Source organism: Streptomyces sp. NPDC058284, assembly GCF_042881135.1.
Classification (GTDB): domain Bacteria; phylum Actinomycetota; class Actinomycetes; order Streptomycetales; family Streptomycetaceae; genus Streptomyces.
In genome coordinates, this window is sequence record NZ_JBHVYE010000007.1 from 1 (window position 1) to 225,656 (window position 225,656).

The window sequence follows — 225,656 nt, forward strand, 5'->3', positions numbered from 1 at the left end:
TGCGGAGCATGCCCTGCGGGCTTGCGTCGCTTGCTGTAATCGATGGCCATCGCGTCCCCTGAGCTGGGGTGTTGCAACGACCACTAGAACTCAAGGATGGTGGGGGCCCATTCGCTTGCGTACGGCAGACTCAGACAGGTACCGACAGACTCAGACTCAGACGGTCCGGAACGCCAGGACGACGTTGTGGCCGCCGAAGCCGAACGAGTCGTTCAGCGCCGCGATCCTGCCCTCGGGCAGCGGGCGGGCCGTGTCACGGATGACATCGGCGTCCACCTCGGGGTCGAGGTTCTCGATGTTGATCGTCGGCGGGGCGATGCGGTGCTTCAGCGCGAGGACCGTGGCCACGGTCTCCACGCCGCCCGCGCCGCCGAGCAGGTGACCCGTCATCGACTTGGTGCTGGCGATCGCCATGTGGTCGACGTCGTCGCCGAACGCCTTGCGCAGCGCCTTGATCTCCGCGACGTCACCCTGCGGCGTCGAGGTCGCGTGCGCGTTCACATGCACGACCTCGGCGGGCTTCAGGTCCGTCGTGTCGATCAGGTTGTGCAGCGCCGCGGCGATGCCGTTGCCGGACGGCTCGGGCTGCGTGATGTGGTGGGCGTCGGCCGAGATGCCCTGGCCGACGGCCTCCGCGTAGATCTTCGCGCCGCGGGCCTTGGCGTGCTCCTCGGACTCGAGGACGATCACGCCGGCGCCCTCGCCGAGCACGAAGCCGTTGCGGTCGGCGTCGTAGGGACGCGAGGCGCCCTGCGGGTCGTCGTTGTTCTTCGACATCGCCATCATGTTGCCGAACGCGACGATCGGCAGCGGGTGGATCGCCGCCTCCGTGCCGCCCGCGACGACGACGTCGGCGCGGCCGGTGCGGATCATCTCCACGGCGTAACCGATGGCCTCCGCGCCCGAGGCGCAGGCCGACACCGGGGTGTGGACGCCCGCCTGGGCACCCAGCTCGATGCCGACGTTGGCCGCCGGGGAGTTGGGCATCAGCATCGGCACGGTGTGCGGGGAGACGCGGCGTACGCCCTTCTCCTTGAGCACGTCGTACTGGTCGAGCAGGGTGGTCACGCCGCCGATGCCGGAGGCGATGACCGCGCCGAGGCGGTGCGGGTCCACGGAGGAGTCCTCGCCCGCCTTGGCGGTGTAGCCGGCGTCCGCCCAGGCCTCCTTGGCCGCGATCAGCGCGAACTGCGCCGAACGGTCCAGCTTGCGGGCCTGCGGCCGGGGAATGATCTCGCCCGGCTCCACGGCGATCTGACCGGCGATGCGGACGGGCAGCTCGGCTGCCCAGTCCTGCTCCAGCGCGCTGACGCCGGAGCGGCCCGCGAGCAGGCCCTCCCACGTCGACGCGGCGTCGCCACCCAGCGGTGTGGTTGCGCCGATACCGGTGACGACCACGGTGCGATTGGTCGAGTTCACAGGAAATTTCTCCACGATGTTGAGGGGATCAGCGGCGCCACCGCCGGGTGGCGACAGAGCAGACAGAGCTGGGTCAGTTCTGGTGCTCGAGGATGTACTTGGTCGCGTCGCCGACCGTCTTGAGGTTCTTGACGTCGTCGTCCGGGATCTTGACGTCGAAGCGCTCTTCGGCGGCGACGACGACCTCGACCATGGACAGCGAGTCGACGTCCAGGTCGTCGGTGAAGGACTTGTCCAGCTGGACGTCCTCGACCGGGATGCCGGCGATCTCGTTCACGATCTCCGCGAGACCGGCGACGATCTCTTCCTGAGTGGCGGCCATGTTGGCGCTCCTTCTTATGTATCCAGAGGGTGTGGCGCCCGCCGCGGCAGCGGCAGGTTGGTTTTACAGCCGTACGGACCGGGTGATCCGGACGGTATGCCTAGGGGAGGGTAACGACCGTGGCGGCGTACACGAGACCCGCCCCGAAGCCGATGACGAGCGCGGTGTCGCCGCTCTTCGCCTCGCCGGTCGCCAGGAGCCGCTCCATTGCGAGCGGGATCGAGGCGGCCGAGGTGTTGCCGGTGGTGCGCACGTCACGGGCGACCGTGACATGTTCCGGCAGTTTCAGAGTCTTCACCATCGAGTCGATGATCCGCTCGTTGGCCTGGTGCGGAATGAAGACATCCAGGTCGTCCGCGGTGATTCCGGCCGCGTCCAGCGCCTGCTGGGCGACCTTCGCCATCTCGAACACGGCCCAGCGGAAGACCGCCTGGCCCTCCTGCGTGATCGCAGGGAACTTGGCGGGCGCACCGCCGTTGCGGTACACCTCCCAGGATTCGGTCTGCTTGATCGTCTCGGCCTTGTCGCCCTCCGAGCCCCAGACCGTCGGGCCGATCATCGGCTCCTTGGCGGGGCCCACGATCACGGCGCCCGCGCCGTCACCGAAGAGGAACGCCGTCGCACGGTCGTGCAGGTCGGTGAGGTCGCTCAGCCGCTCCACGCCGATCACCAGGACGTACTCCGCGGAGCCGTCGACGACCATGCCCTTGGCCAGCGTCAGGCCGTAGCCGAAGCCCGCGCAGCCCGCGGAGATGTCGAACGCGGCGGGCTTGCCCGCGCCGATCTTGTCCGCGATCTCGGTCGCGATGGCCGGGGTCTGCTTGAAGTGCGAGACGGTGGAGACGACCACGGCACCGATCTGCGCGGGCGTGATGCCGGCGTCGGCGATCGCCTTGCCCGCCGCCTCCACGGACATCGCGGCCACGGTCTCCTCGTCGGAGGCCCAGTGGCGGGTCGCGATGCCGGAGCGGGAGCGGATCCATTCGTCGGACGAGTCGATCGTCTCCAGGATCACCTCGTTCGGCACGACGCGCGTGGGACGGTAACCGCCGACACCCATGATCCGCGCGTACGGATGGCCCTGACTGGCCTTGATCTTCGACATGCGCTACGGCTCCTTGTCAGCTCTCGGCTAGGAATGCTCGGCGACGAGCGCACGGGCCGCGTCGAGATCATCGGGGGTCTTCACCGCGAGCGTCGTGACGCCCGGCAGGGCGCGCTTGGCGAGACCGGTGAGGGTGCCGCCGGGGCACACCTCGATCAGCGCCGTTACGCCCATCTCCTTGAAGGTCTCCATGCACAGGTCCCAGCGGACCGGGTTGGCGACCTGGCCGACCAGGCGGGAGATCACTTCGGTGCCGTCGGCGACCGTCCTGCCGTCGCGGTTGGAGACGTAGGCGAAGCGCGGGTCGGCGACGACGAGGTCCTTGGCGGCCTCCTCCAGCGCGGCCACCGCGGGCGCCATGTGCTCGGTGTGGAACGCGCCCGCGACCTTGAGGGCGATCACCTTGCGGACGCCCTCGGGCTTGTCCTCCGCGAGGGCGGCGAGCTGCTCCAGGGTGCCCGCGGCGACGATCTGGCCCGCGCCGTTCACGTTCGCCGGGGTCAGGCCGAGCTTCTCCAGGTGCGGGACGGTGACCTCGGGGTCGCCGCCGAGCAGCGCGGCCATGCCGGTCTCGGTGACCGCGGCGGCCTCAGCCATGGCGAGGCCGCGCCTGCGCACGAGACGCAGCGCGTCGTCGTCACCGAGCACACCTGCGTACGCGGCGGCGGTGATCTCACCGACGCTGTGTCCGGCGACGGCGCCCGGCGTGATGTCACCGAGTGCCGCGGCGGAGAGCAGTCCGGCGGCCACGAGCAGCGGCTGGGCCACCGCGGTGTCGCGGATGGCGTCCGCGTCGGCCTGGGTGCCGTAGTGGGCGAGGTCGAGCCCGATGGCGTCGGACCAGGCGGCGAGGCGGTCGGCGGCGCCGGGGAGGTCGAGCCAGGGGGTCAGGAAGCCGGGCGACTGAGCGCCTTGGCCGGGAGCGACGAGTACGAGCACTCTTACACTCTCTCTTGTGGACGGTGGGGGCCGCCCGTGGGGACAGGGACGAAGAACGGCTGGGGGAATTGTAGGGGGCCGACAAAACCCTACGACTGAGGATCCGCGTCGGCCAGACGCCCCAGGATGAGGGCGATGCGCAGCGTGAAAGCGGAGCGCACATCGGAAGGTGACCAGCCGGTGACGTCAGTCACACGTCGGAGCCGGTAGCGCACGGTATTGGGGTGGACGAAGAGCATCCGGGCCGCGCCTTCGAGGCTGCTCGCCTGCTCCAGATAGACGCTGAGCGTCTCCAGGAGCGCGGAGCCCGCCTCCTCCAGCGGTCTGTAGATCTCCTCCACCAACTGGACGCGGGCCGCCGGATCCCCCGCCATGGCGCGCTCCGGCAGCAGATCGTCCGCGAGGACGGGGCGCGGGGCGTCCTGCCAGGCGGCGCACGCCTTGAGGCCGGCGGCCGCGGCCTGTGCCGAGCGGGTCGCGGCGAGCAGGTCGGGGACGATCGGCCCGGCCACCACGGGCCCGGCCGCGTACGGCCCGATCAGCGACTTCGCCACGTGCAGCGGATTGTCGTTGCCGCCCGCGATGACGACCAGGCGGGTGCCGAGCACACCGGTGAGGACCTGGAGCTTCGCGTGCCGGGCGGCGCGGCGGATGGCCTCCACGGTGAGCTCGCTGTCGCCGTCGGGTGCGGTGCCGAGGACCACGCAGACGTGCTCGGGGGAGTTCCATCCGAGGGCGGCGGCGCGTGAGACGGCGCCCTCGTCGGCCTCCCCGGAAAGCACCGCGTTGACGACCAGCGACTCAAGGCGGGCGTCCCAGGCACCGCGTGCCTCGGCGGCCTGGGCGTACACCTGCGCGGTGGCGAAGGCGATCTCACGGGCGTAGACGAGGAGGGCCTCACGCAGCACCGACTCGTCGCCGGGCGCCGCGACCTCGTCGATCGCGGACTCCATCACCTCGATCGTCGTACGCACCATCTCCACCGTCTGGCGCAGGGTGATCGCCCTGGTCAGCTCGCGGGGGGCGGTGCCGAAGACGTCGGTGGAGATGGCCTGGGGCGCGTCCGGGCGCCGGAACCACTCGGTGAACGCGGCGATACCGGCCTGCGCGACCAGGCCGATCCAGGAGCGGTTCTCCGGCGGCATCGCCCGGTACCAGGACAGCGTCTCGTCCATCCGCGCGATGGCCTGCGCCGCCAGGCTCCCGGACGACTTCTCCAGGCGCTTCAGGGTCGCGGCGTGGGCGTGAGCGGTCCGGCGGGCGTCCCGACCGGGCTCCCGGTGGGGCTCCTGGGACTCCTGCGGGGTTTCGTTCGCTGAGGGTTCGGGCACGGGACAAGACTGCCTTATCGGGACGGGGACGTGCGGTGCCGGGGCCCGCACAGGCCCTACCGTGGGGTACGTGATTGATGTACGGCGCTCCGGCGACCGGTACCGCGGCGGGGAGAGCGCGGCCGGTATCGAGTCCTTCCACGCCCTGTCCTTCGGGCCGCACTACGACCCCGACAACCTCCGCTTCGGCGCGATCCTGGCCTGCAACGAAGAGCGTCTGGCGCCCGGCGCGGGCTTCGACGAACACCCGCACAGCCACACCGAGATCGTGACCTGGGTGATCGAGGGGGAGCTGACCCACCGCGACTCGACGGGCCACGAGTCGCTGGTCCGCCCCGGCGACGTACAGCACCTGTCCGCCGCGGGCGGCGTCCGCCACGTCGAACGCAACGACGGCCCGGCCCCTCTGGTCTTCGTCCAGATGTGGCTGGCCCCGCTCACCCCGGGCGGCGACCCCTCCTACGAGGTGGTCCGCGGCATCGCCGACTCGACCCCGTACGCGGTACCGGCCGCGGGCGCCCTGCTGCACGTACGACGCCCGACGGCGGGCGAGCGCCTGGCACTCCCGGACGCACCGTACATATACGTACACGTGGCAACCGGCGAGCTGACCCTGGCCGACGACCGTTTGGGCCCGGGCGACTCGGCACGGATCACCGAGGAAACGAGCCCGGAAGGCCTGGCATCAGCCGACACGACACTGCTGATCTGGGAGATGACGAGCGCCTCTTAGAGCCTGTCTTTGAACCCCCGCCTGCGCCCCGGCGCCCGGCACGCACGCTCGGCGCACGGAGCCCCAGGACAGGTGGCTCCGCCACATGACCTGGCACTCCGCACACCGATCGCACGCACCGAACACCGCTGCGCCCGCGCTTCGCGCGGACGACGGGGGTTCAAAGACAGGCTCTGAGGGCGCAGTCAGGGGCGCGGGGAACTGCGCGACCAGCCGAATGCGGCCCGCACCCGGCAAGCAACCGCCCCGCCACGGCGAGTGGCCGCCTCACCCACTCCCCTCGGAGAGCACCGCATCGGTGAACCCGGGCCACACCTCCACCGCCCACGGCCCGAAGGGCCGGTCCGTGAGCGCCACGCAGGCCATCCCCGCGTCCGGGTCGACCCACAGGAACGTGCCCGCCTGCCCGAAGTGCCCGAACGTCCGCGGCGAGGACGAACTTCCCGTCCAGTGCGGCGCCTTGGAGTCCCGGATCTCGAACCCGAGCCCCCAGTCGTTGGGGTTCTGATGCCCGTACCCCGGCAGCACACCCTTGAGGCCAGGGAACGTCACGGTCATCGCCGCGGCCACGGTCCGCGCGTTGAGCAGCCGCGGAGCCTGCACCTCCGCCGCGAACCGCACCAGGTCGTCGACGGTCGACACCCCGTCCTTGGCGGGCGAGAGGTCACCTTTGAGCGAGGTCGACGTCATCCCCAGCGGCACCAGGACCGCTTGCCGCAGGTACTCGTCGAAGGGAATGTCCGTCGCCTTCGCGATGTGGTCGCCCAGCACCTCGAACCCCGCGTTCGAGTACAGCCGCCGGGTGCCCGGCGCCGACGTCGTGCGGTGTTCGTCGAACGCGAGCCCGCTGGTGTGCGCGAGCAGGTGCCGGACCGTCGACCCCTCGGGCCCGGCGGGCTCGTCGAGCTCCACGGCCCCCTCCTCGTACGCGACGAGGGCCGCGTACGAGGCGAGGAGCTTGGTGACCGACGCGAGGGCGAAACGCCGGTCGGTCGGTCCGTGGGTCCCGGCCACCGTGCCGTCCGCGCGGACGACGGCGGCGGCAGCGGTGGGGACCGGCCAGTTCTCGATCAACGCCAGGCTCTGCATGGCTCCGAGCCTAAGCGTTCCTACAGGTTCAGCCGCATCGAGGGGTCGGGCTTGCGGACGAAGCCGAGCGACGCGTAGAGCGGCTCCGCCTCCCGTGACGCGTTGAGGTCCACGCCGGCGACCCCGCGCTCGCGGAACCAGTCGAGCAGCGCCTCCATGGCCGCCCGCGCGTGCCCCTTGCGCCGCTGGTCCGGGTCGGTGGCGACGCTGAAGACGCAGCCGACCCGGCCGTGCGGATTGCCCGCCCGCCCGATCCGGTACTCGACCGTCCCCGCCACCAGCGCCGCGAGTCCGCCGAGCCGCTCCGGACGGTCGACGACGAACGCGGCGAAGTCTCCGTCGCTCTCCGCGAGCCTGCGCCGCAGGGTCGGCAGCGACTCGGCATGCCAACCGGTGTCGGACGGGCCCCCGGAGCGCGCGGTGAAGACCGAGTCGATCATCACCTGCCGCAGCCGGATCAGTTCCTCGGCATCCTCCGGCGTGGCACGGCGTACAAGGCTCATGCCCGGGACCGTAGCGACCAAGAGATGAGACGTCTCCCGCTTTTCACCGAATCCGGTTGCCTGGAGTGCACTCCAAGGTCATAGCGTGAGGGGCATGACGGTGATGGAGACCAGGACCGTGCAGGCCCGCCCCGCCAGCTGCGCCGGGGCGCCCGGCGCACACCCGAGCCCGAACGGGCAGGACCACTACACGATCAGCGAAGTCGCCGCCCACACCGGCCTGAGCGCCTACACGCTGCGGTGGTACGAGCGGATCGGCCTGATGCCGCACATCGACCGCTCCCACACGGGCCAACGCCGCTACCGCAACCGCGACCTGGACTGGCTCGCCCTGGTCGGCAAGTTGCGTCTGACCGGGATGCCGGTGGCGGACATGGTCCGCTACGCGGAGCTGGTGCGCGCGGGCGAGCACACCTTCGGCGAGCGCCAGGAACTCCTGGAGCGGACCCGCCGCGACGTCCGCGACCGCATAGCCGAGCTGCAGGACACCCTCGCCGTCCTCGACTACAAGATCGACCTCTACACGGACGCCGCCCGTAAGGCGCCGGAGCGGACCTGAGGTCCGAGGTCCGAGGTCCGACGCCTGGCGCCTGACGACTGAGGCGTCTCAGAGCTCCGCGAGCAGCTCGGCCTTCTTCATCGTGAACTCGTCGTCCGTGAGCAGACCGGCCTGGTGCAGTTCCCCCAGGTGCCTGATGCGGTCCGCGATGTCCGCGGGATCGCGGCGCACGGACGGCGGCGCGGAGACGCTCGCGCCGACGCCGGCGGAGTTCAGGGCCGGGCCCGACGCCCGGACCGCGGCGAGCACCGACGCGGCGAACGGCAGCGACTCGTGGACCGGGCCGTAGCCGAGACCGAACACGACGGCCGCCGGATCCTGGTCGGCCTGCCCGGGCTGCGCGACGGGGCTGTCGCGGCGCAGCAGCCGGAGATGGCCCTCGAAGAGCTCCGGGGAGCGCCATTCGATGCCGCTCAGGTCGGTGACGAGGAAGCTCTGGTCCCCGGCCTTCCACTTCGCCGACGACGCGCCCGTCCAGAACCAGCGGAAGGACACCGTCTTGCCGTCGAAGGACGCCTTGCCGTCGTACGCCTTGAACTGCAGGGGAGCCTCGGGAGGGGCCACCAGGTAGCGGTCCGCGGGCTCGCCGTCGTCCGGGGGGAGCTGTGCCCGGAGCTCGTCCGCGTAGTACTCGGCGAGCGTCTCGCGTTCGGCGGGCAGCACGAGGCGGTAGGGGTCGCTGCCGTCCTTGAGCTGGCCCCCCGCCGCCTCCATCAGCGGATCGGCACCCGGCTTCGGCACGGCGTGCAGTACCACCGTCCCGCGTTTGCCGGGGGAGAGCGTCACCGCCGCGATCGCCTCAAGGGGGATGCGCCGTTCACCGAGGGCCTGGAAGAGCTTCGGCGTGCGCATTCCCCGTTCGAAGCGGATGAGCACGGAGTCGGACTGGAACTCCCAGGCGGCATGAAATCCGGCCAGTACGTCACCCATGCGGCTCATCGTAGGCGGCACGAGCGCCTCCGTCCCTCCTGCGGCGGGCCGCTGTTTCATCGATTTCTACGCGCGTCAGACCGCTGCCGCGCCGGAAAAACCCTTCCGGCAGGCGTCGTCCGCGCTCGCGCAGCGCACCGAGTCGTATGAACCGGTGCCGATTGCCGCGAAATTGCGCAGGCTCTCGGTGCCCGGCTCGAAATAGCCGGTGTGCCCCCGCGCACCGGCCGCGGACAGCACCCGCGCCCCGAAGCCCGCGGCCACCGGGTCGGCGCCGTGGCCGAGCCCGCCGAATTCCATGTTCGGCACATCCTGGATCCAGTCGTCGCCGTCCCGGGTGGCCCAGATCCGGGCACCCGTACCCAGCTGCGACGCCGAGTCGGCGTGCATGCCGGGACTGCCCGCCACCGCGATGTCGGTGACCCGGGCGGGCAGCTTCCGCGCGGCCACACCGCACACCACGGAGCCGTAGCTGTGGCAGTACAGCGCGACCGGAGTGCGGCCGGGCAGGCCGCGCACCATGGAGTCGAGGCGCTTGGACCCGTCCTCGGCGCGCATGGCCGTGGCCGCGTCCACCCCGATGCCGACGGGCGCGGTGTAGTCGGCCCAGGCGATCACGGCGGTACGCGTGTGGGGGCTCACCGAGCGTTCCGCGCGGTAGAGCGACTTCGCCATGCCCACCGGCGCCGAGTTCTTGCGGAACGTCCGCTCGAACGTCAGTACGTTGGTGTCGACTCCGGGCACGATGACGGATACGCGGCGCGCCTTGTCGAGGTCTCCGAAGACCTCGGCCATCCGGCCGGAGCCCATCGGATCGAAGGCGATGACCTGGCGTTCCGGGCGCATCATGACCCCGAACCGCTTCATCCTGCGCTCGGCCTCCTGCTGCCCCAGCGGGGAGAGGCGGTTGTCGTGCATGCGCTGCCGCTCGATCTTGCGGGCCTGCCCCAGGGCGATGCGGTTCGCGCGATAGCGCAGGGTGGCGGGCGCGCCGTTCATGTTGCCGACCGCGAGGGGGTAGCGGGCGGCGAGGCGGTCGCGCTGCCGCGCGTCGAGCGAGGCGAAGAAGCGGGCGAGCCGGGCGGCGGACGCGTCGGTGTCGGGCAGCGCCCGCCCGCCGATGTGCCCGTGCTCCCAGGCGGCGCGTGCGGCCACGAGAGGCGAGGCGTCGCCCTTGTTGTGGCGCACGGCGGTCCAGCCCGTGGTCGCCAGCATGACGAACACGACGGCGAGGGCGAGCAGGGCGCGCCAGGCGTTGAGTTGAGGGGAGGAGTCGAAGGAAGTCACTACGGAACACCCTAGGAGAACCGTGATGCCTACCGTGCATCGCGTGAGGCAGATCACGTTTCTTGACGGGTAATTGGGGCAAAGCGGGCGCATATTGAGTCATTAGGTCACACTCCGTAGACGGCATTTGTGCATGCTGCGGCAGAAATGATCGTGACTCGGCGTGCGTGCGCCGCGGCTCAACGTGTGGACGCGTCCCGAGCGTTGGACGGTTCCGCCGCCTTGGGCCGGGACCGGGGCGCGTGCCAGTCCTCCGCGAGGGCGGGCCCCAGGTGGTCGAGGTACTTCTCGGTGAGCTCCCTGATCGATTGCAGGCTGGCGTCCTCTCCGGTGCCCCACAGGCGCCCGGTGACCCGCATGACGCCGCTCAGGGCGGCCACCGCCACCCGGGGGCGCGGATCGCTGTCCAGGTCGAGCCCCTCGCGCTCGGCGATGACGCGGGCGACCTCCTCCTCCATCTCGATGGAGCGCCGCAGGTGTACGGCGAGCAGGGAGGGCGTCGACTCGATCATCCGGTAGGTGCGCATGTGGAGTTCGACCGGGACGACCTCCTCGATGGACTGGCCCATCGCCTCCCAGGCGCCGAGGACGGCGCCGCGCAGGGCCGTCAGCGGGGCCTCGTGGGCCGGTCGGTCGCGCACCGCCCGGACGAACCGCGCCTCCACCATCTCCTGGACCGCGAAGGCGGCCTCCTGCTTGTTGGCGAAGTACCGGAAGAACGTGCGCTGGGAGACGTCGACGGCCTCGGCGATCTCGTCGACGGTCGTCTCCTCGTACCCCTGGGTCGTGAAGAGTTCGAGCGCCACGCGCAGCAGGGCGTTCCGGGTGCGCTGCTTCTTGCGCTCGCGCAGTCCCGGTCTCGGGGGTCCGGCGGACGCGTCCGGGGCCTCAAGGTGTGCCGCCGGGGTGTCCGTCACTCGCTGCGTGGTCTTCACGCCATGGCCCTCTTCCCTGCCGTTTTCCCAGTTCACCTTACCGGTGAGCCACTTGGCAGTGACCGACTAGTGAAATTGTTTGTCAACTGTCAGCCGCTGTCACTAACCTCGAACGCATGACTAGTCAGACCACCGTCGACAAGGCGGACGAGGCACCGGAGCCCGGGCCCGCTCCGGCCCCTGCCAAGGGACTCCGCGGCCACCCCTGGCTGACGCTCTTCGCCGTCGCGATCGGCGTGATGATGGTCGCCCTTGACGGCACCATCGTGGCGATAGCCAACCCGGCCATCCAGAAGGACCTCGGCGCCACCTTCGCCCAAGTGCAGTGGATCACCAACGGGTACTTCCTGGCGCTGGCCGTCGCGCTGATCACCGCGGGCAAGCTCGGTGACCGCTTCGGGCACCGGCAGACCTTCCTCATAGGCGTGGTCGGCTTCGCCGCCGCCTCGGGCGCCATCGGCCTCTCGGACACCATCCCCCTGGTGGTCGCCTTCCGCGTGCTCCAGGGCCTGTTCGGTGCCCTCCTCATGCCCGCCGCGCTCGGCCTGCTGCGCGCCACGTTCCCGGCCGAGAAGCTCAACATGGCCATCGGCATCTGGGGCATGGTGATCGGCGCCTCCACGGCAGGCGGTCCGATCCTCGGCGGCCTCCTCGTCCAGCACGTCAGCTGGCAGTCCGTCTTCTTCATCAACGTGCCGGTCGGTGTCATCGCCGTCGTGCTCGGCCTGGTCATCCTCAAGGACCACCGCGCCGAGAACGCGCCGAAGTCCTTCGACGTCCTCGGCATCGCACTGCTCTCGGCGGCCATGTTCTGTTTGGTCTGGGCCCTCATCAAGGCCCCGGAGTGGGGCTGGGGCTCCGGCATGACCTGGACGTTCATCGGCGCCTCCGTACTGAGCTTCGTGCTCTTCGCGGCGTGGGAGACGAAGGTAAAGGAACCACTCATTCCGCTGGCCCTGTTCCGCTCCGTGCCGCTCTCCGCGGGCGTGGTCCTGATGGTGCTCATGGCCATCGCCTTCATGGGTGGCCTCTTCTTCGTCACCTTCTACCTGCAGAACGTGCACGGGATGAGCCCCGTGGACAGCGGTCTGCACCTGCTGCCGCTCACCGGCATGATGATCGTCGGCTCGCCGCTGGCGGGCGCCATGATCACCAAGGTGGGGCCGCGCATTCCGCTGGCGGGCGGCATGCTGTGCACTGCCGTCGCCATGTACGGCATGTCCACGCTGGAGGCGGGCACGGGCAGCGGCCTCATGTCGCTCTGGTTCGCGCTCCTCGGCCTCGGTCTCGCGCCGGTGATGGTCGGCGCCACCGAGGTCATCGTGGGCAACGCGCCGATGGAGCTCTCCGGCGTCGCAGGCGGTCTCCAGCAGGCCGCGATGCAGATCGGCGGCAGCCTCGGCACGGCCGTGCTCGGCGCCGTCATGGCGTCGAAGGTCGACAGCGACCTGCCGGGCAACTGGACCGCGGCCAAGCTCCCGCCGCTCAGCGAGGCCCAGCTCGACAAGGCCGCGGAGGCCGTCCAGGTCGGCGTGGCGCCCGTCCCGCCGAAGGCCCCGGCGCCGGTCGCCGACCAGATCACCTCGGTCGCGCACGAGACCTTCATGTCGGGCATGGGCCTGGCCTGCCTGGTCGCCACCGGAGTCGCCGCGGTCGCCGTCTTCGTCGCGTTCCTGACGAAGCGGGGCGTCAACGCCGAGGCGGGCGCGGGCGTGGGCCACATCTGACACGTCCGGCACGCGGCACGTCCGGCACGCGGCACGTCCGGCACGCGGCACGTCCGGCACGCGACAGGAGTGAGCTGTCAGGGAAAGCCCCTCAGGGACAATCTGGGGGGCTTTCGCCTATCAGGGTGACGCACCTTCGCACCCCTTCCGACGGCCCGGCCCGCGGGTCCACAGTTCGGAGAGAAGATCCGCGGTGCGCAGCGAGGACCTGCGCAACCGCGCCACATCACACGGGGGTTGAAGAGATGCGTACGACCATGCCCACGACCGTCATGGCAGCCGCACTGGCCGCGGTCATCCTCACGCCCGCACACGCCGGGGCCGCCGCACCGCCCACGCTCGGCGGCTGCGGGCCGGGCGAGCTCTGCCTGTGGGAGCGGGCGGAGTTCCACGGCACCCGTCAGGTGTACGAGCTGGCGGGGATCGACATCGAGAGCTGCGTCGCGCTGCCGGAGGGGGGCAGCGCGCAGGCTCTCGCCAACCGCACGGGACGGCCGGTCACCGCGTACCAATCGGCGGAGTGCGCCGAGACCGGTGAGTTCAACACCTATCCGGGCAGCGGCACCTGGGCGCCCCGAACCCCGTATCAGGTAAGGGCGTTCAAGGTCTGGGAGAGGTGAACCGGGGTACTCGTGACGGCACACCACGCGCAAGAGCCCCGGCTCACGCGGCCGTACGTGGTCGCGGAGCCGGCCGGATCGCGCGGGGTCGGGAATTGATGCCGAAGGGCGACGGGCCACCGGCCCGCCGCCCTCCGGAATCGCTCCGAGCTACGCGTCGCCGCCGGCCGCGCCCGGGTCGGCAGCCGTGACGTCGAGGAGCTGGTAGCGGTCGATCGCCTGCTTCAGGACGGAGCGGTCGACCTTGCCCTCACGCGCCAGCTCGGTCAGCACGCCGACCACGATCGACTGCGCGTCGATGTGGAAGAAGCGACGGGCCGCGCCGCGCGTGTCGGCGAAACCGAAGCCGTCCGCGCCCAGCGACTGGTACGTGCCGGGCACCCAGCGGGAGATCTGGTCGGGGACGCTCCGCATCCAGTCGGAGACGGCCACGAACGGGCCCTCGGCGCCGGACAGCTTCCGCGTGACGTACGGGACGCGCTGCTCCTCCTCGGGGTGCAGGAGGTTGTGGCGCTCCACCTCGACCGCCTCGCGGCGCAGCTCGTTCCAGGAGGTCGCCGACCAGACGTCCGCCTTGACGTTCCACTCCGCGGCGAGGATCTGCTGCGCCTCGACCGCCCACGGCACCGCGACGCCGGAGGCGAGGATCTGGGCCGGGATGGCGCCCTGCGCACCGGGCTTGACGCGGTGGATGCCCTTGAGGATGCCCTCGACGTCGGCGTCGGCGGGCTCGGCCGGGTGCTGGATCGGCTCGTTGTAGACGGTGAGGTAGTAGAAGACGTCCTCACTGTCGGGGCCGTACATCCGGCGCAGCCCGTCCCTGACGATGTGTGCGATCTCGTACCCGTACGCCGGGTCGTAGGCGACGCAGGCCGGGTTCGTCGACGCGAGCAGCTGCGAGTGGCCGTCCGCGTGCTGCAGGCCCTCGCCGGTCAGCGTCGTGCGGCCGGCGGTCGCGCCGAGGACGAAGCCGCGGGCGAGCTGGTCGGCCATCTGCCAGAACTGGTCGCCGGTGCGCTGGAAACCGAACATCGAGTAGAAGACGTAGACCGGGATCAGCGGCTCGCCGTGGGTGGCGTAGGCCGAACCGGCGGCGATGAGGGACGCCGTGCAGCCCGCCTCGGAGATGCCGTCGTGCAGCATCTGGCCCGTCGGCGACTCCTTGTAGGCGAGGAGGAGCTCGCGGTCCACGGACTCGTACTGCTGGCCGAGCGGGTTGTAGATCTTCGCGCTCGGGAAGAACGCGTCCATGCCGAAGGTGCGGTACTCGTCGGGGGCGATCAGCACGAAGCGCTTGCCGATCTCCTTGTCCCGCATGAGGTCCTTCAGGATGCGGACGAACGCCATGGTGGTGGCGATCGACTGCTGCCCCGAACCCTTCTTCGCGGCCGCGTACGCCTTGTCCTCGGGCAGCGGCAGCGGCTTGGCGCGCACCACACGGGTCGGGACATAGCCGCCCAGGCTCCTGCGGCGGTCGTGCATGTACTGGATCTCTTCGGAGTCGCGGCCCGGGTGGTAGTACGGCGGGGCACCCTCCTCGAGCTGCTTGTCCGTGATCGGGATGTGCAGCCGGTCGCGGAAGCCCTTGAGGTCGTCGACCGTCAGCTTCTTCATCTGGTGCGTGGCGTTGCGGCCCTCGAAGTTCGGGCCGAGCGTCCAGCCCTTGACCGTCTGGGCGAGGATCACCGTCGGCTGGCCCTTGTGGGCCTTGGCCGCCGAGAACGCCGCGAAGATCTTCTTGTGGTCGTGACCGCCGCGGCCCAGGTGCAGGATCTGGTCGTCGGTCATGTTCTCGACCATGGCGCGCAGCCGCTGGTCCTCGCCGAAGAAGTGGTCGCGGATGTAGGCGCCGGTCTCGGTGGCGTACGTCTGGAACTGGCCGTCGGGCGTCGTGTTCAGCTTGTTGACCAGGATGCCGTCGCGGTCCTGGGCGAGCAGCGGGTCCCAGCTGCGGTCCCAGACCAGCTTGATGACGTTCCATCCGGCGCCGCGGAACTGCGACTCCAGCTCCTGGATGATCTTGCCGTTGCCGCGCACCGGGCCGTCCAGGCGCTGCAGGTTGCAGTTGACGACGAAGGTGAGGTTGTCCAGGCCCTCGCGGGCGGCGATGGAGAGCTGGCCGAGCGACTCGGGCTCGTCCATCTCGCCGTCGCCGAGGAACGCCCAGACGTGCGACTTGGAGGTGTCGGCGATGGACCGCGCCTCCATGTAGCGGTTCATCCGCGCCTGGAAGATCGCGCCGAGCGGGCCGAGGCCCATGGAGACCGTCGGGAACTCCCAGAAGTCCGGCATCAGGCGCGGGTGGGGGTAGGACGAGAGCCCGTTGGGTGCCTTGGACTTCTCCTGCCGGAACGCGTCGAGCTGCGGCTCGGAGAGCCGGTCGAGGAGGAAGGCGCGGGCGTAGATGCCGGGGGAGGCGTGCCCCTGGAAGAAGATCTGGTCGCCGCCGTCGCCCTCGTCCTTGCCGCGGAAGAAGTGGTTGAAGCCCACGTCGTAGAGCGAGGCGGAGGAGGCGAAGGTGGCGATGTGGCCGCCGACGCCGATCCCGGGGCGCTGGGCGCGGGAGACCATCACCGCGGCGTTCCAGCGGGTGGCGTTCAGGACCTTGCGTTCGATCTCCTCGTTGCCGGGGAAGAACGGCTCGTCCTTGGTGGCGATGGTGTTGACGTAGTCCGTACTGCGCATCTCGGGCACGGCGACGCGCTTCTCGCGCGCGCGTTCGATCAGTCGGAGCATCAGGTAACGGGCCCGCTCGCGTCCGCGTTCATCGACCGCGGCGTCAAGGGAGTCGAGCCACTCCTGGGTCTCTTCGGGATCGAAGTCCGGGACCTGACTCGGCAGGCCGCCAATGATGATCGGGTTGCGATCGGATCCGGAAGCCACGCTGTTCCTTCGCTGTCGGGGCTCTCGCCTGGGTTTGCCTGGCCGTGCACCGCTCCCCATCGTGTACCGCGTGCACACGTTCGTCATGTCTACCGAGAGGTAACCGAGACGTTCATCCGCCGTCCCTGGGGTAGGCTCGGCCCAAATCGCAACGATACGCCCATCCTGTCTAACCGCTTCGCAGAGCCGTTCGGCCTCGCACGGATGTGGCGACAGTTGCGGCGACACGGTCGGGAACGTCACCGTTTCGGCGGTCTCGGCGGCCGGGTACTTGCGCGATCGGTCCCGCCCGTGTGGACTACGGCCAACGCCCCGCGCACGCGCGTGGCTGACAGGCATTCCCAAAAACATGATCAGGAGGCAATCCGTGAGCGCGACCGCGGACCACGCGGAGACGAACCTTGCCGTAAGGCTTGGTTTCCAGCCCGACCAGGTGGTCCAGGAGATCGGCTACGACGACGACGTCGACCAGGAGCTCCGCGAGGCCATCGAGGAGGCCACTGGCACAGAGCTCGTCGACGAGGACTACGACGACGTGGCTGACGCCGTGGTGCTCTGGTTCCGTGATGACGACGGTGACCTGACTGATGCGTTGGTGGATGCCATCGCGTACATGGAGGAGGGCGGCCAGATCCTGCTGCTGACTCCGAAGACCGGTCGTGACGGTTACGTCGAGCCGAGCGAGATCGGCGAGGCGGCCACCACCGCGGGCCTGTCCCAGACCAAGAGCATCAACGCCGGCAAGGACTGGAGCGGCACCCGCCTGGTCACGCCCAAGGCGGCCGCCAAGAAGCGCTAGGCCTCCGCGGCCACAAGAGAAGCGCCGGGCCCGCACGGCCCCAGCGGCAAGAGCCGGAGAACCACCGTGAGGCCCCCGCCGACACATCCGTCGGCGGGGGCCTCACGCACGCGTACGGCGTAGATCGCCGGACGTAGGGTGGACATCACCCGAACAGCCCCGCCCGAAGGGGCCCCGTCGAAGGGATGTGTACTCATGGCGCTCGCTGGAATCGCGACCGGCACCAAGGCCCCGGAATTCGAGCTGAAGGACAACCACGGCCGGACCGTGCGGCTCTCCGACTTCCGCGGCGAGAAGAACGTGGTGCTGCTGTTCTATCCGTTCGCGTTCACCGGCGTGTGCACCGGCGAGCTCTGCGCGCTCCGCGACGAACTGCCGAAGTTCGTCAACGACGACACCCAGCTGCTCGCCGTCTCCAACGACTCCATCCACACGCTGCGCGTCTTCGCCGAGCAGGAGGGCCTGGAGTACCCGCTGGTCTCCGACTTCTGGCCGCACGGCGAGGTCAGCCGCGCGTACGGCGTCTTCGACGAGGAGAAGGGCTGCGCGGTGCGCGGCACCTTCATCATCGACAAGGAGGGCGTGGTGCGCTGGAGCGTCGTCAACGGCCTGCCGGACGCCCGCGACCTGAACGAGTACGTCGAGGCGCTCGAAACGCTCTGACGCGCGCCCGATTCACCTCGCGGGCGGGAACCGGTCACTAGGATCCACACGTTGATCCGATGGCAACGCAACGCTTGGGGCTCCCCGCCCCTGGACACCAATTGGGAGGACTCGTGGGAGTCAGCCTCAGCAAGGGCGGCAACGTATCGCTGAGCAAGGAGGCGCCGGGCCTGACCGCAGTCCTGGTCGGCCTCGGATGGGACGTCCGCACCACCACAGGTACGGACTTCGACCTCGACGCCAGCGCGATCCTGACGAACGCGGAGGGCAAGGTCAGCAATGACAGCAACTTCGTGTTCTTCAACAACCTGAAGAGCCCCGACGGCTCCGTCGAGCACACCGGTGACAACACCACCGGTGAGGGCGAGGGCGACGACGAGGCGATCAAGGTCGACCTGGCCGCGGTCCCCGCCGACGTGGAGAAGATCGTCTTCCCGGTCTCCATCTACGACGCCGAGAACCGCCAGCAGTCGTTCGGCCAGGTCCGCAACGCGTTCATCCGCGTCGTGAACCAGGCGGGCGGCGCCGAGATCGCCCGGTACGACCTCTCCGAGGACGCCTCGACGGAGACCGCCATGGTCTTCGGCGAGCTGTACCGCCACGGCGCCGAGTGGAAGTTCCGCGCGGTCGGCCAGGGCTACGCCTCGGGCCTGCGCGGCATCGCGCAGGACTTCGGCGTCAACGTCTGAGCCGAGCCGCACCCCGCGCTCCGTCGTCCGGCGCCGCACCCACACGAGTGCGGCGCCGGACGCGCTCAGCGCCCCATGCCCCCACCACGCCTCATGTCCCCGCCACCACGGGGACCCGCGCCTCCGCCACCGCGGAAGCGTCAGCTCTCGTCACCTCGGGGAGGATCATCACCATGGGCGTCACACTCGCCAAGGGAGGCAATGTCTCCCTCTCCAAGGCCGCACCCAATCTCACCCAGGTCCTCGTGGGCCTCGGCTGGGACGCGCGCTCCACCACCGGCGCCCCCTTCGACCTCGACGCCAGCGCACTGCTGTGCAACGCGGGCCGGGTCCTCGGCGACGAGTGGTTCATCTTCTACAACAACCTCAAGAGCCCCGACGGCTCCGTCGAGCACACCGGTGACAACCTCACGGGTGAGGGCGACGGCGACGACGAGTCGGTCCTGATCGACCTCTCCAAGGTGCCCGCCGGCTGCGACAAGATCGTCTTTCCCGTCTCGATCCACGAGGCGGACAACCGGGGCCAGACGTTCGGCCAGGTCAGCAACGCGTTCATCCGCGTCGTGAACCAGGCGGACGGCCAGGAACTCGCCCGCTACGACCTCAGCGAGGACGCCTCGTCGGAGACCGCGATGATCTTCGGCGAGGTCTACAGGTACGGGGGCGAGTGGAAGTTCCGTGCGGTCGGACAGGGGTATGCGTCAGGCCTGCGCGGTATCGCTCTAGACTTCGGGGTCAACGTTTCGTAAAGCCGGGGACCGGCGCGGGGGAGACCGCTAATCGGGAGCCCGTACATACACGATTGGGTAGCCAGTGCTTCTGAAAACCTTCGGCTGGTCGTTCGCGGTCACCGCGCTCGGCCTGGTGGCCGCGGTGCTCTACGGGGGGTGGACAGGCTTCGGCATCGTGGCGATCCTGTCCATCCTCGAGATCTCGGTGTCCTTCGACAACGCGGTGGTCAACGCCGGAATCCTGAAGAAGATGAATGCCTTCTGGCAGAAGATCTTCCTCACCGTCGGCGTGCTGATCGCCGTCTTCGGCATGCGGCTCGTCTTCCCCGTCGTGATCGTCGCCATCAGCGCCAAGATCGGTCCGATCGAGGCCGTCCGCCTCGCCTTCAACGAGAAGGACCACTACCAGCAGCTGGTGACCGACGCCCACCCGTCGATCGCCGCCTTCGGTGGCATGTTCCTGCTGATGATCTTCCTCGACTTCATCTTCGAGGACCGGGACATCAAGTGGCTGGGCTGGCTCGAGCGCCCGCTCGCCAAGCTCGGTAAGGTCGACATGCTGTCGGTCTGCATCGCGCTCATCGTGCTCCTGGTCTCCGCGATGACCTTCGCCACCCACGCCCACCAGCACGGCGGCAATCACGTGGACAAGGCGCAGACGGTCCTCATCGCCGGTATCGCCGGTCTGATCACCTACCTCGTGGTCGGCGGACTCTCCGGCTACTTCGAGAACAAGCTGGAGGAGAGCGAGGAGCGCGAGCACGAGGAGGAGGAAGAGGCCAAGCGGTCCGGGAAAAAGGTTCCCGCCGTCGTCATGGCCGGCAAGGCCGCGTTCTTCATGTTCCTCTACCTCGAGGTCCTTGACGCGTCGTTCTCCTTCGACGGCGTGATCGGCGCCTTCGCGATCACGAACGACATCGTCCTGATGGCGCTCGGCCTCGGCATCGGCGCCATGTACGTCCGGTCCCTCACCGTCTACCTGGTGCGCCAGGGCACCCTCGACGACTACGTCTACCTGGAGCACGGCGCGCACTACGCGATCGGCGCCCTCGCCGTGATCCTCCTGGTCACCATCCAGTACGAGATCCACGAGGTCATCACCGGCTCCGTCGGCGTCATCCTCATCGCCTGGTCCTTCGTCTCCTCGATCCTCCGCAACAAGCGCCTCGCGGCGGCCGAGGGGCAGGGTTCGGGTGAGAAGACCGAGGTCTCGTCCGGGGTCTGAGGCTGACTGATTCCCTCGCCGAGCTGTCCGATTCCGGTCCCCGGAGTGTGACGGCGGCCGGGGTGAGGAACGCTCTGTGCGGGGCGGCCGTCGAGGAGATGTCCTCATGGCCGCCCCGTCGGTATTCGCGGCCGGCACCACCGGCCGCCGTAGCCGGGACCACCGGTGTGCGTACGCGGTACAAGAGCAGCACTTGGGGGCGGAATGTCCTTCTGGGACGGTCTGTGGCGTGGGCGTTCGATGGACTTCGAATCGGGCAGCGCCGCCACCAACTCCATCGAACTGACCAAACGGCACCCGACGGTCTCGCTCTCCAAGCAGGGCGCGGCCACGGGCAATCTGCGCGTCAACCTCTCCTGGCAGATGCGCACGTCCGACATCATCGGCAAGCCGGCCCGCAGCGGCGGCCTGCTGCGGCACCCGCTGAAGCTGTTCCAGCCCGACGTGGTGCAGGCGCACACGCAGGGCGTGGTCAACGTCGACCTGGACATCGGCTGCCTGTACGAGCTGACGGACGGCACCAAGGGGGTCGTCCAGCCGCTCGGCAGCTTCTTCGGGAGCCTCAACGCCCCGCCGTTCGTGAAGCTCAGCGGCGACGACCGGTTCGGCTCGCCGTCCGGGGAGACGATCTACATCAACCTGGACCACCGCGAGTCCATCAGGCGGCTCCTGGTCTTCGCCTACATCTACGACCAGACACCGGCCTTCGACCGTACGCACGCGAAGGTCACGCTCTACCCCAGCAACGGGCCGCGGATCGAGATCGACCTGGACGAGCGCCAGCCGCAGGCCCGCTCCTGCGCGGTGTTCACCGTCGAGAACGTCAAGGACGAGCTGATCGTGCGCCGAGAGGTGAAGTTCGTCTACGGATTCCAGGCCGAGCTCGACCGGCTCTACGGCTGGGGCCTGCAGTGGGGCCGCGGCTACAAGTCCAAGGTGGGCTGAGCACCCCGCCCCGAACGCCCTGCCCCGCCTCAGCGCCCCGCTCTCAGCGGGGCAGGAACTGCGGTCCCTGCGGGGGCAGCCGGAAGTTCGGGTCCGGCATCGGGGTCACCGGCTGCGGATAGCCGTACGACGGCTGGGCGACAGGCGCCGGCTGCGCGATGGGCGTGGGCTGGGTGGGCGCCGCCGGAGGGTAGCCGTAGGCGGGCTGGGGGGCCGGGTACCGGGGCGGCGCGGGCGGGTAGCCGTACGCGGGCTGCGGGGCCGGCTGCGGGGCCGGCTGCGGGGCGTGCTGGGCCGCGGAGGGCCGGGCCGCGGGCTGCTGCGGCACCGGCTGCTGGGGCGGCAGCGGGAAGGAGGCCGACGGCGAGGGCTCCGGAGCGGCGGAATCCGAGTCGTCGACGGAGATGCCGAAGTCGGAGGCGAGCCCCTCGAGGCCGTTGGAGTAGCCCTCGCCGAGCGCGCGGAACTTCCACCCCTCGCCGCGGCGGTAGAGCTCGCCGCAGATCAGCGCGGTCTCCTCGCCGGTCTGCGGAGTGATGTCGAAGTAGGCGAGCGGCTCGCTCTCGGCGACGGCCGCGTCGTACAGCAGGATCCGCAGCGCGGGGACGTGTTCGAACGGGACGCCCTCCGCCGACGCGGCGAGCAGCACCCGGTCCACCGCCGGGTCCATGCCCGCCAGATCCGTCTGAATGGTGTCGGTGAGCCCCTCGGTGACCCGCTTCTTGCCGAGCCGCCAGACCTTGCCCGCGGGATGGCGCGGCTGGTTGTAGAAGACGAAGTCCTCGTCCGAGCGGACCCGGCCGTCGCCGCCGAGCAGCAGCGCCGACGCGTCGACGTCGGGGACGCCCTGTCCGGGGGTCCAGCGGAGCACGGCGCGGACGGCCGAGGCTTCGAGAGGGACGTTCGACCCCTTCAACATGGCGTGCGTCATGCGGTCATCCTGCCTTCCCCCGCACGGGTCGGACAACGCGGGGGGCTCAGCGTCCCGACCGTGTCATCAGGCTCCTGACCTGCGGGTGGTACGAGCGTGCGACGGTTGTGTGGTGAGCGTGTGCGACATGGCCGGGTTACCGGAAGTTCATGCCCGGAGGGAACCCCCGGCACCCCTCCCTACGTACTATTACCGGCCACATCCAAACGGTCCACGTCGACGACACAGGCGAGCGCAAGGAGACACATGCGTCATTTCGGGCACCTCGCCCCTGAGGTGCGGCAGCGCCTCTTCCACCGGGAGCCGTGTGCCTTCACCGCGGACTCCCCGCCGCAGCTGCTCGCCTCCGCCCTGGGTGCCACGCTCTACAGCCCGGCCACCCGCCCCCGCCTCGCGGACGACGTCCTGAAGCAGGCCGGGCGCGGCGTGACCTCCATGGTGCTCTGCCTGGAGGACTCCATCGACGACGCCGAGGTCGCCGACGCCGAGGAGAACCTGGTCAGGCACTTCGCCGACCTCGCCAGGCGGGACGTGGAGCCGCCCCTGCTCTTCATCCGGGTGCGCGCCGCCGAGCAGATACCCGACCTGGTCCGCAGGCTCGGCGCGAGCGTGCGGCTGCTCTCCGGATTCGTACTGCCCAAATTCACCGAGGAACGGGGCGTTCCGTTCCTTGAGGCGCTGGTGGCCGCCGAGGCGCAGCTGCCCGACGGCCCCTCAGGCCCGGGCCGCCCGCTCTTCGCCATGCCCGTCCTGGAGTCGCCCGAGCTGCTGCACCTGGAGAGCCGCGCCGACACCATCGCGGGCATCGCCCGCACCGTCGACAAGTACCGCGAGCGGGTCCTCGCGCTGCGCCTCGGCGTCACCGACTTCTGCTCGGCGTACGGGCTGCGCAGGCCACCGGACATGACCGCCTACGACGTGCAGATCGTCGCCTCCGTCATCGCCGACGTGGTGAACGTCCTCGGCAGGGCCGACGGCACCGGCTTCACCGTGACCGGACCCGTCTGGGAGTACTTCCGCGTCCAGGAGCGGATGTTCAAACCGCAGCTGCGCCGCAGCCCCTTCCTGCAGGTCCGGGCCGACGAGCTGCGCCAGGCCCTCATCGAGCACGACATGGACGGGCTGCTCCGCGAGATCGAGCTCGACCGCGCCAACGGCCTGCTCGGCAAGACCTGCATCCACCCCTCCCACGTCCTGCCCGTGCACGCTCTCTCCGTGGTCAGCCACGAGGAGTTCAGCGACGCCGAGGACATCCTGCGCCCGGAGCGCGGCGGCGGCGGGGTCCTGCGCTCCTCGTACACGAACAAGATGAACGAGGTGAAGCCGCACCGCGCCTGGGCCGAGCGGACCCTGCGGCGCGCCGAGGTCTTCGGCGTCGCCAAGGCGGACATCGGCTTCGTGGAGCTGCTCACCGCCGGGCTGCCCGGCTGATGGCACGGGCTCTGAACCTCAAGAAGGAACGCAAGGAGCATGACGTACGTGACTGAAGACGCGACACCGGAGATATCGGGGACGTCCGTATGGCCGGGGAGCTGGGTCGCCGAGCGGCTCGGTGTCGGGCTCGACGGCGACGAGGCGCTGCGCGGCATGCTCGGCCTCGCGCTGCGCCGCAACCCCAAGCGGGCGCACCTCCTGGTGTCGAACGTCCTCGGCAAGCACGTGCCGCAGCGCCCCTCGGTCGTGTACGCGGCCGGGCACGACCTCGGCGTCCGGGTGCGGGACCTGCTCGGCGACGACGAGGCCCGGCGCGCCGTCGTCCTCGGCTACGCGGAGACCGCGACGGGCCTCGGTCACGCGGTCGCCGACGGCGTCGCCCTCGCCCCCTACCTGCACTCCACCCGACGCCCCGTCCAGGGTGTCGAGCGCGCGGGCGGCTTCGAGGAGTCCCACTCGCACGCCACCTCGCACCTGCTGCTGCCCGAGGACCCGCGGCTGCTCGCGGGGGACGGCCCGCTGGTCCTCGTCGACGACGAGTTCTCCACCGGCAACACCGTCCTGAACACCGTCCGCGCCCTGCACGAGCGCTTCCCGCGCGAGCGGTACGTGATCGTGGCGCTGGTCGACATGCGCTCACCGGAGGACCGCGGGCGCCTCACCGACTTCGCCCGCGAGATCGGCGCCCGCGTCGACCTCGTCGCGACGGCCTCCGGGACGGTGCGGCTGCCCGACGGCGTCCTCGCGAAGGGACAGGCGCTGGTCGCCGAGCACGAGGCGCGCGCCGCCCGCGAGGCGGCGGGGACGGCCGCCGTCCCGAGTCCACGCGGCGAGCGCGGCGGCTCCGTCACGCACGTCACCCGCGTCGACCTCGGCTGGCCCGCCGGTGTGCCCGACGGCGGGCGGCACGGCTTCACGCCCGCGCACAGGGCCGCCCTGGAGGCGGCGCTGCCCGGCATGGCGGCCGAGATCGTGAAGGCGCTGCCGGACGGCGCGCGCCGGGTGCTCGTCCTCGGCTTCGAGGAGCTGATGTACGCGCCGCTCGCACTCGGCGTGGAGCTGGAGCGCGGGACCGGCGCCGAGGTGCGGTTCTCCACCACGACCCGCTCGCCCGTGCTCGCCGTCGACGACCCCGGCTACGCGATCCGCACCCGCCTCGCCTTCCCCGCCCACGACGAACCCGCCGACGGCCCAGGGACGCGGTACGCCTACAACGTCGCGGGCGGCGCATTCGACGCGGTCGTCGCCGTCGTGGACTCGGTCGCGGACACTCCGCGACTGCACGCCGCCGACGGCCTGTTGGCGCAGCTCTCCACGCACACCGGACACGTCCTGCTGGCCGTCATCCCCTCGTACGTCCCCGCGGACGTCCCTCCGTACGTCCCCGAAAGGCCCTCCATGCTCCCCGAGCCCCTCCGCGGCCCCGCCTTCTCCTCGTACGCGCCCGAAGACGTCGGCTGGCTGCTCCAGGACCTCTCGGACGTGACGCTCGAAGCGCCCACGGAGGAGCGGGAGGAGGCGATACAGAGCGGTGGCGCGCACTACGCCGAGTCGCTGCCCGTCGAGTACCAGCCGAGCGAGCGCTACCAGGAGCTGTTCCGCGCCGCGCTCGACACGTCGGCCGCCCGCATCGCGCAGGCCGTCGGCACCGTCACCGAGACCGTCCTCGCCGAGCGGTCACCGCGCCCGGTCCTCGTCTCCCTGGCCCGCGCGGGCACCCCTGTCGGCGTCCTGATGCGCCGCTGGGCCGCCCACCGGCACGGCCTCGACCTGCCGCACTACGCCGTGTCGATCGTGCGCGGCCGGGGCATCGACGCCAACGCGCTGCGCTGGCTCGCCGCCCACCACGACCCCGCCGACGTCGTCTTCGTCGACGGCTGGACAGGCAAGGGTGCCATCACCCGCGAACTGGCCGAAGCGGTAAGGGAGTTCGAGGCGGGCGGCGGCCCCGCGGGCTTCAGCCCGGAGATCGCCGTACTCGCCGACCCCGGCTCCTGCGTACGCACCTACGGCACCCGCGAGGACTTCCTCATCCCCTCCGCCTGCCTCAACTCCACGGTCTCCGGCCTCATTTCGCGCACCGTGCTCCGCGCCGACCTGGTCGGCCCCGACGACTTCCACGGCGCGAAGTTCTACCGCGAGCTCGCCGGCACCGACGTGTCCCGCGACTTCGTCGACGCGGTCGCGGCCCGCTTCGACGAGGTCGCCGACGCGGTGGACACGCAGGTCAAGGAGGTGCTCGCCGCCGACAGGGCGCCGACCTGGGAGGGCTGGGCCGCCGTCGAGCGGATCAGCGAGGAGTACGGCATCCACGACGTGAACCTCGTCAAGCCGGGTGTCGGCGAGACGACCCGCGTCCTGCTGCGCCGCGTCCCCTGGAAGATCCTGGCCCGCGCGGGCGCGGGAGCCGACCTCGACCACGTGCGCCTGCTCGCCGAGCAGCGGGGCGTGCCCGTCGAGGAGGTCGGCGAACTCCCGTACACCTGCGTGGGGTTGATCCACCCCAAGTACACGCGCGGTGCGACCGGCGCCGACGGCAAGGCGGTGGCTTCCCAGTGACCCGGCTCGTCGCCAGCGACCTCGACCGCACCCTCATCTACTCCGCCGCCGCCCTCGGCCTGGCCATGCCGGACGCCGAGGCGCCGCGCCTGCTCTGCGTCGAGGTGTACGAGGGCAAGCCCCTGTCGTACGTCACCGAGACCGCCGCCGGACTCCTCGGCGAACTGGCCCGCACCGCTCTGTTCGTACCCACCACGACCCGCACCCGTGAACAGTACGGACGCATCCATCTCCCGGGCCCCGCACCGCGGTTCGCGATCTGCGCCAACGGCGGGCACCTGCTCGTCGACGGCGTCTCCGATCCCGACTGGCAGCGGATGGTCGCGGACCGCCTCGCCGCCGAGTGCGCCACGCTCGACGAGGTCCGCGCCCACCTGGTGCGCAGCGCCGACCCGGCCTGGCTGCTCAAGGAGCGTGTCGCCGAGGACCTCTTCGCCTACCTCGTCGTCGAGCGCGCGCTGCTGCCCGACGCGTGGGTCAAGGAGCTCGGTTCCTGGGCCGAGGCGCGCGGCTGGACCGTCTCGCTGCAGGGCCGCAAGCTCTACGCCGTGCCGAAGCCGCTCACCAAGAGCGCGGCGGTACGGGAGGTCGCGCGGCGGGCCGGCGCCGAAGAGATCCTCGCCGCGGGCGACTCACTCCTCGACGCGGACCTGCTCCTCGCGGCCGACCGCTCCTGGCGACCGGGCCACGGCGAGCTGGCCGACACGGGGTTCGCGGCGCCGGGGCTCACGGTCCTTCCTCATCGCGGGGTCGCGGCCGGGGAGGAGATCGCCCGGGCGTTCCTGGGGGCGGCTAGCCTGGGCTCATGCCTCGATACGAATACCGTTGCCGCTCCTGTGGCGACACCTTCGAACTGACCCGCCCGATGGCGCAGTCCGCCGACCCCGCCGCCTGCCCTGCCGGCCACGAGGACACGGTCAAGCTCCTGTCCACGGTAGCCGTGGGGGGCTCGGCGCCTGCGCCTCGCGGGGGCGGCGGTGGGGGCGGTGGTTGCTGCGGTGGCGGTTGTTGCGGCTGAGGTGAGGGTCGACACCCCACCCACACCTCACCACTCCCCGGAACCCGGCGCCCCTCCTCCCCCCTAACGCACCACTGTCCCTGCCCCCGCCCCCAACAGGGCAAGTTCCGACCGCGTGGGCGCACCCTCCCAGTCACCGTGGGAGGCCACTGCGAACGCCCCCGTGGTGACGGCGCGGGCAAGGCGCTCCGGCACCTCCGCGCCGTCGAGCAGGGCCGACAGATACCCGGCGACGAACGCGTCACCCGCACCCACCGGGTCGACCGCCCGCACCTCACGCGCGGGGGAGTGCAGGGCCCCGTCGGCGGTGTGGACGGTGGCGCCGTCCGCGCCGAGCTTGACCACGACCTCACGGACGCCGCGCGCGAGGAGGGACTTCGCCGGGCTCTCCAAGGCCCCCGGGGCGCCCGCGGGGGCCGACTCCGGCAGACAGAGGGGCAGTTCGTCATCGGAGGCGATGAGGACGTCGACGTACGGGACCCACGCGCGTAGTTCGGCCGCCGCCTCCTCCCGACTCCACAGCCGTGCGCGGAAGTTGACGTCCAGGCAGACCCGGCTGCCGTGCTCGCGGGCGAGGCGCAGGGCGCGCCGGCAGGCCTCGGCCGCTGAAGGGCCGAGCGCCGGGGTGATGCCGGTCAGATGCAGGACGTGCGGCGGCGCCGCGGCGGCGAACGCGGCCTCGACCGCGTCCGGGCTCAGCCGCGAACCCGCCGAGCCCGCGCGGTAGTAGTGCACGCGGGTCACCTCGGGCAGGCGCGGCTCGAAGAGGATCAGGCCGGTCGGGGCGTGCGGGTCACGTGTGGCGTGGGAGACGTCGACGCCCTCCGCGCGGAGCGTACGCAGGACCAGCTCGCCCGCCTCGTCGTCGCCGACCGCACCCGCCCAGCGGACCGCGTGGCCGAGCCGGGCGAGACCGATGGCGACGTTGCTCTCGGCGCCCGCGACGGACAGGTCCATCGAGCCGCCCAGCTTCAGCGGACCGGTGCCGCGCAGGGCGACCATGGTCTCGCCGAGGGTCAGGACCCTGCCGTCCGCACTCATCCGCGTACCGCCCCCGTCGCCCCCGTCGTCCCCGCCGCCTCCGCGACCCGTACGAACTCCGCCGCCCTGGTACGCAGCGCACCCAGGTCGCCGCCGTCCGCCGCGTCGCCGATCAGCGGTGAGCCGACGCCCACGGCGATCGCGCCGAGTGCCAGATACGCCTCGGTGGCCGCGGCGTCCACGCCGCCGACCGGCACGAAGGGTGTCCCGGGAAAGGGCGCGCGCAACGCCTTGAGGTACGCGGGACCGCCCATCGCCGACGCGGGGAAGATCTTCAGCGCCGTCACCCCCGCCGCCTCGGCCGCGATGACCTCGGTCGGCGTGAGGACACCGCCGAGCACCGGAAGGCGCAGCCGCACGGCCTCGTCGACGCCCGCGCCGAGCCCCGGCGTGACGATGAGGTTGGCGCCCGCGTCGGCGGCCCGCCGCGCGTCGTCGGCGGTGCGGACGGTGCCCGCGCCGAGCCAGGCGTCCGCACCAAGCTCGGCCCGCGCCCGGCTGAGCACGGCCAGGGCGTCGGCGCCGCTGAGGGAGACCTCGACCAGCGGAACGCCGGACTCCACGAGCGTCATGACCGTACGGAAAGAGGCATCCGGATCGCTGCCGCGCACGATGGCGACGAGGCGCCGTGCCCGGAGAGCCGTGGGAAAGTCGCACATCGCCCCAGATTCGCACAGCTGATGCAGCCGCCCGGGTCCGGGGCTCGGGCGGAGGAAGGAGATCGAGGGAAGGAGATCGGGCGAGGGAAGGAGAGCGGGGCCGGTGGCGCCGCGGCCTCCCTCAGGCGCCCTGCCCCCGCTCCTCCCGTATCAGAGCGACCACGCGCGACACGGTCGTGCGGACCGCCTCGGTCTCGGTCAGGAAGTGCCAGTAGTCGGGGTGGCGGCCCTCCAGGGAGGCGACCGCGCGGTCCAGGCGGGCCACGGAGTCGTCCAGCGGGCGGGCGTGGCGCGGCTCGGGGGTCTGGCGGCCCGCCATCGCGAGGCGCTGCGCGTCGCGGATCGCGAAACGCGTGCGCTCGATCTCCTGCTGCGGATCCTTCGCCACCGTGTTCAGCCGCTGGAGCCGGTCGCCGGCCGCCGAGACCGCCTCGTCCGTCGAGTTCAGCAGCGCCCGGACCGTGGAGAGCCGCGAGGTGGCATCGGCCCAGCGCTGCTCGTCACGGGCCCGCTGCGCCTCCTTCAGCTTGGTCTCGGCCTGGCGTACGTTCTCCGCGGCCTGGTCGGGGACGTGCTGGAGGTCCTGCCAGCAGGCGGCGGAGAACCGGCGCCGCAGCTCGCTGAGGACCGGCTCGACCTGGCCGCTGCGGGTGGTGAGTGCCTGCGCGCGGGTGCGCAGCGACACCAGGCGCCGGTCGATCTCGGCGGCGCGATCGGGCAGCCGCTCGGCCTCGGCGCGCACGGCCTCGGCGTCGCGCAGCACCCGGTCGGCGCGCTGCAACGTCTCCGGTACGCCGTGCCGGCCCGCGCCCTGGTTCAGCTTGGTCAGCTCCGGGCCGAGGGCGGCCAGGCGGGCGGCGAGGTCGTCGGCCTTGAGCCCCGCCGCGCGCACGGAGTCCAGGGCGTTGCTCGCGGCGAGCAGGGTCTGGCGGGCCCGCTCCACCGCGGGGGCGAGCCGGGCCAGCTGCGTCTCCGCCTTGTCGAGCAGCGGCCCGAGCCCCTGCCGGAACCGCTCCAGCTCCTGCTTGACCCTGCCGAGTTCGTCCTTGGCCTGGGTCAGCTCGGTCCTCGCGCGGGCCGCGACCGAGGAGTCCAGGTCGTCCCGGTCCAGGTCGTGGGCGTCCACCGCGCTGATGTACTGGCGGCTCACCTCGTCGATGCGCCGCCCGAGCGCCTCGAAGTCGGAGACGGCGCGCTGCCCGGCCGGCGAGGAGTCGACGGCGACGATCGTCTCGATGGAGATGCGCAGATCGCGCTGGGCGGTGTCCAGTTCGTAGAAGGCGGCGGCAGCGGCGTCCTTCGCGGCCTGCGCCTCGGCGCGCAGGCTCTCGCCGCGGCCCCCGAACCACCGGCGCGTGCCGCCGCCCGCGAAGGCGGCGGGGACGGCGACGGCGAGCAGGGGCAGGGTGAGGGTGACGGTGGTGACGAGGGCGAGAAGCTCCCACAGCGGCCCGCCGCGACGCACGCTCCCGCGGACCCGACGGCCGGAGCCGCGCGCCGCCTGGGCCCGACCCGCCACCCCGTCCGTCACCGCCGCACCCGGCTCCACCTCTGCCCCCGTCGCCACAGCCGTGCTCCCGACCCCTGTCCCGCCCGGCGTGTACGGCTGCGCTCTGCCCGGTGTGTACGGCTGCGAAGGTGTCGCCGTCACTGTCCCTCTCCCGTACTGTCATCCGCCCTGCCCGGTGTCACATTCTCCCACCGGTTAAGAACGAATACACGGGCCGGTCGGTTCGCGCTCCGCGGCCCGGCACGACCCGGCCGACCTCCGGATACGGGATGAGGGTGACCCCGGACCGGGTTTGCGGGGCACGGCCTGCGGCAGGGTAGGCTGTCCACTCGTCCCGGGCGCGTAGCTCAGGGGTAGAGCGCCTCCCTTACAAGGAGGATGTCGGCGGTTCGAAACCGTCCGCGCCCACCGGGTAGCAAGTAGCAGGTGAGCCTGTTTTCAGACCCCCTAGCCATGATCGGCTAGGGGGTCTCTTTGTGGCCACTCTTTGTGGCCAGAGTCCACTAAGAGTCCACATCGCTTGTCGATCACCAGATGCCCATCACTCGTCCGGGGACTGGACGGGCTTGGTCTCATGCGTAGAGTCGCCTCGACGAGGGCTGGTGCGTCTCCCCACGCGCGCGAGACACGTGCTCGTCAAATCCTGGGGTGCCCCGGCGGGGAGGCCGGGCCCGCAGACTACGGCCCCCGTCGCAGGACTCGGCGGGGGCCGTACGAACAAACTAGACCGCCCCACCCCGTACTCGGGGTGGGGCGGCGTGCTTCTGACCGAGTCAGAGCCACGGATGGCCGGTAGCGGCGGACACGTGAACACCTCGAACCGAGCGCCCTTCTCGCGGCGACCCTCCATGGGGTCTCGCCGCGAGTCAGCCCACCCGGGGTCTAGGGGTAGCAGGCATATGCCAGACGCATGTACCAGACCCGACGGACTTCGACCTGGCAATGCGGCGCTACAGGTGTCATCCGAACGAGCCACCCGGGACATGAGCAGCACCGGGGACTGCGGGTCTTTGTCGTCGCTGATCGCGATCAGGCGCGTGCCGTCCGGGATGCGCGGGTGAGGGTGCCCGGAGGCGGTCCCGGCGTCCGCGAGGATCACGCAGTCCTTGACGATCGGGTCCAGGTCGGTGCGGTCGGCCTTGCGCCAGTCCTGGATCGGGCACTGGCATAGGCAGTCCAGGTGGGGCCCGACGACGAGTCGGGTGCCCTCCACGGCGACGTTGGTCGTCAACTGGCAGTCGTGGGACCCCTCAAGGCCTGTGAGGAGCGCGAGGAGGCACGGCGGGCATGGGACCGGTACGAGGGCGCCGGAAGGGCAGGCGGGCGTGTGAGCAATGGCCGTGTCGTCGAGCTCGGCGGTGGGGCTCCCGGCGAGCGGCTTACAGGGCTCGCCGTCGCGCACTGTGTGTCCGCGGACACTGCACCTGGGCGGGCTGGCCACCGGGCCCCTCATGCCCCGCTCCGCTGTGCCGAGTTGGCGTCGTCGCCCGAGGCGGCGCGGGCGACGGCCCTGGCGGCGCGGAGTGCGCGCCGGATCCTCCCGCCCTCCTCGCAGTCCGTCAGTGTCTGGCAGGGGGTGCATCCGTCGAGGTGTGCGAGGAGACGCTGATACGTCTCCTGCTCGCGGCGCTCCTCGGCTGTCGGTTCCGTCAGCACGGCTCTGCCCCCTCGTCGGCGCTGCGGCCGATGCGGCTGAGGGCTTCCACGGCGAGGGGCTCGCACAGATCCCCCTCGTAGTGGGGCGGCAATACCCAGTGCGCGCCGGGCGGCTTCGTGCGGGTCAGCTGCGGCACGCCGAGGTAGGTGTCAGTCCCCAGCCACGGCGCCACGTCCTGGTGCAGCCAAGTCCCTTTGCGGCGCGGCCTGGTCAGGGCGTAGTAGGTGCCGCCCATAGTCCGACCGTCATAGATCACGGGACCGTCGAGGTGCTGCGCGAGCCGCGCCGCAACCTCGTGGGGGTCGGTGCTGCGCACCGCTGCGTGCACGAGGCGCTCGGGGAGGCGGACGGTATCGAACTGGCTACCGAGCGGAAGCAGCGCGACGCCGGTTTCCGCCCACTCCCTCTGTGCCTGCTCGGGCGCCTGCTGAGAGCGCGCGAGCCACTCCGCGATCGCAAAGTCCGTCTGCTGGGTGCTCACTGTCTACCCCTGCCGTCATTGTCCGATCAGCTCTGTGACCAGGGTGATGACGTGCGAGGCCACTAACTGTCACTCTTCAGTGACAGCTGTCACAGGCCGAGCCAGGCAGACAGGTGCCCCAGGGCATCTGGGGTTCGGCGCTGCTGGTGCACGAGGCCTTCGATCGTCGCCCGTGCCCCAGGGTGGTATCGGGTCTGCTGCGGGGCCAGCTTGCGGGCCTCGGCGATCGAAGCGAGTGCCGCGTCAGGGCGGCCGATCTCCATCTCACAGCGCCCTCGGTCGATCAGAACGTGCGCACGGCGGGAGGTCGGCCATGAGTTGGGCACGCGCAGCTTCTTCGCCTTCTCCACAGCCTTCCCGTAGCGACCCATCTCAGTGAGCGCGGACAGCTCGTGCGCGGCCCAGTTCGTCGGTCCGAAGGACAGCCAGTGCACGTGCTCGACATCGCCAGCACGGTTGGCGATCTGCTTGGCCTCCCACAGGTGGGTCTTCACTGCAGCCTCGTCACGAGCGCGCGCCGCGATGACGGTGGCGCCGAGGTGCAATTGCCCGGCTACAGCCAGCGACTCGGGCGTCTCCCCGATCGAATTGAGCAGGCGGTGGCCAGCGTCCACGAGGCGAAGCCCGATGGTGTGCTCACCCTCGCGGTGGTAGACGAGCCCCCGCATGTACTGCCGCACCGCAGCGAGCACCGGGTCAGAGGCGCTCTCTGCGGCCCAGTCCATGCGGTCCAGAGCGATGGTGGAGAGGTCGTAGAAGCCGAGCTTGACCGTCACGTCGTGGGCAGTGCGGTAGGTGGAGCCGAGGGCGGCCCACAGTTCCGTGGACGGGTTGCGGTAGGCCGCGGTCGTCAGTTCGGCGATCAGTCCAGGCAACTGCTGCGCGGCCTTGTTGAGGTGCGTCGCCCGAACCAGTTCGCACAGAGTGTCCGCCGCAGCCACAAGTTGGGGGGGCTCGCGCGTCGCGATGTCGGGATCGGCGCCGAGGTCGTACAGGTCGAGTGATTCGCGGATGGGGCGGATCAGCTCGGCGAGGCGATCCTGCTGGAGTTCGGTCATGTACGGCTGCCCTGTCAGGGCGGTGACGTCGACGCGCAAGGCCCGAGCACACGCGGCAGTGAAGGCCGGACTCGCCGCCTTGTAGCCACCTTCGACTTGGTGGAGCAGGCTGTACGAGTAGCCGATCTCCAGCGCTAGGCCGCTCTGGGTGTATCCAGCCAACTTGCGGTACTTCGCGATCCGGGCCCCGGGGTGGTCGTCTCTGGGCATACTGGAACTCCGTTCCTGGCTCACCACTTGGAACGGTACTCGCGCTTGATGGCGCAGGTCCGGCTTCTGCCCCCGATCCACCTGGGTCGGGGGCAGTTGCGTGTGCTCGGCCGCGCGGGGTGGGATGAGGACATGACGACCTCACGGACCCTGTACCTGTTCGGTTCGGCAGCGCCGCCCATCTTCGATGTGGCCAAGGTGATCGAGACCGCGCAGGCCGACGGCTGGGACGTCTGCCTCGGCTTGACCCCGACTGCGGCCCGCTGGATCGGCGAGAGCCTCGACGGCCTGGCCGCGCTCACCGGGCACCCGGTCCGCAGCGAGTACAAGCTCCCCGGGGAGCCTGACGTCTGGCCGAAGGCCGATGTGATCCTCTTCGCGCCAGCCACGTTTAACAGCCTCAACTCTTGGGCTCTAGGGCTCACTCACAACTTCGTGGTCGGCGTCGTCGCAGAGGGCATCGGCAAGGGCATCCCCAGCGTGACGATGCCGTGTGTAAACGCGGCCTACGTCCGGCATCGCCGGTTCGAGAAGAGCGTGGCGGAACTTCGAGAGCAGGGCGTCACGGTCCTCTACGGCGAGGGTGGGTTCGCGCCCAATCCCCCCGGGTCAGGGAGCCCGAAGGCATACCCCTGGGACATCGCCCTCGCTGCCGCGGGGCAACTGGCCGACAGGGCATGACGAAGGGCCCCCTTCCCGCCCGAAGGCGGGAAGGGGGTCGTGTCAGTACTGGCGGCGCTGCGGATCGAGGGCGGCCTGCGGCGCGGGCTCGTCGCGGTCAGGCGGTGGGGCCCCGTCTCGGCGGCACACGAGCGCATCGGGATCGCCGGACGGCGCCTGGAGGCTGTACCCACGGGGTATGGGAATCGACTTCCCGGACTACCAATCGACCCACTACACACGACTACCCGCGTCCTGTTGGGTTGGGCGCGGGCAGTCGTACGGTGATGCTTCAGCCGTGGGTGCGTCGTGATTCCCTGACGGCGTGGACACCGCTGATCGAGGCTGTGAGCCACAGCAGGGCCGCGCTGAGAGCAATCGAGGTCTCGACATGTGCTGCGGCGGTTGCTGCTATGTAGACAGCGGCTCCCACGAGGACGCCGGTGGCGATCGAGGCCCCATCACGCCACGGCGGCACGACCGAATTCCGTCCCGCGATCAACCGGATGGCGATGGACAGGACGACGGCGATACAGGCGCTGTACAAAACCCACATGAACAAGAACCCCAGCTTCTACTTGCAGTATCCGCCAGAATACTCACCCGGCACTGGGCGCCTACCCGCCCGACCTGGCACCCCACAGCAGGACGCCAAGCCGGTAAACCCTCCCTTACGAGGAGGATGTCGGCGGTTCGAAACCGTCCGCGCCCACCGGGTCTTACCAGCAATGGAGCCCCGTACCGTGATCGGTACGGGGCTCTTTTGTGCTCACTGAGGTCGCGCAGACGGGAGACCTCACCGTCTCGCCTGCCGGTGCTTGTTGCGAGGCTGGGCGGTCGGGCGCGCTCGCCCCGGGAAGCACCGTTCGCAGGTGCCGGATATGGCGCCGACCTGGGCACATCTCACCAGCCAGGGCCGCCTTCTCAAGTGACATAAGGGGCGGAAAGGCGCACTATTGAGGTGACAGGAGACCGCCATGAGAAAGAACCTTCACCGAATCTCATCGGCGTTCGTCGCGACGATCGCCGTCGCAGGCCTCACCCTCGGCGCCGGATGCAGCAGCGACGAGAGCAGCACGCCCGCGCCCAAGAGCGAGAGCGCCACCGAAAAGGCACAGCAGGAGAAGGGGCACAAGCCGCAGGGCAGAAGTGAACGAGCGGACCTCGTGCGCTTCCAGCTCGACGACCGCTCGCAGAGCGGGTTCAACGACATCTGGGTCGTATGGACGATCAAGAACAACAGCAGCGACAAGTCCGACTACACATGGGACTGGGAGGCGGTCAATGCCGACGGAACCCGCGTGGAGAACGGTTCGCAGCTGGAGACCGACGTGCAACCGGGCCAGTCAGCGAAGGGTGAATACCCTACGACGCTCCACAGCACGTCGGGCATCAAGCTCAACATCACGAGCTTCGACCGCACCGCCAGTTACTGACCGGCGCGGTCCGATCCCGGCGGGGCGGGCTTGGGTGACCGTGCCGGTCTTCCGGTAGGGAAGGACCTGAAGGCCGGCACGGTGTCTCACGGTGCGGGGTGCCGTGAGGTCAGTCGTTGACGCAGGGGTTGCCGAACGTCGGGTTGAGCAGGCCGATGACGTCGATGCTGTTGCCGCAGACGTTGACCGGGATGTGGATCGGGACCTGGGCGGTGTTGCCGGAGATCACGCCGGGGGAGTTCTGCGCGGCGCCGCTGCTGCCGGCGTCGGCGGCGGCGATTCCGCCTGCGCCGAGCGCCGCGGTGCAGGCGGCGGTGGCGGCGAGGCCGATCTTGACCATGGGCTTCATTGAGACTCCTTGCGGAAATAGGTACTGGCCGGATGACCCGGCAAGATCGCTAACGCGGAAGTCGTCCACAAGGTCACGTGCATACGCTCGGTCAGGTGGTGCAAGGTGGTACCGGTCAAGATGCCGACGGGCCGCGCCGTGCCGTCGTACGACCGTGCCCGCCGTGGACTCACCTGAATGCTTGGCCCCGCTCGCGCCTCCCAAGTGGTGCTAGAAGACTCGGCAGTGCCGTTCGAACGGCACTAGCAGCACACGCTGCCCATCGAGGTGACGCTCGGAATTCTTCACTCTCCCGCGCCGCCTCCCGCCGGCACCCACGGAGGACAAACTTCATGCCGATCACCAAGCCTCTCCGGCGAGCCACGGCGCGCGCCACCGCTGTCGCCACACTCACAACGGGCCTGCTCGTCATAGGCGTTGCCGGTGCCCACGCCGACGAAGCTCCGGGGGCGCCTGCCGCCCCCGCCGCCGTGGCGCCCGTCGCGCCCGCCGTGCCCGCGACGTCTGCCGACCCCGCACCTCCGGCACCCCTCTCTCCCGCATCCCCCGCCCCCGCAGGCAACAACAACAACCTGCTCGGTGGTCTGCTCACTCAGGTGCAAGGCCTCCTCGGCGGCCTCCTGGGCGGCGGCTGACGGCGGGCAAGCGAACAAGTCCCGTACCGCCGACGCGGTACGGGACTTGTTCGTCCTCATGGGACGACCTGCATGGGGACGACCCGCATGGGGACGACCTGCCATATTGACCTGCATATTGTCTGGAGTCAGCGCCGCCCCTGGCGGCTTCCGGTATTCGGCCACCGGCGCGCCGGTCTCAGCGGCCGGATCCGGGGTGCGTCCTGCGGTAGCGGCGGTCCCAGCGTTCCTGGCGTTCCTTGCGGAGGCGGTAGTCGCGGTACGTCGCGGGGTATCCGCCTCCTCCGCCACCACCCGCGCCGCCTCCACCGCCGCCACTAGCACCGGCGCCACCGCTGCCCGCGGAGCTGCCCTTCTTGGTGGCCGAGCCGCCCTCGTAGGAGCGCGCCAGGTAGAAGGCGAGTGCGGCCGCGACCAGCCACAGCATGGGCTGGCTGAAGCCCAGGCCGACGAGGGCCAGGATCGCGACGACTATCAGGACGTTCATGGCTGCACCTCCGTGGCTCGAAGGGGGCTCTCGCGCGGTCGGTAGGGAGTCAACGCCCGCCGTCTGCGGCTGTCAATGGCTCGCGGGGAGCGAGTCGTCCGGCTCGTCGTGTACGTGCTTGAGGCGGGCCCTCGCGGCGACGGCGTCCGGGCCCGCGGCCTGCTCCCAGTAGTCGTGACAGGTCACGAAAACCGCCAACTCGCGCTCCCGTGCCCGCAATTTCTCGACCTCCGCCTGCTCCTCCTGGGTCCAGCCCGGCGAGGCGGGGCGTTCCACCTTGCGCCAGCCGCCGGTGTCGCTGAAGCCGTCGAGGGGCTCCACCGACCAGGGCAGGCGTTTGAGCAGCGCCAGGAGCACGGAGCGGACCTGGTGCAGTTCCTCCTGGCCGGCGAGGAGGTCGCTCGGGAAGTCATGGGCTGGAGTGGCAGGCACGGCGTAATGGTACTCCTGTTCGAATTACGTGTGCGAGCGAAACGGGCGGAGACGGACGCCGGGATGCCGGGATGCCGGGATGCGGGGATGCGGGGATGCGGGGATGCGGGGGTGCGGGGATGCGGGGGTTGGTGCGCACGGGCCGCCGTAGGGCCCGCGCCGGTGGCAAGCTGGAGGCATGTGCCGAAGCATCAAGACGCTCCGCCCGCCCGCCATCCCCGAGGACGCCACCGAGGACGAGATTCGGGCCGCCGCGCTGCAGTACGTGCGCAAGGTGTCGGGGTTCCGCGCCCCGGCCGCGCACAACCGCGAGGTCTTCGACCGTGCCGTCGACGCCGTGGCCGAGGCGACGGCAGAGCTGCTCGCCGGACTGGAAGTACGCGGAACGCGGGTGTCCTAGCGGACGGCTGGGCGGAGGGCCCTGGGGTCAGGCCTACGACCGCCCGGGTGGCGACTGATGGCGCGGCGTACCGCTGGTCGGTTGGTCGCCCGTCGTCTTCTTGCCGGGCGGCATGCTCCTGGGCAGTCCGCCAGGACCGGCTTCTCGTCGGGCCGGTCGTCGTCGGTTCAGCCCACTGTCAGCCGGGGCTTCACCCCGCCGCCGCATCGGCCGCCGCGGGCCTGCGGACCAGGAACGCCGCGCCCGCGCCCGCCGCGAACAGGGCGAGCAGGGAGACGCCCGTGGCCAGCCAGGTCGCGCCCAGCCACTGGGCGCCGAAGTAGCCGAGGGCAACGCTGTAGCCGGCCCAGGCCACGCCGGCCAGCGCGGACCACGGGAGGAACTCGCGCAGCTTGCGGTGGGCCGCGCCCGCGCCGAGGGAGACGATCGAGCGTCCGGCGGGTGCGAAGCGCGCGATGACGACGAGGACGCCGCCGCCGCGGGCGAGCGCCGTGCCGAGTCGTTCTTGCGCGGTGGTCAGGCGCCGGGAGCGGGCGATGGCACGGTCGAGGCGTTCGCCGCCGCGCCAGGCGAGGCGGAAGGCCGCCATGTCGCCGAGGACGGAGGCGGTGGCCGCGCAGAGCATGAGCACCATGATGTCGGGCACGGGATGCGGGACGGGCCCGGCACCGGTTCCCGCAGCCGCCGCGGCCGTCGCCGACATGATCACGATGACGCCGCTCGGCAGCACGGGCACGAAGACGTCGAACAGGACGGACAGGGCCACGACCGCGTAAATCCACGGACTGCCGGTCAACGCCCCCACACTCTCAAGCACCGCAACTCCCCGTTACTCCCCGATCGGCAGCGCGTTGCCGCTGTGGCGCGGAGGACGGCAGGGGCAGCCTGATGACAGCTGTACAGCGTACGCCGCGTGAGCGGCGGGAGATCCACTGGGGCCCTGGATGTTCGCTACGTCACGTTCACCCGGCTGCCTCCTTCGATGCGGCGTACGGCACCGAAGTCCCGTACGAACGAGTCAGTACCCAGGCCGAAGGCCGAAGACACGAGCCGAAGACACGAGGGGCGAGGGACGGAGCGGGCGATGGTGACAGGAGTGGTGGCCGGTGCCGTGGCGGCGGCGGTGCTGCTCGCCGCGGGCGGCGCGGGCAGTGCGAGTGGCGGGGGCGGTGTGACGCGCACGGGTGGCGACGGTACGGGCGGCGGCACGGGAGCCGTCCAGGTCCGGGCCGAGGCGCGGTTCGCACCGCCGTCGGCGTTCATCCCCTCGCCCGCGGTGACGTACGACATGGAGCTGGTCCCCGCGGCGTCCTGGATCGAGGTCGAGCAGCGCGGCATCGGACAGCGCAACGCCGGACAGCGCAACGCCGGACAGCACGGCGTCGGCCAGCGTGGCGTCGAGGGCCGGACGACCGTCACGCTGAAGGTCCGAGGGATGGAGCCGGGGCACACGTACGGCGTACACGTGCACCAGAAGCCGTGCGGCGCCGAACCGGAGGCGGCCGGCGGCCACTACCAGCACCGCGTCGACCCGGTGCAACCCTCGAAGGACCCCGCCTACGTCAACCCGGACAACGAGGTGTGGCTGGACTTCACCGCCGGAGCGGACGGCTCCGGGTCGGCGGGCGCGCGGCACGACTGGGGGTTCCGGCCGCACGAGGCCGCGTCCGTGGTCCTGCACGACGTGCCGGGCGGCGCGGGCGCCAGGGTCGCGTGCTTCACGGTGCCGTTCGCGACGCTGCCGGAAATCCAGCGGCCCGGCACCTGAAAGACGCCGCTGCCGGAACGGCCGACGGCGCCCCCTCCCTCGTACGCACGAAGAACGTGTACGTACTACGAAGAAGGGGGCGCCGCCTCACGCAGCTCGACCGCCGCTCAGGCCACGGCCGGCGTGTGCTTCGAGTCCGAGTTCGAGTCCTCGTCGTTCGCCGCGCCCGCACCGCGCGAGGCGAAGAAGCGGTCGAGGCCGAACGCGCCGGGCCCAGTGAAGACGAGGAGCAGCATGGCCCAGCAGAAGATCGCCGCGGCCTCACCGCCGTTCTCCATGGGCCAGAGGGCCTCCGGCTGGTGGACCTTGAAGTAGGCGTAGGCCATCGAGCCGGACGAGATGAACGCGGCGGCGCGGGTGCCGAGGCCCAGCAGGACCAGGGCGCCGCCGACGAGCTGGATGGCGGCGGCGTACCAGCCGGGCCAGGTGCCGACGTCGATCGTGCCGCCGCCGGCCGCTCCGCCGAGGACGCCGAAGAGCGACGCCGCTCCGTGGCAGGCGAAGAGCAGGCCGATCACTATGCGGAACAGGCCCAGGGCGTAGGGCTGGGCGCTGTTGAGACGTCCAGTCATGGTGGGGGACTCCTTCGGTTGGGGACGTTAACCGAGCGGAGGCCCAAGATTAGGTCAACCTAATTAGTGCTTGCAAGTTCAACATTCGGTCATCCGGAGATTCCGCTTCTGCTCGGCGCGGGCTCCGGCGGCGGGGCGTCGGCTCCGGCGGCGACGCGCAGCGCGGCCCGCGCCACCGCGTCCGCGTCCGACAGCGTGACCGAGTCGACGCCGGGCCTGGCACCGGCCGCAGTCACCCAGTGGACCCCTTCGGTGGGTACTCCGAAGGCGAACCTCCTGACCTGCGCACGGCCTTGACGATCAATCAGGTGATAGGGGCGCGGGGTCACATCCACGCCTCCGGTTTCGTAGCCGTCGACCACATGAGGGCGGCACCGGCCGTCCGCCAGGAGCCGTCCGAGCAGTGCGTCGGTGGTGCGGCGCACATCCGGCTCGGGCAGTCGCGCCTCGATCAGTGTGGTCGTCCGCACGGTCGAGTCCGGCACATCGGGGGAGTACGCGAGGAACGCCCCGTCGTCCGGCCGCACGGCGAGGCGCGGGCCGAGCACCTCAAGGACCCCCGCCTCGATCAGCGCCGCCATCTCCTCGACGCGGCGGCGCGGCGGGCCGATGGAGAGGAGGGCGTTGAGCGGCGTGTACCAGCGGTCGAGGTGATCACGGCGCGAGGCACCGGAAAGGCCGCCGTGGTCGACGATCTGACGGAGCTCGTTGCGCAGGTCGCGCAGCACGTCGAGGGCGGCCTTCAGCGGGCCCGCGACATTGCCGAGCGCGGCCTGCGCGGCGTCCTCACGCAGCCGGTCGAGGAGCCAGGCGCGGTGCTCGCGCGGGGAAGCGAACGGGCGGGCCGGGTGCGGCCGGGAGAGCCGGTCCCAGGACCATCGGTCGGCGTCCCCGATCCCGAACTCCGCCAGAACGGCGGCCTCTTGAGGGCTCCGACGAGTCGTGGCGAGAAACCGCTCACGGAAGTCGCCCGTGGCCTGGAAGTCGCCTGTGTCCCGGCGGTCGTCCGCGTCTGGGCGGTCGTCCATGTCCCGGTGGTCACCCATGTCCCGGTGGTCACCCGTGTCTCGGCGGTCACCGGCGCCCCCAGGGTCACCGGTGCTCCGGGCGTCCGGCGCGGCGCAGGCCCGTTCCGCGAGCAGCGCCGCGTAATAGACCGTCTCCACCTCCTTCGCGATCAGCGGCCATATCTCGGCGAGGAAGTCGGGGGCCTCGCCGTTGTCCGCGCGCTTGCGGAAGCGGGCCACGACGTCGCCGGTGAGTACGGCGGGCTCGTGACGCCCGTACGGGCCCTTCGCGTTGTCGCCGCGCGCCTGGTACGGGACGCCGCGCCGCGATCCCGCGTACAGGCGCGGCTCCCGGCCCGAGGGCTCATAGCGCAGGGTGCCGTCGGACGTGCGGACGTACCGGCCGCCGCGGCCGTCCGTCAGCAACGCCATGTGGTCGAAGAAGTTGAGGCCGAGACCGCGCAGCAGTACGCGTTCGCCGGGCTCGATGACGGACAGGTCCAGGTCGGCCGGGTTGGCGGGCGGGAAGTGGCGCAGGCCGTGCCGGGCCGCGTGGTCGGAGAGGCGCCGCTGCGCGGGGTCGACGGCCGTCGGCAGATGCCCCTGTGCGAGGACGACCGCGGAGAGCCCGGACAGTTCGAGGCCGTTGTCCAGTACGAGGGACTGCAACCCGTCGGCCGTCTCGTCGAGGCGCACCGCGCGGGCGGCGTGCACCCGGACGTGGACCGAGGCCGGTGCGTCGCGCACCGTTTCCGCGAAGACCCACTCCAGATAGCGGCCGTAGCAGGCGCGGGTCGGATAGTCGTCGGGCCCGAGCCCCGGTACGTGCCCCGCGGCGGCCCATTCGTACAGGCTCGGCCCCGGACGTATCGGCCCCGAACAGTCGACGCTCGCGTCCGTGAAGAGCGTCACCTGCGAGGCGACGGTGTTCATCAGGAGCGCGTCGGGCTGCGCCGTCCGCCAGACACGGCCCGCGCCCGGCGGGGCGGGATCGACGACATGAACCGTCAGGCGGCTCCCGGCCGGGAGGAGCTCGTCCGCCGACGCGCAGAGCCGTTCGAGCACGCTGGTGCCTCGGGGCCCCGCGCCGACCAGCGCGAGGGCGGACGAGCCCGGAGCGAACGAGCGCGGTGAGGGCGCGGGTGAGGGTGCGGTTGCGGTTGCGGGTGAGGGTGCGGACAAAAGCGTGGCTCCCGGGGCATAGAGGGCGCTGAGCTGGGGAAGTGCGCCTCATCATGCCGCCGGAGACCCCGCTGACGAACCCCGCCCGGAGGATGCGCTTCCGGGTGTGGGCTGTGTCACATGGGAGTGGGGTGGCTGGGGCTCACGAAAGTTCCCTCTCCTCGGCCGTCTCCAGACGTACGGCGCCCTCGCCACCCCGCACCGCCCGTGCCTGGTCGAGCCGCAGCCGGGCCGAGCGCCCGCGCAGCGTCAGGGTCATGAGCTGGTTGCCGAACCACGGCCCGCCCGTCCTGCACCAGTCGATGCCCGCCTGCGTCACCCGTGCGTGCCGGGCGATCCGTCGCCCGAGGGCGCGCCCCACCCGGCTCCAGCCGAAGCGGAAGCCGAGCTTGATCGACGCCGGGATGGAGTTGTGGACGGGCGAGCAGGTCAGCTGGAGGACGCGGGCCTCGGGGCCGCCGCCCGCGGGCCAGCTCGGCTCGGCGACATAGGCGTGGTGGACGTCGCCGGAGAGCACGCACACCGTCGCGGGGGCCCGCGGGCCCGAACCCGCCTCCGTTATCAGGTCGGTCAGCGCCTCGAAGGAGGCGGGGAAGGCCGCCCAGTGCTCCAGGTCCGCGCGCCTGCGCACGTTCTCGCCGAAACGGGCCCAGCGGGCGCCACGCTCACCGCGGCACAACGCGGCGTTCCATCCCTCGGCGTCATGGATGAGGTGGGGGAGGAGCCAGGGCAGGGAGGTGCCGATGAGGAGATGGTCGTACCCGCCCGGGTCCTGAAGTGCCTGCTCGCGCAGCCAGCGGGCCTCGTCGGCGTCGAGCATGGCGCGCTCGCCCTCGTCCAGGACGCGGGCCGCCCGGGTGTCGACCATCAGGAGGCGCACGCGCCCGAAGTCGCGCCGGTAGCTCCAGCGGACGGCGGTCGGGTCCGCGTCGGCCGTGGAGGCGAAGGCGCGCAGCGCGTCCGTGCCGTCCGGGGCCGCGCACACCGACGCGTAGATCTTGTGGTCCGCCAGCTTCTCGGGCGGCAGATTGCCGAGGTGCTGATGGACCCAGTACGACATCAGGCCGCTCAGGACCCGCTCGCGCCACCAAGGCGTCGCCCGCATCTCGGCGAGCCAGGCCGCGCTGGTGTTCCAGTCGTCTATGACGTCGTGGTCGTCGAAGATCATGCAGCTGGGCACGGTCGACAGGAGCCAGCGGACCTCGGGGTCGAGCCAGGATTCGTAGTACAGGTGGGTGTACTCCTCGTAGTCCGCGACCTGACGGCCCGGGGGCTCGGCGATGTCCCGGCGGGCGGCGAGCCGGCGCTGGGTCGCCTTCGAGGTCTGGTCCGCGTACACCTGGTCGCCCAGGAGCACCAGGACGTCCGGGCGCTCGGCGTCCGGCGTGGCCGCGATGCGGGCGGCGAGGGTGTCAAGGGCGTCCGGGCCCACGGGGTCGGCCTCGCCGGAGGGCGGCGCGGCCCAGCGGCAGGAGCCGAAGGTGACGCGCAGCCCGTCGTCGCCGGTCTCCGACGGTGTGGGGGTGGTGCTCGGCGTGCGGATGGTGCTCGGCGTGCCGATGGCGCTCGGTGTGCGGATGGTGCCCGACGTGCGGATGGTGCTCGGTGTGCGGATGGTGCCCGACGTGCGGATGGTGCTCGGCGTGCCGATGGCGCTCGGCGTGCGGATGGTGCTCGCGGGGAAGGGCGAGTCGGGCAGCGGCCAGACGGCGGCCCGCGCGCCCTCGCCGAGCCACACCTCGTACGCCGTCGTCGTGCCCGGGGTCAGCCCGGTGACCGGGACGAGCGCGTAGTGGTGGCCCGCGATCTGGAAGGTGCGCGCCGAACCGCGCGCGCCGTCCGCGCACCGCACCTCGGCGGTGCAGGGCCGGTCGGCCTCGATCCAGACGGTCGCCGCCGACCCGTCGACGTACCTCAGCAGTGGACCAAGGCGCAGCCGTGCCACAGATGATCACTCTCCTCCGTCGCCCCGTACGGTACGGAACGACGGAGGACGACGCCGTGGTTCCAGGATTTCCCGCCGGGCGTCCCGGCGCCCGCCGGAAAATCCTGGATCAGCAGCCGTTGAGGATCGAGGACAGGGCGCTCTTTTCCTCGGAGTTCACGTTGAGCTTGTAGTAGTGCTTCACATCCACCCACATCCGGGCGTAGTAGCAGTGGTACGAGGCGGTGGGCGGGAGCCACTTGGCGGGGTCCTTGTCGCCCTTGGCCTGGTTGACGTTGTCGGTGACGGCGATCAGCTGGGGCCGGGTCAGGTCGTTGGCGAAGCCCTGGCGCTGCGCGGTGGTCCAGCTGTTCGCGCCGGACTTCCAGGCCTCGGAGAGCGGTACGACGTGGTCGATGTCGAGGTCGGACGCGACGGTCCAGGTGGCGCCGTCGTACGCGGACTTCCAGGTGCCGGAGGTGGCGGCGCAGCTGGAGTCCTGCTGGACGTTGGTGCCGTCGCGCTTGAGGACGACCTCGCGGGTGTTGCAGGCGCCGGACTGGGTGATCCAGTGCGGGAACTTGTCACGGCTGTAGCCGTCGGAGGAGCCCTCGGCCTTGACAGTGAGGTCGGCGAGGTAGGTGCGGGCCGTGGCGGCGCTGACCGGCGCCGGGGGAGCGGCCTGGGCGGGGGTGCCGGTGAGGAGGGCGGTGGCGGAGGCCAGGGCGACGGCCGCGGCGGCGAAGGCGGGGCGGATGTGTCGACGCGCGTAGACAGCTGACATGCGAACTCCCTAGGAGTGGGGGGTGGTTGGCCGGTGGGGCGGCCATGGTTGCGTGGCGGGGTTGCCGGTGGATGTGCAACTGGTGACAGGGTCGCGTCAAACAGGTGCGGAGTTCAATAGTTCTGGCGCCGTGTCATGTACGGGGTGGGGTGAGGGAGTTGCGGCCAGGTGGCCCACGTCACGCGCCCAGGGGTGGCGGACGGGCCACAAGGCCCTGGTCACGGGCGGGCGTGCGTCGCGTACGATGGGCGGCGCAGAAGGGGAGTAGCTCTTCGCCGGACCGTCGACATACTGCTCAGCTCGTCTGAGCCGGCGCCCGGAGGCAGGCCCTGTGGGGCAGGCCAGCGAGACCTTCGGCAAAGCAGTGCCTGGCGTACGCACCCGCGTACGGCCGGATGTGACGCGCACACCCGTGTGCGTCCATGTGCGCTGCCGTGCCGAGGTGTCGTACGCGAAGCGGTGGAACACTCTCGGTGGGGCAGCCCCGACCGATTGAGGAACCTTGATCAGCTTCAGCGTGATGGCGCTCGTCTTCGGCGTCGTCTTCCTTGCCGAGTTGCCCGACAAGACGGCGCTGGCCGGGCTCGTCCTCGGCACGCGCTACCGCGCCTCGTACGTATTCGTCGGAGTGGCGGCCGCCTTCGCCGTCCATGTGGTGCTCGCCGTCGCGGCCGGCAGCGTCCTCACCCTGCTGCCCCATCAGCTGGTCCAGGCGGTGACCGGCGTCCTCTTCCTGGGCGGCGCCGCGATGCTGCTGTTCAAGGGCGGCGACGACGAGGAAGAGGTCAAGCAGCCCGCCGACCAGAGCTTCTGGAAGGTCTCAGGGGCGGGCTTCATGCTCATCCTGGTCGCCGAGTTCGGTGACCTGACGCAGATCATGACCGCCAACATGGCGGCCCGCTACGACGACCCGATCTCCGTCGGCCTCGGTGCGGTACTCGCACTGTGGGCGGTCGCGGGCCTCGGCATCGTCGGCGGAAAGGCGCTGATGAAGCGGGTGCCGCTGGCGCTCATCACGAAGATCGCGGCGATGCTGATGCTGGGGCTCGGGGTGTGGAGCCTGTATGAGGCGATTGCTTGATGCCGGTGAGGTCCGGCGCACCCGATCCGGGCCTCTCCGCGCCAGGACCGTCGCCCGTGACGCGGGTCCGTTTTGGGGCGCTTGGGTGGTCTGACCTGCGGCGTTGGCTTTTGCGGCCCGCGTTTTGTACCGTGCAGGAACAAAGTGGCTCCGCCCGTACTCCCTGACCGGCGGGCGGGGCCGCCTTGATCTTCCGCTGCCTCTGCGCTCTGGAGCCCCCGATGACGGCCACGACCGCCGACCCTGTCGCACCCGTTCTGACCGCCCGGGCCGTTCTCCTCGACATGGACGGCACCCTCGTCAACTCCGACGCCGTCGTCGAGCGCTGCTGGCGGCGCTGGGCCGAGCGGCACGGTCTTGACTTCGACGAGGTCATCAAGGTCGTCCACGGCCGCCAGGGCTACGCGTCCATGGCGCTGCTGCTGCCGGACAGGCCCATGGCCGAGAACCACGCGGAGAACCGCGAGATGCTGGCCGCGGAGACCTCCGACATGGAGGGTGTCGTGCCGGTGCCGGGCGCGCCCGCGTTCATGACGTCGCTGGCGGACCAGCGCCTGCCGCACGCGCTCGTGACCTCCGCCGACATACCCCTGTCCACCGGACGGATGGCCGCCGCCGGTCTTGCCCTGCCTGCCGTACGGGTGACCGCGGAGAGCGTGGGCGCCAGCAAGCCGGACCCCGAGGGGTTCCTCAAGGGTGCGGCGGCGCTCGGGTTCGAGCCTGCGGACTGCGTGGTCTTCGAGGACTCCGAGGCCGGCATACGCGCGGGCCGGGCGGCCGGTATGCGGGTCGTGGGCGTCGGCCCCCGGGCCGCCGCGTTCGACCCCACCGTGCACGTCGAGGACCTGACCGGCGTGCGGGTGGCCGACGCGGGCGACGGGGCGATCACCCTGACGTTCGGCTGATCGCCGCGGGTCTCCGCAACTCGCGTACGCGCCGGGCGTCGGGGCGCAGACGGGGGTTCAAAGACAGGCTCTCAGGGGTCCGTCGTCTCCGACTCCAGGCTGCGGCGCGTCTGAGGACCGTACTCGCCGCGGGTGTCGTCCGTGAGGCCGCGGGCCCACTGGTAGCGGGAGACGGCGTCGGTGACCTGGGACGTGTAGGAGCCGTCGAGCTCACCGACGTACAGATACAACTGCGCGAGCCGGGCCTGCAACTCCGCGACCTGACGCCCCCTGTCACCCTCCCGCAGGGTCACGTCGGTGGCCTCGGGTGGCGGCGACGGTGACGGCGACGTACCGACCGACCCCGTCGCACGCGCCGCTGATGGCGGCGGCGATGACGACCGCGGCGCCGAACGCCTGGACCTCTCCGGCGACGGTGGCGGTGGCGGCGGCGCGTGCCGTGACGTCCGCGGGGCGGAGAGCGTGCGCGAGGCGGCCTCGGACGACTTCGCCGAGGGCGGTGCGGGCTTCGTCGGATCCGCGTACGCCGACACCGGATCGCCCGGCAGGGTCCGGTCCCGGGTCGGCCTGTCCGTGGCCGAGGCGAGGAGACCGGCCGCGAAGACGGCGGCGGCGACCACGGCCGCCGCTCCGCCCGCCCCGGCGAGCAGCACCACGCGGTGCTTGCGGGTGGGCCGACGGGGAGTCCTGCCGGACGGCGCCTCGGATTCGGGCGGATCGCCTGGAGCGGTACCTGGGCCTGTGCTTGTGCCTGTACCGGTACCTGTACGAGTACCCGGAGCCGGACCGGTACCTGCACCCGGACCTGCACCCGTACCCGTACCGGTAAGGGACGGTGGGCGTGACACGGAGGCGGTGTCCCCCGGACCTTCGGCAGGGGCTGACGTGTCGGGGTCCGGCAGCGTCACGTAGGGACGTATCCGCAGCGGATCGAAATCCTCGGCGGCGGCCGTCTCGGCGGACCGGGTGCGGACGCGCGTACGTATGCGCGTCCGGTGCGCCGCGTCGCTCGCAGCGGCTGCCTCGCCCGCCCCGGTCGTGCCACTCGCCCCGGTCGTGCCGCTCGCGTCGTCCGCCCCGTCCCGTCGTCCGGCCACCGGCCGCCCCTCCCCTCCCCGAGAGCTACAGCGCGATTATGCAGACCCCTGGTTCAACAGGCCATAACTGGAGACACGGACCAGGATGGATAAGTGGGATGGATTGGACAGACCCCTTGGAGGTGTCCATGACGGAGGACGTGAGCGCCCGCCCCCTGGGAGCGAGCCCCGCCCCCGGCCCGGCCGGCAAGGGGCACGCGCCCCGCGGCGTACTGGTCTCCATCGGCGCGCTGCTCCTGGGCATGCTGCTCGCGGCCCTCGACCAGACCATCGTCTCCACGGCGCTGCCGACCATCGTCAGTGAACTCGGCGGCATGGACCATCTGTCCTGGGTCGTCACCGCGTACATGCTGGCGGCCACGGCCGCGACGCCGCTGTGGGGCAAGCTCGGAGACCAGTACGGCCGCAAGAAGCTGTTCCAGACGGCGATCGTGCTCTTCCTCGTCGGCTCGGCGCTGTGCGGCATGGCGCAGAACATGCCGCAGCTCATCGGGTTCCGCGCGTTGCAGGGACTCGGCGGCGGTGGCCTCATGGTGCTGTCCATGGCGATCGTCGGGGACATCGTGTCGCCGCGCGAACGCGGCAAGTACCAGGGTCTTTTCGGCGCAGTCTTCGGCGCGACGAGTGTCCTCGGGCCGCTGCTCGGCGGCCTCTTCACCGAACATCTCAGCTGGCGCTGGGTGTTCTACATCAATCTGCCCATCGGCGTGATCGCCCTGCTGGTCATCGCGACGACGCTGCACATTCCGGTGCGCGCGACCCGGCACACCATCGACTACCTCGGCACGTTCCTCATCGCGTCCGTCGCCACCTGCCTGGTCCTGGTCGCCTCCCTCGGCGGCACCACGTGGGCCTGGGGCTCCCCGCGGATCATCGGGCTCGCGGTGCTCGGTGTGGTGCTCGGCGCGGCCTTCGTGGTGGTGGAACGCAAGGCCGTGGAGCCGGTGCTTCCGCTGAAACTGTTCCGGATCCGCACCTTCACCCTCTCCGCGGTCATCAGCTTCATCGTGGGCTTCGCGATGTTCGGGGCGATGACCTACCTGCCGACGTTCCTGCAGGTCGTGCAGGGGGTCACGCCGACCATGTCGGGTGTGCACATGCTGCCCATGGTGGTCGGCATGCTGCTGTCCACCACGACGTCGGGGCAGATCGTCAGCCGCACCGGGCGCTGGAAGGTCTTCCCGGTGGCGGGCACGGCGATCACCGCGGTCGGCCTGCTCCTCCTGCACCGACTGGACGAGCACAGCGGTACCGGCGAGATGAGCGCATACTTCTTCGTCTTCGGTCTGGGCCTCGGCCTGGTCATGCAGGTGCTCGTCCTCATCGTGCAGAACGCGGTGAGTTACGAGGACCTGGGCGTCGCGACATCGGGCGCGACCTTCTTCCGTTCGATCGGCGCCTCCTTCGGCGTGGCGATCTTCGGCACGATCTTCACCAACCGGCTCGGCGACAAGCTCACCGACGCGCTCGCCGGGCGGCAACTGCCGCCGGGCGTGGGCGTGAACACGCTCAAGGCCGACCCGCGCGGCATCGCACGCCTGCCCGCCGACCTCCGCCCCAGCGCCCTGCACGCGTACGCGTCGTCGATCACGGACGTCTTCCTGTACGCGGTGCCGGTGGCCCTGGTTGCCTTCGTCCTGGCGTGGTTCCTGCGCGAGGACAAGCTGCGCGGCTCGGTCACAGCGCCGGATCCCACGCAGACGCTGGCCAGCAACCCCGTGGAACGCTCGTCGTACGACGAGTGCGCGCGGGCACTTTCGGTGCTGGGGACGCGTGAGGGGCGGCGCGCGATCTACGAGACGATCACCGAGCGGGCGGGCTACGACCTGCTGCCCGCCGCGAGCTGGCTACTCCTGCGCATCGCCCGGCACGGCTCCGTCGAACCCGGCGCACTCGCCGAACGCACCACGGTGCCGCTGACCGTCGTCACGGCGGCCGCCCGCCAGGTCGAGGAGCGGCGCCTCGCCGAGCGGCGCGGGCCGGAGATGGTCCTGACCGAGCGGGGCCACGAGGTCGCGGGCAGGCTCGCCAAGGCCCGGGAGGAGTCCCTGTCGGAGCTGCTGGGCGACTGGTGGGGCCCCGACCGCCCGACGGACCTGGTCCAGCTGGTCGGGGAACTCAGCGCCGAGCTGTGCGGGTCGGAGTCGGAACGGCCGCATGATGGCGCGACGGCGGTACGCGCGGCCTGACAACGGGACCGGAGCTGCCACCCGCGACCTGCCACCTGTGCCCCGTCACCTCTCACCTCCGAGGCCGCCACCTCTCATCTCCGAGGCCGCCACTCTCGCACCCTCATCACCCCTCCCGGAGCTCCTTGCCGTACCAGTGCTCGGCGTACTGCCGGTCGGCGTAGGGCTCGATCTCGGTCCACCCGTGCCGGGCGTACAGCGCGCGAGCCTCCACCAGATCGGTACGGGTGTCGAGCACGATGCGCCCGGCCCCGAGCCGACGGGCCGCGTCCTCGGCCGCCGCGAGGAGCCGGGGCGCCCCGCCCTTGCCACGCATGTCCTCACGCACGAAGACGCGTTTGAGCTCGGCGGTCACCGCGTCGAGCATCCGCACCCCCGCCGTCCCGACGGGCTCGCCCCCGAACCGCGCCACCAGCAACACCCCGCCGGGCGGCGCGAGTTCGCCCCCGCTCTCGGCTGCGATCTCACGCTCCAGCTCCTCGGGATCGGTGGCGCGCCCCTCATGCAACAGATACCAGCGATCACTGACCTCCGTGTAATACGCCCGCCAGAGCGCGAGGGCGACGGGCGAGTCGTGAGGCTCGGGGGTGACGGTCCAGGTAGCGGCGACGGTGGGGGCAGGGGCGGTGGAGTCGGTCATGGCGACATTCTGAGCCTGTCGGGACGGTGCCGGACAAGCGGATTAGCCGTCGCGACAGGCCTGGTGAGGGGCACCCCAGGGCGGTCGCGCCGGTCATGCCGGACGTACCGTCCGGTCGCCGCCGTGTACGGACTGCGTCAGCACTCCGTACACGGCATGGCGCTCGCCGGTACAGCACAGCCCTCCGGCCGGCGCCTGGCGGCGGACGTCGCGGTCGGCCGGCTTCACTCGCTCTTCGGCGCCGCCTGCTGCACGACCTCGAAGGACCACACCGTGGAGCCGCTCGCCGCCGGCTTCGGGCGGTCGGCTCCGGGCTCGCCGCCGCCCTGGTGGGCCGACTTCATCGGGCCCTCCATCCAGGCCTGGAAGGCGGCCTCGTCGCGCCAGCGGGTGTAGACGAGGTACTGGTCGGTGCCCTCGATGGGGCGGAGGAGTTCGAACCACTCGAAGCCGTCCGAGCCTTCCACCGCGCCCGCGCGGGACGCGAAGCGCTTCTCCAGGATCTCGCGCTGCTCGTCGGGGACGGTAAGGGCGTTGATTTTTACCACGCTAGGCACATGACACCTCTCACAAAGCGGAGCCCAAGCTGGGCCCCTAACCTGGACCGTGTGCGCGCAGTCTCCTACATCTGCCAGTCAAAGCGTCGTGAGGACGACTCTGCATCGTCGCCCGAGGCGCAGCGAACCAAGTGCGCAGCGTTGATCACCGCAAAGGGCTGGGACAGTGCTGGTCACTTCGCCGACGACGGCAAATCAGGGTGGGACCCGAAGGTGGTCCGGCCCGAGTTTGAAGAGATGATGGCAGCCGTCCGCGCAGGTCACGTAGACGCCGTAGTCGTTTTCTCCCTGTCTCGGCTGACCCGGCAAGGTGCCCTTGAGGCGATGCTGATCAACGAAGAGTTGGCTAAGCACGGCGTACTTCTCGTCAGCGTGGAGGAGCCGTACCTAGTGCCGCATCAGACAACGTCCGCCTCGTTCTGATGCACCGTCCGGTTGCTGAGCTAGTGGGTGCCGGACGGTCAGAATGATTACATGGCTGAACGCGTGCAGGTTCGTGAGATCGAGGACGATGAGGGCAGGCGGTTACTGCGGATCGTCCGCAGAGGTACCGGGTCGGTGGTGACCTGGCGACGCGCCCAGACGGTCCTGCTGTCCGCACAGGGCATGCCGGTGACGAGGATCGCGGAGGTGACGTTCACCAGCGCAGACCGGGTCCGCGACGTGGTCCACAACTTCAACGCCGACGGCTTCGACTCGCTCTACCCGAAATACCAGGGCGGCAGGCCCAGGACGTTCGCTCTGTCCGAACGCCGCGAGATCAAGAAGATCGCCAAGTCCAAGCCGGCTGAACACGGCCTGCCGTTCTCGGCCTGGAGTCTGGCCAAGCTGGCCGACTTCCTGGTCGCCGAGGGGGTGGTCGACGACATCAGCCACGAGGGCCTTCGGGTCCTGCTCCGCGAGGAAGGAGTCTCTTTTCAACGCATAAAGACCTGGAAGACCTCACGCGACCCCGACTACGCGGCCAAGAAGGCGAGGGTCGAGCACCTCTACGTGATCGCCGACGGTGAGGTCATACCCGAGGAAGGCGAACCCGAAGTCGTCTTCTGCGTGGACGAGTTTGGGCCACTCAACCTCCAACCCCACCCCGGCAGGCAGTGGGCAGAGCGCGGCGGTCAGCACAAGAACCCCGACCGCGAGCCGAGGCCCCGCCGCCGGGCCACCTACACCCGACCGCACGGGGTTCGCCACCTGTTCGCCGCCTACGACCTCGCCAAGGACCAGCTCTACGGGCACATCAAGAAAGCCAAGAACCGCTCCAAATTCCTGGAGTTCTGCCGCTACCTGCGCTCGCTGCACCCGGCCGAAGTGCACATCGCGATCGTCTGCGACAACTACTCGCCGCACCTGACGACGAAACGATGCCAGCGGGTCGGGACGTGGGCGGCGGCGAACAACGTGGAGATCGCCTACACCCGACCAACAGCTCCTGGCTCAACCGGATCGAGGCTCAGTTCACCGCCCTGCGCTACTTCGCTCTCGACGGCACCGACCACCCCAGCCACAAGGCCCAGGGCAGCATGATCCGCCGCTACATCATCTGGCGAAACAAGCACGCCGCCGACGAGCGCCTATGCCGGGTCGTATCCAGAACTAACATCGCTTGAGAGCGTGGGGCCACCTGCGTCAGCAGTCAGCCCATAGAGACGATCAGTACCGCACTGCCGCCTTTGCCCTGGCAGGCTCCCCGACCAGCGAATGTCTTGTCGAGATGACGGCCGTCACGGCCCTCAGGTCGTCCTGAGCAGCAGCGACAACTCGCACCCGCGCTTGGCTCGGGCCCAGCCCGCTGATTTCGAACGGAACCGCAGGAGGCACGCTTTGCGCGGCCCGCTCGGCTGTGAGTTCGCTGATCTGGAGCACCAGGGTGTGGCAGATCCCTTCCTCGCTTCTCTGATCATGCGCGGGACCGGCATAAGCGAACGCGCCGGTCAGCGTCTCAGTCACCGCACTCACCTGACTGAATTCACGGCCACCGATGGAGATGAGCGCGATGCCCGCGCCAAGGGTGTCCGTCATGGCGAAAGTCTTGCATCCGCCTCCGACCACACGGCACGGCATCTGCACCACCTGCCCAGCCTTCGAGGCAAACGTTTTCTGATGCGGCACTGGGACACCGGGGCCTACGACGTCCCCGTCGGCCGTTGCCTGCCGCGATGTCGCGGCACAGCCCCGAACCGGCGATTCAGGGTACGGCTCAATTTCGACTCGCAAACCTTAAAAACGTTAATAGCCAAGGCGGGCTTGCCATGTGTTCGATTGCATGCGGACTGGAGGATCTTGTAGCGTCGAGCCGGTCGAGATCCTCCAAAATGCAAGGAGAAATCAATGACCAGCCCGCCGCGTCCCACTCCGGAGACCACCCCCGAAAACTGGCAGGAAAATGGGAGGTACTCGTTCCGGCACGTGGATGACATTCTCGACACGGTCGACATCGAGAACCAGGGCCCAACGGTGCCCCTGGAATCGGCGGCTAACTGGATCAAGCCCGACGATATCCACCTGGGGTTGAATGACACCACCCCCACGGTGCGGAAAATCATCGACGAGACGCAAACCGACGGATGGATGGTGCTGCACAGGGATGAGGTGGTATTCGAGGAGTACCCTGATCTCCCGCAAGCCGGTAACCCGAGGATCGGTCGAATGTGGAGTAGCACCCCCCATCTGCTGATGTCGGTGACGAAGTCGATTACCGGGACCATCGCCGGAATCCTGGAGCACGGGGACGGAACTGCAGCCAATCCTCCCGGGGTGCTCAAGCCCGCCCTGAAGGTGACCGACTACGTGCCGGAGCTGGACAAGTCCGGCTACGCTCATGTCAGCGTGCGGGACGTGCTCGATATGCGCACCCCCATCAAATACTCCGAGGATTACACCGACGATAATTCCGAAGTGAAGAAGATGGAGGCCGCAGCCGGCTGGTTGCCGATGCCGGTGCCCACGCCGCCAGACCCTGAGTGGGAACGCAACACCAAGGACTTTCTCCGCAAGCTGGAGAAGGAGGAGGACTCGGACTACCCTGCCGACGGTAAGCCCTTCGCGTACCGTAGCTGCGACGCTGGCGTGGCTGGATGGATCTGCGAAAGGGCCTACCAGATGGCCAACGGCAAATACAAATCCTTCGCGGATCTGGTGTCTGACCTGCTCTGGTCGAAGCTGGGGGTCGAGAGAGACGCCTACATCAGCGTCGATGCGAACGGAACCGGGGCGTTCGACGGCGGTATGTGCGCCACTCTTCGTGACCTGGCCCGGTTCGGGGCGATGATCTGCCGGGACGGCGAGTCGCTGCCGAGCACGCCCAAGGGCAGCGGGCAGCGAGTGGTGAAGAAGGATTGGGTGGACGACATCTTCACCGCCAAAGACACCGAGGAAGCCTTCAAGAAGAAGGCCGGGGTTATGCGGATGGAGGGTGGCAAGTACCGCAGTCTGTTCTGGGCCCCCACGGAGGACCGTGACGTGGTGGTCTGTATCGGCGTCTATGGCCAGATGGTCTACATCAACCGGAAGACCAAGATGGTCGGGGTAAAGCTCTCCAGCCGCCCGAGGTCGGTGGCAACGGACGACGAGGGCGGTGCATGGGGGAACGGGTACCCCGCATTCGAGATGTTCCGCGCGATCGACAAGCATCTGCAAGACACACGTCCGTAGACAGCAGCACGCCGCGCGAACTGGCTTCTGTACCGGCGGGTCGCGGTATCCCGTCAGCGGATTGAGGCCAGAAGCCTTGTCGGGGTGGGCGGAGTGGACGTAGCAGACAGCGGTTCCGGGGCGGATGCCGAACAGGTGCCAGGTCACCACCGATCCGGTACCTCTGCGGACCATCCGCAGCAGCCGTCTGCCTTCGTCGTCATCAATCTCCCGGACCTGCACACGTTCAGCCACGTGAATCTTTGTGGCCCTCCGATGCCGCCCGTAGCAGCAAACCGAGCGGCGCGTCACGACAGGGCGAAGGTTGCCTGCCACGGCACTAGACACGTCCACCCCCATGGGTGTCGCAATCTTCGGCCTCATCGCCGCGCTGGCTCAGCAAGAGTCAGACCTGAAGTCGGCGTACATCACGGCGACGAAAGAGACACTCCGTGCCGCTGGCTCCCACGTGTCCGGCATGGCTCCGTACGGCTTCCAGTCAACACGGGAGCCGCGCGGGGAACTCGTAGTGGTGAAGCTGATTCCAGACCCGACTGAAGCCCCACACGTCCGCGACATGGTTTCTTGGGCGCTTGACGGAATGAGCGCATCGGCCATCGCACGCAAGCTCAACACTGAACACGTGCCGACCAAGGCAGCGGACATGACGGCCCGAGTGACTGCGCGTCGGGCCCGAGGCATCAGCGCGCCCCTTGAGCGAACTGCGTGGGTGTCCTCCACCGTGCTGCGCATCCTGCGTGACCCTCGTCTCGCTGGCTACGCCGCCGAGAACCAGGGCGTTAAGCGTGCCGTGGTCCGCGATGACACCGGAGCGCCCCTTGAGGCACATGAGGGCATCGTTCCCGCCGATGACTGGTGGAGGCTGCAAGACGTGCTCGACGGGCGTACGCCGCAGATTGTGAAGCAGGGAGGCCGCTCTGTTCCGTCGCTGCTTGGTTCCGCCGGGATGCTGTTCTGCGGGGTGTGCGGCTCGACCATGGTCACGGACAAGCGAAACGGAAAGCCGCTCTATCGCTGCAACCGTGCCATGTCCGGCGCCGTGGAGGGACACGGTGGTCTCGCGATCAACATGGACGTCACTGATGATGTTGTTGCACGTGATGTGTGGTCGCGTCTGACAGCGTTGGACCCCGAAGACCCGGACGATTTGGAGTGGCTTGCCGAGGCATCGCGCCGGTTCGCTGCGCAGGCTGATACGGGCGAACGTCAGGCTGAACTAGCAGCAGTACGAGCCGAGTTGGAGCACGTACGGGAAGCCCTCCGCATGCTGTACATCGACAGGCAGGCAGGGCTGTACGCGGGCGCAGTCGGCGACGCGATGTTCGCAGAGTCGGTGCAGCGGCTGACAGCCCATGAGGCACGTACAGCGGGCCGCGTAGAGGAACTGCGAACCGTTGAAACGGGCGCAATTACGATCCCGTCGGAATGGACCGATCCCGAGGGTGACCCACTGGGGCCGGAGTCGACATGGGGCGCATGGGACTTGGCAACGCGGCGTGAATTTCTGGCGCTATTCATCGACCGCGTGACCGTGGCCAAGGCGAACGGCAGGGGCCGGAACGCGAAAACAGCGGAACGAGTGACCGTGCAATGGGCCGAGAGGCCCGATCGTAGCGTCTAGCAGCTATACGGCACCGTGAGGGCCCGAGACGGCAGCGTACGAACGCGGGAACGCATAGGGCGGCTTGAGGCACTACAACAGGCGCTCATGGGCTTCCCGGATGCTCTTGCCGCGTAGCACCACCAGGCCCCATCAGGCAGCAATGCCCGGCGGGGCTTTCTGCTGCCCTTCGTTGCCTTGAGTGATTAGTGAGCTGGAATCCGTTTCGGCGCAACTCCCGCAGAAGTTTCCGTCGGGATATTATTCGTCGTAATCAAGGTCGCCATCGAATTTGTACGTGTGCGCTGACGTTAACCGATGGGCGGTCAGTCCAGGGCATCAATTGCCGCTGTGATGAGCGCGCGGGCGTCCGCTCCGTAGGCGGCAACCTCTTTCAGGTTCCCAAACGCCTTGAGGTACAGCGCTACGTCACTCGGCTGAGTTTCCTTGATGGCCGCCGACAGAGTTTCTACGTGCACGCGCTTGCCGTCGAATATGGTGAAGGTCTCAAGAGGCCATGATTCCCGGGACGCTGTGAATGGGATGATGCCGAGCGATACCGAAGGCAGCGCCATGACCGAGAGCAAGTGTCCAAGCTGTGCGGCCATTACGTCTGGGATTCCTACCCGGTAGCGCAAGACCGACTCTTCAATCAACACGGCGAATCGGTGGTCACCTTCGCGGACAACATGTGACCGGTTCATGCGGGCCGTTACCGCATCCGCCACGTCGTCTGGTGTTCCACGGAACTTCGCAATGGAAGTCAGCAGTGCCGTTGCGTACCCCGGAGTTTGAAAGAACCCTGGCACCACATTGGAGCAGTAGACATGGAATTGCCGTGTCTTCTCATAGAGTGGTACACCCGACTCCTGTAGATGCCTCAGACCAGTCCGCTGTAGCCGCTTCCACTGGACGTACATGGAATCAGCGTGCCGGTTGGCAGCGATAAGGTCATCCGCCTGCCCTGGGGCATTGCAGGCCGTGCACCAGGACCGAATGTCGGCATCACTAGGGGGTGTCTTCGCATGTTCGATGCGTGACGACTTTGACTCACTCCAACCGCAGCGCACAGCCAACTCACGCGCCGTGATTCCCGCATCTAGCCGCATTTCGCGCAGACGACCGGCTATGGCTTCCCTTGCCTCTTGGGCGCGGGACGAAGGAGACGACGACATGAGTTAGCTGTCCGTTGGTGCTAGACGGTGTATTCGCTGTGTGGGATAGCTCGCTGCCAGATTTCCTCAAACGCGGTGGCGCACAGTTTCAGCGTCATGGCATCGGCGCTGAGTTCATCAGTGACGTGGTTCCCGTTTCCTGCGAAGTGATGGGTGCGGAGTAGCTTTCCGTCGAACAGCCAGAAGTCATTGGCGGGCACCAGGAAGCCGTCTGCCTGACTGCGCGGCAACCAGCGCACCTCTTCGCCAGCAATCACATTGGCTTTCGTCGCGTAGTGCTCCCAACGGATGTAGTCACTGACTGGTTCCGAGATGATGCGGGCACGTCGGATGGCCACGCCACGGGAAACGGCATCCGCAATCGTCTGGTGGAACGGATGCCACCAGGATTCGCGGTCATCCCAGTCAACACGCTCCCCACGCTGCCAGGCTTCTAGCCGGGGGTTGCTGCCGTAGTCATCTCGCATCTCCAGATGAACGGCTGACTCCCGGGTATCGGCCAGTAGCTCACTGAACGGCGGAACGCTCGACTGCATCACACGCTTCCCTGATCATCGGCACCATGCGCGCCGGAATCCTGATGACTTCTTCGCTGTCTGGGATCGAGCCCTTAGCCGGTGTGTTGGCTTCACAGGCTGCCCGAAGATCAGGGCTTGCCTTCCAACCTTGGATGACAAGCTCTCCTGACTGTGCGTCAGCCCAAACGGTCGGGCAGTGCTCAAGGTCGGTGTCCGGGTCGATTCCGACGAAATGTAGCGCCATGCCAGCCTCCATCAGTGAGCTGTTTGCTTGGACTTGCACAGCCATTTTCCCGGCGCATTCGCTGCCGTCAAGACCACCTGATGAGAACTATCGTGCAAGTTGGTGCAAGTTCCTGGAGTCTCGCACCGCCTAAGTCATTGACTGGTTGCTTCAGACGGCAGGGATGCGACGCAGGGGGCAACCGACCATGGCGAGCCAGATCACAGCGGACACCGACGCGCGACAGGGTGAGATTGTCTCGGGCCGGTACCCGGAGATCCGCGCAACTCCCGCTCCAGGCTGTGACGTATGCGCAGCGCTAGCCGGTGAGTGGTTCTCGAACGGTGACCGGGATGTATTGATCGAGATCAACAACCATCCCCACGAAGAACCCAAGTTGTCGCGCGTCAAGGCATGGAAGAGCGAAGGGGCGAAGGTCGCATGAGCGCCCCCGCGAAGCGTGCAAGCGCCCGCCTGAGCGTCTTACCGGACCCGGAGTTGGTCAGCCTTACAGATGATCCGCTGGGGCCGTACGCGAAGTCTCCTGACGGCTGGTGGACGCAGTACGGCGGGGCGTTGGACGTGGCTTTCGGTGTGGTCTACCTCCCCGGCCCCAAGTTCCCGCCATGCCCGTTTCCGTGCGCCCTTTGTCAGGGGGCGAGTGACCAGTGATCGAGCCGCCACCCCTGCTGTTCTTTGGCGGAGACCTGAGAACACCACGCGCTGACCGGGTGGACCCGGAAACCTGCCCTGTGTGCGCGAGGCTGCGAGAAAGCCTGACTGCGGCGCTGACTACAGGGAGTCCGGCAATGGCGCGGCTGGTGATGGTCGCCATGCACAACCACATGGTTCACGGCCATCCGAACGACCCGCGCAACAAGACCCCGGCGCGCTGAGAGACGGCGAATCGAGACTCAGCGTGTCGGTCGGTCATCCTGCCGTACGGGGGCGTCGGAGCCGCGTGAGCCCCGGGGCCGGGGGTGGCCTCGGGGCTCACGTAGGTGTTGTCCTGAGAGGGGCGCACGTCCGTGCCCTTCTACAGGCGCAGCAGGCGTTCCGCCGTTTCGCGGTAGTCGCGCAGGGCCAGACGGAGTTGTTCCGTGTCGCCGGTGGGGCCCGAAGCAGTGGGGCCGGATGCAGTGGGGCCGGATGCAGTGGGGCCCGTCCCGGTGGCGGGGCCCGTCCCGGTGGCGGCGCCCGTCCCGGTGGTGGTGCCCGGCTCGGTGGGGCCGGTGCCCTCGGCGGCCCGGGGCTCGCCGGGGGCGGCCTCCGCCGGGAGCGCTTCCCAGCTCGTGCGCAGGGTGCGGCGGCGCTCGGTGAGGGTGCGGGTCAGGTCGGCGATCGCTTCCTCCAGGACGCTGTCGGCGTTCTCGACGGCCGCGCGGGGGCTGTCGACGAAGCTGTTGACGGCGTTCTGGAGGCGCAGCGTCAGCTTGTCGCGTGCGTCGGGCGGGTAGAGAGCGGACGCCTCAGCCATGCTGAACTCCCTTGTGAGTCATGCCGGTCGAACGCTTGTGGGTGCCGTGCCGGTCGGTGTGGGCGACCTCGGAGTCGGACCGCTGCTCGGCGACCAGGGCGTCGAAGAGCGCCCGGGCCTCGATCATGGCCGCGCGCATCTCCTCGGTGCCGACCGCGGCGTCGGCCTCGGTGCCGGAGAGGGTGCCGCCCAGCGTGCCGGTCCTGCCCTCCTCGGGGCCCGTCGTGCCGAGGGCCGCCCGGTGCACCTTGCGGTAACCGTGGACGTGGTGGGCGTGGTGCACGGAGAGCGCGTCGATCTGGTCCTCGTAGTGGCCCGCGTCCGGGAAGCCGCGGGCTCCGGCCAGCTCGGCGATGAGCCGGTCGGCCTCGGCCACCGCCTCGCGCGGGGAGTCGACGAAGCGCTCCTGGGCTACGGTCCAGCGGGCCGCGTACTGCTCACGCGCGGCGGGCTCCAGCGGGCGCGTACGCAACGTACCGTGCCGCTTCACACGCTCCGCGAGGTCGCGCTCGGCGGCCTTGGTGTCGCCGTCGTGCCGGGCGACCGCGCGGTCGTACTCGGGCCCGAAGCGGCGCTGGAGACCGCGCCTGCCGCCCGCGCCCCGCCTGCGGTTCAGCATGGCGACGGCGCCGACGGCGAGGACGGCGACGACGACCACGATCAGAGCGATGATCAGGACTGTGGACATGAGTGGGTGCCTTCTCGCTCGGGGATCGGCCTCGGGCGCGAGACCCGGTGGGCCTCGGCACCCGTACCCCGGAACGAGTTGCCCGGAAACGGCCCACCAAACGGTGGGTCCAGGACTCGAAGTCGACTCCGGGTGGCTCGCGCCCAGTCATGGGGCCATTGTTCCAAGAGGTCGTGCGCCCCGCCCAGGGTGCCACTTAGGATGCGGCAGCGCGCCGTACACCAACCGCGCCCGCGCGCAGGCGAGTTGAAGGAGCGTACCCACGTGCTTGAGCTGACAATGGCCGCGGTGTCGGGGACGGGTACGGGCGCCGACGCGGGTGCCACCGCGGGCATGCTCATGGCCGAGGCGCCGAGCGAGCCGGGCGCCGTGCTGCGCGTGGGGCGCGACCGGAACGTGTGCCGCCTGGTCACGCCCGACGACTGGCTTTTCATTTCCCGTACGCATCTTGAGTTCCACTGCGGCCCTGACGGGGTCTGGTCCGTCAGCTGGTTGCGCGGCTCCCACCCCGACCCGGCCTCCGAGGTGCGGCTGGTGTCCGGGGGAGCGGTGCGGCCCCTCGCGTACGGAGGCGTCGCACCGCTCGCCCCGGGCGGCTCCGGCGAGGTCGTCATCCAGGACCGGTCGGGGCCTCGGAGCGTGAACGTCGGGTATTACGTGGAGAGTTGAGCGGGCCGGGGGCGGCGCGGGCCTGGACCGGAGGGCCGGGGCGGGGTTCGCTCAGGGCAGTACGCGGGCCAGCGCGAAACCGTCGTACCCCTTGACTCCCACCGTCTGCACGGCCGTGCCGCTCAACTTGGGGTGCTCCGCGATCAGTTCCAGTGCGGCCCGGGTGCCGCGCACGCCCGGGTCGGTGCTTGAGGCGTCGGCCACGGTGCCGCTCCGTACGACGTTGTCGAGGACGATGAGGCTGCCGGGGCGGGTGAGTTTCAGCGACCACTCCAGGTAGTGCCGGTTGTTGGCCTTGTCGGCGTCGATGAACACGAGGTCGAAGGGCTCGGGGTTCGTCGCGTGCTCGGCGCCCAGCTCCGCGAGCGAGTCGAGTGCGGGGCCGACGCGTACCTCGGTGATCTTGTCGAGCCCGGCGCGGGCGAGGTTGGCGCGGGCCACGCCGGCGTGCTCCGGGCTGTATTCGAGGGTGATGAGGCGGCCGTCGGCGGGCAGGGCCCTGGCCAGCCAGATGGTGCTGTAGCCGCCGAGGGTGCCGATCTCCAGGATGCGGCGGGCGCCCTGGAGTTGGGCGAGGAGGTGGAGCAGCTTGCCCTGGTTGGGGGCGACGTTGATCCGTGGCAGGCCGGCCGCGTCGCTGTCGCGCAGGGTGGCGGTCAGGGCGTCGTCGGCCGGGGCGAGGAGGTCGGTGAAGTAGGCGTCGACGGAGTTCCACTGCTGCTGGTTCATGCGGCTCGTCGTTCCCTTCGGCTGTCTAGTTAGTTTCGCTAAGGAGCGTAGCCGGGGGAGCGGGAGTTGTCAGTGGGGGCTCGCGTGTTGAGTGCTCTTGTGTTGAGGGCTCGCGTGTTGGGGGAGAGAGGTCGGTGGGGCGGGCCCCGGCGATTGCGGCCGGGCTCGGCGCGGCCGGCGAGTCAGCGAACTCCCCGCAGCGCCCTCGCCTCCTCCTCCGTCTCCACCGCCGGAGGCGACCCCGGCAGGGGCCTGCGGGCCGATTCCGTCAGGTACCAGACGGCGATTCCGCCCACTACGGCCGCCGCCATCATGTAGTACGCGGGCATCATCTTGTTGCCCGTCGCGCCGATCAGCGCCGTCACGATCAGCGGGGTCGTGCCGCCGAAGACCGAGACGGAGATGTTGAAGCCGATGGAGAGGGAGCCGTAGCGGATCTTCGTCGGGAAGAGGGCGGGGAGGGTCGACGGCATCGAGGCCGTGAAGCAGACCAGGAGCAGGCCCAGCGCGCCGAGGCCCAGCGCGATCGCCCACAGCGAGCCCTCGCGGATCAGGAGCATGGCGGGGACGGAGAGCAGGAGGAAGCCCGCGCAGCCCGCGGCGATCACGGGGCGGCGGCCCACCCGGTCGGTGAGCGCGCCCATGAACGGCTGGACGCACATCATCAGCGCCATGACGGCCAGGATGACCAGGAGTCCGTGCGTCTCGTCGTACTTCAGCTCGCTGGTCAGGTAGCTCGGCATGTACGACAGCAGCATGTAGTCCGTGACGTTGAAGACCAGGACCAGGCCCATGCAGAGGAGGAGCGCCTTCCACTGACCCGTGACCATGTCGCGCAGGCGTACCTTCGCGCGACTCTGCTCGTCCTTGTGGGCCTTCTCCAGCTCGGCCGCGAACGCCGGGGTCTCCTCCAGCTTCATCCGCAGGTAGAGACCGATCAGGCCCATCGGGCCCGCGATCAGGAACGGGACGCGCCAGCCCCAGGAGAGCAGGTCGTCCGTGGAGAGGAGGGCCGTCATCAAGGTGACCAGGCCCGCGCCGCCGATGTACCCGGCGAGCGTGCCGAACTCCAGCCAGCTGCCGAGGAACCCGCGCTTCTTGTCGGGGGCGTACTCGGCGATGAAGGTGGAGGCGCCCGCGTACTCGCCGCCGGTGGAGAAGCCCTGCACCAGGCGGGCGAGGAGGAGCAGGACGGGAGCCCAGACGCCGATGGCCGCGTACGACGGGATCAGGCCGATCGCGAACGTGCCCGCCGCCATCATGATCATGGTGAGCGCGAGGACCTTCTGGCGGCCGATGCGGTCGCCGAGCGGGCCGAAGACCATGCCGCCGAGCGGCCGGATCAGGAAGGCCGCGGCGAAGGCGCCGAAGGTCGAGAGCAGCTGGGCCGTCGGGTTGCCCGAGGGGAAGAAGACCTTGCCGAGCGTCACGGCGATGTAGCTGTAGACGCCGAAGTCGAACCACTCCATCGCGTTGCCGAGGGCGGCCGCCTTCACCGCCCGCTTGACCATCGCGGGGTCGGTGACGGTGACGTCCGGGCCTGTCGAGGGCAGGCGTCCCGCCGAAGGGCCGGTCCGGTGTCCTCCCGAGGGCTCGGGCTTGCGTAGTGCGACGGGGGTGGCGCTCACCAAGGGTTCGCTCGCCTGCTCTCGGTCGACGACAAGGGCAAGGCCGCCCGCGGTAGCCGGGCGGCCCGAAAAGCGACCATAGGTGCAAGAGGCATCATTACGTACGGTGTCCGATTGGCCGCACAGCGCGCGAAAACCGCTTCTGTCCAGGTCAAACGGTGTTTCCGCAGGCAGTGCGGATAAGGCGCGTTTGTGATCTATGTCGCTGCTCCGGCGCGGAACCGCACGGCGGGGGCGCAGGCGGCATCCTGGGTTCAGGGACCGGTGGCCACCGGTTCAGGCCTCCGCGGTCGCGGGTTCACGGAATCGGCGGTCGCGGACAGGTGGGAAGGTGGTTGCGTGCGTCTCACATCAGGGCGCGGCACTCACGGGCCTGGCGGAAGTCCCGGCCGTAACTCCCGGGCCGGGACGCCGGCCCCTCACAGACGGGACCGCAGACATGACGGACGGGACGGGAGGGCCGACGAGGCGTGGCGAACGTTGAGCACAGGGGAGCGGGCAGTGCCTTGGGAACAGGGCGGACAGGTGGACCCGAGGAGCGGATCGGAGCGGTCCGCGTCGGTCTCTGGCTGATCGCCGCCGTCCTGGCCGCCCGGCAGGTGGCCGACGTGCTGCGCACCCCCAAGGGCGAACGGTTCACCGACCTGGAGACGTGGATCGGGCCCGCGGGCGTCCTGCACGTCAACGGCTCCTTCTACGACGCGGACAAGTTCACCGGACCACCCTTCGCGGGCCTCGTCCTGAAACCGCTCGCACGCGCGGGTGAACAGGCTCTCGGCTGGGCCTGGACCTTCGGCACGCTCGGTCTCGTCGTCGTGCTCGGCCTGGTCGCGGCCCGCGCCCTGCCGCAGCCCGTCTCCCGGCGCACCTCCCTGCTCGCCGCCCCCGTCGCCATCAGCCTGCTCATCCTGTCGCTCCCGGTGCGCAACACCCTGCACCTCGGCCAGACCAGCATCCTGCCGGTGCTGCTCGTTCTGCTCGGCCTCTTCACCGTCCGCGGCCAGCGCGCGAGCGGCCTCCTGGTCGGCGTCGGCGCGGCCCTGCAGCCGACCATGCTGCTCTTCGCCGCGCTGCTCTGGTTCACCGGCCGCAAGAAGGCCGCCGCGTCCACCGGCGCGGCCTTCGCCGCCTGCACCGCGCTGACCTGGGCCGCGATGCCGCACGATTCGTCGACGTACTGGATACACCACCTCGCGGGCGCCGGGCTCGGCGCCAATCCGGACGCCAACGCCAACCAGTCGCTGCACGGCATGCTGCTCCGCTTCGGTCTGCGGGGCCCCCTGGAGACCGGGCTCTTCGTGACCCTGAGCCTGGCGCTCGTTTACGTCGGCCTGCGCCGCGCCGTGCGCTACGCCAAGGACGGGCAGCTGCTCCTGGCCGTCGCGATCACCGGCTGCGTCGTGGTCGCGGTGTCGCCGACCACCTGGCAGCACCAGCTCCTGTGGGTGCTCTTCGCGGTGGTCGGCCGGGCCGGCAAGCGCCAGTCCGACCGCTACATGTGGCCGGTCGCCGTCGTCCTCGTATCGACGCTGCCTGCCACGATGATGCTGCCCAACATGCCGGTCACCGAGCCGATCCGGGACAACGTCGTGCTCCTGGCGGCGCTCGCGGCGGCCGCCGTCGTGCCGTTCCTCTCCCGGGCCCACCCGCAATATCAGAAGCCCATCCCCACCGACTACGCCGCGCCCGTCCCGGCCCGCTGGAGCCGGGTGCCGCTGGTCCCGTTCTGGCGGCGGGTCGTCACCCGGCCGAACCTCCTGCTCGAACTGCTGCTCATCCGCGTCTGCTACTCCGCGTACCAGCAGGTCAGGCTCGCGGCGACGGGCGGCACGATCTCCGGGGGGCGGGCCACCGCCGAGCGGCACGGCGAGCAGGTCCACTCGATCGAGCAGTTCCTGCACATCGACCTGGAGCGCTGGTTCAACCATCTGACGGCGCGGACCGGCTGGATGGAGGACTTCTTCAACTTCTACTACACGTCGTTCCACTTCGTGGTGCCGCTGACCGTCCTCGGCGTCCTGTACGTCCGCAGGCCCGCCGACTACCGCTGGGCGCGCTCCGCGCTCGGCTTCGCGACGGTCCTCGCCCTCATCGGCTTCTGGGCCTACCCGCTCGCCCCGCCGCGCCTGATGCCGGGCCTCGGCTTCATCGACACGGTGCACGGCGTGCAGGACTTCACGCAGCCGGACTACGGCACGCTGACGAAGCTCACCAACCAGTACGCGGCGATGCCCTCGCTGCACTTCGGCTGGTCCCTCTGGTGCGGCCTGGTCATCGCGGTCATCGCGCCCAGGTGGTGGATGAAGGCGCTCGGCCTGATCCACCCCTTCTTCACCGTCTCGGCGATCGTCGGCACCGGCAACCACTGGGTGCTCGACGCGGTGGGCGGCGCGACCGTCGTGGGCGTCGGCTTCGGCCTGACCTATCTGCTGTCCGGGCCGCGGGTGAAAGGGCCCCGGGTGGAAGGGCCCCGGGTGAAGGGGCCCCGGGTGAAGGGGCCCCGGGTGACCGGGCCCGTGGCGCGGCAGCAGCTGATCAGCGGCAGTCCGCGGGACGACGCGGCGAAGGACGGTAGCCCGAGCTGATCTCGTAGGTGCCGGGCGCCGGCACCGAGAGGCGGGTGAACTCGCCCTGCCGTCGCAGGCAGGCACCCTCCGCCCGGAGCCACGGCGAGTACACCAGGCGCAGGGTCACCGAGCCCCGCCTGGGTACGCGCACCACCACGTTCGACCCGGTGGAGCGCACCACGGCGGCGGGCTTGGAGACCAGCGGCACCGGGTTCCTCACCCGGAAGATCCGCCAGTGCGCGTCGTTCCACACCGGCTCCAGCCACTTCGGCGCGCTCGTCACGAGCGCCGCCTCGTCCTCGGCGTAGCCGTCCGGCTTGCCCGAAGGCAGCACCACGTACCCGACGGCCCACTTGTCGAGCCACTTGCGGTAGCTGGCCGCCGAGAACGACCCGTCGTAGAAGAGCCGGCCGCGTTCGATGTCCAGCTGGCGGTTCCAGCCGCGCGCCATGTTCACGTACGGGGCGAGGGCGGTGGCCTCGCGGTGGTTGCGGGTCGGCACGACCTCGACGCGGGTGCGGTTGGCCTCCAGGCGCTCGAGCTCCCGCACCACGCCGTGGGTGTCGACCGCCCACTTCGGCACCTTCGTGGAGACCGCGAGGTCGTCGATCGTCTTCTGCGTCACCCAGGCGCAGGACAGCACGAGCGCCACCGTCAGCGCGATCCTGCGCGCCCGGCGCAGCCCAGGCACGAGCAGGGCGGCGAGCAGCAGCGCGGGGCCGACCAGCTCGGCGAGCCGTTCGACGTTGGTGCCGATGGGGGACGCGATGAGGTACGTGAGGACGGTCCCGGCCGCGTAGACGCCGGCGCCCCACCGCACCACCCGCCACTCGCGCGGCCCCGCAAGGATGAGGGCCAGGCTGAAGATCACGGGCGGGAAGATCCGGTCGAAGGGCATCAGGTGCTCGCCGGTGAAGGGGAAGAGCACCGTGGTCGCCGCCACGACCAGGAACGGCGGCAGGACCAGCGCCGCCGACCGCGCCCAGTCGCGTACGAAGAAGTAGCCCGCGCCCGCGACGACGAGGAAGAGCCCCGCGACCGGGGAGCCCATGGTGGCGAGCGCCGAGCACACCACCGCGATGCCCACGCGCCGCTGCCGCACCAGGGCCAGGCAGGCCGCGAGGGCGAAGGCGAGACCGAGGGCGAACGTCGTGCGCCCGGAGGCCACGTTGCACCAGATCGCGAGCGAGGCGAGCACCGCGGGCCACAGGGGCCTTCGGACGCCGCTGCGGTCGATCAGCGCGGCGACCAGCCAGGCGCCCGCGACACCGGAGAGCACCGTCACGGTCCGCACCCCGAGCGCGGCCATCAGGTAGGGCGAGATCAGGCTGTAGTTGGCGGTGTGCATGCCGCCGTACCAGAAGAGGTTGTACGCGGCCGTGCCGTGCTCGGAGGCGAACCGCGCCCACGCCTCCTGCGCCGCGAGGTCGCCGCCGCCCGTCGCGAGGAACACCGCCCAGACGGCGTACAGCGGAAGGGTGGGGAGGGTGGCGAGGAGCGGCACGCGGTGGCGCCGGCAGAAGGTCCGGAGCGGAGTATTCCGGCCGGTGGACGCGGTGCCGGGCGGGCTGAGCGATACGTCGGCAGAGACCACGGCCACCGTTTCCGTTCGAGTCCTGGGGAGGCAAGGTTCACTTCTCAGGACGCTTACCGCAACGGAAACGTTGGTTCAGTAAACATGATTGACCTGATAGGTCGCTTTGCTGAGCGGTATTGACTCGCGGGCTCTCCGGGGGAGGCAGGGGCGGGGCGTGCGGGAAAGGGCCCGCCCCTGCCTCCGTGGAGCCGGGTCGGCCGGGTCAGCCGGTGCTGACCTGGAGCTCCTTGACGCCGTTGAGCCAGGCGGAGCGGAGCCTGCGCGGGTCGCCGGTCAGGTGCAGGCCGGGCATGGCGTCGGCGATCGCGTTGAAGATGAGGTTGATCTCCAGGACCGCGAGGGACTTGCCGAGGCAGAAGTGCGGGCCGCCGCCGCCGAAGCCGAGGTGGGGGTTGGGATCACGGGTGATGTCGAACTTCTCCGGTGACGCGAACACGTCGGGGTCGTGGTTGGCCGAGGAGTAGAAGAGGCCGACCCGGTCGCCCTTCTTGATCTCCGCGCCGCCGAGCCCGGTGTCCTGGGTGGCGGTGCGCTGGAAGGAGACCACCGGCGTCGCCCAGCGCACGATCTCCTCCGCCGTCGTCGCGGGGCGCTCGCGCTTGTAGAGCTCCCACTGGTCCGGATGGGTGAGGAAGGCGTGCATGCCGTGAGTGATGGCGTTACGGGTCGTCTCGTTGCCGGCCACCGCGAGCAGGATCACGAAGAAGCCGAACTCGTCGCCGGAGAGGTTGCCCTCGTCCTCGGCCGCCACCAGTTGGCTGACGATGTCCTTGGCCGGGCACTCCTTGCGGGCCGCGGCGAGGTTCATCGCGTACGCGACGATCTCCATCGCCGCCTCGGCGCCGATCTCCTCGGTGATGGCGTACTCCGGGTCGTCGTACCCCGCCATCTTGTTGGACCAGTCGAAGATCCTGGTGCGGTCCGCCTGGGGTACGCCGATCAGTTCGGCGATGGCCTGGAGCGGGAGCTCGACGGCGACGTTGGTCACGAAGTCGAAGGAGCCGTCGGGGCCCGCGTTCGCGAGGGCCGCCTCGACGATGGAGCCGGCGCGGGCGCGCAGCGCGTCCTCCAGCGAGCGGATGGCGCGCGGCGTGAAGCCGCGCTGCACGATCTGGCGGACCCGGGTGTGCTCGGGCGGGTCCATGTTGAGCATGATCAGTTTCTGGACCTCGATCTGGTCGCGGCTGATCGTCTCGTTGAAACGGATGACGGCGGTGTTGAGGTTGGAGGAGAAGAGCTCCGGGTGCGTGGAGACGTACTTGACGTCATCGTGCCGCGTGACGGCCCAGTAGCCCGCGTCGTCGAAGCCGGATATCCGGGGTGGCTGGGCGATCCAGCGCACCGGTTCCGTCTGCCGCAGCTGTGCGAACTCCGGCAGGGGCACGCGGTCTTGGAGCAGGTCCGGGTCGGTGAAGTCGAACCCGTCGGGCAGCGCTGGACAGGGCATCGGCAACTCCCGTGCGTGGGCATGGTTCTGACGGTCCATCAGGGCAGCTCGCTCGCAAGGTAGTAACGGGTTCTACAAGAGGCAAGGGTCAGGGCGGGTCCGGTTGGCCGCGGGTCCCGCGCAAGATGCGTGCAAGACCCTTGCGGCGCCAGGGTTCCGCTCAGCAGACTGCTGTACGGAACTAGAACGCGTACTAGTTCTACTCGCGAGCCGCCGGGACGGCTCGCGGGACGTGGAGGGAGAGGACGAGCCCATGGCCGCGGAACCCGTCATCGTCGAAGCAGTACGCACGCCCATCGGCAAGCGCGGTGGCGCGCTGGCCAATCTCCACCCCGCCTACCTGCTCGGTGAGACCTACCGCGAACTCCTCGGCCGCACCGGCATCCACGCCGACTGCGTCGAGCAGATCGTGGGCGGCACGGTGACGCACGCCGGTGAGCAGTCCATGAACCCGGCACGCACGGCCTGGCTGACGATGGGGCTGCCGTACGAGACCGCGGCGACCACCGTGGACTGCCAGTGCGGTTCCTCGCAGCAGGCGAGCCACATGGTGGCCAACATGGTGGCGGCCGGTGTCATCGACGTCGGGATCAGCTGCGGCGTCGAGGCGATGTCGCGGGTGCCGCTCGGCTCCGGGTCCAAGCACGGCCCCGGCAAGCCCTTCCCCGACGAGTGGAACGTCGATCTGCCCAACCAGTTCGAGGCCGCCGAGCGCATCGCCCGCAACCGCGGCCTCACCCGCGAGAACGTGGACTCGCTCGGCCTCATCTCGCAGGAGCGGGCGGCCGTCGCCTGGGCCGAGGAGCGCTTCAAACGCGAGACGTTCGCCGTGCAGGTGCCGACCACGGAGGAGGAGCAGGCCGCGGGGCACGGCATGTGGCGGCTCGTCGACCGCGACGAGGGGCTGCGCGACACGACCATGGAGGCGCTCGGCGGCCTCAAGCCGGTCATGCCGACCGCGGTGCACACCGCGGGCAACTCCTCGCAGATATCCGACGGCGCGGCGGCGCTGATGTGGGCCTCCAAACGGATGGCGCGGGCGCTGAAGCTGAAGCCGAGGGCGCGGATCGTCGCCCAGGCGCTGGTCGGCGCCGACCCGCACTTCCACCTGGACGGGCCCATCGACGCGACGCGGGCGGTGCTCGGCAAGGCGGGGATGTCCCTGAAGGACATCGACATCGTGGAGATCAACGAGGCGTTCGCGTCGGTGGTGCTGAGCTGGGCGCAGGTCTTCGGGCAGGACCTGGAGAAGGTGAACGTGAACGGGGGCGCGATCGCGCTCGGGCATCCCGTGGGGGCGACGGGGGCACGGCTGATCGCGACGGCGCTGCACGAACTGGAGCGCAGGGACAAGGAGTTCGCGTTGGTGACGATGTGTGCGGGGGGTGCGGTGGCTGGCGCCACGATTTTGCAGCGGCTGTAGTACGTGGCTCGGTCTGTCGCCGGCTGCGCCGAGCTCGTCCTCAAGCGCCGGACGGGCTGGTGGTTGCGCCGGGCTTGTCGTCTCCCGCCGGACGGGCTGGTGGTTGCGCCGGGCTTGTCGTCCCCCGCCGGACGGGCTGGTAGTTGCGCCGTGCTCGCCCCCCGGCCGGACGGGCTGGAAGCGGTCAGGTGTCCGTAGGTACACCTCTCGGCGGGGGGATTCTCGGATGTCGTGCGGGCGGTGGTCTCCGTAGCGTCTTGCTTATGAACAACTCGACTCGCTCGCAAGCCCGTTCCGTACGTCGGGGCGCCGCCGCCCTCGCCGCCCTGATGCTCGCTGGACTCGTCGCCGCGCCCGCCGTGCAGGCGAGTGGCGACGCGGCCGGTACGCGGCATACCGGCCGGGGTGATCTCCTCAAGGTCGAGCCGGTGGCCGACCTGAGCCGTGCTGACGTCGTCCGTTTCCTGGAAGGGGAGAAGGTCGACGCGGGGATGGTGCGGTACGGGGTGGCGGCGTACCGCCTCACCTATCGCACGGTCGACGTGCAGGGCCGGCCCACCACGGCCACCGGGCTCTTCGCGCTGCCCAAGAGCTCCGCGGGCCGGGCCCTCGGCCTCGTCTCCGATGCTCACGGGACCATGGTCCACCGCGACTACGCGCCTTCCGTGGCCGACGACCTGGGGCCCGCCAGCCCGTACGTGCAGGCCGCCGCGGGCAAGGCCGTCGCCGCGCCGGACTACCTCGGGCTCGGCAAGGGGCCGGGGCTCCACCCGTACATGGACACACGCTCGGCCGTGACCGCGTCCGAGGACATGCTGCGGGCCTCGCGCACCGCGGCGGGGCGGAAGGGCAGGGCGCTCTCCGGCGATCTGTACATCACCGGCTTCTCGCAGGGCGGGCAGGTGGCGATGGCGCTGGCCAAGGAGCTGAAGGGCAAGCACTCCGGATTCAGGACGCGTGCCGTCGCCCCGGTCAGCGGCCCCTACGACCTCTCCGGCGAGGAGATGCCCGCCCTCTACGACGGCCGGGTCAACGGCACGAGCGGCGTCTTCTACCTCTCGTACTTCCTGGTGGCCCAGAACCGTCTGCACCCGGTCTACAAGAACCCCGCCGAGGCGTTCCGCGCCCCCTACGCTCCCCTGGTCGAGAAGCTCTTCGACGGCCGCCACCATGAGGAGGACGTCATCGGGGTGCTGCCCGGCTCCGTGCGGGAACTGCTCACGTCCGCCTTCTACGAGCGCCTGAAGCACCCGACGGGCGGCCTGGAGGAGGTGCTGAAGGCGAACGACGGCTCCTGCGACTGGAAGCCGGACGCCCCCGTGCGGCTCTACGCCTCGCACGGCGACACCGACGTGCCCATCGGGAACGCCCGCAGCTGCGCCGCGGACCTCGCCGCGCACGGCGTGCGGGCACCCGTCATGGACCAGGGCGGCGTGCCGCACATGGAGTCGGTCGCGAAGGCGGCGCCGAAGATCGCGCGGTGGTTCGCACAGGTGCGGTGAGCAGTGAGTGGAGAGCGGTGCGCGTCGCCTGTGGGTGTGCGTACCGCGCGTGGACGTACTGCCGTGGACGTGGGAGAGGCGGCAACCCTGCCCAGGGTTGCCGCCTCTCCCACGTGCTGCGGTGCCGTCAGGGCGCCGCGGCTCAGTACCAGCCGTTGGCCTGCCAGTGGTTCCAGGCGCCGACCGGGCTGCCGTAGCGCTCGTTCATGTACTTCAGACCCCACTCGATCTGGGTCTCGGGGTTGGTCTTCCAGTCGGCGCCCGCCGAGGCCATCTTCGAGCCGGGCAGGGCCTGGACCAGGCCGTAGGCGCCGGACGAGGAGTTGGTCGCGCTCGGGTTCCAGCCGCTCTCGTGCGTGACGATCTTGTCGAACGCGGCGAACTGCGCGGGGTCCGCGATCTTCTTCTTGGCGATCGCCTTGGCGGACGCGGGAGCGGCGGCCGGGGCGGCGGCCTTCGTGGTGGTCGGGGTGGCTGCCTGAGCCGGGGCCGCGGCGAAGACCATGCCGGAAGCGGCGGCGGCGACGAGGCCGCCGGTGATGGCCTTCTTGGGGGAAGCGATGCGGCGGATGAGCGAGGCGGACACAGAGGACCTTCCGGTGGGGGACGGGAGGTCGCGGCGCACGTCGTGCCACACGGAGGTGTGGGGGGCATGCGGCGGCGCCGAGATCCCGTGGGGTCGTCGGCGCCGTGCGACTCATCCACAGAAACAGCTGCTCCCGGGCCGACGCAATGCCCGTATTTACTAGTGGAAGTCGCATCCGCGCCAAACGTCCGTCCTGTGACGTGCCTCTCATTGCGCAGGTCAGGCCGCCTTTTGATGAGAGCGCGTCAATGTGCGGAGCTACGCCCTCACTTCGTAGAGGACGAAAGACCTGTGGGCCGGCTCACGCCGACGGGACCCCCGAGGTGACGGAGCGCGACAGGCCGCTACGGCTTCGGGGCCTCGAATGTGACGGGCGCCTCGAAAGCTGCCCTGCGCGTCGCCCGGCGCAGCGCCTTCAGGACGGCGGAGCCGAGCGCCAGGCTCAGCAGCACCGTGACGACGGCCCGCGGCAGGTCCCAGCCGAGCGAGGTGGCCAGGCAGTACGCGACGAAGCGGCCGAGGTTGTCGGGGAGCGGGTCGCCCGGCACGAAGGAGACTCCGGTGGCCAGGCCGCCGAGGTAGGGCCAGCCCTGGAGGTTCATCACCGTGCCGTACAAGACGGAGGCCACCGCCCCGTACGCCGCGAGCAGCCACAGTTCGCGCCGCCCGCGCAGGGTGTCGGGCCCCGGCAGCAGCCCCGCGCCCATGCAGACCCAGCCCATCGACAGCATCTGGAACGGCATCCACGGCCCGACACCGCCCGTCAGGAGCGCCGACGCGAACATCGACACCGCCCCGAGCACGAACCCGAAACCCGGCCCGAGCACCCGTCCGCTCAGCACCATCAGGAAGAACATCGGCTCGATGCCCGCCGTCCCCGCGCCGAGCGGGCGTAGCGCGGCACCGGCCGCGGCGAGGACCCCCAGCATCGCGATCGCCTTCGCGTCGAGGCCGACATCCGCGATGGTCGCCACCACCACGGCGAGCAGCAGCGGGAGCAGCGCCGCGAACAGCCAGGGCGCGTCCTGCGCGTGGACGCTGAGCCCGGACCCGTCGCCCGCGAGCAGCGGCCACCCGAAGGCGACCACGCCGACGGCGCTGACCAGTGCGAGCGCGGCGATCGAACGGCGGCCGAGACGGATCGGCCGGGCCTGGACCTGCGCCCCGGGAGCCCGGCCCCGGACCTTCGGCGCGGCCCTCACGACGGTCCCTCCCCGGCCGCGTCGAGGGCGTGGCGCACCTGGGCCACCGTCAGCCACTCCTGCGGCGCCAGGATCTTCGTGACCTGGGGCGCGAAGGACGGCGACGACACGACGATCTGCTCGGTCGGGCCGTCCGCGACGACCTCGCCGTCCGCGAGGATCACCACACGGTGGGCGATCTCGGCGGCCAGTTCCACGTCGTGGGTGGCGAGGACGAGCGCGTGCCCCTCGGCGGCGAGCCCCCGCAGGACCGTGACCAGGCGGGACTTGGCCGCGTAGTCGAGGCCGCGGGTCGGCTCGTCGAGGAGGAGCAGGGGCGGCCGGGCGGTCAGGACGACGGCCAGGGCGAGCGCGAGCCGCTGGCCCTCGGAGAGGTCCCTCGGGTGGGTGTCGTCCGTGATGCCGGGCAGCAACTCGCCGACCAGGGAGCGGCAGGTCCCGGCCGCCGCGTCCGCGTCCCGGTCGGCGGCAGCGCACTCGGCGGCCACGGTGTCCGCGTACAGCAGGTCGCGCGGTTCCTGGGGAACCAGGCCGACGTGCCGGATCAGCTGTCGCGGGGGCGTGCGGTGGGGGACCACGCCGCCGACGCGGACCGTGCCGGAAGTGGGTTCGAGCAGGCCGACGAGGGTGGACAGGAGGGTGGACTTGCCGGCGCCGTTACGGCCCATCAGGGCGACGGTCTCGCCGGGCACGACGGTGAGGCCGACGCGGCGCAGCGCCTCGACACGGCCACGGCGCACGGCGAGCCGGTCGACGGACGCGGCGGCGGTGGCGGTCGCGGTGGCCTCTTCGGGCGGGCGTTTCTGCGTGTCTTCCTTCGTACGTCCCTGTGTGCGTCCCTGCGCACGTTCCTTCGTACGTTCCTTGCGCAGCCGGGGCCAACGGCCGGGCGTGCGCTCCGGGGCCGGCCGGCCCTCCTGCCTCTCTCCGGGCGGCGGCCCGGCCTCGGCGAGCCGTTCGCGCAGCGCGCCCGCCCGGCGCCGCGCGCCCCGCACGGTCAGCGGCAGCGGCGACCAGCCCGCGAGGCGGCCGAGCGCGACCACCGGGGGGAAGACGGGGGAGCGGGCCATCAGCGAGGCCGGGTCGCCGAGCACGGGCGGCTCGCCCGGCGCGGCGAGCAGCAGCACCTGGTCCGCGTACTGCACGACCCGCTCCAGGCGGTGCTCGGCCATCAGGACCGTGGTGCCCAGGTCGTGGACGAGCCGCTGCAGCACGGCGAGGACCTCTTCGGCGGCGGCCGGGTCGAGCGCGGAGGTCGGCTCGTCGAGGACGAGGACCCGGGGGTGCGGGGTGAGGACGGAGCCGATGGCGACGCGCTGCTGCTGGCCGCCGGAGAGGGTGGCGATGGGACGGTCGCGCAGGTCGGCGAGGCCGAGGAGGTCAAGGGTCTCCTCGACCCGCCTGCGCATCACGTCGGGGGCGAGCCCGAGGGACTCCATGCCGTACGCCAGTTCGTCCTCGACCGTGTCCGTCACGAAGTGCGAGAGGGGGTCCTGGCCGACCGTGCCGACGACGTCGGCGAGTTCGCGCGGCTTGTGCGTGCGGGTGTCGCGGCCCGCCACGCTCACCCGGCCGCGCAGGGTGCCGCCGGTGAAGTGCGGCACGAGCCCGCTCACCGTGCCGAGCAGTGTCGACTTGCCGACTCCGCTCGGCCCGACGAGCAGCACGAGCTCGCCCTCGGGCACGGTGAGGTCGACCCCGCGGACGGTGGGCGCGCTCGCCCCGTCGTAGGTCACCGAGACGTCCTCGAAGCGGATCATGAGGGCTCCTCGGGGGTGGGGGGTCGGGCGTCGGTGTGGCGGGCGGGCGGTGTTCGCCAGGCCGCGGGCGAGGGGTTCGCGGTCGGCGCGTGCTCCGGCGGGGCGTGCTCCCGCGGGCCGACGGGGCCCGCTCCCGCCGCCCCGGCCTCCGTCCCGGTCGGCGCCGACATCGACACCGGCACCGGCGCCACCACCGCCGGCACCAGTGCGACCAGTACCGCCGCCGCGGGCCACAGCGGCAGGGTCGGTGCGACGAGCGGGACGACTCCGGGGTGCAGGGCCGCCGGGTCGTGCGACGTGGCCCAGAGCATCACGGCCGCGACCGCCACCCCGGACCCGGCGACCAGCCAGGCGCGCGCGCCCCACGGATCGGGGCGGTAGCGGGTGCGCACCGAGCAGCGGCCACCGAGGCGCAGGCCCCTGAGCGCGGCGAGCAGTCCGGCAAACAGGACGGTCAGGCCGTAGGCGGTGCCCTCCGCGGTGAGCAGTCCGTACGTTCCCACGCAGACGCCCATCAGGCCGCCGAGCGTCAGCGCGGCCGTGACCCTGCGCACCCCGGCGGGGACCGGGACCGTGCGCCCGAAGCCCCGCGCGTCCATCGCCGCGGCCAGCGCGACCGACCGTTCGAGGGCGCCCTCCAGGACCGGAAGCCCGACCTGGAGCAGCCCGCGCATTCCGCGGTCGGGGCGCCCGCGGAGCCGTCGGGCGGCCCGGAGCCGCTGCACGTCGGTGACGAGGTTCGGCGCGAAGGTCATCGCCACGACGACGGCGACCCCCACCTCGTACAGCGCGCCCGGCAGTGACTTGAGCAGCCGCGCTGGGCTGGCCAGCGCGTTGGCGGCGCCGACACAGATCAGCAGACCGGCCAGGCGGATGCCGTCGTAGAGCGCGAAGGCCAGGCCCTCGGCCGTGACCCGGCCGCCGATGCGCACGCCCTTGGCCCAGTCGGGCAGCGGCACCTCCGGCAGCGTGACGACGGTGTGCGTGCCGGGGATCGGCGAGCCGAGCACGACCGCGAAGAGCAGCCGGATCGCGATGACGATGAGCCCCAGCTTCACGAACGCGCCGTACGACTTCGCCCACGGCGCCGACGTCCGGCGCGCCGCCACCACATAGCCCGCGACGCCGATCAGCAGCCCGATCAGGAGCGGATTGGTGGTGCGGGACGCGGCGGTGCCGAGGCCGATGGCCCACACCCACCAGGCGCCCGGGTGCAGGGCGTTGCTCCGGTGCGCCTCGGGGGCGAGGCGGCGCCGCAGGGGGCCGGGCGCGCCGCTGCCGTGGTCCGTCATCGTGCTGTCCGTCGTCCGGCCGCGTCAGCCGCGGCGACGGCGGGCCTGCCAGACCGCGGCAGCGCCGAGCAGCGCGACGGCGGCGACCCCGGTGATCAGGCCGAGGGAGGGACCGCCGTCGTCCCCGTCCCCGTCCGGGGCCGCGGTCGTTTCCTGCCGGTCGCTGCCGTCTGCGGCGACCTGCTCGCCGCAGCCCGACTTCGGGTAGCCGTCGATGGCGCAGAGCAGTGCCTTGCTGTCGTAGCGCAGCGGTTCGGCGACCGAGGCGAGGGCCTCCGCGCTGGTGGCGTCGTCGGCGACGCTGGCGCAGGCGGTACGCGGCTTCGGCGGGCGCTCACCGCCGGGCGCGTCGCCCGCCGTGCCGAAGTCGACGACCAGCGCGACCCGCTTGTGCCCGTCCTCGGCCGGGGTGTCCGCGCAGATGTCCTCGAAGTCCGCTGCGCCGCGCGGCTTCGCCGCGTCCTTGGAGTCCTCGGAGACCGCGAAGCGGAAGCCCTGTACGTCACCGTCGTCGGGGCGCGCGGTGCCCGGGCCCTGGCTCGCGTACGTCCACTGCCCGCCGTCCCGCTCCCAGAACGACCAGTAGCGGTAGCCGGCGGCCTGGGCGGGCGCGGCCACGAGGACGCCGACGACGGCGGCGAGGAGCACCCCGAGCAGCAGCCGCCCACGGCCTGCCGTCACGGCTGCTTCTTCTTGCGGTTGCCGCTGTACAGGAAGCCGATGCCGATGCCGGCGACCATGCCGACGCCGACGATCCACCAGACGCTGACGCCGCCGTCGTCGTCCTTCTTCTCGTCCTTGTCCGACGCCGAGGCGTGGTCGGAGGCGGACTGCGGGGGCGGGCCCTGGGCGTTCAGCTGCTTGACGAGGTCGGCGCCGCCGAAGTCGCGCGGGTCCAGGCCCGCGGCGTTCGCGGCGAAGATCAGCTTCGCGTAGGCGGCGGGGCCCGACTGCTTCGCCCACTTCGCGGAGTTCTCCGTGAGCCACACCGCGGACTTCTTGGCCTGCTCCTGCTGTCCGGCGGCGGCGAGGGCGACCACGGCGTCGGCGGTGCCGCCGACGTCCGGCATGTCGCCGACGCCCGGCATCGACGACATCAGGTGGTCCTCGTTCTTGCCGAGGGTGTCGAGGAGGTAGCCGGTGCCGTTGCTCGCGGCCTGCGCCGTCGTGTCCGGCTTCGCGCACTTGGGGGCGCCGGACGTGGCCTTCTTCGCGGGCGCCACGACGAGGCCACGGCCGAGGCTGCCGAGCACACCGGCCGCGGTGGCGCCGGCGTTCGGCGAGACCTTGCCGGACTTGGCGTCGGCGAGGCCGAAGGCGCCGCCGTCCTTGCCGCAGTCCATGGCGAGCTTCGGCAGCGCGTCGTAGGGGGACTTCCCGCCCTGGGACTTGGCGGACGCGGGGTTCTCACCGGCGGCGACGAGCGCGCCGACGACGATCCCCGTGGAGTTCGCGTCGGAGGGGAAGCCGGGGTTGTAGCCCCAGCCGCCGTCCTTGTTCTGCACCGACTTCAGCCACTGGACGCTCTTCTTCACCGCCTTGTCCTGGCCGCCGAGCGCGGTGAGGGCCTGCACGGCGGCGGCGGTGGAGTTGCTGTCGACCGTGGTCTTGGAGTTGCACGGCGTGCTCGCGTCCGCGCGGTACGCCGCGAAGCCGCCGCTCGCGCACTGCTGCCCGGTCAGCCAGTCGACGGCCTTCGCGGCCGGCTCGATGTCCTGGGTGTGCTGGGCGAGCAGGGCGTACGACTGGCGGAAGACGCCGTCGAACTTGGGGTCCTGCTTGCCGTAGAGGCCCGAGGGGAGCGCGGTCGAGGGCGACGGGGAGCTGCTCTCCGCGAAGGCGGCCGGTGCCGCGGCCGAGCCGAACACGGCGACGGCGGCCAGGACCGCCGCACTGCGACGAACGTTCATGATGGGGCGGATGCCTCTCCCTGCGGGGAGCGGGGCGGCGCGGTCCGTGCGGGCAGCACGGCTTCCGGCGGCTCCGGCTCCGTATACCTCGACGGTGCCGCTCACCGGAGGGTCCGGTGAAGCGAGCCGGTCACGTTCCGCGCCGGGCATTCCGGCTCACCGACGCTGCGGTCGGATTACGGCTGCGGGTCAGCGCCGGATTCGCACCGGACTTTCCCCTGCTCGGACGTGAGGACGACGCACTCACTCTACCGGCCGGTCCGCGGGCCCCTCGGGTCACACCGCCACGAACGCGAGCGGATCGCTCCCTGCCACCGCCTCCGCGCGCCCCAGCTTCACCAGGCGGCGTACGTGGGCCTCCGCTTCGGAGACCGCGATGTTGCGCGAGCCGTAGGGGATCTCGGCCCAGGGCCTGTTCCACTCCATGCGGGTGGCGATCTGCCAGGGGGTGAGGGGCTCGGCGAGCAGGGTGAGCAGGCTCGTCAGGCGCTCCTCGTGGTGCGCGAGGAGTTCACGTACGCGGCCGGGGGCGTCGGTGAAGGCGTGCTGGTGGGCGGGGAGGACCTCGGCGGGGGCGAGGCGGCCGACCCGCTCCAGGGAGTCGAGGTAGTCGCCGAGGGGGTCGGTCACCGTGTCGTCGTCGGGGTCCTCGTACAGGCCGATGTGCGGCGTGATGCCGGGCAGCAGATGGTCCCCGGAGAAGAGCCGGCCGTGGCCGCGCAGGCCCGTCGGGTGGTCCTCCTCCAGGTGCAGGCAGACGTGGCCCGGCGTGTGTCCCGGGGTCCAGATCGCGCGTACCCGGCGGCCCGGCAGGGCGAGCAGCTCGCCCGGGGTGATGCCGAGGTCGGGCAGGGCGGGGGCGAGGCCGGGCAGTGCGCGGGGGTGGCCCTCGTCGCGGGCCCGCACCAGGGGGGCGACGTGGCCGGCCGGGGCGCCCGCGGCGGTGAGCTTCGCGGCCATGTAGGCGTACCAGCGCTCGGGCGGGTTGGCACGGGTGCGGCGCACCACGGAGGCGTCCGCCTCGTGCATCGCGATCCACGCGCCCGACGCCTCGCGGACCGCTTCGGACAGGCCGTGGTGGTCGGGGTGGTGGTGGGTGATGACGACGCCGTGCACGTCCTGGACCGCGGTGCCGCAGGCGACGAGCCCGGCGGCGAGGGTCTCCCAGGACGCCGGGTCGTCCCAGCCGGTGTCGACGAGGACGGGGCCCGCGTCGGTGTCCAGGAGGTGGACGAGGGTGAAGCCGAGGGGGTTGTCGGGGATCGGGACCTTGATGCTCCAGACGCCGCCGCCGTGCTCGATCACCGGTGGGCCGCTCGCCCGCGTGCCGCCGCTCACCCGCGTCATGGGCGCCTCGTCTCTGTCGCTGATGCCCGCCACTATAACTAGAACTAGTTCCAATAGTCGCCCAAGTCCACCTCTTAGCCGCCGGGTTGGCGCTCCCGCGAGCCTCCCGGGGTCTTCCGGAGCCTCCTGGGCTTCTGGCGCTTCTGGCGCTTTCGGGCGTGGACTCCTCCAACTAGAACTGGTATCAGTTCTGAAACATCAGTTCTGAAACGGTGTCAGGAAACGCCCCGCAGGGACCCGCAGGAGGCAGTCAGCCATGACCGAGCTCGTGGAACACGGACAGCTGTTCATCGGCGGGGAGTTGGTGGACCCGCTCGGCAAGGGTGTCATCGACGTCGTCTCCCCGCACACCGAAGAGGTCTTCGCCCGCGTGCCGCACGCGGCCCCCGCCGACGTGGACCGCGCCGTCGCCGGTGCCCGCAAGGCCTTCGAGCACGGCCCGTGGCCGCGGATGACGCCGGACGAGCGCATCGAGGTCATATCGAGGATCAAGGACGGCTTCGCGATACGCCACGAGGAGATCGCCCGCGTCATCAGCTCCGAGAACGGCACGCCCTACACGTCAAGCGTGATGGTGCAGGCCCTCTCCGCGATGATGGCGTGGGACGCGGCGATCACCGTCGCCCGCGACTTCCCCTACGAGGAGGAGCGGGACGGCGTCCTCGGCAAGCTGCTCGTGCGGCGCGAACCGGTCGGCGTCGTCGCGGCCGTCGTGCCGTGGAACGTCCCGCAGTTCACCGCCGCCGCCAAACTCGCCCCCGCCCTGCTCGCCGGCTGCCCGGTCGTCCTCAAGACCTCGCCGGAAGCGCCCCTCGACTCCTACATCCTCGCGGAGATCGCCGCCGAGGCGGGGCTGCCTGAAGGCGTGCTCTCGATCATCTGCGCCGACCGCGAGGTGAGCGAGTACCTCGTCGGGCACCCGGACGTCGACAAGGTCTCCTTCACCGGGTCCGTCGCCGCGGGCAAGCGCGTCATGGAGGTCGCCGCCCGCAACCTGACCCGCGTGACACTGGAGCTCGGCGGCAAGTCGGCCGCCGTCGTCCTCCCCGACGCCGACGCGGCGACCGCGGTCGCGGGCATCGCGCCGTTCGCCTGGATGATCAACGGCCAGGCGTGCGTGGCCCAGACCCGCATCCTCGTGCCGCGCACCCGCTACGACGAGTTCGCCGAGGCCTTCGCCGCCGCAGCCTGTGCGCTCAAGGTCGGCGACCCCCTCGACCCCGCCACCGAACTCGGCCCGCTCGTCGCCCGGCGGCAGCAGCAGCGCTCCCTCGACTACATCCGCATCGGCCAGGAGGAGGGCGCGAAGATCCTCGCGGGCGGCGGCCGGCCGGCCGGTATGGACCGGGGCTGGTACGTCGAGCCGACGCTCTTCGGCGACGTCGACAACTCGATGCGGATCGCCCGAGAGGAGATCTTCGGCCCCGTCATCTGCCTGCTGCCGTACGGCGAGGAGAGCGAGGCGGTGAAGATCGCCAACGACTCCGACTACGGGCTCAGCGGCAGTGTCTGGACCGGCGACGTCGAGCGGGGCATCGGCATCGCGCGGCAGGTGCGCACCGGAACGTACTCCGTGAACACCTTCAGCCTCGACATGCTCGGCCCCTTCGGCGGCTACAAGAACTCCGGCCTCGGGCGCGAGTTCGGACCCGAGGGGTACGGCGAGTTCTTCGAGCACAAGATGATCCACCTCCCGGCCGGCTACGAGGGGGCGGGTGCCTGATGGGGGACCGCTGGCACGTCGAGGTCGACCGGTCGGTCTGCATCGGCTCGGGCATGTGCGTACTCACCGCCCCCGGCGGCTTCGAGCTGGACACCGCACGCCAGTCGCACCCCACCGCCGCCGAGACCGACGCCAACGAGAAGGTCCTTGAGGCCGCGGAGGGCTGCCCGGTGGAGGCGATCACGATCGCGCTGGCCGACGGCGGGGAGATCGTGTTCCCGCCGGAGGAGTAGCACCGCGGCGTCGACGGGGTCACGCCCGCGCCAAGTTCACCTCGGTGGCGGCGCGGGCGTCGCCATATGTCCGGACCGTAGCTAGTCTGGACCGTCGAACATGAGCGAACGTGACTTTACGCATGCGTTCCGCACGGCCGATCGATGACACTCGTGACTGTTCCGCCCCTCGGAGCCCTGGAAATCTCAGTGCCACACCGAGCGGAGAGGGGACGCCATGGACAAGCGGTACGAGGTCTACTGTCTGGCCGACAGGCACTTCTACGAGACCCCGGACCGACTGACGTCCACGGCCACCAAGGGCTCCACCGAGTTCCCCGCGGCCCGCCGCCCCGTCCCCGAGGGCTGGCGCTCGGGCCGCGCGGGCGACTGGCTCTCCTTCGTCCCGCTGGACGAGGGCGGAGACCCGCTCCCCGCCCCCCAGCAGGGCTGGAAGATCCACGTCTCCGCCACCCTGGAGAACGCGGACCACGTCATATCGGCCGTGTGGGACCACTGCGTGCCCCGCCGGATCCCCTTCAAGTTCGTGCCGGGCAAACACCTGCTGCACCTGCGCAACAGCAAGTACGCGGGCCGGGACCACAGCGGCAAGGCCGTCACCGTCTACCCGGCCGACGAAGCCCAACTGCACGACATCCTGAACCGGTTGGGCGACCGGCTCGACGGGACCGAAGGCCCGTACATCCTCACGGACCTGCGCTGGCGCGAGGGGCCGCTGTACGTCAGGTACGGAGCGTTCACCCGCCGCATGTGCGACAACGGCAGGGGCACGCTGGTGCCCGCCATCGAGGACGGCGAGGGGCGGCTGGTCCCCGACCCGCGCGACCCCGCCTTCAAGGTCCCCGCGTGGGTGACGCTGCCCGCCTTCCTCGAACCGGCGCTCAAGGCCCGCAACACCTCCACCGTCGCCGACCTGCCGTACCGCATCGAGAAGGCCCTGCACTTCTCCAACGGCGGCGGAGTCTACGCGGGCACCGACACCCGCGACGGCAGCAAGGTCGTCCTCAAGGAGGGCCGCCCGCACGCCGGCCTCGCCGCCGACGGCGCCGACGCCGTGGCCCGCCTCGAACGCGAGAAGGACGCCCTGGAGAAGCTCTCCGGACTCGGCGTCGCCCCCGAGGTGCGCGACTGGTTCCTCCTCGACGGCCACCGCTTCCTCGTCATGGACTTCCTCGAAGGGTCCACCCTCAACTCGTTCTTCGCCCACCGGCACCCGCTGTGCGTCAGCGAACCGGACCCCGCCGACATATCCGCGTACACGGCCTGGGCGCTGCGCATGTACCACGCCGTCGAGGAAGCCGTCACCGCCGTGCACGGACGCGGCGTCGTCTTCAACGACCTGCACCTCTTCAACATCATGGTCGCGCCCGACGAACAGTCCGTCTTCCTCCTCGACTTCGAGGCGGCGGGCACCGTGGGCGACGCGGGGCGCCAGATCGTCGCCCACCCCGGCTTCGTCGCACCACCGGACCGCACCGGCACCGACGTCGACCGCTACGCCCTCGCCTGCCTGCGGCTCGCACTCTTCCTGCCCATCACCTCGCTGCTCTCCATCGACCGCGGCAAGGCGGCCCACTTCGCCGAGGTGATAGCGGCCGAATTCCCCGACATACCGGAGGAGTTTCTCGCCGAGGCCGTCGCCGAGATCCAGCGCGACGGGCAGCACGCCACCGACGGCAACGAGCCGGCGCCGGTCCGCGCCGCGGGAGACCTCAAGGCCCCGGAGGGGGGCGCCCTGGAGGGGGGCCGGACCGGCGCCACCCGCCACGCGGCACGAGCCGCCGCACCACTGGTCGACCCGGCCGACTGGCCGTACAGCCGGGACTCGATGGTCAAGGCCGTCCTCGCCTCCGCGACGCCGGACCGCGACGACCGGCTCTTCCCCGGCGACATCGCGCAGTTCACCGAGGGCGGCGGGCTCAACGTCGCGCACGGTGCGGCCGGTGTGCTGCTCGCCCTCGCCGAGAGCGGCGCCGAACGCTACGAGGAGGGCGAGCGCTGGCTCCTGAAGCACACCGCGCCCACCCCGGCAGGCACCCCGCTCGGATACCACGACGGCCTCGCCGGCATCGCCCACGTGCTCGACCGCCTCGGCCACCGCACCCGCGCCCTCGACCTCATGGAACTCGTACTGCGGGAGAACTGGCAGCGGCTCCCCTCCGACCTGTACGGCGGCCTCGCCGGTCTCGGCCTCGCCCTCGACGCCCTCGCGCACAGCACCGGCGAGAGTGCCCTGGCCCGCCACGCGGAGCGGGCGGCGGAGGTCCTCGCCGAGCGCCTCACCGCGGAGTCCGCGGAGCAGGCCCCGAAGACCGGGCGGCGCCGGGCCGGACTGCTGCGCGGCGCGAGCGGACCCGCACTGCTCTTCCTGCGCCTGTACGAGCGCGGCGGCGACCGAGCCCTCCTCGACCTGGCGGCCCGCGCCCTGCGCACGGACCTCGCCCAGTGCGTGACCCAGCCGCGGGACGGCGGTCTCGCCGTCAACGAGGGCTGGCGCACCATGCCCTACCTCGGTGAGGGCAGCGTCGGCATCGGCATGGTCCTCGACGACTACCTCGCGCACCGCGCCGACCCCGACTTCGAGACGGCACGGCCCGCCATCCTCGCCTCCGCGCGCTCCCGCTTCTGCGTACAGCCGGGCCTCTTCCAGGGCCGGGCCGGACTGCTGCTGCACGTCAACCGCAGCACGACGCCGGGCATCACGCCCAAGGACGTCACCGCGCAGATCGAGGAACTCGGCTGGTTCGCCATGTCGTACGCGGGCCAGCTCGCCTTTCCCGGCGACCAGATGCTGCGCCTGTCCATGGACCTCCACACCGGTACGGCCGGCTGCCTTCTGGCACTCGCCGGCGCGCTCGGCGACGGCGGCGGGGCACAGCTGCCCTTCCTGCCGCCGCTGCGGCGCCCACAGACGCGGTTCCGCGACTCCGCGGGATCGTGACAACACCCAACAGGGATGGCAACACCCCCAAAAGAGAGGGAATTCTCATGGCGCTTCTCGACCTGCAGAGCATGGAGTCCGACGAGCTGACCGGTGGCGGCGGTGGCGGTGGCGGAAGCCAGGCCAGCCTGCTGCTCTGCTGGAGCACCGCAAGTGTTCTGCTCTGTCTCTGATGTCTGACCGCATCTGAGTGGTAAGGCACTGAGGGCCTGGCCGGCACCCGCGAGGGGGTCGTCCGGGCCCTCAGTGCCACCACCGCCGGGCAGGCGTGACTTTGCGGACCCGGCCCAGGGCCGCGAGGCCCGGGCCCCGACGAGGCGACGGAGACCCGCACCGCATGGCGACGACGACCCCCCGCCCACGACAACCGGACGCCGACACGCGCCTGTTGGCCTCGGCGACCCGCTACAGCACGGCCCGCTGCGCGATCCTCGCCCTGTGCGCCGTCGCGGGCTCGGCCGCGACCCTGGGCCTGCCGTTCGCGATCGGCCACGCCCTCGACGCGGTCCTGACCGGCCACCTGAGCGGCCGTGACGACCCCGACGCCACCCGCTGGGTCCTCCTGTGCGCGGCCCTGGTCGGCGCGAGCGCCCTCCTCGACGCCGTCGAAGGCGCCCTCACCGGCACCACCAACGCCCGCACCACCGCCTGGCTGCGCGGGCGCGTCGTACGCCACGTGCTCGCCGTCGGACCCCGCACCACCGCGCGCTTCGCCCCCGGCGACCTGGTGGCCCGCCTCATCGACAACGCGGCGCACGCGGGCGTCGCGCCCGCCACCCTTGCCGCCGTCCTCGCCGCCCTGGTCACCCCCGTCGGCGCGGTGATCGCCCTCGCCCTCGTCGACGGCCTGCTCGCCGTCGTCTTCGTCGTCGGAGCACCCGTCCTCTTCCTGCTGCTCCGGGCGTTCGTACGGGTCTCCTCCGACTGCGTGGCCCGCTACCAGCAGGTCCAGGGGGACATCGCGGGACGGCTCGGCGAGGCCATCGGCGGGGCGCGGACCATCGCGGCGGCGCACACCGAGGACAAGGAGGCGGCGCGCGTCCTGCGGCCACTGCCCGACCTCAGCCGCCACGGCCACCGGATGTGGCGGGTCCAGGGCCGCTCCCAGGCGCAGGCCGTCGCCGTCGCCCCGCTCCTGCAGATCGCGGTCGCCGCGGTGGCGGGCCACCTGGTGCTCCACCACCGCATCAGCGTCGGCGACCTCCTCGCCGCCTCCCGGTACGCGGTGCTCGCCACCGGCGTCGGCATGCTCGTCGGACAGCTCGGCGCCCTGGTCCGCGCGAGGGCCGCCGCCCGCCGCCTGAGCGAGGTCCTCGCCGAGCCCGGGACCGCCTACGGCCACGAGCGACTGCCCGCCGGGGGAGGCCTCCTCGAACTGCGCGGCGTCAGGGCGACACGCGGCGGGCGCGCCGTGCTCGACGGCGTCGACCTGACCGTGCCCGCGGGCGGCACGGTCGCCGTCGTGGGCCGCTCCGGCGCGGGCAAATCACTGCTCGCCTCCCTCGCGGGGCGCCTCGCCGACCCCGACGAGGGAGTCGTACGCCTCGACGGCGTCCCGCTGCACTCGCTCGGCCGCGAGGAGCTGCGCCGCGAGATCGGGTACGCCTTCGAGCGGCCCGCGCTGCTCGGCGAGACCCTGCGGGACACGATCGGCTTCGGCGCCCCGCGCCCGGCACCCGACCGCATCCGCGACGCCGCCCGCGCCGCCCGCGCCGACACCTTCGTCACCCGGCTCCCCGACGGCTACGACACCCGCTGCGCCGACGCGCCCCTCTCCGGCGGCGAGGCCCAACGCCTCGGCCTGGCACGGGCGTTCGCGCGCGGCGGGCGGCTCCTGATCCTCGACGACGCGATGTCGAGCCTGGACACGGTGACCGAGCACCACATCGCCGAGGCCCTGCTCCGCCACACCCCGCACCGCAGCCGCCTGATCATCGCCCACCGCGCGGCGACGGCGGCCCGCGCGGACGCGGTGGCCTGGCTGCACGAGGGCCGGATCCGGGCGGTGGGCACCCATGCGGAACTGTGGGAACGCCCGGAGTACCGGGAGGTGTTCGGCGCGTGAGGCAGACCTCCGGGCGAGGCCCGTACCGTCCCTCGGGGCGGGGCCCGTACCGTCGCGGTCTCCGGTTCCTGTGGCGCAGGTGGCCGGTGGTGCTGCGGCTCGCCGTCTGGTCCGTCCTCGAAACCGGCCAGACCTTCCTCACCGGGTACGCCCTCGCGCACGCCCTGGACGACGGCTTCCTCGACGGGCACGAGGCGGTCGGCCTCGGCTGGCTGGGCGCCGCCGCGCTCGGCGTGGTGATCGCCGCGTACGGCACCGGGCAGGTCTACCGGGCGGTCGCCGACCTGGTGGAGCCCCTGCGGGACACACTGGTGCGGCAGGTCGTCGGCCGTGGCCTGCGGGAGGCGGACGGCGCCGCCGTGTCCCGGCTCACCCAGCAGGTGGAGATCGCCAGGGACACCTTCGCGGGCCTGGTGATGGTCTCCCGCTCGTTCGTCTTCACGGCGGCAGGCGCGCTGGTCGGCCTCTTCTCGCTCGACCCGCTCCTCCTCGTGGTGGTGCTGCCGCCGCTCCTCGCCGGGATCGCCCTGTTCGTGGCGACGCTGCGCCCGCTGGCCCGGCGGCAGGAGGAGTTCCTGGTCGCGGACGAGCAGCTCGCGGGCCAACTGGGCGTCGTCTGCCCGGGGCTGCGGGACGTCGCGGCGGCCGGCGCCGAACAGGACATGGCCGAGGACCTGGACCGGGGCGTCGCCCGCGAGTACGCGACGGCCGGCGCGCTGGCCCGCTGGGGCATCCTGCGCACGGCGTCCCTCGCCGTCGGCGGCCAGCTCCCGCTCGTCCTGCTCCTCGCCGCGGCCCCCTGGCTCCTGGACCGCGGAGTGACGCCGGGCGCCCTGGTCGGCGCCCTCGCCTACGTCACCCAGGCGCTGCTTCCCGCCCTGCACAACCTGGTCAACGGCCTGGGCGCGAGCGGCTCCCGCCTGGCGATCGTGCTGCGCCGCCTGACGTGGGACGCGCCGGAAGCGACCGGGGGGCCGGGGGAGGAGACCGGGAGCGGCACCGGCCTCTCCCCTGCCGAATCCGCCTCCGCTCCTGCCCCCGCCTCCGCTCCTGCCCCCGTACCCGCACCTGCTCCCGCCCCCGCCCCCACGCCCACCCCCGCCCTCCACCTCTCCTCCCTCACCTTCGCCTACGGCCCGCACGCCGAACCCGTCCTGCGCGATCTGGGGCTCACCCTCGCCCCGGGCGAGCACCTCGCCGTCGTCGGACCCAGCGGTATCGGGAAGTCGACACTGGCCGGAATTGTCGCCGGGCTCCTCGTGCCGGACGCGGGAGACGTCCGTGTCGACGGGCGCCCGGTGCGCGGCGCGGGCGCCGTGGCGCGGAGTGTGCTCATCCCTCAAGAGGCGTACGTCTTCACCGGCACGCTCCGCGACAACCTGTGCTACCTGCGGGCGGACCAGGTCCCCGAGGCGGAGATGTTCACCGCCGTGGAAGCCGTCGGCCTGGCCCCGCTCGCCGAGCGGCTCGGGGGCCTCGACGCCGAACTCGTACCCGCTGAACTGTCGGCAGGTGAGCGGCAGTTGATAGCGCTGACCCGCGCCTACCTGTCGGCCGCCCCGCTGGCGGTCCTCGACGAGGCGACCTGTCATCTCGACCCGGTCGCGGAGTCGCGCGCCGAGCGGGCCTTCGCGGCCCGCCCGGGCGGCACTCTGGTGGTGATAGCCCACCGCATCAGCTCGGCCCGCCGTGCCGACCGCGTCCTGGTGATGGACGGAGCGCACGCCCTGTGCGGGCGGCACGACGAGCTGATGGAGCGTTCGCCTCTCTACCGGGACCTCAATGGCGCCGGCGACTGGAGGGGGCGGAGCGCCACCTCACACCCACCCCTCGCCCTGCGAGATCCGTATGGCGTCGATCCTGTTCCGCGCCCCGGTCTTGCGGGTGATCGCGGCCATGTAGTTGCGCACCGTTCCGTTGGACAGATGGAGGCTGCTGGCGATCTCGGCGACCGACGCGCCCCCGGCGGCGAGTGACAGAACGCTCAACTCCCTTCGGGTGAGCGGCATCTGAGCCGCCTTGAGAAAGCCGAAACCCAGTGATTCGTCGACGAACCGCTGGCCGGCCGCCACCTGTCTGATCCCGGCGAGCAGCCGTTCCGGCGGGCTCGCCTTGTTCACATAGCCCAGTGCGTCCGCCTCCGCCGCCCGCCGCAACTGGCCGGGGCGGTTGGCGGTGGCGAGCACCAGTACTCGGCACCCCCTCCCCAGTGCCGAGGGCCCGGTCAGTTCGCCGAGCGGGATGATCGCGCAGGCCGCCTCGTCGTCGAGGTCGACCACGCACAAGTCCGGCCTCACACTGCGTTGACGGCCGCGCGCTTGTGACCACGGCGCGTGGAACACCTCCAGATCCGGCTCACGGGCGAGTTGTTCCGCCAGAGCCATTCGCAGTAGACAGGCGTCGTGCACGAGAAGGACCCGGATCACGCTCTGCCCCTCCAGCTCCCCGCTCCGGTTGCTTCGTTCAAGCACGCAGGATCATTCATAGCGGTGAGTACCCCCTTCGTGACGCAGAGAACTGGCCAAGGGGGAGTTAGGGGGCGCATTTGCCATACGACTGTGCGCCCCCTGTGCGGCAGACGGCGGGACGATGCGATGCCGTCCGGGGGATCCGGCGTACTACGTCCTCGGCTCCGCCGCACGGCGTCCGGGCTCCGCCGTCAGGTCGATGAGCCGGCACACCGTCTCGATGTCGATTTTCACCTGGGCGATCGAGGCGCGGCCGGAGAGCCAGGTGATCAGCGCGGAGTGCCAGGTGTGCTCGATGACCCGGACGGCGGAGAGCTGCTGCGCGGTCGGTGTCCGCTCCAGGCCCATCGCGTCCAGGATGATCGCCGTCGTCAGCCGCGAGACCGTGTCGACCTCGGGGCTCACCGAGCGGTCCGCGAAGGTCAGGGCCCGCACCATCGCGTCCGCCAGATGCGGTTCGCGCTGCAGCGCGCGAAAGGCCCGCATCAGCGTCTCGGCGACCCGCTCCGCGGGTGACTCACCGGCCGGCGGGCGCTTCCTGATGGTCGTGTGCATGTGCTGCAGCTGGTCCTGCATGGTGGCGACCAGCAGATGGACCTTGGAGGGGAAGTAGCGGTAGAGGGTGCCGAGGGCGACGCCCGCCGCCTCGGCGACCTCGCGCATCTGCACCGCGTCGAAGCCGCCCCTGCTGGCCAGTTGGGCGCTCGCGTGCAGGATGCGGCGGCGGCGCGCCTCCTGGCGTTCGGTGAGGGGCGGCGCCGCCGGGTTCGCCGCCTTGGCTTCCGCTGTCATGTCGATGCCCCTTTGGAAAACGCCTCCCGAGATCGCACAGCATGGCAGGGAGCCCGTCGTGGCGCGAATCACCTGATCCGGGCCTTACACCTCGCCTACCTGCCGGTAGATTCAAGGCTCGTCCAGCGATCATTCGGCATTCATTCGGCGATCATTCGGCGATCAAGTCTGAAACTTGTTCTAGATTACCGTCCCGGCGTAACCTCGCGGAGAACCGCAGGAAGAAGGGGGCCGAGAGTGACCGCTGAGGCCATGGAGGCAGGCCCCCGCAAGGGCCCCGGCCGCGACGGCGAGCGCCCGCTGCGCATCGCCCTCCTCACGTACAAGGGGAACCCGTTCTGCGGGGGACAGGGCGTCTACGTACGCCATCTCTCGCGCGAACTGGCCAAGCTCGGCCACAGCGTCGAGGTCATCGGCGCGCAGCCCTACCCCGTCCTCGACGAGGGCGAGGAGCTGACGGGCCTCAAGCTCACCGAGCTGCCGAGCCTGGACCTCTACCGCTCGCCCGACCCCTTCCGCACCCCCAGGCGCGACGAGTACCGCGACTGGGTCGACGCCCTCGAAGTGGCGACGATGTGGACCGGCGGCTTCCCCGAGCCCGTCACCTTCAGCCTGCGCGCCCGGCGCCATCTGCGCGCCCGCCGCGGCGAGTTCGACGTCGTGCACGACAACCAGACCCTCGGCTACGGCCTCCTCGGCGACCTCGGCGCGCCCCTGGTCACCACGATCCACCACCCCATCACCGTCGACCGCCGACTGGAGCTGGACGCCGCGCCCGACTTCAGGCGCCGCATGTCCGTCCGCCGCTGGTACGCGTTCACCCGCATGCAGAAGCGGGTCGCCCGCCGCCTGCCGTCCGTCCTCACCGTCTCCGGCAGCTCGCGCCAGGAGATCGTCGACCACCTCGGCGTACGGGACGACCGCATCAGCGTCGTCCACATCGGCGCCGACACCGACCTCTTCTCGCCCGACCCGTCGGTCCCCGAGGTGCCGGGCCGGATCGTGACGACGTCCAGCGCCGATGTCCCGCTCAAGGGCCTGGTCTTCCTCATCGAGGCGCTCGCCAAGGCGCGCACCGAGAACCCCGCCGCCCACCTCGTCGTCGTCGGCAAACGCGCCGAGGACGGACCCGTCGCCCAGGCCATCGAGCGGCACGGCCTCGCGGGCGCCGTCGAGTTCGTCAAGGGCATCACCGACGCCGAGCTCGTCGACCTCGTCCGCTCGGCGCAGGTCGCCTGCGTCCCTTCGCTGTACGAGGGGTTCTCGCTGCCCGCGGCCGAGGCGATGGCGACCGGCACACCGCTCCTCGCCACCACCGGCGGCGCGATCCCGGAGGTCGCGGGGCCCGACGGCGAGACCTGCCTCGCGGTGCCGCCGGGCGACGCGGGGGCGCTGGCCATCGGCCTGAACCGGCTCCTCGGCGACGCCGGGCTGCGGGCCAGGCTCGGCGCGGCGGGCCGCGCGCGCGTCCTCGCCAAGTTCACCTGGGCCCGCGCCGCCCAGGGCACCGCCGAGCTCTACCGCGCGGCGATCGACCGCTCCGCCGGACAGGGCGCCGCCCGCGCGGTCGCCCGCGGCCACGCCGTCCCGGCGACCGCGACCGCAGCCACGGCCACGGCCGCCCCCGAAGTTGCAGGACCTCACCCCGAAAGCAGGGCCACGTGCTGACCGTCGACTTCACCCGCTTCCCGCTCGCCGCCGGCGATCGCGTGCTCGACCTGGGCTGCGGCGCGGGCCGGCACGCCTTCGAGTGCTACCGGCGCGGCGCCCAGGTGGTGGCCCTCGACCGGAACGCCGAGGAAATCAGCGAGGTCGCCAAGTGGTTCGCCGCGATGAAGGAGGCGGGCGAGGCCCCGGTGGGCGCGACCGCCACGGCCATGGAGGGTGACGCCCTCAACCTCCCCTTCCCCGACGCCTCCTTCGACGTCGTGATCATCTCCGAGGTCATGGAGCACATCCCCGACGACAAGGGCGTCCTCGCGGAGATGGTGCGCGTCCTCAAGCCCGGCGGCCGCATCGCCGTCACCGTCCCGCGCTACGGCCCCGAGAAGGTCTGCTGGGCCCTCTCCGACGCCTACCACGAGGTCGAGGGCGGCCACATCCGCATCTACAAGGCGGACGAGCTGCTCGGACGGATGAGGGAAGCCGGACTCAAGCCGTACGGCACGCACCACGCGCACGCCCTGCACTCGCCGTACTGGTGGCTCAAGTGCGCGTTCGGCGTCGACAACGACAAGGCGCTGCCCGTCCGCGCGTACCACAAGCTCCTGGTCTGGGACATCATGAAGAAGCCCCTCGCGACGCGCGTGGCCGAGCAGCTGCTCAACCCCGTGGTCGGCAAGAGCTTCGTCGCCTACGCCACCAAGCCGCACCTGCCGAAGGCCTCGGCCGACGCCGCGGCGGACGCCAAGTGACGAGCCCCGAGCGGACCGAACACCTCATCCTGCCCGGCGTCCTGACGGCCGATCAGGCCGCCGCGACGGTGCGCGGCATCCTCGCCGTGCAGCGCGAGGACGGCGCCATCCCGTGGTTCCGCGGCCACCACCTCGACCCGTGGGACCACACCGAGGCCGCGATGGCGCTCGACGCTGCGGGCGAGCACGCGGCCGCCGAGCGCGCCTACGACTGGCTCGCGCGCCACCAGAACCCGGACGGCTCCTGGTACGCGGCGTACGCGGACGGCGACCCGGACCACGTCACCGACCGCGGCCGTGAGACCAACTTCTGCGCCTACCTCGCCGTCGGCGTCTGGCACCACTACCTCTCGACCGGCGACGAGGGGTTCCTTGACCGCATGTGGCCCGCCGTCGTCGGCGCCGTCGAGTTCGTCCTCGCGCTGCAGCAGCCCGGCGGGCAGATCGGCTGGAAGCGGGAGGCCGACGGCACGCCCGTCACCGACGCGCTCCTGACCGGCTCCTCCTCCATCCACCAGGCGCTGCGCTGCGCCCTCGCCATCGCCGAGCAGCGCGACGAGGCCCAGCCCGACTGGGAGTTGGCGGCCGGCGCCCTCGCGCACGCGATCCGCCGCCACCCCGAGCGCTTCCTCGACAAGGACCGCTACTCGATGGACTGGTACTACCCGGTCCTCGGCGGCGCGCTGACCGGCGCGGAGGCCAAGTCCCGCATAGAGGAGGGCTGGGACCGCTTCGTCGTCCCCGGCCTCGGGGTGCGCTGCGTGGTCCCGAACCCCTGGGTCACCGGCGGCGAGAGCGCCGAACTCGCTCTCGCTCTGTGGATGACGGGCGAGTCGGACCGCGCCCTGGAGATCCTCCAGTCCATCCAGCACCTGCGCGACGCCGAGTCGGGCCTGTACTGGACGGGCTACGTCTTCGACGACAAGGCGCTGTGGCCCGAGGAACTCACCACCTGGACGGCGGGTTCACTGCTTCTCGCCGTGGCGGCGCTCGGCGGCGACGAGGCGACCTGCGCCGTCTTCTCCGGCGACCGGCTGCCGCGGGGCCTCGACCCGGACTGCTGCGCCGCGGTTCAGTAGCGGCGCAGGCGTCCGGCGAGGGCGTGGCCGACCAGGAGGTAGACGACGGCCGCCAGGCCGTAGCCCGCGACGACCCTGGCCCAGTCCTCGTCGAAGGTGAACAGGTCGTGGGACCAGCCGGCCAGCCAGCGGGCCGCGTCGTGGATGAACTGGACGAGGTCGTTGGCCCGGTTCGCGTCCAGCAGGTACATCAGGATCCACAGGCCGAGTATCGCGGCCATGATGTCGGCGACGAGTGCTATGACCCGTCCCGCGGTGCTGCCGTGGGAGTGCCGTGTGGGAGACATGGAGGCCGGGTACCGGGGAAGCCGCCGTTCGAAACCCGTTCGGGTCCACCCCGGTGGCGGGGCACGGCGGGCCGGGTGAGGGTGCGAGCAGGTCCGCGCGCTCCCGCGCGCCGCTCAGCCCACGCCTGGAGGCCCCGCCGTGCCCAGCACCGTAACCGTCCACCGTGCCGGAGTTTCCCTCACGCTCTGCTGCACCCTGCTGGCCGGTGCGACGGCCTGCGGCGGCAGCGGCGAGGACACCGCCACCGCGTCCGCGCCGTCCACCAGCAGCAGCGCCGAGAAGCAGAAGTTCGCCAAGACCCGCTTCGTGGCCAACGCGGGGCTCGCCGCGGGGGCGACCTACCAGTGGATCGTGAAGCCGTACCGCGCGGGCAAGTTCAAGAAGGGCGCGAACGGCCGGAAGTTCGCCCTGGTCAAGGCGGGCCTCGCGGGCGCGTTCACGTACAACAGGCTGAAGGCCGCGACGAAGAACGCGAAGGGCGATCCCACCCTCTCCAAGGCGGTGGCCCCGCTGACGTCCGGCATCGACGCCCTGAAGGACCTGCCGTCCAAGCTCCGCAAGGGCGAGGGGACGGACTCGGTGGTGAACTCCTTCGACGACATCATCAAGGACGTCAAGGGCGCGGGCAGCAGCGCGGGCGCGGACGTCAAGGACAAGGTGCCGTCGGCGGGCGAACTCAGCAAGGGCTGACGCGTTCCTAGGAGTTCAGCTCGGCCAGGACCCGCAGGGTGTGCGGGTCCGGCGCGAGTACGAGCAGGTCCGTGACCGGCCCCTCGCGCCACAGCTCAAGCCGTTCCGCGATGCGGGCGCGCGGGCCGACCAGGGAGATCTCGTCGGCGAAGGCGTCGGGCACGGCACGGACCGCCTCCTGTCTGCGCCCCGCGAGGAAGAGCTCCTGGATGCGCCGGGCCTCGGCCTCATACCCCATGCGGGCCATCAGGTCGGCGTGGAAGTTGCGGGCGGAGTGACCCATTCCGCCGATGTAGAAGCCGAGCATGGCCTTGACGGGGAGCAGGCCCTCCGCGACGTCGTCGCACACCTTCGCGCGGGCCATCGGGGCGATGGTGAAGCCCTCCCGCAGGCCGGTCAGCGACGCCTCGTACACGTCCGTCCGCAGCGGCGACCAGTACAGCGGCAGCCAGCCGTCCGCGATGCGCGTCGTCTGCGCGATGTTCTTGGGGCCCTCGGCGCCGAGCAGGACGGGCAGGTCGGCGCGGAGAGGATGGGTGATCGGCTTGAGGGCCTTGCCGAGTCCGGTGCCGTCCTCGCCGGTGTACGGGTGGGAGTGGAACCGTCCCGCCAGCTCCACCGGCCCCTCGCGCCGCAGGACCTGACGGATGACGTCGACGTACTCGCGCGTCGCGGTCAGCGGCGACCTCGGGAAGGGCCTGCCGTACCACCCCTCGACCACCTGCGGCCCGGACAGCCCGAGTCCGAGCATCAGCCGCCCGCCGGAGAGGTGGTCGAGGGTGAGGGCGTGCATGGCGGTGGTAACGGGGGAGCGGGCCGCCATCTGCGCGACGGCCGTACCCAGTTTGATACGCGAGGTCTGCGATGCGATCCAGGTCAGCGGAGTGAAGGCGTCGGAGCCCCAGGCCTCGGCGGTCCACACGGAGTCGTAGCCGAGCCGCTCGGCCTCCTGGGCGAGGGCGACGTGCCCGGGGTCGGGGCCGCGCCCCCAGTAGCCGAGTGCGAGCCCGAGCCGCATACGCCCTCCCAGTCGCCGAGACCGAGGGGCGACTGTACGACAACGGCCCCCCGCCCGGAAGGGCGAGGGGCCGCGGTACCGCTGTGCGTGGGGTCAGCCGCGCTGGATCCCCGTGGTGTCCTGCAGCACGCCGCGACGGCCGTCCTGCGTCTGGGCAACCAGGCCGGAGCCGCGCTGCTCGACGGCCAGGTACCAGGTGCCGGGCGCCAGTTCGGCGATCGGCGTGGGCGAGCCGTCCTCCGCGTACAGCGGACGCGGCACCGGCACGGCGAACCAGAACGGCGAGAAGTCACCGGCGGGCTGCGCCTGCGCGGGCGGCGGCGTCTGCCCGGCCTGCGGCTGCGACTGGCCACCGAAGGACTGGCCCTGCGGCTGGCCCGGCTGACCGCCGTACGGGGCGCCCGGCTGCGGCTGACCCGCACCGGCACCCGGGTAGCCGTAGCCGCCCTGCGGCTGACCGCCGTAGGGCTGCGGGGCCATCGGCTTCGGGCCGCCCATGAGGGGAGCCTTCAGCGCGGGAACGATCAGCCCGGCGACGGCGCCGGCGGCGAGCACCAGAGCGCCGATCAGGCCGAGGATGAGGCCGACACCGGCGTCCGGGGAGCCTCCGCGGCCGAGCGAGCTGTCGAAGAAGAAGCCGTAGGACTGGTCGGTGTCGAAGATCGCACCGAGGGAGCTCCAGGCGGCGGCGATGGTGAACGCCACACCGAGCTGACCGAGGTCCAGGCCCGCGACCTTGCGCTGCTGCGGCAGCGCGCGGCCGACGACGATGAGTGCCGCACCAATGATGCCGAGCAGGTACACACTCAGCAGCAGGTTGCCGTTTTCCCAGGCGTTCGGCAGCTTGTCACTGGGAGCGCCTTCGATGTCAAGGGTGTCGAGGAACGAGGCGATGAACAGCAACACCGCTGCTCCGATCACCACGCCGTCGCCTCGAGTGAGGGAGCGGAAATTCACTTCAGGGTCCTTCGTCAGTCGTCTCGTCAGTGGAGGCGTCGCTGTCGCCGTAGTCGCGGTCGTGTCGCGGTGCGCGAAGCGCGGGGGTGGCCCCTCATCGTACGGATGACACTATCCTCCGCGCGGGTGGGGTGTCTGCTCCGCATAAAGACCTTCACGAGATGAAGATCTCCCAGTTGCCTGTCTGTGACGCAATCACGTCGGCTCAGAGCGCGACCAAGTCGATGACATTGATGACGACGTGCCGGTTGGACACGACGTAGGTGATGAAGCCCCCTTTGAACGCGGCCGACCAGCTGTTGTCCCGGTTGCTCATCGCAGGAGGGCCGAACGGGTTGCGGATGACCCGCTTCTCCAAGTCTTCCAGCGCCGCGAGTTGCGGCGCGGCCAACCCCGCCTTGCGCTGCGCCGCCCGGTCCGCGTATCTGATCAAGTAGAGGCTCATCCATGCCTCCCTGCGTCGACCGGATTGTTGTCGGCGTCGTAGGCGTTGCCTTCCGCATCGTGGAAGACGAGTCCTTCGGTGTCGCCTTCCGCCATGCGTTTAGCGGTGTGCTCCACCTCGTCCAGGTAGCCGGGAGTGGCGCAGGCGCAGGCGAAGGGGAACCACTTGTCGAGGGCGACGTCCAGCGCCCCGTGGTCGAAGTCCGCTGCCGCGCTGAGCCAGTCCTGTTCGAACCCTTGCAGCCAGTCGGGTCGCCGCTGGAGCGCCGCGCGCATCGCTTCTGGAGTTCTCTCGCAGGCATTCGGGTCGACTTCGTGGACCATGAGCGCGGGCCTCCGGCGGATGGTGACGGGAGTGGACAGAGGGAAGTTCACCGTACGGGGGCGACGGGTGCGGGCACAGGAGGGAGCGGTCATTGCGCCCCACCTGAACGACTGTGACCACCGTTGGAGGAACGGCCACCTGATCCGGCGCGACGGGCGCACCCGGTCAACGCGGCCCGCCGCGGCCCGCGCCCTTCGGCCACACCACGCTGCCCGGGCTTCCTCGGCGCAGCGAGATCAGCAGTGCGGCCCGCTCGGGAGTCCGCGCCGACATGCGGAAGCCGCCGTCGACGGACGACACCTCGGAACTGCCGTCCTCGTGAGCGAGGCCCCAGGCAGCGACATGGGCGTCGAGGTACCCCTCGTCGGTCGCGTACTCCTCGACGATGGCGAAGAGGGTTGAGCCGTGGGGCCATCCGGCGCCGTGGAACGCGTTAGCGCTGACGCAGGAATCCCGCGATTCCCTCGGAGATGCCCTGCGCCGCCTTCTGGCGCCACGCACCACTGGTCAGCAGGGCCGCGTCCTTCGCGTCCCGCATGTTGCCGCACTCGATGAAGACCTTGGGGACCGTGGAGAGATTGAGGCCGCCGAGGTCCTTGCGGACGTCGAGGCCGGTGCCGCCTCCGACATAGTTGGAGGGGGCGCTGCCCGTCGCGCTGACGAACTTGCCCGCGATGCGTTCGCCCAACTCCTTGGAGGGGGCGACGATCGCGGTGGTGTCGGCGGCGCCGGACTTCACCTGTGCGGGCATGATCACGTGGAAGCCGCGGTTGCCCGCCGCGGAGCCGTCCGCGTGGATGGAGACCACCGCGTCGGCGTGCGCCTTGTTGCCGATCCGGGCGCGTTCGTCGACGCAGGGGCCCCAGGGGCGGTCGCCGTCCTGGGTGAACTTGACCGTGGCGCCCTGCTTTTCGAGCAGCGTGCGCAGGTGGCGGGCGACCTCCAGGGTGAACTTGGCCTCGGTGTAACCACCGTTGGTGGACGTCCCCGTCGTGTCGCACTCCTTGCGGTTCGTGCCGATGTCGACGAGGCGGTTGATGTCCGCCGTGTGCCGGAAGTTGCCCGGGTTGTGGCCGGGGTCGACCACGACGACCTTGCCCTTGAGGGGGCCGTTGGGGGCGGGGGCGGGGGCGTGCGGGGACGGCTTCGTAGTCGAATCGTTGCCGTCGCCGTTCCTGCCCTTGCCGTCCTTGTTCTTCTCGTCGCCCTTGTCGCCCTTGTGCTCATTGCCGTCCTTGTCGGGCTTACCCGTTCCCGAAGGGGAGGACGGCGCGGATCCGGACGACGCGTCCTGGCCCGCAGGCCCGGTCGACGAGGCCTGCAGTGATCTCGCGGGCTCGTTACCGTCGGGCCCGCTCGTCGCCTGGTACACGAGCCAGCCCGCCAGGCAGGCCGGCACCAGCGCGGCGACGGTCACCGTCAGCGGACGGCCGAAGCGGCGCCTGGGCGGTTGGGAGGGATCGAATTCCGGACCTACGTACGACACGAGGGCGAGCCTATCCGCGCGGCCCGTTCCCCGCTCGCGTTGGAGCGCCTCGGGCAGCCTCAGGGGTGACCTCAGGGGTGAGCCATCGCCGCCCGCGAGGTCAGATTCCCGTGCCCGTCCGCCGCAGCACGCGCAGCGAGTCCGTCACCGAGACCTCGGTGAACGCGCCGGACTCCAGGGCCCTGAGGTAGACGCGGTACGGCGCCTGCCCGGTCATGATGTCGACCGGGTCGGGGAAGACGTCGTGGATGACGAGCAGGCCGCCCTCGGCGACGTGCGGCGCCCACCCCTCGTAGTCGGCCGTGGCGTGCTCGTCCGTGTGGCCGCCGTCGATGAAGACCAGGCCGAGCGGACCGCCCCAGGCCTTCGCCACCTGCGGCGAACGGCCCACGATCGCGATCACGTGGTCCTCCAGGTCCGCCCTGTGCAGCGTGCGCCGGAAGGTGGGCAGCGTATCCATCCGGCCGACCTCGGGGTCCACCGTCTCCGGGTCGTGGTACTCCCAGCCGGGCTGCTGCTCCTCGCTGCCCCTGTGGTGGTCCACGGTGATCGCGCTCACCCCGGCCTGCCGCGCCGCGTCGGCCAGCAGGATGGTGGAGCGCCCGCAGTACGTGCCGACCTCCAGGAGCGGCAGGCCGAGCGCGGCGGCCTGCGCGGCGGCGGCGTACAGCGCGAGCCCCTCGCCGCGCGGCATGAAGCCCTTGGCGGCCTCGAAGGCGGCGAGGACCTCCGGCTTGGGCTCGGGCGCGGGCTTGGGCTCGGGCTCGGCGGCCATGGCCACGGGCTTCCTCCAGGTGGTGGGCGGGTGCCGTTGGTGCGTACGGGCGCCATGATGCACGGCGCCCCCGCCACCCGGGTGACGGGGGTGTGCGGGGGCGGATGCGGCGGTACGGGCCGGGAGTACGTTCCGGGGGTACGGGCCGGCCGGGCGGCTCAGGCCGGTACGTCGCTCTCGTCGGCCGCCGCCGACAGCGCCAGGTCGACCCGGACCGGCCGGTCGTCCCCGTGGTACGCCGCCGCCGAGGCGTGCGGCGCGTGGCCGGCCGCGGTGGCCGCGAGGACGTAGGAACCGCCGGCCGGGACGTCGAGGGCGTAGCGGCCCTCCTCGTCGGTGAGGGCCGCGCCCGCCTGCTTGCCACGGGGGTCGATCAGCGTGACCTTGGCCCGCACGACCGGGGCGCCGTCCGCGCCGTGCACCCGGCCGTGGAAGCCCGCGAGCACCTTGGCCGCGCGTTCGAGGTTGGCGTCCTCCTCGCTGCTCGCGCGCAGCTGCGTGGTGACGGAGCGGCGGGCGGAGGGCAGCAGGAGGGCGAAGAGCAGGCCGACGAGGACCGCGCCCCCGGCGATCATGAACGAGACGCGGAAGCCGTGCATGGTCGGTACGGCGACGCCCCCGACGTGGTCCGCGGTGTTGGCGAGGACCATGCCGATCACGGCGCTGGACACCGAGGTGCCGATCGAGCGCATCAGGGTGTTCAGGCCGTTGGCCGCGCCCGTCTCGGACGGGTCGACGGAGCCGATGATGAGCGCGGGCAGCGAGGAGTAGGCGAGGCCGATGCCCGCGCCGAGGACCACCGCGATGACGATGGTCTGCCAGGCGGCGCTCATCAGGCCGAGCCCGGCGACGTAGCCGATCGCGATGATCAGCATGCCGAGGATGAGGGTCACCTTCGGGCCGTACTTCGCCGACAGGCGGGCGTAGACGGGCGCGGTGAACATCATCGTCAGGCCGAGGGGCATCACGCACAGGCCCGCGACGACCATGGACTGGCCGAGGCCGTAGCCGGTGGCGGTGGGCAGCTGGAGCAGCTGGGGCAGGACCAGTGAGACGGCGTAGAAGGCGACGCCGACCATGATCGAGGCGAGGTTGGTGAAGAGCACCGAGCGGCGGGCGGTGGTGCGCAGGTCCACCAGCGGGGCCTTGACGCGCAGCTCCATCACGCCCCACAGGACGAGGACGACGGCCGCGGCGGCGAACAGGCCGAGCGTGGTGGTCGAGCCCCAGCCCCAGTCGCTGCCCTTGGTGATCGGCAGCAGGAAGAGGACGAGACCGGTGGAGAGGCCGAGCGCTCCGAGCACGTCGAAGGTGCCCTCGGCGCGGGCCGGGCTCTCCGGTACGAAGACGAGGGTCAGCAGGATCGAGAGGACGCCGAGGCCCGCCGCTCCGAAGAACAGCGCGTGCCAGTCGGCGTTCTGCGCGACCAGCGAGGCGACCGGCAGCGCGAGGCCGCCGCCGACGCCGATGGAGGAGCTCATCAGGGCCATCGCCGAGCCGAGCTTCTCGCGGGGCAGCTCGTCGCGCATCAGGCCGATGCCGAGCGGGATGGCGCCCATGGCGAAGCCCTGGAGCGCGCGGCCGACGATCATCACGATCAGATCGTCGGTGAAACCGCAGATGAGCGAGCCGACCACCATCACGGCGAGGCTGGAGAGCAGCATCTTCCGCTTGCCGTAGAGATCGCCGAGGCGGCCCATGATCGGCGTGGAGACGGCGCCCGCGAGCAGGGTCGACGTCATGACCCAGGTGGCGTTCGACGGCGAGGTGTGCAGCAGCTCCGGTAGGTCCTTGATGACCGGCACGAGCAGGGTCTGCATCACCGCGACGACGATGCCGGAGAAGGCGAGTACGGGGACGACTCCGCGTATGCCGCGTGGATGGGCCGTCGACATCGACATTGCTGGGGGCCTCCGGGGCGGAAGAGGACGTGGCTTGGCTGTACGTGGATGCGTACGTGTAGCTCGAACCTGTTTCCCCGGGCGACTATTCCGACGGATGTCGTACGAGAGGAACTCTTGACCTGTTGTTAACCCGTTCATCAATCGGGGCCTCCGTGGCCGGTCGGGCGTCGGCGAGGCATCGGCGAGGCGCCCGGAAACACCCGCCCGCGCCTGACCTTCCGTCAGATTGAAACGTGTTCTACTCTGTCGCCGTCCCGGCAGCGGCTACCGGCGAGGATGCGCATGGGGATCGGAATCACGCGGGAACAAAGGGAGTTGGCGTCGGCGGTACGCGGCTGGATCACGCGTGCCGTACCGACCGAGGAGATACGCCGACTGCTCGACGCCCCACCTCGGTCACCGGCCGTTGGTGGCCGCCCCGCCCACTGGGACGGGCTCGCCGCGCAGGGGCTGCTCGGCGTCCACCTGCCTAAGGAGTGCGGCGGCGGAGGCGGGAGCCTCGTCGACCTCGCCGTGATCATCGAGGAGGCGGCGCGGGCGGCGCTGCCCGGACCACTCGCGGCCAGCTCCCTCGCCTCGCTGGTACTGCACCGCGCGGGCGCCCCGGCTTTGGCCGCGGAGCTCGCGGGCGGCGCCCGGATCGGAGCCGTCGCCCTGGACACGGGCACGCTCACCGCCGTCTTCGGGCCCGACGGATACGTCCTGGACGGCACGGCGCCGCCCGTACTCTCCGCAGGCGAGGCGGACCTGCTGATCCTCGCCGCCGCGTCGGCGTCGGGCCCCGTCTGGCTGGCCGTCGACGCCGCCGCACTGACCGTACGTACGCACGACAGCGCCGACCCGACGCGCCCCACCGCCGAAGTGAGCGCCCGCGCCGCGCACGTCCCCGCGGACCGGGTGCTCGCGGTGGACTCCACGGCCGTCCGCGACCTGGCCGCCGCCGTGCTGGCCGCCGACGCGTGCGGCACCGCGGCGTGGACGCTGCACACCGCGGCCGAACACGCCAAGGTGCGGGAGCAGTTCGGGCGCCCCATCGGACAGTTCCAGGGCGTCAAGCACCTCTGCGCCGACATGCTGGTCCGCGTCGAGCAGGCCCGCGCCCTGGCCTGGGACGCGGCCCGCGCGGCGGACGCCCCCGAGGCGCCCGTCGACGTACGCGGCCTGACCGCCGCCCTCGCCGCGGCCACCGCCCTCGACGCCGCGTACTCCTGCGCCAAGGACTGCGTGCAGATCCTCGGCGGCATCGGCTTCACCTGGGAGCACAACGCCCACGTGTATCTGCGCAGGGCCGTCGTGGCCCGGCAGCTGCTCGGCGCGGGCGACGCGCACCGGCTGCGCGCCGTGCGGCTCGCGGAGAACGGCGCCCGGCGCGAACTGCGCCTGGAGCTGCCGCGGGAGTCACGGGCGCGGGCCGAGGCGTACCGGGAGCGGGCCCGCGCGGCGATCGCCCCGGCCCGCGGCCTCGACCCCGCCGCGGCCCGCAAGGAACTCGCCCCCACCGGCTACGCGGCCCCGCACCTCCCAGAGCCCTACGGCCTCGGCGCGGACCCCGTCCAACAGCTCGTCGTCCAGGAGGAGTTGCGGGCCGCCGGGGTCGGGCTCAGCGATCTCGGCATCGCGACCTGGGTGGTGCCCTCCCTCATCGCGTACGGCACAGAGACGCAGCGCGCCCGCTTCCTCGCGCCCACCCTGCGCGGCGAGTTGCTCTGGTGCCAGCTCTTCAGTGAGCCCGGGGCGGGCTCCGACCTCGCGTCCCTGCGCACGCGGGCCGAGCGCGTCGCGGGCGGTTGGCGCGTGAACGGCCAGAAGGTGTGGACCAGCGCGGCCCAGTGGGCGGACCACGGCATCCTCCTCGCCCGTACGAACCCGTCGGCGCCCAAGCACAAGGGGCTGACGTACTTCCTCGTCGACATGAAGGCCGCCGCGGCCGGGGGCGGCGGGATGGACATCCGCCCACTCAAGGAGATCACCGGCGACTCCCTCTTCAACGAGGTGTACTTCGACGACGTGTTCCTCCCCGAGGACGCCGTCGTCGGACAGGTCGACGACGGCTGGCGCGTCGCCCGCAACACCCTCGGCAACGAACGCGTCCACATGGCCGACCAGATGACCTTCGACACCGGCCTCGAAGCGCTCATCGCCCGCGCCGGCGAACTCGACGGCGCCTACCGGGCCCGCATCGGGGCGCTCGCCGCCGAGGCGCACGCAGTCGCCTGCATCGGTCTGCGGACCACGACGCAGCAGGTGGCGGGCGCGGAGCCGGGACCGGGCGCCTCCGTACGCAAACTCGTCCAGACCCCCCACCAGCAGAAGGTCGCCGATCTTGCCCTCGAACTCCTCGGCCCGGCGGGCGCGGTCCGCGAGGGCCCGGGGGAGCGGGCCCTGCACGGCTTCCTGATGTCGCGCTGCCTGACCATCGCGGGCGGCACCACCCAGGTCCAGCTCAACGTCGTCGCCGAGCGGATCCTCGGCCTGCCCCGGGACTGAGATCGCGGCCCACGGAAAGGACCCTCATGAAGGCGTACGTCGTCGGCGTCGGGATGACCAGGTTCGAGAAGCCGGAAACGCGCGACTGGCAGTACTGGGACATGGCGAAGGAGGCGGGCACCAAGGCCCTCGACGACGCCGGTGTCCCGTACGACCAGGTCGAGCAGGTCCCCGTCGGCTACTGCTTCCAGCCCTCGACGGCGGGCCAGCGCGCCGTCTACGAACTCGGCCTGACCGGCGTCCCCGTCTACAACGTCAACAACAACTGCGCCACCGGATCGACCGCGCTGATGATGGCCCGGCAGTTCGTCGAGGGCGGCCTGAACGACTGCGTGCTCGCGCTCGGCTTCGAGAAGATGGCACGCGGCGCGCTGGGGGGAGGCTCCGACGGCGGGGACTTCAAGACGTCCCCCGTCGCCCGCCACTACGGGATCATGGCCGCCCGGCACGGCTTCGAGATGACCCCGCCCACCGCCCAGATCTTCGGCGACGCGGCCCGCGAGCACATGGAGAAGTACGGCACCACCGAGGCGCAGCTCGCCGCGGTCGGCGCCAAGAACCACCGGCACTCCACGAACAACCCGTACGCGCAGTTCCAGGACGCTTACACCGTCGACGAGATCCTCGCCGCCAGAACCATCCACCGCCCGCTCACCAAGCTCCAGTGCTCCCCGACGTCGGACGGCGCGGCGGCGGCGGTCGTGGTCTCGGAGCGCTTCGTCGAACGGCACGGCCTCGCGGAGCGCGCGGTGGAGATCGTCGCCCAGGCCATGACCACCGACACCGGCGAATCCTTCGCCTCGGGCTCGTGCATCGACGTCGTCGGACAGCCGATGTCACGCGAGGCGGCCCGGCAGGTGTACGAGAGGTCGGGGCTCGGCATCGAGGACGTGGACGTCGTCGAGCTGCACGACTGCTTCTCCGTCAACGAACTCCTCACCTACGAGGCGCTCGGCATGTGCGCGCCGGGCGAGTCGGGCGAGCTCGTCGAGAGCGGCGCGACGACGTACGGCGGGCGCTGGGTGGTCAACCCCTCCGGCGGCCTCATCTCCAAGGGCCACCCGCTGGGCGCGACCGGCATCGCGCAGGTCGCCGAGGTGACCTGGCAGCTGCGCGGCGAGGCGACGGCGCGGCAGGTCGAGGGAGCGCGGGTGGGGCTCGCGCACAACATCGGCCTGGGCGGGGCGGCGGTGGTGACGATGCTCAGGCGGACCTAGGCCTGTTGGTCCTGGGCCTGTTGGACCTAGGACTGTCGGACCAGGGCGGAAGGAGGCGAATTTCCGATGCGCCGCTCAAGTTTCGCTTGAGAGGATGGTTGTCATGGTCCAGACGTCCTCCACCGCTTACCCGGCCGACCCCGATTCCGGCTCCGCCCCCGCATCCGCCCCCTCCGGCGCCGCCCCGCCCCGGAGGTCCGTCCCGGTGTGGGCGGTGCTGCTCACCGCCTGCGCGGGCCAGTTCCTGGTCGTCCTCGACGTCTCCGTGGTGAACACCGCGCTGCCGTCGATGCGGTCCGACCTGGGCATGAGCGCCATCGGCCTGCAATGGGTCGTCAACGCGTACTCCATAGCCTTCGCGGGCTTCATGCTGCTCGGCGGGCGGGCCGGGGACCTCTTCGGCCGCAAGCGGATGTTCCTCGTCGGGCTCGGCCTGTTCACCGCCGCCTCGCTCGGCGGCGGCCTGGCCCAGGCCGAGTGGCAGCTCCTCGTGGCGCGGGCCGTGCAGGGTCTCGGCGCCGCGGTCCTCGCGCCGTCGACGCTGACGATCCTCACGTCGGCGGTGCCCGAGGGTGCCGCGCGGGCCCGGGCCATCGGCGTCTGGTCGGCGGTCGGCGCGGGCGGCGGTGCGGCCGGCGGCCTCGTCGGCGGGGTCCTGACCGACGTGCTCTCCTGGCGCTGGGTTCTCCTGATCAACGTGCCGGTCGGCGCCCTGGTGATCGTCGCGGGGCTGGCCTGGCTCACCGAGAGCAGGTCCGACCGGACGCGCCGCCTGGACGTGCCGGGCGCGGTCCTGGTCACCGGCGGCCTCGCCACCCTCGCGTACGGCATCGTGCAGACCGAGGAGAAGGGCTGGACGGCCGCCGCCACGCTGGTGCCGCTGGCGGCGGGACTCGGGCTGCTCGCCGCGTTCCTCGTGGTGGAGGCGCGCACGAAGGTGCCGCTGATGCCGCTGAAGCTGTTCAAGGTGCGGACGGTGTCGGCCGCCAACGCCGCGATGTTCGTCTGCGGCGGCGGCATGTTCGCCATGTGGATGTTCATGACGCTCTACACCCAGAACGTCCTCGGCTACTCCCCGCTGAAGGCGGGCCTCGCCCTCATGCCGTCCTCGTTCACCGTCGTCGCCGGCTCGATGCTCGCGCCGCGCCTGATGCCGCTGATCGGCGCGAAGAACGTCTCCGCGATCGGCATCGTGGTGGCCGCCGCGGGCTTCGGCTGGCAGTCGACGATGACGGTCGACGGCGCGTACGTGACCTCGATCCTGCTGCCCGGCATCGTGATGATGTTCGGCGCGGGCCTCGCCACCACCCCGCTCGCCTCGCTCGCCACGTCGGGCGCCGGGCCGGGCGACGCGGGCCTCGTCTCCGGCCTGGTCAACACCTCCCGCACGATGGGCGGCGCACTCGGCCTCGCGGTGCTCTCCACGGTGGCGGCAGCCCAGACACACGGTGCGTCATCGCCACAGGCCCTCACCGACGGATACGCGATGGCGTTCCGCACGAGCGGGTTCATCCTGCTGGCGGGCGTGGTGGTGCTGCTCGTGTGGATGCCGAGGTCGCGCCCGGCGACTCGGACGCCCTCGGGGAGCTGAGGGCTCGGAGCCCGGTGGGCGGTTGAAGACGTACTCGGCGGCCCGGCGGCGGCGTGCGCCCAGCCACTGCTCTCACAGCCACCCCCGGTGGCGCGCCTCCCGCACCGCCTCCATCCGGTTCCGCGTCCCGGTCTTCCCGATCGCCGCCGACAGGTAGTTCCGCACGGTCGACTCCGACAGATGCAACGTGCCCGCGATGTCGGCGACCGTCGCGCCGTCCACGGAGGCCTTCAGGACGTCCGCCTCGCGGCCGGTCAACGGGCTGGGCCCGGCGCTGAGCGCGGCCGCGGCGAGCGCCGGATCGATGACCGTCTCGCCCCGCAGCGCCCGGCGGATCGACTCGGCGAGCTCCTCCACCGGCCCGTCCTTGACCAGGAAGCCGACCGCACCGGCCTCCATGGCGCGGCGCAGGTAGCCGGGCCTGGCGAAGGTCGTGAGGATGAGGACCCGGCAGTCGGGGCACTCCTCGCGCAGATCGGCCGCGGCGTCCAGGCCGCTGCGGCCCGGCAGTTCGATGTCGAGCAGCGCCACGTCCGGGCGGGCGACGAGCGCCGCGTCGACGATCTCGTCACCCGCGCCCACCTGCGCGACGACCTCGATGTCCTCCTCCATGCCGAGCAGCAGGGCGAGCGCGCCCCGCATCATTCCCTGGTCCTCGGCGAGGAGGACTCTCGTACATCTCAGGGGCCGGTGGTCCTGGGGCATCTCGTCCATGGGGTCAGGCTACGGCCAGCGCCCCAGCTCAGGGCAGCAAAAGCCCCGGCCGGCACACGGGGAACGTGCCGACCGGGGCCGTGTGGATCGTCAGTCCTCTTCGGGCGGGAAGACGAACCCCCGCGTCGGACCTTGCTGCCGCTTCTCCGGGGGCTCGGGGCTGGTCTCGCGGAACTTCGCCACGACGGACGCCAGCGCGTCAGCGGTCGTGTCCTTGCGAGTCGCCGGATCGGCACTGTCGTACACACGCCACGCCCCCGCCGGGTCCTCCGGATCTTCCGGCGCGACCACGCCGGGGATACCAAGACGCCTCAACGTGGCGTCCACCTGCCGGGCCTGCTCCGCGTCCATGCCCTCACCTCTCAGCCGTACGTGCGGGCAGCCTAGCTACCGCCGCCCCCACTCCCGCCCGAGCAGTGCGAAGCGCACTTGCCGGGGTTGATCGGCCCGCACCCGCCCGGCTTGGGCGTGTGGGAACAGTTCGCGCCCACGGGCACCAGGGCCCGACTTGGGGCCGTCCACAACTCCGGATCGACGTTGTACCCGGCCTGTTCGATGATCGCGACCGTGCGCGTCAGCGCGTGAGGGTCGTACCGCTCAGGGTCGGGTCGCTCCGGCCAGTGGTGCACGAACCGGCCCAGCCGCTCACACAGCTTGGCGTAAAGATTCGTGTGAAGGATCAGCGCATGCCAACCCTCGTCTACCACCTGTGACGGGGTGATCTTGACGTCAGGGAACTGCACTGCGGCTACTACGAACTTGAGTGCGTCCGTGACGATCCGGGCGGCCACCTCTTCGGCCATGTCGGGGTTGCTGTCCAGGACAGTTGCCTTGACTCCCTCGAACCCTTCGGGGGTCAGCAGGGTCCCCACAGGGATCGGTCCGGGGCCTGGGGGACCGGGCATGGGCTGTGGTTCGGTCGGTACGCTCATGGCGTCACTTCGCTTTCGTAGACGGGGTGATGGCCCGTCCCCGGCTGTTCGTACTGTCCAGGTCCGCCAGCCGGGGCGGGGTCTGTGCCCGTCCGGCCGCTCCGCTTCACGGGGCGTGCGACCGGACGGGGGCTTGTACCTGCCTCTCCTGCGGGCTTCCCGTGGGGTTGCGGTGCATGAAGCAACCGGGAACGCACGGCGGAGAGGGGTTGCCCTGCGGGATGTAGACCACGCCAGAGCGCACGTCGAACGCTCCCCCGTACTCCGTCCACCAACCCTCGGGAGGGTCCGCGTACGGGCCTGTGGGGTCGTCTATGAGGCTCACGAGCCTCGGGGCCGGTGATGGCGCCGAGGGGCGTCTCTGGAGCCTCGCGGGGGCGGTCACGTCCGGGGCCTTACCTGCCGCCCCTCTGATGAGGTCAGTTGCGGGCGCATCGGTCTTCGCTGCCATTGGCGCTATCCCCTCGCGTGGTCCGTTCTCCACCACGCTAGGAACACGGAACCTTCAACTCCTAGCCGATTGCTCCTGATTGCGCGCGGACTACGCGAGCGAGTCGCGGGCCCGGAGGATCAGCGCTCGGGCCCTGTCGCCATAGGCCGCCATGTCGGCGAGAGTGGCGAATGTGTCGGCGTACACCTTGACCTCGCTGGGCTGGGTCAGCGTGAGGTACCCGGAGACCAACTCGACGTTGACTTGGGCGTTGTCGTAGATCCAGAAGTTCTCGACCGGCAGTTGGGGGCGTCGCTGAGCCATCGGGACCACGCCGAGACTGACGTTCGGTAGGCCGCACACTGTGAGCAAGTGCTCCAGCTGCTCCTCCTGATCGTCTCCAGTGCTGAGGGTGTTGCGGAGCACGGGCTCCTCGATCAGGAACGCGAACAGCCTTTGCCCCTCGTGCAATACGCGCTGACGCTCCATGCGGGCGGCTACAGCGTCGGCCACATCGTCCGTTGCCACTCGTTGCCGCTGGATCGTCCGGAGCACGTCCTCCGTGTACTGGTAGGTCTGGAGCAATCCGGGAAGAGCCCAAGAGCAGTACGAGCGGAAGCGGCGCGTTCGCTGATACAGCGGAAGGCGTTCCTCCTGCGACGGTTTCAGCCCGGCACGCTCCAACCGGCGCCACGTCAACCACATGCCCTCAACGGCACGCAGCGAGGCAATCAGGTCCTCTGCCTGGTCCTCAGCTCCGCATGCCCGGCACCAGGCCCGAATGTCGTCCTCGCTGGGCTGAGCCTTCGCCGTCGAGATCCGCGACACCTTGGACGGGTGCCAGCCGCACAGCGCGGCGAGATCCTTGCCTTCAAGCCCGGCGTCCCTGAACAACTCGCGTAGACGGTCGGCCAGGACTTGCCGTGCTTGCCGGACGTTAGATGATGCTGGTTGCACTAGACCGGCCGGTACTCCTCGTGCGGAGTAGCCCGCCCCCACACTGTGTCAAAGGCATCGGTGCACCAGGCAGCCAAAGCGGTGTCCTTGACGTACTCCCGCTCCATCAGAGCGCCATCCCCGCTGAAGTGATGGAAGAGGACCAACTCACTGTCGAATACCCAGAAGTCCACAGCGGGGATCGCAAGATCCTTCGCCCGTCGGCGGGGCAGCCAGCGAACTTGCTCACCGGCAGCCACGTTGGTCACGGCATAGTCGTACTCCCAGCGCAGGTACTCAGTCAGCGGCTCGGAGACCACACGGGCCCGGCGCACGACCACGCCCCGCGAGACGGCTGCATGTACGGCGTCGTGCCAGCCCTCCCACCAGTCAGAGCGGTTATCCGCTGTGAACTTGCGGTGTCCCTCCCGCCACGCAAGGAAATCCGGGTCTGTACTCGCGTAGTGGTCGCGGACCTCAAGGTGAATGGCGGAACGTCGGGCTTGGGACAGTGGCTCACGTGCCGGTGGCTTCATCGGCGGCGTCTCCGTCCGGGCGAGGGATGTACTGGATCATGACCTTGGGCAGACGGATGATCGTCTCGTGATCCGGAATGTCCGTCCCATGACCGGGGATTGAGCCGATCTCCTGACATCCCTTCACTTCCTCCTCAGTGGCCCGGTACGACTGGATCAGCAGGTCTCCGCTGTCCTCGTCCAGCCAAATGGTTGGCGAGTCGTCCTTACCGGTGTTCGGGATGATCCCGAGGAAACGCAAGCGCATGACCTCTCCCTGCGTCGATCCGATTGCGGCCGATTGCTTGACCATCACCCCTCTAGCCGATCAGCGCAAGAGGGCCTGTCGGCCTACGGATCGAAGGTGCCCAACTCCCCTGTGCTGCAAGGGGTGCGCTCGAAGCCGGCCGGGAAACCGGGGTTTCTCAGCCTGTGATCCGAAGGCGCCCCCAGGAACGCCAAAGACCCCCGCCAGCCACCCCAGCGAAGGGGCGACCGACGGGGGGTCAGGTCAGGCAGAACGAGCGGCAGCACGCCGGGCACGCTGACGGGGTGGCGCAGCATCCGGGCCACGTAGGCGTACCGCCAGCCCTTGCCACCCGGACCAGGCACACCAGCGCCGTCCAGCCAGCGCACGATGTCGCGGGTTGAGGCGCCGTCCTCGGCCACCCGGCGGAAGATCTCGCGGACCACCTCAGCGCGGGACGGAAAGCCTGGAGCCGCCGGGGTGTCGTCCCAGTAGAGGCGACGGCCCCGCGTGACCGGGCAGGTGCCCCTCTCAGAGGACCGCCGTGACCCGGAAGCCGCCGCGGGGCCCGGGGCCGGACGTGAGGGAGCCGCCTGCCGCCGCGAGGCGTTCGGCCAGGCCCTTCAGGCCGCTGCCCGGGGTGCCCGGACCCGCGCCGCGGCCGTCGTCCGTGATCATCAGGCGGGACTGCTCCACGGTGCCCGTGACCTCGATCTCGCAGTGGGTCGCGCCGGAGTGGCGTACGGCGTTGGTGGCGGACTCGCGGACCACCCAGCCCAGAAGCGCCGCGGTCTGCGGGGAGAGCGGCGGGCCCGACTGGCGGACCACCGTCTCGATCCCGGCGGCTTCGAGCAGGTCGCGGGCGCACTCCAGCTCGGTGGCGAGGCTGCCCTCGCGGTAGCCGGTGACGGCCTCGCGGATCTCGGTGAGCGCCTGCCTGCCGACGGCCTCGATGTCGGAGACCTGGCCGAGCGCCGCGTCCAGATCGCGCGGTGCGATACGACGGGTCGCCTCCGCCTTCACCACGATCACGGAGAGCGTGTGGCCGAGCAGGTCGTGCAGGTCGCGGGAGAAGCGGAGACGTTCCTTCTCCACCGCGGTGCGGGCCAGTTCCTCGCGGGTGTCGCGCAGTTCGCGTACCGCCTCGGAGAGCGAGAGGATCGCGGCAGTCACCATCGTGGACAGGAACGTGGCGTACGCGATGTTCACCGCGCCCCAGCCGTCCCGGAACCCGCCGACAGCGCCCGCGAGGGCGCCGAGGGCCAGGCCGATGGGGCCGAGCCCGCGCCCGCGCGCGGTCGCACCGACGGCCAGGCCGAGCAGCGGGAAGAAGAGCAGCCAGTTGCCGCCGTAGCCGGCGGCGAGCCCGGCGGTCAGCAGGCCGAGCGCGATCAGGGCGACCGACGTGGAGCGGGCCCGGCGCGTGCGCTTGTCGAAGGCGCGGAAGGCGATGAAGACGTAGAGGGAGTTGAAGGCGAGGATCCCGGTGGCGCCGATCCAGGGGTTGGGGGTCTCGCCCTGGAGGAGGTGGGAGACGGCGCCGAGGCCCATCAGGAGCCAGGGCAGCAGCGCGAATCCGCTGGGCGGCGGCCCGAGCCGCTCGCCCTCGCCGGAGCGGGCCCCGCACCTCTTGCGCCGGCCGAACCTGGCCCATTTGCGGTCGCAGTTCGGTTCGGTACGAGGGCCGGGGGTTCGCTCGGTGCGGGAGTCCTCCGCCGCCTCGGCGCCGGCCGCCCGCCACGCGCGCAGCCCTCGGCCCATCCCGTTCTCTCTGGACACGTCCGCGTTCCCCGTCCTCGCCATCGGGCGGCCGCCGCGGTGCGGGCGGGACGCCGGTACGAGACCCCAGCGTACGAAGCGTTCGCCGGTGGCAGGCGGGGAGGTGGCGACGCAGGGGCCGGAGGGTTCGTCGACGGGAGTCGCCGGCTCGTCGACGGTGGCCGCAAACCCGCGCCGCGCTGTCTTCGTCATGGCCACGACGCTACGGAGGCGGGGCGGCCCCGCGGCAGATCCAGCCGTACGGACTCGGCCGGTACAAATGTCACCGACGCCGATCTGACGTCACGTCAGCAGCCTTCACAACCACCGTGGCCTCGGCTATACATGGGACCGCCGGACTGGAACGCGTTCTAGAACGGCCCTGTTGCGACCTCGGTGCGGTCGACGGTGCGGACGGCCGCACCGAGGTCTTCGCCCACGGCCCAAGGAGCTGCCCCGATGCCCATTGACGCAGTGAAGGCCGTGGCCGCCGAGCCCAGGTCCGCCGAGATCGCCTGGGACCACAAGGACATCCAGCTCTACCACCTGGGCCTCGGCGCGGGACGCCCCGCCACGGACCCGGACGAGCTGCGCTACACGCTGGAGTCCCGGCTGCACGTCCTGCCCAGCTTCGCCACCGTCGCGGGCGCGGGCATGGGCGTCGTCGGCGGCCTCTCCGCGCCCGGCATCGAGGTGGACCTGGCCGCCGTCCTGCACGGCGGCCAGAGCATCACCCTGCACCGCCCCATCCCGGTCAGGGGCGAGGCCGTCAGCACCTCCAGGGTCGCCGCCGTGTACGACAAGGTGAAGGCCGCGATCCTCGTCCTGCGCACCGAAGTCGCCGACGGCGAAGGGCCGCTGTGGACCAGTGACGCCCAGATCTTCGTGCGCGGCGAGGGCGGGTTCGGCGGTGACCGCGGCCCCTCCACCCGCCTCCCCGCGCCCGAGGGCGACCCCGACCTGGAGGTCGAACGCCCCGTACGGGAGGACCAGGCGCTCCTCTACCGCCTCTCCGGGGACTGGAACCCGTTGCACGCCGACCCCGAGTTCGCGGCGCTCGCCGGTTTCGACAAGCCGATCCTGCACGGCCTGTGCACCTACGGGATGACCCTCAAGGCCGTCGTCGACACCCAGCTGGGCGGCGACGTGTCGCGGGTGCGCGGGTACAGCACCCGTTTCACGGGAGTCGTCTTTCCCGGCGAGACCCTGCGCATCCGCATGTGGCGGTCCGATGGCCGGGTGCAGGCCACGGTCACCGCGGTCGAACGGGACGACGCGCCGGTCCTGGCCGACACCGTCGTCGAACACACCTGAGGACGCACACGCTGAGGACGCACACGCTGAGGTCGCACACGTCCGAGGTCGCGTACGCCTGAGGCAGCGATCTCCGTACGAGAGGAGCCGCGCCATGCGCGCAGCCGTACTGCACGAGACAGGCCAGGACAAGCTCGAAGTCCTCGACGACATCGAGACGGCGGGCTTTGGCCCCGGCAAGGTGAAGATCCGCGTCCGGGCCACCGGGCTGTGCCACTCCGACATCTCGGCGATGAACGGCGTGCTGCCGCAGCCTGCCCCCTTCGTCCCGGGGCACGAGGGCGCCGGCGAGATACTCGACGTCGGCGACGGCGTGACCGGCCTCGCCCCGGGCGACCGCGTCCTCCTCTGCTGGCTGCCCGCCTGCGGCGCCTGCCCCGCCTGCAAGCGCGGCCAGACCCAGCTGTGCCTCGCCGGCTTCATGAACGCGGGCACCCCCAACTTCAAGCGCTCCGGCGACGGTTCGGACGTGTTCGGCTTCGCGGGCACCGGCACCTTCGCCGAGGAGGTCGTCGTCGACGCCGGGTGCGCCGTGCCGATCCCCGACGACGTGCCCTTCGACATCGCCGCGCTGATCGGCTGCGGCGTGACGACGGGGCTCGGCGCGGCCGTCAACACCGCCGACGTGGCGGTCGGTTCGTCGGTCGCCGTGATCGGCTGCGGCGGCGTCGGCATCTCCGCGATCCAGGGGGCCAGGCTCAAGGGCGCGGCGCAGATCGTCGCGGTCGACCCGGTCGCCTCGCGCAGGGAGGCGGCACTGAAGTTCGGCGCCACCGAGGCGGTATCGCCCGACGAACTGGCCGACGCCAAGCAGCGGATCACCGCGGGCGAGGGCTTCGACTACGTCTTCGAGGTCGTCGGCAAGTCGGCCACGGCCCGCACGGCGTACGAGACGACGCGGCGCGGCGGCACGCTGTGCGTCGTCGGGGCCGGTGCCATGGACGACCACCTGCGGCTCAACATGTTCGAGCTGTTCTTCGACGAGAAGCGCATCCTGCCCTCGATGTACGGCGGCGGCGACGTCCTCACGTCGTACGAGCGGGCCATCGCGCTCTGGCGGGCCGGCCGCATCGATCTGGCAGGACTCATCACCCACCGCGTACAGCTCGCCGAGATCAACGAGGCCCTGGACCAGATGCGCACGGGCACCGCGCTGCGCACCTGCATCGAGATCTGACCCCGCAGCATCCGGCCCGCAGTATCCGGCCCGCAGCATCCGGCCCGCAGCATCCGCCCTACAGCATCCACCCTCTCGCATCCGCCCCGTCCAGCTTCGAAGGGACTTCGATGTCATCGACCTCACTGCCACTTGAGGGCCTTTCCGCGATCGTGACCGGTGCGGGCCGCGGGCTCGGCCGCGCCGAGGCGCTGGAACTGGCCCGGCTCGGCGCGAGCGTCGTCGTCAACGACTTCGGGCAGCCGGGCCGCGACGGCTCGGGCGAGGCGTCGGCGGCGCCCGCCGAGGAGGTCGCGGCCGAGATCCGGGCGGCGGGCGGGCGGGCCACCGCCCACACCGGCGACGTAGCCGACCACGAACAGGCCCGCGCGCTCGTCCAGTCGGCGATCGACACCTACGGAAAGCTCGACATCCTGGTCAACAACGCGGGCATCCTGCGGGACCGGATGATCTTCTCGATGAGCGAGGCCGAGTGGGACGCGGTCATCCACGTCCACCTCAAGGGTCACTTCAACACCACCCACTTCGCGTCCGCGCACTGGCGCGAGCGCTCCAAGGCGGCGGGCGGCCCGGTGTACGGCCGGATCGTCAACACCTCGTCCGAGGCCTACCTCGCCGGGTCGGCGGGCCAGCCCAACTACGCGGCGGCGAAGGGCGGCATCGTCGGCCTGACGACGTCGACGGCGCTGGCGCTCGCCAAGTACGGCGTGACCGCCAACGCCATCTGCCCGCGGGCCCGTACGCGGATGACCGAGGACGTCTTCGCGGGATTCGCGGAGCCGTCGGAGGGCCGGCTCGACCCGCTGGCGCCCGAACACGTGTCGCCGCTGGTCGGCTATCTGGCCTCGCCCGCCGCCGCCCGGGTCAACGGGCAGCTGCTCGTGGTCCACGGCGGCATGGTCGCGGTCGTCGAGCGGCCCAGGGTGGCGGCGAAGTTCGACTCGGCGAAGGAGGCGTTCACCTTCGACGAGCTGGACGAGGCGCTTTCGCCGTACTACGCGGACCGCCCGCCGAACGAGACGTTCGCGGCGGCGGAGGTGCTGGGGCTCAAGCGGGGCTAGCGGGGTTCGAGGACAGGCTCTCAGGCAGGGATGAGGACGGGCTCTCAGGCAGGGGCGAAGACGTCCTCGTCGGCCCCGTCGAGGATGAATCCGTTGTCGAAGCGGACCCGTACGCTCACGCGAGGAGGCCGTTCCTGGAAGGCGGTCCACGCGGGTTCCAGGGAGTCGATCTTCTCTTCGAGCTGCCTCCTGCTCTCCGTGGGCATCTCGCCCCCGAAGGCGTCGAGCAGCGACTTGAGCCGCTCGTACTCGCGCACGTCGTCGCTCACTTCCTGGTGGTCGACCACCTGCTCGACGGTCCCGGCGCTGCCCGCCGCCAGGGACAGGAACCCGACGACGACCCCCGCCACCTCGGCCGAATCCGTCAGCCGGGTGTCCGCTGCCAGCACCACCCGCCGGCCTGCCTTCAGAGCCATGTGCTCCCCATCTCCCTCGCGTCGGCTACGTCAACTACCTGCGGGAACGCCTCGACGAGGCGGTCGGTGAAAGGCCTCGCCCCCGCGCCATGGGTGGCGGCACGGGGGCGAGGCCTCTCGTTCTCGTCGCTCTTGTCGCTACGAGCTTGGCGCTACGAACGGGCGTACCGGTCAGGACTGCCGGTACCGGTCAGGACTGCCGGTACCGGATCAGGACTGCTGGTCCTGCCTGCGGTGCCGCCCCCGCGGCGCCGCTGCCTCGTCGCGCTCGGACACCGGGCCCCGGTGCCTGCCGGCTCCGGACCCCGCGCCGGTGGGCGCGTTCGACGGCATCCGTGGTGCGGTGTTCATGCGTGGTGCGGTGTTCTGGTGTGTCTCCGAAACGGTCTCGGTCGTAGTCAATCCATTCACCCCGTAAAGAAGATCGTTCGTACAGCCGGGCGAGTCTAACCGGCCACTGTTCGACCGCCGAGGGGTGCCTGCTGGAGGGGGACGGGACGTGTGACGGCGGGCTTCGGGAGGTCGGCGGGGGAGGCCGACGGGGGCGGCGGTGGCGGTGGTGGCGGGTAGGGAACGTTTCTCTCCGCAGGGGCGCCGGGACCGGGCGATGGGGCGCCGGCACCGGCCGGTGAGGCTTCGGCCGCGCTGGGCGGCGGGGCGGGTCGCGTCACCCGGGCCACCCCGCACGGCACGGCGGCCGTGGCGTACGGCAAACACAGGGTGCCGTCCCGCGTCCACCAGCCGGATCCGGCCAGCCAGCCGGGGGGCGCGGCCAGCTGATGCAGCTTGCGTTCGGCGGGCCGCCAGAGGCCGAGCCAACTACCGCCACCACCCCCGCCGCCCCCGGCGCCACCCCGACCCGCCGGGGCGTCGATCCGCAGCGCCACCGCGCAGGCCTCCGGCGTGAGGGCCTGCCCCGGCTGCATCGCGAACGGCGTCACCGCGAGGTCCGGCGGCGACAGGCACTCGGGGAAGCGCACCGGCCGCGTACCACCGAGGACGCCCCAGCCGAGGCGGGGCCGCCCCGGGGCGTCGGAGCGGATCAGAAGGAGACCGCTGCCCGCGTCGGCGAGCAGCAGCCGGTCGTCGCTCTCCTCGGAGATCTGCAGAAGGGGGGTGACCTCGCCGCCGCGCTCCAGATCCACCGCGACCGTCTTCGTGCGGCCGTCGAGATCGCGGTCGAGCGCGAGCATGCGGTCCGTGCCGTCCAGCCAGACGCCCCCCGAACAGCGGCCGGGAACCGCGGCCAGGTGTTCGGGCCCGAAGGAGCCGCCCGCCACCAGCCAGATGTCGGAGGAGCGGGCGCCGGGCGCGAGGGCGTACGCGCGGTCGCCGCCCGGCGCCGGTGGCAGCAGGCTCAGCTCGCCGCACTCCACGGCCCCGAGCGGCACCTCGCCGGTGCCGGGTCCTGTCGGATACAGCAGGGAGAAGGCGTGCCGCTCACCCACCACGCGGTGGATGAGGACGCGGCCGTCCGCCATCGGATGCACTTCCGTGGACGGCTCCTCGGGCTGGTTGCCGGGCAGCGGCACGGCGTACGGCTCTCCGGAGCCGAGGGTCCAGCGTTCGGGATACCAGGAGTCCGGGGCGCCGGCGGCGCGGGCGAGGCGCGCCGCGTACGAACCGTCCGCCGCGATCGTGCACCCAGCCGGGCGGGCGGGTACGCGGAGACGGACGGGGGGCGCGGGGGCGGTGGGGGGCATGGGGGCCGTGGGGGTCTGGGTCGGTGGCGGCGCTGGTGGCGCGGTCATCGTGATGTCACCTCCGGCCCCGAAGCTAGTTTTCGTCCGCACTGACGTGGCATCGACGGGCGTCCGCTTCACACAGAAGGGTGGAGATGTCCCGATTCGCCTGAGGGGGAGGGGGCGGTTGTGCTGTGCGGGAGGCCGGTCCCGGCGGCCACGCCGACAGCCGCGCAGCGGCATCGGGAAGCGGCACCGAGAAGCCTCCCAAGTAGCCGCTCCGTAGCGGTCAGTAACGCACGACCTGCGCGGGACGCGGGGAAGGTAGCCTTTCTCCGTGCCCCGTCTGTCTGAAGTCATCGCCGCGCTCGACGCCCTGTGGCCCGCCGATCTGGCCGAGAGCTGGGACGCGGTCGGCACGGTCTGCGGAGACCCCGACGCGGAGGTCTCCCGGGTCCTCTTCGCCGTCGATCCCGTCCAGGAGATCGCCGACGAGGCGGTCTCCCTCGGAGCCCAGCTCCTGGTCACCCACCACCCCCTCTACCTGCGGGGTACGACGACGGTCGCGGCGTCCACCTTCAAGGGCCGGGTCGTCCACGACCTGATCAAGCACGACGTCGCGCTGCACGTCGCGCACACCAACGCCGACCGCGCCGACCCGGGCGTCTCCGACGCGCTCGCGGGAGCGCTCGACGTCCGCGTCGTACGCCCCCTCGTACCCGACCCCGCCGACCGGCACGGCCGCCGCGGCCTCGGCAGGATCTGCGAGCTCGACCACCCCCTGACCCTCGCCGAGCTGGCCGAGCGCGCCGCGAAGCGGCTGCCCGCCACCGCACAGGGCATCCGCGTCGCGGGCGACCCGGACACGCTGATCCGCACCATCGCGGTCAGCGGCGGCTCCGGCGACAGCCTCTTCGACGACGTACGCGCCGCGGGCGTGGACGCCTTCCTCACCGCGGACCTGCGCCACCACCCGGCGTCCGAGGCCCGCGAACGCACACCTCTCGCGCTGCTCGACGCCGCGCACTGGGCCACCGAGTGGCCCTGGTGCGAGCTGGCCGCAGCCCAGCTCGACGAGATCTCCGACCGGAACGGATGGGGCCTTCGCGTCCACGTCTCGAAGACGGTCACCGACCCCTGGACCGCCCACGCGGCCTCACACAACGCCTCAAACGACTCAACAGGAGCCCCCAACTGAACGCCGCGCCCGCCGACCAGATCCGACTGCTCGACGTCCAGGGTCTGGACGTACGCCTGCAGCAGCTCGCGCACAAGAAGAAGTCCCTGCCCGAGCACGCCGAGATCGAGTCGCTGAACAAGGACCTCACGCAGCTGCGCGACCTGCTCGTCGCCTCCACGACCGAGGAGAGCGACTGCGCCCGCGAGCAGACCAAGGCGGAGCAGGACGTCGACCAGGTCCGTCAGCGCGCGGCCCGCGACCAGCAGCGCCTGGACTCCGGCGCCGTCACCTCCCCCAAGGACCTGGAGAACCTCCAGAAGGAGATCGCCTCGCTGGCCAAGCGCCAGGGCGACCTCGAGGACGTCGTCCTGGAGGTCATGGAGCGCCGCGAGTCCGCCCAGGAGCGGGTCGCCGAGCTCACCGAGCGGGTCTCCTCGGTCCAGTCGAAGATCGACGACGCGACGTCCCGTCGTGACGCCGCGTGCGAGGAGATCGACGCCGAGACCGCCACGGTCGGCAAGGAGCGCGAGGTCGTGGCGGGTTCGGTCCCGGCCGACCTGCTCAAGCTCTACGACAAGCTCCGCGTGAAGGAGGGCGGTGTCGGCGCCGCCAAGCTCTACCAGCGGCGCTGCGAGGGCTGCCGCCTCGAGCTCAACATCACCGAGGTCAACGAGGTGAAGGCGGCGTCCCCCGACACCGTGCTGCGGTGCGAGAACTGCCGCCGCATCCTGGTCCGTACGTCCGAGTCCGGCCTCTAGGAGCCTGCCCGGTGCGGGAGTTCATCGTCGAGGCCGACGGCGGGTCACGGGGCAACCCGGGGCCCGCGGGGTACGGCTCGGTCGTCATCGACGCGGCCACGGGGGAGACCCTGGTGGAGGCCGCCGAGTACATCGGCGTCGCGACGAACAACGTCGCCGAGTACAAGGGCCTGGTGGCCGGCCTCAAGGCGGCCCACCAGCTGGACCCGGCCGCCTCGGTGCACGTACGCATGGACTCCAAGCTCGTCGTCGAGCAGATGTCGGGCCGCTGGAAGATCAAGCACCCCGACATGAAGCCGCTCGCCGCCGAGGCCGCGCGGGTCCACCCGCCCGACCGGGTGACGTACGAGTGGATCCCCCGCGAGAAGAACAAGCACGCGGACCGGCTCGCGAACGAGGCGATGGACGCGGGCAAGCGGGGGGAGCGGTGGTCGCCGTCAGCGTCGACGGCGGAGCTCGACGCGAGGGCCGCGCGGGCGGCGGCCGAAGCTCCCACCGAGCTCTTCGGGTCCCCCGAGCCCGGCGGGCCGCCGCCGCCGGGAGACGCGGCTGCGGGCGCTGCGCGGGCGCGGGCGGCGCTTAGCGCCGGGGCTGCGTCGCGCGGGGATTCGGTCTCCGACTCCGACTCGGGGTCGGGGTCGGGGCCGGTATCGGTCGCTGACTGGGCCTCGTCGTCGCCCTCGTCCTCGCCGCCCGCCACCGCACAGGGAAGCGCCGACGCCCGCGCCGCGCGCAACGCCGCCGCCCCGCCCGTCGGCTGGGCCGCCCCCGCCGACCTCGGCGCCCCCGCGACCTTCGTCCTGCTGCGGCACGGCGAGACCGCGCTGACGCCCGAGAAGCGGTTCTCCGGGAGCGGCGGCAGCGACCCGTCCCTCTCCGGGGCGGGCCGTGCGCAGGCCGAGCGCGCCGCGGCCGCCTTCGCGCTGCGCGGCACCATCGAGGCCGTCGTCTCCTCGCCGCTCAAGCGCTGCCAGGAGACGGCACGCACCGTCGCCGCCCGGCTCGGACTCGACGTACAGCTCGACGACGGCCTGCGCGAGACGGACTTCGGCGCCTGGGAGGGGCTGACCTTCGGCGAGGTGCGCGAGCGCCATCCGGAGGAGCTGAACGCCTGGCTGGCCTCCCCGAAGGCGGCGCCGCCCGGCGGCGAGTCGTTCGCGACGGTCTCGCGCAGGGTCGCGGCGGCGCGCGACCGGCTGACCGCCGCGTACGCGGGCCGCACGGTGCTGCTCGTCACGCACGTCACGCCCATCAAGACGCTGGTGCGGCTCGCACTCGGCGCCCCGCCGGAATCGCTGTTCCGCATGGAACTCGCGGCGGCCTCGGTCTCGGTCGTGGCGTACTACGCCGACGGCAACGCGTCGCTGCGCCTGCTGAACGACACGTCCCACCTGCGCTGAGAGCCTGCTGCTGACCGGTGCCCCGTCCGGCCGGTCAGCGCGGGCGAAGGGCGGCGGCCTCGCGGGCCAGCGACTCGACGCGTGCCCAGTCCTTGGCGGCGACGGCGTCGGCGGGGAGCATCCAGCTGCCGCCCACGCAGCCGACGTTCTGCAGTTCGAGGTACGTGGGCGCCGTGCCGGCGGTGATCCCGCCGGTCGGGCAGAAGCGGGCCTGCGGCAGCGGCGCGCCGAGGGACTTCAGGTAGGCGGTGCCGCCTGCGGCCTCGGCCGGGAAGAACTTCATCTCCCGTACGCCGCGTTCGAGCAGCGCCACGACCTCGGAGGTCGTCGAGACACCGGGCAGGAACGGCAGGCCGGACCCCCGCATCGCGTCCAGCAGCGTGTCCGTCCAGCCGGGGCTGACGACGAAACGGGCGCCGGCCTCGACCGAGTCGGCGACGTTGCGGGCCGTGATGACGGTGCCCGCGCCGACCACCGCGTCCGGTACCTCGGCGGCGATGGCCGAGATCGCGTCGAGCGCGACCGGCGTCCGCAGCGTCACCTCGATCGCGGGCAGCCCGCCCGCGACCAGGGCCCGCGCCATCGGCACGGCGTCGTCGAGTTCCGCCACGACGACGACGGGAACGACGGGGGCGAGATCGAGCACGGAGCCCGTTGCGGAGGAGGTCATGGAGTCATCCTGCCCGGGGGGTGCAGCACGCGCAAAGCGCGTTGCGCATGCTGCAATGACACGGGTTTTGCCGTACGTGTCGAGTGGGCGTCGGATGTGCCGGTCACGCCCGGGAGGCGAGGTGGCGCCACTCGTTCCAGGTGTCGAGGCGCTTCTGATAGGCCGCCTCGACCACCGGATAGGGGTAGGTGCCGAGGAAGAGCCGCAGGGGTGGTGCGTCGGTGTCGACGAGTTCGAGGATGACGGCGGCGGTGTCCCGCGCGTCCTGGGGGGCGCGGGCGGACGCACCGGCCCGGCGTGCGGCGCGGACGGGTTCGTAGGCGGGGAGCGGCTCGGTGTGCACTGCGGACGACCCCGACCAGTCGGTGCCGTAGGGGCCGGGTTCGATGAGGGTCACGTGGATGCCGAACTGGGCGATCTCCTGGGCCAGGGCCTCGCTCAGCCCCTCAAGGGCCCACTTGGAGGCGTTGTAGAGCCCGAGTGTGGGGAAGGCGGCGAGGCCACCGATGCTGGATACCTGCAGGATGTGGCCGCTGCCTTGGGCCCGCAGGTACGGCAGGGCCGCCTGCGTCACCCACAGCGGGCCGAACAGGTTGGTGTCGAGCTGTGCGCGGGCCTGTTCCTCGGTGGTCTCCTCGACCATGCCGAACAGGCCGTAGCCCGCGTTGTTGACGACCACGTCGAGGTGGCCGAAGGCCTCGGCGGCCCGCCGCACCGCGGCGAGCACGGATGGGCGGTCGGTCACGTCGAGGCGGAGCGGGAGGACGTTGTCCCCGTGGGCGTCAAGGAGGGGGCGCAGGGTCTCGGGATCGCGTGCGGTGACGGCGACACGGTCGCCGCGGTCGAGAGCGGCTTCGGCCCAGATGCGGCCGAAACCGCGGGACGCGCCGGTGATGAACCAGGTCTTCATGGCATCGAGCCTGCGCCGTTCGCACCCCGGCAGCCAGCACCCCCACGGGGTTACCCTCGCGGCATGGTGGCCGACAATCTCCTGGGAGACTTCCTCAAGGCCCGCCGCGGACGGGTCGCTCCGGCGGACGCGGCGGTACCCACCGGCGGACGCCGCCGGGTGGCGGGACTGCGCCGGGAGGAACTGGCCCGGCTCGCCGGAATCAGCGAGCCGTACCTGGTCCGGCTCGAACAGGGCGTCGACCGGCACCCTTCGCCCCAGGTGCTGAACTCCCTCGCGCGGGCGCTGCAGCTGGACGCCGACGCCTCCGCGCACCTGCACGCCCTCGCAGCCCCCGCCCCCGTGGCGCCGTCGCGGACCGAGGTCTCCGCGGACGTGCACCGGCTGCTCGACGCGTGGGCGGACCGCCCCGCGTACGTGCGCGACCGGTGCTTCGACGTACTGGCGGCGAACAAGCAGGCCCGTGCGCTCGCCCCGATGTACGAGCCCGGGAGCAACCTGGTCCGAGCGGTGTTCCTCGACCCGGCGTCCCGCCTGCTCTTCCCCGACTGGGCGGAGGTGGCCGCGCAGACCGCGGCGGCCCTGCGCGCTGAAGCCGATCCGCGCGACCCCGCAACCGTCCGGTTGCTCGCCGAGTTGGAGACGGACGAGGAGTTCCGTCGGTTGTGGACGCGGCACGAGACGCGTCCCGTCCGGGACGAACTCAAGCGCTTCGCGCACCCGGTCGTCGGCAGCCTCGCCCTGCGAAGGCAGGCGCTCACGGTCGGCGGCGCCGAGCAGCAGGTGATCATCGTGTACCAGGCGGCGGCCGGGAGCCCGTCCGAAGCGGCCCTGGCGCGTCTTCTCTGACGCGCGGACGCCACCGCGAAGAGGTGGGTCCGAAGACAGGCCTGGACAGGCCCTCAGTGAATCTCCCGCACCACCACGTCGAGCGCCCACGGCTTGCCCGGCCTGGCCGGAGCCTCCGCCTCCACCACGTGGCCCAGATCCCGCAGCGCCTCGACCAGTTGGGCCGGGTCCTTCGGCTGGACGCCGTTGGTCAGCAGGGAGCGGACGATCCGCCCCTTCGTCGCCTTGTTGAAGTGCGAGACGACGGACCGCTTCTCGGTACCGGTCCTCTCGTCGACCTGCGCGTGCAGCACACGTACGGTCGCCGTCCGCCCCGCCACCTCACCCTTCGGCTTCCACGCCGCCGCGTACGCGGACGAACGCAGGTCCAGGACGAGGCCGTCGCCCGCCGCCTCGGGCATGACGTCGGCCATCGGCGTACGCCAGTACGCTCCGAGCGCGCCGAGGCCGGGCAGTTTCACGCCCATCGAGCAGCGGTAGGAGGGGATCCTGTCGTTCACACCGACCGCGCCCCACAGGCCGGAGAAGACGAGCAGGGAGCGGGTGGCGCGTCGCTTGGCGGCGGCGTCGAGCGAGGCCAGGTCCAGGGCGTCGTACAGGACGCCGGTGTAGATCTCGCCGGCCGGGCGCGCGCCCGCCGTGCGCAGTCCGGCGTTCTTCGCGACCTCGCCGCGCAGCCCCTCGCTGAGACCGAGCACGGTGCGCGCCTTCTCCTCGTCCGCCGAGCACAGCTCGACGAGCTCGTCGAGGACCGCCTGCCGCGCCTCGGCGAGCCCCGGCAACGACAGGCTCTCCGGCTTGAGCGGGGCTCCCCGCCCGGAGGGTGCCTTGCCTTCGGACGGCGGCAGCAGGACGAGCACGGTAGGACTCCTTCGGCGGTACGGGGGGAGGGGTGCGGCCCCCGCGAAAGGGTACGGGGCGTGTGCGGCCGCGCTCGAACGGACACCGGCGCGCTTCCGCCGGACGCCGCGGGGCACCGCCCCAGAGGTCCCATCCACCAGCCTGACCCCCGGCACGGCCACGCGCCAAGACCCCGCCCGAGCCCGGTGCATGCCATACGCTCGGGAACATGCCCCGCCGCCACCTCCGAGTGACCGGCGCAGCCGAGGCTCCGCTGCGGGCCGCCCTGCGCGCACTGCGTACCGAACTCGACGTACCCGAAGAGTTCCCGGCCGACGTCCTCGCGGAAGCGGACCGCGCCGCCGCCTCGCCCCGGCTTCCGGAGCACGACGCCACGGACCTCCCGCTCTTCACCGTCGACCCGCCCACCTCCGTCGACCTCGACCAGGCCATGCACCTGGCGCGCCGCAGGGACGGCGCCGGGTACCGCGTGTCGTACGCGATCGCCGACGTCGCCGCGTACGTCACGCCCGGCGGGCCGCTCGACGCCGAGGCCCACCGGCGCGTCACCACCCTGTACTTCCCCGACGAGAAGGTGCCCCTGCACCCCACGTCGCTGAGCGAGGGCGCCGCGAGTCTGCTGCCGGGACAGGACCGCCCGGCCGTCCTGTGGACGATCGACCTGGACGCGGACGGCCGCGCCGAGCGGACCGACGTACGCCGTGCCCTCGTCCGCAGCCGGGCCAAGCTCGACTACGAAGGGGTGCAGAAGGCCGTCGACGACGGCACCGCGGAGGAGCCCCTCGCACTGCTGCGGGAGATCGGCGAACTCCGCGAGCAGCGCGAGGCCGACCGCGGCGGCATCTCCCTCGACGTCCCCGAGCAGGAGATCGTCGAGCGCGACGGCGCGTACGAACCGGCCTTCCGCGCCCCGCTTCCCGCCGACGGCTGGAACGCGCAGATCTCCCTGCTCACCGGCATGGCCGCCGCCGAGCTCATGATCGCCTCGGGTACCGGCATCCTGCGCACGCTGCCGACCGCCCCCGACGGCGCCGTGGCCCGGCTGCGCCGTACCGCGACGGCTCTGGGCATCGACTGGCCGCACCACGTCTCGTACGCGCGACTGGTCCGCTCCCTCGATCCCCGCCAACCGCACCAGGCCGCGTTCCTCCAGGAGTGCACGACGCTGCTGCGCGGCGCGGGCTACACGGCGTTCCGCGGCGGCGAGATCCCCGAGCTGACCACCCATGCCGCGGTCGCCGCCCCCTACACCCACTGCACCGCCCCGCTGCGCCGCCTCGTCGACCGCTACGCCGCCGAGCTCGGCCTCGCCGCCTGCGCGGACGCGCCGCCCCCCGAGTGGGTGCTCGCCGCCCTGGACGTGCTGCCCAAGGAGATGGCGGACGGCAGCAGGCGCGGCAACACCGTGGAGCGCGAGTGCGTGGACATCGTCGAGGCCGCGCTGCTCAAGGGGCGGGTCGGGGAGATCTTCGACGCCGTGGTGGTGGACGTGAAGGAACGTGATCCGTCGGTCGGGACCGTCCAGTTGCGCACGCCCGCGGTCGTGGCCCGCATCGCGGGCGGCTCGGCGAAGCTGCCCCTGGGGGAGCGGCTGAGGGTCCGCCTCGCCCAGGCGGACCCCGGCACGGCGAAGGTTCAGTTCGCGCCCGCGTGAGGGTGCGCCGCCAGCTGTTCCTCGAGGGCCGAGAGAAGCCGGTCGGGCTCGTCCGCGTGCAGCCGGACCTTCGTCACCTCGCGCCGCTTTCCCAGGAAGCCGACGTCGGTGACCGGTTCCGCCAGCTCCAGGGTGAGTGACGTCGTGGAGGCGACCGGCATGTCGAGCGTCCGGCCGTGGGACTGGTCGGGCGTGTCCGGCGCTCGGGGCTCTCGCGGCTCTTGAGGGTGGGTGAAGAGCCGCTCCGCGCGTACGGCGGCGATCAGCGTCAGCGGTATCCGCAGGTCCCGGTGTGCGCCCTGACGGAGCCGCAGCTCGTCGGGCGACAGGACGTGCGGCCGGGTCACGGACGCGGCGTGGAGGCCGAGCATCAGGATCACGCTGTAGACGTCGACGACCAGCATCACGGTGTGGGCGGTCGGCCAGTTCCGCAGCAGCACGGCCATCCCGTACGCCTCGATGACGCAGACGCACGTCAGGCCGTACATGATCGCCGCCTGGTCCCGGGCGTACCCGAAGGCCTGGTCGCCCGCCCCGCGCACGCCGTGCCGCCGCCGTGCCACCCACATCGCGAGGCCGGCCAGGACGCGCAGCTCGTGCCCGACGAGCCGCCGCACGGGCGTAGGAATGAAACTGCCCCTGAGCATGCTCATTCCGCCCTCTCCTCCCTCTCCTCGGCAGGCCCGTCGACGCCCTCCGCCGCCGCGCGCCGTGCCAGCAGCCCCATCGCACGGCGCAGGACCTCGGCCTGCGCGGGAGCGAAGTCCGCGAGGAACGCTTCGAGGAAGCCGTCGCCACGGTCCCCGCGGCCCTCGGCGAACGCCTGCGCGTCCCCCGACCCCAGGGCGCTCAGGAGCGAGTCCGGCAGGGTGTCGGCCAGCGCCCGCGCGGCCTCGTCGACGGCGGCCTGCGTACGGGGGTCGCCGAGGTCGGCGCCGGCGAGGGCGTCGAGCCGTGCGTACACCTCATGGGCCCGCTCCACCGCCCCCGGCGAGCCGAGCGCCGGGCGGATCGCGGTGAGGAACGCGTCCCGGTCCTCCGGCGCGGCGGTGGTGTCGAGCAGGACGAGGAACTCGCGGTCCTTCGCGGCCATCGGGGACTCCGGACCCGGTAGGCGGCCCTCGGAGGCGCGGGCCAGCTCGCCGAAGAACTCCGCCAGTTCGGGTGAGACGGGCCCCTCGGGCGAGAGGCGTCCGTGCTCCGCGTCGGCGAGCAGGGAGCGGAGCCGCTGCCTGCGTTCGCGGATCGCGGCCTCCTGCCGGGCGAGATCCGCGTCCAGCTCGGCGAGGACCTCGGCGAGCTCGCGGCCCGCGTCGTCCGTGAGCACGTCCCGCACCTCGGGAAGCCCGAGACCCAGCTCGGTGAGGCGCCGGACGCGGGCCAGCGCGACGGCATGGCGCAGCCCGTACGCGCGGTAGCCGTTGGACCGCCGCTCGGGCTCGGGAAGCAGACCCAGCTGGTGGTAGTGCCTGATGGCACGCGTTGTGACACCGACGATGCCGGCGAGCTCTCCGATTCGCATGGGCCCAGTAGAAACGTTGACGCTACGACAAGGTCAAGCGTCCTCGACCCGGGCGGCGGGCCCCGCGCAGGTGTCCCGCACCGCCATGGGCACCGCCCGCGCACGGGTCGTGGGCGGAGCGGGTCGGGACCGGGAAGCCGCCAGGTACCATGGTCCGCACGGCAGACGAGCCGGGCGGGCGGCCGCGTGAAGATCCCTTCGGGGGCTTCCCGAGGAACGTCCGGGCTCCACAGGGCAAGGTGGTGGCTAACGGCCACCCGGGGTGACCCGCGGGACAGTGCCACAGAAAGCAGACCGCCTCGCGTTCAGGCGCGGGGTAAGGGTGAAACGGTGGTGTAAGAGACCACCAGCGCCTGAGGTGACTCAGGCGGCTAGGTAAACCCCACCTGGAGCAAGGTCAAGAGGAGCGCCGTGAAACGCGCTCTGCGCGGACGTTCGAGGGCTGCCCGCCCGAGTCCGCGGGTAGACCGCACGAGGCCGGCAGCAATGCCGGTCCTAGATGGATGGCCGTCGCCGCGACGTCCGCGAGGACCCGCGGTACAGAACCCGGCGTACAGCCCGACTCGTCTGCCCCACCCGCCTCGGCTCCGGCCGGGGCGGACTCCCGACCCCGGCCCGCGCCTGTGGGGCCACCACCTGCCGGGCCTTCCTCGGTACGTTCCCGGCACCTCTGCGGAAGGCTCTCCATGACTCATCAGGACGCGACCCAACAGGACGCGACGGACCGGGTCCGGACCGGCTTCGCCGGGCTGGAGCTGCCCGGCGCGCTGCTGCGCACGCTCGACGAGCTCGGGGTGCGCGAGCCCTTCCCGATCCAGGCCGCCACCGTGCCCAGCGCCCTGGAGGGCCGCGACGTCCTGGGGCGCGGGCGCACCGGCTCCGGCAAGACGCTCGCCTTCGGGCTTCCGCTGCTCGCCAGGATCGCCGGACGGCGCGCCGAGCCCAAGCAGCCCCTCGCGCTGGTCCTCGTGCCCACCCGCGAGCTGGCCCAGCAGGTCACCGAGGCGCTCACGCCGTACGCCGACGCGCTGCGGCTGCGGATGGCCGCCGTCGTCGGCGGCATCTCGATCGGCCGCCAGATCGCCGCGTTGCGCGACGGTGCCGAGGTCGTCGTCGCCACCCCCGGCCGGCTGCACGACCTCATCGAACGCAAGGCCTGCCGCCTCGGCCGGGTTCGGATCACCGTCCTCGACGAGGCCGACCAGATGTGCGACATGGGCTTCCTGCCGCAGGTCACCGAGGCGCTCGACCAGGTGCACCCGGACGGCCAGCGGATGCTGTTCTCGGCCACCCTCGACCGTGACGTCGACCAGCTGGTCAGCGGCTACCTCCACGATCCCGTCGTCCACTCCGTCGACCCCTCCGCGGGGGCGGTCACGACGATGGACCACCACGTCCTTGTCGTCCACGGCCCCGACCGGTACGCCGTCACCACGGAGATCGCCGCCCGCGACGGCCGCGTACTGCTGTTCCTCGACACCAAGCACGCCGTCGACCAGCTCACCCGGCACCTGCGCGCCAGCGGCGTGCACGCCGCCGCCCTGCACAGCGGCAAGTCCCAGCCGCAGCGCTCGCGCACCCTCGCCCAGTTCAAGGCGGGCCAGGTCACCGTCCTTGTGGCCACCAACGTCGCGGCCCGCGGCCTGCACGTCGACGACCTCGACCTCGTCGTCAACGTCGACCCGCCGACCGACCCCAAGGACTACCTGCACCGCGCGGGCCGCACCGCCCGCGCCGGCGAGTCGGGGCGCGTCATCACCCTGGTCCTCTCGGGGCAGCGCCGCGAGACCAGCCGTGTGCTCAGCGAGGCCGGCATCGAGCCGACGGTCACCAAGGTGCGCTCGGGCGAGGCCGAGCTGAGCCGCATCACCGGGGCCCGGCGCCCCTCCGGCACACCGCTCGACGGCGGCCCCGCCGCGGCCCGGCCCAAGAACACGAACACGCCGTTCCGGGGTCTCGGTACGAGTAAGGACACCTCACGGGGCACGGGTGGTACGGGCGGGACTGGCGGGAATTCCCGCAAGAGCGACGAGGCCCGCAAGCTCGCCGAGGCGCGCAGGGCGGCCCGGGTGCGCCGCGGCGGCTGACCCACGGGACGTGCCGGGCGTGCCCGGCGCGACCGCGTCGCCCGAACGGAACAGGGTGGGCAGCGGCCCGCCGCGGTAGGCATTCCGCGTGCAGACTTTCCTCCCGTACCCCGACTTCACGCGGTCCGCCACGGTCCTCGACCGGGCCCGCCTCGGCAAGCAGCGCGTCGAGGCGCTCCAGGTGCTGCGCGGCCTGACGGTGCCCGGCTACGGATGGCGGAACCACCCGGCGGTGCGCATGTGGACCGGCTACGAGGAGGCCCTGGTCCGCTACGGCCTCGACGTGTGTGCGGTGTGGGTGGCACAGGGGCGCCCCGACACCTGTGCCACCACCCTCGTCACCGACTTCACGCGGCATCGTCCCGGCACCGCCGTACGCGCCCAGGAGGAACTCGCCGACGACGGCGAGCTGCCTCCCTGGCTGGGGGACCCGGCCTTCCACCGCAGCCATCGGTCGGCGCTCCTTCGCAAGGCGCCGGAACTCTACGCCCCGCTCTTCCCGGACACCCCCGACGACCTGCCCTACGTCTGGCCCGCCTCCGACCGGAGCCCGTCGTAGCGCCGGGGCATCAAAGAGAGGCTCTCAGAGCTTGCGCAGCCTGGTCGTGTAGACGTGGTCGGCGATCTTCTCGCCGAGGGTGAGTCCGTCCTCTGCGTCCCAGGGGAAGTGGACGCCGAGCCAGACCCGGCTCTGGGCGTCCTCGCGGGCGGCCTGGCTGAAGCTGGTGAACGAGCGGGACCTGACCGGGGACTGCGGTTCGTCGGTGGTCATGGTGAAGGCGATGTCGTCGCTGCCGAAGTAGCGCTTCATCACCCCGGCCCAGGAGGCGCCGAAGGTGGCGTGTCCGGAGGCCCAGGCCGGGAAGCACGGCGAGACGTTGACTCCGGCCCGGGTCTTGAGCAGCGGCTTCCACTCGCGGTCGAGGCCGCTGTCGCGGATGGCGGAGACGGGCCGCCACAGGTCGATCGGGGTCAGGTACTTCACGTCCCGCACCGCGATGCCCGCGTCCGCCATCGCGATCGAGACGAGGGCGAACAGACGGGCGTTCTCGTAGGTGTTGAGTCTGCGCTGGGTCGCGACCTCGCGCGTGGCCTGGAGCAGCTGGCCCGGCGGCTTGTACGTGCCGTCCTCGTCGTTCGCCCAGAACCAGGCGACCGCCTCCTGCTCCGGAGTCCGGTCGACCTCCGGGGTATTGGCGGTGGGCTTGTCGGCGCCGGCCTTGCGCACCGCCGCCACCTGCTGCTTGTACGCGTCGCTCGCGAGGAGCTTCTCGTACGTTCCGTACAGGCCCGGAGTCGGCGGCCGGAACTGCGAGCCCGACGTCAGCGCGAAGGGTTTGACCCGCCCCCAGAACGGGGTCACGGCCTGGCTGGCCTGCGTGCAGTTGGGGTCGACCATGTCGGGGTAGCTGGTGGGCCGCCAGGCGCCGGGCTTGTTGTCGGCGACGTACACCTCGTCGTTGTCGGAGCCGTCACCGTCGCGGGCGTCCCGCATCTGCTTGACCATCGGCCCGACGACCGTGGTGTCGAGGAGGTCGAACTCGGTCGGTTCGGTGCCGAAGCGCTGCCGGAACCGTGCGTCCAAGTAGTTGGTCTGGCCCGGGTAGAGGCCGAGCAGGATGTTGTAGGCCGTGCGTCCGACGACCCGCTCCTCCTCGTCGGGGCCCTCGATCCAGCCCGTGTACTTCGTGGCGCGGATGTACGGCTCGGAAGTGATCCTGCCCTTCCATTTCAGCTGGTACGAGGACTCCGCGTCGTAGATGGAGGCGTTCAGCATCGCGGCGGATCTGGCCATCGGGCCGGGACCGCCGCCCTCTCTTCGGACGACGTCCATGAGCACGTCGTTCCAGTAGTGCACCGGGTTCGCGATGGTCTGCGGCGGCAACGCCGTCTGGGCCGCCCCGGCCGGCTGCGGCACCGCGGTCAGCGCGGTGCCCGCGGCGGCCAGCACGACGGCGACCGCCAGGGTCCGGCTCCGGCGCGCCGTCTGTCGGACCTTGCTGGTTCGGGTGTGCGCGGTCATGCTCTACCCCCTGATCACAGGCCTGTTGCCGCAGGCGTGCCACCGGAGCGGTGGCGGCGAGATCCTCGCCGCCGCGCGCCGCCCGCAGGATCCGCTTCTGCCGGAATGACCGGCCCCGGCCGGATGCTTGGCCGAAACCCGTCACGGGAGGGCAGTGGGAACAGCCGGTCCGTGGCGCGCTGTTGCACCGAGAGGCCACCGGACCGTCGTGCCTCGACGGATCCGGGCCCCGGGCTCGCGGTATCCACGCCGCGGACCCGTATCGAGCCGTTGTTCATTTTGCGCAGGAGGACTGTTTCATGGCTGAGCGACCCTTGACACTCATGGCGGTGCACGCCCACCCCGACGACGAGGCCACCGGAACCGGAGGGATCCTCGCGCGGTACGCGGCGGAGGGCGTGCGTACGGTTCTCGTGACGTGTACCGACGGCGGTTGCGGTGACGGGCCCGGAGGTGTCAAGCCGGGTGATCCCGGACACGATCCGGCGGCCGTCGCCCTGATGCGCCGGCGGGAACTCCAGGAGAGCTGTGAGGTACTGAAGATCAGCGATCTGGAGATGCTGGACTACGCCGACTCCGGAATGATGGGCTGGCCGAGCAATGACGCCCCCGGATCCTTCTGGCGGACCCCCGTGGAGGAGGGCGCCGCCCGGCTCGCGGACCTCATGCTGCACTACCGGCCGGACGTGGTCGTCACCTACGACGAGAACGGCTTCTACGGGCACCCCGACCACATCCAGGCCCACCGCATCACGATGGCGGCGGTGGCGAAGAGCGGGCTGACGCCGAAGGTCTACTGGACGACGATGCCCCACTCGGCGATGGCGCAGTTCGGGAAGATCATGCGCGAGTTCCACGAGGACATGCCGGAGCCGGACCCTGCCGAGGCCGCCGCCCTGGCCGAGATCGGCCTCCCCGACGACGAGATCAGCACCTGGGTGGACACCACCGCGTTCAGCGGCCAGAAGTTCGACGCGCTCGCCGCGCACGCCAGTCAGGGGGAGAACATCTTCTTCCTCAAGATGGGCAAGGAGAGGTTCGGCGAGCTGATGGGCATGGAGACCTTCGTACGTGTCCAGGACGCCACCGGCGCGCCTGTGCCCGAGACCGATCTCTTCGCCGGACTGCGCTGATCGAGCCGTCCGCGGCGGCCGGTCGCCCTCGCCACCCCTACTTGGTCGTGTGCGTGGGGTAGACCTGGACGTCGGTGTAGGCGCCCTTGATCCGGCCGGCGCCCGCGGGCCACTTCAGGCTCACGGTGTGGGTCTCGTTCGGGGGCGTCACCAGGATGTTGGTGGGGGACGTCATGCTGTCGCCGGTGGTGTCGATGTCGTAGGCGAGGTTGAAGACAGCGGCGTCACCGGGCTTCAGGGTGGTGACACGCGGCTGGGCGTGGCCGCGCTCGATGGGGCTCGACGTGTGGTCGGCGTCCTTGATGTCGACGCCCGGGAAGCCCGTCGCCGAGCAGGTGGTCGAACCCCGGTTGACCATGGTGATGTCGATCCGGCCCGTGTTCGCGTCGGGCGCGGCGTCCCGGGCGTCGATGGCCAGGTCCGCCGTCTTGCAGAACGTGGACTTGGCGCCCGTCTTCGTCGAGCCGTTCGGGGCCGCCTCCGCCTTGGTGTCCTCACCGGCGCCCGACTTCGCGTCGCCCGCCTCCGACTTCGAGCCGTTGGACGAAGAGGAGGAGGAAGACGCGGAGCCCTTGGAGGACGAGTCCGTCCCGGAGTCGTCGCCGCCACAGGCGGTGAGCGAGAGGCTGGCGGCGAGGCCGAGGGCGGCGAGAGCGGCGATGCGGGTGTTCTTCACGGTTTCCCCCAGAAGGAGCGCGGTGCGTTGCGGTCGGAAGTATTTGTATCTCGCACCGAGTTACAGGCGGTCTCCCGCGACGTCTCCGTTCTGTCACAGGCGTACCGGCCTCTGGGGGGGGGCAGGCGGGGGTTCGAAGACAGGCTCTACGGGTTCTGGCAGTCCTCGCTGTGGCTGAGGTGGATCAGATGGGCCACGGTGGGCGCCGCGCGCTTGGTGCGGATCCGGCGCAGGTAAGTACTCACGGTGTGCACGCTGATGCCCAGGCGCCTGGCGACCTGCTTGTGCGAGAGGCCTGCCGCGATGTGGGCCAGCACCTGACGTTCCCTGTGGGACAACGCCGGCGCGTTCTGCGGGCGGCCGTTTCCTGGCATCTTCCCTCCGTGAGGGACTGTCAACACGTACGACGGCTGTAGCCGCAACGTGATCTAACCACGGTCGTGCCGAAACACAAAGGAATCCCCGCATACCCAGGGGAAAGGGCAACTACTGACCGCCATCCACCATGTCAAGTCCCCAATTCGGGGGACTGTGGGCGTGGTTCGAGGCGGGCGAATGTGAAGGCCGTCTCGGCTGGGCGCAGCCGTGCACGACCCGAATGGCAGCAGCCCGGCGCGGACCAGGGGGGATCGGTTGCGGTACTTTCGCCTGCTCGTCGTCGGCAACGCCGTCTCGGCGTACGGCAGTTACCTGAACATGGTCGCCCTCAACGTCTTCGTCTACGAGGTGACCGACAGCGCGCTGGCCGCTGGACTCTTCATGGCCGTACGCCTGTTGACCAGCGTCGCGTCCGGCTTCGTGAGTGGACGGCTGGTCTCGGCGTACGACCGCAAGACGCTGATGGTCGGCGCCGACCTGACGCAGTGCGCCGCCATGACGGCGCTGCTGATCGCGCCGGAGGCGGGGCGCGCGGGGCTGCTGTACGCGCTGGCCGTCGTGACCGGCTTCTGCTCGACCCTGTCCGGCGTCGCCCTGCGCAGCAGCATCCCGGAGATCGTCGGGGGCGAGCTGCGGATGCGCGCCAACTCGACTCTCGCCACGGGCCGTTCCCTCGCGATGATCGCCGGGTTCGCCTCCGCCGGTGTCGTCGTCGCGCGACTGGGATACGTCGCCGCCATCTCCCTGGACGCCGCCACCTTCGCGGTCTCGGCGGGCGTGCTGCTCTCGCTGCCCATCCGTACGAGGGCGCAGGGGGAGGCGAAGACGTGCCCGGGGGGTGCGAAGGCGTCGGGCGCCGCGGCGGAGGCTGCGGCGAAGGCTGCGGGCGGTCGTGCCGGGGACGGTCATCGGCGGGGAGGCTCGCTCCTGCTGCTGCGGGCCGCCCCCGTCCTCGCCCTCATGATCGCGCTCAGAGCCGCCGACGGCCTCGGCTCCTCGTCCCACAACGTCGCCCTGCCCGTCTACTCCAGCGACCTCGACCCGTCCCATCCGGCCACTTTCGTCAGCCAGTTCTGGGCCACGTGGGCCCTCGGCAACATCGTCATGCAGCAGGTGTGCGGGCGGTGGGGCGGGCGCGGCGGGCGGCAGGGGCCGGGGGAGCGGGCGTTCGCCGTGGGGGCCTGCGTGATGTCGGCCGCGTTCATCGTCGTCTTCGCGGGGCTGCCCACGGGGGTGGCGGTCGCGGCCGCGCTGGTGGCGGGCATGGCCGACGGGCTCACCGAGATCGCGTACGTCACCCGTCTCCAGGCCGCGCCCGACGAGCAGCGCGGCAGGCTCTTCGGGCTCTCCGCGTCGGCCGAGAACACCGGATTCGGCCTGGGAATGCTGGTCAGCGGCGCGCTCCTGGACCGCTTCTCACCATTTCACGTCGTGGCCCTGCTCCACGGTCTCGCGATCACGCTCTGCGTCGGGCTGCTCGTCGTCCTGGTGCGGCAGCGCGCGGTGGTGCGAGGCGGCGAGGGGGCCGTGGAGCGGTGGGACCGGGATGCCGGGAGACACGGGGGCTCCGTGGAGCGGGAGAGCGAGGCGCGATGAGCGAGCGTGACGCCGTAGCCGTCGTCGGGATGTCCTTCCGGCTGCCCGGGGCCGACACCAGGGAGGAGTTCTGGCGCACGATCCGCGACGGCGCCGACCGCATCCGCCGCTTCACCGACGCCGAGCTCGCCGCCGCCGGAATCCCCGAAGAGCGGTACCGGGCCGAGGAGTTCGTCGGGGCGAGCGGAATCCTCGACGGCATCGCCGGGTTCGACGCGGGCTTCTTCGGGATGAGCGCGCACGAGGCCCGGATCACCGACCCGCAGCACCGGCTGTTCCTGGAGTGCGTGCACCACGCGCTGGAGGACGCCGGGTACGCGGGCGGCGGGAAGGGTGGCGGGCAGGGTGGCGCGGAGGCGGGCGCCGACGTCGGGGTGTACGCCAGCACCGGCTACCATCTCTACTCCCTCCAGAGCTACCTCCAGAACAACGTCCTGCGGGGCGGCATCGCGGACTGGGTCGCCGGACTGCAGGTCACCATCGGCAACTTCGCCGACTTCACCGCCAACCGGGCCGCGTACCGCCTCGGCCTGACCGGGCCCGCCGTCAACGTCCAGACGGCGTGCTCCAGTTCGCTCACCGCGGTCCAGCTGGCGGCGCAGTCGGTCGTCGGCGGTGACTGTGACATCGCTGTCGCCGGAGCCACCGCCCTCCACGTGCCGCAGGTACTCGGCTACCAGTACGTCAAGGGCTCCATCCTCTCCAAGAGCGGCTACCTGCGGCCCTTCGACGCCGACGCGGACGGCACGGTCGGCGGCACCGGCGTCGTGGCGGTCGTACTCAAGCGCCTCGACCTGGCCGTCGCCGACGGCGACCACATCCACGGCGTCATCCGGGGCTGGGGCGTCAACAACGACGGTGCGGACAAGAAGGCGTTCAGCGCGCCCAGCGCGGCCGGGCAGCGGGACGCGATCCGCCGCGCCCTGCGGCGCGCGGGCGTCGACGCGGGCACGGTCGGCTATCTGGAGACGCACGGGACCGGCACGTTCAAGGGCGACCCGATCGAGTTCGAGGGCGCCACCGCCGCGTTCCGCGCCGACACCGACCGCACGGGCTACTGCGCGCTCGGCTCGGTCAAGGCCAACATCGGTCACCTCGACGTCTGTTCGGGCCTCGCGAGCCTGGTCAAGACCCTCCTCGTCCTGCGGCACGGCGTCATCCCGCCGATGGCCAACTTCCGCCGACCCAACCCCGCCCTCGACCTCGCGGCCAGCCCCTTCTACATACCGGAAGCCGCGCGGCCGTGGCCGACGGGCGAGGTGCCGCGCCGGGCCTGCGTCAGCTCCTTCGGCGTCGGCGGCACGAACGTCCACGTCGTACTTGAAGAGGCCCCCGAGCCCGCGCCCCGCCCGGCCGACGCGCCGCCGCCCCCGGGCGTCCTCGTGCTCTCCGGCCACACCGAGGCGGCCCTCGCCGACAACGCCGGTGCCCTGCGCGACCACCTGCGCGCGCACCCCGGCACCCACCCCGCGGACCTCGTGACCACGCTGGCCCTCGGCCGCGCCCACCGCAGGCACCGGCTCGCGGTACGGGGCGACACCGTCGCCGCGCTCACCGGCGCCCTCGACGACTGGCTCGCACAGCAGCCGCCCAGCCGTGCGGGCGGTGCCGGCGCCGGGTTCCTCTTCACGGGGCAGGGAAGCCTCCACCGGGGCGCGGCCCGCGCCCTCCACGAGCGCTTTCCCGTCGTACGCGAGGTTCTGGACGCCTGCGAGCGGCAGTTCGCCGAGCTGTCCGGCGGCGGCAGCCTCCTCGGCCCGCTGCTCGGCCCGCCGCACGGCCCCGGGGGCGGGGAGCCGGTGTGGGACACCGAGGTCGCGCAGCCCGCGCTCTTCGCGTTGCAGTGCGCGCTCGTCCGCCTGTGGCGCGAGGCCGGGATCGAGCCGGGCGTGGTGGCAGGGCACAGCGTGGGGGAGCTCGGCGCGCTGTACGCGGCGGGGGCGCTGTCCGCCGAGGACGGGCTTCGCCTCGCCGCCGGGCGCGGCCGGCTCATGCGGCGCCGGTGCGCGCCGGGCGCGATGGTCGCGGTGCCGACACGGGTGCGGGAGGCACAGGAGCTGGCCGCCGAGGTGCCCGGCGTGGAGCTCGCCGTCACGAACGGCGAGCGGAGTCAGGTGCTCGCGGGGCCCGCCGCCGCCATGGAGCGGCTGGACGTGATCCTCGCCGAACGCGGCGTGCACGCGCGGGAGTTGCCGGTGCGGCACGCCTTCCACACCGCCCTCATGGACCCGGTCCTCGACGGCCTGCGGGAGCTGGTGGCCGACATCGGCCCGCGTCCGGTGCGCGTGCCGTTCGTGAGCGGCCTCGACGGGCGCACCCGGCCCGCCGGATGGGCGCCGGACGCCGACTACTTCGTACGGCAGACACGCGACCCTGTCCGCTTCGCCGACGTCCTTCACGAGGTGGGGGCGTCGTCGTACGACGGCGTGGGCGCACTGGTCGAGATCGGCCCGCACACGACGCTCAGCGGACTGGCCCGGAGGGCGGTACCGGGCCGGGCGGCCCACCCGTCACTGCGGCGCGGCGCCGGGCTCGAACCGCTGTGGGACGCGGTCGCCGGACTGTACCGGGCGGGTGCGCCGGTGGACTGGCGGCCGTTCATGGGCGGGGCGGGACGCCGTATTCCGCTGCCCGGATACCGGTTCCAGCACAAGGACTACTGGACAGGGCCGGAGAACCACCTTCCCCGGTCGGAACAACCCGTACACGTACGAGCGGCAAGGGATGGGGCGGAAGTGGCACAGGACGAGGCAGCGGTCGAGCGCGTGCTCCAGCACATCATCAAGGTCACCGCGAAGCACCTCAGCTACGACACGAGCGAGATTGCCGAGGAGGCCTCCTTCTTCGATCTCGGCGCGGACTCGCTGCAAATGATCGGCGTGCTCCGGGAGCTGGAGGAGGAGCACCAGGTCAAGGTGTCGATGCGGGAACTCTTCGAGGAGGCGGGCTCGGCGAAGGGGCTGGCGCTGGTCATCGTGGGGAAGATGGGGGGTGGGGTGGCGTCGGCGGCTCCGGAGCCGGAGCCGGAGCCGGGCGCTGTGCCGACTCCCGCTGCCCCGACTCGCTCCGCCCCGGCTCCCGCTGCCCCGACTCGCTCCGCCCCGGCTCCCGCTGCCCCGACTCGCTCCGCTGCGGCTCCCACTGTCCCGGCTGCCGCCCCCGCACCGCCCGCACAACTCGCGCCCGCAGTGCCACCCGCCCGGGATCCCGCGCCCGTGTACGGCGCACCGGTACCGGTGTCCGCTCAGGCCCCGACCGCCCCCGTTCCCGCCCCCGCCCCGGCCCCCGTCGAGTACGCGACGCGCCGCGAAGTGGAGGACCTCGTACGCCAGGTCCACCAGCTCTCGCAGATGCAGCTGCAACTGATGGGCCAGCTGAGCCAGTTGCTGGCGGCACAGACCTCGCAGGCCACACAAGCCGTACAGACCGCGCAGGCCACTCAGGCCGCGTCCGCCCACCTGGCCGCCGACGTCGAGGCGGGCCGGTGACCGGCACCGAATCCGTCGGCCGCTCCCTCTCCGGGGCCGTCGACGCCGACCTCGCCGCGATGGCCGAGCTTTCACGGCGCATCACCCGGCAGCTGGGCGGGGCGGAGCAGGAGACCGCCGCGCCCCGCCCGGCCCAGCACGGGCCGCGCCTCGAAGTCTCCAGGGGCTCCGGCATGCTCCGCGGCGACGCGTCCGAGACGCAGCGGGCCCACCTCGACGACCTGGTGCGCCGCTACACCGCCAAGACGCCCACCTCGAAGAGCATCGCCCAGCGCTACCGCCGCGTGCTCGCCGACAGCAGGGCCGCGGTCGGGTTCCGCAGCAGTACGAAGGAGATGCTGTACCCCATCGCGGGGCGGCGGGCGCGCGGCTCGTCGCTCGAGGACATCGACGGCAACCGCTACGTCGACATCACCATGGGCTTCGGCGTCCTGCTCTTCGGCCACGAGCCCGCCTTCGTCACCGAGGCGGTCCGCGAGCACCTCTCGCGCGGCATCCAGCTCGGCCCGCGCACCGTGGAGACCGGCGAGGCCGCCGAGTTGCTCGCCGAGCTGACCGGCATGGAGCGGGTGGCCTTCGCCAACTCCGGTACGGAGGCGAACTCCGCGGCGATCCGGCTCGCCCGCGCCGCCACGGGCCGCTCCCGCATCATCACGTTCGAGGGCGCCTACCACGGGCACAATGACAACGTCCTCGGCCGCTCCCCGCGCACCGGCGGCGAAGGACCCACCACCGTCCCGATGTCCGCGGGCATCCCGGCCAACGCCGTCGCCGACCTGCTCGTCCTGCCGTACGGCGGCGAGGAGAGCCTCGCCGTCATCGAGCAGCAGGCCGCCGACATCGCCGCGGTCGTCGTGGAGCCGGTGCAGAGCCGCCACCCGTCGCTCCAGCCGGCCGACTTCGTACGGCGGCTGCGCGAGCTGACCCGGCGCCACGGCATCGTGCTGCTCTTCGACGAGATGCTGACCGGCTTCCGCCCCGCCCCGCGCGGCGCCCAGGAGCTCTACGGCGTGACGCCCGACCTCGCCACGTACGGCAAACTGCTCGGCGGCGGCTTCCCCATCGGAGCCGTCGCGGGCCGGGCCGACATCATGGACGGCATCGACGGCGGCCACTGGAACTACGGCGACGACAGCTATCCGGCGGCCGACACCACGTTCTTCGGCGGCACCTACATCCAGCACCCGGTGTCCATGGTCGCCACCCGCGCCGTACTGTCCCACCTCAAGGAGCACAGCCCGCACCTTCAGGAGCGCCTGAACGCCCGTACGGACGAACTGGCCGCCACCCTCAACGCCTTCTTCGAGGCCGAGGGATTCGCCCTGAGCATGAGCCACTTCGGCTCGATGTTCCGCTTCGAGCACCGGGCCGACATGGAGCTGCTCTACCACCACCTCATGCTGCGCGGCGTGCACGTGTGGGAGTGGCGCAACTTCTTCCTGTCCACCGAACACTCCGACAGCGACGTGGAGTTCATCGTGGACGCGGTGAAGGACTCGCTGCGGGAGCTGCGTGCGGCGGGATTCTCCCTCGGAGTACCGAAGGCGCCGGTGAGAAGGCCGGTGAGAAGGCCGGTGAGAGCGCCGGTGAAGGCGCCGGTGAAGGCCATGGCGTGGAACGGGGCAGCGGCGGTCGCCGCCCGGACGGACCCGAAGCGGGAGCCGCGGCCCGAGCCGAAGGCCGGACCGACGCGGGAGCCGCAGGCCGGACCGACGCGGGAGCCGCAGCCGGCGCCGGAGAGCCGCCGACCCACCCGTCAGGGCCCCCGCACCCTCGACTTCGGCGTCTACTTCTTCGGCGACTACCCGCAGGACGGCGCGGCGCCCCGCCACGGCAAGTACGACCACCTCCTGGAGACGGCCCGGTTCGCCGACCGCAACGGCTTCCACTCCCTGTGGATCCCCGAACGGCACTTCCACTCCTTCGGCGGCCTCTTCCCCAACCCCGTCGTGCTCGCCGCCGCGCTCGCCCGCGAGACCTCCCGCATCCGCATCAACGCGGGCTCCGTGGTGCTGCCGCTGCACGACCCGATCCGCGTCGCCGAAGAGTGGTCGATGGTCGACAACCTCTCCGGCGGCCGGATCGGCATCGGCTGCGCGAGCGGCTGGAACGCCGACGACTTCGTCTTCTTCCCCGGGCGCTTCGGCTGCCACAAGGAGAAGATGTACGAACAGGTCGCCGAGGTACGGCAGTTGTGGCGGGGCGAGCCCGTGCGCCGCGCCACGGGGGACGGCGAGAGCGACCTGCGGCTGTTCCCCCGGCCCGTCCAGGACGCCCCGCCGATGTACACGGCGGTCGTCGGCAATCCCGCGTCGTACGAGCTGGCCGCACGCCACGACCTGGGCATCGTCACCAACCTCATGACCCAGGGCGTCGAACAGCTCCACGAGAACGTCGCGCTCTACCGCCGCACGCGCGCCGCCTGCGGCCTGGACCCGGACGCCGGGCACGTGGCCGTGCTGCTGCACACCTACCTCGCCGAGGACCACGCGGCGGCCCGCGCCGATGCGCGCGAGCCGCTGGCCCGGTACATGCGCTCGTCCCTGTCGCTCTTCGGCAACGTCGCCAACAGCCTCGGCCACCGGGTCGACCTGTCGGCGATGACCGAGGACGACCTGGACGTGGTCTTCCGCCGCGCCTACGACCGCTACTGCGACCAGCGGGCCCTGATCGGCAGCCCCGAGAGCGTGCGGCCCGTCGTGGACGCGGTGCACGCGGCGGGCGCCGACGAGATCGTCGGCCTCGTCGACTTCGGCGTCGCCCCGGCGGCGCTGCGCGAGGGTCTGACCCACTTCGACGGACTGCGCCGCGGATACGAGCCGGAGCCGGAGCCGGAGTCGGTTCCGGCGCCGCTGCCGGTGCCGGTGCGCAGTGGGGGAGCGGAGGTGAGCGGCGCACCTCTCTCGCCGGCCCAGCAGCGCGTCTGGTTCCTGGAGCGCATGCTGCCCGGCCGCACCGCGTACAACGAGACCAAGGCCATCGAGTTCGAAGGCCCGCTGGACGTCGCCGCGCTGCGCTCGGCCCTGGACGCGCTGGCCGCCCGGCACGAGCAGCTGCGCACCGTGTTCCGTGAAGTGGCGGGTGAACCACGCCAGTTCACCCGGGCCCCGGGCCCCATCGACTTCGAGCTTGTCGACGGCACAGGCACAGGCGCAGGCGCAGGCGCAGGCGCGGACCCCGGCGCAGACGGCCCCGTCGCCGACGTCCTCAGGGCCGAGAGCGAGCGCCGCTTCGACCTGGCGGAAGGCCCGCTGTTCGTCACACGCCTCGTCCGCCTCGGCGCGACCCGGCACGTCCTCGTCCTGTCCCTGCACCACATCGTGATGGACGCGGCATCGGCCGCCGTGCTCGCCCGCGACATCTCCGCCCTCTACCGCGCGCGGCTGCCGGGCGCACCGGCCGCGGACCTCCCTGCCCTCACCCGTACGTACGCCGATCACGCCCGCGCCCAGCTCGGCTCGCTCGACGGCCCGAAGGCGGCCGACGACCTCGCGTACTGGAAGAAGACCCTCGCCGGCGGCCTGCCCGTCCTGGCGCTGCCCACCGACCGCCCGAGGCCCGCCGTGCTCACGTCCCACGGCCGCGCCCTGTTCCGCACCCTGGACCCCGAACTGTCCGACCGGGTCAGGCGGTTCGGCCGGGAGCGGCGCAGCACCCTCTTCATGACCCTGCTCGCCGGATACGCGGCCGCGCTGCACCGCGTCACCGGTCAGGACGACCTCGTCATCGGCACCCCGATGTCCGACCGCACGCCGGAGTACGAGGACGTGGTCGGCTTCTTCGTCAACACCCTGGCCCTGCGCGTCGACCTCTCCGGCGACCCGGACTTCGGCACGCTCCTCGACCGGGTGCGCGGGGTCGCCCTGGACGCGTACGACCATGCCGGTGTGCCCTTCGAGGCGGTCGTGCGGGAGCTCGCGCCGCCCCGTACGCTCGACCGGACGCCCGTCTTTCAGACGCTCGCCGAGTTCGAGCCGGGCGACCCCTTCCGTTTCGATCTGCCCGGCGTGCGGTCGACGCCGCTCGACTCGGGGCCCGACAAGGCGCTGACGGACCTCAGCGTGTACTTCACCGACCAGCCCGACGGCATCCGCTGCCACCTGGAGTACCACACCGACCTCTTCGACGAGGCGACGGTCGACGCGCTCTTCGGGACGTTCCGTGACGTGCTCGCGGAGGCGGTGGGGTACGTCGACGCCGCCCCGGCAGCGGTGCCGCGGGAATGGCGGCGCGGCCCGGTCCGGCAGCGGACCCGCAGCACCGTCGACGCGCTGGCGTCGCGGTGGGCCGAGGTCGCCCCGGACCGTACCGCCGTCGTCAGCGGCGAAGTGGAGCTGTCGTACGGGGAGTTGGTCGCCCGTGCCGAGCGGCTCGCGCAGGTGCTGCGTGCCGTCGGCGGCGGCGAGGGCCCGGCCGCCCTGTGGCTGCCGCGCGGCGCCGACCTGGTCGTCGCCATGCTCGCGGCTCTCAAGTCCGGGCGCGGATACGTGCCGTTGGACCCCGCCCACGGCAGGGCGCGGGCCGAGACCGTCCTCGCCGAGAGCGGCGCCCGGGTCCTGGTGGTGGGCGACGACGCAGCCACGGACGCGCGGCCGACGCCACCGCCCGGTACCGTCGTGATCGACGTCGACGCGGCACCCACCCCAAAGGCACCCACCCCAAAGGCACCCACCGCACCGGTGGACACCCCGGCCCCCGCACCGTCCCACGGCCCCGACTCCCTCTGTTTCGCCATCTACACCTCCGGCAGCACCGGCGTCCCCAAGGGCGTCGCCGTCCCGCACCGGGCCGTCGTGGACCTCTGCCAGTGGCACCACGAGCGCTTCGGTTTCACCGCGGACGACCGCAGCGCGGCCGTCTGCAGCCAGGGCTTCGACGCCGCCGCGCTGGAGATCTGGCCCGCGCTGACCGCGGGCGGCACGGTCGTCGTGGCCGACGACACGGTCCGCAAGGACCCGGCCGCGCTGGCCCGCTGGTACGCGGATCGGCGGATCGGCTTCTCCATTCTGCCGACCGCACTCGGCGAGGCCGTCCTCACCCTCCCGGAGCGCCAACAGCCGCCGCTGCGGCACTTGTTGCTGGGCGGCGACGTCCTGCGCACCCGCCCGCGCCCCGGCACCCCGTACGAGACGGTGAACGTCTACGGCCCCACCGAGGTGACGGTGCTCTGCACGGTCGCGACCGTGGAGCCGCGCGCCACCGCGGAACCGATCCCGATCGGGCGCCCCGTGGACAACGTCACGCTGCGCGTGCTCGACGCGCACGGGCGTGAGGTGTCCGCCGGTCAGGTCGGGGAGCTGTACGTCGGCGGTCCCGGCGTGGCCACCGGCTACCTGGGCAGGCCCGACCTGACGGCGGAGCGCTTCGTCGACGATCCGCTGGGCGCCGAGGGGCGCATGTACCGCACCGGCGACCTGGTGTGCTGGACGGCGGACGGGGCGCTGGAGTTCCGTGGCCGGGCCGACGACCAGGTCAAGATCCGGGGCCACCGCGTCGAACCGGAGGAGGTGTCGCGCGCTCTCCGCTCCCTGGCGGAGGTCCGCGAGGCGCTCGTCCTGGGCCGCCGCGACCGGCGCGGGGAAGCCGGCCTCGCCGCCTACGTCGTGCCCGCGCGGGCCGCCACGGGTCAGGGGCAGGAACTCGCCGACCGGCTGACGGCGGAGCTGGCGGCGCGGCTGCCGGACCACCTGGTGCCACACGCCTGGACCGTACTGCCCGAGCTTCCGCTGTCCGCCAACGGCAAGGTGGACAGGAGCGCGCTCCCCGCACCTTCCCTGACCACCGCGACGTCGGCCGCCGTTACGGGAACCACGGTGCCGGTGCGCCCGGCGCGCGACATCGAGGCGCGGCTGAAGCGGTTGTGGGCCCGCGAGTTCGGGGTGGACGAGGCCGCGATCGGCTCCGGCGCCTCGTTCTTCGAGCTGGGTGGGCACTCCCTCACGGCGATCCGCCTGGCGAACGGGGTACGCGAGGAGTTCGGCACGGAGTACCCCGTCGCGCGCTTCTACGAGGAGCCGGGCCTGCGGGCGATGGCGGCACACCTCGCGAAGGACCTCGGCGAGGGCATCGACAGGGACGGAGGCGAAGGCGTCGGCAGGGACGGAGGCGAAGGCGTCGGCAGGGACACCGACGAGGGCCGGAGCGAGACGGACGACGGCGATGTCGTCGTCGGTCGCGCCCCCGTCACCGCCCAGCAGGCCGCCTTCATCACCCGCCACCGGACGCACCCCCGCCCGCAGATCTACAACGTGGCGATGCGGCTCACCCTGACGGGAGCCCTCGACGTACCGGCCCTGCGCACCGCGCTCGGTCAACTTCTCGCGCGGCACGAGGCGTTGCGCACCCGCTTCGTGGCGGACGGTGGGCAGTGGTGGCAGGAGGCGTTGCGCCCCCGGCCGGTGGAGCTGCCGGAGGAGGATCTCGTCGCACGCCGCGGCGCGTCCGCCACCGCAGAGACGGCCGAGGAGGCGGCGGAGCGCGTGGCCGCGGAGACGGCCGCGGTCCCCTTCGACATCGAGGCCGAGCTCGCCCCGGTCCTGCGCCTGCTGCGCACGGGCCCCGACCGGTGGGTGCTGCTCTTCGTCCTGCACCACGCGTCCTGCGACGGCTGGTCGGTCAGCGTCCTGCTGCGCGAGCTGGCCGCGCTGTACCGGGCGGCGGTCACCGGCACCCCGCACGGCCTTTCGGAACAGGTGCCGCAGCCCGGCGATTACGCGCGCTGGCAGCGCGAGCAGAGCCGTACACAGGACAAGGGGCGCCTGGTCGACCACTGGGCGCGCGAGCTGGACGGCGCCCGCTTCGACATGCCGCTGCCCCTGGACAGGACCCGTCCGGCCGAGCTGAGCGGGGCGGGCGACGTGGTGCTGTTCACCGTGGACGGGGCCACCCGCGCCGATGTGGAGGCGCTGGCGCGACGGCACCGTACGACGCCCTTCGTGGTGACGGCGGCGGCGTTCGCGCGGCTCGTCGCGGAGGTGGGCGACGAGCCGGACGTCGTGCTCGGCATCTCCCACGCCAACCGCGAGCGGCGCGCGTTCGAGGCGCTCGCGGCCTGCACGGTGTCGTCCTTCACGCTGCGGATCCGGGGCGGCGCCGCCGCGTCGTTCGGGGCGCTGGTCGACCAGGTGGCGCGTGCCGCGGTCGGGGCCATCGACCACGCCGCGCCGCTTCGCGCGGTGGCGACCGGGGTGAGCGCGCGGCTCGGCACCGAGATCCCCGACCGGCTGCCGCTCGGCTTCCAGTACCAGAGCTCGCTGGAGACGGAGGTCGAGCTGCCGGGCGTGACCACGGCGGTCGAGGACCTCGCGGTGCCGGGGGCGCGCTCCGAGTTCAACTTCGGTCTGATCCCGACGGGCGACGTGCTCTCCGGATACCTGGAGTACTCGACCGACCTGTGGGACCGCGCCACGGTCGAGGCCTGGACGGCCACGTACGTCGAACTGCTGGCGAGGGAGGTGGGGGAGGCGCTGGGACGGTAGCGGGCGAGGCCAGGGGACCAGCGGTGCCCCCGTCGCCGTACGGGGGTACGGGGGCGGCACGGGGTACGGGGGCACCACCGACCGACGCCCGCGGACCGCGCACCGCACGTCGAAACTCGCTCGCGGCCCCGCCCTGGCAGCCGCTACGGTCGCGATCATGCTGCCTGAGGTGCACACGGACGAGGAGTGGGACCGCGTCGTCGACGACGAGGGGGTGATGCGGCCCGCCGCCGAGGACCTGTGCGCCCGGCTCGGGCTGGCCGGCGCACCCTTGACCCGCTTCCCCGAAGGCTCCCAGCCGGTCTACGCCGTGGGCGACGAGCACGTGCTGAAGCTCTTCCCCGGCACGGCCGCCCAGGACGGCGTCGCCGAGGCCCGCGTACTGAGCCATGTCGAGGGCCGCCTCCCCGTCCCCACCCCCCGGCTGCACGGTTCGGGAACGTACGACAGCGGCTGGCACTACATCCTGATGTCCCGGCTGCCCGGCGAGGACCTCGCCGTCGCCTGGCCGCGCATCCCGCGCGCCGACCGGGAGCGGATCGTCACCGACGCCGCCGAAGCGCTCGCCGCGCTGCACGCGCTCGACCCCGGACCGCTCACCGGCGTCCTCGGGCCCGGCGACTGGGGCGCGTTCGTCGAGGCCCGCCGCGCGGCCGCGGTCGGCCGGCAGCGGGAGCGCGGCCTCGCGGAGCACTGGCTGGCGCAGATACCCGGCTTCCTGGACGCCGCCGCGCCGCCCGACGACGAGACGTTGCGCCGGCCCGTGCTCCTGCACACCGAGTTCATGCGCCAGCACCTGCTCGTCGACCCGGCCGACGGCTGGCGGCTCACCGGGCTCTTCGACTTCGAGCCCGCCATGATCGGCGACAGGGCGTACGACTTCGTGGGCGTCGGCCTCTTCGTCACCCGCGCCGAGCCGGGACTGCTCGACCGCTTCATGAAGGCGTACGGCAGGACGTTCGACCCGCGCCGACTCCTCGCGTACACCCTGCTGCACGTGTACAGCAACCTGCCCTGGTACCTGCGGGAGCTGCCCGCCCCGCCCGAGCCGACCCTCGACGCGCTCGCCGAGACGTGGTTCGGCACGCAGCCGTAAGAGCGCCTCAAAGACAGGCTCTCAGCCGACCGGCACCAACGTCAGATACGCGATGCCGAGCACCCCGCGATAGCCGTGCAGCCAGGACGAACGCTGGGCGTCGACGCGGGCGCGGGTCTCGGCGGCCAGCGGGTGGCCGGCGTGCGAGGCCAGCCACTCCTCGACGTCGCAGCGGTAGCCCGACTCGAACTCCTCCCACTCCTGTTCGCTCGCCGTCTCCACCCACAGCGGCCGGAAACCGGCCTCGACCGCGGCGTCCACCAGGCCGCCGAGGGGCAGGAACTCGCCTGCGTCGGCGTCCGGCCACATCGCGGCCAGCTCCTTCGCGGTGGGCTCGCGCTGCCAGAAGCCCTCGCCGAGCAGTACCCGGCCGCCCGGGTTGACCAGGCGGCGCAGCTCCCGCAGCGCCTCGACGGTCGCCTGCGGCGGTGTCGCGGTGCTGAGGGCGTGGCTGGAGCTGAGGCACAGGACGAGGTCGGCGGGTCCGCGTCCGGTGTCCGTCGCCGATTCCTCGGCGAAGACGACCCGCTCGCCGATGCCGCGCTCCCCCGCGGCCGCGCGGCCACGGTCCAGGTCCTCGGCCTTGAGGTCGACGCCGACGCCGGTGGCCGCGGGGACGGCTGCCAGGACGCGGAGCATCAACTCGCCCCAGCCGCAGCCCAGATCGAGCACCGTGCGGGGGCCGGCCGCCGCCAGCCGACCGACGATTTTGTGCGCCCGGGCCTCGGAGAGCGGGCCGTGGAAGGTGAGGCGGGTGAGCCGCGGCGGATGATCAGAGGTGGTGGTCATGTGCGGCGACGCTATGCGGTTCACACGGCGGGCGGCAAAGGGGTTTTGGGGCGCTCGTCGACGCGGCGCAGATGGGCCGCCAGCACGTCCGCCGCGTCCGGGGTGAGCGTGCGCAGGGCGACCATGGCCGTGACGATGACGTCGCAGAGCTCGGCCTGCACGTCGTCCCAGGTGTGGCTGGTGCCCTTGCGCGGGTTCTGGCCGGTGGCGCCGATGACCGCCTGCGCGACCTCGCCGACCTCCTCGGACAGCTTCAGCATCCGCAGGAGCAGCGCCTCTTGAGGTGCCCGCCGGTTCTGGGAGTCGAGCCATGCGCAGAGGCGGTCGACGGTGTCCCACGGGTCCTGACGGGTGTCCTGCGCGCCCTGCTGATCGTCGTCCATGGGCCGCAGCCTGCCACGGCGGTCGCGCGGCGGGCGAGACGGCCGCGCGTCACTGCCCGGACGCCTCGTTCCCCCCGTCCGCCGCGCGGACGTTCTTCCTTCTGGCCGCCAGCGTCGCGAGCACCCCGACCGCCGTACCCGCGAGCGCTGCGGGCACCATCCAGCCGCGGTCGAGCCGGTGGCCGAGCGCGTGGTCGACGGAGTGGCGGCCCGGGCCCGTCACGGCGAGGGCCCCGGCGACCATGCCGAGGAACGCCGGGTACTCGTAGCCGCCGCCCTGACTGAAGAACCCGTGCGGCGTGTGCACGGCCACGGCGCCCGCCATCGCGCCCGCCGCCGCCGCGCCCGCCGCGGGTGTCGCGAGGCCGAGGGCGAGCAGCGCGCCGCCGCCGGCCTCGGCGAGCCCGGCCATGACGGCGTTCCGCTTGCCGGGCGCGTACCCGATGGACTCCATGAAGGCGCCGGTGCCCTCGATGCCGCCGCCGCCGAACCAGCCGAAGAGCTTCTGGGCGCCGTGCGCGGCGAGCACCGATCCTGTCCCCGCCCGGAGCAGCAGCAGTCCGAGGTCACGTCGGTCCGGACACGAGCAGGTGGCCATGGGGGAACTCCCGGTTTCGACCCTCGGCGGGGTGGCGGTTGCGTCGCCTCCACCGTCCACCGGACTCGCCTCCGTCACCCGGCCCGCGGGTCCGTCCGGGTGACGGGCGGCATGATCACCTCGAACCGAGAGGGGTCAGTGGCAGTTCTGGGACCCGGAGCCGAGGCGCGACCACGAGCAGGAGTCCAGCTGCGAGCCGCTCGGCCTGAGCAGGCGCGCCTTGTCGCCGGTGTTGTTCCAGACGTAGTTGCCGCGGCCCCAGTAGCGCACGCCGGAGGCGTCACGGCCCTTGCCGGTGCGGACCTTGACGGTCTTGCCCGCGCCGATCTTGTAGCTGCCGAAGGTGTACGTGTAGCCGGTGTTGTCCTTCAGCTTGTAGCCCTTGAGCTGGAGCGCCGAGCGGCTGCTGTTGTGGATGTTCACCCACTCCGCGTTCAGCGACGAGTTCGAGCGGTTGTCCCGGCCCGGGCTGTCGTACTGGATGTAGGCGAGGTGCAGTCCGCCCTGGTGGCGCACGGTCGCCGCCGAAGCGGGGGACGCGGCGAGCAGCGACACCGACAGGGCGGTGGCGGCGAGGACGGCGGGGGCGGCGTTGCGTATGCGCAAGGAGTGCTCCAAGTGTGAAGTTCTCGTGGAGAGTTGCTGAGCATACGGGGCCTACTGGCCTGATCTGCCGCGGTAGCTCCAATTCCACTTGTGCAGATCTCGGCCGCCCGCACTCACCGCTCGTATGCGCCGAGCGCGCGCCACCACGCGCCACCCCTCGCCCTTCGGAACGTCAGCCGCGCCCGACGTACGGCATGTTGGTCGCGAGCACCGTCGCGAACTGCACGTTCGCCTCCAGCGGCAGCTCCGCCATGTGACGCACCGTGCGCGCCACATCGGCGACGTCCATCACCGGCTCGCTCGCCAGCTGCCCGTTGGCCTGGAGGATGCCGGACTGCATGCGCTCGGTCATGTCGGTCGCGGCGTTGCCGATGTCGATCTGCCCGACGGCGATCCGGTACGGCCTGCCGTCCAGGGAGAGCGACTTCGTGAGGCCGGTCAGGGCGTGCTTCGTCGCCGTGTACGCCACCGAGTTCGGGCGCGGGGCATGGGCCGAGACGGACCCGTTGTTGATGATCCGCCCGCCCTGCGGGTCCTGCTCCTTCATCTGCCGGAAGGCGGCCTGCGCGCACAGGAACGCGCCGTTCAGGTTGGTGTCGACGACGTGCCGCCAGGCGTCGTAGGGCAGCTCCTCGACGGGCACGCCGCCGGGGCCGAACGTGCCGGCGTTGTTGAAAAGGAGGTCAAGGCGCCCGAAGCGCTCGCGCACCAGGGAGAAGAGCGCCGCCACGTCCTCGGGCCGCGACACGTCCGTCCGTACGCACAGGACGGCGCCGCCCCCGGCCCCCGTCCCGGCCGAAGCGAGGGCGGCCGTCTCCTCCAGCGTCTCGGTGCGGCGGCCCGCGAGCGCCACCGACCAGCCCGCGGCGAGCAGATCGAGGGCGACGGAGCGGCCGATTCCCGAGCCGGCCCCGGTCACCACGGCGGTCCTCGGCGGTGCAGTTCGCTCAGCGTTCATGGCCCCGCAGCGTACGGGAGGGGTGGCCACGCGGACATCACCCACCCGCCATATGGGTGTTGTGTACGCGACAGGCTGGCGTCTTCCCCCGCCACTTGCATGACGTTGACACCAATAGTCAGGGGAGGGCCAACATGACATCAGCAGGCCAGCAGCACACACCCGAGCTCCGCGCCGCCGCCCGTCACCTGGGGCGCCGTCGCTTCCTCACCGTCACCGGCGCCGCCGCCGCGCTCGCCTTCGCCACCAACCTGCCCACCGCGGGCGTCGCGGGCGCGGCCGAGCTCGACGCCCGCCGCATCACCGAGAACCCCTTCACCCTCGGCGTCGCGTCCGGCGACCCGCTGCCCTCCTCGGTCCTGCTCTGGACCCGCCTGGCACCCGCCCCCTACGAGCCCGGCGGCGGCCTGCCCCAGCAGCGCGTCACCGTCCAGTGGGAGCTCGCCCACGACGCCCGGTTCCGGCACGTCGCCAGACGCGGCACGGTCACCGCGCACCCCGAGTTCAGCCACACCGTGCACGTCGAGGCGGAGCACCTCGCCGCGGGCCGCACCTACTACTTCCGCTTCAGGACGGGCACCTGGGTGAGCGAGACGGGCCGCACCCGCACCGCGCCCGCCTCCGGCAGCCGCCCCGGTGCCCTCACCCTCGCCGCCGTCTCCTGCCAGGCGTACCACGACGGCTACTTCACCGCGTACAAGCACCTGGCGCAGGACGACGTCGACGTCGTCTTCCACCTCGGCGACTACCTCTACGAGTACGCCGTGAACTCCGTCGGCGGCGCCCGCAACTACACCGACCGCACGCTGCCCGCCCACTTCAACAAGGAGACGCAGAACCTGGAGGACTACCGCCTGCGGTACGCCCTCTACAAGTCCGACCCCGATCTGCGCGCCGCGCACGCCGCGCACCCCTTCGTCGTCACCTGGGACGACCACGAGGCCGAGAACAACTACGCCGACGACATCTCGGAGAACGACGACCCGCCGGCCGAGTTCCTGCTCCGCCGCGCCGCCGCCTACCGCGCGTACTGGGAGAACCAGCCGCTGCGCCGCCCGCAGCTGCCGAGCGGACCCGACGCGCAGCTCTACCGGCGCCTGGTGTGGGGCCGCCTCGCCCAGTTCGACATCCTCGACACCCGGCAGTACCGCTCCGACCAGGCGTACGGCGACGGTGCGCACGTCCCGGGGCCCGAGTCGGACGACCCGGCCCGCACCATCACCGGCGCCACCCAGGAGCGCTGGCTCATCGACGGATGGCGGCGCTCGCGCGCCCTGTGGAACGTCGTCCCGCAGCAGGTCACCTTCTCCCAGCGCAAGCTCGACCTCAACGCGCAGGCGAAGCTCTCCATGGACGCCTGGGACGGCTACCGCGCCTCCCGCCGGCGGGTCCTCGCGGGCGCGAAGGCCGCGGACCTGGACAACCTCATGGTCCTCACCGGCGACGTGCACGTCGGCTACGCCTTCGACATCAAGGCCGACTTCGACGACCCCTCGTCCAAGACCCTCGGCACCGAGATCGTCGCCACGTCCATCGCGAGCGGCAAGGACGGCGCGGACAAGCCAGCCAACTGGGAGACGTACACCAGGGCCAACCCGCACCTGAAGTTCTACAACGGCCGCCGCGGCTACGTGACGGTCGCGCTCGGCCACGACTCCGCGCGGGCCGACTTCAAGACGGTCTCGGCGGTCACGACACCGGGAGCACCGATCAGGACGGCCGCGTCGTTCGTCACGGAGGCGGGCGACCCGGGCCTGAAGCCCGCATAGCCGCTCCGGGTAGTTCCAGCCCGTCCGGCGCTTGAGGACGAACCGGCGAAGCCGGTGATCGACCGAGCCACGTGAACACCGCGTACCGGGGCGGAGCCCACAGCTGCGACGATGGAGGGGCACACGCAGCAACTGGGAGGGGCGCGATGCCTGAGCTCGGGCAGGCCACACAGGCACATCCGGAAACCAAGGCGGCGGAGCCACCCGGCCCCGCCGCCCTCCGCCGTACCGGAGCCCTCGTCACGCTCGTCCTCGGCGGCCTCACCGCCGTCCCCGCGCTCTCCATGGACATGTACCTGCCGGCCCTGCCGCAGGTCACCGACGCCCTGCACTCCCCGGCCGCCACCGTCCAGCTGACCCTGACCGCCTGCCTCATGGGCATGGCGCTCGGCCAGCTCGTCGTCGGCCCCATGAGCGACAAGTGGGGCCGCCGCCGGCCCCTCCTCACCGGCCTGCTCGTCTACGTACTCGCCACCGCGATCTGCGCCTTCGCACCCACCGCGGAGCTGCTCATCGGCTTCCGGCTGCTCCAGGGCCTCGCCGGAGCCGCCGGGATAGTGATAGCCCGCGCCGTCGTCCGCGACCTGTACGACGGCATGGCGATGGCCCGCTTCTTCTCCACCCTGATGCTGATCTCCGGAGTCGCGCCCGTCGCCGCCCCGCTCATCGGCGGCCAGGTGCTGCGCTTCACCGACTGGCGGGGCATCTTCCTCGTCCTCACCGTCGTCGGCACCGCGCTGACCCTCCTGGTGTGGCGGCGGCTGCCCGAGACCCTCGCCCCCGGGAAGCGGCACAGCGGCGGCACCGTCGAGGCGCTGCGCACCATGAGGTCGCTCCTCGCCGACCGCGTCTTCGCCGGCTACATGATCGCGGGCGGCTTCGCGTTCGCCGCGCTCTTCGCCTACATCTCCGCCTCACCCTTCGTGATCCAGGAGATCTACGGCGCGTCCCCGCAGACCTTCAGCCTCCTCTTCGGCGTCAACTCCGTCGGGCTGATCGCCGCGGGCCAGCTCAACGGCAAGATCCTCGTCGGCCGCGTAGGCCTCGACAAGGTCCTCGCCGTCGGCCTCGCGATGATCACGGTCGCCGCGACGGCGCTCCTGCTCATGACGGCGGGCGTCTTCGGCGACGTCGGCCTCCTCCCCGTCGCCGCCGGACTCTTCGTCCTCATGTCGTCGATGGGCGTCACCATGCCCAACACGCAGTCCCTCGCGCTGATGCGCACCCCGCACGCCGCCGGTTCCGCCTCCGCGCTGCTCGGTACCTCCTCCTTCCTCGTCGGCGCGGTCGCCTCGCCGCTCGTCGGCATCGCGGGCGAGCACACGGCCGTTCCGATGGCCGTCGTCCAGCTCGTCTGCGCGGTGGCGGCCATCGTCTGCTTCCTCGGCCTGTGCCGCCCCTGGCAGCACAGGCCCGCGCAGGAGGCGGACCACTGAGCTCACCCAGACTCCTGCGCCCCGGCTCCCCGGACCGGGCGGGCCTCGACCCCGACGAGATCGGCCACCTCGTCGCCGAGGTGCGCGACCTGACCCGCGGGCCGCGCCCCTGGTGTGCGGGCGCGGTGGTCACCGTGGGCCGGGGCCCCGTCATCGCGGCGCAGGAGGCGACGGGCTGGGCGGTGCGCTACGCCTCGTACGACCCGGAGACCGGCACCGGCGTCGAGCTGCCCCACGGATGGCGCGTGCCGATGCGCCCCGCCACCCCCTTCGATCTGGCCTCGCTCACCAAGCTCTTCACCACGGTGGCCGCCGTCCAGCAGCTGGAGCGCGGCACGCTCGGCATCGACGCGCTCGTCGGGGCGTACGTCCCCGAGTTCACGGCCGTCGCCGAGCACGGCGTCACGGTCCGCCAGCTGCTCACCCACACCTCGGGGCTGCGGCCCGAGCTGCCGCTGTACGACCTCCCCGACGACGCCGCGCGCCTCGCCGCCCTGCGCGAGGAGGCCCCGGTCACCGCGCCCGGCGCGTACGTCTACTCCGACCTGAACATGCTGCTGCTCCAGCGCGTCCTCGAGCGCCTCACCCGCCGCCCCCTCGACGCCCTCGTCCGGGACGGCATCACCAGGCCGCTCGGGATGACCGCCACCGGCTTCGGGCCGTGCCCCGAGGCCGCCGCGACGGAGGACCAGCGAAGGCCCTGGGCCAAGGCCGACCGCGGGATGCTGCGGGGCACGGTCCACGACGAGAACGCCTGGGCGCTCGGCGGCGTCGCCGGGCACGCGGGCCTCTTCTCCACCGCCCGCGACCTGGCGGTGTTCTGCCGCACGCTGCTGTGCGGCGGCAGCTACGGCAGGGCCCGCATCCTCGGCCCCGACTTCGTCGAGCTGATGCTGACGGCGCCGGGCCTCGGCTTCCGCGTCGACCAGCCCTGGTTCATGGGCGATCTTGCGGGCCGCGGCGCGGCCGGACACACCGGCTTCACCGGCACCTCCCTGGTCATCGACCCGGCGACGGACACGTTCCTGGTACTGCTCGCGAACACGGTGCACCCCCGGCGCGAGGCCGCCGACAGCGGGCCCCGCGCGGCGGCGGGCACGCGGCTGGCCCGTGCGGCGCGGGGGCGGTAGGCGGGGCGGGGTGCCCCTGGCCGGTGCGTCCGGCCGGTGCGGTCCCGTGTGGTCCCGTGTGGTCCCGTGGGGTTGCGGGCGCCAGCCGGTGCGTCCGCCGGTGTGTCCGCCGCTGTGCGGCCTCGCGGCGGCTGCCGGCCGGCTCCGGTCGCTCGCGCGGTTCCCCGCGCCCCTTCGGGGCGCCGGGGCCGGGGCCCCACCCCCGTAGAATCGCCGGGTGAACGCCCAGATCCTTCCCGTCTCACCGGCCGAGACCCTGCGCACCGCCCTCGCCGGGCTCCTGGACGGCCTTCCGCCCAAGCAGGCGGGGCAGGCCGTCGACCGGCTGATCGCCAACTACCGGGGGCGCACCCCGACCGACGCCCCGATCCTGCGCGACCGCGCGGACGTCGTCGCGTACGCCGCGTACCGGATGCCCGCGACCTTCGAGGCGGTACGGGCGGCGCTCGCCGCCCTCGCGGAGGCGGCCCCCGAGGGCTGGGCGCCCGGCGGGCACGTGGACGTGGGCGGCGGGACGGGCGCGGCGACCTGGGCGGTCGCGGAGACCTGGGCGGGGGAGCGGCCCGTGACGGTTCTCGACTGGGCCGAGCCCGCGCTGGCCCTGGGGCGTGAACTGGCCGCAGCGGCGCCGCAGCTGAGGGCCGCGCGCTGGCAGCGCTCCCGTATCGGTGCGGCGCTCGCCATGGAGAGCACCGATCTCGTCACGGTGTCGTACGTCCTCGGGGAGCTGACGGAGAGCGACCGCCGCTCGGTCGTCGACGCGGCGGCCGACGCGGCCGCGCAGGCCGTCGTCGTCATCGAGCCCGGCACCCCCGACGGCTACGCGCGGATCATCGAGGCGCGCGAGCGGCTGATCGCGGCGGGCTTCCGGATCGCCGCGCCCTGCCCGCACAGCGCCGCCTGCCCCATCGAGCCCGGCACGGACTGGTGCCACTTCTCCGCCCGGGTCAGCAGGTCGTCCCTGCACCGCCAGGTCAAGGGCGGGTCACTGGCGTACGAGGACGAGAAGTTCGGCTATGTCGCGGCGGTCCGCTTCGAACCGCGGCCCGCGCCCTCCCGTGTCGTGCGCCGCCCGCAGATCCGCAAGGGCCAGGTCCTCCTCGACCTGTGCGGGACCGAGGAGTCCCTGCGCAGAGAGACCGTGACCAAGCGCCACGGTTCTCTCTACCGCGCGGCCCGCGACGCGGACTGGGGCGACGCGTGGCCGCCCCGGCCCGCCGAAGCGGACTGACTACGCCGGTCCCCAGGTCCCCTGGTTGACCGAGCAGTTCCAGCCGGTGCCGCGCAGGGTGAACTTCACCCCGAACGAGCGGGTGTTGAGCAGGCGCGTCTGCACCTTGAAGCCGAGCTTCGCCTTGCCCGCGAGGCTCTTGTCGTAGACCGAGACGCTCTGCGTCGTCCGGCGGGTGATCTTGCCGCCCGTCGGCGTCGCCTTCTTGAAGCGGATGTTCTTGGTGTTGGTCACCGTGAACGTGACCTTCTTGATGCTCCGCGTGGTCTTGCTCTTGATGCCGAAGTACAGGCCGCCGTTGGTGACGTTGCCGTGCGCGTCGTAGTAGAAGCGCTTCGGGTAGACGATGTCGATCGGGCAGCCGGAGACGGCGGCCCGCGGCGATGCCTGCACGGCGGACGGACCGCTCGCCGCAGAAGCGGAACCGGCGAGTCCGAGCTGGCCGGCGGCGAGTGCCCCCGCGGTGGCCAGCACTGCGGCGGACGTGCGCATGCGATTCACTGCGCTATACCTCTTCTTCCCCCAGGGCCCCAATGGACCCAACTGTTTGGTTGTGGTGATGCGTTCGCACTGGACGGGATGCGTACCTGTGCGTCCGTATTGTTAGCACGTCCTCGGCCAGGTGGCTGAACTGCCCCCAATCTTAGAAGATTCTTAAAGTCGGGGACTATTCAGTTTCTCCATGCCCACCAAGAGCAGTTCTCCAGGCCACGCCCGCAGGCGGTCGGAGACACGTTTCCTCTCCCTGTCCATCGCGCTGGCGGTCGTCGCGGCCGGTGCCACCACCTACGCCTTCACGGCCGACGCCGGGCAACCGCACGGCAAGGAGGTCGAGTTGGCCGTCGACGGCGGCACGGCCGTCGTCGACACCGCCTCCCTCGCCGTACGCGCCCACACCCGCGAAGGCCGCGACATCACCCTCTCCGACGCCTCCGGCACCGACCTCGGCGCGCCGGGCCCGGTGACCCGCACCGGCAAGGGCGGGGCCCGCTGGAGCTACCCCGAGCGCGGCATCGACGTCACCGCCCGCACCGACCACGGCCGCCTCTCCCTCCGGCTGGAGTCGGACCGCGACACCTCCGTCAGCTGGCCCGTCACCGGCACCGACGCCGCCGCCTCGGCCCTCCAGCTGCCCCGCGGGGAAGGCCTGGACATCCCCGTCGACGACGCCTTCTGGACCACCGGCGAGGGCGGCCTCGGCGGCAGCACCGTCGACGTCGGCGCCGACCTGACCCTGCCGCTGTGGGGCTACTCCCTCGGCAGGAGGACCGGCGTCAGCTACCTCACCCCCACCGACATCGGCACCACCCTCGGCTTCACCACCCCGGGAGGCCGCCTGCGCGCCACGGCGAAGCACTCCTTCGACGGCGGAGAGGGCACCCGCGACTACTCCGTCACCTTCGCGCTGACCGACGGCAACGCGGGCGCGCCCGCCGCCGACTACCGCTCCTACCTCGCCGAGCGCGGCCGACTCGGCAGCCTGAAGCGGAAGATCGCGAAGAACCCCGCCACGGGGCGGCTCCTCGGCGCCTTCCACGCCTACACCTGGGGAGACGCCCGCAAGGCCGATGGGATCGAGCAGCTCAAGAAGCTCGGCGTCGACCGGATGTGGCTCGGCTACGACGGCAAGCCCTACCCGGACAGGGCCGCGGTGCGCGCGGCGAAGAAGGCGGGCTACCTGACCGGGCCCTACGACTCCTTCGCCAACGGTCAGGACCCCAGGACCGCCGACGCCCCGAACGCGATCTGGCCCGGCACCGTCTACCCCGACTTCTGCGTCCGCGACGCCAAGGGCAAGCCGGTGACCGGCTTCGGCGGGCGCGGCTGCTACCTCAGCTCCCAGGCCTTCGAGCGGGCCGAGCCCCGTCGGCACTACCTCGCCGACCGCACCCGTTCGATGGTCGCCAACGGCGCCGACAGCTACTTCCTCGACGTCGACGCCACCGGCGAACTCTTCCGCGACCACGGCGTGGGCCACCGGATGACCAGGGCCGAGGACCGCGCGAACCGCCTCGCGCGGATGCGGCGGATCGCGGACACCGGGCTCGTCCTCGGCTCGGAGACCGCCCAGCCCTGGGCGAACGGGCCGCTGGCCTTCGACCACGGCGGGGGCACGCCGGTCGCCGACGGCATGTGGAAGCTCCAGAAGGACCGCGAGAAGTGGGGCGGCTACTACCCGGAGACCGCGCCCGGCGTCTTCTTCAAGCCGGTCGACCTCCCCGCCGACCTGGCCAAGGCCATGTACGACCCCCGCTACCGCGTCCCGCTCTACGAGACCGCGCTGCACGGCTCCCTCGTCAACACCGAGCGCTGGGAGCTCTCGTACGAGAAGCTGCCGAAGCAGAAGACCACCCGCGCTCTGCTCGCCATGCTCTACAACACCCCCCTCAACTACGTCCTCGACGGCAAGTCGCTGAAGCAGCACGGCACCGAACTGGCCGCCTTGCAGAACTACTTCGAGCCGCTGCACAAGGCCGCGGGCACCGAGCCCCTCACCTCCTACCGGCGGCTGAACGGCGCCAACACCGTCCAGCGCACGGTGTTCGGCGGGGGCACGCTGACCGTCACGGCCAACTTCGGCACCAAGGCGTACGACGGGCTGCCCGGCGGCTGCGTCGACGCCCGCCTCAAGGGCGACGACGCGCCGCGCAGGCTCTGCCCGGCCGATCTGCACAAGAGCTAGACGCGCAGCTCCTGTGTGCAGCACTTCACGCTGCCGCCGCCCTTGAGCAGCTCGCTCAGATCCATGCCGATGGGTTCGTAGCCGCGGGCGCGCAGCGGCCCGAAGAGGCCCACCGCGGCCTGCGGCAGGAGCACGTGGAGCCCGTCGGAGACGGCGTTGAGCCCGAGCGCCACGGCGTCGGGCTCCTCGGCGATCAGCGCGTCGGGGAACAGGCGCCGCAGGACCGACCGGCTGCCGGGCGAGAAGGCGGGCGGGTAGTAGACGACGTCGTCCGCCGCGTCGTCGAGGACGGCGAGCGCGGTGTCCAGGTGGTAGTAGCGCGGGTCGACCAGGTCGAGCCCGATCACCGGGCGGCCGAAGAACTCCTGCGCCTCGCCGTGCGAGAGCGGGCTGGCCCGGAAGCCGCGTCCCGCCAGGACGTAGGAGGCGGTGACGGCGAAGTCGCCCTCGCCCTCGTTGATGTGGACGGGTTCGTGGATCTCGGTGAAGCCGTGCGCGCGGAACCACTCCAGGTGGGCCGCGGCCTCCCGCTCGCGCTCGCGGTAGGCGAAGCGGGCGCCGAGCACGCGTCCGCCCACGACGGTCGCGCCGTTCGCCGCGTAGACCATGTCCGGCAGGTCGGGCCGGGGGACGAGCTCCTCGACGGTGTGGCCGAGGGCCCGGTACCGGTCGCGCAGGTCCTCCCACTGGGCGATGGCCAGGGGGACGTCGACCGGTTTCGCGGGGTCCATCCAGGGGTTGATGGAGTACGTGACCTTGAAGTGTGCCGGTGGGCACATCAGATAGCGCCGGGGTGTGGCGCGCCGAGGAGAGCGAGGAATACGGGACAAAGAAGGCTCCTCACGTACCGCAGTGTCAGCTGCCGTCCTTGGTGGGGCAGTTGAAGCCCATAGTGCGGGGTGAGGAGCCTTCGCGCTGTGAACCGAACGGGTGGTTACGGAGATGGTCATCACACCCGAAGTCCGTGGCGGCTCTCCGCCCCGCCTCCGCCGGTCCCCGCCTCCGCCGCTCATCGCGGGCCGTGCGCACTCCGCACGAGACAACTCGTCTCGTCAAGACGGTACGTCTCGGTTCGGCCCGCTGCTACATTCGGTCGCATGGCTCAGAAGACCGTCCCAGACTCCACGCGCCGCAGCGAACGCTCGCGCCGCGCGATCTATGACGCCGCCCTCGCCCTGGTCGACGAGCTCGGTTACGCCAAACTGACGATCGAGGCCATCGCGGCCCGCGCCGGTGTCGGCAAACAGACGATCTACCGCTGGTGGCCGTCGAAGGGCGCCGTCCTGCTCGACGCCTTCCTCGACCTCGCCGAGCAGGCCGCCCGGGAGGCGAGCGAGAGCGCGGGCCTGGACGAAGTCCAGAGCGAGATCCCGGACTCCGGGGACCTGGAGGCCGACCTCAAGTACGTGATGCGGGCCACCGTCGACGAGTTCAACGACCCCAAGTACGACGCCCCCTACCGTGCGCTCGCCGCCGAGGGGCTGCTCAACCCCGAGCTGGGCGCCGAGTTCGTCGAGAAGCTCCTGGAGCCGCAGCTCCAGGTCTACGCCGACCGGGTGCGCCGGGCCCAGGAGGCGGGCCAGGTCCGGCCCGGCATCGACCCCCGCATCGCCCTGGAGATGTGGACGAGCCCCCTCGCCCAGCGCTGGATGATGCGCACGGGGCCCCTCACCCACGCCTACGCCGACGCGCTCGTCGAGTACGCCCTCTACGGCATCACGTCACGCCCGCCGGCCCCCTGAGCGGCCCCACCGAAGGCTGCCGCGCCGCCCTGACGGCCCCGGCCGCCCCGGCCCGCTTGACCGGCGTGCGCGAGAGCAGGCCCGGGGCGTCCGTGATCACGCCGTTGCAGCCGAGCCGCAGCACCCGGTCGCGCTGCCTGGGCGTGGTCACCGTGTGCGCCCACACCCGTGGGATGCCCGAGTTCACCGCGCGCTCCAGATCGCGGTCGCGCGCCTTGTAGTCCACGTCGAGCACGTCCACGAAGGGCGCCCAGTCCTCGGGCCGGTCGGTGCTCATCTGCTTCTTGGAGCGCCACAGCTGGGCCAGCAGGCCCAGCTCGTGGGCGCGCAGGGCGACCGCTGGGCTGTTGGAGTTCACGAAGACCGAGCGGGTCAGGCCCCGGGCGCGGATCAGCCGGGCCAGCGACTTGAGGCTCCGCGGGTCCTTGGCCTCCAGCATCAGCATGATCCGCCCGCCGAACCGGTCGAGGACCTCCGCCACCGTCGGCGGCCGCTCCGGGCGCCAGTGGCCGGGCAGCGTCATCTCCTGGCGCAGCCGGACCCCCAGCCACTGCCATCGGTCCAGGTCGCTCACGGGGCCCGACGAGTACGTGGTGCGGTCCAGGGTGGCATCGTGCATGACCACCATCGTGCCGTCGCCCAGCATCCGCGTATCGAAGTCGATGACCTGTGCGGTGCCGCTCTCGAAGGCCGTGGCCAGGCCCGACATGCTGTTCTCCGGCACCTCCAGGGCGCCGCCGCGGTGCGCGGTGTAGACGACGCGGGGGAGCGCGTCCACGGTCAGGGGGCCGCCGCCCCATTCGATCGGGGTGAGGAAGCCGTTCAGTGTCGTGAGGGTCAGCGCCGTGAGGCCCGTCAGCACAGTCCTAATGACCATGACGCCCACCGTAGGGGGGAAAATCCCACCTTTCTACGTGATGCCCCCCTATGGGGACCGCAACTGGTACCGCCCCGGCCACCCCGGATGTGGGCTCCGGCCCCCCAGGGCGCAGGATGGTGGGACCATGGGTCATGCTTTCGGCACAACGGCGAGGTGAGGGGCTAGATGGGCGCGGAGTTCGGTAGCCGGTCCGGCGGGCGGAGCAGGATTTCCCAGTGGCTCCGCCGCCGTCCGAAGGACACGGCCGCGGAAGACCGGGCCCGCGAGGACCTGCTGCTGGCCGCCGCGGCGGCCGGGCTGCCGCTCGCCCCGGCCGCGTATCCGTCGGGGTACCGATGTTCGTGCGACCGCATCGGCTGCCCCACACCCGCCAGGCATCCCGTCTCCTTCGCCTGGCAGACGCAGTCCACGACCGACCGCGGCCAGATCGAGCGGTGGGCCCGCCACCAGCCGCAGGCCAACTTCATCACCGCGACCGGCATGATCCACGACGTCCTCGACGTACCGCTGGACGCCGGTCTTGAGGCCCTGGAGCGGCTCCTGGCCGCCGGCATCGACGTCGGGCCCGTCGCGGAGTCGGGCGGCAGCAACGGCCGGGGCCGCCTGCTCTTCTACACCGCGACGCGCGGCACCCCCGAGGACGAGGACGAGTGGTGGCCCTGCGAGCTGGACTGCCACCCCGAGACGATGGACGAGCACCCGGGCCTGCGCTGGCACTGCCGCGGCTCGTACGTCCTGGTGCCGCCCGCCCGGCTCCCCGGTGACCAGGAGGTGCGCTGGCTGCGCGGCCCCGAGCACCCGCTGCCTGATCCGCTGACGCTCCTCGCGACCCTCACCGACGAATGCGCGCGGGTCGCGGGAGAGCCCCAACAGGACGTCGCCGCCTGGCCGTTGAGGGGCTGACGCCGTTGCGGGGGTCCGACGGCCGGCAACGCGGAGCGTTGGCAACCGACGACAACGCCGCAGATGTGCGTGCCAGGCCCCGCGGCCCCGGACAGATCCGAAAGACAGGCCCTAGTCGCCCTTGGCGCCCGTCAGGCCCTGGATGCGGCTCAGGATCGCCACCTTGTCGCCGCTCTTGCGCTTCGGGTCGACGGCCACCTGGTTCGAGACCCGGTCGAGCAGCAGGGACTGCCGCACCTCGCCCTTGAGCAGGGCCTTCGCGTCCGCGTCGACCTTCGGGCTCAGCCCCTTGAACGCGGTCTGCTTCTCGTAGTGGCGGGTGGAGAAGAACACCATCGCGCCGCCGTCCTCGGTGCGCAGCCCCAGCGGGGCGAAGGCGCCGCCGTTCTGCGGCTCGTCGATGTACTGCACGGCCAGCCCCGCGCGCCGCGAGTTCCGCTCGCGGTACGCCTTCCAGCGCGTCGTATGGTCGCCCGGCGCGAAGGCGTCACCTCCCGACTTCAAGTACGACGTGTACTTCTCGCCGAGGTCCTGCGGGGCCAGCGCGAGATCCTTCGCCGCCACGTCCACCGGCTCGGCGAAGCCGTCCTTGTCCTTCTTCGGCTTCGGCAGCTTCTGCGGCGACACCAGGTTCAGGTAGGTGGCCCGCCACAGCTCGTCGGGGCCGCCCTTGGTGAAGACCCACAGCCAGCGCAGGTCCGAGCGGCGGTTGGCCCGGGTGTCGGCCATGAACCAGCGCGGCCAGCCGGCCTTCTTCGGGATCGTGTACGACACGTCCGTCAGTTCCAGCGGCTGGTGGCCCGGATTGCCGCCCGGGTGCTGCACGTGCCGCGACCTCAGGCCGCCCTGGTTGATGGCGCCGAGCGGGCCGGTGATGCGGGCGGCGTCCGCGGCCGGGTCGTAGGCCTTGTCGGCCTTGTTGTACGCGGCGAGGAACGCCTTGAGCGCGCGGCCCGCCTCGGCCTTCGTGGCGGAGGGCACGACCTCCCGCTCGCCGTGCACGGTCACACATCCGCTCACGGACAGCGCCAGCGCCGCCACCGCCGCCGACGCCGTGGCGGGCCGGCCGAGACCACGGACCCTGCGAACGCTGCTCATCGGAATTTCCTCACCTGCCCCTTCCCGGGGCCGAACCATATCGGGCCCGGGAAGAGGGTGCCCGAGGCGGGTCAGATCTCCTGGAGGAGCTGCGCGTTGACCCAGCCGCGTTTGCTGCTGCGCGGCAGGTCGCCGTAGTACCACTGGGTGTTGCGCTTGACCGTGTAGCAGCGGACGTAGACGTTGTCGAACCACTCCAGGCGCTTGAGCTTGCGGTAGCTCATGCCGGGACCCGAGTACGCGGTGGCGCCGACATTGATGACCATCATGTTGTGGTTCTTGACGTTCTTGGTGCAGGCGCTGCCGCCAACCGCGGAGGCGGTGGGGGCGGTCACGAGCGAGGCACCGAGGGCCACGGCGGTCGCCGCGGTCAGCGTGGCAAGGCTCTTCCCGAAACGGGAGGTTCGCATGGGGGGATCATCCTCAGAGATCGGCCGACTGGTGAACGACGATCATAGGCACGGCAGTTCGAGCCCCGTGCGCCAGGTCAGCCCTGTTCCGGAACGGTCGCTTTCGCCGGTTTCTGCGCCGCCCGCTGCGTGGACCGTCCCGGCGCGAAGAAGAACGCCAGCGTCGGCACCAGATACAGCAGCCACACCACGACCTGCACCACGGTCGGGTCCGGCTGGAAGTTGAAGACGCCCTTGAGCAGCGTGCCGTACCAGCTGTCCGGCGGGATCGTCGCGCTGATGTCGAACGCCTTGTCGCGAAGGCCGCCGACGAACTCCGCCTCCTGCAAGTCGTGCACGCCGTACGCGAGGACGCCCGCCGCCACCACGACCAGCATCGCGCCGGTCCAGGTGAAGAACTTCGCGAGGTTGATGCGGACCGCACCCCGGTAGAACAGCCAGCCGAGCGCCACCGCGCTGAGCAGGCCCAGGATCACGCCGAGCAGCGGGCCGTGCGAGCCGTCGTTCGACGCGCGTACCGAGGCCCAGACGAAGAGGGCGGTCTCCAGGCCCTCCCTGCCCACCGCGAGGAACGCGGTCGCCACCAGCGCGGCCGTGCCCATCTGCAGCGCCGTGTCCAGCTTGCCGTGCAGCTCCGACTTCAGGTGCCGTGCCGTGCGCCGCATCCAGAAGACCATCCACGTCACCAGGCCCACGGCGACGATCGACAGCGAACCGCCGAGCGCCTCCTGCGCCTTGAACGTCAGCTCCTGCGAGCCGAAGGTCAGCGCGCAGCCGAAGCCGAGCGCGAGCGCCACCGCGACACCGATGCCCGTCCAGATGGGCGCCAGCGCGTCCCGCCGCCCGGTCTTCACCAGGTAGGCGATGAGGATGCAGACGACCAGGCTGGCCTCCAGACCCTCGCGCAGGCCGATCAGATAGTTGCCGAACATCGGCTCATCCCTCCCCGGTGAACAGGTCCTTGCCCCACCAGTCGCCCTTGCCGCGGACGCCCGGCGGGACCGCGAAGACCGCGGAACCCACATGCTGGATGTACTCGTTGAGCGCGTCGGAGCGCGCCAGATTGCGCTGCACCGGGATGAATCCGGTGCGCACGTCCCGCTGGTACGCGAGGAAGAAGAGGCCCGCGTCCAGGCGGCCGAGGCCGTCGGTGCCGTCCGTGAAGGAGTAGCCGCGGCGCAGGATCGTCGCCCCGCCGTTGGCATGGGGGTGCGCGAGCCGGACGTGCGCGTCGGGCTTCATCGCCTTCAGGAACGGCTCGTCGTGCTCCCTGGCCTTGCCGACCGGGGCGCCCTCGCCCTTGTCGCGGCCGAACACGTCCTCCTGCTCACCGAGCGAGGTGCGGTCCCACGTCTCGATGTTCATGCGGATGCGGCGCGCCACGAGGTAGGAGCCGCCGGTCATCCAGCGGGGCCCGTCCTTCTCACCGACCCACACGTGCCGGTCGAGCGCGGCGGTGTCGTCCCCGGAGACGTTGCGCGTGCCGTCCTTGAAGCCGAAGAGGTTACGGGGGGTCTGCGCGCCCGGCGTCGTCGACGACGTCTTGCCGAAGCCGAGCTGCGACCAGCGCACCGCGACCTTGCCGAAGCCGATGCGGGCGAGGTTGCGGATGGCGTGCACGGCGACCTGCGGGTCGTCCGCGCAGGCCTGCACGCACAGGTCGCCGCCGCTGCGGGCCTTGTCGAGGTTGTCGCCGGGGAACTTGGGCAGGTCGACCAGGGCCTCGGGGCGCTTGTCCGCGAGATCGAACTTCTCGAACAGGGAGGGCCCGAAGCCGATGGTCAGGGTCAGCCGGGACGGCTTGAGGCCGAGCGCCTCGCCGGTGTCGTCCGGCGGCGCCTCGGCGAGCCCGCCGTACGCGCCCTCGCCGACCGCGTGCCCCGCCGTCATCCGCGCCGCGGCCCGCGTCCAGTCCTTGAGGAGCCGCACGAACTCCGCGCGGTCGGCCGTCTTCACGTCGAACGCCGCGAAGTGCAGGCGGTCCTGGACGGCGGTGGCGATGCCCGCCTGGTGCGCGCCGTGGAAGGCGACGGCCGCCCCCGAGTCGGCGGCGGGCGCCGCTTCGTCCTCGGAGCGTGCCATCGTCACCGCGCCGCCCGCCGCGGCCGCGCCGAGCGCGAGCCCGGCGCCGCCCCAGCCGAGCAGCGAACGCCGGGACGGTGTACGGGAGGTTTCCTCAGTCATCGTTTCCCCTGCCGGTTCTGCCGGTCACTTGGCCTTGGCGACGGCCGCGGCCAGCTTCGACAGCGGCTCCGCGAGCGCGTTGACGCCGTCGGACAGTTCCTTGGTGTCCGCCTTGCCGAGCTTGTCGTACGAGGTGAACCGGTAGGAGCCGGCGCCGCCCTCGCGGTACTTGTCCAGGAGCTTGTTGAGGGCCGCGAACTGCTTGTCGAGCTCCTTGGTGAGCTGCGGGTCGTTCTCGGCGGCGACGGGCTTCAGGAGCTCGTACGACTTCTGGGCGCCCTCGACGTTGGCCTTGAAGTCGACGAGGTCGGTGTGCGAGTAGCGCTCCTCCTCGCCGGTGACCTTGCCGGTGGCGACCTCGTCGAGGAGTTCCTTGGCGCCGTTGGCCATCGAGGTCGGCGTGATGACGGCCTTGCCGACCTTCTTCTGCCAGGCGAGGAGGTCCTTGTCGAGCCGCGTGGCGAGCTGCTTCTCGCGCGCGCCGATCTTCTTGTCCTTCCACAGGGCCCGCTCCAGGCGGTGCCAGCCCGTCCAGTCCTTCTCCGGGTCCTGGTCGTCCGCCAGGCCGTCCTCGCGCACGTCGACCTTGGGGTCGATGGTGCCGAAGGACTCGGCGACGGGCTCGGTGCGCTCCCAGCCGATGCGGGAGTCGGCGTACGCCTTCTTCGCGGCGGCCAGGTCGCCCTTGCGGACGGCGTCGGTGAAGACCTTCGTCTTCGGCAGCGTCGCGTCGGCCTGCTCCTGGGCGTACTCGCGGTAGGCGGCGACGGCCTTGTCAAGGCGGGGGTCGCGCTTCGCGGTCCGGCCGCCGCCGGTGACGGTGACCTTCTGGCGGATGCCATCGCCCTTCATGCCGGGCTTGCAGGCGATGTCGTAGGAGCCGGCCTTCACCTCGGCGGTGAGCTTCTGCTTGGTGCCGGGGCCGATGTTCTCGCGCTCGCTGACGATGCGGTCGTCGGGGAAGAGGAGGTAGACCTCGGTGACCTTGGAGCCCTTGTTCTCGATGGCCAGCTCGACGTGACCGGCGGAGAGCTCCTTCTTGGAGACCTCGCACTTGTCGTCGGTGGCGGTGACGCTCACGGTGTTGCCGCCGCCCTTGGCGTCGCTCTTCTCCGTGCAGCCCGTGACGGCGGTCAGGGCGGCCGCGGCGACGACGGCGGTGACGACGGGCAGACGTGCGGGGCGCACGGGACGCATAGCGGGCTCCAAGACGGTCACGGACGGCATTCGACCCCACCGCAAGCCGGTGAGGCCGACCTAACTTAACCGAGCCTTACCTCGGTAATACCCGCCCGACCCGTGATTCAGCTCTCACGCCGCACGACCGCTCACGAGCCGATCACGGCCGGTCGATGGGCGGCCCATGACCAGGCAAAGCGATGGTCAAGCCGCAGGGGTGCGGCACGGAGTGATCATGGGGACGCCCGTGCGCGGGTGCGGGTGCGGGTGCGGGTGCGGGAGTGGGGCCGGGCTCGGGTTCTGTGGGTGGTGCTGGTGGGGGAGGAGGGGCGGTCGGTGGCGCGGGGGCGCTGGCGGCCACCGGCTCTTCCGTACCCTCGGCGGCGCTCCTCGGCGTGGCGGGCGTGGCGCTCGCGGCGGGCACGGGCGCGGTCGTCGTGGCACGGCGGCGGCGCGGCACCGAAACGGTGTGATGTTTCAATGCGGGGATGACTGCACCGCACGACGTACTCCGTGTCTTCTGCGGGCCCGACGGTCGGCACGGCAACGAACTCGGTGTCGTGCGCGACGGGGCCCGCATGCGCGCGGCCGAGGAGCGCCGGGCGCTCGCCGCGCGGCTCGGCTTCAGCGAGACGGTCTTCGTCGACGACGCAGAGCGCGGCGTCATCGACATCTACACACCGTCCCTGCGCCTGCCCTTCGCCGGGCATCCCTGCGTCGGCACGGCCTGGCTCCTCGGCCGGCCCGAACTCGTCACGCCCGCCGGGGTGGTGGCGGCGCGTCAGGACGGCGAGTTCAGCTGGATCACGGCGCGGTCGGACTGGGCGCCGCCGAGGACGTTGCGGCGGTACGCGTCGGCGGCGGAGGTCGACGCGCTCGACGTGCCGCCGCCGGGGGAGTGGGTCTACGCCTGGGCCTGGCAGGACGAGGCCGCGGGGCGGGTGCGGGCGAGGGGCTTCCCCGGCCGGGGCGACGGCATCGACGAGGACGAGGCGACGGGCGCGGCGGCGCTCCAGCTCACACATGAGTTGGGCCGCGCCCTCAACATCACGCAGGGACGCGGCTCACAGATCCTGACGGCGCCGGGGCCGGACGGGTCGATCGAGGTAGGGGGACGGGTGAGGCCGGTGTCCTTCTGAGAGGGACTTTTCAGCCCCTCCGGCGTGGCGTTTGAGGAGCGGGGGCCCGGGGGCCCGGGGGAGCCCCCGAGTCGGCTCTCTCATCACGCGGTGAGCGGAAACTCTTCCCCCAGCTCACGAAAGACCGCCGTATTCAGCGCGAACGCGCGCCGGCACTCGTCGACGATCCGCTTCTTCTCCAGGTCGTCCGCGACCACCGCGTCGATCCCGTCGAGCAGCTCCCGGTAGCTCCGCTTGAACGCGGCCGGATTGGCTATCCCTTCGAACACGTAGAACCGCACGCCGTCACCCTTGCGGTCGAAGCCCCAGGTCTGCTCCGCCTTGCCGCGGATGATCTGGCCGCCGGACAGGTCGCCGAGATAGCGCGTGTAGTGGTGGGCTACATAGCCGCCGGGCCAGGTGCGGGCGCACTCCTCGACCCGTGCCGCGTACGCCGCCGTGGCGGGCAGCGGCGTGACGCCCTCGCGCCAGTCCGCGCCCCGCAGATGCGTGAGGTCGCGCTCCAGCTCGCCCACGCGCTCCAGCTCGGGCCGGATGAACGGCCCCGCGACGGGGTCGCCCCGCAGGGCCCGCGCGCCGTCCTCCAGGGCGCGGTACACGAACCACAGCTGCTCGGTGTAGCGCGTGTAGGCGTCGACGCCGAGCCGGCCGCCGAGCAGGTCGCTCATGAAGGCCGAGGTCTCCGCCTCGGTGTGCTGCTCGTGGGACGCGGTGCGGATGACCGTCGAGAAGGGCGTGGGCGCCGTGTCCATGAGGGGCCTCCAAGGGGAGCCGGGGGTGGCGGGATGGCGGGAACCGGTGCGACCTCCGCAGATCATGGCAAGTTAGGCTTACCTAAGTCAACTGGTTCCCGACATCCTGTCGGTAAAAAAGGTACCCGCCTTCGGCTCGCGGAACCGTACGGAACGAAGAACCCGGATATCGGCCGGCCGGCCGGTCCACCGGTCGACCGGTCAGGGCAGCGTCAGGATCTCCGCCCCCGTGTCCGTCACCACCAGCGTGTGCTCGAACTGCGCGGTCCGCTTCCTGTCCTTGGTGACGACGGTCCAGCCGTCCTCCCACATGTCGTACTCGTGCGTACCGAGCGTGAGCATCGGCTCGATCGTGAACGTCATGCCGGGCTGGATGACCGTCGTGGCGTGCGGGCTGTCGTAGTGCGGGACGATCAGGCCGGAGTGGAAGGACGAGTTGATGCCGTGGCCGGTGAAGTCGCGGACCACGCCGTAGCCGAAGCGCTTGGCGTACGACTCGATGACACGGCCGATGATGTTGATCTGCCGGCCGGGCTTGACGGCCTTGATGGCGCGGTCGAGGGAGGTCCGGGTCCGCTCGACGAGCAGCCTGGACTCGTCGTCGACGTCGCCGACGAGGTACGTGGCGTTGTTGTCGCCGTGGACGCCGCCGATGTACGCGGTGACGTCGAGGTTGATGATGTCGCCGTCCTTCAGGACGGTGGAGTCGGGGATCCCGTGGCAGATGACCTCGTTGACCGAGCTGCACAGCGACTTGGGGAAGCCGCGGTAGCCGAGGGTCGAGGGGTAGGCGCCGTGGTCGCACATGTACTCGTGCGCGACGCGGTCCAGCTCATCGGTGGTCACACCGGGCGCGATGTGCTTGGCGGCCTCTTCCATGGCGCGGGCGGCGATGCGGCCCGCGGTGCGCATCAACTCGATGGTCTCGGGGGTCTGCACTTCGGGCCCCGTGTACGGGGTCGGCGCGGGCTTCCCGACATACTCCGGGCGCCTGATGTTGCCGGGTACGGAACGGGTGGGGGAGAGCTCCCCTGGGACGAGCAGTGACTGGCCAGACATGCCGGCGAGTCTAGCCAGCCGTCCTGGGGCAGCATGGTCCCGGAGAGCATGACCGGATCGGGTACGGAAGGAGCGGGGCATGGCGCTGTTCAAGAAGAAGACCGTCGGCAAGCCGGGCGAGTGGTTCTACTGCCTGGAGCACGGAAAGGTCGAGGAGGGCCCGGACTGCCCCGGCAAGGACCGCATGGGCCCCTACGCGTCGCCCGAGGAGGCGCAGAGCGCGATGCGGACCGCTCAGGAGCGGAACCTTCAGTGGGAGACGGATCCTCGCTGGCACGATCCCGCTGCGCGGGGCGAAACCGACTGACCCCACCGCTCCGCGGCGGGACTCTACGCCGCTCCGCACCGAGGCTTTGCACCGCTCCGCGCCGGGGCTTTGCGCCGCTCCGCGCCGGGGTCTGTGCCGTTCCGCGCCGTGGTTCTGCGCGCTTTGCGCGGGGTCTGCGCTGTTCCGCGCCGGGGGTTTGCGGCGCTCGGCGTCGGGCTCTGCGGCGCCCCGCGCCGGGGTTCCACGTCGCTCCGCGACGGGTTCTTCGCCGCTCCGCGGCGGGTTTCCCGCCCACCCACCCGTTTGCCCCGCGACGTTGCGTTGTCGTAGGTGCGGTCGGCGATGGGTCCCCCCCCACCCACCCGTTTGCTCCGTGACGTCGGGTCGCCGACGTATGGGCGGGTGGGTGGGGAGTGCAGGTTTCGGTTTGGTGAGGCCGGGCTGTGGGGGTGGCTGCTCCATGGGGGTGCGGGGCTTGCCGGGTGGGGCTGGGGTTTGGGCGGGTGGGTGGGGAGTGCAGGTCCTGCTCGCAGTGAGGCTGAGCTGCGGGGAGCCGGTTCCGCGGAGGGCCGGGCCGGTAGGACCGGTGGGGCCGGGCCGGTGAGCGTGGACTACGGGGCCGCCCGCTCCGGGGCGGGGCCAACGGGTTCGGCAGAGCCCGGGACAGGCGCCCGCTCCGCGGCCATACGGCGCCGCTCCGCATCGGGATCCGTGCCCGCGTCGTACGAGAGGAGCCGCGGCAGCACCGCCGCCAGGACGCCGACAGAGGCCACGCAGGCCAGCCCGCCGGACCAGATGGCGGACCGCGTGCCGGTCCACCCCGCCGCCGCGCCCGCGCGGACCTGCCCCAGCTGCGGGCCGACGCTGTAGGAGAGGACCTCGATCCCGGCGAGCCGCCCCCGCAGCTCGTCGGGGATGGTCTGGTTCCAGATGGTGGAGCGGCCGAGTCCGCTCGCCATGTCGCCCGCGCCCGCGAGGGCGAGACAGCCGAGTACCAGCCAGATGTTCGACAGCCACCCCGCCGCGGTGATCGCGAGTCCCCAGCCCGCCGCGCCGAAGACCACGAAGAGCCCGTGCCGCCGCACCCGCGACGTCCACCCGCTGGTGAGGCTGAACAGCAGCGAGCCGACCGCCCCGGCCGCGTACATCAGCCCGAGCGCCCACTCCGCGTCCAGGTCGTCCGCGAGGAACGGGAAGATCGTGTTGGGGAAGGCGAAGAACATCGCGGCCATGTCGATCGCGTACGTACCGAGCAGCACCGGCCGCGACCACGCGTACCGCGCGCCTTCCGCGAGGCCCTTCAGCGACGGCTTCTCCGCGTCGTGCGCGGCGGGCGCGGGCGAGAGCCGGGTGCACAGGACGACGGAGACGGCGAAGCCGGTGATCGTGACCGCGTACGCGGACGCGTGCCCGGCGTAGGCGACGACCAGGCCGGCGAGGGAGGGGCCCGCGATGGCCCCGACGTTCCAGCGCAGCGAGTTCAGCGCGGCGGCCGCCGTCAACTGGTCGTGCGGGACGATCCGTGCCATCAGCGAGTCCAGGGCGGGCCGTTGGAGCCCGGAGAGCGCGGAGACGCCGGCCGCGACGACGTACAGCGGCCACAGCAGTGGACTTGGCAGGAGCGCGTTCACGAGCAGGACGACGGCCAGCAGGCCGAGCGCCGCCTCCGTCAGGAGGATCACCTTGCGCCGGTCCACGGCGTCGGCGAGCGCGCCGCCGTAGAGCCCGAAGACGATCAGCGGCACGAGTTCGACCGCGCCCATCGCGCCGACCGCGAACGCTGAGTCCGTCAGATCCTTGATCTGCAACGGCAGGGCGACCATCGCCATGAAACTGCCGAAGTACGTGACGAGCCCCTGAACCCACAGCAACCGGAAGTCACGGGTGGATCGCCAGGGGGAGAGGTCGGGCAGTATCGCGGAGAGGGGCACGAGAAGCCATGGTCAGCGGCGCGGGATGCGCCGGGCAACTGAATTTCCACACCGGGCGACCGGAATTCCGCCGAAGGCCGACCGAACCTCCGCCCCGGGCAACCGCACCCCGCCCAGAGCAACCGCACCCCGCCCAGAGCAACTGCACCCCCACCCCCCTCACCACCGCGTCGGCGGCGGCGAAGTCAGCTCGTCGGCGAGGCGGGACAACCGGTCGCGCAGCCGCCCGCGGCGACGCGTCTCGGGCCGCGCGTTCTCTCCCGCCGCCGCGCTGACCAGGTGCTGGACCGTGTCGAGATCGAGGTCGGGCGTCTCGGGGACCGTCAGCGCCTCGTGCGAGAGCGCGTCCAGGTCCCGGTCCCCTGAGCCGAGCGCCAGGACCGTCGCCCCCGCCCTGCGCGCGTCGTGCACCCGCGTGAGCAGCTCGGCGTCCGGCGCGTCCGGCGCCACCACGAGCAGCGTCTCGCCGCGCCGTGCGGCCTCGATCCGGCCGAGGCCGGTCGAGAGATGGGCCGGATCCGTGGCGAGGACCTCGTGCCGCACCAGTGTCGGCGTGAGCTCCGGCGTGCCCGACCAGGCCGCCTCGTCGACCAGGTGCGCGGCCAGGTGCCACGGTTCGTACGCCGCCGTGCCCACGAGCAGCAGCCCGCCGCCGTGCGGCACGACGGAGGACCGCAGCGTTCCTGCGAAGCGGCGCGTGGCGCCCAGCCACTCGGTCCCGGCGAGCACTTCGCGCAGCAGCGCGACCCGTACGGCGTCCATGGCGTCGCATCCTGCCCCAACGAGCCACTCGTCACCGGGAGTTCACGGGGAATTCCCCCGAGGTGGGGAAGGGCGGGGGATGACCGCTGAGACGTCTGTTCCCTTCCGCGCGGGCCACGAGGGATATGCGAGCTTCCGCATCCCCGCCGTCGTGGCGACCGCACCCGGTACCGTTCTCGCCTTCTGCGAGGGCCGTGTCGGTTCCCAGCAGGACTTCGGCAACATCGACATCGTCCTCAAACGCTCCGAGGACGGAGGCCGCACCTGGGGCCCCCTCCAGGCCGTCGGCAAGAACGGCACGGACCTCGCGGGCAACCCCGCCCCCGTCGTCCTCGACACCGGACGCGTCCTCCTCGTCCACGTCAGGAACGCCGCCGCGGCCACCGAGGACGCCATCCGCCGCGGCACGGTCCCCGCGGCCGACGGACGCCGCGTCTGGGTGCAGCACAGCGACGACGACGGCCTCACCTGGACGGCGCCCCGCGAGATCACCGGCCAGGTGAAGAAGGCGGAGTGGCGGTGGTACGCGACCACACCCGGGCACGCCGTGCGGCTGGCCTGCGAGCACGGGGGCCGCACCGGCCGCCTCGTGGTCCCCGCCAACCACTCGCTGCCGCCCCTCGGCACCGACAACGGCACCGAGGGGAAGTACAACGGCGGACACTGCCTGCTCAGCGACGACGCCGGCGCGACCTGGCGCATCGGCTACCTCGACGACAACACCGACGGCTACGTCAACGTCAACGAGACCACCGCCGCCGAACTCCCCGACGGCCGTCTCTACCTCAACACCCGCAACGACTCCCCGGCACCGGGCAACCGCGCCGACGCCCACTCGCAGGACGGCGGCGAGACCCTCGTCAAGCCCTTCCGCCCGCAGGCCTCCCTCACCGGACCCGTCGTCGAGGGCAGCGTCCTGCAGCTCCGCGACCCCGATCTGCTCCTCTTCTCCGGGCCCGCCGACCCCGCCTTCCGGGCCCTGATGACCGTGCGCCGCTCCACCGACGGCGGCACCACCTGGCAGGTCGCCCACACGGTCGACGGGCTGCCCGCCGCGTACTCCGATCTCGTACGCCTCGACCGGGACACCGTCGGACTCCTCTACGAGACGGGGGACTTCAGCGCGTACGAGACCATCTCCTTCCGGCGGATACCGGTCACGGACCTGGTCGGGGCGACCGGTGAGTAAGGTCGGCCCATGACCTCTACAGACAGTGCGCAGAACGGCTCGGGTACGGACTCCGGAACGGCTTCGGCCCCGGCCGCGAAGAAGGCTTCCGCCAAGGACCCCTGGGAGCTGCCCGACGTGTCGGGGCTCGTCGTCGGCGTCCTCGGCGGCACCGGCGACCAGGGGCGCGGCCTCGCCTACCGGCTCGCCCGCGCCGGCCAGAAGGTGATCATCGGCTCCCGCGCGGCCGAGCGCGCGCACACCGCCGCCGAGGAGCTCGGCCTCGGCGTCGAGGGCGCCGAGAACGCGGAGTGCGCGCGGCGCAGCGACATCGTGATCGTCGCCGTGCCGTGGGAAGGGCACGGCAAGACCCTCGAAGCGCTGCGCGAGGAGCTGGCCGGCAAGCTCGTCGTCGACTGTGTGAACCCGCTCGGCTTCGACAAGAAGGGCGCGTACGCCCTCAAGCCCGAGGAGGGCAGCGCTGCCGAGCAGGCCGCCGCCCTGCTGCCGGACTCCCGCGTCACCGCCGCCTTCCACCACCTGTCGGCGGTCCTGCTCCAGGACCCGGCCGTCGAGGAGATCGACACCGATGTGATGGTCCTCGGCGAGGCCCGCGCCGACACCGACCTCGTCCAGGCGCTCGCCGCCCGCATCCCCGGCATGCGCGGCGTCTTCGCGGGACGGCTCCGCAACGCCCACCAGGTCGAGTCCCTGGTCGCCAACCTGATCTCCGTCAACCGCCGCTACAAGGCACACGCGGGCCTGCGGATCACCGACGTGTAGGGACGGGTGCGGGGCGGCGGCGGGCATGGGGGACACTGGACGGCAGTACGTCCAGGTCTACGCGTACGTCTATGTGCAGGTGTACGTGTGTACCTGTGTATGTGCAGGTGTACGCGTACGTGTACGCATCCACGCCATGACTCGACAGGAGCCCGACCCTCATGCCCCGCCTCGCCGTGTACGCCCTCGTCGTCTGCGCCCTCGCCGTCGCCGCCGCCGTGATCTCCTTCGCGCAGGGCAGCTGGCTCGGCGTCGTCTGGGTGCTGCTCGCGGGGCTCTCCTCGAACATGGCCTGGTTCTACCTGCGGCGGGCCAAGGCGGAGCGGGACGCGCGGCGGGGCGCGGCGGGCCCCGCGTCCCCCGCGGCCCCTACGAACTGAACCCCGGCACCGGCTCCGGGGCCTCCTGCGCGCCCTCCCAGAAGCGGTACAGCTGCTTGCCCCAGTAGGGGTCCCACTCCCGGACGCCGAGGCCGCGCAGGATCGCGTCGACCGCGTCGAAGAACATGTGGTTGACCTCCGGGATCCACAGGACGGCGAAGACCGCGAGGAGACCGAATGGCGCGAACGGCTCCACCTGGCGTCGGATCCGGTGCGAGAGCCAGGGTTCGAGCACGCCGTAGCCGTCCAGGCCCGGGACGGGCAGGAAGTTCAGGATCGCCGCGGTCACCTGGAGCAGCGCGAGGAACGCGAGCGCGTAGCGGAACGTGGCGGGGACGCCGTCGAGGGCGTGCAGCCAGAACGGCGCCGTGCAGATGACGGCGAACGCCGCGTTCGTCAGCGGGCCCGCCGCCGAGATCAGGCTGTGCTTCCAGCGGCCCCGGATCCGGCCCCGCTCGATGAAGACCGCGCCGCCGGGCAGGCCGATGCCGCCCATGATCACGAAGAGTACGGGCAGCACGATGCTGAGCAGGGCGTGCGTGTACTTGAGCGGGTTGAGGGTCAGATAGCCCTTCGCGCCGATGGAGATGTCGCCGCTGTGCAGGGCGGTGCGGGCGTGCGCGTACTCGTGCAGGCAGAGCGAGACGATCCAGGCGGCCGTCACGAAGAGGAAGACGGCGACTCCGGGGTTGTCCGCGAAACCGGTCCAGGCGGCCCAGCCGGAGACGGCCGTGACGGCGACGATGCCCAGGAAGACGGGGCTGATCCGCCGGTCGCTGCGGCGGCTGGGGGCGGTGGTCATGGGGCGGGGCTCCTGGAGTCGGACGGTCTGGCTGGCTCGACCGTACGGGGTCGTGTGCGGCTGCGCTTGGGCTGGTGCGCCTCGGGTGCGTCTGTGGGGCGGGGCCGCGGGGGTATGTGCGTACTCGCTATCCCTGCGTCACGCTGCACGAACAATGGGGCTACAGGATGCTCGGTGCTCCGTTCGCACATACCCCCACGTCCCCTCCGGCCGGTTTCGCGGCTGCGGCCCGGTGGGGGCGTGTCCCTACTCCGGCCGTGCGTCGCAGGGTGAACGGGTGGGTGGGTGGGATACATCCGCCGCGAAGCGGCGGGCCCGTTCGTACCCGCAGATGGGAGACGGGGGGAGATACCCACCCACCCGCCCATCCCCGCTAGGGGAGACGGAAGGGGACCCCTGCCCCCGGGCAGGGACAATGGTCCCGTGCGATACCGCGTATTGGGCTCGGCCCAAGCCATCCGCCCCGACGGAACCCCCGCCCCCGTCGGCGGCGCCCGCCTCCGCGCCCTCCTCGCGGCCCTCGCCCTCCGCGCGGGCCGCACCGTCCCCGTCGCGGTCCTCGTCGACGAGGTGTGGGCCGCGGAACCGCCCGCCGACGCGAGCGGCGCGCTGCAGGCGCTGGTCGGCCGGCTCCGCAGGGCCATCGGCGCGGACGCCGTCGCCTCGCTGGACGGCGGCTACCGGCTGCGCGCGGACCCGGACGACGTGGACGTGTTCCGGTTCGACCGGCTGGTGGCCGACGCCGGGCGCGCGGTGGCCGACGGCGACCCGGCGAAGGCCGCCACGCTCCTGGACGACGCGCTCGCCCTGTGGACCGGCGAGCCCCTCGCCGACCTGCCCGAGCACACCGCGGAAGCCGCCCGCTGGCACGCGCGCCACCTGGACGCCCGCCGCGCCAGGATGACCGCGGCCCTCGCCCTCGGCCGGGCGGAGCAGGCCCTGCCCGAGCTCGCCGCGCTCTGCGACGCCCACCCTCTCGACGAGCCGCTGCAGGCCCTGCGGCTGCGCGCGCTGCGGGACACGGGGCGCCAGGCGGAGGCGCTCGCCGCGTACGACGGCGTACGACGGGACATAGCGGACCGGCTCGGCGTCGACCCGGGCCCCGAACTGCGCGCCCTGCACGAGGAGTTGCTGCGGGACCCGCCCGTCGCCGCGCCGCCCCGCGCCCCCGGCAACCTCCGGGCCAGACTCACCTCTTTCGTCGGCCGCGAGGCCGACATCGACGCGCTGCGCGACGATCTCACGCGGGCCAGGCTCGTCACCCTCCTCGGACCCGGCGGCGCCGGGAAGACCCGGCTCTCGCAGGAGGCCGCCGAGGCCGTCGCCGACGGCGTCCCTGACGGCGTATGGCTCGCCGAGCTCGCGCCGGTCGAGGACCCCGCGGACGTCCCCGCCGCCGTCCTCACCGCACTCGGCGCCCGCGAGAGCGTGCTGCGCGGCGCCGGCGCCGAGGAGCTGCGCGCCATCTCGGAGCGGCACGGCGAGGACCCGCTCGCCCGGCTGGTCGACCACTGCGCCGCCCGCCGCATGCTGATCGTCCTGGACAACTGCGAGCACGTGATCGAGGCCGCCGCCCGCCTCGCCGACGAGCTGCTCGCCCGCTGCCCCGGACTGACGGTCCTCGCCACCAGCCGTGAACCCCTGGGCGTACCGGGAGAGCTGCTGCGCCCCGTGGAGCCGCTGCCCGAGCCGGTCGCCCTGCGGCTGTTCGCCGAGCGGGGCGCCGCCGCGCGGCCCGGGTTCACCGTGGACGGGGACCCCGAGGCGGCCGCCGAGATCTGCCGCCGCCTCGACGGCCTGCCGCTCGCCATCGAACTGGCCGCGGCCCGCCTGCGGATGCTCTCCCCGCGCCAGATCGCCGACCGCCTGGACAACCGTTTCCGCCTCCTCACCAGCGGCGCCCGTACGGTCCTGCCCCGCCAGCAGACCCTGCGGGCCGTCGTCGACTGGTCCTGGGAACTCCTCGACGAGGCCGAGCGGGCCGTGCTGCGCCGGCTCTCGGTCTTCGCCGGCGGGTGCGGCCTGAGCGCGGCGGAAGAGGTGTGCGCCGTCGACGGCGGCACCCACGACGTGGCCGGCCTGCTCGGCTCCCTCGTCGACAAGTCCCTGGTCGTCGCGGCGCCTTCGCCGGTTCCGGACGGCGGCATGCGCTACCGGCTCCTGGAGACCGTCGCGGAGTACGCGGGCGAGCGGCTCGACGAGGCGGGCGACCGGGACGTCGCCGAGCGCGCGCACCTCGTGCACTACCGCGAGCTCGCGAGGACCACCGATCCCGAACTGCGCGGCAGCGGCCAGTACGCGGCCGTGGAACGGCTGGAGACCGAGTACGAGAACCTGCGCACCGCCCTGCGCCGCGCGATCGCCGCCCGGGACGAGCACGAGGCGCTCTGCCTCGTCCTCTCCCTCTCCTGGTACTGGCAGATGCGCGGCCTGCGCACGGAGACCCGCAACTGGTCCCGCGACGTCATGGCGCTGGGCCCCGACCCCTTCGCCCCGCCCGTCACCCCCGCGCCCCCGCTGTACGAGCCGTGCACGGCCGCGCCCCCGCCGATGCGCCCCGAGGTCCTGGCGGAGGCCCGCCGCGGAGTGCACCTGCTCCACCTCGCCTGCATGGACATGGACGTGGACCTGTGGCAGACGCGGGAGGCGGAGGAGAAGCTGCGCGGCGTCCGGGAGGCGTACCGCCCCGGCCTCCCGCAGACCTGCCGGGCGCCAGGCAACCTCTGGTTCTTCGCGGTGATGCTGGGCGGCGACATGGAACTGCTGCGGGTCACCATCGACGCGACCGTCGACGCCTGCCGCGAGTTCGGTTTCGACTGGGAGCTCGCCGCCGCCCTGCAGATGCGCGCCAACATGCTCGCCAACCGCACCGACTGGGCGGGCGACGCCATCCGCGACGCGGACGAGGCACTGCGCGGGTTCCGGGAGCTGGGCGATGTGTGGGGCATCGCCGAGTCGCTCTCCGCACGAGGCGAGGCGCGGGAGCGGCGCGGCGAACTCGCCCTGGCCGCCGACGACTTCAGGGCCGCCATCGAGTACGCCGAGCAGGTCGACGCCCAGACCCAGGTGGTCCTGCTCAGGGCCCGCCTCGGCTCGCTCCTGACGGACGCGCCGGAGCGGGCGGAGGACTTCGCGCGCGGCGAGGCGATGCTGCGGGAGGTCATCGAGAACCCCGGCCGCCACCACGCGGGCGAGGCCATGCCCGCCGCCCGCCTCTTCCTCGCCATGGCGCTCGGCCGCACCGGCCGCACCGACGAGGCGCGCGAGCATCTGCGGCTGCTGCGCCAGGAGTTCAGCCCCATCGGCTACGCGGTCTTCGACAGTGCCGTGCTCGGCCTCACGGCCTGGCTCGACGCGCTGGACGGCCGGTACGCCGAGGGCGTCGCCAAGGTGGCGGCGGCCTTCGGCAAGGCCCTCGACCCGCTCTCGCGGATGGTCGCCCCGCAGATGGTCTCCGTGCATCTGTGGACCGCCGCACTCGCCCTGTCCCGGATGGCAGGCGGCGCCCGCGCGGGAGACGCCGCGCGGCTCCTCGGCGTCGCCGACCGGGAGCTGCCGCCGGCGCATGTCGCGACGACGATGGAGCGCGAGATCCGTGCGGGCGCGGAGCGGCTGTCCCGTGCCGCGCTCGGGGACGACACCTACGAGTCGGCGTACGCGCAGGGCGGCGGCCTCACCTTCGAGGAGGCCGCCGCCCTGTGCGTCGCGTGACCCGGGGCGGTCCCCGGTGATCAGTTCTTCGTGCGGAACTTGTGGATCGCGATCGGCGCCATCACGAGCGTGAGCGCCACCGACCAGCCGACCGTCACCCACAGGTCGTGCGCGACCGGGCCGCCGACCATCAGGCCGCGCGCGGAGTCCGCGAGAGAGGAGAGCGGGTTGTAGTCGGTGAAGCCCTGGAGCCAGCCCGGCATCGACTTCGTCGGCGCGAAGATCGACGAGCCGAACTGCAGCGGCATCAGGACCAGGAAGCCCATCGCCTGCACGGACTGGGCGCTCTTCATCGTGACACCGAGCACCAGGAAGATCCACATGATGGACGTGCCGAAGAGCGCGGAGAGGCCGACGGAGGCGAAGAGGCCGCCCCAGTTGGTGATGTCGAAGCCGACGAGGACACCGACGATCATCATGATCGTCGTCGCGATGAGCAGCCGCATCAGCTCCACCACGATCTTGGCGAAGAGGACCGAGCCCTGGCCGATCGGCAGGGTGCGGAACCGGTCCATGATGCCGTTCTGGAAGTCCTGGTTGAAGCCGGTGCCGACGGCCATCGCGATGTTCATGCTCATCATCGCCATCATGCCGGGCACCACGTACTGGACGTACTGGTCCTGACCGCCGCCGAGCGCCTGCCCGATCGAGCCGCCGAAGACGTACACGAACAGCAGGGTGAAGACGATCGGCATCAGGACCGCGTCGAACATCGACTCCGGGTCCTGGCGGATCCAGAGCAGATTGCGGCGGACCAGGGCGCTGGTGTGGCGGACGTGGGCACGCAGCCCGATGTGGGCGTCCGCGTCCCCCTTCGTGAGGGGGGCCGCGAGAGTGGTGGCGCTCATACGGCGACCTCCTCGAGTTCGTTCTCGGTCGGGCGGGCGTCCTGCGGGGCACTGGCCTTCTGGCCGGTGATGGACAGGAACACCTCGTCCAGGCTGGGCAGTTCGGTGGCTATCGAGGCGATCGTGATCCCGCGCGCGGTGACCGCGCCGACCACGGCGGTCAGCTGCTCGTCGCTGAGGATCGGGACGAGGACCGTGCCGGACTCGGTGTCGATGGTCGAGGTGGCGAGGCCGGTCAGGCCCAGGTCGTCGAGGGCGTTCGCCAGCGGGCGCAGCTCCAGCGGGTCCGCGGGGCGCACGCGCAGGGTGCGGCCGCCTACCTTCGCCTTCAGCTCCTCGATGCCGCCGTTGGCGATGACCTTGCCGCGGTCGATGACCGTCAGCTCGGAGGCCAGCTGCTCGGCCTCCTCCATGTACTGGGTGGTGAGCAGCACGGTCACGCCGTCGCCGACCATGCGCTTGACCTCGCCCCACACCTCGTTGCGGGTACGCGGGTCGAGGCCGGTCGTCGGCTCGTCCAGGTAGAGGACGGCCGGGCTGCCGATCATCGACGCGGCGAGGTCGAGGCGGCGGCGCATACCGCCGGAGTACGTGCTCGCCGGGCGCTTGGCGGCCTCGGTGAGGGAGAACCGCTCAAGGAGACCGTCGGCGCGGGACCTGGACTCCTTGCGGGACAGGTCGAGCAGCCGCCCGATCATGTAGAGGTTCTCGCGCCCCGACAGCTTCTCGTCCACCGCCGCGTACTGGCCTGTCAGGCCTATCACGCGGCGGAGTTGGCGGGGCTGGTGGAACACGTCGTACCCGGCGACCGTCGCCGAGCCGGAGTCCGGGGTGACGAGTGTGGAGAGGCAGCGTACGAGGGTCGTCTTGCCGGCGCCGTTGGGTCCGAGCACGCCGAGGACGGTGCCTTCGCGCACGTCGAGGTCCACGCCGTCCAGTGCCTTGGTCTCGCCGTAGTGCTTGACCAGTCCCCTTACGGTGACCGCGCTCCCTGCGCCGCCGGGGTTCATGTCGATTCGCGTCATGCCCCACAAGATGCCAGGCCCCACCGACAAACCGCCGACATCCCACCGACAGGCCTTCGGTGGGATGTCGGCGGTGTGGTCCTGCGGATGGTGGTCCTGCGGACGGCTGGGGGTGCGGCCGGCGCGCTGTGGGTTTCCCTGTCCCGCCGTTTCGCGGCGGATCTCCCCACCCGCCCACCCGTTTGCCCCGCACCGCACGGAAACCGTAGGAGCTCCTACAGCACCTGACATCGCCGGGTGAACGGGTGGGTTGGTGGTATGGATCCGCCGCGAAGCGGCGGCGCAGAACAACCCCCTACCCGCCCAGGGGCGAGCGAACGCCCGCCCCACCACGTCAGTGAACCGAATGCCGCGCCTCAGGAAACGCCCCGCCCACCACGTCCTCGGCGAACGCCTTGGCCGCGCCGGACATCACGCCCCGCAGATCCGCGTACTGCTTGACGAAGCGCGGCATCTTCCCGCCGGTCAGGCCCAGCATGTCCGTCCAGACGAGGACCTGCGCGTCGCACTCGGCACCCGCGCCGATCCCGACGGTCGGGATGGCCAGGGAGCGGGTGACCTCGGCGGCCAGCTCCGCGGGGACCAGTTCGAGGACCACCGCGAACGCGCCCGCGTCCTGCGCGGCCTTGGCGTCGTTCAGGAGCCGATGGGCGGCCTCGTCGCCGCGGCCCTGCACGCGGTAGCCCATGGTGTTCACGGACTGCGGCGTCAGGCCGAGGTGGGACATGACAGGGATGCCCGACTGGACCAGCAACTCGGTCTGGGCCAGGGAGCGTTCGCCGCCCTCCAGCTTGACCGCGCCGACCCCCGACTCCTTCACGAGCCGGGTCGCCGAGCGGAGCGCCTGGACAGGGCCCTCCTGGTACGAGCCGAACGGCAGGTCGCCGACGATCAGGGCGCGGCTGGTGCCCCGTACGACCGCCGCGGACAGCATGGCCATCTCGTCGAGGGTGACGGGCACGGTCGTCTCGTACCCGAGGTGGCAGTTGCCCGCCGAGTCGCCGACGAGCATGACGGGGATGCCCGCCTCGTCGAAGACGGACGCGGTCATCGCGTCGTAGGCGGTGAGCATGGGCCACTTCTCGCCGCGCTCCTTGGCGGCGGTGATGTCGCGGACGGTGATGCGCCGGGTGCCCTTGCCGCCGTACAGCGCCTTGCTGCTGTCGGTGCTCTGCGGGGTACCGGGGTTCTGCGGGATGTCGGCGCTCTTCTGGGCAGCCGAAAGCTGCGTCATCGCAACGGCTCCTTCTGTCATCTCGAGGCGCCCTGACGGCGTCCCCGGATCACCTCCATGGTGGCATCCCGTGCCGCTCCGGGCTAGTGGTCCCCCCGGGCCGGGCCGTTCGGCAAAGTCTTCCCCACCCCCGCCCCAAGGCCTTTCCAATACGAGACGGTCTCGTATCGAAATAGGTTTACGCTGATACGCATGGATTCCCCTGCCATGCCCACCACTTCGCGCGTTCCGGAAGCCGTCCACCGGCGCCGTTGGGCCATCCTCGGCGCGCTGATGCTCAGCCTCCTGATCGTGGTGCTCGACAACTCGATCCTGAACGTCGCCATCAAGACGATCTCCACCCCCGAACCGACCGGCCTCGGAGCCACCCAGAGCGAACTGGAGTGGGCGATCAACGCCTACACGCTCGTCTTCGCGGGGCTGCTCTTCACCGCGGGCCTGCTCGGCGACCGGCTCGGCCGCAAGAAGGTCCTGCTCGGCGGGCTCGTCGTCTTCGGCCTCGGTTCGGCGCTCGCCTCGATGTCAGGCTCGCCCGTGCAGCTCATCGCGTTCCGCGCGCTGATGGGCCTCGGCGCCGCCTTCGTGATGCCGGCCACACTCGCCATCCTGATGAACGTCTTCGAGCGCGACGAGCAGCCCAAGGCCATCGGCATCTGGGCAGGCGGCGTCGGCCTCGCCATCGCCATCGGGCCCATCACCGGCGGCGTGCTGCTCGACCACTTCTGGTGGGGCTCGGTCTTCCTCATCAACGTACCGATCGTGATCGTCGCCCTGGCACTGATGATCTGGCTGGTGCCCGACTCGCGCGACCCCAGGCCGGGCCGTATCGACCTCTTCGGCGTCACCCTCTCCGTCGTCGGCCTGGTACTGCTCGTCTACGGCATCATCAAGGGCGGTCAGCTCGCCGACTTCACCGACCCGGCCGTCGTCGGGACCGCTCTCGCGGGCCTCGTCGTGCTCGCCGCCTTCGTGCTGTACGAGAAGCGCAGCGACCACCCCTCCATCGACATCGCCTACTTCAAGAACCGGGTCTTCTCCGCGGCGATCTGCGCCATAGCGCTCGTCTTCTTCGCACTGATGGGTGTGACCTTCTTCTCCGTCTTCTACACCCAGAGCGTGCGCGGCTACTCGCCGCTGCAGACCGGCCTGCTGATGCTGCCGCTGGCCGTGTCCCAGCTCATCTTCGCGCCGCGCGCCCGCCTCGTCGTCGACCGCTTCGGCGTACGGGCCGTGTGCACGGGCGGACTGCTCCTGGTCACGGCGGCCCTGACGGCCTTCACGTTCCTCGAGGCGGACACGCCGATCTGGCTCCTCGAGACAGTCTTCTTCCTGATCGGCACCGGCATGGCGCACGTCATGACGCCCACCAGCGTCGTGATCATGCAGGCGCTGCCGCGCGAGAAGGCCGGCTCCGCGTCCGCGCTCAGCAACACCTTCCGGCAGGTCGGCGGCGCCCTCGGCATCGCCGTCCTCGGCTCCGTGCTCTCCACGGCGTACCGGGGCGGCATCGAGGACAAGCTCGGCATGCTGCCCGAGAGCGCCCGGCACACCGCGGGCGAGTCCATCGAGGCGACCCTCGGCGTCGCCGCGAAGCTCGGCCCCAAGGGCGAGCCCCTGGTGACCGCGGCCAACGACTCGTTCCTGCACGCCATGCATGTCACGGCGCTGTGGGGCGCGGGCGTCGCCGTCGTCGGCGCACTGGTCGTCTTCCTCTTCCTGCCGGGGCGTACGCCGACGGACGAGGGCCCGCAGGAGGAGCCGGCCGAGCCGGTGGGCGCCGCCGGGCGCAGCTGAGGGCCTGAGAGCCTGTGTCATATCCCCGGCCGGGTGGTCGCCGCCTGGCACGCACGCTCGCCGCGTTGCCGAAAAGCCCTAGTAGCTCTGCTACGAGGACTTCCCGGCGCCTTGCGATCGCACGCACCAGACGACGCCCACTGATCCGACCGGGGATATGACACAGGCTCTGAGGCAGAATCGGCGCGGCAGCCGGCGCGAGTGAGGGGAGAGGGGCGACGTGGTCCACAAGGGCGTGCGGGTCGCGGACGAGGGTGACCTCGCCAGGAGGATGCCGCAGGGCCGGGCGGGCCGGGGCAGGCCCCGGAGCGAGGCCGTGGAGCAGGCGATCATCGAGGGCGTGGTGCGCCTCATGGAGGACGGCCTCCCGCTCACCGAGCTGTCCATAGAGCGGATCGCCCGCACGGCAGGCGTCGGCAAGGCCACCATCTACCGGCGCTGGGACGGCAGGGAGGCCCTCTTCGTCGACGTCATGCGCGTCTTCGAGGAGCCGGACCCCGAGCTGCCGGGCACCTCGATGCGCGACGATCTGATCTGCCTCCTGGAGAGCCTGCGCCGCCGCGGCCTGAACATGCGGTCCTCGGCCCTGCTGCACAACGTCTTCGCGCAGATGAAAGCCCTGCCCAAACTGTGGGAGGCGTACCAGGCGACGGTCGTCGCGCCCCGTCGCCGCATGATGCTCGACGTGCTGCGGCGGGGCGTCGCCGACGGCGAACTGCGCGCCGACGTCGACGTGGAGATGGCCAACGACCTCTTCGTGGGCCCCATGCTGCTGCGCACGGTCATGCGCCAGGACGCGCCGCTCGACGACAATCTCGCGCAGAGCATCGTCGACGCGGTGCTCGCGGGCCTGCGCGGACCGAAGTGAAGTGAATGGGCACATCTGTGACCGCCATCCGGTCACAGATGTGCCCATTCCGTCACAGAAGCGGTCCGACCCGGTCGCTCAGGAACCTGCCGCGCCGCCCCGTTCGTCCTGGTGCCAGTACGGCCGTCGTGGACGGCAGGGACGACACCCGATCATCGCCTAGGGTTTGCGGGGGCGGGACAGACGGTGTGCACGGCAGCAGTGAGGCGACGACAGCATGGCGCAGGCGTATATGACGGAGACGGGCAGCGGCGGCTCGGGGCCCGAGCGTCCGGGGTCCAGGCTCCGCCGCCTGCTCGACGGCTGGCGGGGCGACCCGGGCATCTGGCGGCGCGGCCTCGTCACCGCGGGGGCCGCGGTCCTCATCGCGCTGGTGATGCTCTTCCACGCGCAGATCCCCAACAACGTGGGCAACCTCGGCAGCCTGACCGAGACCTTCCTGCCCTGGCTCGGCCTCTTCATCCCGGTGCTGCTGGTCATCGCGCTGGTCCGCAAGTCCGCCACCGCGCTGATCGCCCTGCTGCTGCCCCTGGTCATCTGGATCGATTCGTTCGGCGGTCTGATCACCTCCAAGTCGGCCACCGGCGGTGACCTGACCGTGGCCACGCACAACGTGAACGCGGACAACCCCGACCCGACCGGCACCGCCCAGGACGTCGCGGCCTCCGGCGCCGACGTGATCGCCCTGGAGGAGCTCACCGCGAGCGCCGTGCCCACGTACGAGAAGGCGCTGGCCGGGGAGTACAAGTACCACTCGGTGAAGGGCACCGTGGGTCTGTGGAGCAAGTACCCGCTGACCGACACCAAGCCCGTCGACATCAAGCTGGGCTGGGTCCGCGCGATGCGCACCACGGTGAACACCCCCAAGGGCGAGGTCGCCGTGTATGTCGCGCACCTGCCGTCGGTGCGCGTGAAGCTCGACGCGGGCTTCACCGCCAACCAGCGCGACAACAGCGCCGACGCGCTCGGCGAGGCCATCGAGGACGAGAAGATCGGCAAGGTCGTCCTCCTCGGCGACCTCAACGGCACCATGAACGACCGCGCGCTGAACGCCGTCACCTCCCAGCTGCGCTCCACGCAGGGCGCGGCGGGCGACGGATTCGGCTTCAGCTGGCCCGCGTCGTTCCCGATGGCGCGCATCGACCAGATCATGGTCAAGGGCGTCGAGCCGGTCTCCTCCTGGACGCTGCCGGAGACGAGCAGCGACCATCTGCCGATCGCGGCGCGGGTCGACCTCTCGTCGTAACGTCCTCGTCGTCCGTTTTTGATCCCACGGACGTGAGCTCACGGAATACTCGGTGGGCGCGGCTTTGTTCCGTACGTAAACTTACGGGTTCGGCCTCTCCTGGTTCCCGCGCCGTGTCCCCACCGCACCCCCCCGCTTCCGTGGAAGGTACTTCTTCATGCCCCTGGCCCTGCTCGCCCTCGCCGTGGGCGCCTTCGGCATCGGCACGACCGAGTTCGTGATGATGGGCCTGCTGCCCAACGTCGCCGACGACCTGCACATATCCATCCCCACCGCCGGTCACCTGGTCTCCGCCTACGCGCTCGGCGTGGTCATCGGCGCCCCGCTGCTCGCCGCCGTCACCGCGCGGCTGCCGCGCCGCCGCGTCCTGATCGGCCTGATGGTCCTGTTCGTGGTCGGCAACGCGCTGTCGGCGGCCGCCCCCGACTACCACCTGCTGATGGCCGCGCGCTTCGTCAGTGGCCTGCCGCACGGCGCCTTCTTCGGCGTCGGCGCGGTCGTCGCCACGGGGCTCGTCGCGCCCGAGCGCAAGGCCCGCTCCGTCTCCCTCATGTTCCTCGGCCTGACCGTCGCCAACATCGTGGGCGTGCCCGTGGCCACCGCCATGGGGCAGCAGCTCGGCTGGCGCGCCACGTTCCTCGCGGTGAGCGCGATCGGCCTCGCCGCCATCGCGGCGCTGGCCCTGCTCGTCCCCGCCGACCACGGCCACGGCGAGGCGGGCGGCCTGCGCGGCGAGCTCCGGGCGCTGCGCAGCGTCCCGGTCTGGCTGGCGCTCGGCACGACCGTCGCGGGCTTCGGGGCGCTGTTCTCCGCGTACAGCTACATCACGCCGATGCTCACCGACGCGGCGGGCTACGCCGAGTCCAGCGTCACGCTGCTCCTCGCGCTGTTCGGCGTGGGCGCGACGGCGGGCAACCTGATGGGCGGGCGCCTCGCCGACCACTCGCTGCGCGGCACGCTCTTCGGCGGGCTCACCGGGCTCGCCGTGGTCCTGGCGCTCTTCCCGCTGCTCATGAGCGCGGGATGGAGCGCGGCGATCGCCGTCTTCCTGCTCGGCATGGCGGCGTTCACGACGGGCTCGCCGCTGCAGCTCATGGTCATGGAGAAGGCGTCGGCGGCCCCCTCGCTGGCCTCGTCCGCGAACCAGGGCGCGTTCAACCTCGCCAACGCGGGCGGCGCCTGGATCGGCGGCCTCGCCCTCGCGGCGGGCTTCGGGGTTACGTCCCCGGCGCTGACCGGCGCGGTCCTCGCCCTCCTCGGCCTGGCGGTCGCGGGCCTCGCGTACGTGGTGGACGTCCGTCGGGGGCCGGGTGCGGCACCGGGTGCGGAGCGGGTGGTGGCGTCGTCGTCCCCCGCGCGGGAGCCGGTTCGCCGGTAGGTCTCCCTTGCCGGGGGCGGTTGGCGGGTGTCCTGCCCCGCCGCTGCGCGGCGGATTTTCCCCACCCGCCCACCCGTTCACCCCGCGACGTCAGGTGCGGTAGGTGCGGTAGGTGCCCCTACGGTCCCATTCGGTGCGGGGCAAACGGGTGGGCGGGTGGGATAACTCCGCCGCGAAGCGGCGGGCAAGGAAGGACCCCACCGCCCGCAGCGCGAAAGCACCCCACGAGAGAAGGAGGGCGGGGCAGGCGTCACCCCGCCGCCCGCAGGGCGAAAGCAGACCGCGACGGGAAACGGCCCAATCCGCCGCGAAGCGGCGGGCAAGGAAGGACCCCACCGCCCGCAGGGCGAAAGCAGACCGCGACGGGAAACGGCCCCATCCGCCGCGCAGCGGCGGGACAGGGCACCGGCACCCACCCTCAGTCGCCGACGACCGCCTCCCGCCACCGATTCGTGATCGGCAGTCGACGGTCCTTGCCGAAGCCCTTCGCGGAGATCTTCGTCCCCGGCGGATACTGCCGCCGCTTGTACTCCGCCGTGTCCACCATCCGCAGCGTCTTGACGACCAGCTCCCGGTCGTAGCCCGCGGCCACGATCGCGTCTGCGCCCTGGTCCCGGTCGACGTAGAGCTCCAGGATCGCGTCGAGGACCGGGTAGTCGGGGAGCGAGTCCGTGTCGACCTGGTCGGGGCGGAGCTCGGCGCTCGGCGGCTTGGTGATGGAGTTCTCGGGGATCGGCGGCGTCTGGCCCCGCTCCCGCGCCGCACGGTTGCGCCACTCGGCGAGCCGGAAGATCGCCGTCTTGTAGACGTCCTTGATCGGGCCGTACGCGCCGACGGAGTCGCCGTAGAGCGTCGAGTAGCCGACCGCGAGCTCGGACTTGTTGCCCGGCGCGAGCACGATGTGCCCCTCCTGGTTGGAGAGCGCCATCAGCATCGTGCCGCGCAGCCGCGACTGGAGGTTCTCCTCGGCGAGTCCGGTGAGCCCGAGGGACCCCATGTACGCGTCGAACATCGGCGCGATCGGCACGGTCCTGAAGTTGAGACCGGTGCGCCGGGCCAGCTCCTCCGCGTCGCCGATGGAGTGGTCGGAGGAGTAGCGGGAGGGCATGGCGACGCCGTACACGTTCTGCGCGCCGAGCGCGTCGCAGGCGATGGCGGCGGTGAGCGCCGAGTCGATGCCGCCGGAGAGGCCGATCAGGACGCTGCTGAAACCGTTCTTCGCGGCGTACGCGCGCAGGCCCACGACGAGCGCCGAGTACACCTCCTCGTCGTCGTCGAGCCGCTCGGCGTACCCGCCGGTGAGCTCGGCGTCGTACGCGGGGAGGGGCTCCTCGGAGAGCGTGACGTGCTCGATGCGCAGCCCGTCGTCCACGACACCGGACGGCGGTACGGGGGCGGCGGCCGGCAGCTCCAGGTCCAGCACGATGCACCCCTCGGAGAACTGTGGGGCACGCGCGATGACTTCGCCGTTCTTGTCGACGACGATCGAGTCACCGTCGAAGACCAGCTCGTCCTGACCGCCGATCATCGCGAGATACGCGGTGGTGCAGCCGGCCTCCTGGGCGCGCTTGCGCACGAGCTCCAGACGCTGGTCGTCCTTGTTCTGCTCGTATGGCGAGGCGTTGATGGAGAGCAGCAGGCCCGCGCCCGCGCTGCGGGTGGCCGGCACGCGCCCGCCGTCCTGCCAGAGGTCCTCGCAGATGGCGAGCGCCACGTCGACGCCGTGCACCCGCACGACCGGCAGCGTCTCACCCGGCACGAAGTAGCGGAACTCGTCGAAGACGCCGTAGTTGGGCAGGTGGTGCTTGGAGTAGGTCAGGACGGCCTCGCCGCGGTGCAGCACGGCTCCCGCGTTGCGCGGGGCCCCCGCGGGCTGGCCGAACTTCGGCTTGGCCTCCTCGGTGTGGTCGAGATAGCCGACGACGACCGGCAACTCCCCGAACCCCTCGTCCCGCAGCCGCACGGCGAGCGCGCGCAGCGCCTCCCGCGAGGCCTGGACGAAGGACGAACGCAGAGCGAGGTCCTCGACGGGATACCCGGTCAGCACCATCTCGGGGAACGCGACGAGATGCGCCCCCTGCTCGGCGGAGTGCCGGGTCCAGTGGACGACCGCCTCGGCGTTCCCGGCGAGATCGCCGACGGTCGAGTCGATCTGATTCAGAGCGAGGCGTAGTTGAGGCACGCGCCCCAGTGTAATCGTCAGAGCGACGCGATGCCTGGGCGGGAGGGCACGGGGCGCCCCGCGCGAGGCGCCCCGTGCCCCCGGAGCGACGACTACCCGCGATAGCCGAGCACCGTCATCATCCCCGCCTCCGCGTGGTAGACGTTGTGGCAGTGGATCATCCACAGGCCGGGGTTGTCCGCCTCGAAGTCCACCGACAGCGTGCCGTTCGGCAGGACGATCGCGGTGTCCTTGCGGGGGCCGCCCCGCACGTTCGCCAGCGCGAAGGTGTGGCCGTGGAGGTGGACGGGGTGCCACATCGTGGTCGCGTTGGCGAAGGTGAGGCGGACCCGCTCGCCGGAGCGGACGGGGTGACGCCGGCCGGGGGAGTAGGGCTTCTTGTCGAAGGCCCAGTCGTACGCGGCCATGCCGCCCGTCAGGCGGAGCTCGATCGTGCGGTCCGGTTCGCGGCTGGGCAGGGCGACCGACTCGTGCGACCTGAGGCGGTCCGCGGTGAGGAGGCGGCCCGTCAGCTCCTTCGGGCGGGTCGATGCCGTCGGCGCGGAGCCGCCACCCGTGCGGAGCAGCGCGAGGGCCGCCGCCCTCTTGCCCTCGGCCAGTGCCGTCAGCGGGAAGACACCGTCCTTGGCGGTGACCAGTACGTCGTACCGCTCGCCCATGCCCAGAAGCAGCGCGTCGGTCTTCGCGTGCCGCACGGGGGAGCCGTCCGTGTGCGTCACCGTCATCTCGTGGCCGCCGAGTGCCACGCGGTAGGCCGTGTCGCCGCCGGCGTTGATGATGCGCAGGCGGATGCGGTCGCCGGGGCGGGCGCGGAACTGCGAAGGTGCCTTCGCCGTACGCCCGTTGATGAGGTGGTGCGGATAGGCCACGTCGCCCGCGTCGCCGCCAAGGAGGTCGCTCCTGGCGCCCATCATCATCCGGGAGGGGCCGGGGGAGTCGGCGGAGGCGGCGGGGCGCTTCGGGCTCGGGGAGCGGTCCGTCCGCAGTGACATGCTCGACATGTCGTGACCGCCGTGGCCCATGTCGTGACCGCCGCCACCGCCGCCACCGCCGTGGTCGGCCATCCCCTTGCTCAGTTCCGCCAGTACGGCGTCCGGCGTCGAGCCGTCCACCCCGTCGACCCAGTCGTCCAGGACGACCACCCACTCCTTGTCGTACCGCAGGGGCTCCTTCGGGTCCTCGACGATCAGGGGCGCGTACAACCCGCGGTCCTGCTGGGTGCCGGAGTGCGGGTGGAACCAGTACGTCCCCGGGTCCGGCACCGTGAAGCGGTAGGTGAAGTCCGCTCCGGGGGCGATGGCCTTCTGGGTGAGGCCGGGGACGCCGTCCATGTCGTTGCGCAGGGCGATGCCGTGCCAGTGCAGGGATGTGGCCTGCGGGAGGTGGTTGGCGAGGGTGAGGGCGAGGGTGTCGCCCGCGGTGACACGGACCTCCTTGCCGGGGAGCCGGTCCCCGTACGCCCAGGTCCTCACCGTGGGGCCGCCCAGGTCGAGCCGGGACTCCACGGCCGTCAGCCGCACCTCGCGGACCCGGCCGCCCTTGCCGCGCCTCTTCTCGGCGGCCGCGACCTCCTGGCCCGCCGGATCAACGTAACTTCCGGGAGCGGACGCGCCGCCCCGGCCGTGGCCGCCGTGGCCGGCGCCCGGCTCCGAGCCGGAGCACGCCGTCAGGATTCCCGTCCCGGCGACGGCCGCCGCGGCGCCGAGCACGGTGCGGCGTGAAGGGGTGTGCGGAGCTTCTTTTCGCATGACTGAGTGACACCTCGTCGTGGTGGTGTGCGTGTGAACGGGCGCATCTGCTGCTTCTGGTACACCGCTCGGCCCCCGGGGGTTCCCACCGGAAAGGCACGTGTCGCGCGGGCAGCGCGAAGCAGCCGGTGCGCGGCTCTAAATGCGCAGCACCGACAGACGGGCGAGAAGTATCCGAGGCGGCGGCGGATTGGGCCGCAGGGCATGCGGGAGCCGCCAGGGCGCGGGCAGCGGGGCGAGCGTCCCGCCCGGCCGGAGCAGTCCGGCCCGTACGAGCAGCAGGAGCGTGAAGGCGCCGAGCACCGCCAGGCACACGGACAGCGGATCCATGCTCATGCCGCCGTGCGGCTCCGGGGCGGACGCGGATTTCTCCATGACGGCGGCGTCACGGTCCTCCGCGGGCAGGAGCGCACCGGGGCCGACGTCGTGCGGGGCGGCGGCGGGCGCCGTACCCATGTCGTGCCGTGTCGGTGACGACATCGGTGACGACACAGTCGACGACACCACCGACGACACCGCCGGGCCCATCGGCGCCGACGCGACGGCGGAGCCCCCGTCATGCCCGCCCCGCAGATGCCCCGACGGACGCCCCGACGAATGCCCCGACGGACGATCCGGCGGATGCCCCGAAGGGTGCCCCAACGTATGCATCGTCACGATCCCGAAAAGCAGCGCGGCGAGCAGCAGCAACTGCCCGTGCCCCGTGCGGCCCCTCGTCCTCGCCATGCGGGAAACCCTACCGCCCCCTACCCCCGCCGGGTATACGCGCAACATGCGGACCATTCGCATTCCGACGATCATGGAGCGCATGACGAGTCAGGACGAACCGGTACAGAACGGCGAACGGGCCCTGCCCGAGCCTGACCCCGCCATCCCGCGCCAGTTCATCTCGTGGGTGACGCTCGCCCTCATGACCACCGCGTCCGTGGCCAGCCTGCGCCCCTCGCCCTCGATGGCCATCTACGGGCTGGCCGCCGTCTTCCTCTACCTCCTGCCCGCCGTCGTCTTCCTGCTCCCCACCGCCCTCGTCGGCGCCGAGCTCGCCTCCGGCTGGTCCGGCGGCATCTACCGGTGGGTCAGCGAGGCGCTGGGCAAGCCGCTCGGGTTCGTCGCCGTGTGGTGCCAGTTCGCCATGACCATCGCGTACTACCCGAGCCTGCTCGCCTACGTCGCCTCGACGTTCGCGTATGTCATCCATCCGAGCCTCGCCGAGAACGGCCTCTACGTGGCGATCGTCATCGTCGTCATCTACTGGACGGGCGTGTGGATCACGTGCCGGGGGACCAGGACGGTCGCCGGGCTCTCCTCCTTGGGGCTCGTCATCGGCACCCTCGTGCCCGGCGTCGCCCTCGTCGTCCTCGGCATCGTCTTCCTGGGACAGGGCAACGCCTCCGCCATGAGCCCCGACCACTGGCTGCCCCCGTGGACCGGCCTCGCCAGCCTGGTCCTCATCGTCAACAACTTCCTCTCCTACGCGGGCATGGAGATGAACGGCGTCCATGTGTCGTCGCTGCGTCGGCCCCGCACCGAGTACCCGCGTTCGATCTTCCTCGCCACCGGCCTCGTCCTGCTGATCTTCATCCTTCCGGCCCTGGCGATCAGCTGGGTGATGCCGTCCGAGGAGCTCAGCCTCACGGCCGGTCTGATGCAGGCGTTCCAGGCGTTCTTCGACCACTTCCACGTCGGCTGGCTGACGAAGGTCGTCGGGATCATGCTCGTCATGGCCGCGCTCGGCGGCATGCTCACCTGGCTCGCGGGGCCCGCCAAGGGGCTGGTGACGCTCTCCCGGCAGGAGGGCTACCTGCCGCCCTTCCTGCAGAAATTCAACAAGGCGGGCGTCCCGCGGAACATCATGGTCGCGCAGGGCGTCGTCACCACGCTGATCGGCGTCCTCTACGCCTTCAGTGACGACGTCTCCAGCGCGTACTGGATGTTCTCCGTCATCACCGTGCAGATCTACCTCATCGCGTACCTGCTGATGTTCGTGGCCGTCGTACGGCTGCGAAAGGCGCGGCCGGAGGTGGAGCGCGGCTTCGTGGTGCCCGCCGTGACGCTCGTCGCGACCGTCGGCTTCGTCGCCTCGCTCCTCGCGCTGGCCATCGGCTTCGTACCGCCCGACCAGTTCGGCAAGGGCCCGCTGTGGCGCTACCTGCTGATCGTCGGCGGGGGCCTCCTCGCGCTCGGCGTCCTGGCGCCCGCGGCCTTCCTCAAGTTCCGCAAACCCGGCTGGATCCATCCCGAGCACCGGTCCGCACATGTGCGCCCATAGCGTCTCCGGCCACCCGGCACCACCACCTCCGACGGCAGCAGCCACCGCCCCCAGGCCCGCACAGGCCTCGCGAAGGCCGCGCGGATCGCGGGCCGCCGCCGTACGGCTCCTGGCGTCCCTGCTCCTGGCGGGCGCCCTCGCGTACAGCACCTGGGTGACCGAGGTGTTCCTGTCGACCGGGCTCTCGCCGCGTGTGGCGTACGTCAGTGAACTCGCCGCCGAGGACCAGCCCTACGGCACGTTCTTCCGCGCCGCGGACCTCCTGGCGGGCCTCCTGGTCCTCGTCGCGGCGGCGGGCGCGCTGGCGTGGCTGCCGCGCCGGGGGCGCTGGACCACGGCGGGCCTGGCCGGGATCGCGCTCTTCGCAGTAGCCACCGCGGCCGACTCGCGGCTGCCGCTGAGCTGCGCTGCGACCTCCGACACCGGCTGCCTGGCGCGCGTGCGTGCGGGCGCCGCCCCCTGGACGCACTCCGCGCACGCGGTCAGCAGCGGTGTGGCCGTCACCGGGATGCTGGCCGGCATGGTGCTGCTCACCGTCGCCGCGCGCCGCGACACCGGTACGCGGCAGCCGCTCGCGGGCACCGGGGCGGCCCTCGTCGTCCTCCTCGAACTGGCCGCCACCTGCTGGACGCTGGCGGCCATCGCCGCGTTCGAGGCCGGCCGGGGAACGTGGGGCCTGGGGATCGCCCAGCGCCTTCAGGTGCTGTTCATCGCGGTCTGGCTGGTGGTGCTCGCGCGTTCGACGGCGGCGGAGCGGCGGTGACCTTCGTACGCGTCGGGGGAGTGCCGCACCACGTCGAGGTGGTCGGGAGCGGCCCGGTGTGCGTGCTGAGCGCCGGGCTGGGGCTCGGCTGGTTCGACTGGGACCCGGTGGTGCCGCTGCTCGCCCCGCACCGGACGGTGGTCCGTTTCGACCGGCCGGGGCTCGGACTCAGCGGCCACGCGCGCGTGGCGCCCACTTTGCGGGGCGAGGCGGAGCGGATCCTGGCGCTCCTGGACGCGGTGCGGCTCGGCGGGGCGCGGGTGACGGTGGTCGGGCACTCGCTCGCCGGGTTCCACGCGGAGGCGTTCGCGCGGCTGTACCCGGAGCGTACGGAGGGGCTCGTCCTGGTCGACTCCAGTGTGGAGGAGCGGCCGCGGGTGCGCGTGCCGCGCGGGATGCGGGTGGCGGGCACGCGCGCGTGCGGGACGCTGCTGTGCGCGGCGGGGCTGCCGCGCGCGGTGGGTCCCGCACTGCGCGGGCTTGCGGCGCCGACTCCTTGGGCGTGGGTCTACGGCAGGAGCCGTGTGTGGCGGGGGACGCTCATGGAGTACGCGACGTACGGTGACGCGGCGCGTGAACTCGCCGGGCTGCGGCGGGCCCTCCCGCTGCCGCAGGGGGCGCCCGTGACGGTGCTCGCCGCGTACGCGGGCGGTTCGCGGCGGTGGGTCGACCGGCAGCGGGGGCTGGCCGCGAACCTGGGCGGGACGTGTCGCGTGGCGCGGCCGTCGGGGCATCTGGTGATGCGGGACCGCCCTGGGGACGTGGCGGCGGCGGTCCTCGCGGGGGCGCGGGGCGCCTGATGCGCGGGTGGGGCCCGTTTGCCCGCACCGAGCCGCCGAGGTAGGAGCAGGCCCCCTACGCCCGTGCCCCCCGTACCGGCCGCACGCTCTCCCGGATCACGATGTGTGTGCCAAGGACGTGGCGTTCCTGGCCCGCGAGCGGAGCGCCGGAGAGGGCGTGACGCACCGCCGTGCGGCCCATCTCCTCGGCGGGGATGTGGACCGTCGTCAGGCCGGGGGTGATGTCCCCGGCCACCGGGTCGTCGTTGTAGCCGACCACCGACATGTCCTGCGGGACCCGCAGGCCGTACTCGCGCAGGGCGATGATCGCCGCCGCTGCGGCGCGGTCGTCACCCGCGAAGACCGCGGTGAAGTCGGGCCTGCCGCCCGCCCTTTCGAGCAGTTCGCGCATCGCGCGGTAGCCGTTGTTCTGCCCGAAGCCGGACCCGTGCAGGACGGCCTCACCGCGGGGCACCCCGTGGTCGTCGAGCGCCCGGAGGTAGCCGGCGAGGCGGTCCTCGCCGGTCGTGTTGCCGGGCTCGTAGCCGAGCAGGGCGATCCGGCGGTGGCCGGCGCCCAGGAGGTGGCTGGTGACGGCGTGGGCGCCCGCTTCGTTGTCGTACTCGACGACCAGCGCGGGCATGTCGGGCGTCGGCGCGGGGCGCCCGCACAGCACGAGCCGGGAGCCCGCCGCCGCGAGCGCCTGCGCGTACCGTGCCATCCGCTGCCGGTACTCGTCGTCCTGGACGGCGCCGCCCACCAGCATCACGGCCTCGGCGGCCTGCTCCCGCATCATCTGGACCAGCGCCAGCTCGCGCGCCGGGTCGCTGCCCGTCGACGCGACCAGGGTGAGCCGGCCGCGCTGGGCCGCCTCCACCTCCACGCCCTGCGCGACCTGCGCGTAGAACGCCCCGACCACGTCGTACATGAGGACCGCGATCGTCTTGCGCCCGGCACCCGCCAACGCGCGCGCGTGCGCGTTGGCGACGTAGTCCAGTTCCTTGACCGCCCGCAGCACCTTGGCGCGCGACGCCGTGGACGTCGGGTAGTTGCCCGCGAGGACCCGCGAGACGGTCGCTACCGAGACGCCCGCGCGCGCGGCCACCTCGCGGATGGTGACCCGCTCACCCACTGTGTCTCCCTCACCCGGCCACCGGCCGGTCCTTGATCGTCCGGCGGCCAACCCGCCGGTCCCGGGGAGGAGTTGCCGCACGCCGCCCCGCCCCGGACCATCATCGCGCGCCCGCCCGCCGGGTCAGTGCGCGGCCTCGTACTCCTTCAGGAACTCCTCACTGGACCGCCTGCCGCCCTGCGACAGCCACTTCTGATGAATGGCGTCCCACTCGGAGAGCTTCTTGCGTCCAGAGACGATGGCGGTCACGCCGTCCTCGATGATCTGCTGCATCGTGGCGCCCTGCCGGTTGTACGTCTGCGACATCAGGCCCCAGTGGTCGTCGGGCACGAGGAGCGGGACGACCTTCTTCTCCCAGGCGTGCAGCCGCTCGGTGAGGTCGGGGAAGCCGGGGAAGTACAGCGGCTGCGGGGCGTCCATCAGGTACGGGAACGGCAGGTTGGTCTTGGAGTCGATCAGACCGGTCTCGGTGGCGACCGGGTCGCCGTCCTTGTTGTACGTGAAGTGAGTGCCCTCGACGCCGTAGTGCATCAGCTCGTACTCCTTGGAGCCGAACGGCGAGGCCAGCCAGTCGAGCACCCGGAGCATCAGCCTGACGCGGTCCTTGGAGGCCTTCTTGATGACGGTGTAGCCGAAACAGCCGCGGTTCTGCTGGTAGACGGGTGTGACGCCGTCGACGGCGTACGGCTCGGCGACGTCCAGGGTGAACTCGTCCTTGATGCCCTGGGCGTTGGAGATGGCGGCGCCCCAGCCGTCCGTCATCGAGCGGACGGTGCCGTTGTAGAACTGGGTCTTCAGGTCGACCTGGGAGATCGATGTGGCGTCGGAGTTGTAGCAGCCGTCCTTGCGCAGCGTGGCCATGTACTCCAGGGCGGCCTTGAACGCGTCGGTCCCGTACATGTCGGTGACCTTGCCGCCCTTGATCTGCCACTGGTTGGGCGCGCCGTGCCACATCGCGTGGTAGAGGTACCCGAAGAAGCCCACCGTGGAAGCGCCGAGCGCGGACTTCTTCCCTCGCGACGCCTCTGCGGCCATCGCCCGGAAGTCGGCCGCGGACATGCCCGGCTCGTACCCGGCCTCGTTGAACGCCTCGCGGTTGATGAACATCGCGCCCTGCACCTTGGCGCGCTCGATCGGCAGCCCGTAGACGCGCCCGGCGATGCGGCCCATGCCCTCCCAGGCGTACGTGGGGATGTTGGCGAGGTTGGGGTAGTCCTTGACCGCATCGCCGGACAGGTGGTCGCTCAGGTCGGCGCAGCGGGACTTCACGAACTGCGACTCCCGCGGGAGCACGTATCCGCCACCGAAGTTGATCATGTCGGGCAGGTCGTCGCCCGACATCAGCGTCGACATCTTCGCGCGGAAGTCCGCGTCGGGGACGACGGTGAACTCGACCTCGACGCCCAGTGCCTCGTTGACGGCCTGCCAGTACTTGTTCTCGCCGGCCGGCTTCGGCGGGGTGCCGTAGGTGATGGTCATGACCTTGATCTTCTGCTTGCCGGTGCCCGGCTTCTCGGCCGTCGCCCGCACGAGCTTCTCCGGGTACTTCGTGTACCCGGGCTGCACGCCCTCGGCGGTCGGTGCGAGGTCGGGGGCGGGGCCCTTCGCCGGGATGTACGCAGGCCAGGGCGCCGCCTCGTGGCCCGCGTTGGAGACGTCGCCGCCGCCGCCGGAGTCGGTCGAGCAGGCGGTCAGGACGGACGGGGCGGCGAGCGCGGCGCCGCCGACGGCTATGGAGCGGAGCAGCGTGCGCCGCGACATCGAGGAACCGGACACGTGAATGAGCCCTTCTGTACGACGGGTTGGGGGACGGCTCAGCTCTTGATGGCGCCGGTGAGCACGCCCTTGGTGAAGTACTTCTGCAGGAAGGGGTAGACGAGCAGGATCGGCACGGTGGCGATCACCAGGACGGCCATCTGCGTCGTCTGTGGGGCGGAGACCAGGCCGGCCTCGCTCAGACCGGTGTCGGCGATCTGGGAGCCGCCGATGACGTACGTACGCAGGACCTGCGACAGCGGCCAGTGGCCGGACTCCATGTAGATCGATGCATGGAACCAGGCGTTCCAGTAGCTCACGGCGTAGAAGAGGGAGACCACGGCCAGCGCCGCCTTGGACAGCGGGAGCACGATCCGCCACAGGATCTGCCAGTCACCGGCGCCGTCGAGCCTGGCGGCCTCGTACAGCTCCTCCGGAATGCCCTGGAAGAAGCCGCGCAGCACGATCAGATTGAAGACGTTGATGAGGACGGGCGCGACGAGAGCCGCATACGTATCCATCATCCCCATGCCCTTGACCAGCAGGAACGCGGGGATCATGCCGGGCGGGAAGAGGAACGTGAACAGGATCAGAAGCAGCACGGGCTTGCCGCCGAAGACGCCGGGGCGGGCGAGCGCGTACGCGAGGAAGGTGGTGCACGCGAGCGAGAAGAGCGTGCCCGCCACGGTGAGGCCGACGCTGACGCCGAGGGCCTTGGTGACGATGCCGCCGTCGAGGATGGTCCGGTACGCGCGCAGGGTCGGATCGCTCGGCCACAGCACCCAGCCGCCGTTGTCCACGACCTCGCGGTTGGAGGCGAGCGAGGTGGAGACGATGACGAGGAACGGAATCAGCACGAGCCCGAGAACCACGGCCACCGCCACCGCCTTGGCGGCCCTGGTCGCGAACCGCGGCTTCTCCATCCAGGCGGGCCTGGTGACCTGACCGGTACTCACTTGTAGACCCCCTGTTCGCCGAGTCGGTGGGCGATCCGGTTGGCGGTGAAGACGAGCGCCGCGCCGACGACGCCCTTGAACAGGCCCGCGGCCGCGGCGTATCCGGTGTCGCCGCCGACGATGCCCTGCCAGAAGACGAAGGTGTCGAGAACCTCGCCGACCTCAGGGCCCACCGACTGTCGCTGCAGCAGCATCTGCTCGAAGCCGACGGAGAGGATGTCACCGAGCCGCATGATCAGCAGCAGGATGACGATGGGCCGGATGCTGGGCAGCGTGACGTGCCAGAAGCGCCGCCAGGGCCCGGCCCCGTCGATCGCCGAGGCCTCGTACAGCTGCTCGTCGACCTGCATCAGGGCGGCCAGGAAGATGATCGTCCCCCACCCTGCGTCCTTCCAGATCACCTCGATGACGACGAGCGGCTTGTAGGCGTCCGGATTGCCGATGATGTCGACGGTGTGCAGCCCGGAGTCGCTCAGGAAGGTGTTCAACAGCCCCGTGTCACTGAGCACTTGCTGGAAGAGCGCGACGACGACGACCCACGACAGGAAGTGCGGCAGGTAGATCACGGACTGCGTGAAACGACGCAGCAGGTCCGAGCTCAGGCTGTGCAGGAGCAGGGCGAGCGCCAGCGGGGCCGGAAAGAAGAACACCAGCTGAAGCACGGCGATGAACAGGGTGTTCCACGTCGCGTGCCAGAAGTCCGGGTCGCCGAACATCCGCGAGAAGTTCTCGGTGCCGACCCAGGGGCTGGCCCACAGGCCGTCGAAGGGGACGTACTCCTTGAAGGCCACCGCGTTGGCGACGAAGGCGCCGTAGTGGAAGACCAGGAAGTACACGAGCCCCGGCACCATGAGCAGGACCAGGACGCGGGTGCGCTGAAACCGCTTCCACAGCTCACCGCGCCCCTTTTTCTCACCACTTGACCCGCTATCGCGCCTGCCGGGCGGCTTCACCGCCTCGGTTTCCGCCCGGTCCTTCGTCACCGTCGGCACGGCAACCCCTCCGTCGTCGGAATAAGGTGCCCGGAATCTAAAGCGGTTACTTCGCCCGGTCAACCCCCCCTGCCTCGCTGTCTCTTGACCACTCTCCGGGATTAGTCCTAGCCTCCAGGCGCTGATTGGTAACCGGTTACTACGAGGGACGGTCACGCGTGGCAGATCAGGCAGAGCGGACGGATCGGCGAGTCCGGGCCGGCGAAGGACCGCCCGTCGCGGCCCTGGCCATGGGCGTCGAGGTCGCGGAGCGCGTGTTCCCACCGGACCTGCGCGAACGCCTCGCCCGCAGCGTGCGGTTGGCGCCGCTCGTCCTGTCGGGACCCCTCACGGCACCCGAGGCGCGGGCCGTCCTGGCCGGGACGGAAATCCTGGTCACGGGGTGGGAGTGCCCGCCCCTGACCCCCGAGATCCTGGACCGCGCACCACGCCTGCGCGCCGTCGTCCACGCGGCGGGCTCGGTCAAACCGATGGTGACCGACGCGGTCTGGGACCGCGGCATCACCGTCTCCTCGGCGGCGGACGCCAACGCGGACCCGGTGGTGGCGTTCACGCTCGCGGCGATCACGTTCGCCGCGAAGGGGGCACTGCCGACGGCGGCGGGCTACGCGGCCGGCTGGCCGCCGTTCACCGGGCGCACCGGCGCGGACGCCCGCACGATCGGCGTCGTCGGCGCGTCCCGGATCGGCCGCCGGGTCATCGCGGCGCTGCGCGCCTCGGACACGGGGTGCCGCGTCCTGCTCACGGACCCCTACGTGAGCCCCGCGGAGGCGGCGTCGCTCGGGGCGGAGCTGGTGGACCTGCCCGAACTGTGCGGGCGCAGCGGCATCGTCACGGTCCACGCCCCCCAACTCCCCGAGACGAGGGGCATGTTGAGCGCGGACATGCTGAAGCTCATCCCTGACGGCGGAACCGTCATCAACACGGCACGGGGATCACTCGTCGATACGGAGGCGCTGGCGCGGGAGTGCGGGGGCGGGCGCCTGGACGCGTTCCTGGACGTCACGGACCCCGAACCGCTGCCGGCCGGCCACGTGCTGCTGCGCCTGCCGAACGTCCTGGTCACCCCGCACATCGCGGGGGCGCAGGGGAGTGAGGTGCGCAGGCTGGGGGAGTACGCGGTGTCGGAGGTCGAACGGGTTCTGGCGGGGGCGCCTTTGCGGGGGCGGTTGTCGCGGGAGGACCTTTTCCGCCTGGCCTAATTTTTTCTGGCCCCTGGGCCTTGGGCGGGGCCGGGGGTGGGGGCCCCTCGTCTCCCCCTGCGGGTGCGGGTACGAACGGGACCGCCGCTTCGCGGCGGATGTATCCCACCCGCCCACCCGTTCACCCTGCGACGTACGGCCGGAGTAGGGACACGCCCCCACCGGGGCGCAGCCGCGAAACCGGCCGGAGGGGACGTGGGGGTATGTGCGAACGGAGCACCGAGCACGCTATAGCCCCATTGTCCGTGCAGCGTGACGCAGGGATAGCGAGTACGCACATACCCCCGCGGCCCCGCCCCACAGACGAACAACAGGCGCAGACCCGAGCCGAAGCGAAGCCGCTACTACGCCCCGGCCCTCACCCCCGCCCCCGCTCCTTGAGCATCGTCGCCATCAACGAGATCTCGGACTCCTGCGACTCCACCATCCCCCGCGCCAGCCGCCGCTCCGCGGACACCTCGCACCGCTCGACGCAGCCCTGAGCCATATGCACCCCGCCCCGGTGATGCCGCGTCATCAGCTGCAGGTACAGGATCTCCGCCTTCTTGCCGCTCAGCTTCCCGAGGCGCTTGAGCTCCGCCCCCGTAGCCATCCCCGGCATCAGCGCCCCGTCCTCACCGGCCGGCATGTCCCCCATGCCCATCCACTCCATGGGCGCCCCCTCCGGCACCTTCGGCAGCTCCCACAAGTCCAGCCAGCCGAGCAGCATGCCCCGCTGGTTCGCCTGCGTCTGGGCGATGTCGTACGCGAGGCGCCGCACCTCCTCGTCGTCGGTGCGGTCCCGCACGATGTACGACATCTCCACGGCCTGCTGATGGTGGACGGACATGTCCTGCGCGAAGCCCGCGTCGGCCGACGTGCGCGCGGGCGAGCCGCCGGAGTCGGAGTCCGTGGCGGCCACCGCCGCCGTGATGCCGCCCCCGGCGACGACGGCCGCCGCGACACAGCCGACGATCCAGTTGGTACGCCGCCTCATGACGCTCCCCACCTCACTGCGCTCCACCTCACTGCGCTCCGCACCACTGCGCTCCGCACCACTGCGCTCCCGACCTCAAGCCACTCCCGACCTCACTGCGCCAGCCCGCTCGTGCAGGCCGCCCCCGGCTCCGGCGTCTGCTTCCCCTGGACGTACGTGGAGAAGAACTCCTTGACCTTCGGGTCGTCCGCGCCCGACACGGTGCGCTGGTGGGCCCATGCGGTCAGCATGACGGGGTCCTTCTGGTCCTTGACCGGGCTCATCAGCGAGTACGGCGTGGCCTTGACCTTCGCCTCGAGCTTCTTCAGGTCGGCCGGCTTCGCCTTGTCGTTGTACGTGACCCAGACGGCGCCGTGCTCCAGGGAGTGCACCGCGTTCATCTCCGGGATCGCCTTCTTGTAGACATCGCCGTTGCAGTTCATCCACACCTGATTGTGGTCCCCGCCGACCGGCGGCGTCATGGGGTAGTTCACCGTCTTCGTGACGTGCGTACGACCGAGTTTGCCCCAGACCTTCTCGCCGTCCGACGAGACCTTGTACTTCGGCCAGCCCTTCGCGTCGTCCTTGCCCGAGTCGTCGGACGCCTTGTCGAAGAGGAAGAAGCCACCCACGCCGAGCGCCGCGACGACGACCGCGCTGAGGGTGATCGTGAGGACCCGCCCCCGGCGATCACGCGCGCGCTCTGCCCGGCGCATCTCCTCTATCCGGGCCTTGCGGGAAGCGTTGCTCGTGTTCTTGGCGGAACCCATGGTGTGTCCTTCTGCGGAAAGGGACGGACGGGACGACGAACGAGTCCGCTGATCGTAATGCGAGGGAGGGGCGGTACTACAGAGCGTTCTCGAATCGATGGCTTCGCCAGGTAGGACCGGGACGGAGAACAGGTAGGCCCGGGACGGAGAATTTGAGCCGCAGATGCGCATTACCTAGGCTCGAAGGCATGCGGCTCATGCGATCGACCGACCTGGCGCTGCGCACCCTCATGCGCCTGGCCGTGGCGAAGGGGACGGCTCCCACGACGCGTGAGGTGGCCGCCGACATGGCCGTGCCCTACACGCACGAGGCCAAGGTCGTCGCCGAGCTGCAGAAGCTGGGCCTGCTGGAGGCCCGCCGGGGCAGGGGCGGCGGCCTCGCGCTGACGGAGGCGGGCCGCACCGCGTCGGTCGGCGCGCTGGTGCGGTCCTTCGAGGGCACGGGTGACGTGGTGGACTGCGAGGGCGGCGGCGCACCGTGCCCGCTGAGCTCGGCGTGCCGCCTGCGGGACGCGCTGCGCAGGGCGCAGGAGGCGTTCTACGCCTCGCTGGACCCGCTCACGGTGGCGGACATCGTGGCGGCCCCGACGGGCGGGCTGTTGCTGGACATCACGACCCGGACCGCGGACTGATCCGGGCCGGTCCTCCCAGAGACCGCACCAGCCCGACTCCCGCTCCCACCCCCTGCCCCGCTCGCACCCCCTGCCCCCAACCCCGCTACCAACCCACCAACCCCACCCCTACGCCCGCGCCTGCCAAAGATCGGGCCCGAACACCTCGTAGTGGATGTCGGCGGCGGCGACCCCGCGCTCGATCAGCTGGGAACGTACCGCCCGCATGAAGGGCAGCGGACCGCACAGGTACGCGCGCGTGCCCGCCGCGATCGCGGGGAGCGCGGCCAGGTCGACGCGGCCCGTCAGGGAGTCGGGGTGGCCCGCGTCCGGCCGCTCGTAGAAGAAGTGGGCGGTACCGTCCGGGAGTTTGGCGGTGTACGCCGTGTGGTCGGCGCGCAGGGCGTGCTCGGCGGGGGAGCGGTCGGCGTGCACGACGGTGACGGGCCCGCGGTGCCCGGCGCCGGCGAGCTGCTCCAGCATGGCGATCATCGGGGTGACGCCGATGCCCGCGGAGGCGAGCAGCAGCGGGACGCCGGTGTCCGCCGCGTCGAGGACGAGGTCACCGTACGGCGGGGACAGCCGCAGCACGTCGCCGTGCCGCACGCGCGCGTGGAGGTGGTTCGAGACCTCCCCCTCGGGTGCCGCGTGGACCCCGGCGCCCCCGCGCACGCGCTTCACACTGATCTGCCGGACCTCATGACCCGGACCGACGCCTCCGGACAGGCTGTACTGACGTATCTGCCGTGCCCCGTCGTCGAGTTGGACCTGCACGGACACGTACTGCCCGGCGCGGAACTTGGGCGCGGGTGCCCCGTCGGCGGGCCGGAGCCGGAAGGTGGCGACGTCGGCGGTCTCCTCGACGCGGTCGACGACCTCCCACTCCCGCCAGGTGTCGTCGCCCGCGGCGACTCCGTGCCCGGCGTAGAGGCGGGCCTCGATGGCGATGAGGGCGTTGGCCATGAGCCAGTAGACGTCGTCCCAGGCGGCGGCCACCTCGGGTGTGACCGCGTCGCCGAGCACCTCGGCGATGGCGGCGAAGAGGTGGTGGTGCACGGTCTCGTACTGGCCGGGCGCCACGCCGAGCGAGGCGTGCTTGTGCGCGATGCGGCCAAGCAGCACGTCGGGCCGCTCGTCCGGGCGCTCCAGCAGGTGGGTGGCGAAGGCGGCGATCGAGCCCGCGAGAGCCTGGCGCTGGGTCCCTGCCGCCTGGTTGCCGCGGTTGAACAGGTCCTTGAGGAGCTCCGGATGGGCGGTGAAGAGCCGGTCGTAGAAGCGCTCGGTGATGTCGCCGATGGCCGCTGCGACGGCGGGAAGCGTGGCGCGGACGGTCGCGGCTGACTGCTCGGACAGCAACGTGGACTCCTCAAGGACGGAGAGGTACGGGGGGTACGGGAGGTTTGTGCCCCCCTTGTCTGTTTCGGGACTCAAATTAGCATCTGAAATGCAAGTTATAGCGAGAGGGGTGACTCCTGCGTGGACCGGCCGAGGCACCCGCCGCCGTTACGGCCGGGCCGTCGAGCAGGCACTATGGGCAGGGAGCGGCGAGCGGCACGGATCGGAACGCCGCGGTACGGCTCGGAGCGCCGCGGTACGGCATCCGCAACGTGCGCGAAACCGAGTAATGGGATGCTCGTGTGCCCGGTGCGTCCCGGGAGCCGGGTGCAGGTGGCCTGACCAGCAAGGATGGGTGGAAGCGGAAGATGGACAAGCAGCAGGAATTCGTGCTCCGTACGTTGGAGGAGCGCGACATCCGGTTCGTACGCCTGTGGTTCACGGATGTCCTCGGCTTCCTGAAGTCGGTGGCCGTGGCCCCGGCCGAGCTGGAGCAGGCGTTCGACGAGGGCATCGGCTTCGACGGCTCGGCGATCGAGGGATTCGCCCGGGTGTACGAGTCGGACATGATCGCCAAGCCGGACCCGTCGACGTTCCAGGTCCTGCCCTGGCGCGCGGAGGCGCCCGGCACGGCCCGGATGTTCTGCGACATCCTGATGCCGGACGGCTCACCGTCCTTCGCGGACCCGCGCTACGTCCTCAAGCGAGCCCTGGCCAAGACCTCCGACCTGGGCTTCACCTTCTACACCCACCCCGAGATCGAGTTCTTCCTCCTGAAGGACAAGCCGCTGGACGGCTCGCGGCCCACCCCCGCCGACAACTCCGGCTACTTCGACCACACCCCGCAGAACGTCGGGATGGACTTCCGCCGCCAGGCGATCACGATGCTCGAATCCATGGGCATCTCGGTGGAATTCAGCCACCACGAGGGCGCGCCCGGCCAGCAGGAGATCGACCTGCGCTACGCGGACGCGCTCTCCACGGCGGACAACATCATGACGTTCCGCCTGGTCATGAAGCAGGTCGCGCTGGAGCAGGGGGTCAACGCGACCTTCATGCCGAAGCCGTTCTCCGAGCACCCGGGCTCGGGCATGCACACGCACCTCTCCCTCTTCGAGGGCGACCGCAACGCGTTCTACGAGTCGGGCGCCGAGTACCAGCTCTCCAAGGTCGGCCGCTCCTTCATCGCGGGCCTGCTGCGGCACGCCGCGGAGATCTCGGCGGTCACCAACCAGTGGGTGAACTCCTACAAGCGCATCTGGGGCGGCTCCGAGCGCACGGCGGGCGCGGGCGGCGAGGCCCCCTCGTACATCTGCTGGGGCCACAACAACCGCTCCGCGCTGATCCGCGTCCCGATGTACAAGCCCGGCAAGACCGGCTCGGCCCGCGTCGAGGTCCGCTCCATCGACTCCGGCGCCAACCCCTACCTGACCTACGCGGTCCTGCTCGCCGCCGGCCTCAAGGGCATCGAGGAGGGCTACGAACTCCCGCCGGGCGCCGACGACGACGTATGGGCCCTGCGCGACGCGGAACGCCGAGCCCTCGGCATCGAGCCGCTCCCGCAGAACCTGGGCGAGGCGATCGCTCTCATGGAGAAGTCGGAACTGGTCGCCGAGACGCTCGGCGAGCACGTCTACGACTTCTTCCTGCGCAACAAGAAGCAGGAGTGGGAGGAGTACAGGTCAGAGGTCACCGCCTTTGAGCTGCGGAAGAACCTGCCGGTGCTGTAGGCGCGGGCCGGGCGAGGAGGGCGCCGACACCGCGGCGTCTCTCCGGGCCCCGCCCGGCGGCGCGACCTCAAGCCTTCGGAACGATTGCCTCCCGCAGCGGCGTAGTCGCGCGGACCCGGTACTCCTGGATCGCCCAGCCGTTGCCGTCCGGGTCCTTGAAGTACATGAACGTGCCGCCGTCCTGCGGAGCGTGCTGCACCGGCTCGGAGACGTCGAGTCCGCGCGCGACCAGCTCGGCGTGGGCCGCCTTCGCGTCGGCCACGCACAGCTGCAGGCCCTGGTAGGAGCCGGCGGGCGGCTTCGGGCCCGCCATCGTCTGCCATAGCGCGTCGCCCGCCAGGGCGATGGAGCAGCCCGAACCCGGCGGGGTCAGATGGACGATGCGCATGCCCGGCATGACCTCCGTGTCGATGTCCACGTGGAAGCCCAGCTTGTCGCGGTAGAACTCCATCGCGCGGTCGATGTCGCTGACGGGCAGCGGGATCACCTCGAGTGTGTATTCCATGAGCCGCAGTACAGCAGGGCGCCGGGCCGCTGTCAGCGCTACGGGCAAGGTGGCGCGCCCGGCCGCGGGGGCGCCGGGTCCGTCGCTCAGGCCGTAGGCTCGGGCCGAGGAGTGATCGAACGGAGGCTCGGCATGACGGTGCCGCAAGGACGACGCAGCAGTACGTTCACCCGGCTGCTGCGGCACGGTTTCACCGACCCGTCCGCGGCGGAGCGGCTCCTGGACGATCCCGCGCTGAGCGCCGTACGCAACGACCCGCTGCTCCTGGACGCGCTCGGCGCCACCGCCGACCCCGACCTGGCGCTGCTGAGCCTCGTCCGGCTCGTGGAGGCCCAGGAGGACGACCTCGGCCGGCGGGAGCTGCTCGACACCCTCGTCACCGCCAAGCCGCTGCGCGACCGGCTCCTCGCCGTCCTCGGCGCCTCCGAGGCTCTCGCCGACCACCTGGCCCGCCACCCCCGCGACTGGCAGGCGCTCGCCACGTACGAGTCGGCCGATCTGCATCCGGGCGTGGCGGAGTTCGAGCGGGGGCTCGGTGAGGCCACCGATCCGGTCTCACTGCGCGTCGCCTACCGCCGCTGCCTGCTCTCCATCGCGGCGCGCGACGTGTGCGGCACCACGGACGTCGCCCAGGCGGCGGCCGAGCTCGCCGACCTCGCGACGGCGACGCTGCGGGCGGCCCTCGCGATGGCCCGCGCGGCGGCCCCCGACGACGCCGCGCAGTGCAGGCTCGCCGTCATCGCGATGGGCAAGTGCGGCGGCCACGAGCTCAACTACGTCTCCGACGTCGACGTCATCTTCGTCGGCGAGGCCACCGAGGGCACCGAAGAGGACAAGGCGCTGCGGGCCGCGACCCGGCTCGCCTCGCACATGATGCGCATCTGCTCCGAGACGAACGTCGAGGGCACCATCTGGCCCGTCGACGCCAACCTCCGCCCCGAGGGCAGGAACGGCCCGCTGGTGCGCACGCTCTCCAGCCACCTCGCGTACTACCAGCGCTGGGCGAAGACCTGGGAGTTCCAGGCGCTGCTCAAGGCCCGCCCGGTCGCGGGCGACCTCGCGCTCGGCGAGGAGTACGTCGCCACCCTCGCACCCCTCGTCTGGCACGCCGCCGAGCGCGAGAACTTCGTGGCCGACGTGCAGAAGATGCGCCGCAGGGTCGTCGAGAACATTCCGGCGGGCGAGGTCGACCGGGAGCTGAAGCTCGGGCCCGGCGGCCTGCGGGACGTCGAGTTCGCCGTGCAGATGCTGCAGTTGGTGCACGGGCGCAGCGACCCCTCGATCCGCAGCGGGTCGACGCTCGTGGCGTTGCAGGCGCTCGGCGCGGGCGGCTATGTGGGGCGCGTGGACGCGGCCCAGCTCGACGACGCGTACCGCTTCCTGCGGTCCCTCGAACACCGCATCCAGCTCTACAAGCTGCGCCGCACCCACCTCGTGCCGGAGGGCGACGCCGACCTGCGGCGCATCGGCCGCTCCCTGGGCATGCGCACCGAGCCGATCACCGAGCTGAGCCGCGCGTGGAAGCGGCACACCTCCGTGGTGCGCCGGCTGCACGAGAAGCTCTTCTACCGGCCGCTGCTCGACGCCGTCGCCCAACTCGCCCCGGGCGAGGCGCGGCTGAGCGCCTCGGCGGCCCGCGAGCGGCTGATCGCGCTCGGCTACGCGGACCCGAGCGCCGCCCTCAGGCACCTGGAGGCGCTGGCGTCCGGGGTCTCCCGCAAGGCGGCCATCCAGCGCACCCTGCTGCCGGTCCTGCTCGGCTGGTTCGCGGACTCCGCCGACCCCGACGCGGGCCTCCTCGGCTTCCGCAAGGTCTCCGACGCGCTCGGCAAGACCCCCTGGTACCTGCGGCTCCTCAGGGACGAGGGCGCGGCGGCCGAGAACCTCGCCCGCGTCCTCTCCGCCGGACGCCTCGCCCCCGACCTGCTGCTTCGCGCCCCCGAGGCGGTCGCCCTGCTCGGTGACGCCCGCGGCCTCGAACCGCGCGGCCGCGCCCACCTGGAGCAGGAGATACTGGCGGCGGTGCGCCGCGCGGACGGCGCCGAGCAGGCCGTGACGGCGGCGCGCGGCGTGCGGCGCCGAGAGCTGTTCCGTACCGCCGCGGGGGACCTCATCGGCTCGTACGGTACGGAGGAGAGCCCCGCCGAGGCCGACCCCGGCACGCTCGTCGACCGGGTGGGCGGTGCGATCTCGGACCTGACGGCCGCCACCCTCGCGGGCACGCTGCGCGCGGTCGTCCGAGAGGGCTGGGGCGACCTGCTCCCCACCCGTTTCGCGGTCATCGGCATGGGCCGCTTCGGCGGCCACGAGCTGGGCTACGGCTCGGACGCGGACGTCCTGTTCGTGCACGAGCCGCGCGAGGGCGTCGACGAGCAGGAGGCGGCGAAGGCCGCGGCCAAGGTCGTCTCCGAGATGCGCCGACTGCTGCAACTTCCTTCCGCCGACCCGCCGTTGCTCATCGACGCGGACCTGCGCCCGGAGGGCAGGAGCGGTCCGCTGGTGCGCACCCTGGGCTCGTACGAGGCGTACTACCGCCGCTGGTCCCTCGTCTGGGAGTCCCAGGCGCTGCTGCGGGCCGAACCGGTCGCGGGTGACGAGGAGCTCGGCCGCGCCTTCATCGACCTCGTCGACCCCCTGCGCTATCCGGCGGAGGGTCTCGGCGAGGACGCGATCCGGGAGATCCGTCGGCTCAAGGCCCGCATGGAGGCGGAGCGGATGCCGCGCGGCTCGGACCCGACGCTGCACGCGAAGCTGGGCCGCGGCGGCCTCTCCGACGTCGAGTGGACCGTCCAGCTCCTGCAGTTGGAGCACGGCTGGGCCGAGCCGGGGCTGCGTACGACCCGCACCCGTGAGGCCCTCGCGGCGGCCCGAGCGGCGAAGCTCATCCCCACGGACGACGCGGCGATCCTCGACGAGGCGTGGGTCCTCGCCACACGCGTGCGCAACGCGGTGATGCTGGTACGCGGCAGGGCCGGGGACACCTTCCCCTCCGACGGGCGCGAACTGGCCGCCGTGGCCCGCTACTTGGGGTACGACACCGGCCACGTGGGTGACATGCTGGACGACTACCGGCGGATCACGCGGCGGGCGCGGGCGGTGGTGGAGGAACGGTTCTACGGGGCCTGAGCCCCGTTCCCGGCGTGGCCGCCCGGCGCCCCGCGCTGCCCCATCAGGCACCCAACGCTGCCCTCGCGCACCTGGCCCGATGCCGCCTCGGTGGCGTATCCAGGAAGGGTTCAGAGTCCGTGTCCCTGGAGGCCCCATGCGTGCCCGCGAAACCGCCCGATCCGCCGACGGGGAGAAGGTCGCGGGCCGCGCGCCGGCCCGCGCCGCCGCGACCCCGTCGAGCGCCGGGGGCATGTCGGCCCAGGAGATCCGCGCGCTGCAGCGCACCGCGGGGAACGCCGCCGTCGCCGAGGCCGTGCAGCGCTCCACCGTCCACGACGTGCTGCGCAGCGGCGGGCGGCCGCTCGACCCCGCCACCCGTACCGACATGGAAGCGCGCCTCGGCGCGGACTTTTCCGACGTCCGCGTCCACGACGACAGCGCGGCGAAGAGCTCCGCGGCGGAGGTCGGCGCCCGCGCCTACACCTCCGGCAGCCATGTCGTCATCGGCGACGGCGGCGCGGACCGGCATACGCTCGCCCACGAGCTGACGCACGTCATCCAGCAGCGCCAGGGGCCCGTCGCAGGCACCGACCACGGCAACGGGCTGCGGGTGTCCGACCCGTCCGACCGGTTCGAACGCGAGGCCGAGGCCAACGCCCACCGGGTCCTCTCCGGACCGGCGCCCGAGGCACACGCGCACGAGGCACACGAGCATGAGGCACACGCGCACGCCGGGACGGAGACGGCGACGGCGCAGCGCGCGACCGCCGTCCAGCGCGTCGGCGACACCCAGGTGGGCCCCCGCGTCGACTGGAACCAGCTCCTGGACATCATCGTTGGCCAGGACCGTACGCTCGGCGGATTCCAGTTCGGCCGGGAGTGCCGGAACAACGGCGGCAACAATCTCATCTCGCGGCCCGTGACGGTGAGCGTGAGCGACGGCAAGGCGACGGCCCAGCTGGCCGTCCACCTCAATGTGATGCTCACCAGCGGCGGCGAGGTCAGGGACCGCAGGACGGGCGAGTCCTCGGCGACGATCAAGGGCTCGCTCTTCCACCTGACGGCCCGCCCGGTGGCCGGCCAGAACCTGATCCACGAGGCCGGCGCCTCCAGCATCACCGCGGAGGAGTCCATCCACGTGGGCCGCAACAACGCCAAGGGCTGGAACAACCGGTCCGCCAACACCGCGCAGCTCGCCCGCACGGTCGGCGTCTCGGCGGAGGCACTGATCGCCGCGCTGGAGGCGAAGTACCCGCTGAGCGGCATCCAGGGCACGATCGACCAGTTCAAGAAGGACGTCGGCCGCGCGGTGGTCCACGGCCTCGCCCCCGAGGTCGTGCACGTGAAGTGGGACGGCGACGAGTCGTTCGGCTAGGAAGGGTCGGGGGGTCAGGGGGTCGGGGGCGGCGCCCGGCGCACGCCCTACGTCCTGACCGCGACCTCGCGCGCCAGCGCGTACGGCAGCGCGCCGTACCAGAGGCGCGCCACCAGGAACCCGAAGGCCAGGCAGAGCATGCCGCCGACCGCGTCGAGCCAGAAGTGGTTGGCCGTGGCCACGATCACGACGAGCGTCGCCGTGGGGTAGAGCAGGCCGAGCACCCGCACCCACGGCACCGACGCCAGGGCGAAGATCGTCAGGCCGCACCACAGGGACCAGCCGATGTGCATCGACGGCATCGCCGCGTACTGGTTCGACATGCTCTTGAGGTCGCCCGACGCCATGGAGCCCCAGGTGTGGTGGACGATCACGGTGTCGATGAAGTGCGTGCCGTTCATCAGGCGGGGCGGCGCCAGCGGGTACAGGTAGTAGCCGACCAGGGCCACCGCCGTCGTCGCGAAGAGGACCAGGCGGGCGGCGGCGTACCGGCCGGGATGGCTGCGGAAGAGCCAGATAAGGACACCGAGCGTCACCACGAAATGCAACGTCGCGTAGTAGTAGTTCATGCCGACGATGAGCCATGTCACCGAGTCCACGGCATGGTTGACGCTCTGCTCGACCGCTATCCCCAGGTCCTGCTCGACCCGCCAGATCCAGTCCGCGTTGCGCAGGGCCGCGGACTTCTGCTCCGGCACGGCGTTGCGGATCAGCGAGTACGTCCAGTAGCTCACCGCGATCAGCAGGATCTCGAACCACAGCCGGGGGCGGCGGGGCGTACGGAGACGGCTCAGACGACGTGCGAAGGTCCGCCCACTGCGGTCGTCCCGCTCGCCCGCGATGGGTGATGCGGCGGGCTTCTGCCCGTCCTCAAGTGTCGTCACGGTCGTCTCACCCATAGGGACAGAGTCTGCCAGATCCACACCCTTCGACCGATCATCCCCTGGTCGGGTTCGGGCCGCATTCTCTACGCCGCAGGAACGAGGCCGCCACCCGGTGCGGCCCTAGGGGCGCCTGGGCCGTCTGGGCCGTCTGGGACGTCTGGGACGTCTGGGACGTCTCAGGTCGTCCACCATGCCGTCGAGTCCGGCGGGAGCACGCTCTCCGCGGCGCCGGGCCCGACCTCCGCGCTCGCGAGCAGCAACGTGCCGGGGGTGGGCAGCGCCACCGGCGACGCCGTGAGGTTCACCGTGCAGACGAAGGTGCCGTCGGCGCCGCTGCGGCGGAAGGCGAGCACGCCGTCGGGAGAGGGCAGCCACGTGATGCCGCGGCCCGCGCCGAGGGCCGGGTGGGCGCGGCGCACGGCGAGCGCGCGCCGGTAGAACTCCAGCGTCGACGCCGGGTCGCCGGTCTGCGCCGCCACCGAGAGGTCCCGCCAGGAGTCCGGCTGCGGCAGCCAGCTCGGGCCGCCCTCGACGGGCCCGAAGCCGTACGGAGCGTGCTGTCCCGACCAGGGCAGCGGCACCCGGCAGCCGTCCCGCGTGCCGTCCTGCCCCGAGCCGCGGAAGAACGCCGGGTCCTGACGCACCTCGTCCGGCAGCTCGGTGACCTCGGGCAGCCCCAGCTCCTCGCCCTGGTAGAGGTAGGCGGAGCCGGGCAGCGCCAGCATCAGCAGCGTGGCCGCCCGCGCCCGGCGCAGGCCCCGCTCCTCGTCGCCGTCGCCGAAGCGCGTGGAGTGGCGTACGACGTCGTGGTTGGAGAGCACCCACGTGGCGGGCGCGCCCACGGAGTCCATCGCGGCCAGCGAGCGGTCGATGACGGCGCGCAGCGCGGCGGCGTCCCAGCCGGTCGTCAGGTACTCGAAGTTGAACGCCTGGTGCAGCTCGTCGGGGCGCAGGTAGCGGGCGCTGCGCTCGACCGTCGGGGTCCACGCCTCGGCGACGGCGATGCGCTCCCCGCCGTACTCCTCCAGGATCCCGCGCCAGTCGCGGTAGATGGCGTGCACACCGTCCTGGTCGAAGTACGGCACGTCCTGCCGGCCGAGCAGCCTGACCTGCTCGCCGTGGCCGATGTCCGGCAGGCCCGACGCCTTGACCAGGCCGTGCGCGACGTCGATGCGGAAGCCGTCGACGCCCATGTCGAGCCAGAACCGCAGGACGGAGCGGAACTCCTCGTGGACGGCGGGGTGGTCCCAGTTGAAGTCGGGCTGCTCGGCCGCGAAGAGGTGGAGGTACCACTCGCCGTCCTCGACGCGGGTCCAGGCGGGGCCGCCGAAGACGGACTCCCAGTCGTTGGGCGGGAGTTCTCCGCCGGCGCCCTTGCCGGGGCGGAAGTGGAAGCGGTCGCGCGCCGGTGACCCGGGGCCGTCGCGCAGCGCCTGCCGGAACCACTCGTGCCGGTCCGAGCAGTGGTTGGGCACGATGTCGAAGATGACGCGCAGGCCGAGGGCGTGCGCCGTGCGGATGAGGTCGTCGGCGTCGGTGAGGGTGCCGAACACCGGGTCGACGGCGCGGTAGTCCGCCACGTCGTAGCCGGCGTCGGCCTGCGGCGACGCGTAGAAGGGGGAGAGCCAGACGGCGTCCACGCCCAGGTCGCGCAGATGGGGCAGGCGGGCCGTGATGCCGGGCAGGTCGCCCATGCCGTCGCCGTTCCCGTCGGCGAAGCTGCGCGGATAGACCTGGTAGATGACCGCGTCGCGCCACCACCGCGGTGCGGGCGCGGAGTCGGTGGCGGCGGGCGCGGCGGTGGCGTTCTGGGTCATGAAATCCCTTGTAAGTGCGGGGAATTGCGAGGGCGGGGTGGCGGCTGTGGTGGCTGGTGCCGAAGGGGCTCGATTCGATGGGCGGTGGCGCCGGCGGCGGTCCTGACACCTGGGTGAACGCCGCGCGGAACGCGAAGGTCACGAGGTTGTCCGCCGCATCGGGCACATGCCGCACGCCTACCCGCGTCCGCGCGGGATCCACACCCCGCGGACGGCGGGTCCGAACGGGTGCCGAAAGCGCGTACGCAGTGCGTACGCGACGGTGCCCCGTCGCCGGGCGGCGCGGATCTTAACCTCATACGCGCCGTGTTCGGGAAAGGTTCCGGGATCTTCACCGGTCCCGGTCGCAGCGGCGCCATCATTCCCCGAAGTGCCCGTCGGGGCGCTAATTTGGTGATGCGGGCCCAACGGGGGTCCGCCCCACCAGCCCCAAAGGGGCCACGAGTGAGCGTCAACGACAAGGCAGGCATTACGGTCCTGGTGGTGGACGACGTCGCCGCCGGCCGATACGCACTGGGCGCGGTCCTGCGCAGGGACGGTCACCGCGTCGTTCTCGTCGCGAGCGCGCGCGAGGCCCTCATCGAGCTCGACGCGCGCAGGCGCACCGGGCAACTGCCCGACGTGGCACTCGTCGACGTCGGGCTGCCCGACATGAGCGGTTTCGAACTGTGCCGCCGGATGAAGGAGATGCCGCCCTACGCCGCTCTGCCCGTCGTGCACTTCTCGGCCGCCCGGACGGCCCCCGCCGACCGGTGCCGCGGCCTCGACGCGGGCGGCGAGGCCTACCTGACGGTCCCCGCCGAACCGGAGGAGATCCAGGCCGTCGTGCGGGCAGCCGCCCGCGGGGCGCGCCACCGCTGCGACGCCGAGACCCAGGCGGGACACCTGACCCGGCTCGCCGAGACCATCCTCGACGTCCAGTCGGCGCGCTGCCCGCGCGAACTCGCCGAGGCCGCCGCGGCCGGCACCGCCCGCCTCACCCTCGGCCCCGCCGCCGCGTTCGTCCTCGGCGACAACGGCGAGCTGCACCTGGGCCTGTCCCGGCGCAGGACCGCCGCCTCCCTGCCCGACGACGGCGCGCACACCGCGGTCGCCCGCCTCATCCAGCGCGACATGTCGGGCCGCGTCGGCGTGCGCGACACCGTCGTCCGCGCACCCCTGTGGCCGCCCGGCTTCTTCCACGCCGAACGGCCCGACGCCACCGGAGCGCCCGACGGCGCCCGGCTCGCCCTGGCCCGCGCCCGCGAGGGCTGCGCGCCGGTGTGCCTGGCCGTCCCCGCGTACGCCCAGGGGCTGCCCGCCGACACCGGGCGCCTCATGGGACGGCTCGCCCACGCCACCGCGGTCGCCGCGGAACGCCTGCTCATGTACGAGGTGGAGCGCCACATCGCCCTGACCCTCCAGCGCAGCTTCCTGCCGGCGCACGTGCCGCAGACACCCGGCACCGAAGTCGTCGTCCGCTACGAACCCGCCTCCCGCGACACGGAGATCGGCGGCGACTTCTACGCCGCGCTCGACACCTCCAAGGGCCTCCTCACCGGCATCGGCGACGTCGTCGGCCACTCCCTGGACGCCGCCACCGTGATGGTCGAGATCCGGCACGCGCTGCGCGCCTACTGCGTCGAGGACCCCGACCCCGGCACGCTCGCGAGCCGCCTCGACAAGATGCTGCAGCGCTACCACCCCGAGGTGACGGCCACCCTCTGCCTGGTCCTCACCGACCCGGCCGGCGGACACACCCGCGTCGCCAACGCCGGGCACATCCCGCCCCTCGTCGTCCGCGACGACGGCACCGCCGCCTACCTCAGGGCGAGCGGCCCGCTGCTCGGCCTCGGCCTGGACCGGCCACCGCCCACCGAGACGGTCCTGCTCCCCACCGACCGGCTCCTCATGGTCACCGACGGGCTCATCGAGACCCGCGGCACGGACCTCGCGGTCTCCATGGAGCAGCTGCGCACCGTCGCGGCCGGCGCGCCGCTCGGCGTCACCGCCCTCTGCGACACGCTGCTCGCCTGCCTCGGCCACGACCGCGACGACGACATCGCACTCCTCGCGATGCGGCTGCGCGCGGACGGCTCCTGAGAGCCTGTCCTTGAATCCCCTGTCCTTGAATCCCCTGTCCTTGCAGCGCTACGGGCCGAGCGGCCTCTCCAGGAGCAGCACGCCGTACGAGCCGCCGTCCGCGGCGCGCTTGTCCCGCAGTTCGCCGACGACGGTGTAGCCGGCCTCCTCGTAGTACGTGCGCAGCCGGGGGTTGGACGTCACGCAGTCCAGGCGGGCCAGCCCGCGCCCCGCCGCGGCGATCCGCCGCTCGGCGTCCCTGAGCAGCTCGCGGCCCGTCCCCGAGGGCGCGCCGCGGCGTGTCATCAGCCGGTGCACGTACCCGGCGACGGGCGGCTGGACGCCCCACGCCTGCTCGTCGGACCACCAGAGCTCGTACGCCCCGGCGGCGTTCCCCTCGTCCCCGTCGTCGGCGAGCCACACCTGTGCGCAGTCGCATCCGATCAGCCGGCGGAAGTGCCGCTCGTCCTTGGCGCCCGGCTGCCACTGGGCAATGCCGCGCTCCGCCATCCAGCGGGCCGCGCCCTCGTAGAGGGAGACGAGCGTGTCGATGTCGTCGTCCGTCGCCGGGCGGACGGTCAGGCGTGCGGTGGTCATGGGGCGAGCGTAACCAGCCGCCCGATCAGTTCGGCGAACGGGCCGTCGGCGGGCTCCGAGGCGAGGACGGTGCGCAGCAGCTCCGCCATCTCCTCGTCGTACGCGGCGCTCACCGCGGTCAGCGCCGCGAAGTCGTGCACCAGCTGCAACTCCAGCTCCGCACGCGGGATGCGGCGGCCGTCCAGCCAGATCAGCGCCGTCGACTCGGCAAGCGAGATCCAGGACCGCACCACCAGTTCGAGCCGGGCGGGCGGATCGGTGACGCCCAGGTGCGTGAGGATCTGGTCGTACGCCGCCTGCCGCACCGAGTCGATCAGCGCGTTCGTCGTCGAGACGGCCGCGCGTGCGTACGCACCCCCCGCGGAGACCGCCGGGCCGCCGCGCATCAGCGCCGAGAAGCCGGGGCCGTGCTCGTCGACGAAGTCGAGGAAGCGCCCCATCACCCGCAGCAGCCGCGCCCCGAGGGGGCCTTCGCGCGGCTCCACGAACCGGTCGGCCAGATCCTCCGCCGCCCGGCGCAACGCCGCCTCGTACAGGCTGAGTTTGCCGGGGAAGTAGTGGTAGACCAGCGGGCGCGAGATGCCCGCGGCCGCCGCTATCTCGTCGATGGAGACGTCGTCGGGCGAGCGGTGGCTGAACAGTTCGAGCGCGACCCCGATCAGCTGCTGCCGCCGCTCCTCGACACCCATCCTGCGGCGCACCCCGGTTGTCATGCGAACACCTTACCGAGCAGAACCCGGTGTCTCACATGTCGAGCACGAGCCGCCCCCCGCGCGCCCGCGAGACGCAGATGAGCATGGAGCCGCTCCGCTCGGCGTCCGTGAGGAGTTCGTCGCGGTGGTCGATCTCCCCGTCCACGACGCGCTGTTGGCACGTCCCGCAGAACCCCTGCTCGCAGCTGTACGCGGTGTCCGGCAGCTCGGCGCGGACCGCGGCGAGCACCGAGGTGTCCGCGGCGACCGCCACCGTGCGGCCGCTGCGCCGCAGTTCGACCTCGAAGGCGGCATTGCCCTCGCTGTCGGTGCGGGGCGTGAAACGTTCCAGGTGCAGCGAGCACCCGTCGGGCAGGGCGGCTTCGACGGCGTCGATCAGGGGCTCGGGGCCGCACACGTGGACGGCGGTGCCCCGCGGGGCGCCGTCGAGGAAGGCGGCCAGGTCGGGAAGGCCGTCCTCGTCCTCGGCGACGACGGTCACCCGCTGCCGCCCGGCGCCGCCGAGCTTCTGGACCTCTTCGAGGAACGGCATCGAGGAGCGAGAGCGCCCGCCGTACAGGAGCCGCCACGGTGCCCCGGAGGCCTCGACGGCCCGCAGCATGGGCAGGATCGGCGTGATGCCGATGCCGCCCGCCACGAAGACGTACGACGTCGCGTCGGCGAGCGGGAAGCGGTTGCGCGGCCCGCGCACCTCGACCCGGGCGCCCTCCCGGAGCCGCTCGTGCACCTCACGCGAGCCGCCCCTGCCACCCTGTCCTGCGGTGATCAGCCGGGTCGTGACGGTGTACGAGGAGGAGTCCTCGGGGTCGCCGCAGAGCGAGTACTGCCGTACGAGCCCCGAGGGCAGCACGAGGTCGAGGTGGGCGCCGGGGGTCCACGGCGGCAGGTCGGCGCCCTCCAGGCGCAGTTGGACGACGCCGTCGGCGACGCTCTCGTGCCGGGTGACGAGGAGCCGCAGCGCCCGGGAGCGTGGCCGTCCGGAGACCGGCTCCTCCAGGGCGGGCAGCGGCCACAGCGGGGACGCATCGACGCGGCGGCGCAGGGCCCGCCGGGTGAGCAGGGCGGCGCCCGCGACGAGGGCGACGGTGCGGATGCGGGGCATGTCAGAGGGCCCCCTTCTCGGCCGCGAGGGCGGCGACGGCGGCGGGCGAGGAGGCGAGGTAGGCGACGGCCTGCTCGGTGCTGCCTTCCCGCGAGGGGTGGTAATCCCTGCTGAGGTAGCGGGGTATGGAGCGGATCATGTCGCCGGTGGTGGGCAGCGTCCCCGCCCTGCCGCTGCGGTAGAAGTCCTTGAAGGACGCCTTGCCGCCGGTGAGCGTCGGGTCGTTCGCCATGAAGAACCGGGCCCCGCGCTGCCAGAGGAAGACCAGCGCGCCGAACGCGGTCGCCCAGGTCCTGGCCCGGCGCCGGTAGGCGCCGTCGACGTGCATGAACACCTCGAAGGCGACGGAGCGGTGTTCGACCTCCTCCGCGCCGTGCCAGCGCAGCAGGTCGAGCATCGTCGGGTCGGCGCCCCTGCGGTCCAGCTCGTCGGCGTTCAGCACCCAGTCGCCGAGGAACGCGGTGTAGTGCTCGATGGCCGCGATCATCGCGACGCGCTCCATCAGCCACCACTTGCGGGCCCTGCCCGGCGGCAGGGTCCGGTCGCCGAGCAGCTTCTCGAAGAGCCAGTCGACCTGCGCGGTGTACGGCGTCGGGTCGAGCCCCTGCTCCTTGAGGTGCGGCAGGACCTCGTCGTGGGCCTGCGAGTGCATGGCCTCCTGGCCGATGAACCCGATGACGTCCTCGCGCAGTCTCTCGTCGCGGATGAGCGGCAGGACCTGCTTGTAGACGTGGACGAACCAGCGCTCACCCGCGGGCAGCAGCAGATGCAGCACGTTGATGGTGTGCGTGGTGAACGGGTCGTCCGGGAGCCAGTGGAGCGGGGTGTTCTCCCAGGAGAAGGAGACGTTGCGTGCCTTGAGCGGTATGCGTTCGGACGCGACGGGCTCGGGCACCCGGCTCTGCGTATTAGACATGGCGTCAATGTACTGAGCGGTAGTTCGGCGGTACAGGGGTCCGGGAGGGGAACTTCGGACAGGGCGCCCCGGCGCTACCGCAGCGGGTTCAGCTTGCCGCCGTCCGGCAGGGTGGCGGTCAGGCTGGTCTCCGCGTCCCGCTTCGTCCTCGTCGCGAGGACGTTGCCCGGCACCCGTACGCCGCCCGTCGCGACGATCGACGTGGCCTCCTTGTTGGCGGCGGCAAGGAGGTACCAGCCGCCCGCGCGGGACTTCCAGCGCACCCCCGCGAGGACCCGCGGGTCACGGCCGCCGCACGCGGGGGAGTCCTCGGCCTTCGCGGCGACGGCGCCCGTGGGCCCGTCGGCCGGCTGGAACTGGGCGAGGATCCGGGTACCCTCGCCCCGCCACGTCTCGGCGCGGGTGCAGACCCAGTCGGCGGTGCCGTTGCCCTCGGGCAGCGGCTGACGGGCGTACGTCCAGGAGTTCACGGTGCGTACGCCGTGCGAGCTCACCGACGCCAGGGAGCAGGCCGACTTCGACCACTCGGCGGGCGTGGCCTCGCGCGGGGCCGCGGGGCGGCCCGCGGTCAGATGGGCGGGGACGAGCTCGCCGAGGTCGGTCGACATGCGGACGGCGCCGGAGTCGTCGCGCAGCCGCAGCGCGTTCCACGACGTGCACCGCCCGGTCTGCACCGGGCCGGTGAAGGGGTCGGTGACGCCGTCCTTCGAGCGGTGCAGGGCGACGGCCTTCGAGGCGGGCTTCAGCAGGTCCTGCACCGAAACGGAGCTGACCCAGGGGGCGGTCAGGTAGCGGATGTTCCCGTCGGCGCGGTCGACGACGACGGCGTTCGCCTCGGTGCCGGTCGCGCCGTCCACCCGTGCGAAGTCGAGCGCGGCACCGCCGGTGCCCTCGCGCGGCTCCGCGTACCGCGCGATGCGCAGGCCGTCGTAGAGCAGCACCACGCGCGCGGAGTCGACGTCACCGGCGAAGAGCAGCTGGGCGGGTCCCGGCGGGGCGCCGGCCGGGGTGCCCGGGGTCGCCGAGACCTGCACGGATTCGCCGGGCCGCGCCCAGACGGCGAGGGCGCGCCGGAGCAGCTCCTTGTCGCCGATCAAATTGCCGCGGGCGGGCCACGTGGTGAAGTCGGTGCGCGAGGAACGTTTCCACGCCGACGCGGTGGCCACCGTCAGCTGCCCCGGATCGAGGGCGGCCTGCCCTGCCGGGTTCTGCGCGTACGGGGGCGCGGCGGCGCCGTCGGGTCCCCAGCCCTCTCCCGGCAGCCCGAGCAGCGCCCCGCACACCAGCGCGGCGACGGCGGCGACGCCCGCGGCCTTCATGTGCTGCCTGCGCCGCATCAGGTCGGTGGGCCTGGCATGCAGGGAGCAGGGGTCGAACTCCGTGGAGGCGAGCAGGTCGTACCGGTCCTCGACCTCGTCGGCCTCGTCGAGCGCGTCCTCCGGGTCGTCGCAGCCGGCGGCGGACAGCACCGCGCACACATCGGGCTCGTCGAGCTCCTCAAGACCGCGCAGGACGTAGGCGGCGCGGCCGGCGCAGGACAGGGCGGCGAGGCGCTGGTCGAGGGCGAGTTCGTCGGCGCCGCCCGAGCGCGGGAAGAGCCGCAGCCCGCGCACCTGCGGAAGGAGCGGCGGCAGCTGGGCCCGCTTGGGCCAGGCGGTCCACCGCAGCGGCAGCCCCGCGTCGAGGGCGCCGCGCAGCACCCGCAGGCGTACGTACGCGTATCCGGGGTCGCCCTGGGGCCCGTGGCCGCGCTGCGCGGGGACCACGGCCGCACCCGCGGTCCTGCGGGTGCGGGGCAGGGCGCGCTGGGTGAGGGCGTGGGCGGTCAGGACCCGGCGGTTGCGGCCGAGGCTCGGCGGCAGCACCAGGTAGGCCAGCCGGACGAGCCGCGGGTAGTGCTCCACGAGGGCGGCCTCGGCCTGCTCCACGTCGACGACGGGGGCGGGACCGCTGGCGTTCGGGGACTTCGAGTGAGACTGCACATTCGACGACACGTTCAGCAAAACGAGCGAATCCTCGGATGGTCACCTCTGGGCCGCGCCTGCGGAGAGGCCCTAGGAGCGAACGTCCTCCACGAGCGCGCGGGCGTAGTTGCCCATCGACCGCTGGTAGCGCGGGAGATGGGGCGCGAGGGCGCCGAGCACCAGGGCGAGTCCCTCGCGTTCGCGGCCGAGGTCCGCCAGACACAGGGCCAGGCAGGCGCGGACGGCGTCGTCCAACTCGTCGCTCGGCGCGTCGAGTTCGGGCGTCAGGAGTGCGACGCCCTCCTCGGCGCGGCCCGTGTTCCGCAGGGAGCTGGCGAGCTGGATGACGGTGCGGCGCCTGCGGTAGCCCCGCAGTCCGCGGTCCAGCGCCTCCTGGTAGAGGGGCACGGCGCGGTCGGAGTGGCCGGTGGAGTCGAAGGCGCAGGCGCGCTCGAAGGCTCCGACGGGGTCGTTCTCGGGAAGCTCGGCCACCAGCCGGTCGATCAGCGCGCGGAACTCACCGCCCTCGTCCTCGCCGTAGCCGTCCAGTTCGTCCCAGGCCGCCGCGAGCCGCTTCTCCCAGTCGTCGTTCACGGCCCCACCCTCACACGCGCGCGGCTTCCCGTCACGCGATTTTTCCGGCAGGGGGGCGTCACCAACCGCCGCACCGACGGCTACGACGCCCCCCGCCGGACGAGTGCCGCTAGGCGACCTCCCACCGGCTGAACTCCACGAGGCCGCGCTCCCCGTCCCCGCCGTTCGTCGCGCTCATGAACATCCCCGCGTCCTGCGCCGCCACCGCCCCGGCCACGCTCACCGTCGCCACCGTCCGCCACGTCGCGCCGTCGTCCGTGGAGCAGGCTCCCGTGAACGACGCGCCCTCGCGGGAGAGGCGCAGCAGCACCGGCGCGTTGATGCCGGTCAGCCGCTGGTAGGTGTCGAGCGTGCCGTCGCCGTTGGTGTCGTAGGAGAGGACGACGCCGTTGGCCGGTGTGACGGCGAGGTCGACGAATCCGCGGGAGCCGGGCGTGCCGAGGGCCGCGCGGCTGATGATGCCGGCCCGCGCCCACGGCCCGGTGACCGCCTGCGTGTCGACCCGCACCGTCACCGACACGCCGTCCCGCAGCACCCCCTCCCGGTACAGCGCCCCGAACTCTGTCGTCCCCTTCCACAGGTCCGCCCCGCCACCGTGGATCCCGTACCGCCCGTCGAGCTCCCCGAAGACGGCGCCGTTGTTCGTGTACGTCTTCCACGCGTCGCTCAGCGGCCCCGCCTCGAAGAGCGTGCCTTCGTGGACGGACCGCACCCGCGGTTCGCCCGCGGGCCCGTACTCCACGGCGAGCTCGTACGGCAGGGGCCGCAGCGGCCGGTCCAGGGGCCTG

202 protein-coding genes, 1 tRNA gene, 1 other RNA gene, 2 pseudogenes and 1 riboswitch (1 of these 207 running past the window's edge) are annotated in these 225,656 nt (G+C 71.7%); of the genes and pseudogenes, 88 read left to right on the forward strand and 118 right to left on the reverse strand.

What is annotated here, in order from left to right:
- Window positions 1-156: 156 nt before the first annotated feature.
- The 5 genes from fabF to ACFVYR_RS12185 all read right to left on the reverse strand — a co-directional run bounded on the left by fabF (window position 157) and on the right by ACFVYR_RS12185 (window position 5,116).
- Window positions 157-1,419 carry a beta-ketoacyl-ACP synthase II gene (fabF, locus tag ACFVYR_RS12165; RefSeq protein WP_384259689.1) on the reverse strand — a complete coding sequence of 421 codons (1,263 nt, stop codon included), beginning with the start codon at window positions 1,417-1,419 and terminating at the stop codon, window positions 157-159.
- Between the two features lie 73 nt (window positions 1,420-1,492).
- Window positions 1,493-1,741, reverse strand: coding sequence for an acyl carrier protein (locus tag ACFVYR_RS12170; RefSeq protein WP_030777934.1), 249 nt, complete (start codon window positions 1,739-1,741; stop codon window positions 1,493-1,495).
- Window positions 1,742-1,841: 100 nt separating this feature from the next.
- Complete coding sequence (locus ACFVYR_RS12175; RefSeq protein ID WP_384259686.1) at window positions 1,842-2,846, reverse strand: ketoacyl-ACP synthase III; 1,005 nt, start codon at window positions 2,844-2,846, stop codon at window positions 1,842-1,844.
- 27 nt (window positions 2,847-2,873) lie between these two features.
- Window positions 2,874-3,785, reverse strand: coding sequence for an ACP S-malonyltransferase (locus ACFVYR_RS12180; protein WP_384259684.1), 912 nt, complete (start codon window positions 3,783-3,785; stop codon window positions 2,874-2,876).
- An 89-nt stretch (window positions 3,786-3,874) separates the two neighbouring features.
- Window positions 3,875-5,116 (reverse strand): PucR family transcriptional regulator, encoded by a 1,242-nt coding sequence (locus ACFVYR_RS12185; RefSeq protein WP_384259681.1) that lies wholly within the window; start codon window positions 5,114-5,116, stop codon window positions 3,875-3,877.
- Between the two features lie 70 nt (window positions 5,117-5,186).
- Between ACFVYR_RS12185 and ACFVYR_RS12190 the strand changes: the two genes are divergently transcribed.
- Complete coding sequence (locus ACFVYR_RS12190) at window positions 5,187-5,849, forward strand: pirin family protein (RefSeq protein ID WP_384259679.1); 663 nt, start codon at window positions 5,187-5,189, stop codon at window positions 5,847-5,849.
- 267 nt (window positions 5,850-6,116) lie between these two features.
- Here ACFVYR_RS12190 and ACFVYR_RS12195 read toward each other — a convergent pair whose 3' ends face one another.
- Window positions 6,117-6,938 carry a serine hydrolase domain-containing protein gene (locus ACFVYR_RS12195; protein WP_384259676.1) on the reverse strand — a complete coding sequence of 274 codons (822 nt, stop codon included), beginning with the start codon at window positions 6,936-6,938 and terminating at the stop codon, window positions 6,117-6,119.
- A gap of 20 nt (window positions 6,939-6,958) precedes the next feature.
- Entirely contained in the window at window positions 6,959-7,441 is a 483-nt protein-coding gene (locus tag ACFVYR_RS12200) for a GNAT family N-acetyltransferase (RefSeq protein ID WP_384259674.1), read from the reverse strand.
- Between the two features lie 94 nt (window positions 7,442-7,535).
- Between ACFVYR_RS12200 and ACFVYR_RS12205 the strand changes: the two genes are divergently transcribed.
- Window positions 7,536-8,000 (forward strand): MerR family transcriptional regulator, encoded by a 465-nt coding sequence (locus tag ACFVYR_RS12205; RefSeq protein WP_384259671.1) that lies wholly within the window; start codon window positions 7,536-7,538, stop codon window positions 7,998-8,000.
- 48 nt (window positions 8,001-8,048) lie between these two features.
- On the opposite strand, the gene ACFVYR_RS12210 is transcribed toward ACFVYR_RS12205, so the two are convergent.
- The 3 genes from ACFVYR_RS12210 to ACFVYR_RS12220 form a co-directional block, all read right to left on the reverse strand.
- Window positions 8,049-8,930: a DUF4429 domain-containing protein gene (locus tag ACFVYR_RS12210; protein ID WP_384259669.1), complete on the reverse strand. Its 882-nt coding sequence runs from the start codon at window positions 8,928-8,930 to the stop codon at window positions 8,049-8,051.
- Between the two features lie 75 nt (window positions 8,931-9,005).
- On the reverse strand, window positions 9,006-10,217 hold the full coding sequence (locus ACFVYR_RS12215; RefSeq protein ID WP_384259666.1) for an alpha/beta hydrolase: 1,212 nt from the start codon (window positions 10,215-10,217) through the stop codon (window positions 9,006-9,008).
- Window positions 10,218-10,396: 179 nt separating this feature from the next.
- Entirely contained in the window at window positions 10,397-11,134 is a 738-nt protein-coding gene (locus ACFVYR_RS12220; protein WP_384259698.1) for a TetR family transcriptional regulator, read from the reverse strand.
- 134 nt (window positions 11,135-11,268) lie between these two features.
- Here ACFVYR_RS12220 and ACFVYR_RS12225 point away from each other — a divergent pair, with 134 nt between their 5' ends.
- Complete coding sequence (locus ACFVYR_RS12225; protein ID WP_384259664.1) at window positions 11,269-12,879, forward strand: MFS transporter; 1,611 nt, start codon at window positions 11,269-11,271, stop codon at window positions 12,877-12,879.
- A 245-nt stretch (window positions 12,880-13,124) separates the two neighbouring features.
- Complete coding sequence (locus ACFVYR_RS12230; RefSeq protein ID WP_384259662.1) at window positions 13,125-13,499, forward strand: peptidase inhibitor family I36 protein; 375 nt, start codon at window positions 13,125-13,127, stop codon at window positions 13,497-13,499.
- Between the two features lie 150 nt (window positions 13,500-13,649).
- On the opposite strand, the gene aceE is transcribed toward ACFVYR_RS12230, so the two are convergent.
- Window positions 13,650-16,382: a pyruvate dehydrogenase (acetyl-transferring), homodimeric type gene (aceE, locus tag ACFVYR_RS12235; RefSeq protein WP_384259659.1), complete on the reverse strand. Its 2,733-nt coding sequence runs from the start codon at window positions 16,380-16,382 to the stop codon at window positions 13,650-13,652.
- 367 nt (window positions 16,383-16,749) lie between these two features.
- On the opposite strand from aceE, the gene ACFVYR_RS12240 reads away from it, so the two are divergent.
- The 6 genes from ACFVYR_RS12240 to ACFVYR_RS12265 all read left to right on the forward strand — a co-directional run bounded on the left by ACFVYR_RS12240 (window position 16,750) and on the right by ACFVYR_RS12265 (window position 21,434).
- Window positions 16,750-17,181 (forward strand): DUF3052 domain-containing protein, encoded by a 432-nt coding sequence (locus ACFVYR_RS12240; protein ID WP_384259657.1) that lies wholly within the window; start codon window positions 16,750-16,752, stop codon window positions 17,179-17,181.
- Window positions 17,182-17,376: 195 nt separating this feature from the next.
- Window positions 17,377-17,844, forward strand: a complete 468-nt coding sequence (locus ACFVYR_RS12245; RefSeq protein ID WP_384259655.1) for a peroxiredoxin — start codon at window positions 17,377-17,379, stop codon at window positions 17,842-17,844.
- 113 nt (window positions 17,845-17,957) lie between these two features.
- Complete coding sequence (locus ACFVYR_RS12250; protein WP_384259652.1) at window positions 17,958-18,533, forward strand: TerD family protein; 576 nt, start codon at window positions 17,958-17,960, stop codon at window positions 18,531-18,533.
- Window positions 18,534-18,706: 173 nt separating this feature from the next.
- Window positions 18,707-19,282: a TerD family protein gene (locus tag ACFVYR_RS12255; protein WP_384259650.1), complete on the forward strand. Its 576-nt coding sequence runs from the start codon at window positions 18,707-18,709 to the stop codon at window positions 19,280-19,282.
- Window positions 19,283-19,346: 64 nt separating this feature from the next.
- A complete protein-coding gene (locus ACFVYR_RS12260; protein ID WP_384259647.1) occupies window positions 19,347-20,489 on the forward strand; it encodes a DUF475 domain-containing protein in 1,143 nt (380 codons plus the stop codon).
- A gap of 204 nt (window positions 20,490-20,693) precedes the next feature.
- Window positions 20,694-21,434 carry a Tellurium resistance gene (locus tag ACFVYR_RS12265; RefSeq protein WP_384259645.1) on the forward strand — a complete coding sequence of 247 codons (741 nt, stop codon included), beginning with the start codon at window positions 20,694-20,696 and terminating at the stop codon, window positions 21,432-21,434.
- A gap of 43 nt (window positions 21,435-21,477) precedes the next feature.
- On the opposite strand, the gene ACFVYR_RS12270 is transcribed toward ACFVYR_RS12265, so the two are convergent.
- The gene (locus tag ACFVYR_RS12270; protein ID WP_384259642.1) at window positions 21,478-22,365 is read right to left on the reverse strand and encodes a TerD family protein; all 888 of its coding nucleotides are present in this window, start codon (window positions 22,363-22,365) and stop codon (window positions 21,478-21,480) included.
- A 246-nt stretch (window positions 22,366-22,611) separates the two neighbouring features.
- Here ACFVYR_RS12270 and ACFVYR_RS12275 point away from each other — a divergent pair, with 246 nt between their 5' ends.
- The 4 genes from ACFVYR_RS12275 to ACFVYR_RS12290 are packed head-to-tail and all read left to right on the forward strand — an operon-like array spanning window position 22,612 to window position 27,376.
- A complete protein-coding gene (locus ACFVYR_RS12275; protein ID WP_384259640.1) occupies window positions 22,612-23,796 on the forward strand; it encodes an HpcH/HpaI aldolase/citrate lyase family protein in 1,185 nt (394 codons plus the stop codon).
- A 39-nt stretch (window positions 23,797-23,835) separates the two neighbouring features.
- A complete protein-coding gene (locus tag ACFVYR_RS12280; protein WP_384259638.1) occupies window positions 23,836-26,358 on the forward strand; it encodes a phosphoribosyltransferase in 2,523 nt (840 codons plus the stop codon).
- Complete coding sequence (locus ACFVYR_RS12285; RefSeq protein ID WP_384259635.1) at window positions 26,355-27,215, forward strand: HAD family hydrolase; 861 nt, start codon at window positions 26,355-26,357, stop codon at window positions 27,213-27,215. Before ACFVYR_RS12280 ends, ACFVYR_RS12285 begins: the two co-directional genes overlap by 4 nt.
- Entirely contained in the window at window positions 27,164-27,376 is a 213-nt protein-coding gene (locus ACFVYR_RS12290) for a zinc ribbon domain-containing protein (protein WP_384259632.1), read from the forward strand. Before ACFVYR_RS12285 ends, ACFVYR_RS12290 begins: the two co-directional genes overlap by 52 nt.
- A gap of 63 nt (window positions 27,377-27,439) precedes the next feature.
- On the opposite strand, the gene ACFVYR_RS12295 is transcribed toward ACFVYR_RS12290, so the two are convergent.
- The 3 genes from ACFVYR_RS12295 to ACFVYR_RS12305 all read right to left on the reverse strand — a co-directional run bounded on the left by ACFVYR_RS12295 (window position 27,440) and on the right by ACFVYR_RS12305 (window position 30,727).
- Complete coding sequence (locus ACFVYR_RS12295) at window positions 27,440-28,417, reverse strand: sugar kinase (protein ID WP_384259630.1); 978 nt, start codon at window positions 28,415-28,417, stop codon at window positions 27,440-27,442.
- Window positions 28,414-29,076, reverse strand: a complete 663-nt coding sequence (locus ACFVYR_RS12300; protein ID WP_384259627.1) for a bifunctional 4-hydroxy-2-oxoglutarate aldolase/2-dehydro-3-deoxy-phosphogluconate aldolase — start codon at window positions 29,074-29,076, stop codon at window positions 28,414-28,416. Before ACFVYR_RS12300 ends, ACFVYR_RS12295 begins: the two co-directional genes overlap by 4 nt.
- 121 nt (window positions 29,077-29,197) lie before the next feature.
- Window positions 29,198-30,727, reverse strand: a complete 1,530-nt coding sequence (locus ACFVYR_RS12305) for a hypothetical protein (RefSeq protein WP_384259625.1) — start codon at window positions 30,725-30,727, stop codon at window positions 29,198-29,200.
- 195 nt (window positions 30,728-30,922) lie between these two features.
- Here ACFVYR_RS12305 and ACFVYR_RS12310 point away from each other — a divergent pair.
- Window positions 30,923-30,994, forward strand: a tRNA-Val gene (locus ACFVYR_RS12310).
- 1,041 nt (window positions 30,995-32,035) lie between these two features.
- On the opposite strand, the gene ACFVYR_RS12315 is transcribed toward ACFVYR_RS12310, so the two are convergent.
- From ACFVYR_RS12315 to ACFVYR_RS12325, 3 genes are all read right to left on the reverse strand, one after another.
- Window positions 32,036-32,242, reverse strand: coding sequence for a hypothetical protein (locus ACFVYR_RS12315; protein WP_384259623.1), 207 nt, complete (start codon window positions 32,240-32,242; stop codon window positions 32,036-32,038).
- On the reverse strand, window positions 32,236-32,724 hold the full coding sequence (locus tag ACFVYR_RS12320; RefSeq protein ID WP_384259621.1) for a hypothetical protein: 489 nt from the start codon (window positions 32,722-32,724) through the stop codon (window positions 32,236-32,238). Before ACFVYR_RS12320 ends, ACFVYR_RS12315 begins: the two co-directional genes overlap by 7 nt.
- A gap of 89 nt (window positions 32,725-32,813) precedes the next feature.
- Window positions 32,814-33,992 carry a helix-turn-helix domain-containing protein gene (locus tag ACFVYR_RS12325; protein ID WP_384259618.1) on the reverse strand — a complete coding sequence of 393 codons (1,179 nt, stop codon included), beginning with the start codon at window positions 33,990-33,992 and terminating at the stop codon, window positions 32,814-32,816.
- Window positions 33,993-34,124: 132 nt separating this feature from the next.
- Here ACFVYR_RS12325 and ACFVYR_RS12330 point away from each other — a divergent pair, with 132 nt between their 5' ends.
- Window positions 34,125-34,673, forward strand: coding sequence for a flavoprotein (locus ACFVYR_RS12330; protein ID WP_384259616.1), 549 nt, complete (start codon window positions 34,125-34,127; stop codon window positions 34,671-34,673).
- Between the two features lie 271 nt (window positions 34,674-34,944).
- Here ACFVYR_RS12330 and ACFVYR_RS12335 read toward each other — a convergent pair whose 3' ends face one another.
- Window positions 34,945-35,208, reverse strand: a complete 264-nt coding sequence (locus ACFVYR_RS12335) for a hypothetical protein (RefSeq protein ID WP_384259613.1) — start codon at window positions 35,206-35,208, stop codon at window positions 34,945-34,947.
- Window positions 35,209-35,629: 421 nt separating this feature from the next.
- Between ACFVYR_RS12335 and ACFVYR_RS12340 the strand changes: the two genes are divergently transcribed.
- Complete coding sequence (locus tag ACFVYR_RS12340; RefSeq protein WP_384259611.1) at window positions 35,630-36,088, forward strand: hypothetical protein; 459 nt, start codon at window positions 35,630-35,632, stop codon at window positions 36,086-36,088.
- Window positions 36,089-36,197: 109 nt separating this feature from the next.
- Here ACFVYR_RS12340 and ACFVYR_RS12345 read toward each other — a convergent pair whose 3' ends face one another.
- Window positions 36,198-36,428: a chaplin gene (locus ACFVYR_RS12345; RefSeq protein WP_384259695.1), complete on the reverse strand. Its 231-nt coding sequence runs from the start codon at window positions 36,426-36,428 to the stop codon at window positions 36,198-36,200.
- Window positions 36,429-36,769: 341 nt separating this feature from the next.
- On the opposite strand from ACFVYR_RS12345, the gene ACFVYR_RS12350 reads away from it, so the two are divergent.
- Complete coding sequence (locus ACFVYR_RS12350) at window positions 36,770-37,072, forward strand: hypothetical protein (protein ID WP_384259608.1); 303 nt, start codon at window positions 36,770-36,772, stop codon at window positions 37,070-37,072.
- Window positions 37,073-37,250: 178 nt separating this feature from the next.
- On the opposite strand, the gene ACFVYR_RS12355 is transcribed toward ACFVYR_RS12350, so the two are convergent.
- Both ACFVYR_RS12355 and ACFVYR_RS12360 read right to left on the reverse strand, forming a co-directional pair.
- The gene (locus ACFVYR_RS12355; RefSeq protein WP_384259606.1) at window positions 37,251-37,559 is read right to left on the reverse strand and encodes a hypothetical protein; all 309 of its coding nucleotides are present in this window, start codon (window positions 37,557-37,559) and stop codon (window positions 37,251-37,253) included.
- Between the two features lie 72 nt (window positions 37,560-37,631).
- A complete protein-coding gene (locus tag ACFVYR_RS12360; RefSeq protein WP_384259603.1) occupies window positions 37,632-37,991 on the reverse strand; it encodes a hypothetical protein in 360 nt (119 codons plus the stop codon).
- A 178-nt stretch (window positions 37,992-38,169) separates the two neighbouring features.
- On the opposite strand from ACFVYR_RS12360, the gene ACFVYR_RS12365 reads away from it, so the two are divergent.
- Window positions 38,170-38,391 (forward strand): DUF2277 domain-containing protein, encoded by a 222-nt coding sequence (locus ACFVYR_RS12365; protein ID WP_384259601.1) that lies wholly within the window; start codon window positions 38,170-38,172, stop codon window positions 38,389-38,391.
- Between the two features lie 190 nt (window positions 38,392-38,581).
- On the opposite strand, the gene ACFVYR_RS12370 is transcribed toward ACFVYR_RS12365, so the two are convergent.
- The gene (locus ACFVYR_RS12370; protein WP_384259599.1) at window positions 38,582-39,208 is read right to left on the reverse strand and encodes a DedA family protein; all 627 of its coding nucleotides are present in this window, start codon (window positions 39,206-39,208) and stop codon (window positions 38,582-38,584) included.
- Window positions 39,209-39,475: 267 nt separating this feature from the next.
- Between ACFVYR_RS12370 and ACFVYR_RS12375 the strand changes: the two genes are divergently transcribed.
- Window positions 39,476-40,159 (forward strand): superoxide dismutase family protein, encoded by a 684-nt coding sequence (locus ACFVYR_RS12375; RefSeq protein ID WP_384259596.1) that lies wholly within the window; start codon window positions 39,476-39,478, stop codon window positions 40,157-40,159.
- 107 nt (window positions 40,160-40,266) lie between these two features.
- Here the strand turns inward: ACFVYR_RS12375 and ACFVYR_RS12380 are convergent, their stop codons facing one another.
- The 4 genes from ACFVYR_RS12380 to ACFVYR_RS12395 form a co-directional block, all read right to left on the reverse strand.
- On the reverse strand, window positions 40,267-40,731 hold the full coding sequence (locus ACFVYR_RS12380; RefSeq protein WP_384259594.1) for a DoxX family protein: 465 nt from the start codon (window positions 40,729-40,731) through the stop codon (window positions 40,267-40,269).
- Window positions 40,732-40,820: 89 nt separating this feature from the next.
- Window positions 40,821-42,803 carry an FAD/NAD(P)-binding protein gene (locus ACFVYR_RS12385; protein WP_389611730.1) on the reverse strand — a complete coding sequence of 661 codons (1,983 nt, stop codon included), beginning with the start codon at window positions 42,801-42,803 and terminating at the stop codon, window positions 40,821-40,823.
- Between the two features lie 259 nt (window positions 42,804-43,062).
- Complete coding sequence (locus ACFVYR_RS12390) at window positions 43,063-44,865, reverse strand: alkaline phosphatase D family protein (protein WP_384259591.1); 1,803 nt, start codon at window positions 44,863-44,865, stop codon at window positions 43,063-43,065.
- A 109-nt stretch (window positions 44,866-44,974) separates the two neighbouring features.
- Complete coding sequence (locus tag ACFVYR_RS12395) at window positions 44,975-45,628, reverse strand: HNH endonuclease family protein (RefSeq protein WP_384259589.1); 654 nt, start codon at window positions 45,626-45,628, stop codon at window positions 44,975-44,977.
- A 502-nt stretch (window positions 45,629-46,130) separates the two neighbouring features.
- Here ACFVYR_RS12395 and ACFVYR_RS12400 point away from each other — a divergent pair.
- Window positions 46,131-46,709, forward strand: a complete 579-nt coding sequence (locus ACFVYR_RS12400) for a TMEM165/GDT1 family protein (RefSeq protein WP_384259587.1) — start codon at window positions 46,131-46,133, stop codon at window positions 46,707-46,709.
- Window positions 46,710-46,930: 221 nt separating this feature from the next.
- On the forward strand, window positions 46,931-47,614 hold the full coding sequence (locus tag ACFVYR_RS12405) for an HAD-IA family hydrolase (RefSeq protein ID WP_384259584.1): 684 nt from the start codon (window positions 46,931-46,933) through the stop codon (window positions 47,612-47,614).
- A gap of 71 nt (window positions 47,615-47,685) precedes the next feature.
- Here the strand turns inward: ACFVYR_RS12405 and ACFVYR_RS12410 are convergent, their stop codons facing one another.
- Window positions 47,686-48,270: a peptidoglycan-binding protein gene (locus ACFVYR_RS12410; protein ID WP_384259582.1), complete on the reverse strand. Its 585-nt coding sequence runs from the start codon at window positions 48,268-48,270 to the stop codon at window positions 47,686-47,688.
- 569 nt (window positions 48,271-48,839) lie between these two features.
- Here ACFVYR_RS12410 and ACFVYR_RS12415 point away from each other — a divergent pair.
- Window positions 48,840-50,900, forward strand: coding sequence for a DHA2 family efflux MFS transporter permease subunit (locus tag ACFVYR_RS12415; RefSeq protein WP_384259580.1), 2,061 nt, complete (start codon window positions 48,840-48,842; stop codon window positions 50,898-50,900).
- Between the two features lie 106 nt (window positions 50,901-51,006).
- Here the strand turns inward: ACFVYR_RS12415 and ACFVYR_RS12420 are convergent, their stop codons facing one another.
- Entirely contained in the window at window positions 51,007-51,540 is a 534-nt protein-coding gene (locus ACFVYR_RS12420) for a GNAT family N-acetyltransferase (RefSeq protein WP_384259577.1), read from the reverse strand.
- A gap of 224 nt (window positions 51,541-51,764) precedes the next feature.
- Window positions 51,765-52,097: an antibiotic biosynthesis monooxygenase family protein gene (locus ACFVYR_RS12425; protein WP_384259575.1), complete on the reverse strand. Its 333-nt coding sequence runs from the start codon at window positions 52,095-52,097 to the stop codon at window positions 51,765-51,767.
- A 51-nt stretch (window positions 52,098-52,148) separates the two neighbouring features.
- On the opposite strand from ACFVYR_RS12425, the gene ACFVYR_RS12430 reads away from it, so the two are divergent.
- Window positions 52,149-52,520 carry a recombinase family protein gene (locus tag ACFVYR_RS12430; RefSeq protein ID WP_384259573.1) on the forward strand — a complete coding sequence of 124 codons (372 nt, stop codon included), beginning with the start codon at window positions 52,149-52,151 and terminating at the stop codon, window positions 52,518-52,520.
- 51 nt (window positions 52,521-52,571) lie between these two features.
- Window positions 52,572-53,704 (forward strand): annotated as a pseudogene (locus ACFVYR_RS12435) (IS630 family transposase).
- A gap of 43 nt (window positions 53,705-53,747) precedes the next feature.
- Here the strand turns inward: ACFVYR_RS12435 and ACFVYR_RS12440 are convergent.
- Complete coding sequence (locus tag ACFVYR_RS12440; RefSeq protein WP_384259570.1) at window positions 53,748-54,116, reverse strand: hypothetical protein; 369 nt, start codon at window positions 54,114-54,116, stop codon at window positions 53,748-53,750.
- A 309-nt stretch (window positions 54,117-54,425) separates the two neighbouring features.
- Here ACFVYR_RS12440 and ACFVYR_RS12445 point away from each other — a divergent pair, with 309 nt between their 5' ends.
- Together ACFVYR_RS12445 and ACFVYR_RS12450 are read left to right on the forward strand one after the other, a co-directional pair.
- Window positions 54,426-55,748: a serine hydrolase domain-containing protein gene (locus tag ACFVYR_RS12445; RefSeq protein ID WP_384259568.1), complete on the forward strand. Its 1,323-nt coding sequence runs from the start codon at window positions 54,426-54,428 to the stop codon at window positions 55,746-55,748.
- Window positions 55,749-56,085: 337 nt separating this feature from the next.
- Window positions 56,086-57,369, forward strand: coding sequence for a recombinase family protein (locus ACFVYR_RS12450; RefSeq protein ID WP_384259566.1), 1,284 nt, complete (start codon window positions 56,086-56,088; stop codon window positions 57,367-57,369).
- Window positions 57,370-57,674: 305 nt separating this feature from the next.
- Here the strand turns inward: ACFVYR_RS12450 and ACFVYR_RS12455 are convergent, their stop codons facing one another.
- Genes ACFVYR_RS12455 through ACFVYR_RS12465 form a run of 3 tightly spaced genes read right to left on the reverse strand, consistent with a single transcriptional unit; the run spans window position 57,675 to window position 59,285 of the window.
- Entirely contained in the window at window positions 57,675-58,523 is an 849-nt protein-coding gene (locus ACFVYR_RS12455) for a helix-turn-helix domain-containing protein (RefSeq protein WP_384259563.1), read from the reverse strand.
- A gap of 20 nt (window positions 58,524-58,543) precedes the next feature.
- Window positions 58,544-59,059 (reverse strand): DUF6879 family protein, encoded by a 516-nt coding sequence (locus tag ACFVYR_RS12460; RefSeq protein ID WP_384259561.1) that lies wholly within the window; start codon window positions 59,057-59,059, stop codon window positions 58,544-58,546.
- The gene (locus ACFVYR_RS12465; protein ID WP_384259559.1) at window positions 59,031-59,285 is read right to left on the reverse strand and encodes a hypothetical protein; all 255 of its coding nucleotides are present in this window, start codon (window positions 59,283-59,285) and stop codon (window positions 59,031-59,033) included. The genes ACFVYR_RS12460 and ACFVYR_RS12465 overlap by 29 nt, the downstream gene beginning before the upstream one ends.
- 187 nt (window positions 59,286-59,472) lie before the next feature.
- Here ACFVYR_RS12465 and ACFVYR_RS12470 point away from each other — a divergent pair, with 187 nt between their 5' ends.
- Both ACFVYR_RS12470 and ACFVYR_RS12475 read left to right on the forward strand, forming a co-directional pair.
- Window positions 59,473-59,709, forward strand: coding sequence for a hypothetical protein (locus tag ACFVYR_RS12470; RefSeq protein WP_384259557.1), 237 nt, complete (start codon window positions 59,473-59,475; stop codon window positions 59,707-59,709).
- A 223-nt stretch (window positions 59,710-59,932) separates the two neighbouring features.
- Window positions 59,933-60,160 carry a hypothetical protein gene (locus tag ACFVYR_RS12475; protein ID WP_384259554.1) on the forward strand — a complete coding sequence of 76 codons (228 nt, stop codon included), beginning with the start codon at window positions 59,933-59,935 and terminating at the stop codon, window positions 60,158-60,160.
- A gap of 140 nt (window positions 60,161-60,300) precedes the next feature.
- Here ACFVYR_RS12475 and ACFVYR_RS12480 read toward each other — a convergent pair whose 3' ends face one another.
- Window positions 60,301-60,741: a hypothetical protein gene (locus tag ACFVYR_RS12480; RefSeq protein ID WP_384259552.1), complete on the reverse strand. Its 441-nt coding sequence runs from the start codon at window positions 60,739-60,741 to the stop codon at window positions 60,301-60,303.
- Window positions 60,734-61,429 (reverse strand): hypothetical protein, encoded by a 696-nt coding sequence (locus tag ACFVYR_RS12485; protein ID WP_384259549.1) that lies wholly within the window; start codon window positions 61,427-61,429, stop codon window positions 60,734-60,736. Before ACFVYR_RS12485 ends, ACFVYR_RS12480 begins: the two co-directional genes overlap by 8 nt.
- Window positions 61,430-61,693: 264 nt before the next feature.
- Here ACFVYR_RS12485 and ACFVYR_RS12490 point away from each other — a divergent pair, with 264 nt between their 5' ends.
- Window positions 61,694-62,098, forward strand: a complete 405-nt coding sequence (locus ACFVYR_RS12490; protein ID WP_384259547.1) for a hypothetical protein — start codon at window positions 61,694-61,696, stop codon at window positions 62,096-62,098.
- A 51-nt stretch (window positions 62,099-62,149) separates the two neighbouring features.
- On the opposite strand, the gene ACFVYR_RS12495 is transcribed toward ACFVYR_RS12490, so the two are convergent.
- Both ACFVYR_RS12495 and proP read right to left on the reverse strand, forming a co-directional pair.
- Window positions 62,150-62,827 carry an O-methyltransferase gene (locus ACFVYR_RS12495; protein ID WP_384259545.1) on the reverse strand — a complete coding sequence of 226 codons (678 nt, stop codon included), beginning with the start codon at window positions 62,825-62,827 and terminating at the stop codon, window positions 62,150-62,152.
- Between the two features lie 182 nt (window positions 62,828-63,009).
- Window positions 63,010-64,380, reverse strand: coding sequence for a glycine betaine/L-proline transporter ProP (gene proP, locus ACFVYR_RS12500; RefSeq protein WP_384259691.1), 1,371 nt, complete (start codon window positions 64,378-64,380; stop codon window positions 63,010-63,012).
- A 581-nt stretch (window positions 64,381-64,961) separates the two neighbouring features.
- Between proP and ACFVYR_RS12505 the strand changes: the two genes are divergently transcribed.
- Window positions 64,962-67,040 carry a bifunctional glycosyltransferase 87/phosphatase PAP2 family protein gene (locus ACFVYR_RS12505; protein WP_384259542.1) on the forward strand — a complete coding sequence of 693 codons (2,079 nt, stop codon included), beginning with the start codon at window positions 64,962-64,964 and terminating at the stop codon, window positions 67,038-67,040.
- Here ACFVYR_RS12505 and ACFVYR_RS12510 read toward each other — a convergent pair.
- Together ACFVYR_RS12510 and ACFVYR_RS12515 are read right to left on the reverse strand one after the other, a co-directional pair.
- Window positions 66,991-68,622: a hypothetical protein gene (locus ACFVYR_RS12510; RefSeq protein ID WP_384259540.1), complete on the reverse strand. Its 1,632-nt coding sequence runs from the start codon at window positions 68,620-68,622 to the stop codon at window positions 66,991-66,993. The genes ACFVYR_RS12505 and ACFVYR_RS12510 overlap by 50 nt on opposite strands.
- Window positions 68,623-68,821: 199 nt before the next feature.
- Window positions 68,822-70,066, reverse strand: a complete 1,245-nt coding sequence (locus ACFVYR_RS12515) for a cytochrome P450 (RefSeq protein ID WP_384259537.1) — start codon at window positions 70,064-70,066, stop codon at window positions 68,822-68,824.
- Between the two features lie 253 nt (window positions 70,067-70,319).
- On the opposite strand from ACFVYR_RS12515, the gene ACFVYR_RS12520 reads away from it, so the two are divergent.
- Both ACFVYR_RS12520 and ACFVYR_RS12525 read left to right on the forward strand, forming a co-directional pair.
- Entirely contained in the window at window positions 70,320-71,489 is a 1,170-nt protein-coding gene (locus ACFVYR_RS12520; protein ID WP_384259535.1) for a steroid 3-ketoacyl-CoA thiolase, read from the forward strand.
- A 263-nt stretch (window positions 71,490-71,752) separates the two neighbouring features.
- On the forward strand, window positions 71,753-72,991 hold the full coding sequence (locus tag ACFVYR_RS12525) for an alpha/beta hydrolase (protein WP_384259532.1): 1,239 nt from the start codon (window positions 71,753-71,755) through the stop codon (window positions 72,989-72,991).
- Between the two features lie 142 nt (window positions 72,992-73,133).
- On the opposite strand, the gene ACFVYR_RS12530 is transcribed toward ACFVYR_RS12525, so the two are convergent.
- From ACFVYR_RS12530 to ACFVYR_RS12560, 7 genes are all read right to left on the reverse strand, one after another.
- On the reverse strand, window positions 73,134-73,577 hold the full coding sequence (locus tag ACFVYR_RS12530) for a transglycosylase SLT domain-containing protein (protein ID WP_384256809.1): 444 nt from the start codon (window positions 73,575-73,577) through the stop codon (window positions 73,134-73,136).
- 344 nt (window positions 73,578-73,921) lie between these two features.
- A complete protein-coding gene (locus ACFVYR_RS12535) occupies window positions 73,922-74,779 on the reverse strand; it encodes an ECF transporter S component (RefSeq protein ID WP_384256807.1) in 858 nt (285 codons plus the stop codon).
- Window positions 74,776-76,539 carry an ABC transporter ATP-binding protein gene (locus ACFVYR_RS12540; RefSeq protein WP_384256804.1) on the reverse strand — a complete coding sequence of 588 codons (1,764 nt, stop codon included), beginning with the start codon at window positions 76,537-76,539 and terminating at the stop codon, window positions 74,776-74,778. Before ACFVYR_RS12540 ends, ACFVYR_RS12535 begins: the two co-directional genes overlap by 4 nt.
- Complete coding sequence (locus ACFVYR_RS12545) at window positions 76,536-77,831, reverse strand: energy-coupling factor transporter transmembrane component T (protein ID WP_384256802.1); 1,296 nt, start codon at window positions 77,829-77,831, stop codon at window positions 76,536-76,538. The genes ACFVYR_RS12540 and ACFVYR_RS12545 overlap by 4 nt, the downstream gene beginning before the upstream one ends.
- 24 nt (window positions 77,832-77,855) lie before the next feature.
- On the reverse strand, window positions 77,856-78,512 hold the full coding sequence (locus ACFVYR_RS12550; protein ID WP_384256799.1) for an SCO2322 family protein: 657 nt from the start codon (window positions 78,510-78,512) through the stop codon (window positions 77,856-77,858).
- Entirely contained in the window at window positions 78,509-79,741 is a 1,233-nt protein-coding gene (locus ACFVYR_RS12555; protein WP_384256797.1) for a prenyltransferase/squalene oxidase repeat-containing protein, read from the reverse strand. The genes ACFVYR_RS12550 and ACFVYR_RS12555 overlap by 4 nt, the downstream gene beginning before the upstream one ends.
- A 123-nt stretch (window positions 79,742-79,864) precedes the next feature.
- A riboswitch (cobalamin riboswitch) is annotated at window positions 79,865-79,998 on the reverse strand.
- 19 nt (window positions 79,999-80,017) lie between these two features.
- Window positions 80,018-81,088, reverse strand: a complete 1,071-nt coding sequence (locus tag ACFVYR_RS12560; protein ID WP_384256795.1) for an MBL fold metallo-hydrolase — start codon at window positions 81,086-81,088, stop codon at window positions 80,018-80,020.
- A 256-nt stretch (window positions 81,089-81,344) separates the two neighbouring features.
- On the opposite strand from ACFVYR_RS12560, the gene ACFVYR_RS12565 reads away from it, so the two are divergent.
- The 6 genes and pseudogenes from ACFVYR_RS12565 to ACFVYR_RS12590 all read left to right on the forward strand — a co-directional run.
- The gene (locus tag ACFVYR_RS12565) at window positions 81,345-82,811 is read left to right on the forward strand and encodes an aldehyde dehydrogenase (protein ID WP_384256793.1); all 1,467 of its coding nucleotides are present in this window, start codon (window positions 81,345-81,347) and stop codon (window positions 82,809-82,811) included.
- Window positions 82,811-83,044, forward strand: coding sequence for a ferredoxin (locus ACFVYR_RS12570; protein WP_384256791.1), 234 nt, complete (start codon window positions 82,811-82,813; stop codon window positions 83,042-83,044). Before ACFVYR_RS12565 ends, ACFVYR_RS12570 begins: the two co-directional genes overlap by 1 nt.
- Before the next feature lie 217 nt (window positions 83,045-83,261).
- Complete coding sequence (gene lanKC, locus ACFVYR_RS12575; protein ID WP_384256789.1) at window positions 83,262-85,985, forward strand: class III lanthionine synthetase LanKC; 2,724 nt, start codon at window positions 83,262-83,264, stop codon at window positions 85,983-85,985.
- A gap of 47 nt (window positions 85,986-86,032) precedes the next feature.
- A complete protein-coding gene (locus ACFVYR_RS12580; protein ID WP_384256787.1) occupies window positions 86,033-86,158 on the forward strand; it encodes a SapB/AmfS family lanthipeptide in 126 nt (41 codons plus the stop codon).
- 164 nt (window positions 86,159-86,322) lie between these two features.
- Window positions 86,323-88,050: an ABC transporter ATP-binding protein gene (locus ACFVYR_RS12585; RefSeq protein WP_384256785.1), complete on the forward strand. Its 1,728-nt coding sequence runs from the start codon at window positions 86,323-86,325 to the stop codon at window positions 88,048-88,050.
- Window positions 88,051-88,712: 662 nt separating this feature from the next.
- Window positions 88,713-89,624 (forward strand): annotated as a pseudogene (locus ACFVYR_RS12590) (ATP-binding cassette domain-containing protein); the annotation flags it as partial.
- A gap of 243 nt (window positions 89,625-89,867) precedes the next feature.
- On the opposite strand, the gene ACFVYR_RS12595 reads toward ACFVYR_RS12590, so the two are convergent.
- Together ACFVYR_RS12595 and ACFVYR_RS12600 are read right to left on the reverse strand one after the other, a co-directional pair.
- Window positions 89,868-90,476, reverse strand: a complete 609-nt coding sequence (locus ACFVYR_RS12595; protein ID WP_389611801.1) for a LuxR C-terminal-related transcriptional regulator — start codon at window positions 90,474-90,476, stop codon at window positions 89,868-89,870.
- A gap of 192 nt (window positions 90,477-90,668) precedes the next feature.
- Window positions 90,669-91,310, reverse strand: a complete 642-nt coding sequence (locus tag ACFVYR_RS12600; RefSeq protein ID WP_384256780.1) for a TetR family transcriptional regulator — start codon at window positions 91,308-91,310, stop codon at window positions 90,669-90,671.
- A 237-nt stretch (window positions 91,311-91,547) separates the two neighbouring features.
- Between ACFVYR_RS12600 and ACFVYR_RS12605 the strand changes: the two genes are divergently transcribed.
- The 3 genes from ACFVYR_RS12605 to ACFVYR_RS12615 are packed head-to-tail and all read left to right on the forward strand — an operon-like array spanning window position 91,548 to window position 94,803.
- Window positions 91,548-92,978 carry a glycosyltransferase family 4 protein gene (locus ACFVYR_RS12605; protein WP_384256777.1) on the forward strand — a complete coding sequence of 477 codons (1,431 nt, stop codon included), beginning with the start codon at window positions 91,548-91,550 and terminating at the stop codon, window positions 92,976-92,978.
- Window positions 92,972-93,724: a methyltransferase domain-containing protein gene (locus ACFVYR_RS12610; protein ID WP_384256775.1), complete on the forward strand. Its 753-nt coding sequence runs from the start codon at window positions 92,972-92,974 to the stop codon at window positions 93,722-93,724. Before ACFVYR_RS12605 ends, ACFVYR_RS12610 begins: the two co-directional genes overlap by 7 nt.
- Window positions 93,721-94,803, forward strand: a complete 1,083-nt coding sequence (locus ACFVYR_RS12615) for a prenyltransferase (protein WP_384256773.1) — start codon at window positions 93,721-93,723, stop codon at window positions 94,801-94,803. The genes ACFVYR_RS12610 and ACFVYR_RS12615 overlap by 4 nt, the downstream gene beginning before the upstream one ends.
- On the opposite strand, the gene ACFVYR_RS12620 is transcribed toward ACFVYR_RS12615, so the two are convergent.
- Window positions 94,797-95,090: a hypothetical protein gene (locus ACFVYR_RS12620; RefSeq protein ID WP_384256771.1), complete on the reverse strand. Its 294-nt coding sequence runs from the start codon at window positions 95,088-95,090 to the stop codon at window positions 94,797-94,799. The genes ACFVYR_RS12615 and ACFVYR_RS12620 overlap by 7 nt on opposite strands.
- Window positions 95,091-95,229: 139 nt before the next feature.
- Between ACFVYR_RS12620 and ACFVYR_RS12625 the strand changes: the two genes are divergently transcribed.
- Window positions 95,230-95,781 carry a hypothetical protein gene (locus tag ACFVYR_RS12625; RefSeq protein ID WP_384256769.1) on the forward strand — a complete coding sequence of 184 codons (552 nt, stop codon included), beginning with the start codon at window positions 95,230-95,232 and terminating at the stop codon, window positions 95,779-95,781.
- 7 nt (window positions 95,782-95,788) lie between these two features.
- On the opposite strand, the gene ACFVYR_RS12630 is transcribed toward ACFVYR_RS12625, so the two are convergent.
- From ACFVYR_RS12630 to ACFVYR_RS12665, 8 genes are all read right to left on the reverse strand, one after another.
- Window positions 95,789-96,799 (reverse strand): LLM class F420-dependent oxidoreductase, encoded by a 1,011-nt coding sequence (locus ACFVYR_RS12630; RefSeq protein ID WP_384256766.1) that lies wholly within the window; start codon window positions 96,797-96,799, stop codon window positions 95,789-95,791.
- A gap of 93 nt (window positions 96,800-96,892) precedes the next feature.
- On the reverse strand, window positions 96,893-97,756 hold the full coding sequence (locus tag ACFVYR_RS12635) for a hypothetical protein (protein WP_384256763.1): 864 nt from the start codon (window positions 97,754-97,756) through the stop codon (window positions 96,893-96,895).
- Between the two features lie 205 nt (window positions 97,757-97,961).
- Entirely contained in the window at window positions 97,962-98,201 is a 240-nt protein-coding gene (locus tag ACFVYR_RS12640) for a hypothetical protein (protein WP_384256761.1), read from the reverse strand.
- A complete protein-coding gene (locus ACFVYR_RS12645; RefSeq protein ID WP_384256759.1) occupies window positions 98,198-98,617 on the reverse strand; it encodes a hypothetical protein in 420 nt (139 codons plus the stop codon). Before ACFVYR_RS12645 ends, ACFVYR_RS12640 begins: the two co-directional genes overlap by 4 nt.
- A gap of 73 nt (window positions 98,618-98,690) precedes the next feature.
- A complete protein-coding gene (locus ACFVYR_RS12650) occupies window positions 98,691-98,825 on the reverse strand; it encodes a hypothetical protein (protein ID WP_384256757.1) in 135 nt (44 codons plus the stop codon).
- Window positions 98,826-98,958: 133 nt separating this feature from the next.
- Complete coding sequence (locus ACFVYR_RS12655; RefSeq protein WP_384256754.1) at window positions 98,959-100,011, reverse strand: N-acetylmuramoyl-L-alanine amidase; 1,053 nt, start codon at window positions 100,009-100,011, stop codon at window positions 98,959-98,961.
- 100 nt (window positions 100,012-100,111) lie between these two features.
- Window positions 100,112-100,786 carry a class I SAM-dependent methyltransferase gene (locus ACFVYR_RS12660; RefSeq protein WP_384256752.1) on the reverse strand — a complete coding sequence of 225 codons (675 nt, stop codon included), beginning with the start codon at window positions 100,784-100,786 and terminating at the stop codon, window positions 100,112-100,114.
- A gap of 158 nt (window positions 100,787-100,944) precedes the next feature.
- Window positions 100,945-102,687 carry an MFS transporter gene (locus ACFVYR_RS12665; protein WP_384256750.1) on the reverse strand — a complete coding sequence of 581 codons (1,743 nt, stop codon included), beginning with the start codon at window positions 102,685-102,687 and terminating at the stop codon, window positions 100,945-100,947.
- A gap of 285 nt (window positions 102,688-102,972) precedes the next feature.
- Between ACFVYR_RS12665 and ACFVYR_RS12670 the strand changes: the two genes are divergently transcribed.
- From ACFVYR_RS12670 to ACFVYR_RS12680, 3 genes are all read left to right on the forward strand, one after another.
- Window positions 102,973-105,177: an acyl-CoA dehydrogenase gene (locus ACFVYR_RS12670; protein WP_384256747.1), complete on the forward strand. Its 2,205-nt coding sequence runs from the start codon at window positions 102,973-102,975 to the stop codon at window positions 105,175-105,177.
- Window positions 105,178-105,203: 26 nt separating this feature from the next.
- On the forward strand, window positions 105,204-106,394 hold the full coding sequence (locus ACFVYR_RS12675; protein ID WP_384256745.1) for a lipid-transfer protein: 1,191 nt from the start codon (window positions 105,204-105,206) through the stop codon (window positions 106,392-106,394).
- A 103-nt stretch (window positions 106,395-106,497) separates the two neighbouring features.
- Window positions 106,498-107,985 (forward strand): MFS transporter, encoded by a 1,488-nt coding sequence (locus tag ACFVYR_RS12680; RefSeq protein ID WP_384256743.1) that lies wholly within the window; start codon window positions 106,498-106,500, stop codon window positions 107,983-107,985.
- A 72-nt stretch (window positions 107,986-108,057) separates the two neighbouring features.
- On the opposite strand, the gene ACFVYR_RS12685 is transcribed toward ACFVYR_RS12680, so the two are convergent.
- The 8 genes from ACFVYR_RS12685 to ACFVYR_RS12720 form a co-directional block, all read right to left on the reverse strand.
- A complete protein-coding gene (locus ACFVYR_RS12685; RefSeq protein ID WP_384256740.1) occupies window positions 108,058-108,699 on the reverse strand; it encodes a response regulator in 642 nt (213 codons plus the stop codon).
- Window positions 108,700-108,789: 90 nt separating this feature from the next.
- Entirely contained in the window at window positions 108,790-109,050 is a 261-nt protein-coding gene (locus ACFVYR_RS12690; RefSeq protein ID WP_384256738.1) for a hypothetical protein, read from the reverse strand.
- A gap of 32 nt (window positions 109,051-109,082) precedes the next feature.
- The gene (locus ACFVYR_RS12695) at window positions 109,083-109,502 is read right to left on the reverse strand and encodes a glycine-rich domain-containing protein (RefSeq protein ID WP_384256736.1); all 420 of its coding nucleotides are present in this window, start codon (window positions 109,500-109,502) and stop codon (window positions 109,083-109,085) included.
- 670 nt (window positions 109,503-110,172) lie between these two features.
- Window positions 110,173-111,018 carry a helix-turn-helix domain-containing protein gene (locus ACFVYR_RS12700; protein WP_384256733.1) on the reverse strand — a complete coding sequence of 282 codons (846 nt, stop codon included), beginning with the start codon at window positions 111,016-111,018 and terminating at the stop codon, window positions 110,173-110,175.
- Window positions 111,018-111,533 (reverse strand): DUF6879 family protein, encoded by a 516-nt coding sequence (locus ACFVYR_RS12705; RefSeq protein WP_384256731.1) that lies wholly within the window; start codon window positions 111,531-111,533, stop codon window positions 111,018-111,020. Before ACFVYR_RS12705 ends, ACFVYR_RS12700 begins: the two co-directional genes overlap by 1 nt.
- Window positions 111,514-111,780: a hypothetical protein gene (locus tag ACFVYR_RS12710; RefSeq protein WP_384256729.1), complete on the reverse strand. Its 267-nt coding sequence runs from the start codon at window positions 111,778-111,780 to the stop codon at window positions 111,514-111,516. The genes ACFVYR_RS12705 and ACFVYR_RS12710 overlap by 20 nt, the downstream gene beginning before the upstream one ends.
- Before the next feature lie 83 nt (window positions 111,781-111,863).
- Window positions 111,864-112,205: a recombinase family protein gene (locus ACFVYR_RS12715; RefSeq protein ID WP_389611749.1), complete on the reverse strand. Its 342-nt coding sequence runs from the start codon at window positions 112,203-112,205 to the stop codon at window positions 111,864-111,866.
- Between the two features lie 85 nt (window positions 112,206-112,290).
- The gene (locus ACFVYR_RS12720; protein WP_384256726.1) at window positions 112,291-113,730 is read right to left on the reverse strand and encodes a sensor histidine kinase; all 1,440 of its coding nucleotides are present in this window, start codon (window positions 113,728-113,730) and stop codon (window positions 112,291-112,293) included.
- Window positions 113,731-113,976: 246 nt separating this feature from the next.
- On the opposite strand from ACFVYR_RS12720, the gene ACFVYR_RS12725 reads away from it, so the two are divergent.
- From ACFVYR_RS12725 to ACFVYR_RS12735, 3 genes are all read left to right on the forward strand, one after another.
- Complete coding sequence (locus ACFVYR_RS12725) at window positions 113,977-114,831, forward strand: MaoC/PaaZ C-terminal domain-containing protein (RefSeq protein WP_384256724.1); 855 nt, start codon at window positions 113,977-113,979, stop codon at window positions 114,829-114,831.
- Between the two features lie 94 nt (window positions 114,832-114,925).
- A complete protein-coding gene (locus ACFVYR_RS12730; RefSeq protein ID WP_384256722.1) occupies window positions 114,926-116,008 on the forward strand; it encodes a Zn-dependent alcohol dehydrogenase in 1,083 nt (360 codons plus the stop codon).
- A 110-nt stretch (window positions 116,009-116,118) separates the two neighbouring features.
- Window positions 116,119-117,069 (forward strand): 3-oxoacyl-ACP reductase, encoded by a 951-nt coding sequence (locus ACFVYR_RS12735; RefSeq protein WP_384256719.1) that lies wholly within the window; start codon window positions 116,119-116,121, stop codon window positions 117,067-117,069.
- Between the two features lie 44 nt (window positions 117,070-117,113).
- Here the strand turns inward: ACFVYR_RS12735 and ACFVYR_RS12740 are convergent, their stop codons facing one another.
- The 3 genes from ACFVYR_RS12740 to ACFVYR_RS12750 all read right to left on the reverse strand — a co-directional run bounded on the left by ACFVYR_RS12740 (window position 117,114) and on the right by ACFVYR_RS12750 (window position 119,188).
- Window positions 117,114-117,485, reverse strand: coding sequence for a hypothetical protein (locus ACFVYR_RS12740; RefSeq protein WP_384256717.1), 372 nt, complete (start codon window positions 117,483-117,485; stop codon window positions 117,114-117,116).
- Window positions 117,486-117,695: 210 nt separating this feature from the next.
- Window positions 117,696-117,836 (reverse strand): hypothetical protein, encoded by a 141-nt coding sequence (locus ACFVYR_RS12745; RefSeq protein ID WP_384256715.1) that lies wholly within the window; start codon window positions 117,834-117,836, stop codon window positions 117,696-117,698.
- 95 nt (window positions 117,837-117,931) lie between these two features.
- Window positions 117,932-119,188: a hypothetical protein gene (locus tag ACFVYR_RS12750; protein WP_384256819.1), complete on the reverse strand. Its 1,257-nt coding sequence runs from the start codon at window positions 119,186-119,188 to the stop codon at window positions 117,932-117,934.
- Window positions 119,189-119,504: 316 nt separating this feature from the next.
- Here ACFVYR_RS12750 and ACFVYR_RS12755 point away from each other — a divergent pair, with 316 nt between their 5' ends.
- Genes ACFVYR_RS12755 through ACFVYR_RS12765 form a run of 3 tightly spaced genes read left to right on the forward strand, consistent with a single transcriptional unit; the run spans window position 119,505 to window position 122,505 of the window.
- The gene (locus ACFVYR_RS12755) at window positions 119,505-120,365 is read left to right on the forward strand and encodes a Nif3-like dinuclear metal center hexameric protein (RefSeq protein WP_384256712.1); all 861 of its coding nucleotides are present in this window, start codon (window positions 119,505-119,507) and stop codon (window positions 120,363-120,365) included.
- The gene (locus ACFVYR_RS12760) at window positions 120,362-121,105 is read left to right on the forward strand and encodes a zinc ribbon domain-containing protein (RefSeq protein ID WP_384256816.1); all 744 of its coding nucleotides are present in this window, start codon (window positions 120,362-120,364) and stop codon (window positions 121,103-121,105) included. The genes ACFVYR_RS12755 and ACFVYR_RS12760 overlap by 4 nt, the downstream gene beginning before the upstream one ends.
- Window positions 121,106-121,116: 11 nt before the next feature.
- The gene (locus ACFVYR_RS12765) at window positions 121,117-122,505 is read left to right on the forward strand and encodes a bifunctional RNase H/acid phosphatase (RefSeq protein ID WP_384256710.1); all 1,389 of its coding nucleotides are present in this window, start codon (window positions 121,117-121,119) and stop codon (window positions 122,503-122,505) included.
- A gap of 34 nt (window positions 122,506-122,539) precedes the next feature.
- On the opposite strand, the gene eda is transcribed toward ACFVYR_RS12765, so the two are convergent.
- Window positions 122,540-123,175: a bifunctional 4-hydroxy-2-oxoglutarate aldolase/2-dehydro-3-deoxy-phosphogluconate aldolase gene (gene eda / locus ACFVYR_RS12770; RefSeq protein WP_384256708.1), complete on the reverse strand. Its 636-nt coding sequence runs from the start codon at window positions 123,173-123,175 to the stop codon at window positions 122,540-122,542.
- Between the two features lie 103 nt (window positions 123,176-123,278).
- Window positions 123,279-124,085, reverse strand: a complete 807-nt coding sequence (locus ACFVYR_RS12775) for an SDR family oxidoreductase (RefSeq protein WP_384256706.1) — start codon at window positions 124,083-124,085, stop codon at window positions 123,279-123,281.
- 63 nt (window positions 124,086-124,148) lie between these two features.
- Here ACFVYR_RS12775 and ACFVYR_RS12780 point away from each other — a divergent pair, with 63 nt between their 5' ends.
- Window positions 124,149-124,934 (forward strand): helix-turn-helix domain-containing protein, encoded by a 786-nt coding sequence (locus ACFVYR_RS12780; RefSeq protein ID WP_384256704.1) that lies wholly within the window; start codon window positions 124,149-124,151, stop codon window positions 124,932-124,934.
- A 53-nt stretch (window positions 124,935-124,987) separates the two neighbouring features.
- Here ACFVYR_RS12780 and yaaA read toward each other — a convergent pair whose 3' ends face one another.
- Complete coding sequence (gene yaaA / locus ACFVYR_RS12785; RefSeq protein WP_384256702.1) at window positions 124,988-125,794, reverse strand: peroxide stress protein YaaA; 807 nt, start codon at window positions 125,792-125,794, stop codon at window positions 124,988-124,990.
- 209 nt (window positions 125,795-126,003) lie between these two features.
- On the opposite strand from yaaA, the gene ACFVYR_RS12790 reads away from it, so the two are divergent.
- A complete protein-coding gene (locus ACFVYR_RS12790; protein ID WP_384256699.1) occupies window positions 126,004-127,449 on the forward strand; it encodes an RNB domain-containing ribonuclease in 1,446 nt (481 codons plus the stop codon).
- Here the strand turns inward: ACFVYR_RS12790 and ACFVYR_RS12795 are convergent.
- Both ACFVYR_RS12795 and ACFVYR_RS12800 read right to left on the reverse strand, forming a co-directional pair.
- Window positions 127,431-128,102 (reverse strand): hypothetical protein, encoded by a 672-nt coding sequence (locus tag ACFVYR_RS12795; RefSeq protein ID WP_384256697.1) that lies wholly within the window; start codon window positions 128,100-128,102, stop codon window positions 127,431-127,433. The two genes, ACFVYR_RS12790 and ACFVYR_RS12795, sit on opposite strands and share 19 nt — an antisense overlap.
- Complete coding sequence (locus tag ACFVYR_RS12800; RefSeq protein ID WP_384256695.1) at window positions 128,099-128,971, reverse strand: MerR family transcriptional regulator; 873 nt, start codon at window positions 128,969-128,971, stop codon at window positions 128,099-128,101. Before ACFVYR_RS12800 ends, ACFVYR_RS12795 begins: the two co-directional genes overlap by 4 nt.
- Before the next feature lie 166 nt (window positions 128,972-129,137).
- Between ACFVYR_RS12800 and rnpB the strand changes: the two genes are divergently transcribed.
- The 3 genes from rnpB (at window position 129,138) to ACFVYR_RS12815 (ending at window position 131,617) form a co-directional block, all read left to right on the forward strand.
- Window positions 129,138-129,541: RNase P RNA component class A (rnpB, locus tag ACFVYR_RS12805), an RNA gene on the forward strand.
- A gap of 116 nt (window positions 129,542-129,657) precedes the next feature.
- Complete coding sequence (locus ACFVYR_RS12810; RefSeq protein ID WP_384256692.1) at window positions 129,658-131,058, forward strand: DEAD/DEAH box helicase; 1,401 nt, start codon at window positions 129,658-129,660, stop codon at window positions 131,056-131,058.
- Window positions 131,059-131,146: 88 nt separating this feature from the next.
- Window positions 131,147-131,617 carry an MSMEG_6728 family protein gene (locus tag ACFVYR_RS12815; protein WP_384256690.1) on the forward strand — a complete coding sequence of 157 codons (471 nt, stop codon included), beginning with the start codon at window positions 131,147-131,149 and terminating at the stop codon, window positions 131,615-131,617.
- A 24-nt stretch (window positions 131,618-131,641) separates the two neighbouring features.
- Here ACFVYR_RS12815 and ACFVYR_RS12820 read toward each other — a convergent pair whose 3' ends face one another.
- Complete coding sequence (locus tag ACFVYR_RS12820) at window positions 131,642-133,081, reverse strand: vanadium-dependent haloperoxidase (protein ID WP_384256688.1); 1,440 nt, start codon at window positions 133,079-133,081, stop codon at window positions 131,642-131,644.
- Between the two features lie 299 nt (window positions 133,082-133,380).
- Here ACFVYR_RS12820 and ACFVYR_RS12825 point away from each other — a divergent pair, with 299 nt between their 5' ends.
- A complete protein-coding gene (locus ACFVYR_RS12825; RefSeq protein ID WP_384256686.1) occupies window positions 133,381-134,214 on the forward strand; it encodes a PIG-L family deacetylase in 834 nt (277 codons plus the stop codon).
- Between the two features lie 37 nt (window positions 134,215-134,251).
- On the opposite strand, the gene ACFVYR_RS12830 is transcribed toward ACFVYR_RS12825, so the two are convergent.
- Window positions 134,252-134,890, reverse strand: coding sequence for a DUF4232 domain-containing protein (locus tag ACFVYR_RS12830; protein WP_384256683.1), 639 nt, complete (start codon window positions 134,888-134,890; stop codon window positions 134,252-134,254).
- Between the two features lie 146 nt (window positions 134,891-135,036).
- On the reverse strand, window positions 135,037-135,264 hold the full coding sequence (locus tag ACFVYR_RS12835; protein WP_384256681.1) for a response regulator transcription factor: 228 nt from the start codon (window positions 135,262-135,264) through the stop codon (window positions 135,037-135,039).
- A gap of 259 nt (window positions 135,265-135,523) precedes the next feature.
- On the opposite strand from ACFVYR_RS12835, the gene ACFVYR_RS12840 reads away from it, so the two are divergent.
- The 4 genes from ACFVYR_RS12840 to ACFVYR_RS12855 all read left to right on the forward strand — a co-directional run bounded on the left by ACFVYR_RS12840 (window position 135,524) and on the right by ACFVYR_RS12855 (window position 148,926).
- On the forward strand, window positions 135,524-136,864 hold the full coding sequence (locus ACFVYR_RS12840) for an MFS transporter (protein WP_384256679.1): 1,341 nt from the start codon (window positions 135,524-135,526) through the stop codon (window positions 136,862-136,864).
- Window positions 136,861-140,352: a type I polyketide synthase gene (locus ACFVYR_RS12845; protein WP_384256676.1), complete on the forward strand. Its 3,492-nt coding sequence runs from the start codon at window positions 136,861-136,863 to the stop codon at window positions 140,350-140,352. The genes ACFVYR_RS12840 and ACFVYR_RS12845 overlap by 4 nt, the downstream gene beginning before the upstream one ends.
- Window positions 140,353-140,411: 59 nt before the next feature.
- Complete coding sequence (locus ACFVYR_RS12850; RefSeq protein WP_384256814.1) at window positions 140,412-147,830, forward strand: MupA/Atu3671 family FMN-dependent luciferase-like monooxygenase; 7,419 nt, start codon at window positions 140,412-140,414, stop codon at window positions 147,828-147,830.
- A gap of 157 nt (window positions 147,831-147,987) precedes the next feature.
- A complete protein-coding gene (locus ACFVYR_RS12855) occupies window positions 147,988-148,926 on the forward strand; it encodes an aminoglycoside phosphotransferase family protein (protein WP_384256674.1) in 939 nt (312 codons plus the stop codon).
- 21 nt (window positions 148,927-148,947) lie between these two features.
- Here ACFVYR_RS12855 and ACFVYR_RS12860 read toward each other — a convergent pair whose 3' ends face one another.
- The 5 genes from ACFVYR_RS12860 to ACFVYR_RS12880 form a co-directional block, all read right to left on the reverse strand.
- Window positions 148,948-149,715, reverse strand: a complete 768-nt coding sequence (locus ACFVYR_RS12860) for an SAM-dependent methyltransferase (protein WP_384256671.1) — start codon at window positions 149,713-149,715, stop codon at window positions 148,948-148,950.
- 20 nt (window positions 149,716-149,735) lie between these two features.
- Window positions 149,736-150,098, reverse strand: coding sequence for a MazG-like family protein (locus ACFVYR_RS12865; protein ID WP_384256669.1), 363 nt, complete (start codon window positions 150,096-150,098; stop codon window positions 149,736-149,738).
- A gap of 49 nt (window positions 150,099-150,147) precedes the next feature.
- Window positions 150,148-150,696, reverse strand: a complete 549-nt coding sequence (locus ACFVYR_RS12870; protein WP_384256667.1) for a DoxX family membrane protein — start codon at window positions 150,694-150,696, stop codon at window positions 150,148-150,150.
- A 135-nt stretch (window positions 150,697-150,831) separates the two neighbouring features.
- Entirely contained in the window at window positions 150,832-151,302 is a 471-nt protein-coding gene (locus ACFVYR_RS12875) for a lamin tail domain-containing protein (protein WP_384256665.1), read from the reverse strand.
- A 172-nt stretch (window positions 151,303-151,474) separates the two neighbouring features.
- Window positions 151,475-152,260: an SDR family oxidoreductase gene (locus ACFVYR_RS12880; protein WP_384256662.1), complete on the reverse strand. Its 786-nt coding sequence runs from the start codon at window positions 152,258-152,260 to the stop codon at window positions 151,475-151,477.
- A gap of 134 nt (window positions 152,261-152,394) precedes the next feature.
- Between ACFVYR_RS12880 and ACFVYR_RS12885 the strand changes: the two genes are divergently transcribed.
- From ACFVYR_RS12885 to ACFVYR_RS12900, 4 genes are all read left to right on the forward strand, one after another.
- A complete protein-coding gene (locus ACFVYR_RS12885) occupies window positions 152,395-154,029 on the forward strand; it encodes an alkaline phosphatase D family protein (protein ID WP_384256660.1) in 1,635 nt (544 codons plus the stop codon).
- Between the two features lie 146 nt (window positions 154,030-154,175).
- Window positions 154,176-155,465, forward strand: coding sequence for a multidrug effflux MFS transporter (locus ACFVYR_RS12890; RefSeq protein ID WP_384256657.1), 1,290 nt, complete (start codon window positions 154,176-154,178; stop codon window positions 155,463-155,465).
- Window positions 155,420-156,595 (forward strand): serine hydrolase domain-containing protein, encoded by a 1,176-nt coding sequence (locus ACFVYR_RS12895; protein ID WP_384256655.1) that lies wholly within the window; start codon window positions 155,420-155,422, stop codon window positions 156,593-156,595. Before ACFVYR_RS12890 ends, ACFVYR_RS12895 begins: the two co-directional genes overlap by 46 nt.
- A 217-nt stretch (window positions 156,596-156,812) precedes the next feature.
- Window positions 156,813-157,826 carry a small ribosomal subunit Rsm22 family protein gene (locus tag ACFVYR_RS12900; protein ID WP_384256653.1) on the forward strand — a complete coding sequence of 338 codons (1,014 nt, stop codon included), beginning with the start codon at window positions 156,813-156,815 and terminating at the stop codon, window positions 157,824-157,826.
- On the opposite strand, the gene ACFVYR_RS12905 is transcribed toward ACFVYR_RS12900, so the two are convergent.
- On the reverse strand, window positions 157,827-158,318 hold the full coding sequence (locus ACFVYR_RS12905; protein WP_384256651.1) for a hypothetical protein: 492 nt from the start codon (window positions 158,316-158,318) through the stop codon (window positions 157,827-157,829). It lies immediately after the preceding gene.
- A 190-nt stretch (window positions 158,319-158,508) separates the two neighbouring features.
- On the opposite strand from ACFVYR_RS12905, the gene ACFVYR_RS12910 reads away from it, so the two are divergent.
- Complete coding sequence (locus ACFVYR_RS12910; RefSeq protein ID WP_384256649.1) at window positions 158,509-160,509, forward strand: glycoside hydrolase; 2,001 nt, start codon at window positions 158,509-158,511, stop codon at window positions 160,507-160,509.
- Here the strand turns inward: ACFVYR_RS12910 and ddaH are convergent.
- A complete protein-coding gene (ddaH, locus tag ACFVYR_RS12915; RefSeq protein ID WP_384256646.1) occupies window positions 160,506-161,339 on the reverse strand; it encodes a dimethylargininase in 834 nt (277 codons plus the stop codon). The genes ACFVYR_RS12910 and ddaH overlap by 4 nt on opposite strands.
- Window positions 161,340-161,606: 267 nt before the next feature.
- On the opposite strand from ddaH, the gene ACFVYR_RS12920 reads away from it, so the two are divergent.
- Complete coding sequence (locus ACFVYR_RS12920) at window positions 161,607-162,251, forward strand: TetR/AcrR family transcriptional regulator (protein WP_384256644.1); 645 nt, start codon at window positions 161,607-161,609, stop codon at window positions 162,249-162,251.
- Here the strand turns inward: ACFVYR_RS12920 and ACFVYR_RS12925 are convergent.
- Window positions 162,226-163,128 carry a glycerophosphodiester phosphodiesterase gene (locus ACFVYR_RS12925; RefSeq protein ID WP_384256642.1) on the reverse strand — a complete coding sequence of 301 codons (903 nt, stop codon included), beginning with the start codon at window positions 163,126-163,128 and terminating at the stop codon, window positions 162,226-162,228. The two genes, ACFVYR_RS12920 and ACFVYR_RS12925, sit on opposite strands and share 26 nt — an antisense overlap.
- 168 nt (window positions 163,129-163,296) lie before the next feature.
- Here ACFVYR_RS12925 and ACFVYR_RS12930 point away from each other — a divergent pair, with 168 nt between their 5' ends.
- A complete protein-coding gene (locus ACFVYR_RS12930; RefSeq protein WP_384256639.1) occupies window positions 163,297-164,034 on the forward strand; it encodes a bifunctional DNA primase/polymerase in 738 nt (245 codons plus the stop codon).
- A gap of 111 nt (window positions 164,035-164,145) precedes the next feature.
- Here ACFVYR_RS12930 and ACFVYR_RS12935 read toward each other — a convergent pair whose 3' ends face one another.
- From ACFVYR_RS12935 to efeO, 5 genes are all read right to left on the reverse strand, one after another.
- Window positions 164,146-165,132, reverse strand: a complete 987-nt coding sequence (locus tag ACFVYR_RS12935) for a hypothetical protein (RefSeq protein WP_384256637.1) — start codon at window positions 165,130-165,132, stop codon at window positions 164,146-164,148.
- A gap of 71 nt (window positions 165,133-165,203) precedes the next feature.
- The gene (locus ACFVYR_RS12940; RefSeq protein WP_384256634.1) at window positions 165,204-165,542 is read right to left on the reverse strand and encodes a hypothetical protein; all 339 of its coding nucleotides are present in this window, start codon (window positions 165,540-165,542) and stop codon (window positions 165,204-165,206) included.
- A 77-nt stretch (window positions 165,543-165,619) separates the two neighbouring features.
- Window positions 165,620-166,474, reverse strand: coding sequence for an iron uptake transporter permease EfeU (efeU, locus tag ACFVYR_RS12945; RefSeq protein ID WP_384256632.1), 855 nt, complete (start codon window positions 166,472-166,474; stop codon window positions 165,620-165,622).
- 4 nt (window positions 166,475-166,478) lie between these two features.
- Window positions 166,479-167,726 (reverse strand): iron uptake transporter deferrochelatase/peroxidase subunit, encoded by a 1,248-nt coding sequence (efeB, locus tag ACFVYR_RS12950; RefSeq protein ID WP_384256630.1) that lies wholly within the window; start codon window positions 167,724-167,726, stop codon window positions 166,479-166,481.
- Window positions 167,727-167,750: 24 nt separating this feature from the next.
- On the reverse strand, window positions 167,751-168,914 hold the full coding sequence (efeO, locus tag ACFVYR_RS12955; protein ID WP_384256811.1) for an iron uptake system protein EfeO: 1,164 nt from the start codon (window positions 168,912-168,914) through the stop codon (window positions 167,751-167,753).
- Between the two features lie 479 nt (window positions 168,915-169,393).
- On the opposite strand from efeO, the gene ACFVYR_RS12960 reads away from it, so the two are divergent.
- On the forward strand, window positions 169,394-170,044 hold the full coding sequence (locus ACFVYR_RS12960; protein WP_384256628.1) for a PhzF family phenazine biosynthesis protein: 651 nt from the start codon (window positions 169,394-169,396) through the stop codon (window positions 170,042-170,044).
- Between the two features lie 83 nt (window positions 170,045-170,127).
- On the opposite strand, the gene ACFVYR_RS12965 is transcribed toward ACFVYR_RS12960, so the two are convergent.
- Complete coding sequence (locus ACFVYR_RS12965) at window positions 170,128-170,796, reverse strand: heme oxygenase (biliverdin-producing) (RefSeq protein WP_384256626.1); 669 nt, start codon at window positions 170,794-170,796, stop codon at window positions 170,128-170,130.
- A gap of 201 nt (window positions 170,797-170,997) precedes the next feature.
- Window positions 170,998-171,855, reverse strand: coding sequence for a type I methionyl aminopeptidase (gene map / locus ACFVYR_RS12970; protein ID WP_384256623.1), 858 nt, complete (start codon window positions 171,853-171,855; stop codon window positions 170,998-171,000).
- A gap of 79 nt (window positions 171,856-171,934) precedes the next feature.
- Between map and ACFVYR_RS12975 the strand changes: the two genes are divergently transcribed.
- The gene (locus tag ACFVYR_RS12975; RefSeq protein ID WP_384256621.1) at window positions 171,935-172,162 is read left to right on the forward strand and encodes a hypothetical protein; all 228 of its coding nucleotides are present in this window, start codon (window positions 171,935-171,937) and stop codon (window positions 172,160-172,162) included.
- A gap of 572 nt (window positions 172,163-172,734) precedes the next feature.
- On the opposite strand, the gene ACFVYR_RS12980 is transcribed toward ACFVYR_RS12975, so the two are convergent.
- Entirely contained in the window at window positions 172,735-174,054 is a 1,320-nt protein-coding gene (locus ACFVYR_RS12980; RefSeq protein ID WP_384256619.1) for an MFS transporter, read from the reverse strand.
- A 159-nt stretch (window positions 174,055-174,213) separates the two neighbouring features.
- Entirely contained in the window at window positions 174,214-174,816 is a 603-nt protein-coding gene (locus ACFVYR_RS12985) for a hypothetical protein (RefSeq protein ID WP_384256616.1), read from the reverse strand.
- Window positions 174,817-174,895: 79 nt separating this feature from the next.
- Here ACFVYR_RS12985 and ACFVYR_RS12990 point away from each other — a divergent pair, with 79 nt between their 5' ends.
- From ACFVYR_RS12990 to ACFVYR_RS13000, 3 genes are all read left to right on the forward strand, one after another.
- Entirely contained in the window at window positions 174,896-176,005 is a 1,110-nt protein-coding gene (locus ACFVYR_RS12990; protein WP_384256614.1) for an exo-alpha-sialidase, read from the forward strand.
- A gap of 9 nt (window positions 176,006-176,014) precedes the next feature.
- Complete coding sequence (npdG, locus tag ACFVYR_RS12995) at window positions 176,015-176,767, forward strand: NADPH-dependent F420 reductase (protein ID WP_384256612.1); 753 nt, start codon at window positions 176,015-176,017, stop codon at window positions 176,765-176,767.
- 161 nt (window positions 176,768-176,928) lie between these two features.
- Complete coding sequence (locus ACFVYR_RS13000) at window positions 176,929-177,147, forward strand: hypothetical protein (RefSeq protein ID WP_384256609.1); 219 nt, start codon at window positions 176,929-176,931, stop codon at window positions 177,145-177,147.
- Here the strand turns inward: ACFVYR_RS13000 and ACFVYR_RS13005 are convergent.
- Window positions 177,137-177,949, reverse strand: coding sequence for a site-2 protease family protein (locus tag ACFVYR_RS13005; RefSeq protein ID WP_384256607.1), 813 nt, complete (start codon window positions 177,947-177,949; stop codon window positions 177,137-177,139). The two genes, ACFVYR_RS13000 and ACFVYR_RS13005, sit on opposite strands and share 11 nt — an antisense overlap.
- A gap of 423 nt (window positions 177,950-178,372) precedes the next feature.
- Here ACFVYR_RS13005 and ACFVYR_RS13010 point away from each other — a divergent pair, with 423 nt between their 5' ends.
- The gene (locus ACFVYR_RS13010) at window positions 178,373-181,660 is read left to right on the forward strand and encodes an ATP-binding protein (RefSeq protein ID WP_384263816.1); all 3,288 of its coding nucleotides are present in this window, start codon (window positions 178,373-178,375) and stop codon (window positions 181,658-181,660) included.
- Window positions 181,661-181,680: 20 nt separating this feature from the next.
- Here ACFVYR_RS13010 and ACFVYR_RS13015 read toward each other — a convergent pair whose 3' ends face one another.
- The 3 genes from ACFVYR_RS13015 to panB form a co-directional block, all read right to left on the reverse strand.
- The gene (locus tag ACFVYR_RS13015; RefSeq protein WP_384263814.1) at window positions 181,681-182,508 is read right to left on the reverse strand and encodes an ABC transporter permease; all 828 of its coding nucleotides are present in this window, start codon (window positions 182,506-182,508) and stop codon (window positions 181,681-181,683) included.
- The gene (locus tag ACFVYR_RS13020) at window positions 182,505-183,533 is read right to left on the reverse strand and encodes an ATP-binding cassette domain-containing protein (protein ID WP_384263811.1); all 1,029 of its coding nucleotides are present in this window, start codon (window positions 183,531-183,533) and stop codon (window positions 182,505-182,507) included. Before ACFVYR_RS13020 ends, ACFVYR_RS13015 begins: the two co-directional genes overlap by 4 nt.
- 334 nt (window positions 183,534-183,867) lie before the next feature.
- On the reverse strand, window positions 183,868-184,767 hold the full coding sequence (gene panB, locus ACFVYR_RS13025; RefSeq protein WP_384263809.1) for a 3-methyl-2-oxobutanoate hydroxymethyltransferase: 900 nt from the start codon (window positions 184,765-184,767) through the stop codon (window positions 183,868-183,870).
- A 192-nt stretch (window positions 184,768-184,959) separates the two neighbouring features.
- On the opposite strand from panB, the gene ACFVYR_RS13030 reads away from it, so the two are divergent.
- From ACFVYR_RS13030 to ACFVYR_RS13045, 4 genes are all read left to right on the forward strand, one after another.
- The gene (locus ACFVYR_RS13030) at window positions 184,960-186,561 is read left to right on the forward strand and encodes an MFS transporter (RefSeq protein WP_384263807.1); all 1,602 of its coding nucleotides are present in this window, start codon (window positions 184,960-184,962) and stop codon (window positions 186,559-186,561) included.
- Between the two features lie 271 nt (window positions 186,562-186,832).
- Window positions 186,833-187,429: a TetR/AcrR family transcriptional regulator gene (locus ACFVYR_RS13035; RefSeq protein ID WP_384257209.1), complete on the forward strand. Its 597-nt coding sequence runs from the start codon at window positions 186,833-186,835 to the stop codon at window positions 187,427-187,429.
- Between the two features lie 217 nt (window positions 187,430-187,646).
- Window positions 187,647-188,675, forward strand: a complete 1,029-nt coding sequence (locus tag ACFVYR_RS13040) for an endonuclease/exonuclease/phosphatase family protein (RefSeq protein ID WP_384257024.1) — start codon at window positions 187,647-187,649, stop codon at window positions 188,673-188,675.
- A gap of 157 nt (window positions 188,676-188,832) precedes the next feature.
- Window positions 188,833-190,053, forward strand: a complete 1,221-nt coding sequence (locus ACFVYR_RS13045; RefSeq protein ID WP_384257027.1) for an MFS transporter — start codon at window positions 188,833-188,835, stop codon at window positions 190,051-190,053.
- A gap of 418 nt (window positions 190,054-190,471) precedes the next feature.
- Here ACFVYR_RS13045 and ACFVYR_RS13050 read toward each other — a convergent pair whose 3' ends face one another.
- From ACFVYR_RS13050 to ACFVYR_RS13060, 3 genes are all read right to left on the reverse strand, one after another.
- A complete protein-coding gene (locus ACFVYR_RS13050) occupies window positions 190,472-192,235 on the reverse strand; it encodes an NAD+ synthase (protein ID WP_384257029.1) in 1,764 nt (587 codons plus the stop codon).
- Window positions 192,236-192,327: 92 nt separating this feature from the next.
- Complete coding sequence (locus ACFVYR_RS13055) at window positions 192,328-193,983, reverse strand: multicopper oxidase family protein (RefSeq protein WP_384257032.1); 1,656 nt, start codon at window positions 193,981-193,983, stop codon at window positions 192,328-192,330.
- A 138-nt stretch (window positions 193,984-194,121) separates the two neighbouring features.
- Window positions 194,122-194,709, reverse strand: coding sequence for a hypothetical protein (locus ACFVYR_RS13060; RefSeq protein ID WP_384257035.1), 588 nt, complete (start codon window positions 194,707-194,709; stop codon window positions 194,122-194,124).
- Between the two features lie 82 nt (window positions 194,710-194,791).
- On the opposite strand from ACFVYR_RS13060, the gene ACFVYR_RS13065 reads away from it, so the two are divergent.
- The 3 genes from ACFVYR_RS13065 to ACFVYR_RS13075 are packed head-to-tail and all read left to right on the forward strand — an operon-like array spanning window position 194,792 to window position 197,815.
- Window positions 194,792-196,252, forward strand: a complete 1,461-nt coding sequence (locus tag ACFVYR_RS13065; protein ID WP_384257038.1) for an APC family permease — start codon at window positions 194,792-194,794, stop codon at window positions 196,250-196,252.
- On the forward strand, window positions 196,239-197,015 hold the full coding sequence (locus tag ACFVYR_RS13070; protein WP_384257040.1) for a DUF998 domain-containing protein: 777 nt from the start codon (window positions 196,239-196,241) through the stop codon (window positions 197,013-197,015). The genes ACFVYR_RS13065 and ACFVYR_RS13070 overlap by 14 nt, the downstream gene beginning before the upstream one ends.
- A complete protein-coding gene (locus ACFVYR_RS13075) occupies window positions 197,012-197,815 on the forward strand; it encodes an alpha/beta fold hydrolase (protein ID WP_384257042.1) in 804 nt (267 codons plus the stop codon). The genes ACFVYR_RS13070 and ACFVYR_RS13075 overlap by 4 nt, the downstream gene beginning before the upstream one ends.
- Before the next feature lie 55 nt (window positions 197,816-197,870).
- Here the strand turns inward: ACFVYR_RS13075 and ACFVYR_RS13080 are convergent, their stop codons facing one another.
- The 4 genes from ACFVYR_RS13080 to ACFVYR_RS13095 form a co-directional block, all read right to left on the reverse strand.
- Entirely contained in the window at window positions 197,871-198,926 is a 1,056-nt protein-coding gene (locus ACFVYR_RS13080) for a LacI family DNA-binding transcriptional regulator (RefSeq protein ID WP_384257045.1), read from the reverse strand.
- Window positions 198,927-199,049: 123 nt separating this feature from the next.
- Window positions 199,050-200,687: an extracellular solute-binding protein gene (locus ACFVYR_RS13085; RefSeq protein ID WP_384257047.1), complete on the reverse strand. Its 1,638-nt coding sequence runs from the start codon at window positions 200,685-200,687 to the stop codon at window positions 199,050-199,052.
- 53 nt (window positions 200,688-200,740) lie between these two features.
- Entirely contained in the window at window positions 200,741-201,604 is an 864-nt protein-coding gene (locus ACFVYR_RS13090; protein ID WP_384257211.1) for a carbohydrate ABC transporter permease, read from the reverse strand.
- Window positions 201,605-201,633: 29 nt separating this feature from the next.
- On the reverse strand, window positions 201,634-202,488 hold the full coding sequence (locus ACFVYR_RS13095) for an ABC transporter permease (protein ID WP_384257213.1): 855 nt from the start codon (window positions 202,486-202,488) through the stop codon (window positions 201,634-201,636).
- 371 nt (window positions 202,489-202,859) lie between these two features.
- Here ACFVYR_RS13095 and ACFVYR_RS13100 point away from each other — a divergent pair, with 371 nt between their 5' ends.
- A complete protein-coding gene (locus tag ACFVYR_RS13100) occupies window positions 202,860-203,831 on the forward strand; it encodes a hydroxyacid dehydrogenase (protein WP_384257216.1) in 972 nt (323 codons plus the stop codon).
- Between the two features lie 358 nt (window positions 203,832-204,189).
- On the opposite strand, the gene ACFVYR_RS13105 is transcribed toward ACFVYR_RS13100, so the two are convergent.
- Both ACFVYR_RS13105 and ACFVYR_RS13110 read right to left on the reverse strand, forming a co-directional pair.
- A complete protein-coding gene (locus ACFVYR_RS13105) occupies window positions 204,190-204,807 on the reverse strand; it encodes a DUF305 domain-containing protein (protein WP_384257049.1) in 618 nt (205 codons plus the stop codon).
- Between the two features lie 92 nt (window positions 204,808-204,899).
- Window positions 204,900-205,556, reverse strand: a complete 657-nt coding sequence (locus ACFVYR_RS13110) for a DUF3105 domain-containing protein (protein WP_384257052.1) — start codon at window positions 205,554-205,556, stop codon at window positions 204,900-204,902.
- A gap of 188 nt (window positions 205,557-205,744) precedes the next feature.
- On the opposite strand from ACFVYR_RS13110, the gene ACFVYR_RS13115 reads away from it, so the two are divergent.
- Window positions 205,745-206,188, forward strand: coding sequence for an RrF2 family transcriptional regulator (locus tag ACFVYR_RS13115; protein WP_384257054.1), 444 nt, complete (start codon window positions 205,745-205,747; stop codon window positions 206,186-206,188).
- A gap of 108 nt (window positions 206,189-206,296) precedes the next feature.
- Here the strand turns inward: ACFVYR_RS13115 and ACFVYR_RS13120 are convergent, their stop codons facing one another.
- Window positions 206,297-207,523: a globin domain-containing protein gene (locus tag ACFVYR_RS13120; RefSeq protein WP_384257056.1), complete on the reverse strand. Its 1,227-nt coding sequence runs from the start codon at window positions 207,521-207,523 to the stop codon at window positions 206,297-206,299.
- Window positions 207,524-207,870: 347 nt separating this feature from the next.
- Between ACFVYR_RS13120 and ACFVYR_RS13125 the strand changes: the two genes are divergently transcribed.
- A complete protein-coding gene (locus tag ACFVYR_RS13125) occupies window positions 207,871-209,232 on the forward strand; it encodes a glutamine synthetase family protein (RefSeq protein ID WP_384257058.1) in 1,362 nt (453 codons plus the stop codon).
- A gap of 67 nt (window positions 209,233-209,299) precedes the next feature.
- Here ACFVYR_RS13125 and ACFVYR_RS13130 read toward each other — a convergent pair whose 3' ends face one another.
- Window positions 209,300-209,737, reverse strand: coding sequence for a VOC family protein (locus tag ACFVYR_RS13130; RefSeq protein ID WP_384257060.1), 438 nt, complete (start codon window positions 209,735-209,737; stop codon window positions 209,300-209,302).
- A gap of 132 nt (window positions 209,738-209,869) precedes the next feature.
- Between ACFVYR_RS13130 and ACFVYR_RS13135 the strand changes: the two genes are divergently transcribed.
- Together ACFVYR_RS13135 and ACFVYR_RS13140 are read left to right on the forward strand one after the other, a co-directional pair.
- On the forward strand, window positions 209,870-212,863 hold the full coding sequence (locus tag ACFVYR_RS13135; RefSeq protein ID WP_384257062.1) for a bifunctional [glutamine synthetase] adenylyltransferase/[glutamine synthetase]-adenylyl-L-tyrosine phosphorylase: 2,994 nt from the start codon (window positions 209,870-209,872) through the stop codon (window positions 212,861-212,863).
- 136 nt (window positions 212,864-212,999) lie between these two features.
- A complete protein-coding gene (locus ACFVYR_RS13140; protein WP_384257064.1) occupies window positions 213,000-214,220 on the forward strand; it encodes a DUF4157 domain-containing protein in 1,221 nt (406 codons plus the stop codon).
- Between the two features lie 47 nt (window positions 214,221-214,267).
- On the opposite strand, the gene ACFVYR_RS13145 is transcribed toward ACFVYR_RS13140, so the two are convergent.
- Together ACFVYR_RS13145 and ACFVYR_RS13150 are read right to left on the reverse strand one after the other, a co-directional pair.
- Window positions 214,268-215,119, reverse strand: coding sequence for a phosphatase PAP2 family protein (locus ACFVYR_RS13145; protein ID WP_384257066.1), 852 nt, complete (start codon window positions 215,117-215,119; stop codon window positions 214,268-214,270).
- Window positions 215,120-215,280: 161 nt separating this feature from the next.
- Complete coding sequence (locus tag ACFVYR_RS13150) at window positions 215,281-216,921, reverse strand: glycoside hydrolase family 13 protein (protein WP_384257068.1); 1,641 nt, start codon at window positions 216,919-216,921, stop codon at window positions 215,281-215,283.
- A 444-nt stretch (window positions 216,922-217,365) separates the two neighbouring features.
- Between ACFVYR_RS13150 and ACFVYR_RS13155 the strand changes: the two genes are divergently transcribed.
- Window positions 217,366-219,003: a SpoIIE family protein phosphatase gene (locus ACFVYR_RS13155; protein ID WP_384257070.1), complete on the forward strand. Its 1,638-nt coding sequence runs from the start codon at window positions 217,366-217,368 to the stop codon at window positions 219,001-219,003.
- Window positions 219,004-219,051: 48 nt separating this feature from the next.
- On the opposite strand, the gene ACFVYR_RS13160 is transcribed toward ACFVYR_RS13155, so the two are convergent.
- From ACFVYR_RS13160 to ACFVYR_RS13190, 7 genes are all read right to left on the reverse strand, one after another.
- Window positions 219,052-219,579 (reverse strand): GNAT family N-acetyltransferase, encoded by a 528-nt coding sequence (locus ACFVYR_RS13160; RefSeq protein ID WP_384257072.1) that lies wholly within the window; start codon window positions 219,577-219,579, stop codon window positions 219,052-219,054.
- Complete coding sequence (locus ACFVYR_RS13165) at window positions 219,576-220,292, reverse strand: TetR/AcrR family transcriptional regulator (protein ID WP_384257075.1); 717 nt, start codon at window positions 220,290-220,292, stop codon at window positions 219,576-219,578. Before ACFVYR_RS13165 ends, ACFVYR_RS13160 begins: the two co-directional genes overlap by 4 nt.
- A 31-nt stretch (window positions 220,293-220,323) precedes the next feature.
- Window positions 220,324-221,394: a PDR/VanB family oxidoreductase gene (locus ACFVYR_RS13170; RefSeq protein WP_384257077.1), complete on the reverse strand. Its 1,071-nt coding sequence runs from the start codon at window positions 221,392-221,394 to the stop codon at window positions 220,324-220,326.
- Window position 221,395: 1 nt separating this feature from the next.
- On the reverse strand, window positions 221,396-222,310 hold the full coding sequence (locus ACFVYR_RS13175; protein WP_384257079.1) for a metal-dependent hydrolase: 915 nt from the start codon (window positions 222,308-222,310) through the stop codon (window positions 221,396-221,398).
- A gap of 74 nt (window positions 222,311-222,384) precedes the next feature.
- The gene (locus ACFVYR_RS13180; RefSeq protein ID WP_384257081.1) at window positions 222,385-224,292 is read right to left on the reverse strand and encodes a hypothetical protein; all 1,908 of its coding nucleotides are present in this window, start codon (window positions 224,290-224,292) and stop codon (window positions 222,385-222,387) included.
- A 72-nt stretch (window positions 224,293-224,364) separates the two neighbouring features.
- On the reverse strand, window positions 224,365-224,868 hold the full coding sequence (locus ACFVYR_RS13185) for a tetratricopeptide repeat protein (RefSeq protein ID WP_384257084.1): 504 nt from the start codon (window positions 224,866-224,868) through the stop codon (window positions 224,365-224,367).
- A 109-nt stretch (window positions 224,869-224,977) separates the two neighbouring features.
- Window positions 224,978-225,656, reverse strand: the 3' end of a protein-coding gene (locus tag ACFVYR_RS13190) for an alpha-N-acetylglucosaminidase (protein WP_384257086.1). 2,462 nt of this gene lie beyond the right edge of the window; only the last 679 of its 3,141 coding nucleotides appear in the window; its start codon lies off the right edge, out of view — the gene reads right to left on this strand; its stop codon occupies window positions 224,978-224,980.

Bases quoted from the DNA above. Each gene is read 5' to 3' on its own strand.
- ACFVYR_RS12485 (WP_384259549.1), bottom strand. From the start codon at position 61,429: ATGTCCACAGTCCTGATCATCGCTCTGATCGTGGTCGTCGTCGCCGTC.
- ACFVYR_RS12910 (WP_384256649.1), top strand. From the start codon at position 158,509: ATGCCCACCAAGAGCAGTTCTCCAGGCCACGCCCGCAGGCGGTCGGAG.
- ACFVYR_RS12200 (WP_384259674.1), bottom strand. From the start codon at position 7,441: ATGAGCCTTGTACGCCGTGCCACGCCGGAGGATGCCGAGGAACTGATC.
- ACFVYR_RS12690 (WP_384256738.1), bottom strand. From the start codon at position 109,050: ATGGACGCGGAGCAGGCCCGGCAGGTGGACGCCACGTTGAGGCGTCTT.
- ACFVYR_RS12960 (WP_384256628.1), top strand. From the start codon at position 169,394: ATGACTGCACCGCACGACGTACTCCGTGTCTTCTGCGGGCCCGACGGT.
- ACFVYR_RS13170 (WP_384257077.1), bottom strand. From the start codon at position 221,394: ATGCCCCGCATCCGCACCGTCGCCCTCGTCGCGGGCGCCGCCCTGCTC.
- ACFVYR_RS13110 (WP_384257052.1), bottom strand. From the start codon at position 205,556: ATGGGTTCCGCCAAGAACACGAGCAACGCTTCCCGCAAGGCCCGGATA.
- ACFVYR_RS12580 (WP_384256787.1), top strand. From the start codon at position 86,033: ATGGCGCTTCTCGACCTGCAGAGCATGGAGTCCGACGAGCTGACCGGT.
- ACFVYR_RS12850 (WP_384256814.1), top strand. From the start codon at position 140,412: ATGGCCGAGCTTTCACGGCGCATCACCCGGCAGCTGGGCGGGGCGGAG.
- ACFVYR_RS13020 (WP_384263811.1), bottom strand. From the start codon at position 183,533: ATGACGCGAATCGACATGAACCCCGGCGGCGCAGGGAGCGCGGTCACC.
- ACFVYR_RS12675 (WP_384256745.1), top strand. From the start codon at position 105,204: ATGAAGGCGTACGTCGTCGGCGTCGGGATGACCAGGTTCGAGAAGCCG.
- ACFVYR_RS13085 (WP_384257047.1), bottom strand. From the start codon at position 200,687: ATGTCGCGGCGCACGCTGCTCCGCTCCATAGCCGTCGGCGGCGCCGCG.
- map (WP_384256623.1), bottom strand. From the start codon at position 171,855: ATGTCTGGCCAGTCACTGCTCGTCCCAGGGGAGCTCTCCCCCACCCGT.
- ACFVYR_RS12630 (WP_384256766.1), bottom strand. From the start codon at position 96,799: ATGCGGCTCGGGCTCGCACTCGGCTACTGGGGGCGCGGCCCCGACCCC.
- ACFVYR_RS12670 (WP_384256747.1), top strand. From the start codon at position 102,973: ATGGGGATCGGAATCACGCGGGAACAAAGGGAGTTGGCGTCGGCGGTA.
- ACFVYR_RS12355 (WP_384259606.1), bottom strand. From the start codon at position 37,559: ATGAACGTCCTGATAGTCGTCGCGATCCTGGCCCTCGTCGGCCTGGGC.
- ACFVYR_RS12865 (WP_384256669.1), bottom strand. From the start codon at position 150,098: ATGGACGACGATCAGCAGGGCGCGCAGGACACCCGTCAGGACCCGTGG.
- ACFVYR_RS12645 (WP_384256759.1), bottom strand. From the start codon at position 98,617: ATGACCGCTCCCTCCTGTGCCCGCACCCGTCGCCCCCGTACGGTGAAC.
- ACFVYR_RS12255 (WP_384259650.1), top strand. From the start codon at position 18,707: ATGGGCGTCACACTCGCCAAGGGAGGCAATGTCTCCCTCTCCAAGGCC.
- ACFVYR_RS13090 (WP_384257211.1), bottom strand. From the start codon at position 201,604: ATGGAGAAGCCGCGGTTCGCGACCAGGGCCGCCAAGGCGGTGGCGGTG.
- ACFVYR_RS12725 (WP_384256724.1), top strand. From the start codon at position 113,977: ATGCCCATTGACGCAGTGAAGGCCGTGGCCGCCGAGCCCAGGTCCGCC.
- ACFVYR_RS13145 (WP_384257066.1), bottom strand. From the start codon at position 215,119: ATGGGTGAGACGACCGTGACGACACTTGAGGACGGGCAGAAGCCCGCC.
- ACFVYR_RS12965 (WP_384256626.1), bottom strand. From the start codon at position 170,796: ATGGACACGGCGCCCACGCCCTTCTCGACGGTCATCCGCACCGCGTCC.
- ACFVYR_RS12405 (WP_384259584.1), top strand. From the start codon at position 46,931: ATGACGGCCACGACCGCCGACCCTGTCGCACCCGTTCTGACCGCCCGG.
- ACFVYR_RS12415 (WP_384259580.1), top strand. From the start codon at position 48,840: ATGACGGAGGACGTGAGCGCCCGCCCCCTGGGAGCGAGCCCCGCCCCC.
- ACFVYR_RS12735 (WP_384256719.1), top strand. From the start codon at position 116,119: ATGTCATCGACCTCACTGCCACTTGAGGGCCTTTCCGCGATCGTGACC.
- panB (WP_384263809.1), bottom strand. From the start codon at position 184,767: ATGACGCAGCTTTCGGCTGCCCAGAAGAGCGCCGACATCCCGCAGAAC.
- ACFVYR_RS12825 (WP_384256686.1), top strand. From the start codon at position 133,381: ATGGCTGAGCGACCCTTGACACTCATGGCGGTGCACGCCCACCCCGAC.
- ACFVYR_RS12800 (WP_384256695.1), bottom strand. From the start codon at position 128,971: ATGCGAATCGGAGAGCTCGCCGGCATCGTCGGTGTCACAACGCGTGCC.
- ACFVYR_RS12730 (WP_384256722.1), top strand. From the start codon at position 114,926: ATGCGCGCAGCCGTACTGCACGAGACAGGCCAGGACAAGCTCGAAGTC.
- ACFVYR_RS12835 (WP_384256681.1), bottom strand. From the start codon at position 135,264: ATGCCAGGAAACGGCCGCCCGCAGAACGCGCCGGCGTTGTCCCACAGG.
- ACFVYR_RS13175 (WP_384257079.1), bottom strand. From the start codon at position 222,310: ATGTCTAATACGCAGAGCCGGGTGCCCGAGCCCGTCGCGTCCGAACGC.
- ACFVYR_RS12640 (WP_384256761.1), bottom strand. From the start codon at position 98,201: ATGAGCCTCTACTTGATCAGATACGCGGACCGGGCGGCGCAGCGCAAG.
- ACFVYR_RS13030 (WP_384263807.1), top strand. From the start codon at position 184,960: ATGGATTCCCCTGCCATGCCCACCACTTCGCGCGTTCCGGAAGCCGTC.
- ACFVYR_RS12470 (WP_384259557.1), top strand. From the start codon at position 59,473: ATGGCGAGCCAGATCACAGCGGACACCGACGCGCGACAGGGTGAGATT.
- ACFVYR_RS12230 (WP_384259662.1), top strand. From the start codon at position 13,125: ATGCGTACGACCATGCCCACGACCGTCATGGCAGCCGCACTGGCCGCG.
- ACFVYR_RS12225 (WP_384259664.1), top strand. From the start codon at position 11,269: ATGACTAGTCAGACCACCGTCGACAAGGCGGACGAGGCACCGGAGCCC.
- ACFVYR_RS12660 (WP_384256752.1), bottom strand. From the start codon at position 100,786: ATGGCCGCCGAGCCCGAGCCCAAGCCCGCGCCCGAGCCCAAGCCGGAG.
- ACFVYR_RS12350 (WP_384259608.1), top strand. From the start codon at position 36,770: ATGCCGATCACCAAGCCTCTCCGGCGAGCCACGGCGCGCGCCACCGCT.
- ACFVYR_RS12450 (WP_384259566.1), top strand. From the start codon at position 56,086: ATGGGTGTCGCAATCTTCGGCCTCATCGCCGCGCTGGCTCAGCAAGAG.
- ACFVYR_RS12695 (WP_384256736.1), bottom strand. From the start codon at position 109,502: ATGGCCGAAGAGGTGGCCGCCCGGATCGTCACGGACGCACTCAAGTTC.
- ACFVYR_RS12170 (WP_030777934.1), bottom strand. From the start codon at position 1,741: ATGGCCGCCACTCAGGAAGAGATCGTCGCCGGTCTCGCGGAGATCGTG.
- ACFVYR_RS12860 (WP_384256671.1), bottom strand. From the start codon at position 149,715: ATGACCACCACCTCTGATCATCCGCCGCGGCTCACCCGCCTCACCTTC.
- ACFVYR_RS12340 (WP_384259611.1), top strand. From the start codon at position 35,630: ATGAGAAAGAACCTTCACCGAATCTCATCGGCGTTCGTCGCGACGATC.
- ACFVYR_RS12685 (WP_384256740.1), bottom strand. From the start codon at position 108,699: ATGGACGAGATGCCCCAGGACCACCGGCCCCTGAGATGTACGAGAGTC.
- ACFVYR_RS12265 (WP_384259645.1), top strand. From the start codon at position 20,694: ATGTCCTTCTGGGACGGTCTGTGGCGTGGGCGTTCGATGGACTTCGAA.
- ACFVYR_RS12680 (WP_384256743.1), top strand. From the start codon at position 106,498: ATGGTCCAGACGTCCTCCACCGCTTACCCGGCCGACCCCGATTCCGGC.
- ACFVYR_RS12275 (WP_384259640.1), top strand. From the start codon at position 22,612: ATGCGTCATTTCGGGCACCTCGCCCCTGAGGTGCGGCAGCGCCTCTTC.
- ACFVYR_RS12540 (WP_384256804.1), bottom strand. From the start codon at position 76,539: ATGATCCGCTTCGAGGACGTCTCGGTGACCTACGACGGGGCGAGCGCG.
- ACFVYR_RS12710 (WP_384256729.1), bottom strand. From the start codon at position 111,780: ATGCGCTTGCGTTTCCTCGGGATCATCCCGAACACCGGTAAGGACGAC.
- ACFVYR_RS12855 (WP_384256674.1), top strand. From the start codon at position 147,988: ATGCTGCCTGAGGTGCACACGGACGAGGAGTGGGACCGCGTCGTCGAC.
- ACFVYR_RS12935 (WP_384256637.1), bottom strand. From the start codon at position 165,132: ATGAGCAGCGTTCGCAGGGTCCGTGGTCTCGGCCGGCCCGCCACGGCG.
- eda (WP_384256708.1), bottom strand. From the start codon at position 123,175: ATGACCTCCTCCGCAACGGGCTCCGTGCTCGATCTCGCCCCCGTCGTT.
- ACFVYR_RS12745 (WP_384256715.1), bottom strand. From the start codon at position 117,836: ATGAACACCGCACCACGGATGCCGTCGAACGCGCCCACCGGCGCGGGG.
- ACFVYR_RS12555 (WP_384256797.1), bottom strand. From the start codon at position 79,741: ATGAACGTTCGTCGCAGTGCGGCGGTCCTGGCCGCCGTCGCCGTGTTC.
- ACFVYR_RS12925 (WP_384256642.1), bottom strand. From the start codon at position 163,128: ATGGTCATTAGGACTGTGCTGACGGGCCTCACGGCGCTGACCCTCACG.
- ACFVYR_RS12845 (WP_384256676.1), top strand. From the start codon at position 136,861: ATGAGCGAGCGTGACGCCGTAGCCGTCGTCGGGATGTCCTTCCGGCTG.
- ACFVYR_RS12335 (WP_384259613.1), bottom strand. From the start codon at position 35,208: ATGTGGGTTTTGTACAGCGCCTGTATCGCCGTCGTCCTGTCCATCGCC.
- ACFVYR_RS12445 (WP_384259568.1), top strand. From the start codon at position 54,426: ATGACCAGCCCGCCGCGTCCCACTCCGGAGACCACCCCCGAAAACTGG.
- ACFVYR_RS13125 (WP_384257058.1), top strand. From the start codon at position 207,871: ATGGACAAGCAGCAGGAATTCGTGCTCCGTACGTTGGAGGAGCGCGAC.
- ACFVYR_RS12455 (WP_384259563.1), bottom strand. From the start codon at position 58,523: ATGTCGTCGTCTCCTTCGTCCCGCGCCCAAGAGGCAAGGGAAGCCATA.
- ACFVYR_RS12720 (WP_384256726.1), bottom strand. From the start codon at position 113,730: ATGACGAAGACAGCGCGGCGCGGGTTTGCGGCCACCGTCGACGAGCCG.
- ACFVYR_RS12525 (WP_384259532.1), top strand. From the start codon at position 71,753: ATGAACAACTCGACTCGCTCGCAAGCCCGTTCCGTACGTCGGGGCGCC.
- ACFVYR_RS13095 (WP_384257213.1), bottom strand. From the start codon at position 202,488: ATGGTGCCGGGGCTCGTGTACTTCCTGGTCTTCCACTACGGCGCCTTC.
- ACFVYR_RS12195 (WP_384259676.1), bottom strand. From the start codon at position 6,938: ATGCAGAGCCTGGCGTTGATCGAGAACTGGCCGGTCCCCACCGCTGCC.
- ACFVYR_RS12270 (WP_384259642.1), bottom strand. From the start codon at position 22,365: ATGACGCACGCCATGTTGAAGGGGTCGAACGTCCCTCTCGAAGCCTCG.
- ACFVYR_RS13150 (WP_384257068.1), bottom strand. From the start codon at position 216,921: ATGACCCAGAACGCCACCGCCGCGCCCGCCGCCACCGACTCCGCGCCC.
- ACFVYR_RS13055 (WP_384257032.1), bottom strand. From the start codon at position 193,983: ATGCGAAAAGAAGCTCCGCACACCCCTTCACGCCGCACCGTGCTCGGC.
- ACFVYR_RS12985 (WP_384256616.1), bottom strand. From the start codon at position 174,816: ATGGACGCCGTACGGGTCGCGCTGCTGCGCGAAGTGCTCGCCGGGACC.
- npdG (WP_384256612.1), top strand. From the start codon at position 176,015: ATGACCTCTACAGACAGTGCGCAGAACGGCTCGGGTACGGACTCCGGA.
- ACFVYR_RS12300 (WP_384259627.1), bottom strand. From the start codon at position 29,076: ATGTGCGACTTTCCCACGGCTCTCCGGGCACGGCGCCTCGTCGCCATC.
- ACFVYR_RS13060 (WP_384257035.1), bottom strand. From the start codon at position 194,709: ATGGCGAGGACGAGGGGCCGCACGGGGCACGGGCAGTTGCTGCTGCTC.
- ACFVYR_RS13140 (WP_384257064.1), top strand. From the start codon at position 213,000: ATGCGTGCCCGCGAAACCGCCCGATCCGCCGACGGGGAGAAGGTCGCG.
- ACFVYR_RS12740 (WP_384256717.1), bottom strand. From the start codon at position 117,485: ATGGCTCTGAAGGCAGGCCGGCGGGTGGTGCTGGCAGCGGACACCCGG.
- ACFVYR_RS12790 (WP_384256699.1), top strand. From the start codon at position 126,004: ATGCCCCGCCGCCACCTCCGAGTGACCGGCGCAGCCGAGGCTCCGCTG.
- ACFVYR_RS12495 (WP_384259545.1), bottom strand. From the start codon at position 62,827: ATGAACCAGCAGCAGTGGAACTCCGTCGACGCCTACTTCACCGACCTC.
- ACFVYR_RS12290 (WP_384259632.1), top strand. From the start codon at position 27,164: ATGCCTCGATACGAATACCGTTGCCGCTCCTGTGGCGACACCTTCGAA.
- ACFVYR_RS12665 (WP_384256750.1), bottom strand. From the start codon at position 102,687: ATGTCGATGTCGACGGCCCATCCACGCGGCATACGCGGAGTCGTCCCC.
- ACFVYR_RS13070 (WP_384257040.1), top strand. From the start codon at position 196,239: ATGTGCGCCCATAGCGTCTCCGGCCACCCGGCACCACCACCTCCGACG.
- ACFVYR_RS12880 (WP_384256662.1), bottom strand. From the start codon at position 152,260: ATGAACGCTGAGCGAACTGCACCGCCGAGGACCGCCGTGGTGACCGGG.
- ACFVYR_RS12600 (WP_384256780.1), bottom strand. From the start codon at position 91,310: ATGACAGCGGAAGCCAAGGCGGCGAACCCGGCGGCGCCGCCCCTCACC.
- ACFVYR_RS12440 (WP_384259570.1), bottom strand. From the start codon at position 54,116: ATGACGGACACCCTTGGCGCGGGCATCGCGCTCATCTCCATCGGTGGC.
- lanKC (WP_384256789.1), top strand. From the start codon at position 83,262: ATGGACAAGCGGTACGAGGTCTACTGTCTGGCCGACAGGCACTTCTAC.
- ACFVYR_RS12380 (WP_384259594.1), bottom strand. From the start codon at position 40,731: ATGACTGGACGTCTCAACAGCGCCCAGCCCTACGCCCTGGGCCTGTTC.
- ACFVYR_RS12870 (WP_384256667.1), bottom strand. From the start codon at position 150,696: ATGGCCACCTGCTCGTGTCCGGACCGACGTGACCTCGGACTGCTGCTG.
- ACFVYR_RS12375 (WP_384259596.1), top strand. From the start codon at position 39,476: ATGGTGACAGGAGTGGTGGCCGGTGCCGTGGCGGCGGCGGTGCTGCTC.
- ACFVYR_RS13115 (WP_384257054.1), top strand. From the start codon at position 205,745: ATGCGGCTCATGCGATCGACCGACCTGGCGCTGCGCACCCTCATGCGC.
- ACFVYR_RS12885 (WP_384256660.1), top strand. From the start codon at position 152,395: ATGACATCAGCAGGCCAGCAGCACACACCCGAGCTCCGCGCCGCCGCC.
- ACFVYR_RS12560 (WP_384256795.1), bottom strand. From the start codon at position 81,088: ATGACGCGGGTGAGCGGCGGCACGCGGGCGAGCGGCCCACCGGTGATC.
- ACFVYR_RS12620 (WP_384256771.1), bottom strand. From the start codon at position 95,090: ATGTCTCCCACACGGCACTCCCACGGCAGCACCGCGGGACGGGTCATA.
- ACFVYR_RS12175 (WP_384259686.1), bottom strand. From the start codon at position 2,846: ATGTCGAAGATCAAGGCCAGTCAGGGCCATCCGTACGCGCGGATCATG.
- efeU (WP_384256632.1), bottom strand. From the start codon at position 166,474: ATGTTCGGCAACTATCTGATCGGCCTGCGCGAGGGTCTGGAGGCCAGC.
- ACFVYR_RS12705 (WP_384256731.1), bottom strand. From the start codon at position 111,533: ATGAAGCCACCGGCACGTGAGCCACTGTCCCAAGCCCGACGTTCCGCC.
- ACFVYR_RS12890 (WP_384256657.1), top strand. From the start codon at position 154,176: ATGCCTGAGCTCGGGCAGGCCACACAGGCACATCCGGAAACCAAGGCG.
- ACFVYR_RS13160 (WP_384257072.1), bottom strand. From the start codon at position 219,579: ATGACCACCGCACGCCTGACCGTCCGCCCGGCGACGGACGACGACATC.
- ACFVYR_RS13065 (WP_384257038.1), top strand. From the start codon at position 194,792: ATGACGAGTCAGGACGAACCGGTACAGAACGGCGAACGGGCCCTGCCC.
- ACFVYR_RS12990 (WP_384256614.1), top strand. From the start codon at position 174,896: ATGACCGCTGAGACGTCTGTTCCCTTCCGCGCGGGCCACGAGGGATAT.
- ACFVYR_RS12325 (WP_384259618.1), bottom strand. From the start codon at position 33,992: ATGCCCAGAGACGACCACCCCGGGGCCCGGATCGCGAAGTACCGCAAG.
- ACFVYR_RS13040 (WP_384257024.1), top strand. From the start codon at position 187,647: ATGGCGCAGGCGTATATGACGGAGACGGGCAGCGGCGGCTCGGGGCCC.
- ACFVYR_RS13015 (WP_384263814.1), bottom strand. From the start codon at position 182,508: ATGAGCGCCACCACTCTCGCGGCCCCCCTCACGAAGGGGGACGCGGAC.
- ACFVYR_RS12365 (WP_384259601.1), top strand. From the start codon at position 38,170: ATGTGCCGAAGCATCAAGACGCTCCGCCCGCCCGCCATCCCCGAGGAC.
- ACFVYR_RS12545 (WP_384256802.1), bottom strand. From the start codon at position 77,831: ATGACGGACCACGGCAGCGGCGCGCCCGGCCCCCTGCGGCGCCGCCTC.
- ACFVYR_RS12330 (WP_384259616.1), top strand. From the start codon at position 34,125: ATGACGACCTCACGGACCCTGTACCTGTTCGGTTCGGCAGCGCCGCCC.
- ACFVYR_RS12395 (WP_384259589.1), bottom strand. From the start codon at position 45,628: ATGTCAGCTGTCTACGCGCGTCGACACATCCGCCCCGCCTTCGCCGCC.
- ACFVYR_RS12345 (WP_384259695.1), bottom strand. From the start codon at position 36,428: ATGGTCAAGATCGGCCTCGCCGCCACCGCCGCCTGCACCGCGGCGCTC.
- ACFVYR_RS12515 (WP_384259537.1), bottom strand. From the start codon at position 70,066: ATGCCCTGTCCAGCGCTGCCCGACGGGTTCGACTTCACCGACCCGGAC.
- ACFVYR_RS12780 (WP_384256704.1), top strand. From the start codon at position 124,149: ATGGTGGCCGACAATCTCCTGGGAGACTTCCTCAAGGCCCGCCGCGGA.
- ACFVYR_RS12565 (WP_384256793.1), top strand. From the start codon at position 81,345: ATGACCGAGCTCGTGGAACACGGACAGCTGTTCATCGGCGGGGAGTTG.
- ACFVYR_RS13165 (WP_384257075.1), bottom strand. From the start codon at position 220,292: ATGACAACCGGGGTGCGCCGCAGGATGGGTGTCGAGGAGCGGCGGCAG.
- ACFVYR_RS12520 (WP_384259535.1), top strand. From the start codon at position 70,320: ATGGCCGCGGAACCCGTCATCGTCGAAGCAGTACGCACGCCCATCGGC.
- ACFVYR_RS12245 (WP_384259655.1), top strand. From the start codon at position 17,377: ATGGCGCTCGCTGGAATCGCGACCGGCACCAAGGCCCCGGAATTCGAG.
- ACFVYR_RS12820 (WP_384256688.1), bottom strand. From the start codon at position 133,081: ATGACCGCGCACACCCGAACCAGCAAGGTCCGACAGACGGCGCGCCGG.
- ACFVYR_RS12420 (WP_384259577.1), bottom strand. From the start codon at position 51,540: ATGACCGACTCCACCGCCCCTGCCCCCACCGTCGCCGCTACCTGGACC.
- ACFVYR_RS12940 (WP_384256634.1), bottom strand. From the start codon at position 165,542: ATGCGAACCTCCCGTTTCGGGAAGAGCCTTGCCACGCTGACCGCGGCG.
- ACFVYR_RS12775 (WP_384256706.1), bottom strand. From the start codon at position 124,085: ATGAAGACCTGGTTCATCACCGGCGCGTCCCGCGGTTTCGGCCGCATC.
- ACFVYR_RS12795 (WP_384256697.1), bottom strand. From the start codon at position 128,102: ATGAGCATGCTCAGGGGCAGTTTCATTCCTACGCCCGTGCGGCGGCTC.
- ACFVYR_RS12975 (WP_384256621.1), top strand. From the start codon at position 171,935: ATGGCGCTGTTCAAGAAGAAGACCGTCGGCAAGCCGGGCGAGTGGTTC.
- ACFVYR_RS12905 (WP_384256651.1), bottom strand. From the start codon at position 158,318: ATGCGCACGTCCGCCGCAGTGCTGGCCACCGCGGGGGCACTCGCCGCC.
- ACFVYR_RS12465 (WP_384259559.1), bottom strand. From the start codon at position 59,285: ATGGCGCTACATTTCGTCGGAATCGACCCGGACACCGACCTTGAGCAC.
- ACFVYR_RS12920 (WP_384256644.1), top strand. From the start codon at position 161,607: ATGGCTCAGAAGACCGTCCCAGACTCCACGCGCCGCAGCGAACGCTCG.
- ACFVYR_RS12295 (WP_384259630.1), bottom strand. From the start codon at position 28,417: ATGAGTGCGGACGGCAGGGTCCTGACCCTCGGCGAGACCATGGTCGCC.
- ACFVYR_RS13100 (WP_384257216.1), top strand. From the start codon at position 202,860: ATGGGCGTCGAGGTCGCGGAGCGCGTGTTCCCACCGGACCTGCGCGAA.
- ACFVYR_RS12205 (WP_384259671.1), top strand. From the start codon at position 7,536: ATGACGGTGATGGAGACCAGGACCGTGCAGGCCCGCCCCGCCAGCTGC.
- ACFVYR_RS12280 (WP_384259638.1), top strand. From the start codon at position 23,836: ATGACGTACGTGACTGAAGACGCGACACCGGAGATATCGGGGACGTCC.
- ACFVYR_RS12480 (WP_384259552.1), bottom strand. From the start codon at position 60,741: ATGGCTGAGGCGTCCGCTCTCTACCCGCCCGACGCACGCGACAAGCTG.
- ACFVYR_RS12810 (WP_384256692.1), top strand. From the start codon at position 129,658: ATGACTCATCAGGACGCGACCCAACAGGACGCGACGGACCGGGTCCGG.
- ACFVYR_RS12210 (WP_384259669.1), bottom strand. From the start codon at position 8,930: ATGGGTGACGTACTGGCCGGATTTCATGCCGCCTGGGAGTTCCAGTCC.
- ACFVYR_RS12585 (WP_384256785.1), top strand. From the start codon at position 86,323: ATGGCGACGACGACCCCCCGCCCACGACAACCGGACGCCGACACGCGC.
- ACFVYR_RS12750 (WP_384256819.1), bottom strand. From the start codon at position 119,188: ATGCCCCCCACCGCCCCCGCGCCCCCCGTCCGTCTCCGCGTACCCGCC.
- ACFVYR_RS12570 (WP_384256791.1), top strand. From the start codon at position 82,811: ATGGGGGACCGCTGGCACGTCGAGGTCGACCGGTCGGTCTGCATCGGC.
- ACFVYR_RS12930 (WP_384256639.1), top strand. From the start codon at position 163,297: ATGGGCGCGGAGTTCGGTAGCCGGTCCGGCGGGCGGAGCAGGATTTCC.
- ACFVYR_RS13130 (WP_384257060.1), bottom strand. From the start codon at position 209,737: ATGGAATACACACTCGAGGTGATCCCGCTGCCCGTCAGCGACATCGAC.
- efeB (WP_384256630.1), bottom strand. From the start codon at position 167,726: ATGACTGAGGAAACCTCCCGTACACCGTCCCGGCGTTCGCTGCTCGGC.
- ACFVYR_RS13135 (WP_384257062.1), top strand. From the start codon at position 209,870: ATGACGGTGCCGCAAGGACGACGCAGCAGTACGTTCACCCGGCTGCTG.
- ACFVYR_RS12460 (WP_384259561.1), bottom strand. From the start codon at position 59,059: ATGCAGTCGAGCGTTCCGCCGTTCAGTGAGCTACTGGCCGATACCCGG.
- ACFVYR_RS13035 (WP_384257209.1), top strand. From the start codon at position 186,833: ATGCCGCAGGGCCGGGCGGGCCGGGGCAGGCCCCGGAGCGAGGCCGTG.
- ACFVYR_RS13005 (WP_384256607.1), bottom strand. From the start codon at position 177,949: ATGACCACCGCCCCCAGCCGCCGCAGCGACCGGCGGATCAGCCCCGTC.
- ACFVYR_RS13045 (WP_384257027.1), top strand. From the start codon at position 188,833: ATGCCCCTGGCCCTGCTCGCCCTCGCCGTGGGCGCCTTCGGCATCGGC.
- ACFVYR_RS13000 (WP_384256609.1), top strand. From the start codon at position 176,929: ATGCCCCGCCTCGCCGTGTACGCCCTCGTCGTCTGCGCCCTCGCCGTC.
- ACFVYR_RS13105 (WP_384257049.1), bottom strand. From the start codon at position 204,807: ATGAGGCGGCGTACCAACTGGATCGTCGGCTGTGTCGCGGCGGCCGTC.